This is a genomic window from Rhizobacter koreensis, from assembly GCF_013366375.1.
Taxonomy (GTDB): domain Bacteria; phylum Pseudomonadota; class Gammaproteobacteria; order Burkholderiales; family Burkholderiaceae_C; genus Schlegelella_A; species Schlegelella_A koreensis.
Genome location: NZ_JABWMJ010000008.1, coordinates 55,794 through 276,968, shown reverse-complemented (window position 1 = coordinate 276,968; position 221,175 = coordinate 55,794). Strand labels below are relative to the sequence as shown.

219 protein-coding genes and 1 tRNA gene (2 of these 220 running past the window's edge) are annotated in these 221,175 nt (G+C 69.4%); 104 read left to right on the top strand and 116 right to left on the bottom strand.

Annotated features, from left to right (window positions below; all coding sequences use genetic code 11):
* The 9 genes from HQN59_RS17885 to cysS all read right to left on the bottom strand — a co-directional run.
* A protein-coding gene (locus HQN59_RS17885) for a hypothetical protein (protein ID WP_176070473.1) crosses the window boundary here: on the bottom strand, positions 1-158 show its 5' portion. It extends 49 nt beyond the left edge of the window; the window shows 158 of its 207 coding nt (coding positions 1-158); its start codon is at positions 156-158; its stop codon lies beyond the left edge, outside the window.
* The gene (locus HQN59_RS17880) at positions 155-349 is read right to left on the bottom strand and encodes a hypothetical protein (protein WP_176070472.1); all 195 of its coding nucleotides are present in this window, start codon (positions 347-349) and stop codon (positions 155-157) included. The genes HQN59_RS17885 and HQN59_RS17880 overlap by 4 nt, the downstream gene beginning before the upstream one ends.
* Before the next feature lie 164 nt (positions 350-513).
* A complete protein-coding gene (locus tag HQN59_RS27055; protein WP_176070471.1) occupies positions 514-1,809 on the bottom strand; it encodes a phage integrase central domain-containing protein in 1,296 nt (431 codons plus the stop codon).
* Positions 1,810-2,002: 193 nt separating this feature from the next.
* A tRNA-Ser gene (locus tag HQN59_RS17870) sits at positions 2,003-2,095 on the bottom strand.
* Between the two features lie 15 nt (positions 2,096-2,110).
* Entirely contained in the window at positions 2,111-3,421 is a 1,311-nt protein-coding gene (locus HQN59_RS17865) for an aspartate kinase (RefSeq protein ID WP_176070470.1), read from the bottom strand.
* Between the two features lie 78 nt (positions 3,422-3,499).
* Positions 3,500-4,873 carry a tRNA lysidine(34) synthetase TilS gene (gene tilS / locus HQN59_RS26855; protein ID WP_176070469.1) on the bottom strand — a complete coding sequence of 458 codons (1,374 nt, stop codon included), beginning with the start codon at positions 4,871-4,873 and terminating at the stop codon, positions 3,500-3,502.
* Between the two features lie 7 nt (positions 4,874-4,880).
* Entirely contained in the window at positions 4,881-5,864 is a 984-nt protein-coding gene (locus HQN59_RS17855) for an acetyl-CoA carboxylase carboxyltransferase subunit alpha (protein ID WP_176070468.1), read from the bottom strand.
* Between the two features lie 50 nt (positions 5,865-5,914).
* Positions 5,915-6,574 carry a DNA-3-methyladenine glycosylase family protein gene (locus tag HQN59_RS17850; RefSeq protein WP_176070467.1) on the bottom strand — a complete coding sequence of 220 codons (660 nt, stop codon included), beginning with the start codon at positions 6,572-6,574 and terminating at the stop codon, positions 5,915-5,917.
* A complete protein-coding gene (gene cysS / locus HQN59_RS17845; RefSeq protein WP_176070466.1) occupies positions 6,571-7,992 on the bottom strand; it encodes a cysteine--tRNA ligase in 1,422 nt (473 codons plus the stop codon). Before cysS ends, HQN59_RS17850 begins: the two co-directional genes overlap by 4 nt.
* A 209-nt stretch (positions 7,993-8,201) precedes the next feature.
* Here cysS and HQN59_RS17840 point away from each other — a divergent pair, with 209 nt between their 5' ends.
* From HQN59_RS17840 to HQN59_RS17820, 5 genes are read left to right on the top strand one after another with little or no spacing between them, the layout of a single operon-like run.
* On the top strand, positions 8,202-8,735 hold the full coding sequence (locus HQN59_RS17840; RefSeq protein ID WP_176070465.1) for a tetratricopeptide repeat protein: 534 nt from the start codon (positions 8,202-8,204) through the stop codon (positions 8,733-8,735).
* A gap of 35 nt (positions 8,736-8,770) precedes the next feature.
* Positions 8,771-9,328: a peptidylprolyl isomerase gene (locus tag HQN59_RS17835; protein WP_176070464.1), complete on the top strand. Its 558-nt coding sequence runs from the start codon at positions 8,771-8,773 to the stop codon at positions 9,326-9,328.
* Between the two features lies 1 nt (position 9,329).
* Positions 9,330-9,833 (top strand): peptidylprolyl isomerase, encoded by a 504-nt coding sequence (locus HQN59_RS17830; protein WP_176070463.1) that lies wholly within the window; start codon positions 9,330-9,332, stop codon positions 9,831-9,833.
* 43 nt (positions 9,834-9,876) lie between these two features.
* Positions 9,877-10,656, top strand: a complete 780-nt coding sequence (locus HQN59_RS17825; protein ID WP_176070462.1) for a UDP-2,3-diacylglucosamine diphosphatase — start codon at positions 9,877-9,879, stop codon at positions 10,654-10,656.
* Positions 10,653-11,429, top strand: coding sequence for a M90 family metallopeptidase (locus HQN59_RS17820; protein WP_176070461.1), 777 nt, complete (start codon positions 10,653-10,655; stop codon positions 11,427-11,429). The genes HQN59_RS17825 and HQN59_RS17820 overlap by 4 nt, the downstream gene beginning before the upstream one ends.
* 74 nt (positions 11,430-11,503) lie before the next feature.
* Here HQN59_RS17820 and clpA read toward each other — a convergent pair whose 3' ends face one another.
* The 3 genes from clpA to HQN59_RS17805 form a co-directional block, all read right to left on the bottom strand.
* Entirely contained in the window at positions 11,504-13,807 is a 2,304-nt protein-coding gene (clpA, locus tag HQN59_RS17815; protein ID WP_176070460.1) for an ATP-dependent Clp protease ATP-binding subunit ClpA, read from the bottom strand.
* Positions 13,804-14,160 carry an ATP-dependent Clp protease adapter ClpS gene (gene clpS, locus HQN59_RS17810; RefSeq protein ID WP_176070459.1) on the bottom strand — a complete coding sequence of 119 codons (357 nt, stop codon included), beginning with the start codon at positions 14,158-14,160 and terminating at the stop codon, positions 13,804-13,806. The genes clpA and clpS overlap by 4 nt, the downstream gene beginning before the upstream one ends.
* A gap of 264 nt (positions 14,161-14,424) precedes the next feature.
* Complete coding sequence (locus tag HQN59_RS17805) at positions 14,425-14,622, bottom strand: hypothetical protein (RefSeq protein WP_176070458.1); 198 nt, start codon at positions 14,620-14,622, stop codon at positions 14,425-14,427.
* Between the two features lie 174 nt (positions 14,623-14,796).
* Between HQN59_RS17805 and HQN59_RS17800 the strand changes: the two genes are divergently transcribed.
* The 7 genes from HQN59_RS17800 to HQN59_RS17770 all read left to right on the top strand — a co-directional run bounded on the left by HQN59_RS17800 (position 14,797) and on the right by HQN59_RS17770 (position 21,775).
* Positions 14,797-15,288: a (2Fe-2S)-binding protein gene (locus tag HQN59_RS17800; protein WP_342451239.1), complete on the top strand. Its 492-nt coding sequence runs from the start codon at positions 14,797-14,799 to the stop codon at positions 15,286-15,288.
* 58 nt (positions 15,289-15,346) lie between these two features.
* Complete coding sequence (locus HQN59_RS17795; RefSeq protein WP_176070456.1) at positions 15,347-17,725, top strand: xanthine dehydrogenase family protein molybdopterin-binding subunit; 2,379 nt, start codon at positions 15,347-15,349, stop codon at positions 17,723-17,725.
* Positions 17,726-17,736: 11 nt separating this feature from the next.
* A complete protein-coding gene (locus HQN59_RS17790) occupies positions 17,737-18,531 on the top strand; it encodes an FAD binding domain-containing protein (RefSeq protein ID WP_176070455.1) in 795 nt (264 codons plus the stop codon).
* Between the two features lie 59 nt (positions 18,532-18,590).
* Positions 18,591-19,550 carry an AAA family ATPase gene (locus HQN59_RS17785; RefSeq protein WP_176070454.1) on the top strand — a complete coding sequence of 320 codons (960 nt, stop codon included), beginning with the start codon at positions 18,591-18,593 and terminating at the stop codon, positions 19,548-19,550.
* The gene (locus tag HQN59_RS17780; protein ID WP_176070453.1) at positions 19,547-20,770 is read left to right on the top strand and encodes a VWA domain-containing protein; all 1,224 of its coding nucleotides are present in this window, start codon (positions 19,547-19,549) and stop codon (positions 20,768-20,770) included. The genes HQN59_RS17785 and HQN59_RS17780 overlap by 4 nt, the downstream gene beginning before the upstream one ends.
* Positions 20,771-21,122: 352 nt before the next feature.
* Complete coding sequence (locus tag HQN59_RS17775) at positions 21,123-21,410, top strand: BrnT family toxin (RefSeq protein WP_176070452.1); 288 nt, start codon at positions 21,123-21,125, stop codon at positions 21,408-21,410.
* A gap of 17 nt (positions 21,411-21,427) precedes the next feature.
* Positions 21,428-21,775, top strand: a complete 348-nt coding sequence (locus HQN59_RS17770; RefSeq protein ID WP_176070451.1) for a hypothetical protein — start codon at positions 21,428-21,430, stop codon at positions 21,773-21,775.
* 59 nt (positions 21,776-21,834) lie between these two features.
* Here HQN59_RS17770 and HQN59_RS17765 read toward each other — a convergent pair whose 3' ends face one another.
* Positions 21,835-22,038 (bottom strand): excisionase, encoded by a 204-nt coding sequence (locus HQN59_RS17765; protein ID WP_176070450.1) that lies wholly within the window; start codon positions 22,036-22,038, stop codon positions 21,835-21,837.
* Positions 22,039-22,077: 39 nt separating this feature from the next.
* Here HQN59_RS17765 and HQN59_RS17760 point away from each other — a divergent pair, with 39 nt between their 5' ends.
* Positions 22,078-22,326: a hypothetical protein gene (locus HQN59_RS17760; protein WP_176070449.1), complete on the top strand. Its 249-nt coding sequence runs from the start codon at positions 22,078-22,080 to the stop codon at positions 22,324-22,326.
* A 322-nt stretch (positions 22,327-22,648) separates the two neighbouring features.
* Here HQN59_RS17760 and HQN59_RS17755 read toward each other — a convergent pair whose 3' ends face one another.
* Entirely contained in the window at positions 22,649-22,849 is a 201-nt protein-coding gene (locus tag HQN59_RS17755; RefSeq protein WP_176070448.1) for a hypothetical protein, read from the bottom strand.
* A 398-nt stretch (positions 22,850-23,247) separates the two neighbouring features.
* Here HQN59_RS17755 and HQN59_RS17750 point away from each other — a divergent pair, with 398 nt between their 5' ends.
* The 4 genes from HQN59_RS17750 (at position 23,248) to HQN59_RS17735 (ending at position 25,778) form a co-directional block, all read left to right on the top strand.
* On the top strand, positions 23,248-23,820 hold the full coding sequence (locus HQN59_RS17750) for a hypothetical protein (protein ID WP_176070447.1): 573 nt from the start codon (positions 23,248-23,250) through the stop codon (positions 23,818-23,820).
* A gap of 79 nt (positions 23,821-23,899) precedes the next feature.
* Entirely contained in the window at positions 23,900-24,043 is a 144-nt protein-coding gene (locus tag HQN59_RS17745; protein ID WP_176070446.1) for a hypothetical protein, read from the top strand.
* Positions 24,040-24,990 carry a hypothetical protein gene (locus tag HQN59_RS17740; RefSeq protein ID WP_176070445.1) on the top strand — a complete coding sequence of 317 codons (951 nt, stop codon included), beginning with the start codon at positions 24,040-24,042 and terminating at the stop codon, positions 24,988-24,990. Before HQN59_RS17745 ends, HQN59_RS17740 begins: the two co-directional genes overlap by 4 nt.
* 14 nt (positions 24,991-25,004) lie before the next feature.
* Positions 25,005-25,778, top strand: a complete 774-nt coding sequence (locus HQN59_RS17735) for a hypothetical protein (protein WP_176070444.1) — start codon at positions 25,005-25,007, stop codon at positions 25,776-25,778.
* A gap of 124 nt (positions 25,779-25,902) precedes the next feature.
* On the opposite strand, the gene HQN59_RS26850 is transcribed toward HQN59_RS17735, so the two are convergent.
* The 25 genes from HQN59_RS26850 to HQN59_RS17615 form a co-directional block, all read right to left on the bottom strand.
* Entirely contained in the window at positions 25,903-29,052 is a 3,150-nt protein-coding gene (locus HQN59_RS26850) for a phage tail tape measure C-terminal domain-containing protein (RefSeq protein WP_176070443.1), read from the bottom strand.
* A complete protein-coding gene (locus tag HQN59_RS17725) occupies positions 29,049-29,378 on the bottom strand; it encodes a phage tail assembly chaperone (protein WP_176070442.1) in 330 nt (109 codons plus the stop codon). The genes HQN59_RS26850 and HQN59_RS17725 overlap by 4 nt, the downstream gene beginning before the upstream one ends.
* A 15-nt stretch (positions 29,379-29,393) precedes the next feature.
* Entirely contained in the window at positions 29,394-29,657 is a 264-nt protein-coding gene (locus HQN59_RS17720; RefSeq protein WP_176070441.1) for a hypothetical protein, read from the bottom strand.
* Positions 29,657-29,899, bottom strand: coding sequence for a hypothetical protein (locus HQN59_RS17715; RefSeq protein ID WP_176070440.1), 243 nt, complete (start codon positions 29,897-29,899; stop codon positions 29,657-29,659). The genes HQN59_RS17720 and HQN59_RS17715 overlap by 1 nt, the downstream gene beginning before the upstream one ends.
* Positions 29,900-29,910: 11 nt before the next feature.
* On the bottom strand, positions 29,911-30,168 hold the full coding sequence (locus tag HQN59_RS17710; protein WP_176070439.1) for a hypothetical protein: 258 nt from the start codon (positions 30,166-30,168) through the stop codon (positions 29,911-29,913).
* Between the two features lie 8 nt (positions 30,169-30,176).
* Entirely contained in the window at positions 30,177-30,512 is a 336-nt protein-coding gene (locus HQN59_RS17705; RefSeq protein ID WP_176070438.1) for a hypothetical protein, read from the bottom strand.
* The gene (locus tag HQN59_RS17700) at positions 30,513-30,821 is read right to left on the bottom strand and encodes a hypothetical protein (protein WP_176070437.1); all 309 of its coding nucleotides are present in this window, start codon (positions 30,819-30,821) and stop codon (positions 30,513-30,515) included. It abuts the gene before it with no gap.
* Positions 30,822-30,827: 6 nt separating this feature from the next.
* On the bottom strand, positions 30,828-31,193 hold the full coding sequence (locus tag HQN59_RS17695) for a hypothetical protein (protein WP_176070436.1): 366 nt from the start codon (positions 31,191-31,193) through the stop codon (positions 30,828-30,830).
* A gap of 11 nt (positions 31,194-31,204) precedes the next feature.
* Positions 31,205-31,567, bottom strand: a complete 363-nt coding sequence (locus tag HQN59_RS17690; protein ID WP_176070435.1) for a hypothetical protein — start codon at positions 31,565-31,567, stop codon at positions 31,205-31,207.
* Positions 31,568-31,581: 14 nt separating this feature from the next.
* Positions 31,582-32,022: a terminase small subunit gene (locus HQN59_RS17685; RefSeq protein ID WP_176070434.1), complete on the bottom strand. Its 441-nt coding sequence runs from the start codon at positions 32,020-32,022 to the stop codon at positions 31,582-31,584.
* Positions 32,023-32,460: 438 nt separating this feature from the next.
* Positions 32,461-32,751, bottom strand: a complete 291-nt coding sequence (locus HQN59_RS17680) for a hypothetical protein (RefSeq protein WP_176070433.1) — start codon at positions 32,749-32,751, stop codon at positions 32,461-32,463.
* 142 nt (positions 32,752-32,893) lie between these two features.
* The gene (locus tag HQN59_RS17675; RefSeq protein ID WP_176070432.1) at positions 32,894-33,556 is read right to left on the bottom strand and encodes a hypothetical protein; all 663 of its coding nucleotides are present in this window, start codon (positions 33,554-33,556) and stop codon (positions 32,894-32,896) included.
* A complete protein-coding gene (locus HQN59_RS17670) occupies positions 33,557-34,450 on the bottom strand; it encodes a hypothetical protein (protein WP_176070431.1) in 894 nt (297 codons plus the stop codon).
* The gene (locus HQN59_RS17665) at positions 34,447-34,671 is read right to left on the bottom strand and encodes a hypothetical protein (RefSeq protein WP_176070430.1); all 225 of its coding nucleotides are present in this window, start codon (positions 34,669-34,671) and stop codon (positions 34,447-34,449) included. The genes HQN59_RS17670 and HQN59_RS17665 overlap by 4 nt, the downstream gene beginning before the upstream one ends.
* Before the next feature lie 345 nt (positions 34,672-35,016).
* A complete protein-coding gene (locus HQN59_RS17660; protein ID WP_176070429.1) occupies positions 35,017-35,889 on the bottom strand; it encodes a hypothetical protein in 873 nt (290 codons plus the stop codon).
* Positions 35,890-35,979: 90 nt separating this feature from the next.
* Entirely contained in the window at positions 35,980-36,432 is a 453-nt protein-coding gene (locus tag HQN59_RS17655) for a hypothetical protein (protein WP_176070428.1), read from the bottom strand.
* A 207-nt stretch (positions 36,433-36,639) separates the two neighbouring features.
* A complete protein-coding gene (locus HQN59_RS17650) occupies positions 36,640-36,885 on the bottom strand; it encodes a hypothetical protein (RefSeq protein WP_176070427.1) in 246 nt (81 codons plus the stop codon).
* Between the two features lie 79 nt (positions 36,886-36,964).
* Positions 36,965-37,234 carry a hypothetical protein gene (locus tag HQN59_RS17645; RefSeq protein ID WP_176070426.1) on the bottom strand — a complete coding sequence of 90 codons (270 nt, stop codon included), beginning with the start codon at positions 37,232-37,234 and terminating at the stop codon, positions 36,965-36,967.
* Between the two features lie 2 nt (positions 37,235-37,236).
* A complete protein-coding gene (locus tag HQN59_RS17640) occupies positions 37,237-38,460 on the bottom strand; it encodes an integrase arm-type DNA-binding domain-containing protein (protein ID WP_176070425.1) in 1,224 nt (407 codons plus the stop codon).
* Between the two features lie 451 nt (positions 38,461-38,911).
* Positions 38,912-39,583 (bottom strand): nucleotidyl transferase AbiEii/AbiGii toxin family protein, encoded by a 672-nt coding sequence (locus HQN59_RS17635; RefSeq protein WP_176070424.1) that lies wholly within the window; start codon positions 39,581-39,583, stop codon positions 38,912-38,914.
* Between the two features lie 10 nt (positions 39,584-39,593).
* Entirely contained in the window at positions 39,594-40,121 is a 528-nt protein-coding gene (locus HQN59_RS17630) for a helix-turn-helix domain-containing protein (protein ID WP_217704195.1), read from the bottom strand.
* Between the two features lies 1 nt (position 40,122).
* Positions 40,123-40,695, bottom strand: a complete 573-nt coding sequence (locus HQN59_RS17625; RefSeq protein ID WP_176070423.1) for a PD-(D/E)XK nuclease family protein — start codon at positions 40,693-40,695, stop codon at positions 40,123-40,125.
* Positions 40,692-41,102 (bottom strand): CFI-box-CTERM domain-containing protein, encoded by a 411-nt coding sequence (locus tag HQN59_RS26845; protein ID WP_342451238.1) that lies wholly within the window; start codon positions 41,100-41,102, stop codon positions 40,692-40,694. The genes HQN59_RS17625 and HQN59_RS26845 overlap by 4 nt, the downstream gene beginning before the upstream one ends.
* 56 nt (positions 41,103-41,158) lie before the next feature.
* Complete coding sequence (locus HQN59_RS17620) at positions 41,159-41,452, bottom strand: hypothetical protein (RefSeq protein WP_176070422.1); 294 nt, start codon at positions 41,450-41,452, stop codon at positions 41,159-41,161.
* Complete coding sequence (locus HQN59_RS17615; protein WP_176070421.1) at positions 41,449-42,498, bottom strand: PRTRC system protein D; 1,050 nt, start codon at positions 42,496-42,498, stop codon at positions 41,449-41,451. Before HQN59_RS17615 ends, HQN59_RS17620 begins: the two co-directional genes overlap by 4 nt.
* Positions 42,499-43,788: 1,290 nt before the next feature.
* Between HQN59_RS17615 and HQN59_RS17610 the strand changes: the two genes are divergently transcribed.
* The gene (locus tag HQN59_RS17610; RefSeq protein ID WP_246294986.1) at positions 43,789-45,096 is read left to right on the top strand and encodes a phage integrase N-terminal domain-containing protein; all 1,308 of its coding nucleotides are present in this window, start codon (positions 43,789-43,791) and stop codon (positions 45,094-45,096) included.
* 28 nt (positions 45,097-45,124) lie between these two features.
* Here HQN59_RS17610 and HQN59_RS17605 read toward each other — a convergent pair whose 3' ends face one another.
* The 4 genes from HQN59_RS17605 to HQN59_RS17590 form a co-directional block, all read right to left on the bottom strand.
* Positions 45,125-47,152 (bottom strand): ParB/RepB/Spo0J family partition protein, encoded by a 2,028-nt coding sequence (locus HQN59_RS17605; RefSeq protein ID WP_483414171.1) that lies wholly within the window; start codon positions 47,150-47,152, stop codon positions 45,125-45,127.
* Positions 47,153-47,410: 258 nt separating this feature from the next.
* Positions 47,411-47,869: a helix-turn-helix domain-containing protein gene (locus tag HQN59_RS17600; protein WP_176070419.1), complete on the bottom strand. Its 459-nt coding sequence runs from the start codon at positions 47,867-47,869 to the stop codon at positions 47,411-47,413.
* Positions 47,870-47,930: 61 nt separating this feature from the next.
* Entirely contained in the window at positions 47,931-49,898 is a 1,968-nt protein-coding gene (locus tag HQN59_RS17595; RefSeq protein ID WP_176070418.1) for a hypothetical protein, read from the bottom strand.
* Between the two features lie 10 nt (positions 49,899-49,908).
* Positions 49,909-50,193, bottom strand: coding sequence for a hypothetical protein (locus HQN59_RS17590; protein WP_176070417.1), 285 nt, complete (start codon positions 50,191-50,193; stop codon positions 49,909-49,911).
* Between the two features lie 837 nt (positions 50,194-51,030).
* Between HQN59_RS17590 and HQN59_RS17585 the strand changes: the two genes are divergently transcribed.
* The 3 genes from HQN59_RS17585 (at position 51,031) to HQN59_RS17575 (ending at position 52,946) form a co-directional block, all read left to right on the top strand.
* Positions 51,031-51,243, top strand: coding sequence for a hypothetical protein (locus tag HQN59_RS17585; RefSeq protein ID WP_176070416.1), 213 nt, complete (start codon positions 51,031-51,033; stop codon positions 51,241-51,243).
* Positions 51,244-51,468: 225 nt separating this feature from the next.
* On the top strand, positions 51,469-52,101 hold the full coding sequence (locus tag HQN59_RS17580) for a hypothetical protein (protein ID WP_176070415.1): 633 nt from the start codon (positions 51,469-51,471) through the stop codon (positions 52,099-52,101).
* Positions 52,102-52,274: 173 nt separating this feature from the next.
* Positions 52,275-52,946 carry a hypothetical protein gene (locus tag HQN59_RS17575; protein WP_176070414.1) on the top strand — a complete coding sequence of 224 codons (672 nt, stop codon included), beginning with the start codon at positions 52,275-52,277 and terminating at the stop codon, positions 52,944-52,946.
* Positions 52,947-53,078: 132 nt separating this feature from the next.
* On the opposite strand, the gene HQN59_RS17570 is transcribed toward HQN59_RS17575, so the two are convergent.
* Positions 53,079-53,291 (bottom strand): hypothetical protein, encoded by a 213-nt coding sequence (locus tag HQN59_RS17570; protein ID WP_176070413.1) that lies wholly within the window; start codon positions 53,289-53,291, stop codon positions 53,079-53,081.
* Positions 53,292-53,927: 636 nt separating this feature from the next.
* Here HQN59_RS17570 and radC point away from each other — a divergent pair.
* The 7 genes from radC (at position 53,928) to HQN59_RS17535 (ending at position 58,990) form a co-directional block, all read left to right on the top strand.
* Positions 53,928-54,473, top strand: a complete 546-nt coding sequence (radC, locus tag HQN59_RS17565; protein ID WP_176070521.1) for a RadC family protein — start codon at positions 53,928-53,930, stop codon at positions 54,471-54,473.
* Positions 54,474-54,786: 313 nt separating this feature from the next.
* Positions 54,787-55,095 (top strand): DUF5983 family protein, encoded by a 309-nt coding sequence (locus HQN59_RS17560; RefSeq protein WP_176070412.1) that lies wholly within the window; start codon positions 54,787-54,789, stop codon positions 55,093-55,095.
* On the top strand, positions 55,092-55,403 hold the full coding sequence (locus tag HQN59_RS17555) for a hypothetical protein (RefSeq protein ID WP_176070411.1): 312 nt from the start codon (positions 55,092-55,094) through the stop codon (positions 55,401-55,403). Before HQN59_RS17560 ends, HQN59_RS17555 begins: the two co-directional genes overlap by 4 nt.
* A gap of 400 nt (positions 55,404-55,803) precedes the next feature.
* Positions 55,804-56,088, top strand: coding sequence for a nucleotidyltransferase family protein (locus tag HQN59_RS17550; RefSeq protein WP_176070410.1), 285 nt, complete (start codon positions 55,804-55,806; stop codon positions 56,086-56,088).
* Between the two features lie 23 nt (positions 56,089-56,111).
* A complete protein-coding gene (locus HQN59_RS17545; protein ID WP_217704192.1) occupies positions 56,112-56,441 on the top strand; it encodes a HepT-like ribonuclease domain-containing protein in 330 nt (109 codons plus the stop codon).
* A 255-nt stretch (positions 56,442-56,696) separates the two neighbouring features.
* Positions 56,697-58,364 carry a site-specific integrase gene (locus HQN59_RS17540; RefSeq protein ID WP_176070408.1) on the top strand — a complete coding sequence of 556 codons (1,668 nt, stop codon included), beginning with the start codon at positions 56,697-56,699 and terminating at the stop codon, positions 58,362-58,364.
* Between the two features lie 41 nt (positions 58,365-58,405).
* The gene (locus HQN59_RS17535; RefSeq protein WP_176070407.1) at positions 58,406-58,990 is read left to right on the top strand and encodes a DUF7686 domain-containing protein; all 585 of its coding nucleotides are present in this window, start codon (positions 58,406-58,408) and stop codon (positions 58,988-58,990) included.
* Positions 58,991-59,409: 419 nt separating this feature from the next.
* Here HQN59_RS17535 and panC read toward each other — a convergent pair whose 3' ends face one another.
* The 14 genes from panC to HQN59_RS17465 all read right to left on the bottom strand — a co-directional run bounded on the left by panC (position 59,410) and on the right by HQN59_RS17465 (position 73,829).
* Positions 59,410-60,264, bottom strand: coding sequence for a pantoate--beta-alanine ligase (panC, locus tag HQN59_RS17530; RefSeq protein ID WP_176070406.1), 855 nt, complete (start codon positions 60,262-60,264; stop codon positions 59,410-59,412).
* A 20-nt stretch (positions 60,265-60,284) separates the two neighbouring features.
* Positions 60,285-61,115: a 3-methyl-2-oxobutanoate hydroxymethyltransferase gene (panB, locus tag HQN59_RS17525; RefSeq protein ID WP_176070405.1), complete on the bottom strand. Its 831-nt coding sequence runs from the start codon at positions 61,113-61,115 to the stop codon at positions 60,285-60,287.
* The gene (panD, locus tag HQN59_RS17520; protein WP_176070404.1) at positions 61,112-61,498 is read right to left on the bottom strand and encodes an aspartate 1-decarboxylase; all 387 of its coding nucleotides are present in this window, start codon (positions 61,496-61,498) and stop codon (positions 61,112-61,114) included. Before panD ends, panB begins: the two co-directional genes overlap by 4 nt.
* 9 nt (positions 61,499-61,507) lie before the next feature.
* Positions 61,508-62,518 (bottom strand): biotin synthase BioB, encoded by a 1,011-nt coding sequence (bioB, locus tag HQN59_RS17515; protein WP_176070403.1) that lies wholly within the window; start codon positions 62,516-62,518, stop codon positions 61,508-61,510.
* A gap of 11 nt (positions 62,519-62,529) precedes the next feature.
* A complete protein-coding gene (locus HQN59_RS17510; RefSeq protein WP_038200640.1) occupies positions 62,530-63,318 on the bottom strand; it encodes a citryl-CoA lyase in 789 nt (262 codons plus the stop codon).
* A gap of 46 nt (positions 63,319-63,364) precedes the next feature.
* Positions 63,365-64,192, bottom strand: coding sequence for an HpcH/HpaI aldolase/citrate lyase family protein (locus tag HQN59_RS17505; protein WP_176070402.1), 828 nt, complete (start codon positions 64,190-64,192; stop codon positions 63,365-63,367).
* Positions 64,189-65,559 (bottom strand): MmgE/PrpD family protein, encoded by a 1,371-nt coding sequence (locus HQN59_RS17500; protein ID WP_176070401.1) that lies wholly within the window; start codon positions 65,557-65,559, stop codon positions 64,189-64,191. Before HQN59_RS17500 ends, HQN59_RS17505 begins: the two co-directional genes overlap by 4 nt.
* A 40-nt stretch (positions 65,560-65,599) precedes the next feature.
* The gene (locus tag HQN59_RS17495) at positions 65,600-66,775 is read right to left on the bottom strand and encodes a CaiB/BaiF CoA transferase family protein (RefSeq protein ID WP_176070400.1); all 1,176 of its coding nucleotides are present in this window, start codon (positions 66,773-66,775) and stop codon (positions 65,600-65,602) included.
* A gap of 11 nt (positions 66,776-66,786) precedes the next feature.
* Positions 66,787-67,947 carry an acyl-CoA dehydrogenase family protein gene (locus HQN59_RS17490; protein ID WP_176070399.1) on the bottom strand — a complete coding sequence of 387 codons (1,161 nt, stop codon included), beginning with the start codon at positions 67,945-67,947 and terminating at the stop codon, positions 66,787-66,789.
* 73 nt (positions 67,948-68,020) lie between these two features.
* Positions 68,021-69,619 carry an AMP-binding protein gene (locus HQN59_RS17485; RefSeq protein ID WP_246294985.1) on the bottom strand — a complete coding sequence of 533 codons (1,599 nt, stop codon included), beginning with the start codon at positions 69,617-69,619 and terminating at the stop codon, positions 68,021-68,023.
* Positions 69,620-69,695: 76 nt separating this feature from the next.
* Positions 69,696-70,637, bottom strand: coding sequence for an electron transfer flavoprotein subunit alpha/FixB family protein (locus HQN59_RS17480; RefSeq protein WP_176070398.1), 942 nt, complete (start codon positions 70,635-70,637; stop codon positions 69,696-69,698).
* 1 nt (position 70,638) lies between these two features.
* Positions 70,639-71,388: an electron transfer flavoprotein subunit beta/FixA family protein gene (locus HQN59_RS17475; RefSeq protein WP_176070397.1), complete on the bottom strand. Its 750-nt coding sequence runs from the start codon at positions 71,386-71,388 to the stop codon at positions 70,639-70,641.
* Between the two features lie 102 nt (positions 71,389-71,490).
* Positions 71,491-73,116, bottom strand: a complete 1,626-nt coding sequence (locus HQN59_RS17470) for a long-chain fatty acid--CoA ligase (protein ID WP_176070396.1) — start codon at positions 73,114-73,116, stop codon at positions 71,491-71,493.
* Positions 73,113-73,829, bottom strand: a complete 717-nt coding sequence (locus HQN59_RS17465) for a TetR/AcrR family transcriptional regulator (protein ID WP_176070395.1) — start codon at positions 73,827-73,829, stop codon at positions 73,113-73,115. The genes HQN59_RS17470 and HQN59_RS17465 overlap by 4 nt, the downstream gene beginning before the upstream one ends.
* Before the next feature lie 73 nt (positions 73,830-73,902).
* Here HQN59_RS17465 and HQN59_RS17460 point away from each other — a divergent pair, with 73 nt between their 5' ends.
* The 15 genes from HQN59_RS17460 to HQN59_RS17390 all read left to right on the top strand — a co-directional run bounded on the left by HQN59_RS17460 (position 73,903) and on the right by HQN59_RS17390 (position 93,325).
* Positions 73,903-75,039 (top strand): acyl-CoA dehydrogenase family protein, encoded by a 1,137-nt coding sequence (locus HQN59_RS17460; protein ID WP_176070394.1) that lies wholly within the window; start codon positions 73,903-73,905, stop codon positions 75,037-75,039.
* Between the two features lie 63 nt (positions 75,040-75,102).
* A complete protein-coding gene (locus tag HQN59_RS17455) occupies positions 75,103-76,311 on the top strand; it encodes an acetyl-CoA C-acetyltransferase (RefSeq protein WP_176070393.1) in 1,209 nt (402 codons plus the stop codon).
* Positions 76,312-76,336: 25 nt separating this feature from the next.
* Positions 76,337-78,472, top strand: a complete 2,136-nt coding sequence (locus HQN59_RS17450; RefSeq protein WP_176070392.1) for a 3-hydroxyacyl-CoA dehydrogenase NAD-binding domain-containing protein — start codon at positions 76,337-76,339, stop codon at positions 78,470-78,472.
* A gap of 55 nt (positions 78,473-78,527) precedes the next feature.
* Positions 78,528-80,147 (top strand): acyl-CoA carboxylase subunit beta, encoded by a 1,620-nt coding sequence (locus HQN59_RS17445; RefSeq protein WP_176070391.1) that lies wholly within the window; start codon positions 78,528-78,530, stop codon positions 80,145-80,147.
* A gap of 11 nt (positions 80,148-80,158) precedes the next feature.
* Positions 80,159-82,129 carry an acetyl/propionyl/methylcrotonyl-CoA carboxylase subunit alpha gene (locus tag HQN59_RS17440; protein WP_176070390.1) on the top strand — a complete coding sequence of 657 codons (1,971 nt, stop codon included), beginning with the start codon at positions 80,159-80,161 and terminating at the stop codon, positions 82,127-82,129.
* A gap of 37 nt (positions 82,130-82,166) precedes the next feature.
* Complete coding sequence (locus tag HQN59_RS17435) at positions 82,167-83,315, top strand: acyl-CoA dehydrogenase family protein (protein ID WP_176070389.1); 1,149 nt, start codon at positions 82,167-82,169, stop codon at positions 83,313-83,315.
* A complete protein-coding gene (locus HQN59_RS17430; protein ID WP_176070388.1) occupies positions 83,312-84,502 on the top strand; it encodes an acyl-CoA dehydrogenase family protein in 1,191 nt (396 codons plus the stop codon). The genes HQN59_RS17435 and HQN59_RS17430 overlap by 4 nt, the downstream gene beginning before the upstream one ends.
* A complete protein-coding gene (locus tag HQN59_RS17425; RefSeq protein WP_176070387.1) occupies positions 84,486-85,454 on the top strand; it encodes an AAA family ATPase in 969 nt (322 codons plus the stop codon). The genes HQN59_RS17430 and HQN59_RS17425 overlap by 17 nt, the downstream gene beginning before the upstream one ends.
* Positions 85,438-86,844: a vWA domain-containing protein gene (locus HQN59_RS17420; protein ID WP_176070386.1), complete on the top strand. Its 1,407-nt coding sequence runs from the start codon at positions 85,438-85,440 to the stop codon at positions 86,842-86,844. The genes HQN59_RS17425 and HQN59_RS17420 overlap by 17 nt, the downstream gene beginning before the upstream one ends.
* Before the next feature lie 13 nt (positions 86,845-86,857).
* Complete coding sequence (locus HQN59_RS17415) at positions 86,858-88,507, top strand: MBL fold metallo-hydrolase (RefSeq protein ID WP_176070385.1); 1,650 nt, start codon at positions 86,858-86,860, stop codon at positions 88,505-88,507.
* 34 nt (positions 88,508-88,541) lie between these two features.
* A complete protein-coding gene (locus HQN59_RS17410; protein ID WP_176070384.1) occupies positions 88,542-89,033 on the top strand; it encodes a PaaI family thioesterase in 492 nt (163 codons plus the stop codon).
* Between the two features lie 49 nt (positions 89,034-89,082).
* On the top strand, positions 89,083-90,864 hold the full coding sequence (locus HQN59_RS17405; protein WP_176070383.1) for an acyclic terpene utilization AtuA family protein: 1,782 nt from the start codon (positions 89,083-89,085) through the stop codon (positions 90,862-90,864).
* A gap of 38 nt (positions 90,865-90,902) precedes the next feature.
* A complete protein-coding gene (locus HQN59_RS17400) occupies positions 90,903-92,099 on the top strand; it encodes an acyl-CoA dehydrogenase family protein (protein ID WP_176070382.1) in 1,197 nt (398 codons plus the stop codon).
* A gap of 6 nt (positions 92,100-92,105) precedes the next feature.
* Positions 92,106-92,522: a MerR family transcriptional regulator gene (locus tag HQN59_RS17395; protein ID WP_176070381.1), complete on the top strand. Its 417-nt coding sequence runs from the start codon at positions 92,106-92,108 to the stop codon at positions 92,520-92,522.
* 14 nt (positions 92,523-92,536) lie between these two features.
* Positions 92,537-93,325, top strand: a complete 789-nt coding sequence (locus HQN59_RS17390) for an alpha/beta fold hydrolase (protein WP_176070380.1) — start codon at positions 92,537-92,539, stop codon at positions 93,323-93,325.
* A 22-nt stretch (positions 93,326-93,347) separates the two neighbouring features.
* Here HQN59_RS17390 and HQN59_RS17385 read toward each other — a convergent pair whose 3' ends face one another.
* From HQN59_RS17385 to HQN59_RS17370, 4 genes are read right to left on the bottom strand one after another with little or no spacing between them, the layout of a single operon-like run.
* Positions 93,348-94,175, bottom strand: a complete 828-nt coding sequence (locus tag HQN59_RS17385; RefSeq protein WP_246294996.1) for a TauD/TfdA dioxygenase family protein — start codon at positions 94,173-94,175, stop codon at positions 93,348-93,350.
* Between the two features lie 49 nt (positions 94,176-94,224).
* Complete coding sequence (locus HQN59_RS17380; protein WP_176070378.1) at positions 94,225-95,460, bottom strand: acyl-CoA dehydrogenase family protein; 1,236 nt, start codon at positions 95,458-95,460, stop codon at positions 94,225-94,227.
* Positions 95,461-95,475: 15 nt separating this feature from the next.
* Entirely contained in the window at positions 95,476-95,877 is a 402-nt protein-coding gene (locus HQN59_RS17375) for a Zn-ribbon domain-containing OB-fold protein (RefSeq protein ID WP_176070377.1), read from the bottom strand.
* Between the two features lie 16 nt (positions 95,878-95,893).
* Positions 95,894-97,066, bottom strand: coding sequence for an acetyl-CoA acetyltransferase (locus tag HQN59_RS17370; RefSeq protein ID WP_176070376.1), 1,173 nt, complete (start codon positions 97,064-97,066; stop codon positions 95,894-95,896).
* A 56-nt stretch (positions 97,067-97,122) separates the two neighbouring features.
* Here HQN59_RS17370 and HQN59_RS17365 point away from each other — a divergent pair, with 56 nt between their 5' ends.
* On the top strand, positions 97,123-97,944 hold the full coding sequence (locus HQN59_RS17365; RefSeq protein ID WP_176070375.1) for an SDR family NAD(P)-dependent oxidoreductase: 822 nt from the start codon (positions 97,123-97,125) through the stop codon (positions 97,942-97,944).
* A 33-nt stretch (positions 97,945-97,977) separates the two neighbouring features.
* On the opposite strand, the gene HQN59_RS17360 is transcribed toward HQN59_RS17365, so the two are convergent.
* The 3 genes from HQN59_RS17360 to HQN59_RS17350 are packed head-to-tail and all read right to left on the bottom strand — an operon-like array spanning position 97,978 to position 101,079.
* Positions 97,978-99,483 (bottom strand): AMP-binding protein, encoded by a 1,506-nt coding sequence (locus HQN59_RS17360; protein WP_176070374.1) that lies wholly within the window; start codon positions 99,481-99,483, stop codon positions 97,978-97,980.
* Positions 99,480-100,328, bottom strand: a complete 849-nt coding sequence (locus HQN59_RS17355; RefSeq protein ID WP_342451237.1) for an alpha/beta fold hydrolase — start codon at positions 100,326-100,328, stop codon at positions 99,480-99,482. The genes HQN59_RS17360 and HQN59_RS17355 overlap by 4 nt, the downstream gene beginning before the upstream one ends.
* 58 nt (positions 100,329-100,386) lie before the next feature.
* A complete protein-coding gene (locus HQN59_RS17350; RefSeq protein WP_176070373.1) occupies positions 100,387-101,079 on the bottom strand; it encodes a transglutaminase-like domain-containing protein in 693 nt (230 codons plus the stop codon).
* 171 nt (positions 101,080-101,250) lie between these two features.
* Between HQN59_RS17350 and HQN59_RS17345 the strand changes: the two genes are divergently transcribed.
* The 8 genes from HQN59_RS17345 to HQN59_RS17310 all read left to right on the top strand — a co-directional run bounded on the left by HQN59_RS17345 (position 101,251) and on the right by HQN59_RS17310 (position 110,914).
* The gene (locus HQN59_RS17345) at positions 101,251-103,335 is read left to right on the top strand and encodes an NADPH-dependent 2,4-dienoyl-CoA reductase (protein ID WP_176070372.1); all 2,085 of its coding nucleotides are present in this window, start codon (positions 101,251-101,253) and stop codon (positions 103,333-103,335) included.
* Positions 103,336-103,353: 18 nt separating this feature from the next.
* Positions 103,354-104,520, top strand: a complete 1,167-nt coding sequence (locus tag HQN59_RS17340) for an acyl-CoA dehydrogenase family protein (protein WP_176070371.1) — start codon at positions 103,354-103,356, stop codon at positions 104,518-104,520.
* 18 nt (positions 104,521-104,538) lie between these two features.
* Positions 104,539-105,747, top strand: coding sequence for an acyl-CoA dehydrogenase family protein (locus tag HQN59_RS17335; protein WP_176070370.1), 1,209 nt, complete (start codon positions 104,539-104,541; stop codon positions 105,745-105,747).
* Positions 105,744-106,910: an acyl-CoA dehydrogenase family protein gene (locus HQN59_RS17330; RefSeq protein ID WP_176070369.1), complete on the top strand. Its 1,167-nt coding sequence runs from the start codon at positions 105,744-105,746 to the stop codon at positions 106,908-106,910. Before HQN59_RS17335 ends, HQN59_RS17330 begins: the two co-directional genes overlap by 4 nt.
* Before the next feature lie 66 nt (positions 106,911-106,976).
* Positions 106,977-107,882 carry an SDR family oxidoreductase gene (locus HQN59_RS17325; RefSeq protein WP_176070518.1) on the top strand — a complete coding sequence of 302 codons (906 nt, stop codon included), beginning with the start codon at positions 106,977-106,979 and terminating at the stop codon, positions 107,880-107,882.
* 44 nt (positions 107,883-107,926) lie between these two features.
* Positions 107,927-108,730: an enoyl-CoA hydratase/isomerase family protein gene (locus HQN59_RS17320; protein ID WP_038200704.1), complete on the top strand. Its 804-nt coding sequence runs from the start codon at positions 107,927-107,929 to the stop codon at positions 108,728-108,730.
* A 19-nt stretch (positions 108,731-108,749) separates the two neighbouring features.
* Positions 108,750-109,916: an acyl-CoA dehydrogenase family protein gene (locus HQN59_RS17315; protein ID WP_176070368.1), complete on the top strand. Its 1,167-nt coding sequence runs from the start codon at positions 108,750-108,752 to the stop codon at positions 109,914-109,916.
* Positions 109,917-109,936: 20 nt separating this feature from the next.
* Positions 109,937-110,914: a Bug family tripartite tricarboxylate transporter substrate binding protein gene (locus tag HQN59_RS17310; RefSeq protein ID WP_176070367.1), complete on the top strand. Its 978-nt coding sequence runs from the start codon at positions 109,937-109,939 to the stop codon at positions 110,912-110,914.
* Between the two features lie 75 nt (positions 110,915-110,989).
* Here the strand turns inward: HQN59_RS17310 and HQN59_RS17305 are convergent, their stop codons facing one another.
* Complete coding sequence (locus HQN59_RS17305) at positions 110,990-111,778, bottom strand: enoyl-CoA hydratase/isomerase family protein (protein ID WP_176070366.1); 789 nt, start codon at positions 111,776-111,778, stop codon at positions 110,990-110,992.
* 122 nt (positions 111,779-111,900) lie between these two features.
* Between HQN59_RS17305 and HQN59_RS17300 the strand changes: the two genes are divergently transcribed.
* Genes HQN59_RS17300 through HQN59_RS17290 form a run of 3 tightly spaced genes read left to right on the top strand, consistent with a single transcriptional unit; the run spans position 111,901 to position 115,645 of the window.
* Entirely contained in the window at positions 111,901-113,304 is a 1,404-nt protein-coding gene (locus HQN59_RS17300) for an MmgE/PrpD family protein (RefSeq protein WP_176070365.1), read from the top strand.
* Between the two features lie 8 nt (positions 113,305-113,312).
* Positions 113,313-114,464, top strand: a complete 1,152-nt coding sequence (locus HQN59_RS17295; protein WP_176070364.1) for an acyl-CoA dehydrogenase family protein — start codon at positions 113,313-113,315, stop codon at positions 114,462-114,464.
* Positions 114,461-115,645, top strand: coding sequence for an MFS transporter (locus tag HQN59_RS17290; protein WP_176070363.1), 1,185 nt, complete (start codon positions 114,461-114,463; stop codon positions 115,643-115,645). Before HQN59_RS17295 ends, HQN59_RS17290 begins: the two co-directional genes overlap by 4 nt.
* On the opposite strand, the gene HQN59_RS17285 is transcribed toward HQN59_RS17290, so the two are convergent.
* Positions 115,635-117,554, bottom strand: coding sequence for a flavin-containing monooxygenase (locus HQN59_RS17285; protein WP_176070362.1), 1,920 nt, complete (start codon positions 117,552-117,554; stop codon positions 115,635-115,637). The genes HQN59_RS17290 and HQN59_RS17285 overlap by 11 nt on opposite strands.
* A gap of 166 nt (positions 117,555-117,720) precedes the next feature.
* Here HQN59_RS17285 and HQN59_RS17280 point away from each other — a divergent pair, with 166 nt between their 5' ends.
* The 11 genes from HQN59_RS17280 to HQN59_RS17230 all read left to right on the top strand — a co-directional run bounded on the left by HQN59_RS17280 (position 117,721) and on the right by HQN59_RS17230 (position 128,735).
* Positions 117,721-118,692 (top strand): Bug family tripartite tricarboxylate transporter substrate binding protein, encoded by a 972-nt coding sequence (locus HQN59_RS17280; RefSeq protein ID WP_176070361.1) that lies wholly within the window; start codon positions 117,721-117,723, stop codon positions 118,690-118,692.
* A gap of 116 nt (positions 118,693-118,808) precedes the next feature.
* Complete coding sequence (locus tag HQN59_RS17275) at positions 118,809-119,603, top strand: SDR family NAD(P)-dependent oxidoreductase (RefSeq protein ID WP_038200711.1); 795 nt, start codon at positions 118,809-118,811, stop codon at positions 119,601-119,603.
* A gap of 14 nt (positions 119,604-119,617) precedes the next feature.
* Complete coding sequence (gene badI / locus HQN59_RS17270; protein ID WP_176070360.1) at positions 119,618-120,403, top strand: 2-ketocyclohexanecarboxyl-CoA hydrolase; 786 nt, start codon at positions 119,618-119,620, stop codon at positions 120,401-120,403.
* A gap of 21 nt (positions 120,404-120,424) precedes the next feature.
* Positions 120,425-121,216, top strand: a complete 792-nt coding sequence (locus tag HQN59_RS17265) for an ABC transporter ATP-binding protein (protein WP_176070359.1) — start codon at positions 120,425-120,427, stop codon at positions 121,214-121,216.
* Between the two features lie 7 nt (positions 121,217-121,223).
* On the top strand, positions 121,224-122,003 hold the full coding sequence (locus HQN59_RS17260; RefSeq protein WP_176070358.1) for an ABC transporter ATP-binding protein: 780 nt from the start codon (positions 121,224-121,226) through the stop codon (positions 122,001-122,003).
* A complete protein-coding gene (locus tag HQN59_RS17255) occupies positions 122,000-123,880 on the top strand; it encodes an AMP-dependent synthetase/ligase (protein WP_176070357.1) in 1,881 nt (626 codons plus the stop codon). The genes HQN59_RS17260 and HQN59_RS17255 overlap by 4 nt, the downstream gene beginning before the upstream one ends.
* Positions 123,880-124,752: a branched-chain amino acid ABC transporter permease gene (locus tag HQN59_RS17250; RefSeq protein WP_176070356.1), complete on the top strand. Its 873-nt coding sequence runs from the start codon at positions 123,880-123,882 to the stop codon at positions 124,750-124,752. Before HQN59_RS17255 ends, HQN59_RS17250 begins: the two co-directional genes overlap by 1 nt.
* On the top strand, positions 124,752-125,789 hold the full coding sequence (locus HQN59_RS17245; RefSeq protein WP_176070355.1) for a branched-chain amino acid ABC transporter permease: 1,038 nt from the start codon (positions 124,752-124,754) through the stop codon (positions 125,787-125,789). Before HQN59_RS17250 ends, HQN59_RS17245 begins: the two co-directional genes overlap by 1 nt.
* Before the next feature lie 52 nt (positions 125,790-125,841).
* Positions 125,842-127,041, top strand: coding sequence for an ABC transporter substrate-binding protein (locus tag HQN59_RS17240; protein ID WP_176070354.1), 1,200 nt, complete (start codon positions 125,842-125,844; stop codon positions 127,039-127,041).
* Positions 127,042-127,095: 54 nt separating this feature from the next.
* Positions 127,096-128,298, top strand: a complete 1,203-nt coding sequence (locus HQN59_RS17235; RefSeq protein WP_176070353.1) for an ABC transporter substrate-binding protein — start codon at positions 127,096-127,098, stop codon at positions 128,296-128,298.
* Positions 128,295-128,735, top strand: coding sequence for a PaaI family thioesterase (locus HQN59_RS17230; RefSeq protein WP_176070352.1), 441 nt, complete (start codon positions 128,295-128,297; stop codon positions 128,733-128,735). The genes HQN59_RS17235 and HQN59_RS17230 overlap by 4 nt, the downstream gene beginning before the upstream one ends.
* Positions 128,736-128,775: 40 nt before the next feature.
* Here the strand turns inward: HQN59_RS17230 and HQN59_RS17225 are convergent, their stop codons facing one another.
* Complete coding sequence (locus HQN59_RS17225) at positions 128,776-129,267, bottom strand: flavodoxin family protein (RefSeq protein WP_176070351.1); 492 nt, start codon at positions 129,265-129,267, stop codon at positions 128,776-128,778.
* A 47-nt stretch (positions 129,268-129,314) separates the two neighbouring features.
* A complete protein-coding gene (locus tag HQN59_RS17220) occupies positions 129,315-129,998 on the bottom strand; it encodes a nitroreductase (RefSeq protein ID WP_176070350.1) in 684 nt (227 codons plus the stop codon).
* Positions 129,999-130,114: 116 nt separating this feature from the next.
* On the opposite strand from HQN59_RS17220, the gene HQN59_RS17215 reads away from it, so the two are divergent.
* Positions 130,115-132,091, top strand: a complete 1,977-nt coding sequence (locus HQN59_RS17215) for an AMP-binding protein (RefSeq protein WP_176070349.1) — start codon at positions 130,115-130,117, stop codon at positions 132,089-132,091.
* A 33-nt stretch (positions 132,092-132,124) separates the two neighbouring features.
* Here HQN59_RS17215 and can read toward each other — a convergent pair whose 3' ends face one another.
* The 15 genes from can to HQN59_RS17140 all read right to left on the bottom strand — a co-directional run bounded on the left by can (position 132,125) and on the right by HQN59_RS17140 (position 148,209).
* On the bottom strand, positions 132,125-132,775 hold the full coding sequence (gene can, locus HQN59_RS17210; protein WP_176070348.1) for a carbonate dehydratase: 651 nt from the start codon (positions 132,773-132,775) through the stop codon (positions 132,125-132,127).
* A gap of 28 nt (positions 132,776-132,803) precedes the next feature.
* Positions 132,804-133,604, bottom strand: coding sequence for an enoyl-CoA hydratase/isomerase family protein (locus HQN59_RS17205; protein WP_246294984.1), 801 nt, complete (start codon positions 133,602-133,604; stop codon positions 132,804-132,806).
* Complete coding sequence (locus HQN59_RS17200; RefSeq protein WP_176070347.1) at positions 133,601-134,392, bottom strand: enoyl-CoA hydratase-related protein; 792 nt, start codon at positions 134,390-134,392, stop codon at positions 133,601-133,603. The genes HQN59_RS17205 and HQN59_RS17200 overlap by 4 nt, the downstream gene beginning before the upstream one ends.
* A 20-nt stretch (positions 134,393-134,412) precedes the next feature.
* Positions 134,413-136,440: an acetyl/propionyl/methylcrotonyl-CoA carboxylase subunit alpha gene (locus HQN59_RS17195; RefSeq protein WP_176070346.1), complete on the bottom strand. Its 2,028-nt coding sequence runs from the start codon at positions 136,438-136,440 to the stop codon at positions 134,413-134,415.
* Positions 136,440-137,243 carry an enoyl-CoA hydratase/isomerase family protein gene (locus HQN59_RS17190; protein ID WP_176070345.1) on the bottom strand — a complete coding sequence of 268 codons (804 nt, stop codon included), beginning with the start codon at positions 137,241-137,243 and terminating at the stop codon, positions 136,440-136,442. The genes HQN59_RS17195 and HQN59_RS17190 overlap by 1 nt, the downstream gene beginning before the upstream one ends.
* Before the next feature lie 9 nt (positions 137,244-137,252).
* A complete protein-coding gene (locus HQN59_RS17185) occupies positions 137,253-138,413 on the bottom strand; it encodes an acyl-CoA dehydrogenase family protein (RefSeq protein WP_176070516.1) in 1,161 nt (386 codons plus the stop codon).
* A 31-nt stretch (positions 138,414-138,444) separates the two neighbouring features.
* Complete coding sequence (locus HQN59_RS17180; protein ID WP_176070344.1) at positions 138,445-139,638, bottom strand: CaiB/BaiF CoA transferase family protein; 1,194 nt, start codon at positions 139,636-139,638, stop codon at positions 138,445-138,447.
* Positions 139,639-139,643: 5 nt separating this feature from the next.
* Positions 139,644-141,251 (bottom strand): acyl-CoA carboxylase subunit beta, encoded by a 1,608-nt coding sequence (locus HQN59_RS17175; protein WP_176070343.1) that lies wholly within the window; start codon positions 141,249-141,251, stop codon positions 139,644-139,646.
* Positions 141,248-142,405 (bottom strand): acyl-CoA dehydrogenase family protein, encoded by a 1,158-nt coding sequence (locus tag HQN59_RS17170; RefSeq protein WP_176070342.1) that lies wholly within the window; start codon positions 142,403-142,405, stop codon positions 141,248-141,250. The genes HQN59_RS17175 and HQN59_RS17170 overlap by 4 nt, the downstream gene beginning before the upstream one ends.
* A gap of 15 nt (positions 142,406-142,420) precedes the next feature.
* Entirely contained in the window at positions 142,421-143,602 is a 1,182-nt protein-coding gene (locus HQN59_RS17165; RefSeq protein WP_176070341.1) for an acyl-CoA dehydrogenase family protein, read from the bottom strand.
* Positions 143,603-143,668: 66 nt separating this feature from the next.
* Positions 143,669-144,496 (bottom strand): SDR family NAD(P)-dependent oxidoreductase, encoded by an 828-nt coding sequence (locus HQN59_RS17160; protein ID WP_176070340.1) that lies wholly within the window; start codon positions 144,494-144,496, stop codon positions 143,669-143,671.
* A 39-nt stretch (positions 144,497-144,535) separates the two neighbouring features.
* Positions 144,536-144,952, bottom strand: a complete 417-nt coding sequence (locus tag HQN59_RS17155) for a MaoC/PaaZ C-terminal domain-containing protein (protein ID WP_176070339.1) — start codon at positions 144,950-144,952, stop codon at positions 144,536-144,538.
* Between the two features lie 20 nt (positions 144,953-144,972).
* Positions 144,973-145,416, bottom strand: coding sequence for a MaoC family dehydratase N-terminal domain-containing protein (locus HQN59_RS17150; protein ID WP_038200733.1), 444 nt, complete (start codon positions 145,414-145,416; stop codon positions 144,973-144,975).
* Between the two features lie 26 nt (positions 145,417-145,442).
* Positions 145,443-146,627: a thiolase C-terminal domain-containing protein gene (locus HQN59_RS17145; protein ID WP_176070338.1), complete on the bottom strand. Its 1,185-nt coding sequence runs from the start codon at positions 146,625-146,627 to the stop codon at positions 145,443-145,445.
* A gap of 64 nt (positions 146,628-146,691) precedes the next feature.
* The gene (locus tag HQN59_RS17140) at positions 146,692-148,209 is read right to left on the bottom strand and encodes a class I adenylate-forming enzyme family protein (protein ID WP_176070337.1); all 1,518 of its coding nucleotides are present in this window, start codon (positions 148,207-148,209) and stop codon (positions 146,692-146,694) included.
* Positions 148,210-148,384: 175 nt separating this feature from the next.
* Here HQN59_RS17140 and HQN59_RS17135 point away from each other — a divergent pair, with 175 nt between their 5' ends.
* From HQN59_RS17135 to HQN59_RS17075, 13 genes are read left to right on the top strand one after another with little or no spacing between them, the layout of a single operon-like run.
* A complete protein-coding gene (locus tag HQN59_RS17135; protein WP_176070336.1) occupies positions 148,385-149,185 on the top strand; it encodes an enoyl-CoA hydratase/isomerase family protein in 801 nt (266 codons plus the stop codon).
* Positions 149,186-149,203: 18 nt separating this feature from the next.
* The gene (locus HQN59_RS17130; RefSeq protein ID WP_342451236.1) at positions 149,204-150,454 is read left to right on the top strand and encodes a thiolase family protein; all 1,251 of its coding nucleotides are present in this window, start codon (positions 149,204-149,206) and stop codon (positions 150,452-150,454) included.
* Positions 150,455-150,509: 55 nt separating this feature from the next.
* On the top strand, positions 150,510-151,670 hold the full coding sequence (locus HQN59_RS17125) for an acyl-CoA dehydrogenase family protein (RefSeq protein WP_038200742.1): 1,161 nt from the start codon (positions 150,510-150,512) through the stop codon (positions 151,668-151,670).
* Positions 151,657-152,466 carry an ABC transporter ATP-binding protein gene (locus HQN59_RS17120; protein WP_176070334.1) on the top strand — a complete coding sequence of 270 codons (810 nt, stop codon included), beginning with the start codon at positions 151,657-151,659 and terminating at the stop codon, positions 152,464-152,466. The genes HQN59_RS17125 and HQN59_RS17120 overlap by 14 nt, the downstream gene beginning before the upstream one ends.
* A 5-nt stretch (positions 152,467-152,471) precedes the next feature.
* Positions 152,472-154,484, top strand: a complete 2,013-nt coding sequence (locus HQN59_RS17115; protein WP_246294983.1) for an AMP-dependent synthetase/ligase — start codon at positions 152,472-152,474, stop codon at positions 154,482-154,484.
* Positions 154,481-155,368, top strand: coding sequence for a branched-chain amino acid ABC transporter permease (locus HQN59_RS17110; RefSeq protein WP_176070333.1), 888 nt, complete (start codon positions 154,481-154,483; stop codon positions 155,366-155,368). Before HQN59_RS17115 ends, HQN59_RS17110 begins: the two co-directional genes overlap by 4 nt.
* A gap of 15 nt (positions 155,369-155,383) precedes the next feature.
* Positions 155,384-156,436 (top strand): branched-chain amino acid ABC transporter permease, encoded by a 1,053-nt coding sequence (locus HQN59_RS17105; RefSeq protein WP_176070332.1) that lies wholly within the window; start codon positions 155,384-155,386, stop codon positions 156,434-156,436.
* A gap of 53 nt (positions 156,437-156,489) precedes the next feature.
* Positions 156,490-157,716 carry an ABC transporter substrate-binding protein gene (locus tag HQN59_RS17100; protein WP_176070331.1) on the top strand — a complete coding sequence of 409 codons (1,227 nt, stop codon included), beginning with the start codon at positions 156,490-156,492 and terminating at the stop codon, positions 157,714-157,716.
* 13 nt (positions 157,717-157,729) lie between these two features.
* Positions 157,730-158,611, top strand: coding sequence for an ABC transporter ATP-binding protein (locus HQN59_RS17095; protein WP_425342739.1), 882 nt, complete (start codon positions 157,730-157,732; stop codon positions 158,609-158,611).
* Positions 158,612-158,643: 32 nt separating this feature from the next.
* The gene (locus tag HQN59_RS17090) at positions 158,644-159,750 is read left to right on the top strand and encodes a CaiB/BaiF CoA transferase family protein (protein WP_176070330.1); all 1,107 of its coding nucleotides are present in this window, start codon (positions 158,644-158,646) and stop codon (positions 159,748-159,750) included.
* Between the two features lie 34 nt (positions 159,751-159,784).
* The gene (fabG, locus tag HQN59_RS17085) at positions 159,785-160,537 is read left to right on the top strand and encodes a 3-oxoacyl-ACP reductase FabG (protein ID WP_176070329.1); all 753 of its coding nucleotides are present in this window, start codon (positions 159,785-159,787) and stop codon (positions 160,535-160,537) included.
* Positions 160,538-160,560: 23 nt separating this feature from the next.
* A complete protein-coding gene (locus HQN59_RS17080) occupies positions 160,561-162,087 on the top strand; it encodes a class I adenylate-forming enzyme family protein (RefSeq protein ID WP_176070328.1) in 1,527 nt (508 codons plus the stop codon).
* A gap of 4 nt (positions 162,088-162,091) precedes the next feature.
* Entirely contained in the window at positions 162,092-162,568 is a 477-nt protein-coding gene (locus HQN59_RS17075; RefSeq protein WP_176070327.1) for a MaoC/PaaZ C-terminal domain-containing protein, read from the top strand.
* Between the two features lie 62 nt (positions 162,569-162,630).
* Here HQN59_RS17075 and HQN59_RS17070 read toward each other — a convergent pair whose 3' ends face one another.
* Positions 162,631-162,837: a hypothetical protein gene (locus HQN59_RS17070; protein WP_176070326.1), complete on the bottom strand. Its 207-nt coding sequence runs from the start codon at positions 162,835-162,837 to the stop codon at positions 162,631-162,633.
* A 139-nt stretch (positions 162,838-162,976) separates the two neighbouring features.
* Positions 162,977-163,150 carry a hypothetical protein gene (locus HQN59_RS17065; protein ID WP_176070233.1) on the bottom strand — a complete coding sequence of 58 codons (174 nt, stop codon included), beginning with the start codon at positions 163,148-163,150 and terminating at the stop codon, positions 162,977-162,979.
* Here HQN59_RS17065 and HQN59_RS27050 point away from each other — a divergent pair.
* On the top strand, positions 163,067-163,261 hold the full coding sequence (locus HQN59_RS27050) for a universal stress protein (protein WP_176070325.1): 195 nt from the start codon (positions 163,067-163,069) through the stop codon (positions 163,259-163,261). The genes HQN59_RS17065 and HQN59_RS27050 overlap by 84 nt on opposite strands.
* 13 nt (positions 163,262-163,274) lie before the next feature.
* On the opposite strand, the gene HQN59_RS17055 is transcribed toward HQN59_RS27050, so the two are convergent.
* From HQN59_RS17055 to HQN59_RS17045, 3 genes are read right to left on the bottom strand one after another with little or no spacing between them, the layout of a single operon-like run.
* Positions 163,275-164,057, bottom strand: a complete 783-nt coding sequence (locus HQN59_RS17055) for an enoyl-CoA hydratase-related protein (protein ID WP_176070324.1) — start codon at positions 164,055-164,057, stop codon at positions 163,275-163,277.
* A 39-nt stretch (positions 164,058-164,096) separates the two neighbouring features.
* A complete protein-coding gene (locus tag HQN59_RS17050) occupies positions 164,097-165,074 on the bottom strand; it encodes a Bug family tripartite tricarboxylate transporter substrate binding protein (RefSeq protein ID WP_246294982.1) in 978 nt (325 codons plus the stop codon).
* Entirely contained in the window at positions 165,059-167,071 is a 2,013-nt protein-coding gene (locus tag HQN59_RS17045; protein ID WP_176070323.1) for an acetoacetate--CoA ligase, read from the bottom strand. Before HQN59_RS17045 ends, HQN59_RS17050 begins: the two co-directional genes overlap by 16 nt.
* Positions 167,072-167,237: 166 nt before the next feature.
* Between HQN59_RS17045 and HQN59_RS17040 the strand changes: the two genes are divergently transcribed.
* From HQN59_RS17040 to HQN59_RS17010, 7 genes are read left to right on the top strand one after another with little or no spacing between them, the layout of a single operon-like run.
* Positions 167,238-168,107: an IclR family transcriptional regulator gene (locus HQN59_RS17040; protein ID WP_246294981.1), complete on the top strand. Its 870-nt coding sequence runs from the start codon at positions 167,238-167,240 to the stop codon at positions 168,105-168,107.
* Positions 168,104-168,865 carry an enoyl-CoA hydratase-related protein gene (locus HQN59_RS17035; RefSeq protein ID WP_038200750.1) on the top strand — a complete coding sequence of 254 codons (762 nt, stop codon included), beginning with the start codon at positions 168,104-168,106 and terminating at the stop codon, positions 168,863-168,865. The genes HQN59_RS17040 and HQN59_RS17035 overlap by 4 nt, the downstream gene beginning before the upstream one ends.
* A 52-nt stretch (positions 168,866-168,917) precedes the next feature.
* Positions 168,918-170,309, top strand: a complete 1,392-nt coding sequence (locus HQN59_RS17030) for an MmgE/PrpD family protein (protein ID WP_176070322.1) — start codon at positions 168,918-168,920, stop codon at positions 170,307-170,309.
* Positions 170,310-170,316: 7 nt separating this feature from the next.
* Positions 170,317-171,459 carry an acyl-CoA dehydrogenase family protein gene (locus HQN59_RS17025; protein ID WP_176070321.1) on the top strand — a complete coding sequence of 381 codons (1,143 nt, stop codon included), beginning with the start codon at positions 170,317-170,319 and terminating at the stop codon, positions 171,457-171,459.
* A gap of 26 nt (positions 171,460-171,485) precedes the next feature.
* The gene (locus HQN59_RS17020) at positions 171,486-172,283 is read left to right on the top strand and encodes an NUDIX hydrolase (RefSeq protein ID WP_176070320.1); all 798 of its coding nucleotides are present in this window, start codon (positions 171,486-171,488) and stop codon (positions 172,281-172,283) included.
* Between the two features lie 25 nt (positions 172,284-172,308).
* Entirely contained in the window at positions 172,309-172,779 is a 471-nt protein-coding gene (locus tag HQN59_RS17015) for a MaoC family dehydratase (RefSeq protein ID WP_176070319.1), read from the top strand.
* Positions 172,779-173,966: an acyl-CoA dehydrogenase family protein gene (locus tag HQN59_RS17010; protein ID WP_176070318.1), complete on the top strand. Its 1,188-nt coding sequence runs from the start codon at positions 172,779-172,781 to the stop codon at positions 173,964-173,966. The genes HQN59_RS17015 and HQN59_RS17010 overlap by 1 nt, the downstream gene beginning before the upstream one ends.
* A 37-nt stretch (positions 173,967-174,003) precedes the next feature.
* On the opposite strand, the gene HQN59_RS17005 is transcribed toward HQN59_RS17010, so the two are convergent.
* Entirely contained in the window at positions 174,004-176,007 is a 2,004-nt protein-coding gene (locus HQN59_RS17005; RefSeq protein ID WP_176070317.1) for an acetyl/propionyl/methylcrotonyl-CoA carboxylase subunit alpha, read from the bottom strand.
* Positions 176,008-176,022: 15 nt separating this feature from the next.
* Positions 176,023-177,594 (bottom strand): carboxyl transferase domain-containing protein, encoded by a 1,572-nt coding sequence (locus HQN59_RS17000; protein WP_176070316.1) that lies wholly within the window; start codon positions 177,592-177,594, stop codon positions 176,023-176,025.
* A gap of 190 nt (positions 177,595-177,784) precedes the next feature.
* On the opposite strand from HQN59_RS17000, the gene HQN59_RS16995 reads away from it, so the two are divergent.
* Both HQN59_RS16995 and HQN59_RS16990 read left to right on the top strand, forming a co-directional pair.
* Positions 177,785-179,284, top strand: coding sequence for an acyl-CoA carboxylase subunit beta (locus HQN59_RS16995; protein ID WP_176070315.1), 1,500 nt, complete (start codon positions 177,785-177,787; stop codon positions 179,282-179,284).
* Between the two features lie 31 nt (positions 179,285-179,315).
* Positions 179,316-180,815: a carboxyl transferase domain-containing protein gene (locus HQN59_RS16990; protein ID WP_176070314.1), complete on the top strand. Its 1,500-nt coding sequence runs from the start codon at positions 179,316-179,318 to the stop codon at positions 180,813-180,815.
* Between the two features lie 49 nt (positions 180,816-180,864).
* Here the strand turns inward: HQN59_RS16990 and HQN59_RS16985 are convergent, their stop codons facing one another.
* From HQN59_RS16985 to HQN59_RS16965, 5 genes are read right to left on the bottom strand one after another with little or no spacing between them, the layout of a single operon-like run.
* A complete protein-coding gene (locus tag HQN59_RS16985) occupies positions 180,865-182,886 on the bottom strand; it encodes an acetoacetate--CoA ligase (protein ID WP_176070313.1) in 2,022 nt (673 codons plus the stop codon).
* A gap of 2 nt (positions 182,887-182,888) precedes the next feature.
* The gene (locus HQN59_RS16980) at positions 182,889-183,776 is read right to left on the bottom strand and encodes an alpha/beta fold hydrolase (protein ID WP_176070312.1); all 888 of its coding nucleotides are present in this window, start codon (positions 183,774-183,776) and stop codon (positions 182,889-182,891) included.
* Positions 183,773-184,933 (bottom strand): acetyl-CoA acetyltransferase, encoded by a 1,161-nt coding sequence (locus HQN59_RS16975; protein WP_176070311.1) that lies wholly within the window; start codon positions 184,931-184,933, stop codon positions 183,773-183,775. Before HQN59_RS16975 ends, HQN59_RS16980 begins: the two co-directional genes overlap by 4 nt.
* Entirely contained in the window at positions 184,930-185,370 is a 441-nt protein-coding gene (locus HQN59_RS16970) for a Zn-ribbon domain-containing OB-fold protein (protein WP_176070310.1), read from the bottom strand. Before HQN59_RS16970 ends, HQN59_RS16975 begins: the two co-directional genes overlap by 4 nt.
* Before the next feature lie 43 nt (positions 185,371-185,413).
* Complete coding sequence (locus HQN59_RS16965) at positions 185,414-187,753, bottom strand: acyl-CoA dehydrogenase family protein (RefSeq protein ID WP_176070309.1); 2,340 nt, start codon at positions 187,751-187,753, stop codon at positions 185,414-185,416.
* Positions 187,754-187,948: 195 nt separating this feature from the next.
* Between HQN59_RS16965 and fabG (HQN59_RS16960) the strand changes: the two genes are divergently transcribed.
* Together fabG (HQN59_RS16960) and HQN59_RS16955 are read left to right on the top strand one after the other, a co-directional pair.
* Complete coding sequence (gene fabG / locus HQN59_RS16960; RefSeq protein WP_038200760.1) at positions 187,949-188,707, top strand: 3-oxoacyl-ACP reductase FabG; 759 nt, start codon at positions 187,949-187,951, stop codon at positions 188,705-188,707.
* 4 nt (positions 188,708-188,711) lie between these two features.
* On the top strand, positions 188,712-190,841 hold the full coding sequence (locus HQN59_RS16955; protein WP_176070308.1) for an acetate--CoA ligase family protein: 2,130 nt from the start codon (positions 188,712-188,714) through the stop codon (positions 190,839-190,841).
* 160 nt (positions 190,842-191,001) lie between these two features.
* Here the strand turns inward: HQN59_RS16955 and HQN59_RS16950 are convergent, their stop codons facing one another.
* Positions 191,002-191,862, bottom strand: coding sequence for an SDR family oxidoreductase (locus HQN59_RS16950; RefSeq protein WP_176070307.1), 861 nt, complete (start codon positions 191,860-191,862; stop codon positions 191,002-191,004).
* Positions 191,863-191,993: 131 nt separating this feature from the next.
* Here HQN59_RS16950 and HQN59_RS16945 point away from each other — a divergent pair, with 131 nt between their 5' ends.
* Positions 191,994-192,398: a winged helix-turn-helix transcriptional regulator gene (locus HQN59_RS16945; RefSeq protein WP_176070306.1), complete on the top strand. Its 405-nt coding sequence runs from the start codon at positions 191,994-191,996 to the stop codon at positions 192,396-192,398.
* 87 nt (positions 192,399-192,485) lie between these two features.
* Here HQN59_RS16945 and HQN59_RS16940 read toward each other — a convergent pair whose 3' ends face one another.
* Positions 192,486-192,944, bottom strand: coding sequence for a MaoC family dehydratase (locus HQN59_RS16940; RefSeq protein ID WP_176070305.1), 459 nt, complete (start codon positions 192,942-192,944; stop codon positions 192,486-192,488).
* 102 nt (positions 192,945-193,046) lie between these two features.
* Here HQN59_RS16940 and HQN59_RS16935 point away from each other — a divergent pair, with 102 nt between their 5' ends.
* The 3 genes from HQN59_RS16935 to HQN59_RS16925 are packed head-to-tail and all read left to right on the top strand — an operon-like array spanning position 193,047 to position 196,517.
* Complete coding sequence (locus HQN59_RS16935) at positions 193,047-194,207, top strand: acyl-CoA dehydrogenase family protein (protein WP_176070304.1); 1,161 nt, start codon at positions 193,047-193,049, stop codon at positions 194,205-194,207.
* Positions 194,204-195,295 (top strand): acyl-CoA dehydrogenase family protein, encoded by a 1,092-nt coding sequence (locus HQN59_RS16930; RefSeq protein WP_176070303.1) that lies wholly within the window; start codon positions 194,204-194,206, stop codon positions 195,293-195,295. Before HQN59_RS16935 ends, HQN59_RS16930 begins: the two co-directional genes overlap by 4 nt.
* 13 nt (positions 195,296-195,308) lie before the next feature.
* Complete coding sequence (locus HQN59_RS16925; RefSeq protein WP_176070302.1) at positions 195,309-196,517, top strand: CaiB/BaiF CoA transferase family protein; 1,209 nt, start codon at positions 195,309-195,311, stop codon at positions 196,515-196,517.
* 41 nt (positions 196,518-196,558) lie between these two features.
* On the opposite strand, the gene HQN59_RS16920 is transcribed toward HQN59_RS16925, so the two are convergent.
* Complete coding sequence (locus tag HQN59_RS16920; protein ID WP_176070301.1) at positions 196,559-197,341, bottom strand: enoyl-CoA hydratase/isomerase family protein; 783 nt, start codon at positions 197,339-197,341, stop codon at positions 196,559-196,561.
* 102 nt (positions 197,342-197,443) lie between these two features.
* Between HQN59_RS16920 and HQN59_RS16915 the strand changes: the two genes are divergently transcribed.
* The 5 genes from HQN59_RS16915 to HQN59_RS16895 are packed head-to-tail and all read left to right on the top strand — an operon-like array spanning position 197,444 to position 202,056.
* Positions 197,444-198,415, top strand: coding sequence for a Bug family tripartite tricarboxylate transporter substrate binding protein (locus HQN59_RS16915; RefSeq protein WP_176070300.1), 972 nt, complete (start codon positions 197,444-197,446; stop codon positions 198,413-198,415).
* Between the two features lie 51 nt (positions 198,416-198,466).
* Positions 198,467-199,447: a Bug family tripartite tricarboxylate transporter substrate binding protein gene (locus tag HQN59_RS16910; protein WP_176070299.1), complete on the top strand. Its 981-nt coding sequence runs from the start codon at positions 198,467-198,469 to the stop codon at positions 199,445-199,447.
* 29 nt (positions 199,448-199,476) lie between these two features.
* Positions 199,477-199,905, top strand: coding sequence for an acyl-CoA thioesterase (locus HQN59_RS16905; RefSeq protein WP_176070298.1), 429 nt, complete (start codon positions 199,477-199,479; stop codon positions 199,903-199,905).
* On the top strand, positions 199,902-200,825 hold the full coding sequence (locus tag HQN59_RS16900) for an acyl-CoA thioesterase (RefSeq protein WP_176070297.1): 924 nt from the start codon (positions 199,902-199,904) through the stop codon (positions 200,823-200,825). Before HQN59_RS16905 ends, HQN59_RS16900 begins: the two co-directional genes overlap by 4 nt.
* On the top strand, positions 200,818-202,056 hold the full coding sequence (locus HQN59_RS16895; protein ID WP_176070296.1) for a CaiB/BaiF CoA transferase family protein: 1,239 nt from the start codon (positions 200,818-200,820) through the stop codon (positions 202,054-202,056). The genes HQN59_RS16900 and HQN59_RS16895 overlap by 8 nt, the downstream gene beginning before the upstream one ends.
* Positions 202,057-202,084: 28 nt before the next feature.
* Here the strand turns inward: HQN59_RS16895 and HQN59_RS16890 are convergent, their stop codons facing one another.
* The 17 genes from HQN59_RS16890 to HQN59_RS16810 form a co-directional block, all read right to left on the bottom strand.
* Positions 202,085-203,125: an MBL fold metallo-hydrolase gene (locus HQN59_RS16890; protein ID WP_246294980.1), complete on the bottom strand. Its 1,041-nt coding sequence runs from the start codon at positions 203,123-203,125 to the stop codon at positions 202,085-202,087.
* A gap of 33 nt (positions 203,126-203,158) precedes the next feature.
* Entirely contained in the window at positions 203,159-204,331 is a 1,173-nt protein-coding gene (locus tag HQN59_RS16885; RefSeq protein ID WP_176070295.1) for an acyl-CoA dehydrogenase family protein, read from the bottom strand.
* A 20-nt stretch (positions 204,332-204,351) separates the two neighbouring features.
* Positions 204,352-205,122 (bottom strand): enoyl-CoA hydratase/isomerase family protein, encoded by a 771-nt coding sequence (locus HQN59_RS16880; protein ID WP_176070294.1) that lies wholly within the window; start codon positions 205,120-205,122, stop codon positions 204,352-204,354.
* Between the two features lie 153 nt (positions 205,123-205,275).
* Positions 205,276-206,433: an acyl-CoA dehydrogenase family protein gene (locus HQN59_RS16875; protein ID WP_176070293.1), complete on the bottom strand. Its 1,158-nt coding sequence runs from the start codon at positions 206,431-206,433 to the stop codon at positions 205,276-205,278.
* A 10-nt stretch (positions 206,434-206,443) separates the two neighbouring features.
* Entirely contained in the window at positions 206,444-207,232 is a 789-nt protein-coding gene (locus HQN59_RS16870; protein WP_176070292.1) for an SDR family NAD(P)-dependent oxidoreductase, read from the bottom strand.
* Between the two features lie 10 nt (positions 207,233-207,242).
* Positions 207,243-207,734 (bottom strand): MaoC family dehydratase, encoded by a 492-nt coding sequence (locus tag HQN59_RS16865; protein WP_176070291.1) that lies wholly within the window; start codon positions 207,732-207,734, stop codon positions 207,243-207,245.
* Positions 207,735-207,766: 32 nt separating this feature from the next.
* Positions 207,767-208,654, bottom strand: coding sequence for an SDR family oxidoreductase (locus HQN59_RS16860; RefSeq protein WP_176070290.1), 888 nt, complete (start codon positions 208,652-208,654; stop codon positions 207,767-207,769).
* Entirely contained in the window at positions 208,651-209,109 is a 459-nt protein-coding gene (locus HQN59_RS16855; protein WP_038200774.1) for a PaaI family thioesterase, read from the bottom strand. The genes HQN59_RS16860 and HQN59_RS16855 overlap by 4 nt, the downstream gene beginning before the upstream one ends.
* On the bottom strand, positions 209,106-209,597 hold the full coding sequence (locus tag HQN59_RS16850; RefSeq protein ID WP_176070289.1) for a PaaI family thioesterase: 492 nt from the start codon (positions 209,595-209,597) through the stop codon (positions 209,106-209,108). The genes HQN59_RS16855 and HQN59_RS16850 overlap by 4 nt, the downstream gene beginning before the upstream one ends.
* 38 nt (positions 209,598-209,635) lie before the next feature.
* On the bottom strand, positions 209,636-210,793 hold the full coding sequence (locus HQN59_RS16845; RefSeq protein ID WP_176070288.1) for an acyl-CoA dehydrogenase family protein: 1,158 nt from the start codon (positions 210,791-210,793) through the stop codon (positions 209,636-209,638).
* Positions 210,790-212,811 carry an acetyl/propionyl/methylcrotonyl-CoA carboxylase subunit alpha gene (locus tag HQN59_RS16840; RefSeq protein ID WP_176070287.1) on the bottom strand — a complete coding sequence of 674 codons (2,022 nt, stop codon included), beginning with the start codon at positions 212,809-212,811 and terminating at the stop codon, positions 210,790-210,792. Before HQN59_RS16840 ends, HQN59_RS16845 begins: the two co-directional genes overlap by 4 nt.
* Positions 212,812-212,821: 10 nt before the next feature.
* The gene (locus HQN59_RS16835; protein ID WP_217704190.1) at positions 212,822-213,619 is read right to left on the bottom strand and encodes a crotonase/enoyl-CoA hydratase family protein; all 798 of its coding nucleotides are present in this window, start codon (positions 213,617-213,619) and stop codon (positions 212,822-212,824) included.
* 10 nt (positions 213,620-213,629) lie between these two features.
* Positions 213,630-215,219, bottom strand: a complete 1,590-nt coding sequence (locus HQN59_RS16830) for an acyl-CoA carboxylase subunit beta (RefSeq protein WP_176070286.1) — start codon at positions 215,217-215,219, stop codon at positions 213,630-213,632.
* Positions 215,220-215,342: 123 nt separating this feature from the next.
* Positions 215,343-216,509, bottom strand: a complete 1,167-nt coding sequence (locus HQN59_RS16825) for an MFS transporter (protein ID WP_176070285.1) — start codon at positions 216,507-216,509, stop codon at positions 215,343-215,345.
* Between the two features lie 112 nt (positions 216,510-216,621).
* Positions 216,622-217,599 (bottom strand): hydroxymethylglutaryl-CoA lyase, encoded by a 978-nt coding sequence (locus HQN59_RS16820; RefSeq protein WP_176070284.1) that lies wholly within the window; start codon positions 217,597-217,599, stop codon positions 216,622-216,624.
* Positions 217,600-217,615: 16 nt separating this feature from the next.
* Positions 217,616-218,404 carry an enoyl-CoA hydratase-related protein gene (locus tag HQN59_RS16815; RefSeq protein ID WP_176070283.1) on the bottom strand — a complete coding sequence of 263 codons (789 nt, stop codon included), beginning with the start codon at positions 218,402-218,404 and terminating at the stop codon, positions 217,616-217,618.
* Positions 218,401-219,567, bottom strand: coding sequence for an acyl-CoA dehydrogenase family protein (locus HQN59_RS16810; protein WP_176070282.1), 1,167 nt, complete (start codon positions 219,565-219,567; stop codon positions 218,401-218,403). Before HQN59_RS16810 ends, HQN59_RS16815 begins: the two co-directional genes overlap by 4 nt.
* A gap of 236 nt (positions 219,568-219,803) precedes the next feature.
* Between HQN59_RS16810 and HQN59_RS16805 the strand changes: the two genes are divergently transcribed.
* The 3 genes in view from HQN59_RS16805 to HQN59_RS16795 are tightly spaced (at most 39 nt apart) and all read left to right on the top strand, a layout consistent with a single transcriptional unit that may run on beyond the window.
* Positions 219,804-220,427, top strand: a complete 624-nt coding sequence (locus HQN59_RS16805) for a TetR/AcrR family transcriptional regulator (RefSeq protein WP_038200785.1) — start codon at positions 219,804-219,806, stop codon at positions 220,425-220,427.
* Positions 220,428-220,433: 6 nt separating this feature from the next.
* Positions 220,434-220,940 (top strand): MaoC/PaaZ C-terminal domain-containing protein, encoded by a 507-nt coding sequence (locus HQN59_RS16800; protein WP_176070281.1) that lies wholly within the window; start codon positions 220,434-220,436, stop codon positions 220,938-220,940.
* A gap of 39 nt (positions 220,941-220,979) precedes the next feature.
* A protein-coding gene (locus HQN59_RS16795) for a 4Fe-4S dicluster domain-containing protein (RefSeq protein ID WP_176070509.1) crosses the window boundary here: on the top strand, positions 220,980-221,175 show its start. 1,478 nt of this gene lie beyond the right edge of the window; 196 of the gene's 1,674 nt are visible here — the first part of the coding sequence; it begins with the start codon at positions 220,980-220,982; its stop codon lies beyond the right edge, outside the window.

Genomic DNA, 221,175 nt, shown 5'->3' with positions numbered 1-221,175 from the left:
AGCGCCGCCACGATCCACAGGACGAAGCCAAGCAGCAAGCCCGTCGCGACCGACATGCGCTGCACGCATTGGCTGAGCGCCAGGAACCCGATCGGGTTCACGGCCAACATGGCAATGAGCAGCTCGCCGAGCGTGACCTTGCGATGGCCGATTCTCATTTCGTGTCCCCTGGTTCGCGTGCCTTATCGATCCGCGCTCGAATCCATGGCGCCCCGCCCAGCCGCGTGACCTTCTCGCGCTGCGCCGGAGTGAGCCGAATCGGATAGATCACGCTCTCGGCGCCGTCCTGCAGGGGTTTGCGCCCTTGCCCTCGTCCGGCGCCACCGTGGGTGTTCTTCGGCTTTTCCATGCGCAGAACAGTATCACGTATTCAAGTGAACGCAAGGGATATTTGTAACTCTTTATCAAGCGATGACGTTGCCGCCGCCGGCGGACGCGGCGGCGGACTGAATGGGCGTCGCGAACGATCATCCCCTAGCTCTTGGCGGATGCCGCGTCCGCCGTGCGCGCTCGTCACGCAGCGCGCAACGGCACGATGTTGGATGCGTAGGGCTGCGCAAGGAACCCAGCCCACGCCTCGAGCAGCGCTCGCCGCTCCTCATTGAACTGCGCGCGGTTGTAGGCCGCGCGGACGCGGTTCTTCTCCTCGTGCGCGAGGCAAGCCTCGATGACGTCGGGCCGGGCTGCGCCGGTCTCGTTTGCCCACGTCGAGAAGGTCGCGCGACACAGCCCGTGCACCGTCGTGCGATCGCGCATGCCGAGGCGATCGAGCACGGTCAGCATCGCCATGTTCGACATGGGCCGGTCGGCAAGCATCGGCGACGGGAACACGTACCGCGGATCGAGCCCACGCTGCCCCTGCAGCACTGCGAGCGCCGCGGGCGACAGGTGCACCGTGTGCTCCTCCTTCGCCTTCATGCGGTCCTTGGGGATGACCCACAGCGCACCGTTGAGGTCGAACTCGGCCCAAGTCGCGAGCAGTGCCTCGCTCGTGCGGCTGGCGGTGAGCACCGCGAACTCGAGGCACCTCGCGGCGATGCCTTCCGCTTGGCGCAGTCTCTCCATCAGCGCCGGCGCCTCTCGATACGGGAGCGCCTTGAGCTGGCCCGCGTCGCCGCGCGGCATGGCTTCGCGCATCTTGCGACGGATGGCCGCGGCAGGGTTCGTGGTGCAGTGCCCGTGGAAGATCGCGTCCTCGAACACGGAGTCGAGGCGCTGCCGAACTCTCTGCAGGGTCTCGGGTACGCGCTCGCGGGGGTCTGCAAGGGAACGAACGGTGGAGAGCCCCGCCAAGAGCGCGGGAGCCTCAATCGAGGCTATCGGTGCGTGCCAGAGCGCCTCCGGAACATGGTGCTCGAGCGAGGCGATCCACTGCGCAGCGTGCTTCGTGGTGCGCGTCGGCTCGATCACTCGCTCGTGATACCCGCGAGCTGCCCGTGCAAGGGTCAGGTGCTGCCGCTGTTGCTCTGCCTTCGCTTCCTCGACCGCGCGCCGGGCGGCCTCGCGCCGGCCGTCGCGCTCGTCAATGGGGTCGATGCCCTGCCGCAGGAGCTCGCGCGCGGCATGCGCCTGGCTTCGGGCGGTGGTGAGGCTCTCGCCGGCTTGCTTGGCGCTGCCGCGGTGCGCGGCGCCGAGTCCCATCTCGGGCCGGCGACCGCTTGCAGCCGTGAATCGGAACACCCAAGACGCGGACGCATCGCGCACTCGAAGCAGCAGTCCACCGCCGTCCGTGAGGTCGCCGTCACCGGCCGCGAGCACCTCGCGCGTGGTTAGCTGATGGAGCTTTGCAGCCGCTTGGATTCGAGCCATCGCGATCCTCTGTCGACGTTCTGTCCGCCAGCCAGTCCGCCAGAAACAGGCGGAGTTCTGCTGGAGCCTTGTTGCACGTTGCGTGCACTAAGGTCAGTGTCGATCAGGAGAAAAGCGTAGTCAAATCAACTACTTAGGACTTCTCCGCCTGCACGCTAACTGCACTGTGCTGCACGTTAGCGGGGGAGTATCCTGGCGGAGCCGGAGGGATTCGAACCCTCGAGGCAGGTTTTGCCCACCTACTCCCTTAGCAGGGGAGCACCTTCGGCCACTCGGTCACAGCTCCGCGGAAGACGCGATTCTAGCTTGCCTGCGAGCCGATTCCGGCGGCCGCGCCTTCGGTGCGTGCCGGGGGCTGGTCGAGCTCGAAGGCCTTGTGCAGGGCGCGCACGGCGAGCTCCATGTACTTCTCGTCGATCACGACGCTGGTCTTGATCTCGCTAGTCGTGATCATCTGGATGTTGATGCCCTCGTTGCTGAGCACGCTGAACATGCGGCTCGCGACGCCGACGTGCGAGCGCATGCCGATGCCGACGATCGACACCTTGCAGATGCGGTCGTCGCCGACGAGGCCGCTGGCGCCGACCTGCGGCAGCACCCTCGTCTTGAGCAGGTCCATCGTGCGTGCGAACTCGTTGCGGTGCACGGTGAACGAGAAGTCGGTCTTGCCGTCGTGCGACACGTTCTGGATGATCACGTCGACGTCGATGTTGGCCTCGGCCACCGGCCCCAGGATCAGGTGGGCGATGCCCGGCTTGTCGGTCACGCCGAGCAGGCTGATCTTGGCCTCGTCGCGGTTGAACGCAATTCCCGACACAACGGCTTGTTCCATGTTCTCGTCTTCCTCGAAGGTGATCAGCGTTCCGGAGCGGGATTCCTCGTCGATGTCGATGTCCCACGGCGTGAAGCTCGACAGCACGCGCAGCGGCACGCGGTACTTGCCGGCGAACTCGACCGAGCGGATCTGCAGCACTTTCGAGCCGAGGCTCGCCATCTCGAGCATCTCCTCGAAGCTCACGGTGCTGAGCCGGCGCGCGTCGGCGACGATGCGCGGGTCGGTGGTGTAGACGCCGTCGACGTCGGTGTAGATGAGGCACTCGGCGGCCTTCAGCGCCGCGGCGATCGCGACCGCCGAGGTGTCGGAGCCGCCGCGGCCGAGCGTCGTCACGTGGCCCTGCGCATCGGCGCCCTGAAAGCCCGTGATCACGACCACCTTGCCCGCGTCGAGGTCGGCCCGCACGCGGCTGTCGTCGATGTGCTGGATGCGCGCCTTGGTGTACGAGGCGTCCGTCGAGATCGGCACCTGCCAGCCGGTGTAGCTCACCGCCGGAACGCCTTCGGCCTGCAGGGCGATCGCCAGCAGGCCGACCGAGACCTGCTCGCCGGTCGACGCGATCATGTCGAGCTCGCGCAGCAGTTCGGAGGTGGTCGCCGCCGGCTGCAGTTCGCGGGCCAAGCCGAGCAGCCGGTTGGTCTCGCCGCTCATCGCAGAAGGCACGACGACCATCTGGTGGCCTGCCCGCACCCACTTGGCGACCCGCTTGGCGACGTTGCGAATGCGCTCGGTCGAGCCCATCGACGTTCCGCCGTACTTGTGAACGATGAGTGCCATGGGTGCTTGGAACCGATCCTGCAGGGTGGAAATAAAACGCCCGCGGGCCGGAAACCGGAACGTCGGGCAACCGGCATTCTAAATCGGCGCCCGAGGCTCCCAGCCCAGCGCGTACTGCGGGGCGCCGGGTGGTGCGAGCGCCCGCGCGTCGAGTCCGAGCCCGGGCACGAAGACGAGCTCGCCGGCGCTGAAGACGAGCGGCCCCGTGCGCTCCCACTCGGGCAGTGCCACGGCCTGGTATTGCTTCTTCAGCGGGCGCGGGGGTCGGCCCGGGCCGAGCTGGAAGCGCTCGCCGCCTTCGCGCAGGCGGAGCTCGAGACGCTCGAGACGCTGCGCAGCGACGCCGCCGCTGTCGACGCGGTCGACGTGAAGCGCGCCGTTCCAGATCGGGACGTCGTAGCTGCCCGGACCCGCGATGGCGAGCGTGACCACCGGTCGCGTGGGCAAGCGGCTGTCGCCCCTTCGTCGCCCATCCGTGCCCTTGCCCCCAAGCGACGCGTCGCCACTCGCAGGCCCCGACGCGTCCGGCCCACCGGTGCGCGCGACGACGAGCCGCCCGCGATAGCTGCGCAGTTCCAGGTCGCCCCAGGGCCACCGCGCGGCGCGATCGGTGCCGAGCTCGTCGAGCAGCCGCTGCGTGAGGCTCTGCGGCGGTGCGACGCCGCCATGCCCGGCGAGCCAGTGGCGCAAGGCGAGGCTGCGCCGCGCCGGCGAAAGATCGCGCCAGCGGGCCAGGTCGATCGCACCGGCATCGCCGACTCGCACCAGGTCTTCGGCAGCGACTTCGTCGAGCACCGCCGCCGCATCGGCGCTCCAGCGCGCCGAGGTCGCCAGCGCCGCTTCGGCCTGCGGCCAGGCGGCGGTCAGCTTCGGCCACACCGCATGGCGCAGGCGGTTGCGCGCGAAGCGCGGGTCGGCGTTGCTGTCGTCGTCGACATGCTCGAGCGCGTGCGCCGCGACGTAATGCTCGATCGCTTCGCGCGGGCGGTCGAGCCACGGCCGCGCCCAGACGAGGCCCGCCCGCTCGACTTGGCGCGGCATGCCGGCGAGCCCGCGCGCGCCGCCGCCGCGCAGCGCCTGCAGCAGCAGCGTCTCGGCCTGGTCGCGGCGATGCTGGCCGAGCAGGACGAGGCTCGCTCCGTGCGCGAGCGCCATTCGGCGCAGCGCGGCATAGCGCGCGGTGCGCGCCCACGCTTCGACGCTCTCGCCGGCGGACGGGCGTCCGGCCAGCCGCTCGGCCGCGAACACGAGACCGGGCCACGTCGCGGCCCAGCGCGCGCATTGCCGCTCGCAGTGCGCGAGCCACGCGTCGGCATGCGGACTCAGCCCGTGGTGGACGTGCAGCGCCACCACGTCGACGCCGTGCACGACGGCGGCGACCAGCGTCGCGTGGAGCAGCGCCGTCGAGTCGCGCCCGCCGCTGTAGGCGACAGCAACGCGCGGGCGCGTCACCGCACCGTCACGGCCGCACGCTGGTCTCGGTCGTGTCGTTGAAGCGGCCGTACGACTGCAGGCGGTCGTAGCGCCGCTGCATGAGGTCGCGGATCGGCAGGTCGCTCACCTGGCGCAGCGCGTCGTTGAGTGCGCGCTTCAGGAACGCGGCCATCTGCGGCATGTCGCGGTGGGCGCCGCCGACCGGCTCGTTGACGATCTTGTCGACGAGGCCGAGCGCCTTGAGGCGATGCGCGGTGATGCCGAGCGCCTCGGCAGCCTCCGACGCGCGCTCGGCGGTCTTCCAGAGGATCGAGGCGCAGCCTTCGGGCGAGATCACCGAGTAGATCGAGTACTGCAGCATCAGCACCTGGTCGCCGACGCTGAGGGCGAGCGCGCCGCCCGAGCCGCCCTCGCCGATGATGGTGACGATGATCGGCACCTCGAGCTGCGCCATCTCGAAGATGTTGCGGCCGATCGCTTCCGACTGGCCGCGCTCCTCGGCGCCGATGCCCGGATAGGCCCCGGGCGTGTCGACGAAGCTGAACACCGGCAGGCTGAACTTCTCGGCCAGCTTCATCAGGCGCAGCGCCTTGCGGTAGCCCTCGGGGCGCGACATGCCGAAATTGCGCAGGCCCCGCTCCTTGGTGTCGCGGCCCTTCTGGTGGCCGAGCACCATGCAGGCCTGCCCGTTGAAGCGCGCCAGCCCGCCGACGATCGACAGGTCGTCGGCGAACGCGCGGTCGCCGTGCAGTTCCTGGAAGTCGGTGAAGATCTCGCTCACGTAGTCGAGCGTGTAGGGCCGCTGCGGATGACGCGCGATCTGCGTCACCTGCCAGGGCGTGAGCCCCGCGTAGATGTCCTTCGTCAGCAGCAGGCTCTTCTTGCTGAGGCGGTCGATCTCGTCCGAGATGTCGACCGCGGACTCGTTCTGCACATAGCGGAGCTCCTCGATCTTCGATTCGAGTTCGGCGACCGGCTGTTCGAAGTCGAGGAAGTGTCGTTTGCTCATCGTGTCTCCGTCAGGCACACGCCCGGCAAGCTGGGCCGGGACGCGGCTCGTCAGTAGTCGACCGGCAGAGGGTCGAGGCTGCGCCAGATGTACCAGGTCGCGACCGAGCGGAACGGCGACCAGGCGTCGCCGACCTCGCGGGCCTCGGCGCGGGACACCGGCTCGCCACTGAAGTAGTTGAGGCTGATTCCCTTGATCAGCCCGACGTCGTCGAGCGGCAGCACGTTCGGCCGCATCAGGTGGAAGATCAGGAACATCTCGGCGGTCCAGCGCCCGATGCCGCGAATCGCCACGAGTTCCTCGATGATGGCCTCGTCGTCCATCTCCTGCCACTGGCCGACGTGCACGGCGCCGGACTGGAAATGCTGCGCGAGGTCGCACAGGTACTCGACCTTGCGCGCCGACAGGCCCGCAGCACGGATCTGCGGCGCGTCGAGCGCCAGCACGTCGGCCGGCATCAGGCGCGACGATCCGTTGGTGGTGAGCGCAAGAAAGCGGTCCCACACCGACTGCGCGGCCTTTACCGAGATCTGCTGGCCCACGATCGAACGGGCGAGCGTCGTGAAGGCATCGCCGCGGCTCTGCAGGCGCCCTTGCCCGAACTTCGGGATCAGCTTGCGCATGACGCGGTCGCGCTTGGCGAGGTGCTTGCAGGCGTCGTCCCAATAGGGCGCGCTCTGCGGTACGCCGCCGAGGTCGCTGTCGGTCATGCGCGCATCCACGTGGTGCCACGTGGCGAATCCTGGAGGACGATGCCCTGCGCGGCGAGCTCGGCGCGAATCGCATCGGCACGCGTGAAGTCACGCTCGCGCTTGGCCGCGGCACGCGCCTCGATGCGTTCGGCGATCGCCTGCTCGTCGAGGGCGGCTTCAGCGGCCGCCTGCGACGACGTCGCGGTCTGCAGGTACGCGCGTGGAACCTGCTGCAGCACGCCGAGCGTCGCACCGAGTCCGCGCAGCAGCTGCGCCGTCGCGACCGAAGGCTCGCGGTTCAGCTCGCCCGCGAGCTCGAACAGCACCGCGAGCGCCTGCGGCGTGTTGAAGTCGTCGTTCATCGCCGCCCGGAACTCGGCGGCCCGCGGCTCGCTCCAGTCGATGCCCTGCCCCGCTGCAGCGCCGCCGGGGTCGGGCAGGTCGGCCGCGCCATCGAGCGCGGTGTAGAGGCGGCGCAGCGCGTGCCGCGCATCGTCGATGTTGGCGGCGCTGAAGTTGAACGGGCTGCGGTAGTGCGTGCGCAGCAGGAAGAAGCGCAGCGTCTCGCCGTCGCAGTGGCGCAGGACGTCCCGAATGGTGAAGAAGTTGCCGAGCGACTTCGACATCTTCTCGTCGCCCAGATTGAGCAGACCGTTGTGCATCCACACGTTGGCGAAGCGGGTGCCGCTCGCGCCCTCGCTCTGTGCGATCTCGTTCTCGTGATGCGGGAACTGCAGGTCCTGGCCGCCGCCGTGGATGTCGAAGTGATCGCCGAGCAGCGCCTTGCACATGGCCGAGCACTCGATGTGCCAGCCCGGCCGGCCGCGACCGAACGGGCTGTCCCACTTGGCGTCGTCGGGCTCGTCGTCCTTGGCGGCCTTCCAGAGCACGAAGTCGAGCGGGTCTTCCTTGCCGTCGAGCGTCGCGACGCGCTCGCCGGCGCGCAGCTGATCGATCGACTTGCCCGAAAGCTTGCCGTAGCCGGGGAACTTGCGCACCGCGAAGTTGACGTCGCCGTTCGACGAGCGGTACGCGAGGCCCTTGGCCTCGAGCGTGCCGATCATCTGCAGCATGGCGGGCACGTGCTCGGTGGCGCGTGGCTCGACCGTGGGCGGCTCGATGCCGAGCGCGGCGATGTCCTCGTGCATCGCCGCCGTCATCTCGTCGGCCAGCGCCCGGATCGACATGCCGCGCTCGAGCGCACGCCTGATGATCTTGTCGTCGATGTCCGTGATGTTGCGGACGTAGGTGACGCGATAGCCCAGCGTCCTCAGCCAGCGGACGGCGATGTCGAACGCCATCAGGAACCGTGCATGACCCATGTGGCAGAGGTCGTACACGGTGATGCCGCAGACGTACATGCCCACCTCGTGCGGCCGCAGCGACGTGAACGGCTCGGTGGTGCGCGTGAGCGTGTTGTGAATGCGAAGTGTCATGAGCCGAACGGCGCGATCTATTCAGGCTGCAAGCACTGGGTCAAGGGGAAGCGCGCGGCGGCTGCCGGCGGCAGGGGCGTCGGCACCCGATCGGCGCGTCGCCGGAGGGGCCTGCCCTACAATGAAATCAGTATAGCGGGGGCGGTCGGGCCGATGGCTCATCGCCGCCGCGCCACCCTCGAACCCGCCTTGCAGCCCGTGTATCGCCCATGACGCCAACGAGGTCGCTGCTCGGTTGCGTGCTGCTCGCGGCGTGCATTGGGGCCGCCCAGGCCAACGACCTGGACGAGGTCAACCGCTTGAACCGGGCCGGTCACCCCGACGCTGCGCTCACGCTCGCCGACCGCCTGCTCGCCCAGAACCCGAAGGATGCGCGGCTGCGCTTCGCCAAGGCCAACGTGCTGGCCGACCTGGGCCGTTCGCCGGAGGCGATCGCGCTGCTGCAGGGCCTCAACGAAGACTATCCCGAGCTCGCCGAGCCGTACAACAACCTGGCCTCGCTCTACGCGGCGGGCGGCGACTATGCGCGCGCCCGCGCCGCGCTGGAAGAAGCCCTGCGTGTGAACCCGGGCTATGCGGCGGCGCGCGAGAACCTCGGCGACGTCTACGCCATGCTCGCGGCCCAGGCGTACGCCGAGGCGCTGCGCCTCGAGCCGCGCAACACCGGCGTGCCGCCCAAGCTCGCGCTGGTGCGGCAGCTCGCGAAGCCGGCGAGCCCGCCTGCGCCGCGCGCGCCGGGCTGAACCATCAACGAACCAGACGAACAGGAGTTTCATCGATGACACGTGGTTTCAAGTGGGTGGCCGCGGCATGCGCGCTCGCCGGTGCGGCGATCGCGTCGCCGGCGCTCGCGCAGAAGGTCAAGCTGGCCACGACGGCGGGCGACATCGTGATCGAGCTCGACGCGCAGAAGGCGCCCAAGACGGTCGAGAACTTCCTCGGCTACGTGAAGTCCGGTCACTACGACGGCACGGTGTTTCACCGCGTCATCGAAAACTTCATGATCCAGGGCGGCGGCATGACGCCCGACCTGCGTCAGAAGCCGACCCGCGCGCCGATCGCGCTCGAGGCGCGCAACGGTCTGACCAATGTGCGCGGCAGCGTCGCGATGGCGCGCACCCGCGACCCCAACTCGGCGACCGCGCAGTTCTTCATCAACGTGAAGGACAACGCCTTCCTGAACGCCGAGCAGTCGCCGGACGGCAACGGCTACGCCGTGTTCGGCAAGGTCGTCTCGGGCATGGACGTGGTGGACAAGATCCGCGCCACCCCCACCGGCCCGGGCGACGTGCCGCTCACCCCGATGATCATCAAATCAGCCACCGTGGAGAAGTGACATGGGCAAGCAAGTCGAACTGCAGACCAACAAGGGCACCATCCGGATCGAGCTCGACGAGGAGAAGGCGCCCGAGACCACGCGCAACTTCATCGCCAACGTCGAGAGCGGCCACTACGACGGTACTGTCTTCCACCGCGTCATCAAGGACTTCATGATCCAGGGCGGCGGCTTCGAGGCGGGCATGAAGCAGAAGGCGACGCGCGGCACGATCAACAACGAGGCCAACAACGGCCTCAAGAACGATCGCTACACGGTCGCGATGGCGCGCACGTCCGACCCGCATTCGGCGAGCGCGCAGTTCTTCATCAACTCGGCCGACAACGCCTTCCTGAACCACAAGTCGCCGACGCCGTCGGGCTGGGGCTACGCGGTGTTCGGCAAGGTCGTGGAAGGCGCCGAGGTGGTCGACGAGATCCAGCAGGTGAAGACCGGCAGCCGCGGCGGCCACGGTGACGTGCCGGTCGAGGACGTCGTCATCACCAGCGCGCGCGTCGTCTCCTGACCGCGGCGTCGCGGCTGCAGCACACCGGCCGCGGGCGTCGCGCATGATCGCCGAGTTCGTCGCCCCCGCCGACTGGCACGCGGTCGACTTCATCAGCGACCTGCACCTCTCGTCCGATACGCCACGCACGTTCGACGCGTGGTCCGACCACATGCGGCACACCGATGCGGACGCGGTGTTCATCCTCGGCGACCTGTTCGAGGCGTGGGTCGGCGACGACATGCGCGAGGCACCTTTCGAGGCCGCGTGCGTCGACGTGCTGCGCGCCGCCGCGCGGCAGCGCGTGGTCGGCTTCATGGCCGGCAACCGCGACTTCCTGGTCGGCCCGGACATGCTGTCGGCGAGCGGGATGGTCGAACTCGCCGATCCGACCCGCATGGTGGCCTTCGACGCCGCCCTCCTCGTCACCCACGGCGATGCGCTCTGCCTCGACGACCACGACTACCAGCGCTTTCGCGCGCTGGTGCGCGACCCGGCGCAGCAGCAAGCATTCCTCGAGCGCCCGCTCGCCGAGCGTCTGGCGATCGGACGGGCGACGCGCCATGCGAGCGAGCAGCGTCGCGTCGAGACCGACGAGCAGCCGTTCGTGGACCTCGACGTAGCCGCGACGGTCACGCTGATGCGTGACGCGGGCGTCGCGACGCTGATCCACGGCCATACGCACCGTCCCGGCAGCAGCGAGCTCGCGCCCGGGCTCACGCGTCACGTGCTCACGGACTGGGAGCTCGACCACGCGTCCAGGCCCCGCGCCGAGGTGCTGCGCTGGCAGGCCTCGGGTCTGCTGCGCATGGCGCCGGCGCGCGGCGACCTCGCGGCATCTTGAGCCTCGGCTGGTGGCGCCAGTGGCGCCGCAAGCGCATCCTCGCGACCCGCGCCATTCCCGACGCGCTCTGGCAGGCGACGCTCGAGCAGTACCCGTTCCTGGCCGGCCGGCGCGCCGACGAGCGCGCGCGCCTGCGCGAGCTCGCGACGCTCTTCCTGGCCGCCAAGGAGTTCAGCGGCGCCGGCGGACTCGTCGTGACCGACGCGATGGCCGTCGCGATCTCCGCGCAGGCGTGCCTGCCGGTGCTCGAGCTCGGCCTGCAACGCTACGACGGCTTTGTCGGCATCGTCGTCCATGCCGACCCGGTGCTGGCGCGTCGCGAGCACGCCGACGACATCGGCGTCGTGCACGAATACGACGAGGAGCTGAGCGGCGAGGCGATGCACGGCGGGCCCGTCATGCTCGCCTGGAGCGACGTCGCCGATGCCGGCACGACCTCGGCCGAGGCCTACAACGTGGTGGTGCACGAGTTCGCCCACGTGCTCGACATGCACGGCGGCCTTACCGAAGGTGCGCACGAGCATCGCCGCGACGGCGCCCGCGGCGCCTGGCTGCAGGCGCTCGTCGACGAATACGACGCGTTCTGCGTCGGTCTGATCCGCCGTGACGAGAGCCTGCTCGACCCGTATGCCGGGGAAGCGGTCGAGGAGTTCTTCGCCGTCGCGGCCGAGGCCTTCTTCGTCGCGCCGCGCGCGCTGCAGATCGAGCGGCCGAAGCTCTACAACTTGCTGCGCGAGGTGTTCCGGCAGGATCCGGCGCTCACGCTCGCTTAAGCACTGCGAAGCCACGCCGCACGACAAAAAAAGGGGGAGCCGAAGCCCCCCTTTCTCTCGTGTCCCGTGCCGCGTCAGGCGGTCGCGGGCTCGGCCTTCGGCTTGTCGCTCTTCTTGGCCGGCGTGATGTCGAGCGACGGCTTGCCGTCCTCGTCGACGTCGACCGTGAGGCGACCGCCCTCGACGAGCCGCCCGAACAGGAGCTCGTCGGCCAAGGCACGACGGATCGTGTCCTGGATCAGGCGCTGCATCGGCCGCGCGCCCATCAGCGGATCGAACCCCTTCTTGGCGAGCTGCTTGCGCAGGCCATCGGTGAACGTGACCTCGACCTTCTTCTCGCCGAGCTGGCTCTCGAGCTGCAGCAGGAACTTGTCGACCACGCGCAGGATGATCTCCTCGTCGAGCGCCTTGAAGCTCACGATCGCGTCGAGACGGTTGCGGAACTCCGGCGTGAACAGACGCTTGATGTCGGCCATCTCGTCGCCCTGCTCGCGCGAGTTCGTGAAGCCGATCGTCGACTTGCTCATCGCCTCGGCGCCCGCATTCGTGGTCATGACGATGATCACGCTGCGGAAGTCGGCCTTGCGCCCGTTGTTGTCGGTCAGCGTGCCGTGGTCCATGACCTGCAGCAGCACGTTGAAGACGTCCGGGTGCGCCTTCTCGATCTCGTCGAGCAGCAGCACCGCGTGCGGCTTCTTCGAGACCGCCTCGGTCAGGAGGCCGCCCTGGTCGAAGCCGACGTAGCCCGGCGGCGCACCGATCAGACGGCTGACCGCATGGCGCTCCATGTACTCCGACATGTCGAAGCGGATCAGCTCGATGCCGAGGATGTATGCAAGCTGCTTGGCGACTTCGGTCTTGCCGACCCCGGTCGGACCCGAGAACAGGAACGAGCCGATCGGCTTGTCGGGACGGCCCAGACCCGAGCGCGCCATCTTGATCGCGGCGGCGAGCGCCTCGATCGCCGGCTCCTGGCCGAACACCACGCTGTTGAGGTCGCGGTCGAGCGTGCGCAGCTTCGAGCGGTCGTCGGTCGACACGCTGGCGGGCGGAATGCGCGCGATCTTCGCGACGATCTCTTCCACCTCGGAGCGCGTGATGGTCTTCTTCTGCTTGTTCTTGGGCAGGATCCGCTGCGCCGCGCCGGCCTCGTCAATCACGTCGATCGCCTTGTCGGGCAGATGACGGTCGTTGATGTACTTGGCCGACAGCTCGGCCGCCGCCTGCAGCGCCCCCGTGGCGTACTTGACGCTGTGGTGCTCCTCGAAGCGGGTCTTGAGCCCCTTGAGGATCTCGACGGTCTGCTCGACCGATGGCTCGATCACGTCGACCTTCTGGAAACGCCGCGACAGCGCCGCGTCCTTCTCGAAGATGCCGCGGTACTCGCTGAACGTGGTGGCGCCGATGCACTTGATCTGGCCCGAGCTGAGCGCGGGCTTGAGCAGGTTGCTCGCGTCGAGCGTGCCGCCCGAAGCGGCGCCGGCGCCGATCAGCGTGTGGATCTCGTCGATGAAGAGGATCGCGTCCGGCTGGTCGCGGAGCGCCTTCAGCACGCCCTTGAGGCGCTGCTCGAAGTCACCGCGGTACTTCGTGCCGGCGAGCAGCGCGCCCATGTCGAGCGAATAGACCACCGAGTTCGCCAGGACCTCGGGCACGTCGCCCTGCGTGATGCGCCACGCCAGACCCTCGGCGATGGCGGTCTTGCCGACCCCGGCCTCGCCGACCAGCAGCGGGTTGTTCTTGCGCCGGCGGCACAGCACCTGGATCACGCGCTCGACCTCGTGCTCGCGACCGATCAGCGGATCGATCTTGCCGTCGCGCGCCATCTGGTTGAGGTTTTGCGTGAACTGGTCGAGCGGCGATCCCTTGCCGTCGCCTTCTTCCTTGTCGCCGTCGCTCGACGCCGGGCTCTCGCCGGGCTTGGCGGGCTCCGGGGCATCGCTCTTCTTGATGCCGTGGGCGATGAAGTTGACCACGTCGAGACGCGTCACGCCCTGCTGGTGCAGGTAGTAGACGGCATGCGAATCCTTCTCGCCGAAGATCGCGACCAGCACGTTGGCGCCGGTGACTTCCTTCTTGCCGCTGCCGGTGGACTGCACGTGCATGATCGCGCGCTGGATCACGCGCTGGAAACCCAGCGTCGGCTGCGTGTCGACCTCGTCGGCGCCGCCCACCGTGGGCGTGTTTTCCTTGATGAAGCCGAGCAGGCTCTTGCGAAGGTCGTCGACGTTCGCCGAGCACGCCCGCAGCACCTCGGAAGCGGAAGGATTGTCGAGCAGCGCCATCAGCAGGTGCTCGACGGTGATGAATTCATGGCGCTGCTGGCGTGCTTCCACGAACGCCATGTGCAGACTGACCTCTAGTTCTTGCGCAATCATGCGGACTCCATAATGCATTGCAGCGGGTGACCGCCACGCCGGGCGGCGGTCAGCACCAGTTCCACCTTGGTCGCGGCGATGTCCTTGCTGTAGACACCGCAGACCCCGCGACCGTCGTGGTGGATCTTCAACATGATCTGCGTCGCGGTTTCGAGATCACGTCCGAAATACTCCTGCAGAACCATGACGACAAACTCCATCGGCGTGTAGTCGTCGTTCAGCAGGACCACCTGGTACATCCGTGGCGGCTCCGTCTTGGCCGCCTGTCTCTCGGCGACGACGGCGCCCTGACCGTCGTCGCGAGCCGGCCGCGCAGGCGGTTGCGCTGGCGGCGGCGGCTTATCGGTGGGCATGTTTCATTCTATCGAGACGATCTTTCCAGGACCTGGTAGGGCATATAGCACTGCACGACTATTTCACAAGGGCAAACCGCGTGCGACACCGCCGGTCGTCGGTTCAGGGGATGAGCGGGGGAACGCCGGTGCGATCGGCCGTCGGTCTTCCATCAGGCTGACGTCAGTCGTGAGCCGCAAGCGCGTTCCGCTCGAAGTTGGGGCCGCCGGGGCGGGCATGCAAGTCCGGCGCCACTGCACCGCGTGAGGCTGCCGCCGGCGCGCTCATGGCGATTCGGGGTCCAAGCCCTCGATCGGCTTCTCGTCCTTCGGGCGCGGCGGGATCTCGACCACCTTGTCGGTGACCGCCTCGTCCTTGAAGCTGCCGGGCTGCTGCTCGCTGGCCTTGCGCTGCGCGTCCATCAGGGTGTCGCGCTGGGCGTCTGCCGCCCGATCAGCGGGCGGCGTCGATGAATCGTTCATGGCGGAGTCTCCTCGCTGGTTCGCCGGCAACCCGGCCTTCGCGGACGAGGTTATCCCGCCGCACCCGCCCTGCATTAGGGAAAGCCCATGCTCGGCGCGCCGGTACATCCTCGAACAATGAATCGGGTCGGCCTCCGCGGCGTGCGTCTGGCCAGCCCTCGAAGGAGCCCCCGCGTGAACGTTCCCCTGTCCCTGACCGTCAACGGCCGTGCGGTCGAGGCGAGCATCGACGCTCGCACCCTGCTGGTGCAGTTCATTCGTGACCACCTGCGATTGACCGGCACCCACGTCGGCTGCGACACGGCGCAGTGTGGCGCGTGCACCGTGCACCTCGATGGTCGTGCCATCAAGTCGTGCTCCATCCTTGCCGTGCAGGCGAGCGGCGGCGCCGTCACCACGATCGAGGGGCTCGCGCCGGCGGGCTCGCTGCACCCGATGCAGGAGGCCTTCCGCGAGTGTCACGGCCTGCAGTGCGGGTTCTGCACGCCGGGCATGGTGATGTCGGCGGTGCAGCTCCTCGCGGACCATCCCGACGCCGACGAGCACGCCATCCGCGAGGGTCTCGACGGCAACATCTGCCGCTGCACCGGCTACCAGAACATCGTCAAGTCGATCCGCTTCTGCCAGGCGCGCCAGCCGGCCGCCGCCGCGGAGAGCCACGCATGAGCGCGCCGAGCCGCTTCCAAGCGCTCGTCCTGGAGCGCACCGCGCGGAGGATCGTGCGATGAGCGACCTCTCCAATCCCCCCGTCGACACCCTGCAGAGCCCGATCGGGCAGCCGGTACGCCGGCGCGAGGACCAGCGCTACCTCACCGGCGCGGCACAGTACACCGACGACGTGATGCTGCATGGTCAGACCTACGGTGTCTTCCTGCGCTCGCCGTTCGCGCACGCGCGCATCGGCGCGATCCGTCTCGACGCGGCCAGGGCCGCGCCCGGCGTGCTCGCCATCTTCACCGGCGCCGACCTCGCCGAGGCGAAGGTCGGCGGCCTGCCCTGCGGCTGGCTGATCCACAGCAAGGACGGCACGCCCATGAAGGAGCCGGCGCACCCGGTCCTCGCGCAGGGCAAGGTGCGCCACGTCGGCGACCAGGTCGCTCTGGTGGTGGCCGAGAGCTACCTCCAGGCGCGCGACGCCGCCGAGCTGATCGAGGTCGACTACGAGGACCTGCCGGCGGTGGTCGACCTCGCCAGCGCCGCCGACGCCGAGGCGTCGGTGCACGACGACGTGCCCGGCAATGTCTGCTACGACTGGGGCCACGGCGACGCCGCCGCGGTCGACGCGGCATTCGCACGCGCCACCCACGTGACGACGCTCGACATCGTCAACAACCGGCTGATCCCGAACGCGATGGAGCCGCGCGCGGCCAACGCGGTCTACAGCCGCCACGACGACAGCTACACGCTGTACGTCGCCAACCAGAACCCGCACGTCGAACGACTGCTGATGTGCGCCTTCGTGCTCGGCCTGTCCGAATCGAAAGTGCGCGTGATCGCGCCCGACGTCGGCGGCGGCTTCGGCTCGAAGATCTTCCTCTACCCCGAGGAGACCGCGCTCGTCTGGGCGAGCAAGCGCGTCGGTCGGCCGATCAAGTGGACTTCCGACCGCAGCGAGGCGTTCCTCACCGACGCGCACGGCCGCGATCACGTCACGAAGGCCGAGCTCGCGACCGACGCCGACGGCAACTTCCTGGCGCTGCGCGTGAGGACCGTCGCCAACATGGGCGCCTACCTCTCGACCTTCGCGTCGAGCGTGCCGACCATCCTCTACGCCACCCTGCTCGCCGGCCAGTACAGGACGCCGGCGATCTACGCCGAGGTGAAGGCGGTGTTCACCAACACCGCGCCGGTCGACGCCTACCGTGGCGCCGGGCGCCCGGAGGCGACCTTCGTCGTCGAGCGGATCGTCGAGCAGGCGGCGCGCGAGCTGAAGATCGACCCGGCCGAGCTGCGCCGGCGCAACTTCATCACCGAGTTCCCGCACGTCACGCCGGTAGGCCTGACCTACGACGTCGGCAACTACGCGGCGCACCTCGACAAGGCGATCGCACGTGCCGACGTCGCCGGTTTCGCGGCGCGCCGCGCCGAGTCCGAGGCGCGCGGCAGGAAGCGCGGTCTCGGCTACTCGTGCTACATCGAGGCGTGCGGCCTCGCGCCGTCGAACGTCGCCGGCGCGCTCGGGGCGCGCGCGGGCCTCTTCGAGGCCGGCGAGGTGCGCGTGCACCCGACCGGCACGGTGACCGTGTTCACCGGCTCGCACAGCCACGGCCAAGGGCACGAGACGACGTTCGCGCAGGTCGTCGCGGGCCGCCTCGGCATCCCGGTCGAGAACGTCGAGATCGTGCACGGCGACACCGGCCGGGTGCCGTTCGGGATGGGCACCTACGGCAGCCGCTCGCTCGCGGTCGGCGGCAGCGCGATCGTCAAGGCGGTCGACAAGGTGATCGCCAAAGGCAAGAAGATCGCCGCGCACCTGCTCGAGGCTGCCGACACCGACATCGAGTTCGAGAACGGCGAGTTCAAGGTCGCCGGCACCGACAAGAAGGTCGCGTGGGGCAACGTCTCGCTCACCGCCTACGTGCCGCACAACTACCCGCTCGACAAGCTCGAGCCCGGCCTCAACGAGAACGCGTTCTACGACCCGGGCAACTTCACGTACCCATCGGGCACCTACATCTGCGAGGTCGAGGTCGACCCGGAGACCGGCAAGACCACGGTCGAGCGCTTCACCGCGGTCGACGACTTCGGCAACGTCGTCAACCCGATGATCGTCGAGGGCCAGGTGCAGGGCGGCATCGCCCAGGGCCTCGGTCAGGCCATGTTCGAGGCCTGCACCTACGACGCGTCCTCGGGTCAGCTGCTCACCGGCTCGTACATGGACTACGCCATGCCGCGCGCGATGGACCTGCCCAGTTTCGACGTGTCGACCACCGTCACGCCGTGCAGCCACAACCCGCTGGGCGTGAAGGGCTGCGGCGAAGCCGGCGCGATCGGCTCGCCCCCGGCGTTCATCAACGCCCTCACCGACGCCCTCGGCGTCGACTCGATCGCCATGCCCGCAACGCCCGAGCGCGTGTGGCGCGCGGCCAACCGCGTCGCCTGAGGGAGCCGGCCATGTACGGATTCGAATACCAGCGCCCGACGAGCCGCGCCGATGCCGTCGCCGCCGCCGGCGAAGACACCCGTTATCTCGCCGGCGGGCAGAGCCTCGTGCAGGCGATGCGGCTGCGCCTCGCGTCGTCGACGCGCCTCGTCGACCTCGGCGCGGTCGAGGAGCTGCGCGCAATCCGCGCCGACGAACGCGGCGTGACGATCGGCGCGATGGCACGCCATGCCGAGGTGGCACGCTCGGCCGACGTGCAGCGGGTGCTCCCGGCGCTCGCCGAGCTCGCCGGGCAGATCGGGGACCCGATGGTGCGCAACATGGGCACCATCGGCGGCTCGGTCGCCAACGCCGACTCGGCGGCGTGCTACCCGAGCGCGGTGCTCGCGCTTGACGCGACCATCCACACCGATCGCCGCGACATCGGCGCCGAGCAGTTCTTCCTCGGCCTCTTCGAGACCGCGCTCGAGCCCGGCGAGCTGATCACCTCGATCAGCTTCCCGGCGGTGCGCACCGCGGCGTACGTGAAGTTCAAGCAGCCGGCGTCGCGCTTCGCGCTGATCGGCGTGTTCGTCGCGCGGACCGCGAGCGGCGTGCGCGTCGCGGTCACCGGCGCCAAGTCGGCGGTGTTCCGCGCGACCCCGATCGAGCAGGCGCTGGCACAGAGCTTCACGCCCGAGGCGGCCAGGGCGGTGCGGATGCCGGCCGACGACATCAACGGCGACCTGCACGGCTCGGCCGAGTACCGCGCCGCGCTGATCAGCGTGATCGCGGCACGCGCGGTCGAGGCCGCGCTCGCGCGCTAGGGTCCGGCATCCGACCGCCGCGCCGGCACCCACCGGCGCGACCACGAATTCGCGCGTCCATGACCCCGCCGAGCCCGCCGCCCGCACCCGAGTCCGTCGACGCGGTTCTCGCCTTGCTCGCGGCCGAGAACTACGTCGCCGACCGGCGCCTCGCGACCGCCGTCTTCCTGAGCCTGCGCCTTCGGCGGCCGCTCTTCCTTGAGGGCGAGCCGGGCGTCGGCAAGACCGAGCTCGCCAAGGCGCTGGCGCGCGGCCTTGCGACCCGACTGCTGCGCGTGCAGTGCTACGAGGGGCTCGACATCGCGCAGACCGCGTACGAGTGGAACGTCGCGCGTCAGATGATCGAGATCCGGCTCGCCGAGGCGGCGCACGCGGTGAGCGATGCGGCATCCAAGGAGCGCCTCGCCGAGAGGCTCTACGCGCGCCGCATGCTGATCGAGCGGCCGCTGCTGCAGGCGCTGACGCAGGACCGCTCGCCGGTACTGCTGCTCGACGAGCTCGACCGCGCCGACGAGCCGTTCGACGCGTTCCTGCTCGAGGTGCTGGCGGAGAACCAGCTCACGATTCCCGAGCTCGGCACCGTGCGCGCCGATCCTGCGGCCGCGCCGCTCGCGATCATCACGAGCAACCGCACGCGCGAGATCCACGACGCGCTCAAGCGCCGGTGCCTCTACCACTGGGTCGACTTCCCGAGCGTCGAGCGCGAGCTCGAGATCGTGCGCATCCGCGCGCCGGGCGCGTCGGAGCGGCTGTACCGGCAGGTCGTCGAGTTCGTGCAGCGCGCGCGCGGGCTCGACCTTTTCAAGCCGCCGGGCATCGCCGAGACGATCGACTGGCTCAACGCGCTGGTCGCGCTCAACACGCTCGCGCTCGACCCGGCGTCGCTCCACGACACGCTCGGCGTGCTGCTCAAGCACCGCGACGACATCGAGCGCCTGCAGGGCGGCGACGCCGCGCGCCTGCTCGCCGAACTGCGCGCGCTCGGCATCGCGGGCGGCGAGGCCGGCGCGCCGGCGTGAGCACGATCCCGCACGGCGTCTTCGGCGCCAACGTCGTCCACTTCGCGCGCGTGCTGCGCCGCGCCGCCCTGCCGGTCGGGCCCGACCGCGTGATCGCCGCGCTCGACGCGCTCGAGCAGGTCGGCGTCGAACGGCGCGGCGACGTGCACGCCGCGCTCGCCGCCGTCATGCTCGACAGCCACGAGCAGCAGCCGATCTTCGACGCGCTTTTCGACGCGTTCTGGCGCGACCCCAAGCTGCTCGAGCGCGTGCTCGCCGAGCTGCTCCCGGAGGTCACCGCTCGCGCCGGATCGCGCGATCGAACGCCACGCTCCAACCGCCTCGCCGAGGCGCTGAGCGGGCCGCGTCCAGCGACCGCGGAGCGCCCGCGGGAGGAGACGTCGAGCCTCGACGCCAGCATCACGTTCTCGGACCGCGAACGCCTGCAGCGCGCCGACTTCGAGACGATGACCGCCACCGAGTTCGCGGCCGCGCGGCGCCTCGTCGAGGAGGTGCCGATGCCGGTCGCCGAGGTGCAGCGGCGGCGCCACGAGGCCGCCCCGCGCGGTCGCATCGACCTGCGCGCGACGCTGCAGCGCATGGCGCGCGACCCGTCGACGCTGGAACCCGCGACCACGCGGCCGCGCCGCGAGACGCCGGCCTTGGTGCTGCTGATCGACATCTCGGGTTCGATGGAGCGCTACGCACGCGTGCTGCTGCACTGGGCCCACGGCCTCACGCGGCGCCACCACCAGGTCCACACGCTCACGTTCGGAACGCGTCTGACCAACGTGACGCGTGCGCTGCGCGGCCGCGACCCCGACCTTGCGCTGCAGCGCGCCGACGCGCAGGTGCCGGACTGGAAAGGCGGCACCCGCATCGCCTCGTGCCTCGACGACTTCAACCGGCATTGGGCGCGGCGCCTCCTCGGCTCGAGCGCCGCGCTGATCCTGGTCACCGACGGCCTCGACCGCGACGAGCACGGCGACCTCGCGAGCGCAGCGGCGCAGCTGCGCCGCTTCGCGGCCGAGATCGTCTGGCTCAACCCGCTGCTGCGCTACGACGGCTTCGAGCCGCGCGCCGCCGGTGTGCGCGCCCTGCTACCGCACGTCGACCGGTTCCTGCCCGTCCACAACCTCGCGAGCCTCGAAGACCTGGGGCGCGCGCTGCGCGGGCCGAACCTTCCGGGGCGCCGCGGAGCGAGCCGCGGCCGAATGTCACCACGGCCGCGCGCGGCCTGAGCCGTACCCCCGAGGCGGCGCACGCCCGTGAGCGGTCCGACCCATCCGGGCCTGCCGAACGTCGGCACTTCATCGCGTGCGCGGGAAGAAAAAAGCCCGTCACAAAGGACGGGCTCTGCACGCGGGCGGGCAGCGGCTCGCCGCCGCGCCTCACATGTTCGATCATCACCTGCTTTCCGCGCCGATCACCGGGCGTAGGCACGGGTTTGTGTCGCCAAGGCGCGGTCTCATGGCCCCAATCATGGCCCCGGAGCGCCGTACTGCTAGGGATGGGCAATCAGTCACACCACCCCACAATTGGTAGGAAAGGCCCTAGGCGCAGCGCTAGCGATCTGTATATACAATGCCTCGCATGAAGGGTTTGGTCGTGTCCGCGGCGATCATCGCCAAGCTCAGAGAGAAGCACCAAGTCTCCGTCAGGGAGGTCGAGCAGTGCTTCGAGAACAAGTGCGGAACGTTTCTCATCGACGATCGCGAGGATTGTCAGACCGACCCACCCACCTTGTGGTTCATAGCGCCCACGAACAGAGACCGTCTCCTCCAGGTCGTCTTCGTGTATCGCGAACGCAACATGTACCTCAAGTCTGCATTCGAACCCACCCCGGAAAAGATCGACCGGTACAACCGGCTGGGTAGGTAAAACAGAGGAGCGCCGAAATGAAGAAGGATAGGACATTGATCCAAGGAACCGCCGAAGCTTGGGAGAATGGCCCGCTTGGGGGCGACGACGCTCACGCGAAGCGCGTGTCGGCCGAGCTGGAGCAGGAGATTGAGGATGCAATGGGCTTGCAAGCGATTTCGATTCGCTTGCCGCGGAGCACGATTCAAACGTACAAGGCACTGGCCAAGATGCACGGTGTCGGCTACCAGCCCCTGATGCGGGACGCCATTTGCCGATGGGCTGAAGGCGAACTGAAGCAGATGCTTATCGGCGCTGTCGAGACGCAGCGCCAGACTGAGGCGGAAGAGAACCCAAATCCGCCGGAGATGAAGCGGGCGGCCTAGCCCTTACCTGTCATCAGCCGCCTTCGGGCGGCTTTTTCACGCCTGTATGGGGCGATACGCTAGCGCTTTGGCTGCGCGCTGTACACCCACCTCTCGTAGCCCCGCATGTCGATCAGCACGTGTCCGTCGGGCGCGCGCACCCACTCTCGGCCTTCAAGCCAGACGCCGCGGCTGATCTTCGTGCGCATGGCGCTCGGCGTGTAGCCGGTCAGCGTCGACGCGAGCTCGATGGTGACGTACCGTGCTGCCGGGACGGTCACCATAGGGGGCGTATGCTGCACTTGGCTCATCTCGTACGAAGCATGAACTACCTCCGCGAGATCATTCTCAGCGATGACGAGCTACGGCAGATCACCGGTTACACGCAGCCGGCCAAGGTTCTGACGGAGCTGCACCGGCAGGGCTTCTGGCGCGCGCGACGGGGGCCCGCTGGCGTCATCCTCGAGCGGGCGCACTACCAGGCTGTCTGCAGCGGGACGTTTGGAAAGATGCCGGAGGCACCGCGGCCAAAAGTGAAGCCCGCTCAGCCGCGGTGGGCCAAACCAGCCTGAGCCGGAGCCGTGGGGTGGAGTTGGACTCCACCCCACGCGGGCTGCACGACCAGCCCATGCCGCCACAGGCCGCTCGCGATAGGCTCGGGCCATGGCTCATGTCGACAGGCTTCTAGCTGACGCGCAGCGCGCAGTCGAGGAATCGCGCGACCTTGTGGCGAAGCTCCAGGCGGACCTTCGGGGCGACAAGGGGCAACTCGTACGAGCCCGCGTGGTCATGGCGGAGGCGGAGGCGGCACTCCGCCGGCTGGACCGGTTACCAGCGAGAACGCCCCGTGCGTGATGCTGGGCTCTGCGCGGGACACGGCAGAGTTGGACTCCACTACGCCGGCAGCACGATCAGCTCGCGCGCGCTGAACGCCTCAGCGGCTGCCACTGGATCGGCGAGCGGCCAGGTTTCGAACAGCTCGAACGCCTGCTGCACGGCCGCCATGTGGCCGATCTCCGGGTCGGCCGCCGGGATCCGCTCGGCGCATCGCTCGATCCAACGGATGTGCGCGAAGGTCAAGGCGTGGATGTCCATGGCGGCTACCTCGGCGGGTGACGAGCCATTCTTCCTGGCCCGCGGCGGCTCAGCCATCCCTTTGATGTGTGAACGATTCCACGCTCAGGCTTCGGGCGCGCCTTGTTCCGCCCCTAGCATGCAGCACGCAGCGAACGACAGGAATGCACACCCTCATGGACATCAGAACGCGACTCTCATGGCTGGCCAGCGCCTTCGCGCTCGCGGCTTGCGGCGGCGGAGGTCCAAACGCGGGGACGAGTCCTTTCAACACCGGCGTGGCACAGAGCCCTTCTCCAGCACCGTCTCCGGCCCCCACGCCAGCACCCGCGCCAGCCCCGGCGCCTGCGCCAACGAGCACCCCAGAGGGCTTCTGGAGCGGGACGACGTCCACCGGCTACACGTTCGACGTACTCGTCTTGGACACGGGCGAGACCTGGGGCATCTATGGGCAGAACGGGCTTGCTCACGGTGCGATCCACGGCAACGTCTCTGCCAGCAGATCGGTGTTCAGCGGCGCCGGTACGGACTACTACCTCTACGGGGGCGCCATTCTGCCCATCAACGTATCCGGCACCTACACGCCTGCAGGGTCAATGTCGGGCGACATCGGTGGGGTCAACCCAGGTACCTTCAAAGCGGACTTCGACAGCAACTACTTGCGCCCCGCGTCCGTTAGCGACGTTGCCGGCTCGTGGATCTTCAGAGCAGCGTCCGCTGGCGGCATTACCAACACGCCCGTGACGATCTCGAGCACCGGGCAAGTAAGCAGCAACCAAGCCGGCTGCACGCAGACGGGCACGGTGAGGCCGCATCGAAGTGGCAAGAACGTCTTCGATGTCTCGCTCTCCTACTCCGGCCCGAACTGTCTCTTCGATCAGCGCACGCTCGCAGGCGTGGGCGTTCTGTCGGTGGGGGCGAGGCGTACTTTGACCGTTGCCGTCCTTCTACCGGACGGCACAGATGGATTCCTCGCGACGGCATCAAAGTAGCCCCGCGTGAAAGAGGTCGAACGCTGGGTGGCTGCCCACCGCCGGCAAGCCGGGCAAGCGCCACCGCTCGCGCTGGAAGATGAGCCGCGAGGACGCCATGAAGGTCGACCCGACCGCCACGCCGGTTGAGGGCACGCGAGAGGTGATCCTGCTGCCGGAGCACTCGGGCGAGCACGTGCTGAACAGTCGGCCCGAGAGAACTGAGCCTTATCTGCAGCCATGATCAAGAAGAACACGGTGCTCGTACTTGGCGCTGGCGCGAGTCACCCTTACGGGCTGCCGCTCGGGAGTGGCCTTGCCGACAACATCAAAGCCCTGTCCGGCGACGCGGCGGATGCGTTGCCCATCCGCGGGCCGCATGCAACGGGTTTGGGAGTGGATTTCATCCGATCCTTCCGACGTTCGAACGACCGCTCGATCGACGCCTTCCTTGCGCGCCGTCTTGACTTTGAGCAGATCGGCACGCTTGCCATTGCTGCATGCCTACTGCCTGCCGAACGACTCGACAAACTCGTCGATGGGGAGCCGGCTGAGGACCACTGGTATAGGTACCTCCTGGACGCCATGGACGGTCCTTGGGAAGACCTTGCGGCCAACCGCATCTCGTTCGTCACGTTCAACTACGACAGGTCGCTCGAGTGCTTCCTCACGGTAGCCCTTGCGAACCGCTTCGGGCGATCGGAGAAAGAGGCCGCGCAGCTAGTGAAGTCATTCAACATCGTTCACGTCTACGGCTCCTTGGGGTCGCTCGACCCTGACGCGGAAGATTTTGTTCCGTATGGCGGGCATCCTCAAAACATGCTGAACAGCATCAGCATGGCGGGTCGCGGCCTGCGGGTGATCGCGCAGGGTCGCGACGACTCCAAGGAGTTCACCGAGGCTCGCGCGTTGCTCGCTGACGCCGAGGTGCTTTGCTTTCTTGGCTTCGGGTTCGACGAGATGAACTTGCGGCGGCTGGGTGGTCCAGCGGCCATTCAAGCGGGCGGCAGCGTGGATTCAAATCGACCGATGACGACTCGGCGTTTCGCCGCTTCAGCATACGGGCTAACGCCAGCGGAAGTCAGTCAAGCCACGCAACGAATAGCTCACGTCAGCTTCGCAAAGTACGTGCGTGAGGACTTTCACGACGCCAAGTGCCTCGCGACTCTCCGACGAACGCTGATCATCTAGTGGGTAAGGCACCCGTGGAGAAGACCGTAACTGCGATTGCTTGGAGCGTGTACGTCTGTCTCGTCTCCCTTCTAGCTGCCGCGCCGCATTGGATCTCAGTCCGCGGATGGCTGTCCACAGATCCTGCGCCAGCTTGGATTCAAGCTGTTGGATCGGTCGCAGCCATTGTTGCAACTGCGGCTGTGGTGCAATGGCAGCATGTTCGTGAGCAGCGGCGTCAGATTGCCGCCGAGCTCGCCGCTCGCGTCGAGCATTGCAATGTCACGCTGCTGAAGCTCTGGCGACAGCTGAACTGGTTGGTCAACTACCAAGCGCAGTTCTTGAACCCTCAGCGAGCTCATGCAACACGACACGTCTCCTTGCTTAGCTCTCCCCCGTACGACTATGCGCGGTGGATGGTCGACGGGCCGAACCTGGCATTCTTGATGAGCACGGGGGCTGCCGGAGTCGTGGCCGAGATCATCCTCGCGGACGAGAAGTTCGAGGCTGCAGTGCAGGCCGTTAACGCCCGATCAGCCATTCACTTGGGCGAGTTTCAACCCGCTCTTGAACGTTTGGGGTGGGCTGAGGGGTGGCCGCTCGAACAGGTGGAGCGCTGTATTGGCCCTCGGTTGACCCTTCAACTCAAGGCGGCAACCGACCAGGTCTATCTGCACGTCGACGCGGCCATAGGAAGGCTGCAGGACGTCGGCAAAGTGGTTCCAGCGGCACTGCGACAAGCGTTCCCGGGTGAGAGGTTTATCGCCTTCAATGCTCCAGATGCAGACCGGCAAGGCCCCTCCACGTGATCACCACGGAGCCCTTCGTCAGCTCCGCAGTCACCAGGTCGCCGCTGATGTGCCAGGTCGGAAAGCGGCGCCGGCCCCAGGCGACTTAGTCGCGGACCAAGCGCTTCGCAGGCGCCCAGCACTCTCAGAGGAAACGCGCCTCGGCGTTCTGAAGGGATCGAACAACCTGCGCCGAAATCTGGCCTTGCGTCGCCTTGCTCGTCGGCTCGTTCAGCACGAAGTTGTTGGTCACGTGAATCGGACGGTGCTCAGTCTTGGAGCCGCCGTTCGGGGTGACGGTGCCGCCCTTGTCGCCCATCATCAGGTACTGCTTGCCGGCGACGTTAAGCAGTTCGGGGCCGCGCTCGTTGACTTCGTACATGCGACCCCGAGCAACCAACCCGCCGCCGGCGCGACCTCCAGCGAGCGCCGCCGAGTAGGACTCGCCACCTTCCGCGCCGAATGCACTGCCGGCCAGGCTGACAAGCGAACCGAGCCAGCCGCTGCTGCCGCCGGACCCTGATGTGCTGCTGAACGCCGCGCTGATCAGCGACGGCAGGAGGCTCAGGGCCCCACCGCCTTTTCCAGCTGCCGCGGCAAGCTGGGCGATGGACCCGGCTGCGCTGAAGGCAGTCTTGCCGAACGCATCCGCGCTCTTGGCGGCCTCACTCTGCGAGGCGTCCGTCTCCTTGAAGAGGTCGGCGATGGACAGCTCTCCCGTGTAGCCTGCCTCCGGAAATAGCGTGTCGCCGGCTCTCGCACCGAGCGAGCTCGCGGCGCCGTCCGCGGCCAGCTGCAGGCGCGTGAACGCGTCTATGGTCGGGACGATGCCGACCGACTGCAGGCTCGCCAGGCTGCTCGAGACGCCGGAGGTGTCGAGCCCGCCCGTGGCGCCGGCCTTGCCAGCCTTCCCGCCGATGGCGCTCTTTAGCCAGCCCGCGAGCGGCGCCGTGATGGTCTCGCGAATGGTCATGCGCGTGACGTCAGCCGCGATCGAATCGGCCAAGCTCTTGAAGTCGAGCTTGCCGGTCTGCACGAACTTGACGAGGGCGTCTTCCATGCCGCCCAGTGCGTTCGTGACGATGCCCTCGGCCGCCTTGTAGCGGTTCGCGACGTCATCGATGTAGTTCTGCAGGGCCTCCTGCATCCCGAGCCCGAAGTCGCGTTCCTTTTCCTCGATGCGCCGGTACCGGTCGGTGTAGCTCGCGATCGACTTTTCTTGAAACTCGTTCAGGAGGTCGAGCTCGCGCTGGTAGTCCGCCTCCCGACCCTTGAAGAGGCCGTTGCGGTTGTCGCGCTGCAGGTCCTGGCGGCGCTGCTCGTAGGTCTCGACGATCTGGGCGATGGAGCTATCGAAGTCGCGGGCCTTCGCCCCCTTGCCCATGCCGCTGATCTGGGCCTCGGCCGCACGCTGCGTGGCGTCGAAGTAGGCCTGCGCCGAGATCCGGGCATCGTCGTAGGCACGCGCGATCAGGTCGATGCTCTTGCGCTGCTGGATGCCCAGCACCTCCTGTTCGGTGGCAGCGTCGTCACGCACCTTGGCGAGCTTGGCCTCGGCATCGGCAATCCGGCGCGCGTTGTCGGTCTCGTTCTTGACGCGGTCCTTGCCGACGAAGGTCTCGCGTTGCAGGCGCGCGATCTCCTGCTGGAGGGCACCCTCCTGAGCGCGCGTGGTGAGGTCCAAGAACCCGCGCTTGGATTCGTAGTATTCGCTCTCGCTGATCAAGCCGGCCGAGCGCTTGGCCTCGAGGATCCGTTCGCCGTTCGCGAACACGTTCTGGATGGTCTCGGAGCGCTTGCGGTACTCGTCGATCTCGAGCGCAAGCTGCGCTCTGGCGTCCTGCGCAGCGGTGTCCGCAATCGTTGGGACGCGCGCCTTGCGGCCGCCGCCCCCGCTGGCGGCGTTGTAGTTCAGCCGGCGGCCCGGCGCTGGCCCAGTCGCCACCTGCTCGCGATCCCAGCGGGCGAGGTCGCCCATGCTTGCGATCTTGGCGCCGCTCTCCTGCACGCGCTTGTCGATGCGCGCGCGCACGCTGTCTTCGAGCTTGGACGTGCTGCCGTTCAGGAAGCCGTCGAGGTTCTGGTTGTAGGTCTTCAGCGCCTCGTTGCGCTTCTTCAGATCGTCGAGGAACTGCGGCAGGCCCGTCATTCCGGCTGGGGTCAATAGCGCCGGAACCTGCGCGGCGAGCTGCACATCCCGGAAGACGGCCGCGATGGACTGGCCCACGATTCCAACAGCACGCACAGTCAGCGCGGCCTTGTCAATGATCTGCGCCAGCGCCAGCACCGCGTCGTTGGCGAAGGCGGCGATCGACCGATTGCGCGCCAGGTCTGAGGCCGACCGGTCGAGGCCGACGAGCTCCGCGATCGAATCCTTGACGCCGCCGGTCAGGTCGTTGATCGCAGGCATGAACTGGATCGCGATCGCTTGCGCGTGCAGCTTGATTTCACCTCGCAGCTTGGCCTGCCGGTCTGCGTATGCATCCGCGAGCTCAAGCTGTCGCTGCATGAGGATGAACTGCCGGCCACCCTCCTGACCCAGTTCCTTGAAGAACGGCAAGAGATCCGCGCCGGCCTTGCCGAGGATCGTCATTGCGACGGCTGCCTTGTTGGGGCCGTCCTCGAAGCCGTTGAGCGCCTTCGCGATGGTCTCCAGGCGGTCCGCGGCGCCCATCTTCTGCAGATCGCCGAGGTTCAGGCCCAGCGCCTTGATCGCGGCCCCGGCGCCCTTGGACTCATCGTCGACGCCGGACAGGTTCTTGGCCAGGCGGTTGGCAGCACCGACGATCGATTCCATTGCCGTGCCGGACGTCTCGGCCGCGACCGCGAGCGATGCGATGTTCTGCGCAGAGTCGCCGGTCTTCTCGGCCATGTCGACGAAGTCGCCGGCCTTGCGCACCAGGTTGTCGAAGGCGGCAGCGGCTGCGATCAGCCCGATCCCTGCGGCCGCGCCGATGCCGAGGATCGCGGAGCGGACGCGTTCTCCCATGGCCACGCTCTTGGCGTGCGCCTCTGTCATGCGAAGGGCGGTGTCGGCCGCCTTCAGCTGTGCCTCAGAGGCGCCGCGCAGCGACAGCTTGTAGAGCTCCGTCTCGCGCGTGCTCTTGCCTTGCACCGCGGCAGCGGTCTGCAGTCGCGCGATGTAACGGTCGATGGAGGCAGCGGCCTTGGTGTTCTCCGTCCGCTGGGACTCGCCCAGACCGCGAATCGACTTCTGTGCATCGGCGATGCCGGCCTTGAGCTTAGTCGCGTCAGCGCTGAGCTCGATTACGCCGCGGCCGACGGTCTCGCTCACCGGGCAACCTCACGCGCAGAGGCGCCGCCGCCGTGCACCAGCTGGTGCATGTAGGTCTCGAAAGCCGAGACTGCCGCGCCCGGGTAGTTCTCGAGCAGCTCCTCGACATGCTCGCTGTCGAACGGGTCGTCGAGCTCCCAGCCGGTGACCATTTCAAGGAAGCTCTCGACGTCGCTCTTGCCAGAACGCGAACTCACGAACGCGTCCAGGTCGGTCTTGCGCCGATGTCGGAAGGTCATTTCGACGTCGGTCGCCTTGCCGCCAGCGACGGGCACGGGAACTTTCGCCTTGAAGGTGGCGGAGGGAACGGGAAGCAGCTTGGGCATGTGCGGATCCTTGGGTCAGTGAATGTCGATGATGTCGTTCGCGAGCAGCATGTCGCGCATCGCCATCTGCGTGTTTCGCTCCGAGCGCGCGAACTGCTCGGCGAGGATCTGCCGGGCGACGTTCATCAGCGCCACGACCTTGGCCTCGGTGAGTCCGAGATCCGGCTCGGTCAGCATGAGGTGCCGGATGCGCGCTTCGCCCCTGGCGAGCTCCTCGGCCTGCTCCTTCGCGAGCAGCTGCTGCGGCTCCTGCAGGAACGCCTCGAGCGGCGATGTCATCACCAGGCCGTGTTCGTCGGACCTTCGAACCGGACATGGCCGTTCCGGTCGATGGCCTGGAACCATGTGGTGCTCGCCGCACGGCAGTACTCGGCGGGAAGGTTGACATGCGGAGACCCACCCGGGCCCGGCTCGAACGTTAGAGCTTCCGGCAGTTCGCGCAGCAGCGCGCCACCACGGGACGAGAAGAGCAGCACCTTGCCGCCGATCATGTCCGCCTTGGACACGCCGTTCATCATCATCGTCTTGCCTTTCAGTGGGTTGGGTCGTCGGCAACAGCCGACCATGTGATCGCGCCCTCGCCGAGGAGATCGCCATCGCGGCCGCGCAGCTCGTACCAGCCGCCTGTACATCCGAGCTGTTCCACGAGCACGCTGTGCGCGATGCCGTCATCGCCGAGCTCGAACGGTGGGAGGTGCGTCTCGCCCTTTAGCGTGCCGCCACGCTTGTCGAACACGAGCAGGCGAGCGCCGGCGGCGCGTGCGTTGAGGTCGGCCAGGTCGAGGGGCATGTCTAACCTCAGGCAGCAGTCCCGGCAGCGTCTCTGCCATCGCGGCCCCGCTTCACAGCCAGAACCCAGCTCCCTCCACCCGCGCCGGGCTGGTCCTGGTTGTTCGGCACCATCGACGCCCAGACGCTGCCTTGATGCGTAACGAACATGCCCTTCGAATAGGACTTGCCGGCCACCCAAAGGCCCTCGTAGGAGAGCCCCGGAGGCTGGTTGTCGAGACGTTCGAGCACTTGCTCCAGCATCTCGGCGCTCTTGCCGGCGTGCACCGCGATGGACCGCTCGACGAACCCCTTGACCGAAGTGAAGAGCTCGTCCATCGCGGCTTGGAACTGGTTGCTGCTCATTTACTCGCCTTCTGCAATGGGTGTCGAAATGACTTCTTGGATGTGGCCGTCCTCAGACCGTCGCACTTCGTGGCGATACGATGCAGGCCGGCGCTTGGCCACTCCGTCCAGGCGACGATCGAGCGTCTGCTCCAGCTCCCGAAGCGCCGCAACGATCTCTCGGGCCGCCTCCGCTGCCTCCGGCGTCGTGTCTTCGGACGTAGCAGCCTTGCCGGCGGCCGCTCCGCCACCCAGCTTCACCGCTCGCCACTTCAACTTGCCGATCTCTGCGCGGAGATCGGCTTTGACCGCTTGGATGTCGTCGGCCATCGCCCGTCACGCCTTTGACGTGCGAAAGTGGCTGGGGATGCTCACAGAGCCCTGCAAGAGCGGCACTGGGGACGCCTTCGTGGCGAGCGGCTGCTCGAGGCTTTGACCGGCCGTGAGGAACGTCTCGCCGCGCGTGGCGCTCTTGACGGACGTCCCGCTGTAGGCCAGGAGCGCGTTGGCCAGGTTCCCTGCTTGCACGCGGTCGAGCCGAACGCCGAGCGTCTTCTGCTCCGACCCTGTATCGGCCATGAGCTCCAACTCGAGAAAGCGGCTCAGTCGCACGGCGACATGGTTCATCACGTGTTCCCCTTTGCGCCTATTGCAACGCGCAGCACGGTCCCGGGCAACGACCGCGGTGACGATGAACAGCACGGAACGTCACTTCAGACCGGGCGCACCTCCCAAAGCACGCCGACGTTGGCGCGCTCGCCGCGCACGAGTCGGAGACCACCGATGCGTGCGCCCTGAGTCCTGGCCAGCAGCTTGGCCAGGCGCGGCGCCGTGGCCGCTTCGGCGCTACCAAGCGCGGCTGCAACGTCAGGATGGCGCCGGGCGATCTGCAGCGCCTCCGACGACGTGAAGGCGCCGCCGGCGCTCGCCTCGAGCGCAGGCAGCAGTACCGACAGGGCTGCCCGATCGCGTGGTCGGACGACCGGTTCGACATTGGCCGCCTCGAGTTCACGAACCCGAGCAGCCAGGCGCTGGATCTCTCGAGCGAGCTCGAGCACCACGGCGTCGTCGGCCATTCCCAGGCTTTCCTTCAGCCCTTGCGGGTAGGCGGCTTGACCAGGTGCAGCGGCGGCGCCGATGGCGCGAACCTGCCGCGCTCCGCCCGCTTGGCCGCGGCCGCCTGTCCGGCCTTCTTGCCCGCCGCCGCCGGCCCGCGCGCGTGCACGTACGGCAGCAGCGCTGTCGCAGCCTTAATGCGGCGCTCCAGGCGCACCTCAGGGTCGTTCATGACCTGCGCGAGGTACTCCATCGGCGACAGCTGAGACACTGGCTCGGGGTTCGCGGGCGGATCAACGCGCCGGGCAACCGCGGCGGCAATCTCCGGCTGCTTCAGGAGTCGTGACGCAGCCGATGCGGCCCACTTCTCACCATACCCCGCGGTAATGGCTGCTTGCTTGCCACGTCGGCACCGGACGAAGGCATCGACGAAGCGGCGTTGGCGGTCGGTCAAACCTGTTGGCATGGTGGTCATGGGGTGGTTTTCATTCCGCACGTGCGCGAACCGGCGGTCAGGAGGCATCTGCCCCTCGAACATCGGAGCTGCCCCCCCAGTGCTCCGCGTCTGCGCGATCCCTGCGCTGAGCGTGCGAGTTGTGGTGATGCGCACACAGCGACTGCCAGTTGCTTCGATCCCAGAAGCGCGCCTGGTCGCCGCGGTGCGCCACTCGGTGGTCGACGACTGTTGCCGCCGTAGTTCGCTTTGGCACTTCGGCTAGGCACATTTCGCATAGCGGGTGATCACGAAGGAACTCGAGTCGCTCGCGCTGCCACGCACCACCGTAGCCACGCTCTGCCGTGCTCATCTTGTCCGTGCGCCACGAGCCGGCCTGCATGGTCTGGATGCGCGACGGGTCTAACCTGGAGAGACCTGGGCTTAGGGGCAGCGCCTTCAGCGGCTTGCGCTTCGGCTTCACTGCGAGACCACCAGCCTTGCCTCGGGACACCTGCAGGTGATCGCTTGGCCATCGCACCGCGGGCAGCGCTCGACGCAGCATGTCGGGACGCGCAACTGGCCGAGCTCGACACCGCAGTCGCCACAACGCGGCTGCAGCGCCACGCTGTCCGGGTGGTCGGAGCCATACCGACGGCGGGGGTACAGCTTGCCGTCGATCTCGACGTGCGTCTGGGTCTGAGCTTCTGCGATGCGCTCGGCCCAGCCAGGCACGTAGTCGTCGACGGTCAGGTTGCCTTGTTCGTCCATGGATGCTGTCCTCTCAGTGGTGTCGTTGCGGCCTCGCGTGCGCGCGCGCACAACGGTCGGCGTTTTTGTGAGCAACGGGTGAAATGGACCGTACGGGCCGGTCCCATAGGGACGTGCGCCGACATCTGCATGGCGCCCCCGCTCATGGCCGCGCAACCTTCAAGCGGGCGCCGCTTCGAGCCGCCCGCTGTTTTTGCCCCTGTGGAAGTAGGGGAACAACAGCACCAGCAGATGGCATTTCTAGAGGGGTTCCGTGTGGCGGTACAGAGCAGTGCCCGTTTTGAGCTCTCATTGCACCGTGGGGCGGTACAGGAGACGGCCCCTCTGTACCGTGAGGCGGTGCAATAGAGTAGGTTCTTGTACCGTGTAGCGGTACAGACAGAACGCCGGTCGCCTTCGGTTTGACGTCGCGATAGGCACCGCGCTTGAAGTCGACCTCGACATTCGGGTCGAAGCCGGGGATCTTGTCCAAGCTGTACCAAGTCAGCGCGTACCACGACGCCTTGTTCGGTCGCCGACCCTTCACGGTTTCGAAGATCAGCTTGTTCTCGAGCAGCTCGCGCTTGGCCTTCACCAGCATGTCGCTGCTGTTCCAGCCTCTCGTCGCCATGTAGTCGCGCGTCAGGATCATTCGGCCGTTGTCGTCGTGGTGAAACTGGCGTGCGACCTCGAGCAGCAGCGCGCGCGCGTTCGCGGACAGGTTGCGATAGGCGTCGCTGTCCAACACGCTCCAGGGGAGGGCCACGAAGCCTCCGGGGTCGCGTCCAGCGCCCTTGCTCTTGCGCGCCGCCTTGTCCTGGCCCATTCAGCGTTTCTGCTCCAGCGCGTGCGCCAGTCGGAGAAGACCCTGACGTTCCGACTGTTCGGCGATGCGAGCAATCTCGAGCGCGTGCTCGGGTAGGTAGCTCTCGACGTGTTGGCGCACCAAAGCGCGCATGGTTGCTGCAGGCATGGCCTCCGCCTCGACGGCGTGCTGGACGTGCTGTGATCGCTTGTCGGTCGCCTTGCGCGGATTGGTCGGCAGGTTCAGCGTCCGGATCTGTTCTTCGGTGATGCCGATGCGCTCGAAAGTCATCTCGATGGAAGGATCCAAGTGCGCCCGCAGCTCGCGCTCGAGGGACTTGTCGATCAGGACTCCGGCCGGGTCGTGGTCACCGACGTAGAGGATGACGACGTCTCGACCCTCCGCCACGCTGTTGATCATCTCGGCGGCCTCGTACGCCAGCGTGATGCTCGAGAAGCCACCGCACGGGTAGAGGCTCACCGCGAGCTCTCTGCAGTCGTCTTGAAGCACGCCTGCGATCGAACGCGACTCGACCCAGACCTCGACGTAGTAGTCGGCGTCAGCCCACAAATCAGCCCGGTAGATGCTGTTGACCCGTCGAAGGAAGTCAGCCTTTCCTGCGAAGGTGTCGACGTGATAGCCGCGCCGGGTGCTATCCGCCAGCCACCCGTAGGGCAGGCGCCCCGATCGGCGCAGTTCAACGCAGCGGTGCTGAACGTGGCGGTAGCCGCGGTCGGACTTCTCGACGGGTTCGGCAAGCCGCGGATCCGTCATTCGATAGAAGACGTGCCGCACGCTCTGCGGGTGATCTTCGGCGAGCACCGCCAAGATCTGATCGTCGAGCGTGTTGACCTGGTCGGCGGTGCGTCGCTCACGCTTTATGTGACGGGCACCATAAGCACTCGCGACCGTCATACCGCGGCGCGCTTGGCCAGCTCATGGACGAACGCGCGACACGCTGGCGAGCGCCACCCGTACTTAGCCGCGATCTCGACGAAGGCGAGCCAGGCGATGTCGGGCGTCGCCCACTCATGCCCGAGCCGGTCGATCATCTGCTGCGCAGCGACAGATCCGGCCGCCTCTTGAGCAACCGCGCTCGTCACATGCCCCGCGAGCACTTCGGTGCCCGCCGTCACGCCTGCTGCTCCGTTGACGCTGCGCGGCCGATGGCGAGCACCGTCTCGATTGGCCAAACTGTGGTTCGGGGCCCAAGCTTGATCCCCTTCGGCGCCTTACCCTTGGCAACCCAGTCCCACCACGTGCTGGCGTTGATGGGAAGGAGGCCAGCTTCGTCTCTGCGCGAAGTAATCTGGCGCACCCGGAGCAAGGCGCCCGCGGGATACTGCTTGACCATGTGACTCCCCCTTTCAAGATGAACGGGGAGAGTCTCGGACTACATAGTCATCACAACAACGGTAGAGACAAGCGAGCCTACAGCGAAATACGGCCACGGCGGAAAGCCGTCGATGCCCACCTAGAGCCTACCCCGGCAGTCGTTGCGCGCGATAGGCCCGAATACTGTCGGCGAATCCTGCGCACATCCTCTCCAAGGTTCGCGCATCGTATTGATGTTGAATGCCCTCGATGCCCATGAGCTCAATGATCGCTTCTGTCTTGGGTCTACCAGTAAGGCCTCTGTTCGCAAACCATATACGGAATACCAATAAGCGCTCTCTCGCGGTGCCATCGACACGGCTTAGCGGGAAGTAAACACTCGGGGTCACCGATTCGAGCCCCCGCTGAAGCGTGCGCAGACCGTGTATCCGAGTACCCGGCAGGCCTACTGCCTCTAGCGTTCTCGCTATGGCCAGGTATTCCCCAAGTGCTGACTGCAGCTGCTTCGCCGCCGGCCCAATCGCTCTCGCTGCTTCCAGCAGCAAAGCCGGCGAGTCCGCAGCAGCGTAAAAATACTCGCGAAAGGCGTTGACGACCTCGTACTTCCAACGGCCCAACGGCCTATGTTTATAGGGCTGCTCGTAGTATCTCAACACATCAAGGCGGAAGGCTTGCGCGGGATCTTCAGCACTTGCGGCGACCGCATAGCGCTGCTCGACGTACCTACTGGCGAATTCCTCGATCGACTCCTCGGGTCGCTGCTTGCCTCCCTTTCGGCCCCGAAGCCTTTCAAGAGCCCTCTTGAACTCTCGTTGTTCCTGCAGCCAAGCGTCGGCTGGCAGTTCGCGCAGCTTGGCTAATGCGACGTCCAATTGCCTCTGCGCCTCAATGACATAGGCCGTTCCGAGTTCCTTGGTGATGTTGATCGGAGGCGGGCTTGGCAGACCCGAATAAGCCCGAGGTATCTCAGCCGCGAGTGCTAACCATGCGGAAAACTGTTCCGCCGTTGGAATCGTCATGCGCCCCTCGCGCACCCTGTAAGGACACCACGCCCGAGCCGCCAGGGAAGCGGCTGTTCGGGGATCAGCCTAGGGCGTGGTAAATCGATGCTACTGCGCGGGCTTCCTGCCATACAGGCGCACGTGCAGCTCTTCCACGTTCGCATCCTCGTCATCGAGCGCGTCCATCCCGACTTGGACGAGCTCCCCGAGCCGCAAGACCAAGCCTCGAAGCCAGTAGTCTGCGAGCTCGAACTCGTGCCCTTTGAGCTGGTCCGTGATGCTCTCGCTCTCCCAAAGCGACTCGAGGGTCAGCATTCGCCGATCTTCTGGGAGGACGACGTCGTGCAGCACGCCGCGCTGCTTCAGCCGGTCGGTGCAGTACGCCCGAAGCTGTTCGAGCAGCGCATTGCTCGGCAGGAAGCCGTTCAAGTGCGAGATCAGTTCGGTCTCGAGGTCGACAACGGAGGCCGCGCGCGGCACCGGCTTAATCTGGCGCCGCCCGTCGTCGTCGAGGTAGACGAGAAAGGCGCGCGTGCCGGGCGGCAAGCCTTGTTCGAGCATTCGAGCCCACTCGATGTATTCGCGGGGCTCGAGCGATCGCGGGGCCTCAGGGTGCGCCGACGAAGCAATCGCGTGCGCGGGGGATGGGGTGCCAGCAGCTGCTGGCGCAGAATTCGACTCAACCATGGATCACCTCTTCGGTAGGTGGTTTGTGGCCAGGCCGCCGCACGGGATTGCCGTCCCTGCGGTGGCCGACTTGTTTCAGGATCAGGCGGCGAGCGCGAACGCGCCAGAAGGCTTCGAACGGCCTTCCACGTGGATAGGCGTCGCCGCGCCGCCGATCGCGTCCCGGCGGCTCTCCTGGCGCGGCGGCGGGGCATCGCCGATCCGAACGCCGGGATGGCGCCGGACGTAGCCCGTCGCGCGCTCGAGCGGCAACCGGATCAGGAACGCGCCGGCGGCGCTCAGCACGTCGACGTTGCCGTCGGGCGGGGATGGGATGGAGTGGGTCATCGAACACCTCTTCGGTAGGTGGGTTGCAATGGCCGCTCAGGGAGTTGCCGCTCCCGAACGACCGCGATGCCTGAGATGGTCAGGCGGCCATAGAAACCTTCACTGCGAACAATGACGTGGCGGGGCCGGAGGAATCCACCCCCGGCCCCTCACGCGCCGCCCGTGCCGTGCCTTGCCCTACCGTCGCGATGGCACTGTTCGTCACCAGTCGGCTGTAAGGCAACTGCCGTGAGGCAGTTGTCGAAAGACTGTTCGGGGCGGGCTCGCCCCAGCGGTCTCGCGACACCTCGTTCATCGCAGGCGCGGCGAGCTCCTGGAGCGACCAACGAGGCAGGTTCTTGGAATCCATGGTCACGCAGCCTTAAGCGGCACAACGTCCGCGCCGGCGGCGAGCTTGTCGACGCGGTCAGCCAGGAACTGCAGCGCGCGCCGGCGCTCCGCGGCGTGTTCGTGGTGCGAGTAGGCGGCGACGGTCGCATCAGCCTCGGCGTGCGCGAGCAGCAGCTCGACAACGTCTCTGCCGAAGCCGTGCTCGCGCAGCAGTGTCGCGGCCGTGCCACGCGTGCCGTGCGGGCTGAAATCGGGGACGCCGATGTCCATCCGCTTGAAGAAGTGGTTGAGCGTGACGTCGCCCATTGGCACCGTGTCGCGGTAGATGCTCGGAAAGACGTACACGGCATGACCGGTGAGCGGCTGCAGCTCGCGCAGGATCTCAACGGCCTGGCGCGACAGGAACACGCGGTGCGGCTTGCGGTTCTTCATCCTCGCGGCCGGGATGTTCCAGACCGCGGCCTCTAGGTCGAACTCCGGCCACTGCGCGCGCAGCAGCTCGTTCTTGCGGACCATCGTGAGTACGAGCAGCCGCGTGGCCGCAATCGTTGTCGCATGGGCGCCCTGCTTCCCGAGCAGCCGCCAGAACGACGCCAGCTCCCGCTCTGTCAGATAGCGGTGGTTCTGAACGGGCGGCCGCTTGATCAGCCCGCGCAGGGGCGTCGCCGGGTTGGTGCCGACGATCAGGGCTTTGATGGCGTGGTTGAAGACCTGCTGGATGATGGTGCGCACCCGCTCGGCGGTCACCGCCGTGGCGCGCAAGCTCTCGATGATCGGCAGGACGTCGGCCGGCTCGATGCTCGACAGCGCGCGATCGCCGATGGCCGGGTTCACGTACTGGTCGAGCCAGCGCACCGTCTGTGCGCGGTAGCCGGCTGAGCGATAGAACAGCGTCTCCTCAACCCAACGGTTCGAGAACTCGCGGAACGTCACCGCGCGGGCTGCTGCGACCTTCTTCTCGACCTTCTCGGCCCGCTTTGCTTTCGCCGGGCTCTTGCCCTCCGCGAGGCCGGTGCGGAGCTCCTCGTGCCGGTCCCGCGCGGCCTTGATGCCGATCTGCGGGTACGGGCCGATCGTGACCTTCTCGCGCTTGCCGTCGTGGTGGTACTTGAATCGCCAGACCTTCGAGCCGGTGGGCAGCACGTCGACGTAGAGGCCGCCGCCGTCCGTCAATGGGTACGCCTTGTCGCGCGGCTTCGCGTTGTCGATCGTCGCCGGTTTCAGGCTGTAGTTGACGCTGCGCACCGTGGCCCCGTTGCGGGGCCATCGCTTGGCCCCATGGCCGGGAATATGGCCCCATTCACAGGGGCTGTCAACCAACGAACGGGGACAACTGGCGAGAAAAAGCCCCGGGCTCTTACGGGCGTCGGGGCGATGTGAGAGACGTCACGCGTCCATCGGGGAGTCGATCACATGTTGTCGATCATCACATGGAAATCGCACCTAAGTCCGCGTCGCATAACGCTCCGGCCCTGCTGGCACCCTCCATCTCCCGTCAAAGGACCCTCCATCGGAAATCCTCCAACTTTCATAGGTGGGACCAGATGCACGTTTGTCACTTGGCCGAACACTGAGCAGGATCGCCGCCAATGTAGCAGGACGTCCCGCCACGTCCAACGTTGCTCAAGGGATCATCTCGCCTTTGACCTCTGGGCGTCGGGCGATGACCAAACCGCAGACTTGTCTCCTACGGACCCTACGCTCGCTCGTCGGGATCAGCCAATCGCGACAGGTACTCCGCTGCGACTTCCGCACAGTGCTCCAGCGTCGGTCGATACCCGGTCGCGGCGATCGCCTCGAAAGTTGCCACGAATCCTGCCCCGGGTTGCCCGATCTGCTCCAGGAACCTGTCCCGGTGCCGCACGAGGAAAGGCGCGGCTGCCGCCAGCGCATCCGGCTCCCGCTCGACCACCATGGCGAGGTCGAAAAGATCACGCGCCGTCGCACGGTCCCCACGGTGGTACATCTTCTTGGCGATCACCTCCCCGGCCGTCTCGACGCGCACCGGCCGCCCCTGGATCTCCCACCGCTCCCACGCCGCGTCGGTGAGGTTCGGTGCGGCGACGAAGTCGATCTCGCCTTCCTCGAACTGCAGCTTGACGAACGAGCCCGGCATCTCCGTGTACTCCTCGGTCAGGGATGCCGCGGTGTCGCTGAGTCGGGGAGTCACGTAGCCGAGGTACTGCGGGTCCGGCACGAAGATGTCGATGTCCTTGCTGAGGCGGTGTCCGTACCTGAACATCAGGACGGTTCCGCCTCCGAAGGTCCAGAACGGATCCGCAAGTCCCCCATGGCGCTGGATGTCGTCGACCAGCCGCAGCGCTCGCTGGAACAGCACTTCCCAGGGGCCGGACGGCAGCGACCTCATTGCACCCTCATCACGCCCAAAGGCCCTGCCGGTGCACGGCCAGTGACCTGGCGAGCTTCGCGACGTTGCGCCACACAGCCTTGGGGGCCACGCCCTCGTTCGCGGCGGCTTCCTCCACGGCCATTACCACCAGGGGCACCGGCGCCTCGTCGAGCAGGTGCGTCAGGTGGGCCGCGTAGCCCTTCGGTACGCTGCCGCTGACCAGCGCATGGCCGAGCGTGTCAGGCGGCACCTCCTGGACGTAGCTCACGCTGGCGTTCTTCGCCGCCATCCACAGGCCCCGCTTCCGAGCGCGCGCTGCCTGGCTGGGCGGATCGAGGTCCAGCCCCAGCACGGCCAGCACGTGCGCGACCCGGTTGAATCCCAGATCGCTCAGAGCGCCCGCTTCCAGGCCGACCAGTGTCTGCCGCGAAAGCCCGCTCAGTTGCGCAAGCCGGGACTGCGTCAGTCCCAGCGCCTCGCGCCGCTCGCGGATGATGGTGCCCAGGTTGGAGAGGTCCACAGCTTGGTCCGACGAATTGTCGAATATTTTGGACATTCTAGCGCCTCCGGATCGCACCCGCCAGGACCTCGCCAGCGGCGCCGCAGGCCGCTCGCTGCCCACAGCCGTGACAAACATGCTCGCTGTCGGGCCACTGCGGGCGATCGAGTCCATCGATCAGTCGACGGTGCCTCGCTGCAACGGCTTCGATTTGCTCCCGCGACATCAAGCGGACCGCTCGTGAGGTCGGCGGCGCTGAGTGCCGACCAGGAAAGATCACGAACGCCTCGTCAGACACCTGGACACGCAGTTCATCCTCCACGGCCACCCGCTGCGCCGAGAGCTGGATGACATCCGACGCCCTCACCGCCGCAGTCGACCGCGTCTTCAGTTCAACCAGCACGACCAGACCGCTCGGCAGCCGATAGGCCCTGTCCACCCTGGCCACGATGGGCCAGCGGCTCTTCGACCTGAACTGCGACTCCACGCAGATCAGTTCGGCGTCCCGCAGCCCGGCCGGTCGGTCCCGCCGCTCCGCGACGCTTGCGCGGTGCCGCCGGACCAGGTGCCACGTGACCGCCAAGGCAACAGCCAAGAGCAGCACCCACGGCCACATCAGCTCGAACCTCATGGTCGCCGCCTCGCCGACCATCGCCGCCAGCCATGCGCCACGAAACCCAGGATGCCTCTGGTCATCCGCAGCAACGGCGGGCAGCGCTGGAGCACTCTGCAAAGGCGCGGACCGGCGGCATAGTACGCAGCCACCAGGCGTCGCCCCCAGGGCCGTGGCCTCAGGACCGTGTCCCTGAAGTCGCGCAGCGCATCGGTCTGCCATGCGTCTCCGAAGACCATCGTTGCGATGAAGCATCTCTCGCCCGGTCGTCGAGCCGACCCGTCGCCTGGCGCTGTGGCGCGCCGACCCTGCAGCTCGAAGCGCACATGGGCAGCGACGCCCCTCCGGCGCGCCTCTTCCTGTGAAGTGCTTCGACGCGGGCCGTGCAGGGATTCCAGAACCACGAGGCGTTCGCACCGTCCCATCTGCGCCAGCTCGGAGGCCCCTACCGACCTACCCTGGCGACACCTCGCCCGGCTCCTCATCGCCCATCCAGGCCATCGATTGCGGGCTCGAAGAGTCCGTTCGTGACCTCCGCCCCGTCGCCGTCGAAGCCGATCGAGCCGGACACATCGCTGGATGCCTGCCCTGGGAGCTTCAGGAAGCCCTGCTGGACCAGCAAGCCCTCGTAGGCCAGCGTGCGCAGTCTGCCGACGCGCTTTACACCCTTGTGGAACCGTGCAAGCTCGTCATAGAGGCGAGGCAGTTCCGCCCTCTCCAGCTGGAACACGAGCCGGATGCGCGGCGGCTCCGAGGTCTTGGTGGGGCCGGTCATGCGGCATCTCCTGCAGCGCGCTCGGCCGCGGTCGACCTGTCGCGCTCGGCCGCCAGCACGGTTCGCGCATAGGTCATCCCAGCCAACTGGAACCCTCTCACGTTGGCGAACACAGGCTCCTTGATCTCGAGGATCCGGTGGCGCGGAAACGCCGACTTCACCGCCTTCCGGAACAGAAATGCGCCCCCACCCACGAGGATGATGTTCTGCAGGCTGTGCGGCGACTCGATCCACTCCTTCATGCTCGACACGGCCTGCTCCGTCACGCTCTCGGCCAGCGGCAGCAGCCGCCTGAGGTCGTAGGGCTTCTGGAAGATCACCGGGGCCTTCCCGGTCCGCAGCGCCATGTCGATGGCGTCCAGATCCCGGAAGGGCGTGCCGATGTCCTTGGTGATCTCGGCGGCGAGCAGCTTCAGCACATCGGCGACCCCCCGATTCACGGAGTGGCTCTGCTTCTGGACCAGTCGCATGCCCTGGGCGACGAGCCAGTCGAAGGTTCTCGCACCCGGATCGATGATCAGGCTGCGCTCCTTGGCGATCTCGGCCAGCTTGCCGTGGGCGTGCGCGTAGAAGGCCAGCGCGCCCTGCGGCTGTGCAACGGCCAGCGTACGCACCACACTGACCTTCTTGCCTCCGCCGAGGTCGTGCTCGCCCGTCATGACCCGCTCCAGGGCCGCCTTCTTCACCGCGAACAGCGCCACCGGGAGCCCGACGACCAGCAGGTCGATCTGGCTCTGCCGCATCGAGCGCAGCGCACCGCGCAGCAGCGCCATGTACTCCGGCGACTCGATGTAGTCATCGTGCAACTGCGTCGCCCGGAAGGTATCGGCCGCGAGCCTGACCTCGGGACCGACTTCATAGAAGAGCGACCCGACCGGGATGAACATCGTCTTGGCCCCATCGCCGCCGGGCCACAGCGGTTGTCCGTTGCTGGACGGGTAGGCCAGCGACGGGAAGCTTGCGCAGCGGATCTCGCTGTCTGCCGTGCCGGTGACGAACTTGGTGTTGCCGGAACCGACATCCACCGCCCTCACGATCAGGTTCATGGTGTTCTCCGAGTGAACGAAAGAGTGCTTCAGGATCGACAGGCCGACCCTGTTCCTCCACGCGGATACCCGTCTCTGCAGGCGCGATTTCGACATCGGATCCGTCCCGGTGTCACTGCGCTGGCACTGCAGAAGCACTGCACTGAACCCTGCGTGACACCGAACGGGCGAGTCGGCCGCGTGGTGTCACCACGGTCACACTGGAACGTCACTCGTCAACCCCGTCCGCCCGTCTGCTCGCGCGCCGTCAACCCGGCCCGGAACGGCCCCTGCCAGCCTTGTCGGGGTACCTGAGGCGGCAGCCCAGCCTGTCAACCCCGCGCCGTTGCTGGCGATCCGGTCCATTGCCACGCTAGACGGGCCCTGCCGCCGAATCTCGCGCCGTCAACTGCCTGCCCCAAGGGCCGCACGATCAGGGGTCTTGCGGCGGGCGCTGCGCATGCGGCCTTGACCGTGGCCGGCGTCGCGGTTTCCACTGTGGGCTCCCGAGGGCTCCTGGCCCGCTCCCCGTGGAGCACTACAGGCGTCGCAGTCGTTACCTGCCCCGTGCCTTCAACCGAAGTTCCCGTCCCGAACGGGTGGCGCGACCGGCCTCGACCTCCAGAAGGATCGACGCCGCGAGCGTGCCGAGTCATCCACCACAGCAGTGACCTGCCCGGTCCTTGCCGGCCCCATCCCCGCGATGACGGCTGGGCGCTCCTGAAGCGCACCGGCGCAGCAGAACCCCGTGGCGGCACCTGATGCCGCGCACCGTTCCCGCCAGCCCTTGAGCACGCGCGCATGACGCGCATCGCGCGGCGTGATGGCCTCCATGAGGCTCCCCGCACGACCCTCGCTCATCAACTCGACACCGCCCTGGACTCTCGGTCAGGGGTGGACCCATGCGAGTGGCCGGCGCTGCACACCAGGCCTGATCCACCGAATGACCCAGGGCTCGACCCTGGCGTCGATGTCGCACCCAGCCCCGAGCGGGGTGGACATCACCCTTGTCGTCGCGTCGCAGAAATGCGCAGACGGTCTGGATCAACGTGTTCCATTTTTAAGTCTGACCGAGCTGACCCAGGCCCCTCGACGAAGACCACGAGGAGCCCGGACCAGCAAAGCCATGGGTGGGTGTGGCGCTGCAGAGATCGACCGCCGCACCGACGTTGCACACGATCTCCATCGCCGTGGGCTTGCCAGGAATCGGCCCCGGGGATGTCCAGATGGATTCCTCCAACTCCGGTCCCCCGGACCATTCATCCACCGGCGTGCTGTTCGGGCAGTCCGCCACCTCGCAGAAAGCCCACCATGTCCCGCATCCGCCGTGAAGAACCCTCGCGCCGCCGCCGGCAGGCACCGCTCTCCCTCAACGACCGCCGCAACGACCCGCGCAATGGCTCCACCCTGCCCTCCTCACCCACCCGCCCTTCCAGGAACTCCTCGATGACCTCGGCCAGCCCAGGCCGCGTGCATGGCCAGGACTCGCCACGCCGCCAGAACTGGGCCGGCAAGTCGCCCCAGCAGGTGCTGGCCATGTACCCGCCGGGCAGGACGCCCGTGAACCGGGTGGTGGACGTGCTGATCGAGCTGTTCAACCCGCTGCACACCGCTTTGGAGAAGACCGTGTCGCACAAGACGCGCTACGAGCGCGCCCACTTCCTGCGACGCTTCTTCCGCGAACTGCACACGGACGCCGGCTTCAAGCTGGCACCCGATCCCCGCAACCTGGGCCAGCGGCATGTCCAGGCGATGGTGAAGGTCTGGCAGCGCCGCAAGCTTTCGCCGGGGACGATCCAGACCTACCTGAGCTTTCTGCGTGGCCTGGCGATGTGGCTCAACAAACCAGGCTTCATCCGCAGGCCCGAGCACTACGGCCTGACGCCTGACGAGTACGAGCGCCACGAGAACGCCCAGCGCGACAAGAGCTGGAGCGGCAACGGCATCGACGTGGAGGCCTTGCTGGCCCAGGTCTCTGCCTACGACGCCCGCATCGGCGCGTCGATGCGCCTGATGGTGAAGGTCGGTCTGCGGCGCAAGGAGTCGGTGATGTGCCGACCCTACGCCCACGTCCACCCCTTCGAGGAGACAGGCCTGCCCGACGACGAACGAAAGGCGGATCGGTACCTGTGGACGAAGGGCAAGGGGGGCCGCCCGCGCTGGCTGGCGCTGGCCACCGAGGAGCAGCAGGCGGCCATCGAGCTCGCCCGCAGCGTGGTCAGCGGCCACGATGCGCACATGGGAGCGCCGGATCGGGACCTGAAGTCCAACCTTCGGCGGCTGGACTACGCCCTGCGCAAGTTCGGCCTGACCAAGCGGGAAAGCGGCACCACCGGGCATGGGGCGCGGCACGATCACCTCCAGGGCAAGTACGCCAAGGTCACGGGCACGGCAGCGCCGATACGTGGCGGCGGACCCGTCGATCCTGCGCTTGACCGGCAAGCACGCGTGGAGGTGGCTCGCGCTGCCGGTCACGCGAGGCTTCGCTCGGCTGGGGCTTACGTCGGTGCCATTCGACGCGCACCTGCCGGCAGGCACGGCCCGACACAGGGCGACAGCGGCAAGCGCGGACCAGGGTCCATCGGCGACGACGGTGACGCATCGGTCCCGACCGCCTGAGCCGACCTGGCCCGGGCCGGCCCTGCGTTCAGGCGCAGTCGGGCGCCTCGGTCCGTGCTGGATCGTTGGCGTCGACCGCCTCGCCACCCGTCGCCGGGGATTCGGCGTCCGGCTGCACGCGCAGGCAGTCGGGCAACCAGCCACGCCCGGCGAGCAGTTGTTCGGCCTGCGCCACCGCGGCATCCTTCTTCAGCGCCGCGAGCGGGCCTGCCGCCTTGGCGCCGGCCACGGTGTGCACCACCTCGACCACCCTCGTCTTGGACACGTGCTGAAGGTAGGCCTCCCCCGTCGCCGACCACCATCGCGTCATGTCCAGGCCGAGGGCACGGGCCAGACCGTCATTGACCGGTCGGCCGGCGTCGGTGCCGTTGATGCCGTTCACGGTGGACGCAACCAGGAAGGTCAGCAGCCGCTGCACCGTCTGCGGCGGCTGCCCCAGCATCCAGTCGAACACCGCCTCGGGCTCCTTGGGCAGGTGCTCGATCCAGGCGATGCGGTCGGCTTCGATGCGCTGGGCCGCCGGGCTCGCCTCAATGTCCTCGGCCGCGCCCCGCAGTTCGTGCTGGTTGCCGGTCGCGCTGATCGCCAGCAGGTTGGGCAGTCGGTAGGCGCCATGGAGCGGGTCGGCCAGCAGCTTCAGTGTCAGGTGGGTTGTCAGTGCCGCCAGCGCAACCTCGGGTCGGTCCAGCAGTTCGGCCTGGATCGCGGCGACACGGTGGGCCGTGAGGCGGCGCATGAGCTTCTCGGAATGCACGGGCCGTGCCGTGGCGCCGGCTGCCGATGGAAGCGACTGCAGGGCCGGGAGCCCCGAGCCGCGCGCAGCCTCCGCGTCGCCTTCCGAGCTGCCTCCACCGGCCGACTTCTGTTCGGCAGCCTTGGTGATGGCCTGCGCCAGATCGGCCCGATCCTCGGGACGGATGAGCCCTGCCTTGATCGCGGCACGGCCGTCCGCGCCCACATGCAGCACGCACCCGGCGAGCGCCATCCAGGCCACCGGCCATTCGGTCAGCGCTTCCAGTCTCGCCTTGCGCTCTTCCTCCAGCCCATCGGCCTCGGACTCCAGGGCGAGGAACGCACGGTCGCGCGACGCGTCGTCCTCGTCGGCGGCGTCGTTCGCCTCGCTGGCGCCGGTGACGCCCTCGCCGGCATCGCCATCGCCATCGCCGTCGCGGTCCACCAGCGCGTCCATCTGCTCGTGCAGGGCAGCGATGCGCGACCCCAGCGCCTTCAGCGCCTCGGCTTCCTCGGGCGTCGGCGCGCGGCGGGGCTTGCGCAGTTCGCCGTGCTTGACGTACTCGTCGTAGGCGAAGCGCGGACGGATGTCGACCCACTTCCAGCCTTCAGACAGCAGTTGCTTCGCGCGCTTGCCCAGTTTGTCGGCAGCGAGGCGCTCCAGCAGGGCCGGGTCCAGCAGGTAGGCCTTGCGGTCATCGTCGCTGAACAGGTCGCGGCGCAGCGGACCGCCAGCATTCTCGTAGGCCTTGAGGGTGACGAAGCGGGCCAGCGGGTCGGTGTCCGATTCGATCTCGCCCCGGGTCAGCAACTGCCGCAGATGCTCCGGGCGCTGGTTCCAGCTCGGCAGACCGGCCCAGGCCTGGTCCTGGCGCTGGTGATCGTCGACCGAGGCCAGCACCGTGAGGCAGTCCAGGCCGATGCCGCCTTCGCGGTACAGGGCCATCAGCTGGGGTGAGACGGTGGCGAGCTTCATGCGCCGCTTGACGATGAGCGGCGTCACGCCGAAGGCTGCGGCCACGTCTTCGACCGACTTGCCGTGCGCGAGCAGCCGGGCGAAGGCGGCAAACTCGTCGGCCGGGTGCATCGGCACGTGGAAGCAGTTCTCGGCAAGGCTCGCGATGAGCGCTTTGTCGGCCGGCACGACGAGTACCGGCACGGGGTAGTTGTCGGCGATGTCGCCCTGCTGCACGAGCAGCGTGAGCGCGGCGAGCCGCCGCCCGCCGGCGCAGACCTCGTAGCGCCCGCGCGCCGCCTGGACGACGACAAGGTTCTGCAACACGCCGCTGTCCTTGATCGACGCGGCCAGTTCCGGCAGCGACATCACGGGCGCCGTGGCACTGCGGGCCTGGTGGTCCTCGGACAGCACCAGCTTGTTGAAGGGAACGAAGGTGCGTGGGGACGCCTCGATGATGGCGTCGACCTCGGCTTTGGAGAATTTCATGAGGGACTCCTGATCGGTTGCATGGCAGGCCGGCGGCCCACCATGCAGTCAGGATCCCATTGAGGCCGTGCGCTTCAAGGGTGGCGAGGGGCACTCGCCGATGGTCCGGTCAGGACGCCGGACCGGGCGCTGGCTCGCCTACGGCTTCCCGCCCGACTTCAGGGCTGCCAACCGCTCCACCACCTCGCGCTTGCCGACCCCGCGCAAGGCAGCGATGGCTGCGAGGTTCTTGCCCCTAGGACGTGCCTTGCCCTGCTCCCAGGCGTACACGCTCTGTCCGGATGCGCCGACCAGCAACCCGAAGTCCGCAGCCGACAGACCCAGTCGCTTGCGATTGCTGGCCATGCCGGAGGCGCGGAACCGGAACTTGTCGCCGCCGTCAGCCTCCTCGACCGATGTTGGCGATGGCGGCCGAGCGGGGGCGGCACGTGCGGACTGCCGCATGGACCGCTCCAGTTCACTGACCCTGCGCTTCAACGCGGCGCTCTCCGCGCGTGCTGCCGCGAGCGCCTTCCTGATCGAATCGACCTCGCTGCGCAACTCCTTGCGAGCCAGACGAACGATCTCGGCCTTGAGCACGGATGCAATGTTGGGCATGGGTCAATTGTGCCAAGACGCCGGAGCAACCCGCCGAGGACAGAAGGTCCCTCAGAAGAATTCAGTCCGCCCGCCCCTTACCGTGCGCAATGCCGCGCGCCATCGCTGGGAAGAGCAGGGACAGGATGGCATCGAATCGGGCCGGCCGCAGGTACTCGGGTGCCTCCGCCTCGATCTGCCCGACGACCTCCGCGCGCCACTTACGGAAACGTTGAACTTGCTCGGGCCTGAAGTGCCGCTCCACGTCGAAGGACTTCGCGGCAATGAGGTAGAGCGACAGCCACTGCGTGCTGTTGTCGCTGCGGGTGTTCATGATCGCGTTCAACACCTCGATCGCGCTCGACACGGCGTAGCCGACCCCGGTGTTCAACTGGATCGAAAGGATGCGAGGCACGATCGTGCGGGCAAACACACGCTCGACACCGCCCTCGAACCCATGCGCTTCAAGGGCCTCGGCGGCCAGGGCGACCTCCGCCCATTCCTCGCTGTCCTCGTCCAGGTGTTCGAGGTATCGCGGTCCTTCGGTCTTTCGGAGCCTCTCGATCCTGATGTTGGCGTCGCAGAACGCCCTGAGTGCCTGTAGGTAGCGCTCCGCCCAGAGCGAAGGGAGTGTTTCGAGCAGACGCTCACGCCGGTGTGCCCGGATGTAGGCCTGGTAGGCCAGTACCTCGGCATGTTCACGGAGCTTGTAGCGCAGCAGCGCACGTTGGGTTCGCAGCGTTGGGTGGTGCAGCCAACGCTTGCCTTCCAACCCATCCACGACCAGTCTGCGCAGACCGTCCTGGGTCAGCCGTCCCCCCATCGCACCGAGGTCGATCTCAAGCGTCGGCAGATCGAGATGCCGGACCTTCCGCAGCTTCTCCTCATCCACTTTGTGCGTGACCGCGACTTCGATCAGCACCGTCTCCGACCAGTGCGCTGGGAACTCATCGTGCTGCTCGTCCTCTTCTTCGTCATCGCCCCGTTGAACCCGGGTGGCGATGCCGCCCAGGATGCGCGGTCGAGGCTCCGCCAGGTGCCCGACAACATCCGGCACGATGCGGCCGAGGCGCCGCTCCAGTTCCACGGCCTCGAACCTCAGTTCGGCCGGCGCGCTCCACCAGAGGACCTCGACGCGATGGTCATACCAGCCGTCGCCGTACCCATCCGGTGCGTCACGCTGCACGGCGGCATGCAAGCCTGGTGCTTGGATCCGCCTCGCGTCTTCCAGGATCGACTTGACGGTTCGGTGAAGCAATGTCTCCCGACGCATCGTCGCGGTCGCGTCCGGGTCCATGCCCGGCGGCAGTTGCGCCTGGAACCGCGCCTCGTCCTCGTCGGACCAGGCATCGAGCGCCTGCCGCGCCATGTCCACAGCCTGGGTCCTCGCCTCCGTCGTCAACTCGCGATCACGCCAGTGGGAGCACCATCTTGCGGGAGGCAGCAGCCGCAGTCGCGCTCGCAGCTCGTCCACGTCCATCTCCGCCAGCGCCGGGTCCGACAGATTGATCGTGATGACAGCGCGGCCTGCCTCGCCTTCGACGCGCTTGCCCGTCAGGTCCACCAGGATGGTCCTGCCATCGTCCAGGGTCAGTTCCGCCGCGGCCAGATCGACCATTCGCACTTCACTGATCCGAACACGCTGCGCCGGCTCCTCCACCCATCCCTCGTAGCCCTCACCGCTGAAACCCTTCGAGACGGCGGTCACCCGCCGTCGCGGCAGGTCGATGTAGCCCAGCGACGCCAGATGGTGCGAGGCAGCAAGACGCGCCGCGACGACGACACACGCGGTTCGCGGCGTGCCGGCCACGTGGCGGAAGTGTGCCGTCGGTCGAACGCGCTGCGGCTGACCCGCCAGTACCGTCCACAACTTGCTGCCACAGCCGGGACATACGGCGCCCGCAGCCTGCGAAACGATGTCCGGGTCATGGATGTACCGGGGGGCACCCGTCGACGCGTCGCTGGCCCACTTGAGCGGCACAGCTCCCGTGGTCGCCGGGATCTGGCGATCTGAGTTCCCGGCCTGGACGTTCCACTCTGCCTTCGCCACCGTGCACGCCTCACCGAGGATGGGTGTCGCCGGCTCCCTGCGGATCGGCAACCACGACGGGGATCGGCCCGACACAGCCTGCGTGCAGCAGCCGTTCCCACTCGGCCAGGGTCAGATCGAGCTCGCGGCCACCCAGGCGGACGCGGAGCACCAGCGATCGCCGCTCGACGTGGTGAACTCCAGCAGGAATGCGCAGCGGCACCCCAGCCGCCGTGGTTGCTTCGCAGTCAGTGAAGGCATAGCGCTCGACGGTCATGGACAGTGCGGAACCGGTCTGCTGGAGGTCTTGATCCACCCACTATACGAACCGACTGCCGACCTGCACGCCCTGCAAGCGGGCAGCGACGCATTCCGGGCCATCGACGTGGAGGACTCGGATTCGACTGCCCGCCCAAGCGTCGGCCGAGCCGGTCGCTTGGGCGGGCATTGTCGCGAGGAGACCTCGGGCCTGTTGCAGGCCAAGTTCCCGCGTCCCATACTGGCCCGGCTTCCTGCGGACATCGCGTCTGCTCAGCCTTCATCGGTGGCTCTGGTCGCCCTGAAGTCCAGCCCAGCTGGCGTCGCAGTCGTTACCTGCCTTGTGTCCCGTCCGGCACATCCGTGTGCCGGGCCGATTCCGATCCATTCGGATCCGAAACCAGGAGCCGGCCATGACCCTGTGTCGTGGCCCCTCCTCGCATGCGCCTATCACGACCGCTGCGTCGTGACGCGCCCTGCGCTCACCAGCCCGGCCTGATCTCGATCAGAAGCCTGGCCTGACGCACGCATCTGCCCTGGCCGCGTCCTCTCGGACGCGGACCTCTGCAGCCCGCGCACGCACTTGTGCGCGACGAAGCGCCTTGCCTTCCCGGCACGGCATCCCAGACGGGGAACCCCAGTTCCCCGCCAGGGATGGGCGTTCCCCTTCACCCCTGAAGGAGAACCCCATGAGTTCCGTTCCCTGGAACCGCACTGTTGCGCCGGTGTGCGCACTGCTGGGTGGTACCGGGCTTGCCCGTGTGCCCACCCGGCGGCCTGTCGCCCTTCCGGCGCTGTTCCGGCCCCGGCCGTTCACGCCCCCTGCGTCCATCCGCATGGTGTGCGAGGCCGCGGCCCCGCTGGCGTCTGCGCCCTGCTCGACGGTGTGCTGACCATGACGGTCGACACCTACCGCAGGCGCATCGCCTCGACTGCCATCGTGCTGGCCCGGGAGGATCCCCTCCTGGTCAAGGAAGTCATCGCCCGGCTCCGCGCCTCGGGCGAGATCGCGGCCGACGACCTGGTCTATCTGGACCGGATCGCCGACCGCTGGATCGGCATTGCCGAGGGCCTGCGCCAAGACGCCGCTCGCGTGCTCACGACCTGATGGTCGCGGGCATCGAGTCGTCCGTCGCGGCACTGCCGTCGGCTCGAATTCGTGCCGATCGAGTCCTCGGGTTTCGGGGATGGTGAACCGACCGCCAGCAATGGCATCGGGACGCCATCACCCGACACCCCGTTTGCTCCGGCTTTCAGCCATCCAAGCCATCCACCCTCCGGGAGTCACCGTCTCCCGTCGGGGCCGGGGTTCCCTCGCATTCTTGGAGAACCCATGAGTCATGCTTTCCCAGACAGATCCATCCAGAGCCCGTCACCACGGCGCAGCACCATCGACATCGAGGAGCAGCGCGCCTGGGTCGGCTTCTACAGACGCGTAGGCCGTGACGTCGCCCTCGCCGCCGAGGTGATGGCGCAACTCGACGGCGACGCCGAGATGAAGCGGCGCCACCTGGCGCTGTACCTGTCCTGCAAGCAGTCGCTGCGCTTCCACAAGGCGCGCCAGGCCCGCGACAAGCGCATCGGGCAGTGGCTGCGCCTGCTGGTCCAGTGGACGCTGCAGCGACCCGCAGCCTTCGTCGGCGGCGTCACGCAGAAGGCGTACCACCGCACTGCGGACGTCCTGGACGAGGCCATTGCCGCTGCACCGCCAGCCTCGCCAGCAACATCGAAGCGGGGCTTGCGCCCAGCCGCGGCCCGTGACGCCGACAGCAGGCCCGAACCGGCAGCCGCACAGGTTCGTCAGCTGCTGGGCGATGCCGAGTTCGCCGACGCGCACGCCCGCTTCCAGCACCAGGCCGGCATGTCCCCGGCGTCGCCGGTCAGTGGCTCCGAAGGCCGCTCCGAGCGTGCCCCGGAACCTCCCGTCGACGGCCCCGCACCCGCCGTGCAGATCAGCCGGCGCTGATCCGAAGACCGAAACCCGGCGCAGCCCCATTTGGCTGCACCAGGTTCAGTCGCTGACACGCCTCGGCCAAGGGCTGACGTCCCGCGGCCTGGGCTGACTGGCACCCCATCCAACCGCCCGCGGGCCCGTCCCGCCAGGGCCGGTGTCCGCCCTCCCAACTTCGAGAGTTCCCCATGCGAGACATCACCCTGAATCCCGAGCAACGCCAGTATGTGATCGCCACCGAAGGTGGCGTGACCTGCTTCGGCTTCGACAACGCCCGCGACCATGCCCGGCAGATCGCGCAGCGCCTCGATCGTCCCGACCTGATGCCGACCGCCGACGACGCGGCCAGCCTCACCGGCTACGAGAAGTACCTCGCTGCGGTGCGTGCTTGGGGCGAGTCCGCCCAGGGCCACGGCACCTACTTCGACCCCGGCACGGACCCTCGCCTGGCGAGGGTGCTGGAGACCTGCCGCCGGGACGGCCGCAAGGTGCGGCTGGTGCTGGGCGACACCGGCACTGGCGCGAGCTGGCTCGACGAGTTCGACGTGGTCGGCACGGTCGGCCGCTCGACCGGCCTGCTGAAGGTGCCCCTGCTCGTCGAGCCGGGCGAGGCGGCCGGCACGGCCATCCTCTGTGCGCATGTGCTGGCACTGATGGACTGGGACACCGGCCTGCCCCTGTACCGCCACCCGCGCTGGCAGCCGCCGGAACTGCGCATCCGCGCCAGTGATGACGATGTCCGTCCCTGGGCCGTGGTGCTGCACGAGCAGCCCGTGGCGACCTTCGACGACATCGGCAAGGCCGGTGCGTACCTCGCGTTCATGCGCGGGGCAAGCGTCGAGCCGCGCGTGTTCCGCTGAGCCATCCGGTCGAACGTTCGAGGCCCTGCAGACGGCGCGATCCAGATCCACGCCAGGCCGTCACCCAGCACGCCCTCGGTCCAGCACCGGGGGCGTTCCTGTTTCCGAGACTGCGAACAGGGCGACGGGCGCTCAGCGAACGGTCAGGGACTGCACCTCACGCTCGATCAGCCAGTGCAGAAAGCGGGTGTCCTCGGAGTGGCCCCAGTAGTGGGCCTTACATCGGCGGACGTAGGCCTGCAGGTCTGCGACGCTGCGGATGGACCCCGGCTCGATGGCGGTGATGCGGGCCAGCCGCGCCCGTTCGGGTCGGGTCAATCGAAGCTGGTGTCCGGAGCGCAGCATGTGGGTCGGCCTAGTCGGGAAGCCGCGCATCTTCGCGTGCCTGCGCAGGTCTGTGCACATCCGCAGCTGCCCGCGGCGAAGAAATTTCTGCAGTGACAGCCGAGTGCTTCTGCGGTGTCACTTTTGCGGTCCTCCCGCCAAGACATCCGGGCAGGCCGTGGCCCAGCCACAACGGCGCGGACACGCGCGGTGCGGTCATGCGAACGGTGCCAACTCCCCGCGCACCGATGACCGACCAAGGCACGGACCCAGGCGTCTGTTGCGCGGGCAAGCGCGGCAAAGGCGCGGTCGCTGGCACCACCCCGGTTGAATCCCCGGCGCCGATGGCGCAGACTTCACGGGCTCATACCCACTCCCGACAGGAGTGTTTCCGATGCCGACCGAACCGGCGGCAGCGGCGTCGCAGTCGTTACCTGCCTCGGATGATCATCTGAGCCACCGTGCCGGCCACGTTCCGTCGTGTGTCTGCACATCCTTCCCTTGCGGGGACACCAGTCCCCACCGGGAACGGCGTTCCCGTCTTCCTTTTCGCCACGAGAGGAGAACGCCATGAACTTCCACCCTGTCCAGGGTCTTCATAATCTGCCAGACCTGCCCGAGGCCGCCCATGCGTCGCGGGAGGACCTGGTGGCAGAGATGCTGGGCCTGCGGGCCCACCCATTGCCCTGCCCCACGCCGGCTGCGCTGCGCGTCAGCGACCGGGAGACGCCCCACGAGGACCCGGCCACACAGCAGCTCCTGAGGCGCCGCCTCGGTGTCGCCCGCGAGCTGCTGATGCGCGAGCTGCGTGACCGGATGGCGCAGGGGCCTGTGATGTCATCGCCCCAGGTCCTTCGGGACTGGCTGCGACTGCGCTGCGCGGGCCTGCAGCACGAGGTCTTCCTCGCGCTGTACCTGGATGCCAATCACCGGCTGATCGCCCACGAGGAGGTGTTCCGAGGCACGCTCACCCAGACCTCGGTGTACCCGCGGGAACTGGTCAAGAGCGCTCTGGCCCGCAACGCCGCCGCGATCGCGGTGGCCCACAACCACCCGAGTGGCCAGGCCGAGCCGAGCCGCGCGGACGAGTTCCTGACGCAGACGCTGAAGTCGGCGCTGGCGCTGGTGGACATCCGCCTCATCGACCACTTCGTCGTCGCCGGCGACCAGTGCGTCAGCTTTGCCGAGCGCGGACTGCTCTGACGCCATGTGCAGCGGTCCTCCTCTGCGCCACCCAGCCGCGAGAAGCGCGCCGCCTTGGCGGTGCCTTTCTCGCCGATCCCACTTCAACCAAGGATGCCTATGTCGGCCAGAAAGCCCCCGACGTGCCCCTGCTGTGCCGGCGACGGCGTGCCCCTGGGCGCGCTCGGACGCCTGCACTGGTTCCGCTGCCGCGACTGCGGCATGACGTTTGCCCGCTCCACTCGATCGACGCGCACGTCAGGCGCGCCAACGACCGGCAGGCGGGCTACCGAGTCCCTCACATCTCCCAGTTCATCCCGAGGAGGAAGCCAAGATGCATACCCTGCCCGCCGCCGGCCTGCGACAGCAGGCCGAGATGCTGGCCAGCCTGTCCCTGAAGCATCTGAGTTCGGCGACGCGCAACAAGCTCGCCGATGACGACCTGTCTGTGAACGCCTATCCGACTGACTGCGGCGGGTTCGTCTATGTCGGGGCACCGAAGTACCGCGTGCCCTCGGAGCCCGATCTGGCCATGCTTTTCGAGGTGGCCGAATCCGCAGGCGTGGCCTGGCTGATGTTCGATCGCGAGGCCGCCGTCATCGATGGCCTTCCGGTCTTTGAGGCGATGGAGCCGGGGCCATGAGCCAGCACCTCGCGACCGCAAGGCTGAACGGGCGCAGGGTCGAGGTCGTGGCCGGCTTCGATCGCCGGCTGGGGGACTATTTTCTGCAGGTCGTCGACGAGCGCAACGACATGCTCTACACAAGCCTGCAGGAGCCCCTGCTGGACTGGACCGACATCTCGACCTTGCGTGGCAAAGTCGCCGAACTCGGGCTTCAACTGCCCAGCCTGGTGCTCTGCGAAGTCGAAAGCGACGGCCTGCAGCTCGCAGGCAACCGCATCGTCCGCCACGCCGCCGACGGGCCGCCGGTCACGCTGATGGTCGGCTGAGGCAGACATACTGCCAATCACGGCGCCGTGCGCTCCTCCCTTCCGGGACGAGGCCGGCGCCGACCCCATCCTCGATCAGCCCGAGACTGCGTCGGCGATCAAACAACAACCCCTCCTACGATCTGCCCAAGAACGCTCTCACCAGTGGTGAGAGTTTTGGGCTGCCTCTGTGCGACGTGGTTAATTATGTCAACTGGCTGGCGGCGATCGGGGCCCCGATCGTGCGGTCGGCAGCCAGTCTCGGAGACCCAAATGTCGCAGATGCGAAGCCCTACGGCCGCCGGCCATTGCCAGCTTGCGGATGCCGAACGACCCACTGCGGCCACTCGCCCCGCAGGCCTGAAGCAGCCGCTCGGTTCCAGGCGCCCCGGGTTGGCCCAGGATCGCTACACTGGCACCGATGCATGCGCTGATCGAAACCCACCGCGACGCACTGCTGGCGCTGGCACGCCGGCGCGGCGTCACGGGGGTACGGGTTTTTGGCTCGATGAGCCGTGGCGACGACAGCGAGAGCAGTGACGTTGATCTACTGGTGACCCTGGCCCCAGGGACCAGCGCCCTTGCCCTGGGCGGTCTGTTGCTCGATGCGCAGGAATTGCTGGGCCGCCGTGTGGATGTCGTCACCGAAGCGAGCTTGCACCCCGCACTGCGCCAGCGCGTGGTGGCCAGCGCCGTGCCGCTGTGAACCCGGGCCCCGAGGCTGACCGGGTGCTGCTCGCGCACATGCGCGACTGTCTGGACAGGATCCTCGAGTACACCAACGCCGAACGCGCCAGCTTCTACGCCTCGCGGCTGGTGCAAGACGCGGTGATCCGCAATCTGCAGACCCTGACCGAGTCGAGCCAGCGGCTGTCGAGCGAGATCAAGGGCACCGAACCGCAGATTCCATGGCGCGAACTCGCCGGATTCCGCAACGTGATCGTGCATGGCTATCTGGGCATTGACGTCGAGGCGGTCTGGCTGGTCGTCGAACAAGACTTGCCAGCGCTCTCCGAGGCGGTGGACCGCATGTCCACGCACCTCGGCCCATTGGGCTGATCCGAAAGGCTGCTTGGCCGCCGTGCAACGGGCCGCTCGTGGCCGATGGCTGGTCTCCGCGAGCGGCAGCTTCATGGAGCCTCCATTGGGGCTGCACCTGCCTCGTGGGCAGCGAACTTGAGGTCCGTTCTGGCGACCTTGGTGCGCAACAGCACCCGGCGCTGAGCCTGCGGAGACTCTCACCGCGGTGAGAGTTTGCTGGCGAACTGCTCATCAGCAGTGCTACCAAGATAAACACTGTCAGTGCCGCCCGGCATGCCCGCAGATCCGGCCTGGCCAGACGAGGCTTCGCTGGCCGCCTTCCGCGCCTGGCTTGAAGGGGTGCCCAGCCGCGCCGCCGTGGATCGCTATCTGCCTGATCGCCGGACTGCCGGCGCGTCGTCTCGCTCGGTGATTGGGCGGGTGAAGCGCCAGCTGGTGGCCTTCGCGACGGGCCGCGCGCAGGCGGACCTGGCCGCAACTTTGTCGGCGGCCAGTCCATCCGGCCGGAAGCTCGCCAAGGCCGCCGCTGCCGCCATCGAGACACTGCGCGGGATGCCGCCTCCGCAGCCTCTCATCGGCGACGCCGTCGAGCGTTGGCTTCCTGTGCGACTCGTGGGAGCACTGCACGCGGTGGGCATTCGCACGCTGGCCGAACTGACCCTGCGCGTGCCCAGGCACCGACGTTGGTGGACAGGCATTGCAGGCCTCGGGCCGTCTGGCGCCCACAGCATCGAGGCGTTCTTTGCCCGGCATCCTGCGCTCACCGAACGCGCTCGCGCACTGGTCGCGGTGAACCAGACGCAGGACCTGATCCCCTGGGAGCGACTGGTCGTGCCCGAAGATGTCGATGGTTCACGGGGCACCTTCCGAGCACCGCGAGCCAGCTGTGCGCTCGACGCCAGCAACGACTACCAGGCCGTGAACGCCTGGCTGTCGCTGCACGAGTCGGCAGCAACCCAGCGGGCCTACCGCAAGGAGGCCGAGCGGCTGATCCTGTGGGCGATCGTCGAGCGCGGGCGGGCGCTGTCGTCGATGACGACTGAAGACGCCGTCGCCTATCGCGCCTTTCTGCGCCGTCCCAGTCCACGTGCGAGGTGGGTGGGACCTCCTCGGCCGAGGTCCACGCCGGAATGGCGTCCGTTCACGGGTGACCTCTCGGCGCGGTCAACGGCCTACGCGCTGTCGGTGCTCAACGCGATGTACCGCTGGCTGATCGAACAGCGCTACGCGCTGGCCAACCCATTCGCCGGCGTCAAGGTGCGAGGCGGCCGGCCAGAGCAGCTCGACACGTCACACGCCTTCACCGAGCATGAGTGGAAACTCGTCCGGGTCGTCGCCGAAGGCCTGGAGTGGTCCTATGGCTGGAGCGAGCCGGCGGCGCAGCGGCTGCGCTTCATGATGGACTTCGCCTACGCAACGGGACTGCGAATCAGCGAACTCGTGGTCGCTCGACTGGGGACGATCGACTCGGACGCGCACGGCGACACCTGGATCCGGGTCGTCGGCAAGGGCCACAAGGCAGGCAAGGTCGTGCTCCCGCCGCTGGCCCGTGCCGCTCTTGATCGCTACCTTGCTCAACGGGGGCTGCCCGTGACGCCTTCGAAGTGGCGCCCATCGACCTCGCTGATCGGCCGCCTTGGAGAGGATGGAAGCAGGATCTCCTCGTGGCGGATGTGGCGAGTGCTGAAACGGTTCTTCGCCACGGTGGCTGACGTCGTGGAGGAAGGCTCCCCGGCCCTCGCCGAGAAGTTGCGGCGGGCGACGCCGCACTGGACGAGGCACACGCACGCCACGCACCTGCTCGAAGGAGGCGCCGAGCTGACCACGGTGCGCGACAACCTGCGGCACGCCTCGCTGGCCACGACCTCGATGTACCTGCACACCGACGATGCCCGACGGGCCAAGCAGGTGGCCGATCGGTTCGCGGCACCGCGTTCGTAGCCTACATTCGTCTCGCCTACACACACCGCACCACACCACCCATGCAGTCAATCACCTGCGACGGCTGTCGTAATCCCACCGCGAGCCACGATGTCGTGAACTACGGGTCGATGGAGGGTGGCTACCGAAAGCTTTGCGGCCGATGCTTCAACGAGGCCGCCGCCAGCCGACTCGGTCTGCAGGGGTTCGAGCACGTCGACTTCGAACCCGTGCGCATGGTCGACGAGCGCGGCGCCGAGCACGAGTTCCAGTTCCGGACCCGGCTGTTCGGGCCCGGCATCGCGATCGACGCGTTCGAACTGCGCGATGGCAGCCCGGCCGGGTATGAGTTTCAAGTGATCGGGGGGCCAGACGACGACCCTCTGGAGTTGCTGGGCAAGCTCATCGGCAAGATGCGCCGGGCCTTGGCTCTCACGCATCTCGAGGACACCGAATATGGACCGCAGGTGAACGATCGCCTGACCCTGCGCGGTACCGTCGACAGCGATCCCGACGCTGACCACCGAGTGCCGATGGTCGTCATCGATGGTCGCGAGATCACCTGGGATGAACTCGGTCGCATGGTGGCGACTTTCGAGGGCTGGCAGTTCAAGCTGGAGTTTCGCGACCGGAGCGAAGAGGTCTGACCAGATCGACTGGCGAGTGTCGATCGACAGGGCTCAAGTGGCCACCGGGGCCAAAGCGCACCAATCTGCACGAGGAATACGGAGCGCCCGGAAGTGCCGATAGCGTAAGTGCCTGTCGTGCAATGGGTTTTTGGAGCAAAGCGCACCAATCTGCACGAAAAGTACGACTACCCCATTCAAGGCTGCTTTGGGTGGAGGGCGGAGTTCAGGACGGAAATGGGTGGAGCCGGCTTTGAGGGGCGCCAGAACCCTCCGCCGCCCGGGAAAGCACAGCCTATTGGTTACGCCCTCGCGCGGACTTGGGCATTGCGGAGCGCCAGGTCCAGCAAGGGGTTAGCAGCGGATGTTCTAGGTTTTAGTAAAGGTGGCCAAACTTGCGATCGCTATCTACCTCTTTCGGGCGCACGTCTACGCTCATCCTACAAGGCTGCCGTGCCTCCCTCCACGTTGTCGATCAGTCGTGTCGAGCCCATTCGGGCAGCAGCAAGGACGACGACCGGCGCGCCGACCGCACGATCCTGCGATGTCGGCACCACTAAATCCGACTGTCGCCGGATGCTCACGTAGTCCGACACCCAACCGCCGCTCCGGAGCTCCGCCACGGCGGACGCCTCGAGACCCGCCGCATCGTGTGCCCCCGTCATCCACGCGTCGCGCACGCGCGCCAGCGCGCGCGAAAGCCCGACGGCGCGGGCCCGTTCGTCCGGGTTCAGGTAGCCGTTGCGGCTGGACAGCGCGAGGCCGTCCTCGGCGCGCACCGTCTCGCCGCCGACGATGCGGATCGGCAGTGCGAACTGCTCCACCATGCGGCCAACCACCTTCCATTGCTGGTAGTCCTTCTTGCCGAACACGGCCACGGCGGGCTGCACGCAGGCGAACAGCTTGAGCACCACGGTGCACACCCCGCTGAAGAAGCCGGGCCGGAACTCGCCCTCGAGGATGTCGGCCAGCGCCGGGTCCGGACGCACCGCGTAGGTCTGCGGCTGCGGGTAGAACTCGCTCTCGTCCGGAGCGAACACGATGTCGCAGCCCGCCTCCGCGAGCAGTTCGCAGTCTCGCGCCAGCGTTCGCGGGTATCGGTCGAAGTCCTCGTGCGGCGCGAACTGCAGGCGGTTGACGAAGATGCTCGCCACCACCGGGCCGCCCTGGCGCCCGGCCTCCCGCACGAGCGCCAGATGGCCTTCGTGCAGGTTGCCCATCGTGGGCACGAAGCTGGTCGCACCGCAGCCCGCGAGCGCGTGCCGGAGTGCCGCAATGGTGTGGATCGTTTGCATGGGGTGCGGCTCGATGCAGTTCAGTACGTGTGCAGCGTCGCGTCGGGAAAGCTGCCGTCCTTCACGGCGGCGACGTAGCGTCGCACCGCCTCGCGGACGCCGCCGCCCTCGCGGCCGAAATCGCGCACGAAACGCGGCATCGGCGCGGCCGTCACGCCGAGCATGTCGTGCAGCACCAGCACCTGGCCGGCAACGTCGCCGCCGGCGCCGATACCGATCACGACGAGCGCCGGATTCTCCTGCTGCACCCGCCGCGCCAGCGCCGCCGGCACCAGCTCGAGCACCAGCATCGCCGCGCCCGCATCCGCCAGCGCGCGCGCCTCGCTCGCGAGGCGGTCGGCGGCGGCCTCGTCGCGGCCCTGCACGCGGTAGCCGCCGAGGGCGGACGCCGACTGCGGCGTCAACCCGAGGTGGGCGCAGACCACGATGCCGCGCTCGACCAGGAAGCGTACCGTCTCCGCCGCCCAGCTGCCCTCGAGCTTGACCATCTGGGCACCCGCGCGGGCGAGCACCGCGCTGGAACGCAGCGACTGCTCGCGGCTTTCCTCGTAGCTGCCGAAGGGCAGGTCGGCGATGAGCCAGGCATGCCGGCGGCCCCGTGCGACGCAGCGCACGTGGTAGGCCACCTCCTCGAGCGTGACCGGCACGGTGCTCGAGCCGCCCTGCACCACCATGCCGAGCGAATCGCCGCCGAGCAGGGAGTCGACCCCGGCGTCGTCGGCCGCGCGCGCGAACCCGGCGTCGTAGGCGGTCAGCATCGCGATCTTCTCGCCTGCCTCGAGCATCGCGCGCAGCCGCAGCAGCGACACCGCCTTGCGCTCGGCGGGCGCGGCAGGTACCGACGCGTTCATGCCTCGACCCCCTGCACGGGGATGTCCGAACGCAACTCCCGGATCCGGTTGTGCCCGTCGACGAACACCAGCTTCGGGCGCCGTCGGTCCAGCTCGTCCTCGGCCACCAAGCCGAAGGCGGCGATGATGATCAGGTCGCCCACCGCGGCACGGCGCGCGGCCGAGCCGTTCAGCGACACGATGCCGCTGCCGCGCTCACCGCGGATCGCGTAGGTCACGAAGCGCTCGCCGTTGGCGATGTTCCAGATGTGCACCTGCTCGTTCTCGCGCAGCCCGGCGGCGTCGAGCAGGTCTTCGTCGATCGCGCAGGAGCCCTCGTAGTGCAGCTCGCAGGCGGTCACCGTGGCGCGGTGGATCTTCGATGTGAGCATGTGGCGGAACATGGCCGGCCCTCAGCAGGTGCGCATGCCCAGCGCGCCGAGCAGGCGCTGGTCGGCTTCCCAGTCCGGGTTGCCGGTGGTGAGCAGCTTGTCGCCATAGAAGATCGAGTTGGCGCCGGCGAGGAAGCACAGCGCCTGCACGGCGTCGCTCATCTCGCGCCGCCCGGCCGACAGGCGCACGCGCGCGCGGGGCATCGTGATGCGGGCCACCGCGATCGTGCGCACGAACTCGAGCGGATCGAGCGCGGGCGTGTCGGCCAGCGGCGTGCCCTCGACGCGCACCAGGTTGTTGATCGGTACCGATTCGGGGTACGGATCGAGGTTGGCGATCTGCGCGACCAGGCCCGCCCGCTCGCGGCGCGACTCGCCCATGCCGACGATGCCGCCGCAGCACACGCCGATGCCCGCGTCGCGCACGCGCTCGAGCGTGTGCAGGCGGTCGTCATAGGTGCGCGTGGAGATGATGCGGCCGTAGGCCTCGGGCGCGGTGTCGAGGTTGTGGTTGTAGTAGTCGAGGCCGGCGGACTTGAGGGCGCGTGCCTGGCCTTCGCTGAGCATGCCGAGCGTGCAGCAGGCCTCCAGCCCCTCGGCCTTGACGGCGCGCACCAGCTCGGCCACCTTCTCGATGTCGCGGTCCTTGGGCTCGCGCCAGGCGGCGCCCATGCAGAAGCGCGAGGCGCCCTGCGCGCGCGCCGCGCGTGCCGCGGCGGCCACTTCGTCCACGCCGAGCAGCTTGCCGGCCGCCACGCCGGTGTCGAAGTGCACCGACTGCGGGCAGTAGCCGCAGTCCTCTGGGCAGCCGCCGGTCTTGATCGACAGCAGCGTGGACAGTTGGACCTCGTTGGCGTCGAAGTGCTCGCGATGGACTTGCTGCGCCTGGTGGATCAGGTCGTTGAACGGCAGCGCGAACAGCGCCTCGACGCGCTCGACGGGCCAGCGTGCCTCGGTTCGGTCCGCGGGCGGCTGCGCGTGCCGCCGGAGGGGCACGATCCGGATGGTGGACAAGGAGTCGCTCTCGTTCATGGCCGACCTCTTCAACGCGCGCCGGGGCGGATGTGCGCCGTGGCCTCGTCCTCGACGCGCTGCCAGATCTCCACGGCCATCGGGCTGTTGCTTTCCTCGAGGATGTGGCCCACGAGCCCGATCGCGCGGGCGAACACGCCCACGCCGCGCACGATTTTCCACGGCAGGCCGAGCTCGCAGCAGATCGCGCCGATGGCGCCGGTGGCATTGACGGGCAGCATCTTGCCGGTGGTTCGCTCGGCCTCGGCGCAGATCAGCTGCTCGAGCCGCACGTAGTCGCGCGAAAAGCCGTTGTCCGCGGCGATCCGGAACAGCCGCGGTGCACGCGGGTCGACCGGCTTGTGCAGCGGGTGGCCGAGGCCGGGCACGATCTGCCCGCGCTCGCGGTAGCCAGCCACCACATCACGCGCGATCTTCTCCAGGTCGGCGCCCTGGGTGCCGGGCGGCAGCGCCTCGTAGAGCATCTTCGCGGTGCCCTCGGTCGAGCCGACGAACACCGAGCCCAGGCCGCACAGCCCCGCGGCGACGGCGGCCTGCAGCGACTCGGGCGCGCCGGCGTAGGTGATGCGCGCCGCCAGCGCGCTCGGCGTGATGCCGTGCTCCACCAGCGTGACCGCGATGGCGTTGAACACGGTCGACTCCTGCGGCGTCGGCATGCGGCCGACGAGCAGCAGCCAGGCCATGTCGCCGAGACTGATGTTGCCCAGCAGGTCGTCGGGCAGGCTGCGGCCGCGCACCTCGATGCGGTCGGGCGTACTCCAGGCGATGTCGGAGCGGATCGGCTTGGTCTTGCGGGGCATGGGAAGTCCTCGGTGAATCGAAGAAGGAAGAATGGAGGGGAAGAACTCAGCCCGCCAGCCCGGCGCTGCGCAGCACTGCCCGGGCGCGCTCGACGACGGGCACGTCGATCATCTGGCCGTCCACGGCGACCGCCGCGCCGCCGGAGGCGGCGAACGCGGCGCAGACGCGCTGCGCCCAGGCCACGCGCGCGGGCTCGGGCGTGAACGCGGCCTGCACGACGGCGATCTGCCGGGGGTGGATGCACAGCTTGGCGCCGAAGCCCATGCGGCGCGCGCGCTCGGCATCGGCCTGCAGGCGCGCGGTGTCGTCGAGCGCGATGCTCACGCCGTCGGCCGGCGCAGCCAGGCCGCCGAGCCGCGATGCCAGCACGACCTGCGCGCGGTACGGCTGCAGTTCTGCTTCCGCGCCGTCGGGCGCGCAGTCGATGCCCAGGTCGACGGCGAGATCGATGCTGCCGAACGCGAGCCGGGTCACGCCGGGCACGCGCGCGATCGCGCGCGCCTCCTCGATGCCGCGGGCCGACTCGATGATGGGCAGCACGTCCTTGAACGAGGTCTCGAACGCGTGGCACACGGCGTCGATCCCGTCGGCCTTGGGCAGCATCACGGCGGCGACGCCGGGATGGCGGCATAGCTCGAGGTCGTCGTCGAACCACGGCGTGCCCGCGGCATTGACGCGCACGATCAGCGGAGCGGCCTCGTCGAGCGCCGTCGCGAGCGCGTCGCGGGCGCGCGGTTTCACGTCGGGCGCGACCGCGTCCTCGAGGTCGACGATCACCGCGTCGGCGCCCGAAGCGCGCGCCTTGGCGAAGCGCTCGGGCCGGTCGGCCGGCACGAACAGGTAGGCGCGCGGCGCCGCTGCCGGGGCCGTCATGGCAGCAGGCGACCGAGGCGCGGCGTGTCGGCCAGCGCCCAGGTCCGGGCGATCAAGCCGTCCATTTCCGCCGGCGTGGCGGCATCGCCGTAGGCAGCCAGGCGGCGTGCCTTGTCCTCCAGCTCGGCGCGGCTCAGCGTGTTGCCGGGGTCGCCCTTGGGCTCGTCCACACGTGCGTGCAGCAGGCGCCCGTCGGTGGTGCGCACCTCGACCTTGCCTATCCACCGCTGCGGATAGGCGCCGTCGACCTCGGCGTCCAGCCGCATCGCCACGCGGTCGCGAAAGGCGGCCACGCGCGGGGCGAGGAAGTGGCGGTCGAACTCGTCGAGGCCGGCCTGGCCGAACTCCGCCACCAGGCCGAGCACGGTGCCCATCGAGAACTTGCCCTGGTGCACGGTGGCCGGCACGACGACGCGGCCCAGCACGTCGATCGCGCCCTGGTGCACCAGAGTCGCCACCGCGGCGATGTCGTCGGCGGCGAGGCGCTCGCGCCGCATCAGCGCCTGCAAGGCGTCGGCGCTCGGGTGGGTGTGGCGGCACGAGGCGTGGTACTTGAAGGAGGTCTCGGCGGTGGCCCAGCGCTGCCCGAGTCCCGCGACCAGCCGCGCCGGGTCGGCATCGCTCGACATGCCGGCGCCCAGGCCCTGCTCGCCCTCCAGGATGCGGCGCGCGCCGGTGAAGCCGTCCTTGGCCAGCCAGGCCGAGGCCAGGCCCGCCGAGGCCGCATGGGCGCAGTGCAGCTGCTTGGAATCGGCCGCGTCGCGCAGGAACTCCCACAGGCCAGCGGCCTGCGTGCCCGCGCTGCCGAACGCGTGCAGCATCGTCGTGGCGTCGAGGCCGAGCAGCCGGCCGGTGGCCGCAGCGGCGGCCAGCGTGCCGGCGGTCGCGGTGGTGTGGAAGATGCGGTAGTGCGAGCGGCCGAGGAATTCGCCGACGCGGATGCCGACTTCGTAGCCGGCGACCGACGCCGCGAGCAGCTCGCGCCCGCTGCAGCCGATGGCCTGCGCCGTGGCGAGCGCCGCCGGAAAGACCACCGCGGCCGGATGGAACACCGAGCCGTTGTGCACGTCGTCCTGCTCGACGACATGCGAGGCCGCGGCGTTCACCATCGCGGCGAAGTGCGGCGACGTGAGGCGGCGCGAGATCAGCACCTCGGCCCCGCCCTCGTCGCCGGCACGCAGCGCGGGCCCCATCGCCAGCGCGTAGCGCTCGATGGCCTGCACCGCACGGGCACTCTTGCCCGCAAGCGTGGAGCCCAACCAGTCGAGGAACAAGTCCTCAGTGCGGCGCACCACCGGCGCCGGGATATCCTGCACGCGCAGCGTGGCGGCGAAGGCGGCCAGCGTGGCCGACGGGTGGTCGTTCATTTCGGTCTCCGCTTGCGCCGCTGTGCGTTCGATCCAGCGTTCAGACGGCGCGCTCGGCCCGCAGCCGTGCGATCTCGTCGGCAGAGCGCCCGAGCTCGGCCAGGATGGCGTCGGTATGCGCACCCAGTGCCGGCACCGACCCCATCGGCGGCGGCGCCTCGCCGGCCACGTGGTGCGGTGGGTAGAGCGCCGGCACCGGACCGCCGGGGGTGCCGATCTCGGTCCAACGCGCACGGGCGCGGAGCTGCGCGTGCTGCCACAGATCGGCCATCTCGTTGAGGCGGCCGTACGCGATCTGCGCATCCTCCAGTCGTTCGACGAGCTGTTCGCCGGTGAGGCCCGCGCACACCTGCTCGATGACCTCGCGCAGCGTCTCGCGCTCGGCCAGGCGCTTGGCATTGCCCTTGTACTGCCCGGCCAGCTCCGGCCTGTGCAGCACCTTGTCGCAGAAGGTGGCCCATTCGCGGTCGTGCTGCACCGCGAGCACGACCTTGCGCCCGTCGCCGCAGGCAAACGGGCCGTAGGGGTAGATCGCCGCGTGCGAGGCGCCGGCGCGCGGCGGCGGAGGCTGGCCGTCGAGCGTGTAGTAGAGCGGGAAGCCCATCCACTCGGACATCGCCTCCAGCATCGAGATCTCGAGCCGCTTGCCGCGCCCGGTGCGCCATCGCTCGAGGAGCGCCGCCAGCACGCTGCTGTAGGCGTACATGCCGGCGGCGATGTCGGCGATCGACAGGCCCGCTTTGGACGGCTGCTCCGGCGTGCCGGTCACCGACACGAAGCCCGATTCGCTCTGGATCAGCAGGTCGTAGGCCTTCTTCTCGGTGAACGGCCCGCCGTCGCCGTAGCCCGAGATGTCGCAGACCACGAGCTTCGGATTGCGCGGCGCGAGGCTCGCGTGGTCCAGGCCCATGCGCGCCGCAGCGCCCGGCGCCAGGTTCTGCACCAGCACGTCGGCGCGTTCCACCAGTTCCTGGAGCACTGCACGCGAGGCGGCATGCTTGAGGTTGAGCGTCAGACTCTCCTTGCCGCGGTTGCACCACACGAAGTGCGAGGCCGAGCCTTTCGCACGCGTGTCGTAGGCGCGCGCGAAGTCCCCTTCGCCGGGGCGCTCGACCTTGATCACGCGCGCCCCCAGGTCGGCAAGCTGCCGGGTGCAGAACGGGGCGGCGATGGCGTGCTCGAGGGTGACGACGAGCATCCCTTGCAACGGAAGCATGGTGCAGGCCTTCAGAACGAGCGCGGCAGCCCGAGCACATGCTCGGCCACGTACGACAGGATCAGGTTGGTCGAGATCGGCGCCACCTGGTACAGCCGCGTCTCGCGGAACTTGCGCTCCACGTCGTATTCGCAGGCGAAGCCGAAGCCGCCGTGCGTCTGGATGGCCACGTTGGCGGCCTCGAACGACGCCTTGGCGGCGAGGTACTTGGCCATGTTGGCCTCGGCACCGCAGGGCTGGTGCGCGTCGAAGAGGTCGCAGGCGCGCCAGCGCATCAGGTCGGCGGCCTCGGTCTCGATGTGGTTCTCGGCGATCGGGAACTGCACGCCCTGGTTCTGGCCGATCGGGCGGTCGAACACGCGCCGCTCGCGCGCATAGGCCGCGCTGCGCGCGACGAACCAGCGCGCGTCGCCGATGCACTCGGCCGCGATCAGCGTACGCTCGGCGTTGAGCCCGTCGAGGATGTACTTGAAGCCCTTGCCCTCCTCGCCGATCAGGTTCTCGGCCGGGATCTCCAGGTTCTCGAAGAACAGTTCGTTGGTCTCGTGGTTGACCATGTTCGGGATCGGGCGCACTGTCATGCCTTTGCCGACAGCCTGGTGCAGGTCGACGATGAAGATCGACATGCCCTCGGACTTGCGTTTCACCTCTGCCAGCGGCGTGGTGCGCGCCAGCAGGATCATCAGGTCGCTGTGCTGCACGCGCGAGATCCACACCTTCTGGCCGTTGACGACGTAGCGATCGCCGCGGCGCAGCGCGGTGGTCTTGAGCTGGGTGGTGTCGGTGCCGGTGCTGGGCTCGGTGACGCCCATGCTCTGCAGGCGCAGCTTGCCGCTGGCGATGCCGGGCAGATAGCGGCGTTTCTGTTCCACCGAGCCGTGGCGCAGCAGCGTGCCCATGTTGTACATCTGGCCATGGCAGGCGCCGGCGTTGCCGCCGCAGCGGTTCACCTCCTCCATCACCACCGAGGCCTCTGCCAAGCCCAGGCCGGCGCCGCCGTATTCCTCCGGAATCATCACCGCCAGCCAGCCGGCCTCGGTGAGCGCGTCGACGAACTCCACGGGGTAGCCGCGCGCCGCGTCGACCTTGCGGAAGTACTCGTCCGGGAAGCGCTTGAACAGGTCTCTCAACGCAGCGCGGAGCTCTGGGTGACGTTCTGCAGTAGCGGTCATGAAATGGGGGATGGCGAAGCGCGAGACGCGTACTTTAATCTAACAAACGTTAGACCAAGAAGCCCCGACCGACTCATCCGGCGCGGTCGGCATAGAGGGTCTGCAGTTGCTGGCGCAGCGGATGCTTCTGGATCTTGCCCGTGCTGGTCATCGGCAGTGCATCGACGAACACCACGGCCTTGGGCACCTCGAAGCCGCCCAGATGTTCGCGGCAGTGCTGCAGCAGTTCCTCCTCGCTGACCTCCGCGCCAGGGCGTCTGACCACCACCGCCGTCACTGCTTCGATCCAACGCGCATGCGGCAGTCCGATCGCCGCCGCATTCGCCACCGCCGGATGTCGCAGCAGCACCGCCTCGACCTTGATCGACGGCACGTTCTCCCCGCCGGTCTTGATCATGTCCTTCTTGCGGTCCTTGAACATGAGCTGAGCGTCGACCCACATGCCGAGGTCGCCGGTGTGGTGCCAACCGTGGGCACGCGCCTCATCCGTGGCCTTCAGGTTCTTGAAGTAGCCCTCCATCACGTTCGGGCCTCGGTGCACGATCTCGCCAACCTCTCCGTCGCCAAGCAGATTTCCCGCATCGTCCATGACGGCGGTATCGTTGATCATCGCGCTGACGCCCCAGTACGAGCCGAAGCGTCGGAGTTGCTCTTCAGGCCGGAACGCCACGGTCAGCGGGTACATCTCGGTCTGCCCGGTCCCCAGCATGTAGTTCGGACAGATCTCGGCGATCAATCGGCGCAAAAGGGTTTCGGGCATGGGCGCCATCGCATACATGCACATGCGCAGGCTAGACAGGTCGCGCCCGGGTCGTGACGGATGCTCGAGCAACGCCTGATGCATCAAGGGCAGGCCCATGAAGAAGGTCAACCGCTCCCGCTCGATGATCTCGAGCATCTGGCCAGGGTCGAAGCTCTTGGTGACGATCGCCGTACCGCCGGCGGCCAGCAGCCCGCAGACCAGCGTGTGCTGTGCGCAATGAAACAGCGGCAAGGTCGCATTGCAGATCGCGTCGCGCCACAGGCCGAACTCGATGGCATTGTTCATTGCCGCCATGACCACCGAGAGATGGCTCTGCATGACGCCCTTCGGCCGCCCCGTGGTCCCACTCGTGTACATGATCTGCGCCACGTCGCGGTCGTGGATCTCGACCTCCTGCTCCACGACCGGCTGCTGCGAAATTGCCTGTGCGAACGCTCCGAAGTCGGCCTGGCCAGCCCCTTCGAGCACCCAACCGCGCCCGGGCGTGGCAGCGAGCAGCCTTGCCAACTCGGGGCGGGCGATGAGCGCCGCGTCGACCAGGACGAAACGCGACTCCGAATGCTCGAGGATGAACCGGACGTCGTCGCCGCCCAGGCCAATGTTGATGGGCACCCACACCAGACCGGCCCGATGGATGCCGAACATCGCAATGAGGAACTGCAGCGAATTGCCGCACAGCGTGGCAACACGATCGCCTGATCTAAGACCGCTGGCCAGGAACGCATTGGCACAGCGGGTCACCTGGTCATTGAAGTCCCCATAGGAAAGCCGCGCATCCCCGAGGACGAACGCCGTCTTGGCTCTGTCACGAGCCGCGCAGCGGCGCAGGAAGTCCCCGATGGTGACGCGAGCGATCTGCCCGGGGCCGGGGACCCCGGCAGTGACCGTGGAAGCGTTCGACTTGGACAAGGTTTGTCTCCATATCAGAGGAGCGAGCCGACAGGTGCCGAAACATCCCCGCGCTCGGCTGCGGACTGCAGGCCGTTCAGACCGCTCCGGTCAATTCCGGCACCACCGTGAACAGATCGGCCACCAGCCCATAGTCGGCCACCTGGAAGATCGGCGCATCGGGGTCCTTGTTGATCGCCACGATGACCTTGCTGTCCTTCATGCCTGCCAAGTGCTGGATCGCGCCTGAAATGCCAACCGCCACGTAGAGCTGCGGCGCAACGATCTTGCCCGTCTGGCCCACCTGGTAGTCGTTTGGTGCATAGCCCGCATCCACAGCGGCCCGCGAGGCGCCCAGCGCCGCGCCCAGTTTGTCGGCCATCGGCTCAAGCACTTCGCGAAACTTCTCGGCCGAGCCCAGACCCCGTCCGCCCGAGACGATGATCGAAGCGGCCGTCAGATCCGGGCGCTCGAGCTTGACAACCTGTCGGCCCAGCAGTTCGCAGAGGCCCAGGTCGGCGCCCGCCGAGATGGCCTGCACGGTGGCGCCGCCGCCCGTCGTCGCGACCGGATCGAACGCGGTGGTGCGGACGCTCAGCACCTTCACCTTGTCGGAGGACTTCACTCGCGCCACCGCATTGCCAGCATAGAACGGGCGCACGAAGGTGTCCGGCGCCTCGATCGCGACGACGTCGGAGATCTGCGAACTGTCCAGCAGTGCTGCCGCGCGCGGCAGCACGTTCTTGCCGAACGGCGTCGCAGGCGCCAGCACGTGGGTGCAGGCCGAATCGCCCTGCACGCAGGCCACGACCACCGCTGCCAGGTTCTCGGCGGACTGTGACGACAGGTGGACGGCATCGGCCACCAGGATCTTGGCGACGCCGGCCACAGCGGCTGCGGAAGAGGCGGCGCCTGCGCAGTCGCTGCCGGCCACCAGCACGTGGATGTCGCCACCGATCTTGGCGGCCGCAGCCACGGTGTTCAGGGTCGACGGCTTGAGCGCGGCGCCGTCATGTTCCGCAATGATCAGAATCGTCATGTCACAGCACCTTCGCTTCTTCCTTGAGCCGCTTGACGAGTTCCGCCACGTCGGCCACCTTGATGCCCGCCTTGCGAGCGGCCGGCTCGTCGACGCGCAGCGTCGTCGTGCGCGGCGCCAAGTCGAGTCCGAGATCGGCCGCCTTCAGCACCTCGAGCGGCTTCTTCTTCGCCTTCATGATGTTGGGCAGCGTGATGAAGCGGGGCTCGTTGAGGCGCAGGTCGGTCGTCACGACGACGGGCAGCTTGAGCTTCAGGTTCTCCAGCCCGCCGTCGATCTCGCGCGTGACCAGCGCGGTGCCGCCCTCGACCTTGATCTTCGACGCGAACGTGGCCTGGCCCCAACCCATCAGTCCGGCGAACATCTGCCCTGCCTGCCCGGCATCGTCGTCGATCGCCTGCTTGCCGAAGATCGCCAGTTGGACGCCCTCCTTCTCGGCGACGTGCTTCACCAGCTTGGCCACCGCCAGCGGCTCGAGCGCCCCGTCGGTCTCGACCAGCACGCCACGGTCTGCGCCGATCGCCATCGCACTGCGCAGCGTCTCCTGGCATCCCGCCGGACCGCACGAGACGGCGATGACCTCGGTGGCCACCCCGGCCTCCTTCAGACGCACCGCCTCTTCACAGGCGATCTCGTCGAAGGGGTTCATCGACAGCTTCTGGTTCGCGAGGTCGACCCCCGAACCATCGGACTTCACTCGGGCCTTGACGTTGTAGTCCAGAACCCGTTTCACGGCGACGAGAATCTTCACTTCAAAAACACTCCTATCGTTGAACGCAAATGGCGAACCAGGATAAACGCGGCACGCAGATCTGCACGGCCCAGGCTGCCCCAGGGTGATGCCGGCGGACCTTCAAGCACCCTGCCAGGCCCAGTCCTTGTACATGTCACGCAGCTTGGTCTTCAGGAACTTGCCCGTGGACGTGCGGGGAATCTCCGCAACGAACTCGTAGGCATCCGGCACCTGCCACTTCGCGAACGTGCGCGAACCGTACTGCTGGATCTCTTCGGCGGTGGCCGACATGCCGGGCCGCAACACGATGACGGCCAGCGGCCGCTCAGCCCAGCGCGGGTGCGGCACGGCGATCACGGCGGCTTCCAGCACCGCCGGGTGGCCCATGATCGCATTCTCCAGATCGACCGAACTGATCCACTCGCCGCCGCTTTTGATCAGGTCCTTGGTGCGGTCGGTCAGACGCAGGAAGCCGTGCTCGTCGATGCAGCCCACGTCTCCGGTTCGCAGCCAGCCATCGGCCGTGAAGCTGCTCTCTCTGACCGGCATCTCGTGGTAGCTGCCGGTGATCCATGGACCGCGAACCTGGATTTCGCCGGCCGACTGCCCGTCCCAGGCGACCTCGCCTTGCTCGCCGATCAGCCGGATCTCGACGAGAGGTGCGGCACGCCCTTGCTTGACGCGCAACGCATACTGCTGATCCTCGGGCAGCGCCCTCATTGCCGCCGTCAGCGCCGACACCGTGCCCAGCGGTGAAGTCTCGGTCATGCCCCAGGCGGTGCCGACCTCGAGCCCGAATTCGTCGAAGCCCCGGAACAGCGACTCCGGAGCGGCCGAGCCGCCGACGAGCATGCGCATGCCAGGCACCAGATCCCAGCGGCTCGGAGCGCTGCGCAGCGCCTGCAGGATCGACAGCCAGATCGTCGGGACGCCGCCGGTGATGGTGACGCGTTCGCGCTGAAACAGGTCGAGCAGCGACTCGGCGTCGAGATGCGGCCCGGGCATCACGAGCCTGGCCCCCACGAACACTGCCAGGTACGGCAGGCCCCAGGCGTTGGCGTGGAACATCGGCACCACCGGCAGCACGGTGTCGGTATCGGACACCCCGAGCGCACCCGGCAGGGCGGCCACCAACGTGTGCAGAACCGTCGAACGGTGCGAATACACGACGCCCTTCGGGTGGCCCGTCGTTCCGGACGTGTAGCACATGCCGCAGGGCGCGTGCTCGTCCACCGCCACCGGCTCGAAGCGGCCGCTGGCCTTGCGCAACAGTTCCTCGTAGTCGTCGTAGCCGGCCGGAACCGGCTTGCCTGTCAAGGGCACGACGATGATGCGCTCGAACTTCACATCCTTCGAGAACTGCGCCAACAAGGGCAGCAGCACGTCGTCGACGATGAGGATGTGGTCCTTGGCATGGTTGACGATAAACGCCAGGTCATGCGGAAACAGACGCAAGTTGAGGTTGTGCATCACCGCGCCGGCAGCCGGAATGCCGAAATAGCACTCGAGGTGCGCGTAGTGATTCCAGCTCAAGGTGGCCACGCGGTCGCCGGGCTGGACACCCGCCGCGACCAACACCTCCGCCAAGGCCAGCGCACGCCGGTGGAAGTCGCGAAAGGTGTGGCGGTGCAGCGACTTGTCCGGCATGCGGCTCACGATCTCCACGTCAGCGTGATACCGCCCCGCACGATCCAGGAAGTGGTTCAGCGACAGGGCCGCACGCATCATCGTTGAGACTGCGGTCATGGAAACTCCTCGGCAGCCGGAAGCTGTGGTGTGATGGAACTCGCCGCCCGCCCCGAACAATCGGCGACAACGTCGGAAAGATCGGCGACACAAGCGCCGCGGGCGATACCCTGCTGTGATCCGCAGCCCAATTGCGCGTGCACCGCAGGCATCAGGATGGCGAACATGCGTGTCGACAACCCGTCGACGCCCAGCCGGCTGCTCGCTCGATACCACTGCCCGGCCCAGTTCAGCGCACCGAGCACGGTCTGCCGCACGAGAACTACATCGGAGTCGACCCAACCGTTCGCAGCAGCAGCACGGATGGCGCGGTCCCAGAGATCCTCGTAGCGATTTCGCGAGGCCATCACCCGCCGCACCGCCGGCTCGGAGAGGCTCCGCCACTCGTACACCAACACCATCAGCGCGTCCAGGTTGGCCCCGAGCAGCGCGGTCAGGTGGCGGCGCACCATGGCCAGCAACTGCTCCGGCAACCTGCACTCGGTGGCCAAGCCCTCCTGCACTGACGCATGCACGTCGCGGATGCCCTCTTCCATCACCGTGACGAGGAGTTCTTCCTTGGTGGCGAAGTGATAGAAGAGCGAGCCCGACTTGATGCCCAGTTCGACCGCAATCTGGCGCACCGAGGTGCGCTCGAACCCCTGCCGCCTGAACAGGCTGGCTGCGGCCCTCAGGATTTCCTGCCGTCGATGGCTATCCACCTGTTGCGTCATCGCTTACACTATACCAGCTAACAAGCGTTAGGTCGAAAATCCAGGCAACGACAATTCGAGCCACTCGAGCGCCATGCTTCAACGCCCCCTCTTCACCGCCGAGCACGACCTCTTCCGCGAGCAGGTCAGGCGCTTCTTCGACCGCGAGGTCACACCCCACCATGCGCGCTGGGAGGCAGAAGGCATCGTGCCGCGTTCCGTGTGGCGCGGGGCCGGCGCGGCCGGGCTGCTGTGCCCCGCCATCCCCGAGGCCTACGGCGGCGGCGGCGGCAGCCGCCTGCACAGCGCCGTGCTGATCGAGGAGGTGGCCCGCGCCGGCGCCAGCGGCATCGGCTTCGGGCTGCACTCGGACATCGTCGCCCCTTACATCCTGGCCTACGGCAGCGAGGAGCAGAAGCGGCGCTGGCTGCCGCCGATGGCGCGTGGCGAGGTCATCGGCGCCATCGCGATGACCGAGCCCGGCGCCGGCAGCGACCTGCAGGCGGTGCGCACCACCGCGCTGCGAGACGGCGATGACTACCTCGTCAACGGCCAGAAGACCTTCATCACCAACGGCCAGAACGCCGACCTCGTGATCGTGGTCGCCAAGACCGACCCGTCCGTCGGCGCCAAGGGCACCTCGCTGGTGCTGGTGGAGACCGACCGGGCCGGCTTCAAGCGCGGCCGCAACCTCGAGAAGATCGGCATGAAGGCGCAGGACACGTCGGAGCTGTTCTTCGACGGCGTGCGCGTGCCGGCCGCCAACATCCTCGGCGGCGAAGGCAAGGGCTTCGTCCTGCTGATGCAGGAGCTGGCCTGGGAGCGCATGCAGATCGCCATCGGCGCAGCCGCCGGCGCCGAGGCCGCGCTGCAGTGGACGCTGGACTACACCAAGGAGCGCAAGGCCTTCGGCCAGCGCATCATCGACTTCCAGCACAACCGTTTCCGCCTGGCCGAATGGAAGACGCAGGTGCAGGTGATGCGCGTCTTCGTCGATCGGCTGATGGACGAACTGCTGCACGGGCAGCTCGACGCCGCGACCGCCGCCATGGCCAAGTACTGGACCACCGACCTGCACTGCCGGCTGCTCGACGACTGCCTGCAGATGTTCGGCGGCTTCGGCTACATGTGGGAGTACCCGATCGCGCGCGCCTATGCCGACGCCCGCGTCTCCCGCATCTACGGCGGCACGAACGAGATCATGAAGGAGATCGTCGGCCGCACGCTGTGACGCGCCGCGCGGCCGAAGCGCCGGCGGGCCGTCGTCCCACCCTCACCCCAACCCCATCAGCCCATGACCGAAGCATTCATCTACGACGCCGTGCGCACCCCGCGCGGCAAGGGCCGCGCCTCCGGCGCGCTGCACGGCAGCACGCCGATCCACCTGGCCGTCACCGCGCTGCAGGCGCTGCGCGATCGCAACCGGCTCGACACCGCGCAGGTCGACGACGTTATCCTCGGCTGTGTGGAGCCGGTCGGCGAACAGGGCGCCAACATCGCCCGCGTCGCGGCGCTGGTGGCCGGCTACGACGAGTCGGCGCCGGGGGTGCAGATCAACCGCTACTGCGCCTCGGGCCTGGAGGCCTGCAACATGGCCACGGCCAAGGTGATGTCGGGCCAGTCGCCGCTGGCCGTCGGCGGCGGCGTCGAGAGCATGAGCCGCGTGCCCATGGGCACCGGCGGCGGCGCCTGGCCGGCCGACCCGGCGGTGGCGCTGCCAACCTACTTCGTGCCGCAGGGCATCTCCGCCGACCTGATCGCGTCGCTGTACGGGCATTCGCGCGCCGACGTCGACGCCTATGCGCTGGAAAGCCAGCGCCGCGCCGCCGCCGCGTGGGCCGAGGGCCGCTTCGCGCGCTCGATCGTCCCGGTGTGCGACGTCAACGGCCTGGTGGTGCTGGACCGCGACGAACACATGCGCCCCGATACCACGATCGAATCGCTGGCCAAGCTCGAACCCTCGTTCAAGCTCCAGGGCGAGCGTGCCGGCTTCGACGCGGTGGCGCTGCAGCGCTACCCGCAGCTCGAACGCATCGAACACGTGCACCACGCCGGCAACTCCTCGGGCATCGTCGACGGCGCGGCCGCCGTGCTGATCGGCAACGCCGAGGTCGGCCAGCGGCTGGGCCTGAAGCCGCGCGCGCGCATCCGCTCGTTCGCCTCCGTCGGCAGCGAGCCGACCATCATGCTCACCGGCCCGTCGTTCTCGGCCGAGAAGGCGCTCAAGCTCGCCGGCATGTCCTGCTCCGACATCGATCTGTTCGAGCTCAACGAGGCCTTCGCATCGGTGGTGCTGCGCTTCATGGAGGTGATGAACGTGCCGCACGCGCGCATGAACGTCAACGGCGGTGCCATCGCGATGGGCCATCCACTGGGTGCCACCGGGGCCATGATCCTCGGCACCCTGCTCGACGAGCTCGAGCGCCGCAACCTTGCCACCGGGCTGGCCACGCTGTGCGTGGGCGCCGGCATGGGCACCGCCACCATCATCGAGCGCGTCTGAACCGCGCCGATCGGGAATCCTCACCATGAGCATCGACTACCAAGCAGGCGCCGACGGCATCGCCACATTGACGTGGCAGATGAGCGATGCGCCGATGAACGTCCTCAACGCGGCCTCGATGGCCGCCTATGCGGCCGCGGTGCGGCGCGCCATCGTCGATCCCGCCGTCAAGGGCGTGATCGTCACCTCGGCCAAGCCGGAGTTCATCGCCGGCGGCGACCTGAACATGCTGCTGGCCTTCAGCGACGCGCAGGCCATGACCCGCTTCACCGAAGAGCTGCACGCCCTGATGCGCGGCATCGAGAAGAGCGGCAAGCCCTTCGTCGCGGCGCTCAACGGCAGCGCGCTGGGCGGCGGCTACGAGGTGGCGCTGAGCTGCCACCGCCGCATCGCCGCCGACAACCCGAAGGCGCAGATCGGCCTGCCCGAGGTGGGCCTGGGCCTGCTGCCCGGCGGCGGCGGCACGCAGCGTCTGCCGCGGCTGATCGGCATCCGGCCCGCCCTGCCCTACCTGCTGGAAGGCAAGAAGGTCTCGCCGGCGCAGGCGCTGAAGGCCGGCATGGTGGACGAGGTCGTGCCGCCGGCCGAACTGCTGGCGCGCGCACGCGCCTGGCTGCTGGCGGCGAAGCCCGAGGACGCGGTCCAGCCCTGGGACCGCAAGGGCTTCAAGCTTCCCGGCGGTCCGGTGCAAAGCCCCGCCGGATACGAGACCTTCACCGCCGGCAATGCGCTGCTGCGCGCCAGGACCTTCGGCAACTATCCGGCGCCCGAAGCGATCATGAGCTGCGTCTACAACGGCTGCCAGGTCGACATCGACACCGCCCTGAAGATCGAGGGGCGCGAGTTCGTCAAGCTCACCGTCGGCCCGGTGTCGAAGAACATGATCCGCACGCTGTTCTTCGGCATCGGCGAAGCCAACAAGCTCGCCGCCCGGCCCAAGGGCGTGCCGCCGGCCAGCTACCGCCGCGTCGGCATCCTCGGCGCCGGCATGATGGGTGCCGGCATCGCCTGCGCGGCGGCCGAGGCCGGGCTCGATGTGGTGCTGCTGGACACCACGTCCGAGCTCGCGGCGCGCGGCAAGGCCTATGGCGAGGCGCGCTGGGCCAAGCAGGCCGAGCAGGGCCGCCTGAGCGCCGAGAAATGCGCCGCGCTGGCGGCCCGCATTCGCCCCACGGCCGACTTCGCGGCGCTGGACGGCTGCGACATCGTGGTCGAGGCCGTGTTCGAGGACCGCGCCCTGAAGGCCGACGTGACCCGCAAGGCCGAGGCCCAGCTCGCGCCCGACGCCATCTTCGCCAGCAACACCTCGACGCTTCCCATCAGCGGCCTGGCGCAGGCCTCGGCGCGGCCGGCCAACTTCATCGGCCTGCACTTCTTCTCGCCGGCCGAGAAGATGCCGCTGGTCGAGGTCATCGTCGGCAAGGCGACGAGCGAATCCTGCCTGGCCCGCGCGCTCGACTTCGTGAAGGCGCTGCGCAAGACGCCCATCGTCGTGAACGACAGCCGAGGCTTCTACACCAGCCGCGTGTTCTCCACCTATGTCGGCGAAGGCCTGACGCTGCTGGCCGAAGGCGTGGCGCCGGCCTTGATCGAGAACGCCGGCCGCATGGCCGGCATGCCGGTGGGGCCGCTGGCCCTGGCCGACGAGGTCTCGCTCGAACTGATGGCCCGCATCCGCCGCCAGACCGCCGACGACCTGGGCTCGGCCTACCAGCGCAGCGCCATCGACGAGGTCTGCGAGCGCATGGTCGACAGCGCCCTCGGCCGCCTTGGCAAGAAGGCCGGCAAGGGCTTCTACGAGTATCCGCAGGGTGCCACGAAGCACCTGTGGGCCGGCCTGGCCGGCCTGTGGAAGCCGGCGTCGGTGCAGCCGGGCGTGGCCGAGGTCAAGCAGCGGCTGATGGCGGTCCAGTCCATCGAAACGGTGCGCTGCCTCGAGGAAGGTGTGCTGCGAGCGCCGATCGACGCCGACGTCGGCGCCATCCTCGGCTGGGGTTTCCCGGCCTGCCTTGGCGGCCCGATCGGACAGATCCACAGCCGCGGCGTTGCCGCCTTCGTGGCCGACTGCGACGAGTTGGCACGCCGCCACGGCCCGCGCTTCGAGCCGCCGAAGAGCCTGCGCGCGATGGCCGCCGAAGGCAAGACCTTCTTCGCGCGCTGAGGGCCCCATCCGCGCGCTGTCTGCCCAACGCCCTCTTCGAGAAAACCAAGACCGCATGTCCACCATCGAGTCCGCCATCCACCGGCAGTCCGAAGCCTTCCAGGCACAGCGCCAGCAGATGCTGGCCTTGATCGACAACTTCCGCGACCTGGAAGGTCGCGTGCGCGACACCTCGAACGCGATGGAGTCGCGCTTTCGCGAGCGCCGGCAACTGCTGCCGCGCGAACGCGTGTCGCTGCTGCTGGACCGCGGCTCGCCGTGGCTGGAGCTGTCCACTCTGGCCGGCCTGCGCCTGCACGACGACGACGGCGAGAAGAACGTGCTCGGCGGGGCGCTGATCACCGGCATCGGCATCGTCTCGGGCATCCGCTGCATGGTCATCGCCTCCGACAGCGCCATCAAGGGCGGCACCATCACGCCGATGGGCATGCGCAAGAGCCTGCGCGCCGAGGCCATCGCGCTGGAGAACCGCCTGCCGGTGGTGCGGCTGGTCGAATCGGGCGGCGCCAATCTGATGCACGTGGGCGAGGTGTTCATCGAAGGCGGCCGCGGCTTCGCCAACCAGGCGCGGCTGTCGGCCGCCGGCATTCCGCAGGTCACCGTGATGCACGGCCACTCCACTGCCGGCGGCGCGTATCTGCCGGGCATGTCCGACTACGTGATCATGGTGCGCGGCCGCGCCAAGGCCTTCCTAGCCGGCCCGCCGCTGCTGAAGGCGGCCACGGGCGAGATTGCCGGTGACGAGGAACTGGGCGGCGCCGAGATGCACACCCGGGTCTCCGGCGTGGCCGAGTACCTGGCCGAGGACGATGCCGACGGCATCCGCATCGCGCGCGACGTGCTCGCGCGCATGCCGTGGAACGACAAGCCCGGCCAGGGCACCGGGCGCGGCTGGAAGCCGCCGCGCTACGCCGCCGAGGAGATTGCCGGCCTGGTGCCGCCGGACTACCGCCAGCCCTACGACGTGCGCGAGTTGCTCGCGCGCCTGATCGATGATTCGGACTTCCTCGACTTCAAGCCTGAGTTCGGCGCCGCCACCGTGTGCGGACACGGCGCCATCGAGGGCCAGCCCTGCGGCTTCATCGGCAACAACGGCCCGATCGACCCGCAGGGCGCGAACAAGGCCACGCAGTTCATGCAGCTGTGCGAGCAGTCCGGCACGCCGCTGATCTACCTGCAGAACACCACCGGTTTCATGGTCGGCAAGGAAGTCGAGCAGGTCGGCATGATCAAGCACGGCGCGAAGATGATCCAGGCCGTCACCAACTGCAAGGTGCCGCGCATCACGCTGATGATCGGCGCCTCCTTCGGTGCCGGCAACTACGGCATGTGCGGGCGCGCCTACGACCCGCAGTTCGTCTTCGCGTGGCCCAACGCGCGCGTGGCGGTGATGGGCGGCGAGCAGGCGGCGATGGTGATGCGCATCGTCACCGAGGAGAAGATGGCGCGCGCCGGCAAGGCGCCGCCCGAGGCCATGCTCGAGGGCATGCGCGCCGAGATCCTGAAGCGCTTCGACATGGAGTCGCACTCGCTGTTCGCCACCGCGCGGCTCTGGGACGACGGCATCATCGACCCGCGCGACACGCGCGCCGTGCTTTCGCTGGCGCTGGCCGCGTGCCGCGAGGGCCGTGCGCGCACCGTGCGGCCCAACAGCTTCGGCGTGGCGCGGATGTGAGGGCGACGGAAATGCGAACCTCCTTCCACAAGATCCTCATCGCCAACCGCGGCGAGATCGCCTGCCGCGTCATGCGCACCGCCCGCGCGCAGGGCTACCGCACGGTGGCGGTGTACAGCGAGGCCGATGCCGGCGCGCTGCACGTGCAGCAGGCCGACGAGGCGCTGTGCATCGGCCCGGCGCCAGTGCGCGAGAGCTACCTCAGCATCGACGCCGTGCTGCGCGCCGCGGCCGCCAGCGGTGCCGACGCCATCCATCCCGGCTACGGCTTCCTGTCCGAAAACGCCGAGTTCGCGCGCGCCGTGCAGGCTGCCGGCCTGGTGTTCATCGGCCCCGATCCGCACTCGATCGAGCAGATGGGCAACAAGGCCGCCGCCAAGCGCCTGATGCTCGCCGCCGGTGTGCCCTGCGTGCCGGGCTACCAGGGCAGCGATCAGTCCGACGCCAACCTGCTGCGCCAGGCGCGCGAGATCGGCGCGCCGATCATGGTGAAGGCGGCGGCCGGCGGCGGCGGCCGCGGCATGCGGCTGGTGCACGACCTGGCCGACCTGCCCGATGCGCTGGCACGCGCCCGCTCGGAGGCCGCGAACGCTTTCGGCTCTGACGAACTGATTCTGGAGCGCGCGGTGATCGAGCCGCGCCACGTCGAGGTGCAGGTCTTCGGCGACCGCCACGGCCACGTCATCCACCTCGGCGAGCGCGACTGCTCCGTGCAGCGGCGCCACCAGAAGGTGTTCGAGGAAGCGCCCTCACCGGCCGTCGATGCCGCGCTGCGCGAACGCATGGGCGCGGCGGCCGTCACCGCGGCGCGCGCAGTGGACTACGTCGGCGCCGGCACGGTGGAGTTCCTGCTCGACCGCGAGGGCAACTTCTACTTCCTGGAGATGAACACGCGGCTGCAGGTCGAGCACCCGGTGACGGAATGCATCACCGGGCTCGACCTCGTGGCCTGGCAGCTCGCCGTGGCGCGCGGCGAGCCGCTGCCGCTGACGCAGGACGAGGTTCGCCTCACCGGCCACGCCATCGAAGTGCGCCTGTATGCCGAAGACCCGGCCAGCGACTTCCTGCCGCAAAGCGGCGAGGTGGCGCTGTGGCAGCCGCCTGCGGGCAGCGACGTGCGCGTCGACCACGGCCTGGCGCAGGGGCAGGCGGTCAGCCCCTTCTACGACCCGATGATCGCCAAGATCATCGCCCACGGCGCCACGCGCGATGAAGCGCGGCGGCGCCTGGTCGGAGCGCTGGGCAACACCTGCGTGCTGGGCCTGCCCACCAACCTGCGCTTCCTCGCGGACGCGGCGGCGCACCCCGAGTTCGCGGCCGGCCAGGCGACCACCGCCTTCATCGGCAGGAACTTTCCCCCGGAGCGGCTGCGCGCCGCCGAGGCGGATTCGCGGGCGCTGGCGGTCGCCGCGGCCCTGTGGTTCGACGCCAGCGCGTACCGGGGCGCGCAGTTCGCCTTCCGCTCCAACGGGCCGGCGCGCTGGCCGCTGGTGCTGGGCGCGGACGGGGACCGTGTCAACGCCCACGTCACCGTGCTCGGTGCCGGGCGGTTCCGCGTCGAGTGCCCCGCGGGTGCCGCACACGACATCGCCCTTCTCGGGCGTGACGCTGCCCACCATCGGCTGGCCATCGACGGGCTGCACACGCAGGCCACGGCGGTGTTCGCCGGCGGCCGCCTGCATCTGGCGCTGGACGGCCAGACACGCAGTTTCGATGACCTCACCTACGCTCCGCCCCAGCGCGACGCCGCCGCCGGCGAATCGAGCGTGCTGGCACCGATGAACGGCCGCCTGCTCGCCGTGTTGGTGTCGGCGGGCGACAGGGTGGTGAAGGGCCAGCGCGTCGCGGTCCTCGAGGCCATGAAGATGGAACACCAACTGCTGGCGCGTCGCGACGGCGTCGTCGAGCGTGTCGGTGCCGCGGTGGGCGAACAGCTGGCCACGCGCGCGCTGGTCGTGAAGCTGACCGAGGAAGCCGCTTGAACAGACTGAATTACCCGCATTGGCCCGGAGACCCACGATGAGCCGATCCAGCCCCTTCTACACCGCCGAGCACGAGGCCTTCCGGGCCGCAGTGCGGCGTTTCGTCGCGCGCGAAATCACGCCGAACGTCGAGGCCTGGGAGAACCAGGCGAGCTTCCCGCGCGAGCTGTACCGACAGGCCGCCGAACTCGGGCTGCTGGGCCTGGGCTTTCCCGAGGCGTACGGCGGCAACGACGGCGACCTTTTCATGACCATCATCGCCGCCCAGGAGCTCGCGCGCTGCGGCGGCGGCGGCGTGCTGGCCAGCCTGCTGTCGCACACCATCGGCTGCCCGCCCATCGTCAACGTCGGCAGCGAGGCGCTCAAGCGCAAGGTGCTGCCACCGGTGATGCGCGGCGAGAAGATCAGCGCGCTGGGCATCACCGAGCCCTCGGGCGGCTCCGACGTCGCCAACCTCAAGACCACCGCCCTGCGCGACGGCGACCACTACGTCGTCAACGGTTCCAAGACCTTCATCACCTCGGGCATCCGCGCCGACTTCTACACCGTGGCCGTGCGCACCGGCGGCCCGGGTCCGGCCGGCGTGTCGCTGCTGCTCATCGAGAAGGGCATGCCGGGCTTCACTCAGACGCCGCTGTCCAAGATGGGCTGGCTGTGCTCGGACACCGCCACGCTGCACTTCGACGACGTGCGCGTGCCCGTGGACAACCTCGTGGGCACCGAGAACCAGGGCTTCAAGGCCATCATGCAGAACTTCAACCGCGAGCGCATCTTCCTGGCTGCGGGTGCGAACGGCTTCGCGCAGGTGTGCCTGGACGAAACGCTGGCCTGGGCGAAGCAGCGCGAGATGTTCGGCGGCAAGCTCATCGACCAGCAGGTCACGCGCCACAAGCTGGCCGACATGGCGATGCGCATCGAAGCCACGCAGGCCATGCTCGAGACGCTGGCCTGGCGCGTCGAGCAGGGCGACGCGCCGGTGGGCGAGATCTGCCTGCTGAAGAACCAGGCCACGCAGACCATGGCCTTCTGCGCCAACGAGGCGGTGCAGATGCACGGCGGCGCGGGCTTCATCCGCGGCGTGACGGTGGAGCGCATTTACCGCGAGGTGAAGGTCAACGCCATCGGCGGTGGGGCCGAGGAGGTGATGCGCGACCTGGCGGCGCGGCAGCTGGGGTTCCACGCATGAAGACCTCGCCAGCTGCCGAGCGCCCGCCGGCCGAGGGCCTGGTGCGGGCGCTGCGCCAGGCGTTGCGTGGTGCGCCCGCGGTGGCGCGCGAAGCCGGCTTTCCGCGCGCCTGGTGGCGCCACCTGGGTGAGCAGGGCCTGCTGGGCCTGTCGTTCGACCTCGACGGGCGCGGCCCACGTGCCGACTGGCCCACCATCGCCCGGCTTGCCGGCGGCATGGCGCGCGAGACCGGCAGCCTCGGCCTCACGCTCGGCTGGATGCTCAACGAGATGCTGGGGCGCTGCGTCATCAGCGGCGCGGGGATCGAATCGGAACGGGTGCGCGCACTGCTGCGGCGCATGGCCGCCGGCCAGGCCATCGTGGGCCTGGCCGTCTCCGAGCCCGACGCCGGCGCGCACCCGAAACGCCTGCGCTGCAGCGCCCGCCGAGAACAGGACGCGCAGGGCGAGCGCTGGCTGCTCGACGGCAGCAAGTCGCACGTCAGCAATGGCCCGGCGGCCGATGTCTTCGTGGTGCTGGCGGTCACGGCGGATGACGGCCCGCGCAAGGCCTTCGACGCCTTCCTGGTCGAAGCCGGCACGCCGGGCCTTGCGCTTCAGCCTTCGGCTGGCGCCGGCTCGGGCCCGATCAGCGCACCCGCTGCTGCGGTGCTGGCGCCCTTGCAGCACGCCGGCCTGCAACTCGACGCTTGCGCTGTGCCCGCTGCCTGCCGGCTGGGCCCGGGTGGCACCGCCTTCGACCGCATTGCCAGGCCCGTTCGCGTGGTCGAGGACGCGCTGCTCACCAGCGCGGTGGTGGGCGCGATGCACGCCGAGCTTGACGCACTGGCGCGCTGGTTGCGCCCGACCCAGCCCGCGCCGGCACTGCTGCGCCGGCTGGGCGCGTTGCGGCTCGAGCTCGATGCCCTGCAGGCGGTGGCCGACCAGGCGGCCCGCCGCCTCGAAGCCGAAGGCCCGGGCACAGGCCTGGCGCAGTTCAACGCCGGCAGCCGGCGCCTGCTGGAACGCTGGCAGGCCGAGTTCGAATCTCTCGCCGCAACGCTCGACGATCTGGGCGACGCCATCGCGTCTCTGAGCCGCGACATCCGTTGCGTGCTGGGCATCGCCCGCAGCGTCGGCGAGACGCGCCAGCTCGAAGCCGGCCAACGCATGCTGCTCACCGAGGAGTCCGATGAAGTCCCTGCATGACACCCACTTCGCGAGCGTGGACGTGGTGTCGTCCCGCCTGGCGGACGCCGACTACATCGCCAGCCGGCAACTCGCCACTGCGGTCTACCTGGCCTTCAACCTCGAGAAGCCCGTGCTGGTCGAAGGCCCGGCCGGGGTCGGCAAGACCGAGCTGGCCAAGACCATGGCCGGCATCCTCGACGTGCCGCTGATTCGCATGCAGTGCTACGAGGGCCTGGACGAATCGAAGGCGCTGTACGAATGGAAGTACGGCAAGCAACTGCTGTACACGCAGCTGCTGAAGGACAAGCTGGCCGAGCTGATGCAGGGCGCAGTGGGGCTGGCGGCCTCGATCGAGAAGCTGCACGCGCACGACGACCTGTTCTTCTCCGAGCACTTCCTCGAGCCGCGGCCGCTGTACCAGGCGCTGCACCAGGAGCGCGGCTGCGTGCTGCTGATCGACGAGGTCGACAAGTCCGACCCCGAGTTCGAGGCCTTCCTGCTCGAGGTGCTGTCGGACTTCCAGGTCTCGGTGCCCGAGCTCGGCACCATCGCGGCCAAGGTCAAGCCGCTGGTCTTCCTCACCAGCAACAACACGCGAGAGATGAGCGATGCGCTCAAGCGCCGCTGCCTGCACCTGCACATCCCCTTCCCCGACGCCGCCATCGAGCGCCGCATCCTCGAGCGGCGGGTGCCGGGGCTGAGCAGCAAACTCAACCGCGATCTCGTCGCCTTCGTGCAGGCGGTGCGCGAGCTGGAGCTGAAGAAGCAGCCCTCGGTCAGCGAGACCATCGACTGGGCCAGGACGCTGCTGCTGCTGAACTCCGAGCACCTGAGCCTGGACCTGGTGCGCGACACCCTCAACGTGCTCCTGAAGTTCGAGCAGGACATTGCCACCGCCGCCGAACAGCTGCCCACCTTGATGGACAAGGCGCGCAAGAACGCGGAGTTCCCTCATGCAAGCCACGCTTGAGGACTTCTTCAAGGCGCTGCGCGGCAGCGACCTGGACGTGAGCCTGAACGCGCAGATCGACGCGGCGCGCGCCACCGCGCTGGTGGGCTGGGGCGAGCGCGACCTGCTCAAGTCGGCGCTGGGCGCGACGCTGGCCAAGACGCTGCCCGACCGCGCCATCTTCGACGAGACCTTCGATCGCTTCTTCCACTTCGATTCCTTCGGCACCACCGCCGCATCGGCAGGCCCGCCGGTCGTCGACGCCTCGCAGCCGCAGACGCAGACGCCGCCACGCGAAAGCAGTGGCCAGGGCAGCGGTGGCCCCGGCGGCTGCCACGGCAGCGCCGGGCAGGCCTTGTCCCAGCTGCTGATGTCGGGCGACTCGGCGGCACTGTCGCGCCGCATGCAGCAGGCGGCGCGCGAGGTCGGCCTGACCGACATCTGGTTCTTCACCCAGAAGGGCCACTACACGCAGAAGATCCAGCAGGCCATGGGGCTGGAGCTGCTGGACCGCGAGATCAGCGAGGCGCGCCGCCAGACGCTGGCTCCCCAGCGCCACGCCGACCTGGAGCTGGCGCGCAAGCGGCTCTTCAACGAGGTGCGCAACTTCGTCGAGCGCAAGCTCGCGATGTACGGCACCGCGCCCACGCGCGAGCTGCACGACGAATTCCTGCAGTCGCAGAAGCTGTCCACCATCGATCGCCGCGACTTCGCGCGCATGCACGAGATCGTGCGCAAGATCGCGCGTCGGCTGGCGGAGCGCCACGGCCGGCGCAAGCGCCGCGAGCAGCGCGGCCAGCTCGACTTCCGCCGCACCATGCGCGCCAATGCGGCCTATGGCGGCGTGATGTTCGAGACCCACTGGCGCAGCATGCGTGTCGAGCGACCCAAGGTGGTGGCCATCTGCGACGTGAGCGGTTCGGTGCGCCAGTACGCGCGCTTCCTGCTGCTGTTCCTGTACAGCCTGGACGAGTTGCTGTCGGACGTGCAGTCCTACGCGTTCACGAACCACCTCGTCGACGTGAGCGCCACGTTCGAGTCGCTGCCGGTGGAGCAGGCAGTGGACAGGGTCATGCAGGCCGTGGGCGGCTCGGGCACCGACTACGGCCAAATGCTGCTCGACCTGGACGAGCAGCTGATGCACCGCATCGATCACCGCACGACCGTGCTCGTGCTCGGCGATGCGCGCAACAACCGCGGCCATCCGCGCAGCGAGATCATGAAGACGCTGTATGGCCGCGCGCGGCGCGTCATCTGGCTCAACCCCGAGCCGCGCGCGTTCTGGGGCCTGGGCGATTCGGAGATGAAGCGCTACGCGCCCTACTGCCACATCGCGCGCGAGTGCAACTCGCTGCGGCACCTGGAGCGCACGCTCGACGAGCTGCTGCGTTCGAACAGCGCGAGCGCCTGAAGGCCGTTGAGTCATGGTCCGCGCCGCCACCCAGCTTCATCCACCGCGCAAGCCCGTGGCGCCGCGGTCGGCAGCCACGCTGATGTGGCTGCGCGACACGGCCTCCGGTCCCGAAGTACTGCTGACGCGGCGCTCGCCGAGCGCCAGCTTCCTGCCCGGCGTGTTCGTGTTCCCGGGTGGCCGCGTCGACGATGCCGATGCGGCGGTGGCTGACCTCGCAGGCACGGCCGCAGCCGCGCTGCCCCACCTGCCCGCCGCGATGGCCGCGCTCCGCGAGAGCTTCGAGGAACTCGGCGTGCTGCATGCGCACGACGCGGATGGCCGCCCGCTGACCGCGCAGGATCTGGCCACGCTGGAGCGCCGGGAGCCGCTGTACCCGCAGCTGCGCACACGCGGCCTGCGCCTGACCGCCGACGCGCTGCGCGTCGCCGTGCGCTGGACCACCGACCGCGACGTGCAGCCGCGCCGCTTCGACACGCTGTTCCTGATCGGCCGCATGCCCGAAGCCCAGACGCCGGTGGCCGACGACAGCGAGCAGTTCGAGCCGGTGTGGCTGCGCGCCACCGACGCGCTGGCGCACCACGAGGCGGGCACGCTGCCGATGATCTTCCCGACCCTGCGCACGCTGCGCTGGCTGGCGGGCTTTGCCAGCGTCGACGCCGCGCTAGCCGCCTGCGCGAGCAACCGGCCGCACTGGGAGTCGTGCCCGCGCGGCGCGCTCGTCGGCGGCAAGCCGCAGCGCTACATGGAGAGCGACCTCCCGTTCGGCGAGCTCGAACTCGTCTGCCCCGACGGGCAGCTGCTGCATGCGCTCGACTGGCAGAGTGAACGTCCGGTGCAGTTGCTGCGGCACCTGTGGCGCTTCACCGCGCCCAACCCGGGCGTGATGACGGGGCCAGGGACGAATGCGTACATCCTGGGCAGCGCAGAGACAGGCTTCGTCGTCATCGACCCCGGGCCCCCGGACGACGCCCACGTCACACGCCTGCTCGAATTCACCGGCGGCAAGGTGCAGACCATCGTCTGCACGCATTCGCATCCCGACCATTCGCCCGCGGCGCGGCCGCTGGCGCAGGCCTGCGAAGCGGCCGCCGGCCATCGCCCGCCGATCCTCGGCCTGCCGTCGGAGGCCACGGCGCGTGCGCATTCCGAATTCACGCCCGACCGCGTGCTCGCCGATGGTGAACGCGTCGTGCTCGACGCCCCGGAGCACCGCGTCACGCTGCGCGCGGTGCACACGCCCGGCCATGCCGCCAACCACGTGTGCCTGGTGCTCGAGGAGGATGGGCTGCTGTTCTCCGGCGACCACGTGCTCAACGGCAGCACCACGGTGATCGACCCGCCCGACGGCAACATGGCCGCCTACATCGACTCGCTCGACCGGCTGCTGCGCGAATGCGCGCAGCAAGACATCCGCTTCATCCTGCCGGCGCACGGCCACGTCATCGGCTCGGCGCCGCAGGCCATCGCGTGGCTGAAGGCGCACCGGCTGGCGCGCGAGGCGAAGGTGCTCGCCGCGATGCGCCAGCGTCCCGACGGTGACCCGGAAGACTGGGTGCCGATCGCCTACGCCGACACGCCCAGGCAGCTCTGGCCGGTGGCCAAGCGCTCGCTGATCGCGCATGTCGAGCGCATCGAGGCGCTCGGACTCGCGCGCCCTTGACGTCCAAGTCACTCTCTGCGACAGGAACCCGACCTTGACCGATCAGCCCCCCCTTCCCCCCGCCGTCGTCGACGCCTTCTGGCAGCGCTGGGGCAGCAACACCTTCCTCAGCGCGCAGGGCCTGGAGCTGGAACTCGCCGGCGTGGGGCGTGCCGTCGTGCACCTGCGCAAGCCCACCTTGATGCAGCGCGGCGGCGGCGGCTCGGCCGACGTGATCAACGGTGGCGTCATCGCGTACATGTTCGACGCCGCGCTCGGCTGCGCCATCGCCTCGGCCAACCTGGCGCGGCCCGAGATGCGCAGCATCGCGCCACACGAACTGCGCCAGTCGACCATCAACCTCGACATCACCTACGTCGATGCCGCCGCCGGCCCGCGCTTCGAAGCCCATGGCCGGGTCGTGCGCTCGGGGCGCAGCGTGGCCTTTGCCGAAGGCGAGCTGCGCGACGACCAGGGACGCGTCTGCGCCACCGCCAAGGGCATCTGGCGCGTCATGTGGCCGCAACCGGACGGCGCCGGCCGCTGAAACGGCTGCGCACGCCCTCCAACAACCGCTCGCGAAAGGACCTATCGGCATGAGCACGGACACCCTGCGAATCGGCTGCGCCTCCGGCTTCTGGGGCGACACCGAGTTTTCCGCTGCACAACTGGTCGAGCACGGCGACATCGACGTGCTGGTCTTCGACTACCTGGCCGAGATCACGATGTCTCTGCTGATCCGCGCCCGTGCGAAAGATCCGGCGCAGGGCTACGCGCCGGACTTCGTCGCCACCATGAAGCCCCTGATGAAGCAGTTGAAGGCGCGCGGCATCCAGGTGGTGGCCAATGCCGGCGGGGTGAACCCGTCGGCCTGCCGCGATGCGCTCGTCGCTGCGGCCGCGGCCGAGGGCGTGGACCTGAAGATCGCCGCCGTCCTCGGCGACGACCTGATGCCGCAAGTCGAGGTGCTGCGCGCGGCCGGCACGAAGGAGATGTTCTCCGGCGCAACTTTCCCCGCCAAGGTCATGAGCGCCAACGCCTACCTGGGCGCCTTCCCCATCGCCGCAGCGCTGTCCGCGGGCGCCGACATCGTGGTCACCGGACGCTGCGTGGACAGCGCGGTGACGCTGGCGCCGCTGATCGCGCGCTTCGGCTGGACCGCCGACGACCTGGACAAGCTGGCGCAAGGCAGCCTCGCCGGCCACCTGATCGAATGCGGCACGCAGGCCACCGGCGGCAACTACACCGATTGGGCCAGCGTGCCCGGCTGGGACGACATGGGCTTCCCGATCGCCGAGTGCAGCGCCGACGGCGGCTTCGTCATCACCAAGCCGCCGGGCACCGGCGGGCTGGTGTGCCCCTCCACCGTGGGCGAGCAGATGCTCTACGAGATCGGCGACCCGCGCGCCTACATCCTGCCCGACGTGGTGTGCGACTTCACCGACGTCACGCTCACGCAGGTGGGGCCCGACCGCGTGGAAGTGCGCGGCGCGCGCGGGCTGCCGCCCACCGACCAGGCGAAGGTGAGCGTCACCTGTGCCGACGGCTTCCGCGCGATGAGCCTGTTCATGATCGGCGGCATCGACGCCGGCGCCAAGGCGCGCCGTGTCGGCGCTTCGATGCTGGCGCGCATGCGGCGCAAGTTCGCCGAGCGTGGTTGGCCCGACTTCACCGAGGCCTGCGTCGAAGCCATCGGCGCCGAGGATACCTACGGCCCTCATGGCCGAGTGTCCGCGCGCGAGGTGATGCTCAAGGTGGGCGTGCGCCACCCGTTGAAAGACGCGCTCGAGCTGTTCTCGCGCGAGGTCGCGCCGATGGCGCTGATGTCCGCGCCGGCGATCACCGGCTTCACCGGCGGGCGGCCGAAGGTGCAGCCCGTGGTGCGGCTCTTCTCCTGCCTGGTGCCGAAGGCGAAGCTCGCGGTGAGCATCGACATGGGTGCGCAGAAGGTCGCCGCGCCCGCGCTGGCCGGGGTGCCCTTCGACGCCGCGGCGCTGCGGGTGGTGGATGGCCCGCTGCCCGCCGCCGATGCCTTCGCCCGCGGCGCACGCAGCGTGCCGCTGGTGCAGTTGGCCTGGGGCCGCAGCGGCGACAAGGGCGACGCCGCCAACATCGGCATCATCGCCCGCAAGCCCGAATACCTGCCCTTCATCCGTGCCGCCATCACCGAGCAGGCAGTGGCGCGCTGGTTCGCGCACCTCGTGCACGGCGAGGTGCGCCGCTACGATCTGCCGGGCACGCATGCGCTCAACTTCACGCTGCAGGAAGCGCTGGGCGGCGGCGGCATCGCCTCGGTGCGCATGGACCCGCAGGGCAAGGCCTATGCGCAAATGCTGCTCGACCATCCGGTGGAGATCCCCGCCGAACTCGCTCTCTGACCCCACCCGCCCTGCCCCGAAACCCCAAGGAGTGATCCATGAACGCCCCGACCACGCCGACCGGCCGCACCACCGCCTCCTCGATCATCCAGTCGCGCATCCGCGACATTCAGGAGGCCGCGCGCGGCGTCACCAAGCAATACCCACGCAGCTACATCCTGCAGTGCATCAAGGAAGACCGCTTCCCCGACGAGCTGTGGCGCGAGCTGGGCAAGTTCGGACTGCTCGGCCTGTCGATCCCCGAAGAGCACGGCGGTTCGGGTGGCGGCGTGCTTGAGATCACGGCGCTCAACGAGGCGCTGGCGCTGGCCGGCGTGCCGACGCTATTCCTGGTGGTCACGGGCCTGGGCCGGGTGCCCATCGTGCGCCACGGCACCAAGGAGCAGATCGCCAAGTACGTCACGCCCACCTGCACCGGCGAGAAGAAGCTGTGCTTCGCCATCACCGAGCCGAATGCCGGCACCAACAGCTTTGCGATGACAACGCTGGCCACATCCAATGCCGACGGCGGCTGGACGCTCAACGGCCAGAAGGTGTTCATCTCCGGCGCGCGAGACGCCGACTTCATGCTCGTGGTCGCCCGCACCACCAAAGCAGGCGAAGTGAAGTACCGCACCGACGGCATGTCGCTGTTTGTGCTGGACATGAAGACGCCGGGCATCAAGCTGCAGCAGCTCAACATCCAGGTCGAGACCGCCGAGCGCCAGTACATGGTGTTCTTCGACAACGTGCAGCTGCCCGCCGACGCGGTGATCGGCGAGCCCGGCAAGGGAGCCAAGCTGATGTTCGAGGGCCTGAACTCGGAGCGGCTGCTGGCCGCCGGCGCGGCGCTTGGCCTGGGCGACTACGCGCTCAGCAAGGCGGTGGCGTACTCGAAGGACCGCAAGCCCTTCGGCAAGCCCATCGGCAGCTACCAGTCGCTGCAGCACCGCATGGCCCTTGCCAAGGCCGAACTCGAAGCCGCGCGGCTGATGACCTACGACGCCGCCGACCGCTTCGACAACGGCGAGGACGCCGGCGCGCACGCCAACATGGCCAAGCTGCTGGCCTCGCGCGCCGCGGTGGCGGCCATCGAGGCCACGCTGCAGGTGCACGGGGGCTACGGCTTCGACCGCGACTACGACGTGGTGACGCTGTGGCCGATGACGCGCCTGCTCGAGATCGCGCCCATCAACAACGAGATGCTGATGAACTACATCGGCGAGCACGTGCTCGGCCTGCCCAAGTCGTACTGAGTGGCCGTGCCGAAACATCGAGCCGAGCGGGCTGGGCAGGCGCAGGCATCCGCGCCGCTGGGCATCTCCGAGGCCTGCAGGCGCGTCGGCATCACGCTGCGCGCCATCCGGCACTACGAATCGCTGGGGTTGGTGCTGCCGCAGCGAATGGGCGGTGCGCGTGTGTATGGCGCGGCCGAGCTTCGGACGCTGGAACTGCTGCAACGCTTCCAGGCCCTGGGGTTCTCTTTGCAGGAGTGCCGCATCGGACTGCATGGGTTGGGTCAGCCGACGTCCGGCCCACCCACCGATCCCGGAACCGGGCTGCAAGCCTTCGTCGATTCGTTGCAGCACCGCCGCGACGCGATTGGTTCGATGCTTGCGGAGCTCCGTGTCATCCGCGATGCCGCATCGGCAGCGCTGGCGGCAGGAGAACGGTGTTGAGCGAGGGGCCGCGCATGGAGCAGCACCTCCTGGTTGCCGGCGGTCGCAGCCTGGCGGCGACCGCCTGGGGCCGGATCGACAGTGAAGCGCCGGTGATCGTCATGATGCACGGGGGCCTGGACTGCACGAGCACCTGGAAGGACCTGCCCGAGGCCATTGCCCGGGCGAGCGGTCTGGCCGTGCTGTCCTACGACCGCTGGGGCTACGGCGGCTCGGAGGCCTACGTCGGTCGGCGCGAACGCTCCTATCGCTTCGAGGAATCGGGGCCTGTGTTTGCCGAGGTGCTGCGCCACTTCGGCATTCGGCACAGCGTGGTCTTCGGCCACAGCGATGGCGGCGCCATGGGCCTGCTCGCCGCCGCCGCCCACCCTGACGCGGTGCGTGGCGTTTGCGCCTGCTCGCCCACCGTGGCGCTGGACCTGCCGATGGTGCGGGCCATGGCCTCGGCGCGCCAAGCCTTCGAGCACGGCGGCCTGCGGGAGAAACTCGTTCGCCACCACGGCGACAAGACCGATGCGATGTTCTGGGCCTGGTACGAGCCCTGGGCCGACGAAGCCGCGGTCGCGTGGTCCATGGCAAAACAGGTGGCCGAAGTGCGCTGCCCGGTGGCCGCGCTGTTCGGTCAGGATGACGACTACGGCTGGCGTGCGAGCGCGCGGCTGCTGGTGGACCACGGCCGCATGCCGCTGGAGTTGACGGCAATCCCTGCGGTCGGCCACGATCCGCAGCACCGGGCGCGCGCCCAAGTGCTGGCGGCGCTGGCCCGCGTCGCTAGCGCGGCGGGCATCGCCATCGAGCGCTGATGCCTCGCGGACCTGCGGTCCGTCAGACGGCGCGCGGCACGTCACCCGCCAGCGTGATGCGGTGCATCACGCGGCGGAACCCGTGGTAGTCGTTGATCGGGTAATGCTGCGTGCTGCGGTTGTCCCATAGGGCCAGCGTGCCGGGCGCCCAGCGCACGCGGCAGGTGAACTCCTCCTTGCGCTGGTGCTCGTGCAGGAAGCGCAGCAGCGGCGCGCTTTCCTCCTCGGTCAGGCCAGCGAACTGCACAGTGTGCGCCACGTTCATGTACAGCGCGCGGCGTCCCGTCTCGGGGTGCAGCCGCACCGCCGGATGTTCGGCGCCGTAGACGCGGCGTTCGCTGCGGCCGGCTTCGGCGATACGGTCCTCGCGCGTGCGCGAGGTGTCGGCCTTGGCCGAGCTGTTGACGCAGCGCAGACCGGCCAGCAGCCGTTGCATGCCCTCGGACAGAGCTTCGTAGGCCGCCGTCTGGCTGGCGAAGAGGGTGTCGCCACCGTGTGGCGGCACCTCGCGCGCGAGCAACAGCGTGGCCATCGGCGGCTGTTCCAGGTAGGCGGTGTCGCTGTGCCAGACGCCGCCGAAGTTGACACGCTCGTGCTCGAGCTTCTTCACTTCGATGATGGTTGGCCAACCGTCGAGGCCCTTGACGAAGGGATACTCCACCGGCGTGCCGATGGTGGCGGCGAAGGCCATGAACTCGTCGCTGCTCAGCATCTGGCCGGGCAGCACGATCACGCCGTGCTCGAGCCACACGCGCCGCAGCTCGGCCGTCTGCGCCGCTGCAAGGGGCCGGCGCAGATCGAGCCCAGTCACCTCGGCGCCGATGGCTCCGGCCAGGCGCCTGATCTCCATCGCGGATTTCCCCATCGTCGCTTCGCCTCCAGAGCTCCGTATCGGCGTTCTACAGATCCGTTGCCCGCCCGCCCAGCAGCTGGCGTGCGATGGTGCGCCGCTGGATCTCGGCCGTGCCGTCGGGGATGCGCATCACACGCGCGAAGCGCCAGCCCTCCTCGATGCGCAGCTCGTTGGTCAAGCCCATCGCGCCATGCACCTGGATGCTGCGATCCATCACGCGACCGAGCATCTCGGTGGCGAAGGCCTTGACCATGCTCACCTGCGCGGTGGCCGCTTCGCCTCGGTCGATGCGCCAGGCGCAGTTCTGGATCATCGACTTGGCGGCGTAGATGTCCATCGCGCTGTCGGCCAGCATGAACTGGATCGCCTGATGCTCGGCGATGGGAACGCCCTGCGTCTTGCGCACCTTGGCGTACGCGAGCGCCTGGTCCAGCGCCCAGCGCGCCAGCCCCAGGCAGGTGGCTGCCATGCCGATGCGGCCGGCGTTCACGCCGTCCATCGCCACCGCCAGGCCGCGGCCCACGGCGCCCAGCCGGTGGTCGTCGGGCACGCGCACGCCGTCGAGCACCACGACGCCGGTGTCACCGCCCAGATGGCCCATGGTGTTGATCAGGCGCGGCACCGAGAAGCCAGGCGTCTTCGTGTCGATGAAGAACCCGGTCACGCCACCCTGGTGGCGGGCCGCAGCCTCGGGGTCGGTCAGCGCGAAGATCATCGCGTGGTCGGCGTAGGGCGAGTTGGTGATCCACTGCTTGGTGCCGCTCAGCACCCAGTGGTCGCCGTCGCGTACGGCGCGCGTCTTCATTGCGAACACGTCGGAGCCGGCATCGGGTTCGCTCAGGCCGAAGCACAGGGTCTTGTCGCCGCTGGCGATGCCCTCGCGATAGCGCGCGAAGGCGGCCGGCGCCAGCTGCCGCAGCACCGGCGACAGGCCATTGGTGAAGGGCGATGGCAGCACCACGGTCTGGATCAGCGGCCGGCCGGGTCCGAAGCGGTGGTTCAGCACCTCCTGGATGTGCGCCATCGCCTGCGCACCCAACCCCGCGCCGCCCAGCGCCTCGGCACCGAACAGGTTGTAGTAGCCCAGTTCCGCCGAGCGCATGCGGATGCGCCGTCGCAACACCAGCAGCTCGGGCACGAAGCGGCCATCGGGCTGGAATAGCGTGCGTTCGTTGGCGAGCACCGCGCGGTGCTCGTCCTCCAGTGGCAGCACTTCGCGCTCGACGAAGCGCAGCACCGCCTCGCCGATGGCCCGGGTATCCGCGTCGACTTCGAAATCCATGGCCGGTCTGCCGGGTCAGGCAGCCTTGAACTTGGGCAGCGTGATCTCGTCGGTGACCGCCTCGAAGGCCACCGCCACGCGCTGGCCGATGCGCACCGACTCGACGTCGTCGGTGACGATGTTGGTCATCATGCGCGCGCCTTCGTCGAGTTCGACCACCGCCACCACGTAGGGCGGGTCGGCCTTGAAGGCCGGGCCGGCTGGGCGCCGCGCCACCGTGTAGCTGTAGATGCTGCCGGTGCCACGGGCGTCGGACCACTCGAGAGCGTCGCTGTGGCAGTGCGGACACAGCGCGCGCGGGTAGAAGTGGTGACGTCCGCAGTCGCGGCAGCGCTTGAGGATCAGGCGGCGCTCCTTCAGCGCGGCCCAGTAGGGTGCGCTCTCGGGGTCGACGACGGGCAGGGGCTTCTCGTACATGGCAGGTGGTCCGATGTCAGTGCGTCGAAAGAATGCAGGTGGCGCCGCTGGAGAGCGTGCCGCCGGTGCCGTGCACCAGCGCGGTGGCGGCGTCCTGCACCTGCCGCGGGCCGCACTCGCCGCGCAGTTGCCGAACGGCCTCGATCAGCAGGAAGATGCCGTACATGCCCGGGTGCGCATACGACAGTCCTCCGCCGTTGGTGTTCATCGGAAACGCGCCGCCCGGCGCTGTGCGCTGGTTGGCCACGAAGGCTCCGCCTTCGCCCCGATTGCAGAAGCCCAGCGCCTCGAGCGTGAGCAGCACGGTGATCGTGAACGAGTCGTAGACCTCGACGACGTCGATGCCGTCGGGCCGCACGCCAGCCATCGCGAAGGCCTCGCGGCCGGCGATCTCGGCGGCGGTCAGGCGCGCGAGGTCGGGCATCGCAGCGATGGTCCAGTGCGTGTGCGCCTCGCCATAGCCACGCACGTGCACCGGCTTGCGGTGACCGATGGCGCGCGCGTGCTCGGCGGTGGTCATCACGACGGCGCCGGCGCCGTCGGTGACCAGGCAGGCGTCGAGCAGGTGCAGCGGGTCCGAGATCATCGGACTGGCCAGCACGTCGTCGATCGACAGCGGCCCGCGCATCGTCGCGGCCGGGTTCAGCGCCGCCCATTGCCGCGTGGCCACGGCGATCTCGGCCAGTTGCTGCGAGGTGGTGCCGTGCTCGTGCATGTGGCGCATGGCCGCCAGCGCGTAGCCGCCCACCGGCGTGGGCATACCCCAGGGCGTTTCGTACTGCATGGTCAGCACGGAGGGTCGACCGGCGAGGTTGCGGCTGGCCTCGCTGCGCTGCAGGCTGCCATACGTGATCAGCGCCACCTCGCAGCGCCCAGCCTCGAGGGCCGTGGCAGCATGCGCCACATGCGCCTCGAAGGCCGAGCCGCCGATGTTGGTGCCATCGACGAAGCGCGGCACGATGCCGAGGTACTCCGACAGCGTCACCGTGGCCAGCTGGCCCGGGCCCGGCACGCCCCACATGCCGGCGGTGAGCAAACCGTCCACCTCGCGCATGGCAATGCCCGCGTCGGCCAGCGCGTCGCGCGCGCACAGCGCCTGCGCCTGCAGCACCGACATCGACGCCGTCACCTTACCGTCCTTCAACGGCAGGTCGGCCACACCGACGATCACCGCCTCACGTTTGCCCATGACCGTGACTCTCCTTCACAATGGCCGTCGGCCAAACAACTGTTAGGTTGAAGTGTATGACGTCCACATCGTCCCGGCAATCGCCCCGGTCATCTCCTCCGCTCTCCGCCGCCATCGCACTGGTCACCGGCGCCACTGCGTACATCGGCCGCGCCATCGCGCTCGAGCTGGCGCGGCGCGGCGCCCACGTGGTGGTCAGCGGGCGCAACGCTGCCGCCGGTCAGGCGGTGGCCGACGAGATCGCCGCCGCCGGCGGGCGCGCCGAGTTCGCTGCTGCCGACCTGACCGATCGCGCCGCCGTGCAGGCGCTGGTCGGTGGCATCGTGCAGCGCCACGGCCGGCTGGACGTGCTGGCCGCCAGCGGCGCCGGCGCGAGCAGCGATTCGCTGGCCTTCAAGCTGTTCATGGACATGAGCGGCGAGGACTTCGACACCTACATCCGCTCGCACTGGCTGGCGCGCGCACACGTCATCCAGGCGGCCGCGGCAGCCATGCGCGCCACCCAGCACGGCAAGATCGTCGCCATCGGCACCGACGCCGGCCGCGTGGCCACGGTGGGCGAGTCGTTCATCGGTGGCGCCACCGGCGGCATGATGCAGATGTGCCGCGTGCTGGCGCGCGAACTTGGCCGCGACGGCATCCGCATCAACGCGGTGGCGATGAGCTACATCGCAGACGCCGAGCCGCGCTGGGGCGGCGCCTCGCCGGAGCTGGCGAGCCACGAGCGCGGCATGCTGCAGCAGTTGAAGAAGCGCATGCTGTTCCCGGTGTATTGCGCCGACATTGCGCAGGCGGCGGCCTTCTTTGCCGGGCCGGAGTCGGACGCGATCACCGGGCAGACGCTCAGCGTCAACGGCGGGCTGAGCACGCCGGGCTGAGCGGGGCGGGTAGCCGAGCGCCGGCAGCGTCGCTCAGCCGCCGTGCGCGGCCTTCACGGCTGCCCGGTCGATCGCGCCGGCGGCCGTGCGCGGCAGCCGCTCGACGAAGACCACGTGCTTGGGCTTCTTGTAGCGCGCGATGCGCTGGCCGACGAACTCGATCAGCGCCTCGCTCGCGACGCTCGTGCCCGGCGTGGCCTCGCAGACGGCCTTCACCGCCTCGCCCCACTGCGCGTCGGGCACGCCGAACACCACCGCGGCGGCCACCGCCGGGTGCTCGGCCAGGGTGCGTTCCACCTCGGCCGGATAGACGTTCTCGCCGCCCGGCTTGATCAGTTCCTTGGCCGGCGAGCGCCCCATGTACCAGAGGTAGCCGTCGGCATCCAGGCGCCCCATGTCGCCGGTGTGGTGCCAGCCGTTGCGCAAGGTGAACGCGTTGTCTGGGTCGCGCTGCCAGTAGCCCAGGAACACCATCGGCCCGCGCACGACGATCTCGCCGGTGGCGCCAGTGGGCAACGGATGGTCTTCGTCGTCGACGATGGCCACGACGTGGCCGTCCACTGGAAGCCCGGCGCTGCCCGGGCGTTCGGACAGGCGCGCCGTGGAGATCGAGCCCGAGGTCTCGGTCTGCCCGTAGCCCACCCAGAACTCGGCGTGCGGGCAAGCGGCGGCAAATCGCGCCAGCGTCTCGGGCGACTCCAGTCCGCTGACCACACGCAGCGCCTTCAGCGCCGACCCGGCCGCCGCCGCCGCGTCCAGCACGCCGGCCAGCATGGGCGGGAACGATCCCATCACGCTGCCGCCTTCGCGCTCGATCGCCTCCACCACCGCCTTCGGGTCGAAGCGCGGCAGCACGATCGTGGAGCCGCCGGCCGCCTGCAGTGCCATCCACATCGCGATCCCGGCGATGTGGAACAGCGGCAGCACACCCACATGCACGTCCTGCGGCGTCAGCCTCCAGCCCTGCGCGGCGCGTGCCGCGCCCTCGAGCAGGCCGCGGTGCGACAGCAGGGCACCACGCGCCTTGCCGCCGACAGCTGCGGTGTGGACGATCAGCAGCCCGGCGGGGTCGTCGATGACGGCCGGCGGTGGCGCAGCGCCATCCCGGTACAGCGTGGCCGCTGCCGGCCAGCCGGCCGCGTCGACCCCGGCGGAAAAGGTGCGCATGGCGGAGAGATCGGCGTTCGCCAAAGACGCCAGGAGGTCGGGCGCCGCGATCACCACCCGGGGCGCGGTGTCGGCCAGCACATGGGCCACCTCGTCGGCCGCCAGGCGCCAGTTCACCGGCACGACGATGGCGCCCAGGCGCGCAGCGGCGCCGAACAGGTCCAGGTAGAGCGCTCCGTTGTGGGCGACAATGGCGATGCGGTCGCCTGTGGACACCCCGGCGGCGGCCAGGCCGCAGGACAGCCGTTGCACACGCTGGGCGTACTCGGCGTGCGTCACGCGGACACCATCGGCTCTGTAGGCCGTGCGCTGCCCGTGGAGGCGGGCGTTGCGCTCGATGCGATCGAACAGGGTGAAGGAGCGAAGGCTCACGCGGTGCTCTCCTTGGGCGTTGCAGACGCTGCCGTGGCGCCCGCGCGGGCGGCGGGCATGGCGGTGTCGAGGAAGTCGATCAGGCTCGCCGTGAACACGTCGTTGGCGTCGCCGGCCACCATGTGGCCGGCCTGGGCCAGCTCATAGAAGCGCGCGCGCGGGAACTCGGCGCAAAAGCGCGCCGCCCCGGCGGCGCTGATGACGTCGCTGCGGCCGCCCCGCACCAGCGCCACCTGCCCGCGGTAGCGGGCGAGCGAGCGCGCGAGGTAGTCCGGGTCGTTGCGGTGGCTGTGGTTCTCGTCGTTCATGAGCCGCGGATCCCAATGCCACACCCAGCGCCCGGCGGCGTTGAGCCGCAGGTTCTTGCCAAGCCCGCGCGGATGCGCCTGCACCGGCCGGCCTCGGTAGGCCGCGATGTGTTGCGCCGCATCCTCGAGCGAGGCGAACCCGTCGGGGTGGGCGCGCATGAAGCCGACGATGCGATCGACCCCCGCCGATTCGAGCCAGGGGCCCACGTCCACCAGCGCCAGCGCGGCAACGGCCGGTGCATCGGCGCGGCCGACCAGCGCCATGCCGATCATGCCGCCGAGCGACGCGCCGACGATGGCCAGCGGCGAACCGAGGCCACCGCACAGCCGCGCCACATCGGCCGCCAGCTTGTCGACGTGGTAGTCGCCCTGAGGCGACCACGCCGATTCGCCATGGCCCGGCAGGTCCAGCGCCACCGCGCGCCAGCCGGCCCGCGCCAGCGCCAGCGCCGTGCCCTGCCAGGCATGGCGGGTCTGGCCCCCGCCGTGCATCAGCAGCACAGTCGGCGCCTGCTGCGGCCCGGCGACATCGGCCACCCAGGCGCCGCCGTCGAAGCCCGCAAACTCGACGCGCTGCGCCCGCGCCGCAGGCGCTTCAGTTGGCGGCGCCAGGGCTCACCTCCTGCTCGAAGTCGCCGCCGCCGGCATTGCTCATCCAGCTTTCGAAGGCCGGGTAGGTCTGCGCGAAGACGGCGAGCATCTCGCGCCGGGGAATGTCGGCAAAACTGCCGCGCTCGCGGATGTATTCCATGTGGCGGCGACCCTGCGTGTCGAACTCGTGGAAGATCGAATCGGCCGTGCCGTCGAACTCCAGCGGCTTGACGCCGGCCTTCTCGCACAACGCCACATTGAAGGCCGGCGTCGCCTTGACCCATTGGCCGTCGATCAGCAGTTCGGCGAAGCCGTGGAACGCGAAGACATCGGTCTTCATCATCTCCAGCAGCCGCGGGCTCGTCAGGTGGTTGCGCACGTCGGCGAAGCCCAGGCGCGCCGGAACGCCCATCGCACGCGCCGATGCCGCGAGCAGCGCCGCCTTGGGCACGCAGAAGCCGCGGCCGTTGGCGATGACGTGGCTGGCCTTGAGCCCCTGCTCCGACATGTCGAAGAAATACGGGTCGTAGCGAAAGCCGTCGCGCACCGCGTAGTACAGGCGCACGGCGATTTCGCGCGCGGGCATCGAGCTGCTCGCGTGTTCGCGCGCGAAGACCTGGACCGCGGGGTGATCGCTGTCGACGCAGCGCCCGGGCGCGAGGTAGAGGTCGGTGGAAGGGTTCGAAGCGCTGGACATGCGGGTGGGCGGCAAGCGATGGAGGGAGCCGGCGCAGCGCGGCTCGGCGCTGCCTATTCGACGCTGCGGGCAAACCCGTAGCGCATTGCAGCGACGATACCCGGCGCAAAGCGCTAGGATAGCATACCTATCGAACATTCGTTAGTTGCCTCACAGCTCAACTGGATTGCGATGCGCCCGTCGACACCCGCGTTCCCCCATCTGCTTGCCCCTCTGCAGGCCGGGTGCCACACCCTGCGCAACCGCACGCTGATGGGCTCCATGCACACCGGCCTGGAGCACCTGGATGCCAGCACGGCGCGCCTGGCCGCCTTCTACGCCGAGCGCGCGCGCGGCGGTGCCGGCCTGATCGCCACCGGCGGCTACGCCATGAACTCCGAGGCGCGGCTCGACGAACACGGGCCCATGCTGACCACCCCCGAGCAGGCCGACGCCTTGCGCCCGATCGCCGACGCGGTGCATGCCGAGGGCGGCAAGATCGTGCTGCAGGTCCTGCATACCGGCCGCTACGGCAAGATCGGCAATCTGGTCGGCGCCTCGGGCATCCCCTCGCCCATCAACCGCCGTGTGCCGCGAACGTTGGCCACGGAAGAGGTCTGGCGCACCATCGATGACTACGTTCGCTGTGCCGAGTTGGCCGTGCACGCCGGCTTCGACGGCGTGGAGGTGATGGGCTCCGAGGGCTACCTCATCAGCCAGTTCAGCACCACCCGCTGCAACGACCGCAGCGACGAGTTCGGCGGCAGCGTCGAGAACCGCCACCGCCTGCCGGTGGAGATCGTGCGGCGCACGCGCGAGCGCCTGGGGCCGCAGGCGCTGATCATGTACCGCCTGTCGGCGCTCGACCTGGTGGACGGCGGCGCGCCGGCCGACGAGATGATCGCGCTCGCCCGCGCCATCGAAGCCGCCGGCGCCGACCTCATCAACACCGGCTTCGGCTGGCATGAAGCCAAGGTGCCGACCATCGCCTACCTCGTGCCCCGCGCGGCCTTCCGCACCGTCGGCGCGCGCATCAAGCGCGCGCTGAAGATTCCGCTGATCCTGTCCAACCGCATCAACACGCCGGAGGTGGCCGAGGACATCATCGCGTCGGGCGACGCCGACATGGTGTCGATGGCGCGCCCCTTCCTCGCCGACGCCGATTTCGTGCGCAAGGCCGCGGCCGGCCGGCCGCAGTCCATCAACACCTGCATCGCCTGCAACCAAGCCTGCCTGGACTTCATCTTCATCGGCAAGCCCACGTCGTGCCTGGTGAATCCGCGCGCCGGGCGCGAGCTGGAGTTCGCCGCCATGCCCGCGCCGAAGGCGAAGCGCCGGGTGGCGGTGGTGGGCGCCGGCGCGGCCGGCCTGGCCTGCGCAGTCACGGCCGCCGAACGAGGCCACGCCGTCACCTTGTTCGAGGCCGGAGCGGCCATCGGCGGCCAGCTCAACCTGGCGCGCGCCGTTCCCGGCAAGGAAGAGTTCCATGAGCTGCTGCGCTACTTCGACACGCGCGTGGCCGAGCAGGGCGTGCAGCTGCGGCTGGGCGCGCGCCCGACCGCCGCGGAGATAGCCGCCGGCGGCTTCGACCGCGTTGTGGTCGCCACCGGCGTGCGTGCGCGCCGGCCCGACATCGCCGGCATCGACCACCCCAAGGTCGTCGGCTACGCCGAGCTGCTGTCGGGGCGCCGCACTGCGGGCCGACGGGTGGCCGTCATCGGCGCAGGCGGCATCGGCTTCGACGTCGCCGAATACCTGCTGCACGCCGAGTGCGATCCCGCGGCCCATCCGCAGGACCCGGGGCAGGCCCCTGAGCAGCCGGGTGGCGACGGCGCTGCGAACCAGTTCTTCGCCGACTGGGGCGTCGACGTCGCCGAGCAGAACCCGGGCGGGTTGCGCGAGCCGCATCGCCCCGCCCCCTGGCGCTCGGTGACGCTGCTGCAGCGCAAGCCCAACAAGCCCGGTGCCACGCTGGGCCTCACCACCGGCTGGGCGCTGCGCGCGCGCCTGGAGCAGCGCGGGCTGAAGGCGCTAAGCGGATGCACCTACGAGCGCATCGACGATGCCGGGCTGCACCTGCGCATCAACGGCGAGCCGCGGCTGCTGGAGGTTGACACGGTGGTCGTGTGCGCCGGCCAGGAGCCCGAGGCCGGATTGGCTGACGAGCTGCGCGCCCTCGGCGTCGAGCCGGCAGTGATCGGCGGCGCCGAGCTCGCGGCGGAGCTCGACGCGCTGCGGGCCATCGACCAGGGCACGCGCCTGGCCATGACGTTTTGAGTTTGGGGCGCCCCGACGATGGACTTCACCGAAAACCGCGAGCATGAGGCGATCCGCGAGGCGATCGGCAAGATCTGCAATCGTTTCGGCGACGACTACTGGCTCGCGCACGACCGCGACGGCGGCTTCCCCCACGAGCTGTACGACGCGCTCGCCGCCGGCGGCTGGCTGGGCATCTGCATGCCGGCCGAGTACGGCGGCAGCGGCATGGGCATCTCCGAGGCCACCGTGATGATGGCCGCCATTGCGCGTTCGGGCGCAGGCCTGTCGGGCTGCTCGTCGGTACACATGAACATCTTCGGCTTGCAGCCGGTCGTGGTGTTCGGCACCGACGAGCAGAAGCGCCGCATGCTGCCGCCGCTGATCGCCGGCCAGCACAAGGCCTGCTTCGCGGTGACCGAGCCGAACACCGGCCTCAACACCACCAAGCTCAAGACGCGCGCCGAGCGCAGCGGCGAGCACTACGTGCTGAGCGGCCAGAAGGTGTGGATTTCCACCGCGCAGGTCGCCAACAAGATGCTGATCCTGGCGCGCACCACGCCGGTGGAACAGTGCGCCAAGCCCACGCTGGGGCTGAGCCTGTTCTATACCGACCTCGACCGCCGGTTCGTCGAGGTGCGCGAGATCGAGAAGATGGGCCGCCACGCGGTGGACTCCAACCAGCTCTTCATCGACGGCCTGAAAGTGCCGGTGGAAGACCGCATCGGCGAAGAAGGCCGGGGCTTCGAGTACATCCTGCACGGCATGAATCCGGAGCGCATCCTGATCGCCGGCGAGGCGGTCGGGCTCGGGCAGGCCGCGCTCGAGCGCGCCACCCGCTACGCGCGCGAGCGCATCGTCTTCGACCGCCCGATCGGCCAGAACCAGGCCATCCAGCACCCGCTGGCGCAGAGCTGGATGGAGCTGGAAGCGGCGTGGCTGATGGCGATGCGCGGGGCCTGGAAGTACGACCAGAAGCTCGACTGCGGCGCCGATGCCAATGCCGCCAAGTACATGGCCGCGGAAGCCGGCTTCGCCGCCTGCCAGCGCGCCATGGCCACGCTGGGCGGCTTCGGCTACGCCAAGGAGTACCAGGTCGAACGTTATCTGCGCGAGATGCTGATCCCGCGCGTCGCGCCGATCAGCCCGCAGCTGATCCTGTGTTTCATCGCCGAGAAAGTACTCGGCCTGCCCAAGTCGTATTGATCGACAAGCCTTCGCCTCATGACCGCTGCCACCCTGGCCTCACCGGCCGATCGATTCGAAGAACGCGCCCTGCTGCGCGCGAGTGCCTCTGCCTTCGTCGGCAAGGAAGCTCCCGCCTCCCGTTCCCGCGCCCTGCGCGGCAAGGCCCCCGGGTTCGACCTGCGGTTCTGGGCGGCGCTGGCCCAGCAGGGATGGACCGGGTTGCTCGCGCCCGAGTCGGCCGGTGGCTATGGTCAGGGCCTGGCCGAAATGGCCGAGGTGGTCTCGGCGCTGTCGGCGCAGGCGGCGCCCGAGCCGGTGACCCCGGTCATCGTGTTCGCCGGTCGCCTGCTGGCGCGCTGCGGTGACGGCGGCCTGGCCGCGCAACTGCTGGAACGGACGGCAGCGGGGCAGTTGCTGCCTGCCGTGGCCTGGCAGGAGGACGCCGCCGGGGCCGCCAGCTTCGACCGCCATGGCCACCCCGCAGAGCCGGCCGTTGTGTGTGCACGCCACGAGGCCGGGCTGCGGCTGAGCGGCCGCAAGCTGCATGCGCGGCCCGGAGCGGGCGCGAACGGCTACATCGTCACCGCGTCGTCGTCCGACGGTCTGGCGCTGGTCTGGCTGCCGGCCGAAGCCGTGGGGTCCGGCCGCGAACTGCAGCGTCAGGCCGACGGCAGCTTTGCGGCCCGCCTCGAACTCGACAACGTGGTTCTGCCAGCCAGCCACCTGCTGGCCAGCGGCGAGCGGGCGCGCGCGGCCTTCGCCGCCGCCTGCGACGAGGCTCTTGTCATGGCCGGGGTGGAACTGCTCGCCTGCGCGCGTCGGATGCTGGACATGACCCTGGACTACCTGCGCACGCGCAAGCAGTTCGGCAAACCGATCGGCAGCTACCAGGCCCTGCAGCACCGTGCCGTGGACCTGCTCGTGCAGCGCGAGCTGAGCAGCGCGTTGCTCGAGCACGCGCTGGCCGAGCTCGACCGCGGCATCACCGGCGACGAGCGCGCGCAACTGGCGGCGCGCGTGAAGGCGCGCTGCTCGGAGGCGGCGCTGACCATCGGACGCGAGGCGGTGCAGATGCACGGCGCGATCGGCGTCACCGACGAACACGACCTCGGGCTGTACCTTCAGCGCGCACTCGTGCTGTCGGCGTGGCTCGGCAACGCCGCGCAGCATCGGCGCCGCTACGCCGCGCTGACACGAGACCATGGCGATGGCGGCAGCGCTGGCGCGGAGGGCACGGCACGATGAGCGCGTCGAGCATGGTCCGAGACTGGAACACGATGGACACCGAGGCCTTCCGTACCGAGGTGCGCGCCTTCTTCCAGCAGCACTACCCGGAACATCTGCGCTACCCCAAGCGACGCCTGCGCTGGGACGAGATCCGCCCTTGGACGCTGAAGCTCGCGGCCCACGGCTGGCTCGCCCCGAGCTGGCCGGCGCGCTACGGCGGCATGGGGCTGGCGCCGGACAAGCTGATCGCCTTCATCGAGGAGCAGGAGCGCCACGGCGTGGCCCGCGCCCCCGACATGGGCATCACCATGGTCGGCCCTCTGCTCATCCAGCACGGCACCGACGCGCAGCGCGCCCACCACCTGCCGCGCATCCTGGCCTGCCAGGACATCTGGTGCCAGGGCTACTCGGAACCGAACTCCGGCTCCGACCTCGCCAGCCTGCGCACCGAGGCGGTCCCAGATGGCGACGACTTCATCGTCACCGGGCAGAAGATCTGGACCACGCTAGCGCAGGACGCGACGCACATCTTCCTGCTCGTGCGCACCGACAAGGCGGCCAAGAAGCAGGAAGGCATCAGCTTCCTGCTGGCCCACATGAAGAGCCCCGGCATCACGGTGCGGCCCATCCGCAACATCGCGGGCGCCGAAGACTTCTGCGAGGTCTTCCTCGACAAGGTGCGCGTCCCGCGCGCCAACATCGTCGGCGAGCTGAACAAGGGCTGGACGATTGCCAAGGCGCTGCTCGGCTTCGAGCGCATCTTCCTCGGCAGCCCCAAGCAGAGCCAGTACGCGCTGTCGCGCGTCGAAGAGGCCGCAGCGGCGCTGGGGCTGCTCGACGATCCGGTGTTCAGCGACCGCTTCACGCAGCTGGCGCTGGACGTGGCCGACCTGGGCACGCTCTACGCGCGCTTCGTCGAGCAGGTCAAGCGCGGCGAGGCACTGGGCCCCGAGGTCTCGATGCTCAAGATCTTCGCCACCGAAACGTACTCGCGGCTGGCCAACCTGCTGGTCGAAATCGCCGGCGCCAGCGGCAGCACGCCGGGCGACGTGCCCACCGACAGCGGCACGATCGACGTGCTCACCACCTTCTACAACGCGCGCCCGGCCACGATCTACGGCGGCAGCAACGAGGTCCAGCGCAACATCCTGGCAGGCGCGGTGCTCCAGCTTCCCAGCTGATCGCGCGCACGCCGTCCCCCATTCGTTCATCCGCACAAAGGAAACATCGCCGTGCACAAAGGCAGCATGCTGAAAGACAAGGTGGCCGTGGTCACCGGATCGGGCCGGGGCATCGGCCGCGACATCGCGCTCGAAATGGCCGCCCAGGGCGCCAAGGTCGTCGTCAACGACATCGGCGCCTCGGTCGCGGGCGAAGGCCAGGACGCGAGCCTGGGCCAGCAGGTGGTCGACGAGATCAAGGCCATGGGCGGCCAGGCCGCGCTGTCCATCGACAGCGTGTCCACCTGGGCTTCGGCCGGCCGCATCGTGCAGTGCGCGCTGGACCACTTCGGCCGCATCGACGTCATCGTCAACAACGCCGGCATCCTGCGCGACCGCTTCTTCTTCGCCATGTCGGAAGAAGAGTGGAAGGCCGTCATCGACGTGCACCTCAACGGCTGCTTCTACGTCTCGCGCGCGGCAGCCACGCACTTCAAGGCCCAGAACTCGGGCGCCTACGTGCACATGACTTCCACCTCGGGCCTGATCGGCAACCTGGGTCAGGCCAACTACGGCGCGGCCAAGCTGGGGATCGTCGCGCTCTCGCGCTCGATCGCCGGCGACATGAAGCGCTACAACGTGCGCTCCAACTGCATCTCGCCGTTCGCGTGGAGCCGCATGATCGGCTCGATCCCGACCGACACGCCCGAGCAGCAGGCCCGCGTGGAGAAGCTCAAGAAGCTCGACACCGCGCAGATCGCGCCGATGGCCGCCTTCCTGGCCAGCGACGCTGCGGCCGAGGTCACCTCTCAGATCTTCGCCGTGCGCGGCAACGAGATCTTCCTGATGAGCCAGCCGCGGCCCGTGCGCGGCATGCACACCTCCGAGGGCTGGACGCCCGAGACGATCGCCGAGCGCGTGCTGCCCGCGATGAAGCCCAACTTCTTCCCGCTCGAGAGCTCGGCCGTCGTGTTCTCGTGGGATCCCGTCTGAATTCGCCCCCTCCCCTTCCAGCTTCTTGCACAAGGAATGCTTCAATGAACTATGCCGACTTCCAGTTCCTCAAGTTCGACGCCAAGCCCAACGGCGTACTGCTGATCACCATCAACCGCCCCGAGGTGATGAATGCCACCAACGGCCGCCTGCACTGGGAACTGACCAAGGTATGGGGCGTCGTCAACGACGACCCCAAGACCAAGGTGGCGGTGATCACCGGCGCCGGCGACCGCGCGTTCTCGGCCGGCGGCGACCTGTCCTGGATCACCAACATGGTCGGCAACGCCGAGACCATCAACATGGTGATGAACGAGGCCTCGGACATCGTCTACAACGTGATGGCCTGCGACAAGCCGGTGATCTCGGCCATCAACGGCGTGGCGGTCGGCGCCGGCCTGGCGGTGGCGATGATGGCCGACATCAGCATCATGGCCGAGGAAGCCAAGATCACCGACGGCCACGTCAAGCTCGGCGTCGCCGCCGGTGACCACGCGGCGATCTGCTGGCCGCTGCTGTGCGGCATGGCCAAGGCCAAGTACTACCTGATGACGGCCGAGTTCGTCTCGGGCAAGGAGGCCGAGCGCATCGGCCTGGTCAGCCTGTGCGTGCCGCGCGCGCAGCTGATGGACAAGGCGATGGAAGTCGCCGACAAGCTCGCCGCCGGCAGCCAGCAGGCGATCCGCTTCACCAAGCGTTCGCTCAACGGCTGGATGAACATGGCGCGGCCGATCTTCGAGAGCTCGCTGGCGATGGAGATGCTGTGCTTCCTGGGCGAGGATGCCAAGGAGGGCGTCGCCGCCGTCAAGGAGAAGCGCGCTCCCAACTTCCCTTCGGCCAATCGCTGAGTTTCCAGGAGGCAACGCCATGGACTTCGCCCTGACCCAGGAACAGCGCATGGTCTACGAGTACGGCGACCGCGTGTCGCAGCGCTTCGACCATGCGTACTGGAAGAAGTACGCCGAGAAGAGCGAGCCGCCGGCCGAGCTGTACAAGCAGATCACCGACGACGGCTTCCTCGGCATCATGGTGCCCGAGGCCTACGGTGGCGCCGGCCAGGGCATGACCGAGATGCTGCTGTTCATGGAGGGCCTGGCCAACAACGGCATCCCGCTGCTGAACCTGGTGGTCGGCCCGACGATGACCATGGGCCTGATGGCCAAGCACGCCAGCGAGGCGATGAAGCGCCGACTGCTGCCGGGCGGATGCGCCGGCGAGATCCGCTTCTGCTTCGCGATCACCGAGCCGAACGCCGGCTCGAACTCGATGGAGATCACCAGCATCGCCAAGACCGACGGCAAGGGCGGCTTCCGGCTGACCGGGCAGAAGGTCTTCATCACCGACGCCAACCACGCCGACTACGCGATGGTGGTCACCCGCACCACGCCGCGCGCCGACGTGAAGAAGAAGACCGACGGCTTCACCATCTTCATGGTCGACATGAAGAAGAAGGGCATCAGCAAGACGCTGATCCCGGTGGCCTTCCCGGTGCCCGAGACGCAGTGGCAGGTGTTCTTCGACGACGTGGCGCTGACCGAGGACGACGTGCTCGGCGAGGTCGGCAAGGGTTTCGGCATCCTGTTCGACACGCTCAACCCGGAGCGCATCATCCTGGCGGGCCTGTGCACCGGCGTCGGCCGCTTCGCGCTCAAGAAGGCGGTGGCCTATGCCAACGACCGCAAGCTCTTCAACAAGACGCCGATCGGCGCCTACCAGGGCGTGCAGCATCCGCTGGCCATCGCGCGCAGCGAGATCGAGATGGCCTCGCTGATGGCGCTGAAGGCCGCCTGGGCCTTCGACCAGGGGCTGCCGGCGGGCGAATTCGCCAACATCGCCAAGTACGCCGGTGCCGAAGCCGGCATCCACGCGGTGGACGCCACCATCCAGACCCACGGCGGCAACGGCTTCACCAAGGAATACGGCATCTACGACCTGTACGGCCTGGTGCGGCTGCTGCGCACCGCGCCGCTGAACCGCGAGATGGTGCTGAACTACATCGCCGAGCACGTGATGGGATTGCCGCGCTCGTACTGAAGGCTGCACTGGAGCTTCGAATGAACCATTCGCGTCGCCACTGCCTGCTTGGCGGCCTCGCCGCTGCGCTGCTGCCCCGGGCCGCTGGCGCGCAGGAAGCCGCCTATCCATCGCGCCCGCTGCGTTTCCTGGTCGGCTTCGCCCCCGGCGGGCCGGCTGACGGCGTGACGCGCCTGTTCGCGAGCCGCCTGCAGGCGCAGCTCGGCCAGACCGTCATCGTCGAGAACGTGCCGGGCGCCGGCAGCACGCTGGGCGTCGCGAGATTGTCGAAGATGGCCGCCGACGGCTACGCGATCGGTTTTGCGCACACGGCGTCGCTCAGCATCGGGCCGAGCCTGTACAAGAACGTCGGCTACGACCCGCTCAAGGACCTCACGCCAGTGGCCAAGGTCTGCGAATACGTCAACGTGCTGGCGGTGCGCGCCGACAGCCCCTGGCGCTCGCTGGCCGATCTGCTCGCGGCCGCGCGTTCGCAGCCCGGCACGTTGAGCTACGGCTCGGCCGGCATCGGTTCGACCAACCACCTGAGCGGCGAACTGCTCGCGGCCAAGGCCGGCGTGAAGCTCACGCACGTGCCCTACCGCGGCACGGCGCTGGCGATCAACGACCTGATGAGCGGCGCCCTGCAGTTCGTCTTCGACGCGCCCAACAGCGCCGGGCCGCTGGCGGCCGCCGGCAAGCTGCGCCTGCTGGCCGCGACGGGGCGCAGCCGCCACAAGCTCTACCCCGACCTGCCCGCCATTGCCGAGACCGTGCCCGACTATGAGTTTCGGGGCTGGATGGGCGTGGTTGCACCGCCCGGGTTGCCGCCGGGCGTTCACCAACGGCTGACACGCGAACTGGAGTTGGCCGCCGCCGCGCCGGACACGGGCAAGCGCCTCGCGGCGCTGGGCCTGGACGTGGCGTTCGCCGGGCCCCAGGAGATGACGCGGGTGATCGCCGCGGAGATCGCGTTGTGGGACCCGCTGATAAAGTCACTCAACCTCAGCGCGCAGTAGCACCGATCGTATGCGTCCGCTGGACGCATCGATGGCGGAGTCGGGATGCGATACCTGCTGGCGCTTGCGCCGGGCTCAGTGCCCTTCGAAGCGCGGCACGCGGCGTTCGGCCATCGCCTTGACGCCTTCGGCGAAATCCGCGGTCTTGAAGTGCGCGTTCTGCTCGATGCTTTCGCGCGCCACCGCCAGGCGGAACTGTTCCACGAACCCGGCGCGCAGCGTCGCACGAGTGGACTGCACCGCGATCGGCGACGATACCGCGATCTCCGCGGCCAGTTCGACGGCCTTCGCGCGCACCTGCGCCTGTTCGACCAGCATGTCGGCAAGGCCGATGCGCAACGCCTCTTCGCCGCCGATGCGCCGCCCGGTGTAGAACAGCAGCGCGGCCTGCTGCGCGCCGACGAGCCGCGGCAGCGTGAACGACAGTCCGAAGCCGGGGTGGAAACCGAGGCGGTTGAAGTTGACCGAGAAGCGCGCCTCGGCGCAGGTGACGCGGAAGTCGGCCACCAGCGCGAGGCCCATGCCGCCGCCGATGGCCGGGCCATGCACCGCCGCCACCACCGGCTTGGCGCACGAGACGAGGCGGATCGCCTCGAAGTACAGCGGGTTCACCGCGCGCGGGCTCTTCTGCGGCGGCGTGGCGTCGCGGTTGGCGAAGTTGGCACCGGCGCAGAACGAGTTGCCCTGCGCGCACAGCACGATGGCGCGGCAGCGCGGGTCGGCGTCCAGCGCCTCGAACGCGTCGGCCAGGCCCTGGATCATCGGGATGTCGAAGAAGTTGTGCGGCGGCCGGCGGATCTCGACCAGCGCCACGTTGCCTTCGAAATCCACGCCCACGATCGGGCTGCCCGCGGTGTCGTTCATCGTCGCTCCTCGCTGCTGTCGATGGGGCCATCGTAGCCCAAACGGCCGCGTTACCTAACAACCGTTTGACTATACTGAGCAGCGTCAGTTCGGCCACTTCGGCCACTTCGAGGAGCTCGCTAATGAGCAACGACCGCGTGCCGACCATCGCCGATGCGCTTGCCGACTTTGCCGCGTCGCTGCGGCCGAACGACATTCCCGAGCCCGTGCGCGAACGCGCCCGCCACCTGATCCTCGACGCCGTCGGCATCGCCCATGCGTCCACGCACTACGAGTTCGCGCACCGCTCGCTGTCGGCGGCGCAGGAACTGTCGGGCGGCGCTGGCGCCACGCCGGTGATCGCGTTGGCGGCGCGCCTGGCGCCGCGCGACGCGATGCTGATGAACGGCCTGCTGATCCACGGCCTGGACTACGACGACACGCACGCCGCCGGCGTCATCCATGCCACCGCCAGCACGTTCCCGTGCGCGCTCGGGACCGCCGCGCTGGCCGGCGCGGACGGCGAAGCGCTGCTGGACGCCTACGTGGCCGGCATGGAGGTCGGCGCGCGGCTCGCCTCGGTGGCCAAGGGCGGCTTCCATCAGGTCGGCTTCCACCCCACGGGCCTGGTCGGCGCGTTCGCCTGCACACTGGTTGCCGGACGGCTGCTCGGGCTCAACGCGGCGCAGCTCGCATCGGCGCAAGGCATCGCGCTGTCGATGGGCTCGGGCAGCCTGGAGTTCCTGCAGGACGGCGCCTGGACCAAGCGCATGCACCCGGGCTGGGCGGCAGGCGCCGGGCTGACCGCGGCGACGATGGCGCGCCATGGCTTCGTCGGCCCCAGGCAGGCCTACGAGGGCCGCTTCGGCCTCTTCAACAGCCACCTCGGGCCGCTCGCGCGCGACGGCGACCTGGGCCTGGCCATCGCCGGCCTGGGCGAGGTGTGGGAACTGGCGAAGGTGAACGTCAAGCCGCTGCCGGCCTGCCACTTCACGCACGCCTGTGCCGACGCGGCGGCGATCCTGCGCGAACGCCACGGCCTGCGCCCGCAGCAGATCCGCAGCGTGCGCGCGCTCGTGCCGGCCGAGGTGGTGAAGACGGTGTGCGAGCCGGTGGCCACCAAGAAGCGCCCGCAGAATAGTTACGACGCGCAGTTCAGCATCCCCTACATCGTGGCGACGGCGCTGATCCGGGGCCGCTTCGGCCTGGCCGAGCTGGACGAATCGGCGCTGCGCGACGAAGCCACGCTCGCGCTCGCCGCGAAGGTGGAGTACGAGGTGGACCCCAACTCGCCCTTCCCGAAGTACTACTCGGGCGAAGTGATCGTCACGCTGGACGACGGGCGCGAACTGCGCCATCGCGAGCACGTCAACCGCGGCGGCGAGGAACGCCCGATCACGAACGCCGAGGTGGTGCGCAAGTACGACGAGAACATGGCGCTGGTCGCGTCGCCGGCGCGTGCGGCGCAGGTGCGCGAACGGGTGCTCGCGATCGGCAAGGGCTGCGCCGCCGCCGAGCTGCAGGCTGGGCTCGCGGCACGCGGATGACGCGCACGATGGACGCTGGCAACGAAACCGACGGCGCGATCCTCGACGCGATCGACCGCTTCCTGCGCGTCGAGGTGCGCCCGCACGTGAAGCGGCTGGAGCAGGCCGACGAGTACCCGACGGCGATCGTCGAGGGCATGAAGGCGATGGGCCTGTTCGGCTGCATCATCCCGGTCGAGTACGGCGGCCTCGGCCTGAGCACCGCCACCTACGCGGCCGTGGTGGCGCGCATCGCGTCGGTGTGGATGTCGCTGTCGGGCATCATCAACTCGCACCTCATCATGGCCGCCGCGGTGCTGCGAAGCGGCACCGAGGAGCAGAAGCGTGAACTGCTGCCGCGCTTCGCCAGCGGCGAGCTGCGCGGCGGCATCGGCCTGACCGAGCCCGACGCCGGCACCGACCTGCAGGCCATCCGCACCCGCGCCGTGCGCGACGGCGACCACTACGTCGTCAACGGCGGCAAGACCTGGATCACCAACAGCGGCCAGGGCGGCTGCATCGCGCTGCTGGTGAAGACCGATCCCGCCGCCGAGCCGCGGCACAAGGGGATGAGCCTGTTCATTGCCGAGAAGGGTCCGGGCTTCGTCGTCGCGCGCAAGCTGAAGAAGCTGGGCTACCGCGGCATCGACACCTGCGAGCTGCGCTTCGACGACTACCGCGTGCCGGCCTCGCGGCTGGTCGGCGGCGTCGAGGGCCGCGGGCTGCAGCAGGTGCTGTCGGGCCTGGAGCTGGGGCGCATCAACGTCGCCGCGCGCGGGCTCGGCGTGGCCACCGCGGCGCTCTCCGACGCAGTGGCCTACGCGCAGCAGCGCAAGACCTTCGGCAAGCCGATCTGCGAGCACCAGGCCATCCAGTTGAAGCTCGGCGAGATGGGCACGCGCGTGGAGGCGGCCAAGCTGCTCGTGCAGTCGGCCGCGCGCGCCTACGACCGGGGCGAGCGCTGCGACATGGAAGCCGGCATGGCCAAGTACTTCGCCACCGAGGCGGCGATGGAGAACGCGCTGGAGTGCATGCGCATCCACGGCGCCTACGGCTACTCGCCCGAGTTCGACGTCGAGCGCTACTTCCGCGACGCGCCGCTGCTGCTGATCGGCGAAGGCACCAACGAGATGCAGCGCATCATCATCGCGCGCCAACTCGTGCAACGGAACCCGGTGTGACGCATCGCCCGGGCATCGCAGCGGCCGTCATCGCCATGCTGGCGGCGCAGGCGCTGATGTCGGCCGCCACCGTGGCCCTGCCGGTGCTGGCGCCGAAGGCGGCTCCAGACCTCGGCGTGCCCGCGGCCTGGGTGGGGCTGTTCGTGGCGCTGGTGTACGGCAGCAGCATGGTGTGCGGCCTGGCCGGTGGCTCGCTGCTGCGGCGCTGGGGCGCCGTGCGGACCAGCCAGGTCAGCCTGCTGTGCGCTTGCGCCGCGCTGCTGCTGGTGGCGCTGCCCCATCCGCTGGCCACCGTGGCCGGCGCCCTGGTGCTGGGCCTCGGCTACGGTCCACTGAACCCGGCCAGTTCGCACCTGCTCGATCGCGTGGCACCACCGCAGCGGCGCGCCACGATCTTCTCGATCAAGCAGACCGGCGTGCCGCTTGGCGCGGTGCTGGCCGGCGCGCTGCTGCCCTCGCTGGCGCTGGCGGCCGGCTGGCCGGCGGCTGTGGCAGCGCTGGCCGCGGCCTGCGTCATGCTCGCTGCGCTGCTGCAGCCGCTGCGCGCGGCGTTCGACGATGACCGGCAGCCGCACGCCCCCGTGCGGCTCTCGGACCTGGCGCAACCGGCGAAGCATGCATGGGCCGATCGCCCCGGCTGGCTGTTGGCCGCCAGTTCGTTCTGCTTCGCGGCGCTGCAATTGTGCCTGGGCACCTACCTGGTGACCTACCTCACCAGCCAGATGGGCTACGACCTCGTGCTCGCCGGCCTGGTGCTCGCCGCAACGCAGGCGGCCGGGGTCGCCGGCCGCCTGGTCGCCGGCGACCTGGCCGACCGGCTGGGCGCCCGGCCCGTGATGGCGGGCATGGGCCTCTCGATGGCGGCCTGTGCGTTCGCCAGCGCAGGCGCCGCCGCGTTGCCGATGGCGGCCATGCTCGCGCTCTACATGCTGTTCGGCGCCAGCGCCATCGGCTGGAACGGCGTCTACCTGGCCGACGTGGCGCGGCGGGCACCTCCGGGCGGTGTGGGCACGGCCACGTCCGCGGCACTGGTCATCACCTTCGGCGGCGTGATGGCCGGCCCCGCGATCTTCGGCGCACTGCTCCAGCTGGGCCTCACCTATGGCACGGCCTTCATGGTCATGGGGCTTCCCGCGCTGGTCTGCGGCCTGCGCCTTGCGCGGGCCGCGGTCAGGCGCTGACGGGTGCCTGCCGCGTGCAGTGGAAGTCCGCCAGATCGGCGTCGTGCGCCGCTTGCCAGTAGTCCACCAGCCGCCAGGGCAGCACCGTGAAGACACGGCCGTGGCGGTTGCGGTAGTAGGTGGACATGCCGGGATGCGACCAGATCAGCGTCTCGTGTTCGGCGTCGAAGCGGCGCTGGTAGTCGTCGAGCACCTGGGGCCGCACGTCGATCGCACCGACACCCTGCTCGGCCATGCGCACCAGGCAGGAGGTGATGTAGCGCGCCTGGCACTCGGACTGGAAGGTGATGCTGCCGCCGTGGCCGGAGGAAGTGCCCGGCCCGATCATGCAGAAGAAGTTGGGGAATCCGGGCACCATCACGCCGAGGTAGGCGCGCAGGTCATCGTCACCCCAGGCCTGCGCCAGGCTGCACCCGCCGCGACCGATGATGCCCAGCCGCGCCGCCATCTCGGTGAGCTTGAAGCCGGTGGCGTAGACGATCACGTCGGCCTCGCGCAGCGTTCCGTCGGCGGTTTCGATGCCGGCGCCGGCGATGCGCCGGATCGGCTCGGTCACCAGTTCGACGCCGGGCTTCCTCAGCATGCGGTACCAGTCGTTGTCGAGCAGGATGCGCTTGCCGTAGGGCGGATAGTCCGGGATGCACTTGGCCAGCAGGTCGGGCCGGCCTTCCAATTCGGCGTGGATGAAGTCGGTCAGTTCGCGGCGGTGGCGGTCGTTGACTGCGTTGACGGCGCGCTGCGGGTGCGGCCAATCCGGGTCCTTCTTCAGCGTCTTGAGCAAACCGTCGCCGTAGCGCCAGAACATCGTGAAGCGGAACCACTCGGCGTAGTACGGCACGTGCGCCAGCAGCCACTGCGCCTCGGGCCCGATCGGATCACGATAACCGGGAATCGGGCGCGCCCATTGCGGCGAGCGCTGGTAGATCGCCAGCGAGCGCACCGTGTCGGCGATCTCCGGCGCGAGCTGCATCACGGTGGCGCCGGTGCCGATGATGGCCACGCGCCGGCCCTCGACCTTCAAGCCCTGGGGCCACTTCGCCGAGTGGAAGCTCTCGCCCGCGAACGTGCCGGCGCCCTCGATGTGCGGCAGCTGCGGATCGCTCAGCTGGCCGATGGCGCTGACGAGGACGCGAGAGCGCAGCTCGCTGTCGCCTTCCGGCCCGCGCAGGCGCGCGACCCACTGCTGCGCCTCCTCGTCCCAGGTGGCGCCCATCAACTGGGTCGAAAGGCGGATGTGCCGTCGCAAGCCCACAGCCTCGACAACCTGCCGCAGGTACGCCAGCACTTCCTCGCGGCGCGAGAAGTAGCGCGGCCACAGGAAGCGAGGCCCGAACGAGAATGAATAGGCGTGGTTGGGGGTATCGACCCCGCAGCCTGGATAGCGGTTGACGAACCACGCACCGCCCACGTCGCCGTCCTTCTCGACGATGGTGAACGGCACCCCCAGCTCGATCAGGCTGGCGCCCAGGGCGATGCCACTGACGCCAGCGCCAACGATCAACACATGGTCATCTCGTCCCGCGGGGCGCGTCACGCTTGCCGGCCAGCCGAGACGCCGCGGCACCAGCGCCATCTCTTCGCGCGTCAGGCGCGCGTACTCCGGCGGAACGCTCTCGCCCAGGCAGACGGACATCATGCGTTGCATCAGCGTGTCGCCAGGGTCGTGGATGGCGGGCGGGGTGCCGGCTGCAAGCATCTCCACCGCCGCCTGCCGGATGCGCTGCTGCACGTCCGGCGGCAGCCCCGCGGCCGGGTCAGCGACCAGGTTCACGTCGCGTCGCGGGCAGAACGGTGGTTCAAGCCAGCCCAGATCGCCGCTGGCGTGAACCAGCACCATGAGCAGCACGCGCAGATCGGCAGCCGCCACGGCGCCTTCGAGCTGCTGATGGTCGATTCGTGCTCCGGTCATGGTGCTCCCAAGCCCCTTCGGTCACGGTAGGTATGTGGCGGCACATTCTAATTCCAACTAACAGCCGTTAGGGACTTTCCGCATGGAGCTCCGCGCGCGCGCTCCGTACATTACGCCGGCATGCGCCCGACGGTCGGCGCGGGTCGACTTCAGGAGCACGTCCACCATGATCAGAGCCCTGCTCGCCTTCGTCGTTGCGCTGACGCTCGCCGGCCCGTCGCTCGCCCAGACGGCAGCCGTGAGCTACCCCAGCAAGCCGATCCGCTTCATCGTGCCCTACGCCCCGGGCGGCAGCACCAGCTACGTGGCGCGCCTGGTGGGAGCGAAGCTGACCGAGGCCTGGGGGCAGCAGGTGCTGATCGACAACAAGCCCGGCGCGAACACCGTCATCGGCACGGAGGCGCTGGCCAGGTCGGGGCCCGACGGCTACACCATCTCGCTGGCCGCCTCGACGCACGTGACGGTGCCGCACCTCGTGTCCAGCCTGCCCTTCGATGTGCTGCGCGACTTCACGCCGGTGGCGAGCCTGGTGACGACGCAGCTCGTGCTGGTGGTGCACCCCTCGGTGCCCGCATCCAATGTGTCGGAGTTCATTGCGCTGGCCAAGGCCAGGCCGAACGAGCTGAACTTCGCGGCAGTGGGCACCGGCAGTTCGACCCACCTCGCCGGCGAGTACTTCAAGAGCGTGGCCGGGGTGAAGATGCAACATGTGCCGTACAAAGGTACTGCGCCGGCGCTGACCGACCTGATCGGTGGCCAGATCCAGCTCAACTTCGACACGCCGGTGACCTCGATTCCGCACGTCAAGGCGGGGCGCCTGCGCGCCCTGGCGATCACCGGTACCAAGCGGCTTGCCACCCTGCCCGACGTGCCCACCTTCGCCGAGGCCGGGCTGCCGGCGTACGACTTCCAGCTCTGGTTCGGCGTGCTCGCGCCCGCGGGCACGCCGCGCCCGATCATCGAGAAGCTGTCGGCCGAGATCGCGCGCATCCTCGCCATGCCCGATGTGAAGCAGCAGTTGGCCGAGCAGGGCCTAGACACCGCGTACCGGCCATCGGCCGAATTCGATGCGCTGCTGCGGACCGACCACGAGCGCTTCGGCAAGCTCATCAGCTCGGCGGGCATCAAGATCGAGTAGCGCCCGGCCACTGGCCATTTCGTCAATGGACATTTCCCTACCAAGCGTTTGGTCGATATACTCCCAGGACTGCGCGCCGCGTGCGCGGCAGAAACAAACAGCGAAAGGTTGACGACATGGATCTCGAACTCAAGGACAAGTCGGTCATCGTGACCGGCGGCGGCTCGAACATCGGCCGCGCCATCGTGCTGGCCTTCGCGGCCGAAGGCGCACACCTGACCATCGGCGACATCGACATCGCGCAGGCCGAGAAAACGGCCGAGTTCGCGAAGAAGCTCGGCGCCGCCTCGGCCCAGGTGGTGAAGACCGACGTCACGCAGCTCGATCAGGTGCAGGCGATGTTCAAGGCCGCCACCGACAAGCACGGCCGCGTCGACGTGCTGGTCAACAACGTCGGCTGGGACAACCTGATGTTCTTCACCCAGACCACGCCCGAGTTCTGGCGCAAGGTCATCGACATCAACTACGTGGGGGTGCTGAACTGCACCAAGACCGCGCTGGACGTCATGGTCAAGCAGAACAGCGGCGCCATTGTCTCGATCAGCTCCGACGCCAGCCGCCAGGGCGAGCCGCGCGAGGCCGTCTACGGCGGCGTGAAGGCCGCGGTCAACAGCTTCATGAAGACCATCGCCAAGGAGAACGGCCGCTTCGGCATCCGCTGCAACGTGGTCTGCCCGGGCGTGACGATTCCATCCAGCGCCGACGAGGTGGGCGGCAGCAGCATGTGGACCAACGCCGACAGCATGTTCTCGCCCGAGCAGATCGAGAAGGCCGCCAAGGCCATGCCGCTGCGCAAGGTCGGCCGCCCGCAGGACGTGGCCAATGCCGTGGTGTTCCTCGCCTCGGGCAAGGCCGGCCACGTGACCGGCCAGGTGCTCAGCGTCTCGGGCGGTTACAGCATGATCGGCTGAGGGGGATTGCGACGATGAACTACACGGACATCCTCTACGAGGAGCGCGACCAGATCGCGACCATCGCCATCAACCGGCCCTCGGTGATGAACGCCTTCCGCGGCCAGACGATCGAGGAGATGCTGCACGCGATGATGAAGGCGGGCTGGGACAAGAAGATCGCGGCCATCGTGATCACCGGCACCGGGGACCGCGCCTTCTGCACCGGCGGCGACCAGTCTGCGCACTCCGGCCAGTACGACGGCCGCGGCACCGCCGGCCTGCCGATCGAGGAACTGCACAGCGCCATCCGCGACGTGCCCAAGCCCGTGATCGCCCGCGTGCAGGGCTTCGCCATCGGCGGCGGCAACGTCATCGCCACGCTGTGCGACATGACCATCGCCTCCGACAAGGCGGTGTTCGGCCAGGTCGGCCCCAAGGTCGGCTCGGTCGACCCCGGCTGGGGCACGGCCTACCTGGCCGCCGTGGTCGGCGAGAAGAAGGCGCGCGAGATCTGGTACATGTGCCGCCGCTACAGCGCGCAGGAGGCGCTGGCCATGGGCCTGTGCAACGTGGTGGTGCCGCACGAGCAGCTCGACGCCGAAGTGGCCAAGTGGGGCCGCGAACTGGTCGAGAAGAGCCCCACCGCGATCGCCATCGCCAAGCGCTCGTTCAACGCCTCCACCGAGCACATCCGCGGCATCGGCAGCCTGGGCATGCAGGCGCTGAGCCTGTACTACGACACCGACGAGTCGAAGGAAGGCGTGCGCGCCTTCCTCGAGAAGCGCAAGCCCGACTTCCGCAAGTTCGGCGGCGGCTGAACTGCAACGAGTGCAAATGGCATGCTCGCGCTGACCAACGTCCAGATCGTCTACGACAACACCATCGAGGCGGTGCGCGAGGTGTCGCTCACGCTCGGCAAGGGCCGCATCGTGGCGCTGCTGGGCGCCAACGGCGCCGGCAAGTCCACCACGCTGAAGGCCATCTCCGGCGTGCTCTATCCGGAAGACGGCGAAGTCAAGGCCGGGCAGATCAGCTTCGAGGGCCGCCCGCTGGCCGACATGGCGCCAGACCGCATCGTCCGGCAGGGCATCGTGATGGTGCCCGAGGGGCGGCGGCTGTTCGACCAGCTCACGGTCGAAGAGAACCTGCTGATGGGCGGCTACACGCGCAGCGCCGCCGACTCCCGCCGCGGCCTGGAGCGGGCCTACGCCCTGTTCCCGCGCCTGACCCAGAAGCGAACGACGATCTCGGGCTACCTGTCCGGCGGCGAGCAGCAGATGGTGGCCATCGGCCGTGCGTTGATGTCCGAGCCCAAGGTGCTGATGCTCGACGAACCCACGCTGGGCCTGGCGCCGCAGATCTGCGAGGAGATCTTCGGCATCGTCACGCAGTTGCGGCGCGACAGCGGCGTGAGCATCCTGCTTGTCGAGCAGAACGCCCAGGCCGCGCTGGCTGTGGCCGACGAGGGCTACATCATGGAAAACGGACGCATCGTGCTCGACGGCCCGGCCGACAAGCTGCTGCGCAACGAGGATGTGCGCGAGTTCTACCTCGGCTTCGCAGAAGGCGGCACACGCAAGAGCATGCGCGAGGTCAAACACTACAAGCGCCGCAAGCGCTGGCTGTCCTGAGGCGCGTATGCGGCACGAGAGTCTGCTCAGGGTCGAAGGCCTGACCAAGCGCTTCGGCGGTGTCGAAGCGGTTTCCGGCGTGAGCTTCCATGTCGGCCGCGGCGAGATCTACTCGCTGATCGGCCCCAACGGCGCCGGCAAGACGACCACGTTCAACATGATCAGCGGCATCGTGCCCCCATCGGCCGGCACGGTCCACTACGACGGCCGCGACATCACGGGCATGCCCTCGCACCGCATGCCGCTGATGGGCATCGGGCGCACCTTCCAGAACCTGGCCGTGTTCAAGCACGCCAGCGTGGTGGAGAACCTTCTCGTGGGGCGCCACTGCCACATGCGCACCAACGTCTTCGACGCCGCCTGGTTCCTCGGCCGCGCGCGGCGCGAGGAGCTGGAGCACCGCCGAAAGGTGGAGGAGATCATCGACTTCCTCGAGATCGAGGACATCCGCGACATGCCGGTGGGCGCCCTGTCGTACGGCATGCAAAAGCGCGTCGAGCTCGGCCGCGCGCTGGCCACCGAGCCCAAGCTGCTGCTGCTCGACGAGATGGTCTCCGGCATGAACACCGAAGAGACCGAGGACATCGCGCGCTTCGTGCTCGACATCCGCGACGAGCTCGGCGTCACCGTGCTGATGGTGGAACACGACATGGGCATCGTGATGGACATCTCCGACCGCGTCTGCGTGCTGAACTTCGGCCGCAAGATCGCCGAAGGCACGCCGGCGCAGGTCTCGGCCGACCCGGCCGTGATCGAGGCCTATCTGGGCGGGGCGAAGGCCGCATGAGCTTCACCATCGACAGCGGCCTGGACGCCGCGCTCGACAACGGCGAGCACACCCTGCCCAAGCTGCTGCAGCACTGGGCGCGCGCGATGCCCGACGCACTGGCGCTGCGCGAGAAGGACCTCGGCATCTGGAACCGGATGACCTGGGCTGACTACCACGACGCCGCTCGGCGCTTCGCGCTCGGCCTGCTGAAGCTGGGCTTCCGGCGCGGCGAGCGCCTGGCCATCGCCAGCGAGGACACGCCGCAGTGGATGTTCGCCGACCTGGGCACACAGGCCATCGGCGGCGTGGTGGTCGGCATCTACCCCACCAACCCCTGGCCGGAGCTGCAGTACATCGTCCACCACTCCAACAGCCGCTTCGTGGTGTGCGGCGATCAGGAGCAGGTCGACAAGGTGCTGGACGCGATGAGCAAGCACGAGGTCGGGCTGCCCGACGTCGCCAAGATCATCGCGGTGGACATGAAGGGCATGCGCGGCTACCCGCGCGACAAGCTGCTGTCCTTCGACGAGGTGCTCGAGCTGGGAGATCAATACGCCGCCGAGTCGCCGGAGCAGGCGCGTGCCTTCGATGACGGCATCGCCGCGACGCAGCCCGACGACACCTGCATGCTGGTCTACACCTCGGGCACCACCGGGCCGCCCAAGGGCGCGATGCTGTCGCACCGCAACCTGCTCGTCACGACCGACAAGCTGCGCCGCTGCTTCGGCCTGGACCGGCACAACATGGAAGTGCTGTGCTACCTGCCGCTCTGCCACGTGGCCGAGCGCGCTTTCTCGACAGTGATGCACATGATGACCGGCGGCGTGGTCAACTACGCCGAGTCGATCGACACCGTGGCCGCCAACCTGCGCGAAATCGCGCCCAAGGTGTTCCTCGGCGTGCCGCGCATCTGGGAGAAGCTGCAGCAGGGCATCCTGATGCGCATGCAGGACGCCACGCGGCTGCAACGCTGGGCGTTCAAGCGCTGTTTCGAGTCGGGCAAGGCGCTGTTCGAGCGTGTCGAGCGGCGCGGCGGGCAGCGCACGCTGGCCGACCGTCTGCAGTTCGGCCTGCTGTGGCTGCTGATGTTCCGCAACCTGCAGAAGTTCGTCGGGCTGGACCGCATGCGCTGCGGCTTCTGCGGCGGCGCCAGCGTCTCGCCCGAGGTGCTGAAGTTCTTCCGCATCCTGGGCCTGCCGGTCTATCAGGTGTACGGCATGACGGAATCGGGCGGCGTGATCTTCCACCAGCACGCGAAGGCCGAGCGCCTGGGTGCCACCGGCACCCCGATCGAAAGCCTGAACTGGAAGATCGCCGAGGACGGCGAGCTGGTCGTCAAGCACCCGGCCGTCTTCAAGGGCTACATCCACGACAACAACGCCACCGCGCTGACGGTGCAGGACGGCTGGCTGCACACCGGCGACATCGTGGCGCTGGCACCCAACCAGGAGTTGATGATCGTCGACCGCAAGAAGGCCATCATCATCACCAGCGGCGGCAAGAACATCTCGCCCTCCGAGATCGAGAACGCGCTCAAGGACAGCCTGTACATCCGCGAGGCCATCGTGCTGGGCGACGGGCGGCACTTCCTCTCGGCGCTGGTGCAGATCGACTACGACACCGTCGGCAAGTGGGCGCAGGAAAAGCGCCTGGCCTTCACCACCTACCGCAGCCTGTCGCAGCTGCCCGAGGTGCGCGAACTCGTCGACATGGAGGTGCGGCGCGTGAACAAGCTCTTCGCGCGGGTGGAGAACATCCGCAAGTTCCTCATCCTCGAGAAGGAACTCGACCACGACGACGGCGAGCTGACCGCCACGCAGAAGGTGCGCCGCAACATCATCGGCAAGAAGTTCGCGCGAGAGATCGAAGTGATCTACGGCGGGGGCACGGCCTGATGGACTACTTCCTTCAACTGCTGATCTCGGGCGTGGCGGTGGGGCTGGTGTACGGCTTCATCGGCATGGGCTTCGCGATGATCTTCCGCGCCACCGGCGTCGTGAACTTCGCCCAGGGCGAATTGATGATGCTGGTGGCCTACATCGGCTTCACGCTGGTGGGCACCTTCAAGCTCGGCTTCTGGCCGCTGCTGCTGGCGTCGATCGGGGTCTCGGTGCTCATCGGCCTCATGGTCGAGGTGCTGCTGATCCGCCCGATGCTGGGGCAGCCGGTGTTCTCCACCGTCATGGTGACGATCGGCCTGGCGGTCATCATCCGCTCGGTGGTGGTGCTGATCTGGGGCGCCGACCCGATGCCGCTGGCCACCGGACTGTCCACCACGCCCATCCGCATCGGCCCGGCAGGGCTGTATCCGGCGCAGATCTACGCGCTGGGCATCATGGCCTGCGTGGTGGGCGGGCTGTGGGCCTTCTTCCGCTTCTCGCGCACCGGCATCGCGATGCGGGCCACCGCCAACCTGCAGACGACGGCGCTGCTGATGGGCATCAACGTCAAGCGCATCTTCGCGTTGTCGTGGGCGCTGTCGGCGGGTCTGGCAGCCATCGCCGGCGTGCTGGTGGGCGTGATCTACGACCTCAACCCAGGCATGTGGCTGACGGGCTTGCGCAGCTTCCCTGCCGTGATCCTCGGCGGGCTGGACTCGGTGTTCGGCGCCGCGCTCGGCGGCGTGCTGATCGGCGTGGCCGAGAACCTGTCTGAAGGCTACATTGGCCGCGGCATGAAGGAGATCGCGGGTTTCGTGCTGATCCTGGTGGTTCTGATGGTGCGGCCCTACGGCCTGTTCGGCAAAGCCGAGATCGAGCGAGTCTGATGCGCAGCGGCAATTTCAAGGAAGACTACCGCCAGTTGCTGGCGCTGACCGACTCGGTGCCGGTGATCGTCTGGTCACTGGTGCTGGTGGCGGCGATCGCGCTCGCGCCGCTGCTCATCGGCAAGTACTTTGTCTCGCTGCTGCTGCTGCTGATGGTCACGGCCGTCGGCGTGCTGGGACTGAACATCCTCACCGGCACCACCGGCCTCATCTCGCTGGGCCACGCCGGCTTCCTGGCGGTGGGCGCGTATGCGGCCGGCATCGTGGCCGGACGCTACGGCTGGCCGATGCCCGCGGCGCTGCTGGCCGGTGGTACCGCTGCCGCGGCCGCCGGCCTGGTGGTGGGCGTGCCCTCGCTGCGTCTGAAGGGCCTGTACCTCGCGATCACGACGATGGCCTTCGCGGTGATCATCAACCACCTCATCCTCAACGGTGGCGAGTTGACCGGCGGCTCCGAGGGCTTGAAGGTGCCGCAGCCGGCGTTGCTCGGCCAGCCACTCGCGGCCGAAGGCGGCTACTACTACGTGGTGCTGGCGGTGTTGCTGCTGGCAGTGTTCGCCACGCTGAACCTGCAGCGCAGCCGCGTCGGCAGGGCGCTGATGGCGATCCGCGAGCACGACATCGCCGCGCGCGCGATGGGGGTGAACCTGGTGCGCTGGCGACTGCTCGCCTTCACCGTGAGCGCCTTCTACACCGGCGTGGCCGGTGCGCTGCTGGCCTTCTACACCCGCTACCTCAACGTCGACAGCTTCAGCCTGCTGGTGTCGATCGAGGCGCTGTCGATGCTGATCGTCGGCGGCCTGGGCACGGTGTCGGGCGCGCTGCTGGGCGCGGTGTTCATCTTCGTGCTCAACGAGGGCCTGGGCCTGCTGTTCAGCGCGCTCGGCTCGGGCGCGCTGTCCACGGCCGCCTTCGAGATCAAGGGCATCGTCTATGGCCTGGCCATCGTGCTCTTCCTGCGCTTCGAGCCCGACGGCCTGGTCGGCCGCTGGCGCGACCTCAAGCACTACTGGACGCACTGGCCGTTCCGCTACTGATATCCCCACCGGCCGGGGCCCGCAGCCCCGCTCACCACGAGAGGAGTTCGACATGAGCACGATCGTTCGCAGCCTGCGCCCCCTGTGGGCAGCCGCGCTGCTCGCACTCGCCGGCGCCGCGCAGGCCGCGGACCCCGGCGTCTTCGACGACCGCCTCGTCATCGGTGGCGTACTGCCGCAGACGGGCCCGCCCAGCCTCATCGGCAAGGCCGGCGTGATCGCGCTGCGCGTGTGGGAGAAGGACGTCAACGCTCGTGGCGGAATCCACGGCCGCAAGATCGATCTGCGCGTGGAGGAAGACGGCTACGTGCCGCAGCGCTCGGTGCAGGCGATCAAGAAGCTCGTCGACGTCGACAAGGTCTTCGCCGTCATCGGCACCTCGGGCTCCTCGCACTTGATGGCGATGATGCCCACGATCGAGGAGAACCAACTCCCGGCAATCAATTTCGCCGCCGTCGCCGGCACGCACTTCAACCCGCCGCGCAAGACGGTCTTCAACATCGGTGCCACCTACTGCCAGGAAGTCACTGGCGTGATGAAGCATCTGATCGCCACGCGCAAGCTGCAGAAGGCCAAGTTCGCGCTGATCTACCAGGACGACGACTTCGGCGCCGATGTCAAGTGCGGCTACGACGCGGCGCTCAAGTCCGCCGGCCTGAGCAGCACGATCGACGTGCCGTACAAGCGGGCGCAGAAGGACTTCTCGGCCGAGGTGCTGGCGGTGCAGAAGTCAGGCGCCACTTTCGTGCTCGTGGGCGGCATCATCAGCGAGACCGCCACCATGCTCAAGGAGATCCAGAAGAACGGCATGGACGTCATCCGCCTGGCGGCGCACCCCTCGCACCTGGGCGCGGTGCTGCAACTGGCCGGCAGCGCCGCCGAGGGCCTGCTGGTGGCCGACTACGTGCCGCCGATCACCGACACCGAGACGCAGGGCATCGGCCGCCTGAACGCGCTGGCCTACAAGTACCTCACCGCCGACGACGTGAAGGCGATGAACCGCTACTCGCTCACCGGCTACGTGGCGGCGATGCTGCTGGAGTCGGCCCTGCAGGCCTGCGGCCGCAACCTGACGCGCGCCTGCCTGGTGCAGAAGCTCGAGCAGACCAAGAACTTCGCCAGCGACGGCATCATGGCCCCGCTGACCTTCGGCCCCAACATCCGCCAGAGCGGCACGCGACCGATCCTGCTGAAAGCCAACGTCGCCACCGGCAAGTTCGAGCGCGCTTCGGACTGGTTGTCGGACAAGTAGCCGGCGGCCGCCGTTCCTGCCCCCTCCCTGCACCCCTGCCGCCCTGCCCCACCCATGCACCACATTCTCGCCCTGCGCCACCTGGTCGCCACCTTGGCCGCCTCGGCGTTCGCCTTCACTGCCACGGCCGCGGAGCCGGGTGTCACCGACACGAAGATCATCCTCGGATCCGTGACACCGGTCAGCGGCCCACCCAGCCTGCTCGGCAAGGCCCACTTGCTGGCCTTGAAGGTGTGGGAGCAGGACATCAACGCCCGCGGCGGCATCAATGGCCGCAAGGTCGAGATCCGCCAGGACGACGACGGCTACGTGCCGCAACGGGCGTTGCAGGGCGTCAAGCGGCTCAACGAGGTGGAGAACATCTTCGCGCTGCTGGGCACGTCGGGCGCTGCGATGCTGCAGGCGATGCTGCCCTACATCGAGGAGCAGAAGATCCCCACCATCAACGGCATGGCGGTGTCGGCCTCGCACTTCACGCCGCCGCGCAAGACGGTGTTCATTCTCGGCCCGACCTACTGCCAGGAACTGGCCGCCGGCATGGCGCACCTGGTCAAGAGCAAGAACCTGCAGAAGGAGAAGTTCTCGCTGGTCTACCAGGACGACGAGTTCGGCACCGACGTGCGCTGCGGCTATCAGAAAGCCGTCAAGGCGCTGGGCCTGGCGAGCGTGGCCGAGATCTCCTTCAAGCGTGGCACCAAGGACTTCTCGGCCGAGATGCTGAGCCTGAAGCAGGCGGGGGCCACCTTCATCGCCTCGGGCGGCGTGGTGGCCGAACACTCGATGCTGCTGAAGGAGGCCGCGAAGAACCAGATGCCCATCACCTTCCTGGCCATCCACTCGGCACACCTGACGCCGGTGCAGGCCCTGGCCGGCCCGGCCGGAGACGGGTACTACGTGGCCGACTACGTGCCCCCGCTCACCGAGCTGGCCGTGCCTGGCATGGCCAAGTTCATCGCGCTGACGCAAAAGTACCTCAGCGCCGACGAACAGAAACTGCTCAATCGCTACTCCATCACCGCCTACGTCGGTGCGCTGTTGATGGAAGACGCCATCCGCCGCTGCGGCAAGGCATTGACGCGTTCCTGCGTGGTCGAGAAGCTGGAGACCACCCAGAACCTGGGCACCGACGGCCTCACCTCGCCGATCAGCTTCAGCGCCACGCAGCGGCAGTCGCCCAGCAGCGTGCTCGTGCTTCGCTCCGACGCCAAGGGCGGCAAGTTCGATAGGGTGTCTGATCCGATTCCGGTGAGCGATTGAGCGACAAGCCTGTGTCTGTCCCGACACATGCGCATGGCCCGTTCCAGGAGTTGGTCGGGTACGAGACCCTCACTGAAGGGGATCGACCGTACCTGCGGCTGCCTGTCAGGCGCGATCTGCTCAACCCGCACGGTGTCCTGCACGGCGGAGTGAGTCTGACGCTGCTGGACGCCATCGGCGGCCGCTCCCTGGTTGGCCAGTTGGTGCCCGCCACGGGGCAGCGCATCCTGTCTTCGGTGACCGTCACGCTGACCACCGACTTCATGCTCGGCGTGCGCGATGGCGTGCTGTTTGCCACCGGCTCGCCCGACCACATCGGGAAGACCGTGGCCTACGTGTCGGTGGAGTTGCGGCACAACGCGATGGACGGCCCGCTCGTCGCGCGCGGGCTGGGCACCTACCGCGTCTACACGCGCTCCCTGGTGAGCCCGGTGTGACTGTGGCGGCGGCAGCCCGGGCCCGGGTTGCAGGCTTCCGTCAGAACACGCCGCTCGCCAGCCCCGCCGCCAGCGCCTGGCCCAGTTCGGCGCAGCGACGCAGCGCGGCCTCGTCGATGCGTTTGGGCGCGAGGATGTCTTCGGGGGTCTGCGCCCCCGTGCGCACGATCAGCGGCTCGGCCACCGCGCGCAGCCGCCAGCCGGTGGCGATGCGTTCGATCTGGCGCACCGCCATGCTGCCGTCGGTGCCGGCACAGACCATCACGGCATAGGGCCGGCCGTTGATGCGGTCGAGCGCGGCGTAGTAGGTTCGGTCGAAGAAGTCCTTCAGCGCGCCGGACATCGCGGCCAGGTTCTCCGGCGTGGCGAACAGGTAGCCGTCGGCGCCCAGCACGTCGGCTGCGGTGGCGTCGAACGCGCGCCGCAGCGCGAGCTCGACACCGCCCTCGCTGCGCGCCGCGCGCACCGCGGCCTCGACCATCTGCGCGGTGCCGCCTGTCATGGTGTGGTGCACGACGAGCAGCGTCTTCATCGGCCTGCCGCCCCCGCCCGGCATCGGTCAGCCGCGCATGGCGTCCGTCACGGCGCCGCCTCGAAGCCCGCAAAATGCGCAAACTCTTCCGGCTCCGCCCGCTCGGTGATGAAGGCGTTCTCGGGCGCTGCCGGGTCCTCGTGGCCGAGCGCGATTCCGCACGCCAGAATCTCGTGCTCCGACAGCGGCAAGTGCTCGCGCGCGACCTTGTGGAACCAGGCGAACGCCGCCTGCGCGCAGGTATGCAGGCCCTGGGCCCGGGCCGCGACCATGATGTTCTGGATGAACATGCCCAGGTCCATGAAGCTGCCGGTGTTCAGGCGCCGGTCGAGGGTGACGAGCAGGCCCACCGGGGCGTCGAAGAACACGTAGTTGCGCAGCATCTGCCGTTCGCGCGCGGCGGCGTCGTCGCGCGCAATGCCCAGCGTGGCGTACAGGCCGAAGCCGCAACGCCGGCGCCGATCGAGGTAAGGCTCGACCCACTGCGTCGGGTAGTAGGCGTACTCGGGCTGATGCCGGTCGGCGTCGGTGGTGGCGGCCTGCACGATGGCGTCGCACAGGCGTTGCCGCGGTTCACCGGCGACGGCATAGACGCGCCAGGGCTGGACGTTGTTGCCGCTCGGCGCACGCGCCGAGACCTGCAGGATATGGTGCACCGTCGACGCGGGCACCGGCGTGGGCAGGAAACGCCGCACGGACTTGCGGCTGCGGATGGCATCGTCGACGTGCATCGGGGGTTCCTCGTAGCGACCTTGGGTACCGGTTCGGCAGCAGGCATCCGTCGTGCCGCGGCGGCCGTCGCCGCGCGCGCTGGACGCCGGATGCGCCATGCGCTAATCTCGCGCCAATGGATTCTACCAAACGACCGTTCGAGTGGCTGCCCTTGGCGGCCACCATCGCCGGGTCGAACCTGACGGCCTTCATCCGCCACACGGGCCAGCCCGACCTGCCCAGCCTGCAACGCCGTGCCGACGCCGACCCGGCCTGGCTGATGGAGCAGGTGCTCGGGTTCTGCGACTTCCGCTTCTACAAGCCCTACGAGCGCATGCTCGACACCTCGCGCGGCATCGAATGGGCGCGCTGGTGCGTCGGCGGCACGACCAACATCGTGCTCAACTGCATTGACCGCCATCGCGGCACGCCCGCCTGGGACCGCACCTTCATCACCTGGGAGGGTGAAGACCCCAAGGCCCCGAACGCGCGGCGCGAACTCAGCTACCGCGAGTTCGACGCCGAGCTCTGCCGGCTGGCCGGCGCGCTCGAGGCGCTGGGCGTGCAGCGCGGCGACCGGGTGGGCCTGTACATGCCCAACCTGCCCGAGACCTTCATCGCCTTCTTCGCGGTGCTGAAGATCGGCGCCGTCATCATGCCGCTGTTCTCGGGCTTCGGGCCGCAGCCGCTGGTGGCGCGCCTGAACGATGGCGAGGCCAAGGTGGTGCTCACGGTCGACGGCACCTGGCGCCGCGGCAGCCCTGGCGCGATGAAGTCGGTGCTCGACGAGGCCTTGGCGTCGACGCCCAGCGTCGAACACGTGCTGGTGCTGCGCAACCTGGGCGATGCCGTGCCCTGCCCGATGACCGCCGGGCGCGACCTCGACTGGGCCACGGCCGTGGCCGGGCAGGCGGCCGAGCGGCCGACGGCCGAGATGGCCGCCGACGACGCCGCAGTGTTGCTCTACACCTCGGGCACCACCGGCAAGCCCAAAGGCTGCGTCTGGACGCACGTGGGCTTCCTCGGCTCGATGGTCACGCGCGACATGCACATCTGCGGTGACTTCCGCGCGGATGACCGCTTCTTCTTCATGAGCGACATGGGCTGGATGGTGGGTGCGATGTGTGCCTGCATCCCCAGCTACTTCGGCGGCAGCCTGCTGGTGGCTGAGGGCACGCCCGACTACCCCGACACCGGCCGCTTCTGGCGACTGCTGCAGGACCACCGGGTCACCTACCTCGGCGTGGCGCCCACGCTGATCCGTGGACTGATGCGCCACGGCGACCAGGACGTCGAGCGCTACGACCTCTCGGCGCTGCGCATCACCGTCTCCGGCGGCGAGGCCTGGACCGAAGCGCCTTGGCGCTGGTTCTTCGAGCATGTGTGCAAGAAGAAACTGCCGTTCCTGAACATCGTCGGCGGCACCGAGGTCGGCGGCTGCAACTTCACCGGCACCGTGCACCACCCGTTGCGCCCGGGCTCCTTCGGCATGGGCGGCCTGGGCGTGGGCGTTGACATCGTCGACGAAGCCGGCCAGCCCGTAGGCCCTGGCCAGGTGGGCGAACTGGTGCTGCGCAACCCCAACATCGGCTTCACCAAAAGCCTGTGGCGCGACGACGAGCGCTACCTCGACAGCTACTGGCGCACGATCCCCGGCCTGTGGGTGCATGGCGACTTCGCGATGCGCGACGCCGACGGCCTCGTCTACATCCTCGGCCGCAGCGACGACACCATCAAGGTCTCTGGCAAGCGCACCGGCCCTTCCGAGATCGAAACGCTGCTCACCGGCACGGGCAAGGTGTCGGAAGCGGCGGTGATCGGCGTGCCCGACGAGGTCAAGGGCTCGGCCATCGTCTGCGTGTGCGTGCCGATGCCCGGTGTGGCGGCCGACGGCACGCTCGAGCAGGAGCTGGCGGCAGCCGTGGTCAAGGGCATGGGCAGCTCGTACCGCCCGCGCCAGGTGCTGCTGGTGAGCGACCTGCCCAAGACGCGCAACATGAAGATCATGCGGCGCGTGGTGCGCGCGGTTTACAGGGGCGACAGCCCGGGCGATCTGTCCTCGCTGGTCAACCCGGAGGCCGTGGCGGATCTGCGGGCGAGGCTGTCGGCTTGACGGGCGGCGGCTCGGCGCTTCGGCCAACCGCGTTCACGGAACGCCAAGTGCGGCCAGCGCATCGATGTAGCCGGAGTCCCGCGACTCGATGCCGCCCACCGCGTCGCTGACCCGGTGCAGCAGCCCGTCTTCGAGCCCGTAGACGAAGCCGTGCACAGCCACCGCCTGGCCTCGTCCCCACGCCCGGCGCAGCACCGTGGTGCGGCACACGTTGCTGATCTGCTCGATCACGTTCAGCTCGCACAGCCTGTGCGCCCGCTCGGCGGGTGACGAAGCCGCTTCGAGCCGGGCTTCGTGCTTGCGCGCGACGTCCTCGATGTGGCGCAGCCAGTTGTCGGCCAATCCGGTGCGGCGCTGCTCGATGACCGCCTGCACCCCGCCGCAGCCGTAGTGGCCCACCACCAGCACGTGCTCGACCTTCAGCACCTCCACCGCGTACTGCAGCACCGTCAGGCAGTTCAGATCCGAGTGCACCACGAGGTTGCCGACGTTGCGGTGCACGAAGATCTCGCCCGGCCGCAGGCCGACGATCTCGTTGGCCGGCACGCGGCTGTCGGAACAGCCGATCCACAGGTAGCGCGGCGTCTGCTGACCGGCGAGCCGGGTGAAGAACATCGGGTCCTCGGCGCGGCAGCGGGCCGACCACGCGCGGTTGTTGCGGATCAGGGGGTCGATGCTGCACATGCTGTTGTTCCTTCGCGGTGCTGCGGGCTCAGCGGCCCTTCCACACCGGCTTGCGCTTCTCGGCGAAGGCGCGCGGGCCTTCCTGCGCGTCTTCGCTGGCGTAGGCGGCGCGGTAGATGTTGTGCGCCAGCGCCATGCCGGCGTCGCAGCCCGCGCTCATCGCGGTGAGGATCGATTCCTTGCCCGCCATCACCGACAGCGGCGCGTTGTCGCGGATGCGCTCGGCCAGCGCCTGTGCGCGGGCGCGCACCGCGTCGGGCGTGTCCTCGAGGTAGTTGATGAAGCGCAGTTCGTGGAAGGTCTCGATCGGGTACAGCTCGCCGGTCAGCACCATCTCCATCAGCAGCGGCTGCGGCAGCATCCACAGCAGCGGAATCGCCCACGGGCTGCCGCGGCCGGCGATGCGCGTCTCGGTGATACCAACCTGGGTGCCCTTCAGCCCGACGCGCAGGTCGGAGTTAAGCGACAGCATCATGCCGCCGGCGATCAGGTGCCCGGTCATCGCGGCGATGATCGGCTTGGCGACGCGGCGCTGGCGGGCGTGGAACGGGTCCTTCATCTTCGTGAGGATGTCCACGCCCTCCTCCTTCTTCACCCGCGAGGCCTCGCGCAGGTCCAGGCCGGCGCAGAAGGTTCCGCAGTCGGCCGAGGTGAGGATCGCGACGCGCACGTCCTTGTCGGCATCGACCTGGTCCCAGCATTCGTACAGGCGGTTGGCTGCCGCCGGCGACAGCGCGTTGCGGATCTCGGGGCGGTTGATCGTGACCGTGGCGATGCCGTCGCACACCTCGTAGAGCACGGTGTCGGCGTCGTTCATGGCGGGACTCATCGGGCCACCTTCCAGTTGGCTGCGCGCTTGCCCAGGAAGGCGGCGATGCCTTCGGCCGCCTCGGGCGTTTCCCAGGCATCGGCCAGCGCGTTGGCGGTGTAGTCCATGCACTCGCGCGGTGGCCGGCCGTGCACGTCGTTGAACAGCTGCTTGGTCGCCGCGATCGAGCTCGCCGGCAGCGAAAGCACGAGATCGAGTTCCTCATCCACCGCGCGGTCCAGGTCTTCCGGCGCGACGACACGGTCGACGAGGCCGATGCGCTCGGCCTGCGCGGCGTCGATGAACTGCGTGGTCAGCCCGTAGCGGCGCGAACGCGCGAGGCCGATCTTGCGCGCGACGTACGGGCCGATGTTGGCCGGCACCAGCCCGAGCCGCGCCTCGGTGAGCGAGAAGCGTGCGGTGCTCGCGGCGATGGCCACATCGCAGATGCAGGTCATGCCGAAGCCGCCGCCGGTGGCCGGGCCGTTGATGCGGCCGATCACCACCTTGGGCAGGCGGTCGAACTCGTAGAACAGGTCGGCCAGCGGCAGCGAGTCGGCGATGCGCTGCTCGCGGCTCTGCGACAGCACCGTCTGCATCCAGGTCAGGTCGCCGCCGGCACAGAACGACTTGCCTTCGCCGCTGAGCACCACCGCACGCAGCTTCTTGTCGGCGCCGATCGCGGCGATGGCGTGCAGCAGCTCGCGCACCACGTCCAGGCTCAGCGCGTTCTGGATCTCGGGGCGGGCGAGCGTGAGGCGGGCGACATACTCGCTGTCGCGCTCAAGGCGGATGGTCTGGTAGTCCAACGGGTTCTCCAGGCAGGTTGTCAGGTGGCCGCATCGGCCGGGGCAGCGTCGGGAGCGTCGGCGGCGGCGACGACCGCCACCACGCGGCCACGCTCCACGGTCTGGCCGGCGACGGCGCTCAGGCTGGCCAGCACACCGTCGTGCTCGGCGCAGATCTTCATTTCCATCTTCATCGACTCCATCGTCACCACCAAGTCGCCGGCGCGCAGGGCCTGGCCCAGCTCGGCATGGGTGGCGAGGATGGTGCCCATCATCGGCGTGCGCAGCTCGCCGGACCCGGCAGAGCCGGCCGCCGCGCGGGCCAGGTAGGGCTGCACCTCGATCTGGTGGCCGGCGCCGCCGGCTTGCACGAAAAGGTTCGTCCCGCGGCGGGCAAAGGCCAGCGTCTGCACTTCGCCGCCCTGCTCGCCCTGCCAGCCGCCGCCGGGCTGCGCGCGCAGCGCCAGGCGCAGGCGCGTGTCGCCCACCTGCACGGTGGTGAAACCGTCGGGTCCGGGGATGCCCAGGTGCACCTCGTGGACCGTCGTGCCGTCGCGCAGCAGCACCGCGGGCACGGCGCTCACCGGGTCGTCTCCGGCGTGCATCAGCCAGCCTGTGGCATCGGCCGCCGACCAGGCCCCACAGTCGGGAGCGCGCGCGCGCTCGTCGAGCATCCACCACAGGCCGGCCGCGGCCACGATGGCCGGCGGCACCACCTGGGCCGTGCGATCCGGCCGGGCCAGCCATTCATCGATGCTGCGGGTGTGGAAGCTGGCATCGCGCACCTCGGCCCGCGCCAGCAGCCGGCGCAGGAAATCGGCGTTGGTGGTCACGCCCAGCACCCGCGTCTGGGCCAGTGCGGCCTGCACGCGGTCGAGCGCTTCGTCGCGAGTGGCTGCGTGCACCACGAGCTTGGCCAGCAGCGAGTCGTAGTGCGACGTCACCTCCGAGCCGGCGCGCACGCCGCTTTCGACGCGCACCCCGCCGCCCGGGAAGGCGATCTGCTCGATGCTCCCGGTGGCGGGCAGGAAGTCGCGCTCGGCGTCCTCAGCGCACAGCCGCGCTTCCACGGCGTGGCCGCGCACGCGCACGTCGGCCTGGCGTACGGACAGGCCTTCGCCTGCGGCCACGCGCAGCATCAGTTCGACGATGTCGACGCCGGTCACCTCCTCGGTGACCGGGTGCTCGACCTGCAGGCGCGGGTTGACCTCGAGGAACCAGTGCCGATCGCCGGCGACGAGAAACTCGACTGTGCCCACGCCACGGTAGTCGAGTCGGCGCGCGATCCGCAGCGCATCGTCGAGCAACTCCTCGCGCAGCCTCGAGGGCAACGGCGCGGCGGGCGCCTCCTCGATCAGCTTCTGGTGGCGGCGCTGCAGCGTGCACTCGCGCTCGAACAGGTGGATCACCTCTCCGCGGCCGTCGCCGGCGATCTGCACCTCGACGTGGCGCCCGCGTTCGACATAGGGCTCGACGATCAGCGCCGCATCGCCGAAGGCGCTGCGCGCCTCGCGCATGGCGGTCCCGATGGCCCCGGACAGCTCACTCGCCTGCCGCACCACATGCATGCCCTTGCCGCCGCCGCCGGCCGCGGGCTTCAGCAGCACCGGCAGCGTGAGCCCGAGTGCACGCTGGGTCACCGCATCGGCGTCTGCGCTGGCGTCTTCGCCGCCACCGAGCACCGGCACGCCGGCGGCGCGAGCCTCGGCCTTGGCCTGCCCCTTGTGGCCGAGCCGGCGCAGCGTATCGGCCGTGGGCCCGATGAACACCAGCCCCGCCGATTCCACGGCTTCAGCGAACGCCGGGTTCTCGGCCAGGAAGCCGTAGCCGGGGTGGATGGCCTGCGCACCGGTGCGGCGTGCGGCGTCGATGACGGCGTCGATGCGCAGGTAGCTGTCGGCGGCGCTGGCGCCGCCCAGGCCGATGGACGCGTCCATCACCGAGGGGTGGAGCGCATCGCGGTCGGCGCCGGAATGCACGCCGACCGGCGCGATGCCCAGCCGCCGGCAGGTGCGCGCGATGCGGCACGCGATCTCGCCGCGGTTGGCGATCAGGATGCGCCGGAACATCAGCGCCCGCTCCAGCGCGGCGGCCGCTTCTCGTTGAAGGCGCGCACGCCTTCGAGCCGGTCCTGCGACGACACGAGCACGTTGTAGGCGGCAATGTCGAGCGCGTAGCCGCTGTGGAAGTCGACCTCGCCGCCGCGCGACGCCGCCACCTTGGCGTAGTGCACGGCCATCGGCGCGGCCAGCGCCACCTCGCGCGCCTCGGCCACCGCGGTGGCAAGCGCCTGGCCGGGCTCGACCAGCGTGGTGGCGATGTTCCACTGTGCGGCCTGCTCCGCGCTGAAGCGGCGCGCGGTCAGCAGCAGTTGCTTGGCGCGCCGCGCCCCGGCCGCGCGCACCAGGTTCTGGATGCCGCCGCCGCCGGGCATGATGCCGCGCCGCACCTCGGGCAGCGAGAACACCGCCGAGCGCGCGGCCACGATCCAGTCGCACATCAGCGCCAGTTCGCAACCGCCGCCATGCGCATGGCCTTCCACGGCGGCGATCACCGGGCACGGAAAGTCCTTCACCGCCAGCAGCACCTCCTCGGCCAGCTGGTGCTGCCGCCGCCACTGCTGGTCGGTCATGCCGTCGCGCTGCTTCAGGTCGCCGCCGGTGCTGAAGGCGCGCTCGCCGGCACCGGTGACGACGAGCACGCGCAGGCCGTCGTCGTAGGCCAGATCATGCAGTGCGGCGCGCAGGTCGACGAACATCTGCGTGTTCATCGCGTTCATCACCTCGGGTCGGTTCAGCACCAGGCAACGCAAGCCCTCGTCGGGGGAGGTGCCCGGGGCTGGCTCGACGCGCAGCGTTTCGTAGGTTCCCATCGTGCGGTCTCAGTACGAACGCGGCATGCCAAGCAGATGCTCGGCCACCTGCGCCAGAACCAGGTTGTTGGAGATCGGCGCGGTGCGGAACAGGCGGCTCTCCTTCCACTTGCGCTCGATGTCGAACTCGCAGGCCACGCCGTAGCCGCCAAAGGTGGTCATCGCGGCCTCGGCCGCCTCCCAGGCGGCCTCGCTGGCGAGGTACTTCACCATCGTGGCCTCGCGGCCGCAGGGCTGGCCGGCGTCGAACAGCGTGGCCGCCTTGTTGCGCATCAGCTCGGCCGCCTCGACGTTGAGGTGCGCCCGCGCGATCGGGAACTGCACGCCCTGGTTGGAGCCGATCGGGCGGTCGAACACGACGCGCTCGCGCCCATAGGCCGCGGCCTTGCCGACGAACCAGTGGCCGTCGCCGATGGCCTCGCTGGCCACCAGCAGGCGCTCGCTGTGCAACGAATCGAGCAGGTAGTGGAAGCCCTTGCCTTCCTCGCCGATGCGATCGTCGTCGGCGAGCTCCAGGTTGTCGATGAACACCTCGAAGGTGTGGTGGTTGATCATCGTCTTGATCTGGCGCGACTGCAGCGCCTTGCCGGCCTTGGCGATGTCGATCAGGAACAGGCTTAGGCCGTCGGTCTTCTTCTTCACCTCGGCGAGCGGCGTGGTGCGCGCGATCAGCAGGTACAGGTGCGAATGGCTGTAGCGCGAGGTCCAGATCTTCTGCCCGTTGAGCACGTAGCCGCCGGGCACGCGGCGCGCGAAGGTCTTGATCGCCAGCGTGTTGGAACCGGCGTCGGGCTCGGTCACTCCGAAGGCCTGCAGGCGCAGGCTGCCGTCGGCGATGCACGGCAGCGTGCGGCGCTTCTGCGCCTCGCTGCCGTGGCGCATGATCGAGGCCATCGTGTACATCTGCGCGTGGCAGTGCACGGCGCTGGCGCCGTTCTGGTTGATCTCCTGCAGGATCAGGCAGGCGTCAAGCAGCGGCAGGCCGGCGCCGCCGTATTCCTCGGGGATCAGTGCGGCCAGCCAACCGGCCTGGGCCATCGCATCGACGAAGGCCTCGGGGTACTGGCCGTCCTGCGCCAGCTGGCGCCAGTACGCGGGGCCGAAACGCGCGCACAGCTCCTTCACGGCGGCGCGGATCTGGGCCTGGGTGTCGGTGTAGTCGAAGTTCATCGGCATGGGAAATTGCCTCCTTCCGGTCGGTTCAGCCGATCACGCCGAGGCGCTGCAGCGCGGCCTGCGCCGCTGCATCGATGCCCAAGGCATGGAGCACGGCTGCGGTGTCGGCACCCAGCGCCGGTGGCGCCGTGGGCGTGCGGCCACGCTCGCCGCCGCTGTTGAAGGGCAGGCCGATGGCGCGGTGCCCGGGTGCCTGCGGTAGCGGCACGTCGGTCAGCAGCCCCAGGGCCTGAACCTGCTCCTGCTCCAGCACCTGGGCCACGTTGTTCAACTCGCTGCAGGGCGCGCCGGCCGCGCGCAGCAGGGCGATGCACTCGGCGGTGCTGCGCGTGCGCGTGTGCGCTGCCAGCGCCTCGTGCAGCGCGTCACGGTGGCCCACGCGCGAGGGGTTGTCGACGAAGCGCGCATCGCGCGGCAGCTCGGGGCAGCCCAGCGCGTCGCAGATGCGGGCGAACAGCCGGTCGTTGGCGGCCGCGATGAAGACCTGGCCGTCGGCCGTGTCGTACAGCTCGTAGGGCACCATCATCGCCATGCCCGAGCCCATCTTGCGCGGCAGCCGGCCCGTGGCCAGGTAGTTGGCGATCGGCACCGCCATCCACGCCAGGCCGGTCTCCAGCAGGCTGGCGCCCACACGCAAGCCCTGGCCGGTGGTGGCGCGCTGCAGCAGGGCCGCGAGCACGGCCATGGCGGCCCACATGCCGGTGCCCAGGTCGATCAGCGACACGCCCACCCGCGCCGGCTCGTCGCCTTCGTGGCCGGTGACGCTCATGATGCCGGTGAAGGCCTGCATCAGCGGGTCGTAGCCGGGCAGGCCACGCATCGGCCCCGCCTCGCCGAAGGCGCTGATGGCGCAGTACACGAGCCGTGGGTTCGCGGCGCGCAGCGGTTCGTCGCCCAGGCCGCGCGCCTCGGCGCTCCCCGGCTTGAGCGAATGCACCAGCACGTCGGCACCCGCGGCCAGCTGCGCCACGATGCGCTGGCCCTCGGGCCGGTCGAGGTCGAGCGCGACGCTCTTCTTGCTGCGGTTCAGCGCCGCAAAGCCGGTGCCCATGCCGCCGATCTCGGGCGGCCGCCAGGCGCGCGCGTCGTCGCCGCCGCCCGGCCGCTCGATCTTGATGACGTCGGCGCCGAGGTCGGCGAGCACCTGCGTGCAGTACGGGCCGGCGACGTTCTGCGTCAGGTCGATGACGCGCAGGCCCTGGAGGACGGAGCCGAGCATCGCCGTCACATCCTGAACACGCCGAAACGCGTGTCGCGTTGCGGCTGGCGGCCGGCCAGCTCGAACAGCAGGGCCAGCGTGTCGCGCGTCTCCAGCGGGTCGATGACCATGTCGCACCACAGGTTGGAGGCGAAGTTGTAGGGGCTGGCGAAGGCCTCGAACTGCTCGCGGATGGGCTGCTTGAAGCGCTCGCGCTCGGCGTCGGTCCAGCTCGTGCCTTCGCGCTCGTGGATGCGGTCGCGCACCATCGTCAGCGTGGTGGCGGCCTGCTCGGGGCCCATCAGCGCGGCACGGCCGCTCGGCCACATCAGCATCGCATGCGGCTTGAACGGCCGCCCGCACATCGCAAGGTACGCCGCGGCGTACGAGCCGCCGGTGATGAGCGTGTAGCGCGGCACGTTGGCCGAGGCCATGGCGGTGATGAACTTGGCGCCGTGCTTGGCGATGCCCTCGCGCTCCACCGCCTGCCCGACCATGAAGCCCGACACGTCGGCCACGAACAGCAGCGGGATGTCGCGCTGGCAGGCCAGCTCGATGAAGTGCGCGCCCTTGACCGCAGCCTCGGAAAAGATGACGCCGTTGTTGGCCAGGATGCCGACCTGGAAGCCCTTGATGCGCGCGAAGCCACAGACCAGCGTGTCGCCGTACAGCGGCTTGAATTCCTGGAACTCGCTGCCATCGACCAGACGCGCGACGACCTCGCGGTTGTCGGTGGGGTGGCGCGTGTCGGCGCTGACGATGCCGTAGATCTCTCGCGGGTCGTGCAGCGGCGCGCGGCTCGGGGCCACGTTCCAGCGCTGCTTCGGCGGCGTGCCGAGGTTGGCCACGATGTCGCGCACGATGGCGATGGCGTGGCCGTCGTTCTCGGCCAGGTGGTCGGTGACGCCGCTGACGCGGCTGTGCATCTCGCCGCCGCCCAGCGTCTCGACATCGACCTCTTCCTTGGTGGCCGCATACACCAGCTCGGGCCCGCCGAGGAACATCGCGCCCTGCTTGCGCACGATGACGGCGATGTCGCACAGCGCCGGCAGGTAGGCACCGCCCGCGGTGGACGGGCCATGCACGGTGGCGATCTGCGTGATGCCCTCGGCCGACATGCGGATCTGGTTGTAGAAGATCGAGCCGAACTGGCCGTCGTCCGGGAAGATGTGCGCCTGCTCGGGCAGGTTGGCGCCGCCGGACTGGACCATCGTGATACACGGCAGCCGGTGCTGCCAGGCGAACATCTGCGCCCGCACGTGCTTCTTCGCGGTGATGCCGTAGTAGGTGGCGCCCTTCACCGTGGCGTCGTGGATCATCAGCATGCACGGCCGGCCGCTGACCAGGCCCACGCCGGTGATGATGCTGCCGCCGGGCGGCACGCCCTCGTACAGGCCCTCGCCCGCGAGCTGGCCGAACTCCAGGAACGGCGAGCCGGGGTCAAGCACCGCTGCCAGCCGCTCGCGCGGCAGCAGCTGGCCGCGCTGCTTGTGCAGCCGACGCGCCTTCTCGGGCCCGCCGATGAGCGCCCGCGCACGGCGTGCGTGCAGGTCGGCGATGCGTGCAAGGTAGGCCTCGCGGTTGCGCGCGAAGGCCTCGCCGCCGGGCGAAACCGTGGAGGGCATCACCGTCATCGCGGTGCCCCGGGTTCCTTGCGCTGCGATTGCGCGAAGCGTTGCAGGTGGTGGTCGATGCCGCCGTCGGCCTTCTCGAACAGGGTCAGGCGGCGGAAGTAGTGGCCGATGTCCAGATCCTCGGTCATGCCGACGCCGCCGTGCAACTGCACGCCCTGCTGGGCGACGTAGCGCGCGCGCGCGCCGACCGCCACCTTGGCCGCCGACGCCGCACGCGCCCGCTCGGCCGGTGCAGCATCGGCATGCAGCGCCGCCATCACCACCATCGAGCGCGACGCTTCGAGCGCCGCGAACATGTCCACCATGCGGTGCTGCAGCACCTGGAAGCTCGCCAGCGGCGCGCCGAACTGCTTGCGCGTGGCCAGGTAGGCGCCGGTCTTGTGCAGCACGGCCGTCATCGCGCCCAGCGCGTCGGCGCAGGCGGCGATGGTCGACAGGTCGACGGCGCGCTCCAGCGCCTCCAGTGCACGCCCCGGGTCGCCCAGCAGTGCCGCGGCGTCGAGCTGCACGCCGTCGAGCCGCAGCTCGCCGGCGGACACGCCGTCGTAGCGCCGGTAGGGTTCGATGCGCACGCCGGCCGTGCCCACCGGCAGCGCGAACAGCGCAAGGCCGGCGCGCTCGCCCGGGCGGCCGTCGAGGCGCGCACTGACGATGGCCATGTCGGCCTGCGGCAGGCCGACGACGCCGGTCTTGCGGCCGTCGAGCGCCCAACCGCTGCCCTGACGCTTTGCGCGCGTTTCGACCCACGCGAGCGTGGGGCCCGAGTCGGCCTCGGTGCAGGCCAGCGCCAGCCGGCTGCGCCCTTCGACCAGCGGCGTCAGCAGCGCCAGTTGCTGCCCGGCGTCGGCCGCGGCGGCCACCGCCTGCGCCGCCAGCACGGTGGATGCGACGTAGGGCTCGAGCGAGAGCGCCGCGCCCATCGCCTCGCACACGGCGATGAGCTCGGGCATGCCGCCGAAGCCACCCGCGGCCTCGGGCAGGCCAAGGCCCAGCCAGCCGAATTCGGCAAAGCGCGTCCAGTGCGCCGCCCCGGCCACGGCGTCGTCGGCTGACGCCAGCCGCTTCGCGCGCGCGTCGAAGCGGTACTCGGCGCGGAAATACTTCTGCGCCGCATCACGCAGCATCTTCTGTTCGGGGGTGGGGTTCAGGTCCATGCACGTGTCATCCGTTCAACGTGCCACGCCGGCCAGCATGGACTTGGCCAGCACCGTCTTCTGCACCTCGTCGCTGCCGCCGTAGATGGTGGCGGCTCGCAGGAAGGCAAAGCGCTCCATCGCATGGGCGTGGAGTGAATCGGCCAGCGCGCCCTGCGCGTGCCAGGGCCAGGCCTGTTCGGCGCCGACCTCGAGCGCCAGCTCCGACAATGTCTGCTGCACCGCGGTGCCCATCAGCTTGAGCAGCGACGACTCCGGGCCCGGCGCTTTACCCGCAGCCATGGAGGAGAGCACGCGCAGATTGGTGAACTCCAGCGCCATCAGGTCGATCTCGGCACGCGCCAGGCGGGCGGACATGCCGGGCTGGTCGATCAGCCGTCCACCGCCCCAGCCGCGCGATTCGGCCGAGCGCAACACGTTGGCCATCGCCGCCTTCGAGTCGGCCACGCCGGCGATGCTGGTGCGCTCGTGCGTGAGCAGGTACTTGGCGATCTCCCAGCCCTGCCCTTCCTTGCCCACCAGGTTGCTGCGCGGCACGCGCAGGTCGGTGAAGAAGACCTGGTTCAGGTGGTGCTCGCCGTCGATCGAGACGATGGGCCGCACCTCGATGCCGGGACGGTCCATCTCGATCAGCAGGAAGGAGATGCCCTCCTGCTTCTTGCCGGTGCTGGCCGTGCGCACCAGGCAGAACATGTGCGTGGCCCAGTGCGCGTAGGTGGTCCAGATCTTCGAGCCGTTGATGACGTAGTCGTCGCCGTCGGCCACCGCGGTGGTGGCCAGACTCGCCAGGTCGGAGCCCGCGCCGGGCTCGGAATAGCCCTGGCACCACCAGTCCTCGCAGCGGCGGATGCGCGGCAGGTACTGCGCCTTCTGCGCCTCGGTGCCGAAGGCGATCAGCACCGGGCCCAGCATGATCACGCCCATCGACAGGCCCACCGGCGCGTTGGCGGCGGCGCGCTCCAGGTCGTACAGATAGCGCTGCGTCGGCGTCCAGCCGGGCCCGCCGTGCTCCTTGGGCCAGCCCACGACCAGGTAGCCCTGCTCGTCGAGGCGGCGCTGCCAGTGCACGATGTCGTCGCGCGTCAGCATCTGCCCGCTCTGGACCTTGCGCCGCAGGGCTTCGGGGGTGTTGGCCGCGAACCAATCGCGCACGCCGCGCTGGAAGGCGCGGTCCTCGTCACTGAATGTCAGGTCCATCGGGTGGCAAACCTTGTTCGAACGCGGGTCGAGCCGACGCGCGTGCGGCGCGGCGGCTTGCAGGCTTCAGAGCGAGATGCCGCCGCCGCAGATCAGCACCTGGCCACTGATGTAGTTGGACTCGGGCGTACACAGCAGGTACACCGAGCCCGCGGCCTCTTCGGGCGTGCCGCCGCGGCCGAGCGGGATGGTGCGCTCCATCATCGTCATCAGCTCGGGGTTGACCCCCACCTTGATCTGCCGGCCCTCGACGTCGATCGAGGCGTTGCCGCCGGCGGTGGCCTCGGTCAGGCGGGTCTTGATCAGGCCGAAGGCCACCGCATTGACGTTGACCTTGTAGCGCCCCCACTCCTTGGACAGCGCCTTGGTCAGGCCGATGATGCCGGCCTTGCCGGCCGAGTAGTTGGCCTGGCCGGCATTGCCGCCGGTACCGGCGACCGACGAGATGTTGACCACCTTGCGGAACACTTCCTTGCCGGCATCGGCCTCGACCTTGGACTGGTGGCGGAAGTAGTCGGCCGCGGCGCGCAGGATCTTGAACGGCGCCGTCAGGTGCACGTCGAGGATCGCGTGCCACTGTTCGTCGGTCATCTTCTGCACCACGTTGTCCCAGGTGTAGCCGGCGTTGTTGACGATGATGTCCAGGCCGCCGAAGCCGTCGATCGCGGTCTTGACGAACTTCTCGGCAAAGCCGTCGGCGGTGACGCTGCCGGCACAGGCCAGGGCCTGGCCGCCCGCGGCCTTGATGGCGGCGACGGTTTCTTCGGCCGGGCCGGCGTCGAGGTCATTCACGACGACCTTGGCGCCTTCGCCGGCCAGTTTCATCGCGATGGCGCGGCCGATGCCGCGGCCGGAGCCGGAAACGATGGCCACTTTGCCTTCGAGCTTCTTCATGGGTGTCTCCAGAGAATGGGATTCGGTGTGGATGCGGGGTCAGTCCAGCGCGACGATGGCGTCTCCGCTGAGCGTGACCTGCTCGCCGTTGCGCGAGGCCGTCAGCTCGATGCGCGCGCAGGGGCGGCCGCGGTAGTCGAGCTTCTCGACGACCTTGCCGCTGCACTGCACGCGGTCGGCCACCTGGGTGATGGCCGCGAAGCGCACGCCGTAGTTGAGCACGCGGCTTTGCGGCACCCACTGGGTGAGCGCGCGCGCCAGGTAGGCCATCGACAGCATGCCGTGCGCGAACACGTCCTTCATGCCGGCCTTGCGGGCAAAGTCGAGGTCGATGTGGATGGGGTTGTGGTCACCCGAGGCGCCAGCAAACAGGGCCAGCGTGGTGCGCGAGATCGGCGGCAGCTCGAGCATGGGCATGGCGTCGCCAACGTTCACGTTCTTGGGATCGAAACTCATCGTGCGTCTCCTCTCGCTTCTCAACCGTGGCGCACGACAAGAATGCCGCGCATGTCGGCGACGTGCTCGCCGAGCTGGTTGGTGACCTTGGACTCGCGCACCACGAACTCGAGCAGGCCGCCCTTCTTGTCGTAGATGTCGGTGACCCTGGTCTCGATGCGCAGGGTGTCGCCGGCGCACACCGGGGCGTGGTAGTCGAAGTGCTGCTCGCCGTGCAGCACCTTGCCCAGGTCGATCTCGAATTCCTGGATCATCTTCATCGACACGCCGGCATCGCTCTCGGCGCCGAAGAAGAAGGTGGGCGGCGCGACGATGCCGCGATAGCCCGCGGCCTTGGCCGCGGCTTCGTCGGTGTGGATCGGGTCGGTGAGGCCGATCACCTTGGCGAAGAAGGCGATGCGCCCCTTTTCCACCGTCCACAGCGTGGGCGGAGGCGCGTAGCCGATGTGCTTCCTGTCGATCATGGGTGGTGGCCCTTTGTTGATGGCATTCAAGCCGCTTGGTACAGGGTCACGACGCAGGCGCCGCCGAGCCCCAGGTTGTGCTGCAGCGCGGTGCGCGCGTCCTTCACCTGCCGCTGCTCTGCCGTGCCGCGCAGCTGGTGCGTCAGCTCGTAGCACTGCGCCAGGCCCGTGGCGCCCAGCGGGTGGCCCTTGGACAACAGGCCGCCGGAAGGGTTGGTGACGACCTGGCCGCCATAGGTGTTGTCGCCATCGCGCACGAATTTCTCGGCGCCGCCCTCGGGGCACAGGCCCAGGCTCTCGTAGGTGATGAGCTCGTTCTGCGCGAAGCAGTCGTGCAGTTCGACGACGTCGATGTCCTTCGGGCCGATGCCGGCTGATTCATAGACCTTGCGGCCGGCCTCGCGCGCCATGTCGTAGCCGACCACGCGCATCATGTCGTGCGCCTCGAAGGTGCTGGAGAAGTCGGTGGTCATGGCCTGCGCGGCGATGCGCACCTGGCGGTTCAGGCCGTGCTTCTTGGCATAGGCCTCCGAGCAGATCACGGCCGCGGCGGCGCCGCAGGTGGGCGGGCAGGCCATCAGGCGCGTCATCACGCCCTCCCACATCATCGGCGCGGCCATCACGTCGTCGACGCTGACCTCCTTGCGGAACAGCGCCAGCGGGTTGTTCACCGCATGGCGGCTGGCCTTGGCGCGGATGGCGGCGAAGGTCTCGAGCCGGGTGCCGTACTTGTCCATGTGCGCCTTGCCGGCGCCGCCGAAGTAGCGCAGCGCGAGCGGGATCTCCGGGTGCCCGACCAGCTCGTCGGTGACCTGGTCGAACTGCTCGAACGGCGTCGGGCGGTCGGGGAAGGCGGCCTTGATCGCGCCGGGCTGCATCTGCTCGAAGCCGAGTGCCAGCACGCACTCGGCAGCGCCCGACTGCACCGCCTGGCGCGCCAGGAACAGCGCCGATGAGCCGGTGGAGCAGTTGTTGTTGACGTTGAGCACCGGGATGCCCGTCATGCCCAGCGGGTACAGCGCGCGCTGGCCGCAGGTGGAGTCGCCGTAGACATAGCCGACGAAGGCCTGCTCGATGGCCTTGTAGTCCACCCCGGCGTCCTTGAGCGCCTGGCGCGCGGCCTTCTCGCCCATCACGTTGTAGGGCTCGCTGGCGCCGGGTTTGGCGAAGGGAATCATGCCGACGCCGGCAACGATGACTGTGTGGCTCATGGAAAGCTCCTGGGGTTGGACAAGACGTTGATGCCGCGGGGCCGGCACGTGGCCACGGCGCGGTTCATTCGGCGAGCCATTGACGCTCGACCTCGTGGCGCTGGATCTTTCCGGTGCTGCTGCGCGGGAACGCGGCCATATCGACGAACCGGATCTCCTTGGGAACCTTGTAGCCGGCGAGCCGCTCGCGGCAGCGGCTCAGCAGGGGCTCGCCGTCTGCAGCCGCACCCGGCTGCACGGCGACGAAGGCCACCGGCACCTCGCCCCAGCGCCCGTCGCGTCGGCGCACCACCACGGCGTCGGCCACCGCGGGCTGGGCCAGCAGCACGCGCTCGATCTCGGCCGGGTAGATGTTCTCGCCGCCGGACTTGATGAGGTACTTGGCGCGGTCGACGAAGTCGAGCGAACCGTCGGCGCGGCGCACGAACAGGTCGCCCATGTGGAACCAGCCGCCGCGGAAGTCGTGCGCGTTCACCTCGGGCGCGTTCCAGTAGCCGGAGAAGAGCGTCGGGCCGCGCAGCGCGGCCTCCCCGGGTGTGCCCGGCGGCACGTCGCGGTCGTCGGCGTCGACCAGCCGCACGCGGCAGAAGCCCGACTCGCGCTTGGCCAGGCTCGTGGGCACGACGCCCGGCGCCAGCAGCGCGCCGGAGGCCGGCGCCAGACCGGTCTCGGTGGCGCCGAAGCTGTTGATGTAGGGCGCACCGAGCAGGCCGGTCAGCTCGGCGATCTGCTGCAGTGGCACCAGGTCGGCCATCGCGCCCACCAGCCGCACGCCGCGCGGGCGCGTGCGGTGGCGCTTCAGACCCTCGATGAGCAGGTCGATCATGCCGGGCATCGCCACCAGCCAGCCGATGGTCTCGCGCTCGATGGTCGCGCACAGGCGGTCGATGTCCAGGCCGTCCTGCACGACGACCTTGCCGCCGAGCATCAGCGTGGCCAGGCTGAAGTCGGTGGCGGCCATGTGGAACAGCGGGCTCCAGGCCACGTAGGCGTGTTCGGCGCTGATGCCGTAGTCGGCGGCGAAGCACATCGCACGCGCCACCATCGCGCGCTGGCTGATGACGGCGCCCTTGGGCAGGCCGGTGGTGCCGCTGGTGTAGAGGATGACCAAGCCCTGCTCGGCATCGACATCCGGCTGTGGATCGGCCTCGCTGCGGCCCGAAAGAAAGCCGTCGAACTCGGCGTCCAGCCCGATCACCGGGCAGTCCGCCCAGCCGATACGCGCCAGCACATCGGCATGGCGCCGCGAGACGAACACCAGGCGCGGCGACACGAGGCCGAGGCAATGCGCCACCTCGCCGTCCGCCAGCCGCCAGTTCAGGCAGGCCACGATGGCACCGATCTTGGCCGCCGCGAGCTGCAGCCCGATGTACTCGCGCCGATTCTCCGCCAGCACCGCGATGCGATCGCCGGCACCCACGCCGCCGGCCAGCAGGGCCTGCGCGATGCGGCAGGCCCAACCATCGAGTTGCCCGAAGCTCAGCGCGCCCTGCGCGTCCTGCAGCGCGGGCGCGTCGCGGCGCACGACCGCCTGCTTGCGCAGCAGGTCGGCGACGGTCAGGGGCAATGCCTTGCTCTGCATCCTTGATTCGGGTTGATCGCGACCCGCGCCGAAGTCGGGGCGCCACGGGTCGGCCTGAGTCTACCTAACGCTTGACAGTTTTACAACGCCCCGTTAACCTTGTCGACGAATCTGGAGGCTGGCGCGCTCTTCCTGGGCGCGGCCCGCCAAGAACACAAGATCCAAGGAGACAGCCTTGCATTCGTACACGGCGCTGCGCTACGAGAAGCGCGCGCAGACCGCCTGGCTCACATTGAACCGCCCCGACGCGATGAACGCGCTGTCGGACGCGTTGTGCGACGAACTCGCCGATGCCATCGGCCGCATCGAAGACGACCGCGACGTGCGCGTGGTGGTGCTCACCGGCGCGGGGCGGGCCTTTTGCGCCGGCGCCGACCTGAAGGGCGTGTTCGAAGGCGGCACCGCTGCGCCGGGCGATGAAGACCCGCTCAACGCCTTTCTCGACCGCATTGCCGGGATGATCGACCGGCTGCGCGTGCTGCCCAAGCCCACCATCGCCGCACTCAACGGCCTGACGATGGCCGGCGGCCTCGAGCTGGCGATGGCCTGCGACTTGATCGTCGCCGCCGAAGGCGCGCGCATCGGCGATGCGCACGCCAACTTCGGCGTCTTTCCTGGCGCAGGCGGCGCGGCCGTGCTGCCGCGGCGCATCGGCCCCACGGCGGCCAAGTACCTGCTGTTCACCGGCGACACGCTGCCGGCGGCCGAGCTGGTGCCGCTGGGCCTGGTGAACCGCGTGGTCCCCGACGCCGAACTGGCCACCGAGGTGGACAAGCTCGCCACGCGCATCGCCTCCAAGAGCCCGCTGGTGCTGCGGCGCATGAAGCAGGCCGTGGCCGACGGGCTGGATCAGCCGCAGGCCACCGCGCTGCGCCTGGAGCGCCTGGTGCTGGATGCCCACCGCCACTCGCACGACATCCGCGAAGGGCTCGCCGCCTTCGTCGGCAAGCGCAAGCCCGACTTCAAGGGCTGCTGACCCTTTCAAGGAATGCCCGTGATCACCGCCGCCCTCCCCCCCGCCTACGTCGCCGGCGTCGGCATGACGCCGACCGGCAAGTTCCTCGACCGCAGCATCAAGCAGCTCACCGCCGACGCGGTGACCGCCGCTCTGGCCGATGCCGGGCTTGCCGTCGCCGACATCCAGGCCGCCTACTTCTCCAATGCCACGCAGGGCGTGCTCGAGGGTCAGACCATGGTGCGCGGCCAGATCGCGCTGCGCCCGCTGGGCATCGAGGGCATCCCGGTCTACAACCTGGAGAATGCCTGCGCCAGCGCCAGCTCGGCCTTCAACCTGGCAGTGCAGGCGGTGCGTTCGGGCGAAGTGGAGGTGGCACTGGCCGTCGGCGCCGAGAAGATGTTCTGCACCGACAAGGCCAAGATGTTCAGTGTCTTCGACGGGGCCTGGGACCTGCAGGACATCGAGGGCAACAAGACGACGCTGCTGGCCATGGGCCACGGCATCGAGCCGCCCGACGGCAGCACCTCGAAGGCGCCTTACAGCCTGTTCATGGACATTTACGCCGCGTTCGGCCGCTTCCACATGCGCGAGTTCGGCACCACGCAGCGGCAGTTCGCGGCGGTGGCCGCCAAGAACCACGGCCATTCGGCGCACAACCCGCTGGCGCAGTACCGCAACACCTACACCGTCGAGCAGGTGCTAGCCGCGCCGCCGATCACCTACCCGCTGACGCTGCCGATGTGCGCGCCGATCAGCGACGGCGCCGCCGCCGCCATCGTCTGCTCCGAGGCGGCACTGGCGCGCCTCGCCGACCGGCGCCGCGCCGTGCGTGTGCTGGCCTCGGTGGTGGCCACCGGTACCACGCGCAAGCCCGAGGACGTGGGCGGGCACATCACCGCGAAGGCGTCCAAGCTCGCCTACGAGCGCGCCGGCGTCGGCCCGCAGGACATCTCGGTGGCCGAGGTGCACGACGCCACCGCCATCGGCGAGATCGTGCAGTCCGAGAACCTGGGCTTCTGCGAGTTCGGCGCCGGCGGCGCGCTGGCCGAGAGCGGCGCCACCACGGTGGGCGGCCGCATCCCGATCAACACCTCGGGCGGGCTCGAATCCAAGGGCCATCCGATCGGCGCCACCGGCATCGGCCAGCTGCACGAGCTGGTGACGCAGCTGCGCGGCGAGGCCGGCGCCCGCCAGGTGCGGGGCGCACGGCTGGCGATGGCCGAGAACGGCGGCGGCCTCTACGGCATCGAGGAAGCCGTCTGCGCGATCACCATCCTCGGCCGCTGACGGCCCCCGCACTGACAAGTCCCCGTACGCCCACCCGCACACAGGCCGACCGACCATGAACTTCCTGCCGACCGACGAACAACGCCTGGCCGTCGAGGGCTTCAACCGCTTCCTCGACACCAGGCTCGAGCCTATCGTGCGCCGCTACCAGCCCGACAAGCTGATCGAGAAGGAGCGCATGCTGGAGATCTTCCAGATGATGCTGCCCTACGGGATGGGCGGCAACGGCCTGATCTCGGAGGCCAACGGCGGCCTGGGCATGCCGTGGCTGACTTACGCGATGATGTACGACAACCTCGCCCGCGTGTCGGGCGACGTCGCCATCTCGCTGCTGATCCAGCAGCTGGGCGCCTACTCGCTGGAGGTGTGCAGCAACGACGCGATGCGGCAGAAGTACCTGCCGCGCATGGTGCGCGCCGAGATCATCGCCTGCAGCGGCATCAGCGAGCCTGGCGTGGGCAGCAACGTGGCCGAGGTCACCTGCCGCGCCAAGGCCGACGGTGACCACTTCATCGTCAGCGGCGAGAAGACCTGGATCTCCAACGGCCACTACTCCGATTTCTGCATGGTCATCGTGCGCACGTCGGACGAGGGCGCGCGCGGCCTGTCGATGATCCTGGTCGACCGCCAGGAGCACGGCTACGAGAGCCGCAACATCGACAAGCTGGGCCTGAACAGCACCTCCACCGCGCAACTCTTCTTCGACAACGTGCGCGTGCCGGCCGGCAACATGATGATCCAGGCCGGCACCGGCCTGAAGAACACGCTGGTGCTGTTCGAGAAGGCGCGGCCCATGGTCGGCCTGACCTCGGTGGGCATCGCGCAGGCAGCGCTGAACAAGGCCGTGGCCTACGCCAAGGAACGCCGCCAGCACGGCAAGCCGATCGGCCAGCACCAGCTGATCCAGGGCATGCTGGCCGACTCGGCGATCCAGCTCGACGCAGCGCGTCTCCTGATCTACCGCGCCTTCAACCTCATCGACCACGGTGTGCGCAGCGAGGTCGAAAGTGCCATGGCCAAGTGCTACGCCACGGAAATTGCGGTGGACGTCGCCTCGAAGGCGGTGCAGATCCACGGCGGCAACGGCATCACCAAGGACTTCGGCGTCGAGCTGCTGTTCCGCAACGCCCGCATGATGACGATCCCCGACGGCACCACCGAGATCCAGAAGCTGATCATCGGCCGTGCGCTGACCGGCCTCAATGCCTTCTCCTGACGTGACGTCAACAACCCCCTCGTCCACGACCGCCGCGGTGCTGAAGGCCGAAGGCGTGACCCTGCGCTTCGGCGGCGTCACGGCGCTGTCGGACGTGAGCATCGAGGTGCGCGCCGACGAGATGCTCGCTGTGATAGGCCCCAATGGCGCGGGAAAGAGCTCGCTGATGAACGTGCTCAGTGGCTTCTACCGCCCCCAGCAGGGCCGGCTCGCGTACGAAGGACGCGACCTGCTCGGCCGCCCGGTGCACGAGATCGCGCGCCAGGGCGTGGTGCGCACCTTCCAGGGCACGCACCTGTTCCCGCACATGACGGTGCTGGACAACATCCTCATCGGCCGCCACGCGCACATGCGCGGCGGCCTGCTGCAGACCTTTGCCTACTTCCCGTGGACGCAGCGCGAGGAAGCCCGGCATCGCCAGGTGGCCGAGGACATCGTCGACTTCCTCGAGATCGAGAACATCCGCCACCAGCCGGTGGGCTCGCTCGGCTACGGCCTGCGCAAGCGCGTCGATCTCGGCCGCGCGCTGGCCATGGAGCCCAAGGTGCTGCTGATGGACGAGCCGATGGCCGGCATGAACACCGAGGAGAAGGAAGACCTGGCCCGCTTCGTCATCGACGTGCGCGAGGCGCGCCGCATCCCGGTGGTGCTGGTCGAACACGACATGGGTGTGGTGATGGACCTCGCCGATCGCGTGGCCGTGCTCGACTTCGGGCGCAAGATCGCCGACGGCACGCCGGCCCAGGTGCAGGCCGACCCGGCGGTGATCCAGGCCTATCTGGGAGCGGCCGCTTGAACGCAATGGACGTTAGCCTGAAGCAGGCTGCCGGCACCGGCGCCGCGATGGCCGAGCCGGCCCGTGGCGCCGTCGCGGCGACAGCAATGAAGACCCAGACGCTTCCGCAGATGCTGCTGGCCCACGCGCGCACGCGGCCGCAGCAACTGGCGCAGCGCGTCAAGCGCAAGGGCATCTGGCGCTGCCACACCTGGGCCGAGGTGCAGGACACCGTGCGCGCCCTCGCGCTTGGCGCGGCGGCACTCGGCCTCGAGCGCGGCGACACCGCGGTCGTCGTCGGCGAAAACGAGCCCGAGCACTTCTGGTCGCTGTTCGCGGCGCAGTCGCTGGGCGCGAAGACGGTGTCGGTCTACCCCGACGCCACGGCCGACGAACTGCTCTACCTGTGCGAAGACTCGCAGGCCCGATTCATTTTCGCGCAGGACCAGGAACAGGTCGACAAGGCACTGGCCATCGCCGGCAAGTTGCCCGGCCTGTGCGGCATCGCCTACTGGGACGACGCCGGCATGTGGTCGTACCGGCACGACCTGCTGCACGGTTTCGACACCCTGTGCGCCGCCGGCCGCAAGGAGCACGAGCGCCACCCAGAGCGCTTCGAGCAGGCCGTCAAAGCGGGGCGCTTCGACGACTTGGCGCTGCTCACCTACACCTCGGGCACCACCAGCAAGCCCAAGGGCGTGATGGTCAGCCACCGCTGGCTGGTGGACAACGCCAGCCGCATGCTCAGCGCGCTGCCGCTGGAACCCGGCATGGAGTACCTGTCTTACACGCCGCTGGCCTGGATCACCGAGCAGCTGCTGGGCGTCACGCTCGGGCTGATGCTGCCGCTGGTGGTCAACTTCCCCGAGGGCCCGGATCAGGTGCTGCCCAACATCCGCGAGCTGTCGCCGCACATGGTGCTGTTCGGGCCGCGGCAGTGGGAGAGCATCGCCGCCACCATCGAGGCGCGCATGCTGCACGCCAGCCGCCTGCCGCGCGCGCTGTACCGGTGGAGCGTACGCGTGGGCCATGCGGTGCGCGTGGCGCGTCTCGAAGGGCGCACCGCGCCGCTGTCGGCTCGCCTGCTGCTGCCGCTCGCCGAACTTCTGACCCTGCACGCGGTGCGCGACCAGTTCGGCTTCCTGCGTTCGCGCATCGCGGTCTCGGGCGGCACCGCGATGGCGCCGGACGTGTTCCGCCTGTTCCACGCCCTGGGCGTGCCGCTGCGCAACATCTACGGCTGCTCGGAGTTCGGCCTCATCGCCGGCCACCGCGGCGAGCGCTACGACCTCGAGACCGTGGGGCCGCTGCTGACGGTGGCACCGGGCTTCGGCGCGGCGCTGGAATCCAGGGTCGATGCCAATGGCGAGCTGCTGCTGCGCGGCGGCACCGGCTTCCTCGGCTACTGGAACAAGCCCGAGAAGACCGCCGCGCTCGACCGCGACGGCTGGTTCGCCAGCGGCGACGCGGTGCGCGCCACCGAGCGCGGCGAGATCGTCTTCCTCGACCGCGTGGAGCACCTCGTCAAGCTGGCCGGCGGGCATGCCTATCCGCCGCAGTTCATCGAAACAAGGCTGCGCTTCTCGCCCTTCATCAAGGACGTGATGGTGCTGGGCGACGCCACGCGACCCTGGGTGGGCGCGCTGGTCAACATCGACATGGGCGTGGCCTCGCGCTGGGCCGAGGAGCGCCGCATCGCGTTCTCCACCTTCACCGATCTGTCGCAGCGGCCGGAGATCCGTGCCCTGGTGCGCGACGAGATCGCGCGCATCAATGCCTTCCTGCCCGAGGGCTCGCGCGTCGTGCGCTTCGCCAACTTCCCGAAGGAGCTGGACGCCGACGAAGGCGAGCTCACGCGCACGCGCAAGCTGCGCCGCGAGTTCCTCGAGCAGCGCTACCGCGCGCTGCTCGAGGGCCTGTACGCCGGCGCCACCGACATCGACTGCCAGATCGCCGTCACCTACCAGGACGGCCGCCAGGGCGTGCTGCGCGCCAAAGTCACCGGCACCGACGTGAGCACCGCCGCAGGCACGACATGATCATCGAGTTCCTCAACTACGCCCTCAACGGCGCCCTGCTCGGCCTGCTGTACGCACTGGTGGCGATGGGCTTCGTCGTCATCTACCGCGCCAGCAAGGTGTTCAACATGGCCACCGGCGAGATGCTGGTGCTCGGCGCCTTCCTCGTGTGGTGGGCGGTGGCCTCGCGCGGGCTGCATCCGGCGCTGGGCATCGCGGCGGCGCTGGCCATCGCGGTGCTGCTGGGGCTGGCGATCGAGCGGCTGTTCTTCCGCCGCCTGATCGGCGAATCGGTGTTCTCGATGATCATGGTCACGATCGGCCTGCTCATCCTCACGCGCGGCCTGGTGCTGGTGATCTGGGGGCCGCAGGAACGCGCGTTCCCCGCGCTCATCCCGCTCGCGCCGCTGATCGTCGGCGAGATGATCATCCCGCGCCCGCTCGCCGCGGCCGGCGTGGTGGCGGTGGTCTTCGCGTTCGCCCTGCATCGGTTCTTCAACCGCAGCCGCACGGGGCTGGCGATGTCGGCGGTGGCCGAAGACCACCAGATCGCGCTGTCCATGGGCATCAGCGTGCGCCGCTCGATCGCCTTCGCGTGGGCGCTGGGCGGCGTGCTGTCTGTGATCTCGTCGATCGTCTACCTGAGCGGCAAGTCGCTGACCTTCCTGTCCTCCGAGATCGGCTTCGCGGCGCTGCCGGTGGCCCTGCTCGCCGGGCTGGAGTCGATCCGCGGGCTGCTGCTGGCCGGCGTGATCGTCGGCGTCGTGCAGGGCCTGACCTCGGCTTACGTCGACCCGCTGATCGGCGGCAACGCCGCGTCGGTGGTCCCCTACCTCTTCATGCTCGTCGTGCTGGCGGTGCGTCCCAACGGGATGTTCGGCTGGAAGCGCATCGAGCGGGTCTGAAGGAGTTCGCCCGCGATGGACCCCTCCGGCACCTTTTTCACCCGCTACGAGGACGACAGCGCGCTCGTGCGCACGCGTGCGCAATGGCTCGCACTGGCGCTGTTCGCCGCCGCGCTGCTGGTGTTTCCCTGGTTCGCCTCGCCGCGCCTGGTGGCGGTGGCCAACCTGATGTTCATCACCGCCATCGTCGTCGTCGGGCTGCAGATCACCACCGGCTGCGCCGGGCAGATCAACCTCGGCCAGGCGGCGTTCATGGGCGTGGGCGCCTACGGCGCCAGCGTGATGGAGGTCAAGTTCGGCCTGCCGTTCTGGGTGGCGGTGCCGGTGGGCGGCGTGCTGGCTGCCTCGGCCGGCTGGGCCTTCGGGCTCACCGCTTCGCGCATCAAGGGCTTCTACCTGGCGCTGACCACCATCGCCGCGCAGTTCCTCTTCGTGTTCGTGGTGCTGAACCTGCCCTCGTCGTGGCTGGGCGGTGTCAACGGCTTCAGCCTCCAGCCGGCGCGGCTGGGCCCCATCGTGTTCGACAGCGACCGGGCGCTGTACCACCTGTTCCTCGCCGCCACCGCGGTGATGGTGTTCGGCGCCTTCGGCATCCTGCGCAGCCGCCACGGCCGCGCGTTCGAGGCGGTGCGCGACGACGACGTGGCCGCCGGCATGATGGGCATCGACGTGGCCGGCACCAAGGCGCGCGCCTTCGTCGTAGGCGCCTTCTACGCCGGCATCGGCGGCGCGCTGTGGGCCTACCAGATCCGCTTCGTCTCGGTCGACCAGTTCACGCTGTTCAACTCGATCTGGTTCATCGCGATGATGATCGTCGGCGGGCTCGGCTCGATCGTCGGCGCGCTGATCGGCACCGTCGCGATCCGCGCCGTGCAGGAGACCATCACCAGCGTCGGACCCGACCTGATCGAGCGCTTCCCGGCGCTCAGCACCGATCTGGTCTTCGCCAGCATGAACGTGTTCCTGGGGCTGGTGATCACCGGCTTCCTGCTGCTCGAGCCGAAGGGCCTGATGCACCGCTGGAACATCTTCAAGGCCACCTACCGCCTGTGGCCCTTCCCGCACTGAACCCAACCATCCACCCGCGCCGGCCACGGCGCTCTTCCCACGAGGAGATCCTCATGCATCGACGCCATCTCGTTTCAAGCGGCCTCCTGCTCGCCGCCGGCCTCACGCTCGGCTCGGTGGCCTCGGCGCAGACCACCGTCAACATCGCCGCCCTCGCCGATTTCGCCGGGCCCTACGCCAACGTCATGAACGACATGCAGGGCGGGCGGCTGGCGGTCGTCGAGTGGTGGAACAAGGAAGTCGGCGAAAAGATGGGCGTGCGGATCGCCGTCAAGACCTACGACACCCGCTACGACGTCGCGCAGACCGCGAGCCTGTGGCCCGGCATCAAGGCGGAGCTGAAGCCCGCGCTCGTGCTCGGCCTGGGCGGCCCCGACGCCGCGGCGCTGCAGCAGCGCCTGCCCGAGGACAAGGTGCCGATGCTGTTCGGCACCGCCGCCTACGGCTTCGGCTGGAAGCCGGGGCAGTGGGCGCTGAACGTACGCCCGACCTACTCGCACGAAGCGGCCGGCTTCCTCGAGTGGTTCCGCACCACCAAGCTCGAGGGCAAGCGCGCCGTCAAGGTCGCCATCATCACCTCGGAGGCCACGCCGGCCTACGCCGACATGGCCAAGGGGCTGCAGGCCTACGCCAAGGCCAACCCCGACAAGGCCACCTTCGTTGAGGCCATCTGGACCGAGGTGCAGCCCGCCGACCTGACGCTGCAGGTGCGGCGCCTGGCCAACGCCGGCACCGACGTCATCGTCATCCAGACCAATACCGCGCAGGCCGTGGCCACCAAGCGTGCGCTGCAGGCGCTGGGCAAGAACATCCCGATCGTGCTGTCGCTGCACAACGGCGTGCTCGGTTCGTCCAAGGCGCTGGGCAACCCCAACGGCTTCGCCGGCGACTTCGAGGTCGGCGCGATCGCCGACGCGAGCGAGGACGACACGCCGGCGCGCAAGTTCTATGCGATGCTGCAGACGAAGTACGGCCTGAAGTCGAACTGGAACTCGATGACGATGCTCGGCCTGGGGCAGGCCATCGTCGCCGTCCGCTCGGTCGAGGCGGCGGCCAAGGCCAAGGGCGCCGCCGGCGTCACTGGCGAGGCCGTGCATGCGGTGCTGCTGGGCACCGCCTTCAGCGGCGCCGAGCTGATGGGCATTCTGCCCGGCGTGGACTTCAACCCGGAGAACCCGTTCCCCACCGGGACGGCGAAGGTGAACGTCGCCACGATGAAGGACGGCAAGGTCGTCCGCGTGGCCGCCGACGCCCCGGTGCCCGCGATCCCGAAGTGGTGAGCCGGTGGCCGATGTGAGCGAGTCCGCCGTGGCCGAGGCGCGGCGCAGCGAGACCCCGGGCGCCACTGGCGCGGGCCCGGCGGCGGGCGCCGCAGGAGCGCCGCTGCTGGCGCTGCTCAACGTCGAGGTGCTGTATGCCGAGGTGATCCTGGCGCTCAAGGGCGTGTCGCTGCAGGTCGCTCCGGGGGGCTGCGTGGCGCTGCTGGGCGCCAACGGCGCCGGCAAGAGCACGACGCTGAAGGCCATCTCGGGTGTCATCGAGTCCGACGACGGGCGCGTCTCGGGCGGCAGCATCGCCTTTGGCGGCCTCCCCATCCACGGCCACGATACGGCCAGCGTCGTGCGCGGCGGCCTGGTGCACGTGATGGAGGGCCGGCGCGTGCTGCCGCACATGACGGTGGAGCAGAACCTGATCATCGGCGGCCACATGTTCCCGCGTGCCGCGCAGATGCGCCGCGCGCTCGACGGCGTGTACCAGGCCATCCCACGCCTGGCCGATCTGCGCACGCGCACCGCCGGCTACCTGTCGGGCGGCGAGCAGCAGATGCTGGTGATCGGCCGCGCCATCATGGCCGAGCCCAAGCTGATGCTGATCGACGAGCCCTCGCTGGGCCTGGCGCCGCGCATGATCGAGGAGGTCTTCGCGGTGCTGCACCGGTTGCGCGCGCAGGGGCTGGCGCTGCTGATCGTCGAGCAGAACACGCGCGTCGCGCTGGAGATCGCCGACTACGGCTACGTGATGGAAGGCGGGCGCATCGTGCTCGAGGGCCGCGCCGACGAATTGCGCGCCAACGAGGACGTGCGCGAGTTCTACCTCGGCCTGGACCGCGAGGGCGGGCGCAAGAGCTTCCGCGAGGTCAAGCACTACCGGCGGCGCAAGCGCTGGCTGGGTTGAATCCGAAACACCGACGATTGGGAGGCAAAGGCATGCCGGGTCCGCTGCAGGGTTTGAAGGTCATCGAGTTCGGCGGCATCGGCCCCGGGCCCTTCTGCGCCATGATGCTCGCGGACATGGGCGCCGAGGTGATCCGCCTGGACCGCAAGGCCGACAAGGGCAAGGACCGCGGCGCGCCCGGCTTCCTGGCCTCGGGCCGGCGCAGCGTGCTGCACCGCGGCCGCCGCTCGGTGGCGGTGGACCTGAAGGACGCGGCGCACCGCGACAAGGTGCTGGCGATGATCGACGGCGCCGATGCGGTGATCGAGGGCTACCGCCCCGGCGTGCTCGAGCGCCTGGGCCTCGGGCCCGACGTGCTGCTGGCGCGCAACCCGAAGCTCGTCATCGGGCGCATGACGGGCTGGGGGCAGGACGGCCCACTCGCGCAGGCAGCCGGCCACGACATCAACTACATCGCGCTGTCGGGCGCGCTGGCGACCATCGGCCGCAAGGAAGGCGGGCCGGTGGCGCCGGCGGCGATGATCGGCGACCTGGGCGGCGGCGGCATGATGCTGGCGTTCGGCATCGTCTGCGCGGTGCTCGAGGCGCGCGCCTCGGGCAAGGGCCAGGTGGTGGACGCGGCAGTGCTCGACGGCGCCGCGCTGCTCACCTCGATCGTCTGCGAGCTGCGCGCGCTGGGCCTGTGGCGCGACGAGCGGCAGACCAACCTGCTCGACGGCGGCTCGCACTTCTACGACACCTACGAATGCGCCGATGGCCGCTGGATCTCGATCGGCTCGCTGGAGCCGCAGTTCTACGCGCTGCTGCTGGACAAGCTCGGCCTCGACAAGGACCCCGAGTTCGCGCGCCAGCGCGACCCGGCGGCCTGGCCGGCGCTAAAGGCCAGGCTAGGCGCATTGTTCCGCACGCAGCCGGCAGCGCACTGGTGCGCGCTGTTCGAGAACACCGACGTCTGCTTCGCCCCGGTGCTCAGCACCACCGAGGCCGCAGCGCACCCGCACAACGTCGCACGGGCGACCTTCTTCGAAAGCGAGGGCGTGGTGCAGCCGTCGCCCGCACCGCGCTTCAGCCGCACCCCGGCGGCGCGGCCGGCGCCGGCGCCTTTCATCGGCGAGCACGACGACGAGTTGCTGGCTTGAGCGTGCCAGCAACCATGCGACCGAGGGGCGGGACATGCAGCTAGGTCTGAAGGACCGGGTCGCCATCGTCACCGGCTCGGCGCGCGGCATCGGCGCCGAGACGGCGCTGGCGCTGGCGGAAGAAGGTGCGTGCATCGTCGTCACCGACATCGACGGCGACGCCGCTGCGGCGCATTGCGCGGCGCTGCAAGGCGCAGGCCACCGGGCCATCGCCGTGGCCGCCGACGTGACGCGCCAGGCCGATGTCGAGCGCCTGGCGCAGGCCGCGGTGGCCGCCTTCGGTGGCGTGCACGTGCTCGTCAACAATGCCGGCTTCGTACGCGATGCCCGCCTCACCCGGCTCAGCGAGGCCGACTGGGATGCGGTGGTCGACACCGTGCTCAAGGGCGCGTTTCTCTGCACCCAGGCCGTGGCGCCGCGGATGGCCGCAGCGAAGTGGGGGCGTGTCGTCAACATCTCCTCCCGCGCGCACCTGGGCAACCCCGGCCAGGCCAACTACTCGGCGGCCAAGGCCGGCCTCCTGGGCTTCTCGGCGGCGCTGGCGCTCGAGCTCGGCCGCGACGGCATCACCGTTAATACCATCGCGCCGGGCTTCATCGAGACCGACGGCGTGCGCAAGCTGCCGCACTACGCGAAGATCCGCGACAACGCGCTCGCCCGCACGCCCATCGGTCGCCTAGGCGTGCCGCGCGACATCGCCGCCGCCGTGTGCTTCCTCGCCAGCGAAGCGGCGGGGTACATCACCGGCGCCACGCTGCACGTGACGGGCGGACGCTACGCCACCTGAACGCACCTGAAGGAGCCGAGACGATGGGCATGCCGCTGCTGCATGCGCTGCGCCTGAACGCACGCCGCCTGCCGCACCGCGAGGCGCTGCGATTTGGAGAGCAGGCCTGGCGCTACCCCGAGCTGCTGGCGCGCGCCGAGCGCGCCGCGGCAGCGCTGGCGGCGCTGGGCATCGCACCGGGCGAGAAGGTGCCGATGCTGTCGTACAACCATCCCGATTTGCTGGTGGCCTACTTCGCGCTGACCGGCATCGGCGCCGTGCCGGCGCCGCTGAACTACCGCCTCGCGGACCACGACCTGCGCCACGGCATCGCGGCCGCGCACGCGCGCTTCGTGCTGCTCGGCTCGGGCTTCGCCGAGCGCGCCGGGGCGCTGGCCGATGCCGCGTGGCAGCCGATCGTGTTTGCCGACTTCCCGCATGACGCGCCCGCGGGCGCCTGGCGCTGGGAAGAACTCCTGCAGTCCGCCGCGCCAGCCCCGCCCCAAGGCCGCGAGGGCAGCACGATCATGCTGCACACCTCGGGCACCACGGGCCGGCCGAAGGGCGCTTTACGCTCTCGCTTCGGTTTCGAGCAGCGCGCCATCGCGCAGGGCTTCGGCATCGACGACCGTACCTTGGCCGCCCTGCCGTTGTGCCTGAGTGCCGGCTGCGTGTACACGCTGCTGCCGTTGTACCTGGGCGCCAGCGTCACGCTGCTCGAACACTTCGACGCCGGCGCGGCGATAGAGGCGATCGAGCGCGAGCGCATCACATCCACCATGCTGCTGCCGGCGATGCTGCAGGCGATGGTCGATCAGCCGCGCTGGCGCGATGCCGACCTGTCGAGCCTGCGCGTCATCCAGTCGGGTGCGGGCACGCTGTCGGGCACGCTCAAGCGCCGGCTGCTCGAGCGCCTGGGCGAAGGGGTGCTCAACATCTACGCCGCCTCCACCGAGGTCGGACCCTATGCCAACCTCGACGGTGCCGACGTCAGCCGCCACCTGGAAGGCAACTGCGTCGGCCGGCCGTTCTTCGGCGTCGACCTGAAACTGCTGGACGACGACGGCCACGAGGTGGCGCCCGGAGAGGTGGGCGAGATCTGCTGCCGCAGCGACTCGCAGTACGACGGCTACTTCGAGGACGAAGAACTCACCCAAAGCACGCGCCGCGGCGACTACCTCACCGTCGGCGACCTCGGCCGCATCGACGCCGACGGGCTGCTGCACTTCGTCGGCCGCAAGCGCGACATCATCAAGAGCGGTGGCATCAACATCTACGCCTCCGAGATCGAACAGGTGCTGCAGCAGCACCCCGCCGTGGCCGAGGTGCACTGCATCGGGCTGCCCGACGAGCGGCTGACCGAGCTGATCTGCGCCGTGGTCGTGCCGCTCCCCGGTGCCGCGCCCGCGGCGGACGAACTGGCCGCCTTCGCCGCCGCCCGGCTGGCCGCCTACAAGAAGCCGCGCCGCGTCGTCTTCATGCCCGAGGTGCCGAAGAACCTGACCGGCCGCGTGCTCAAGGCGCAACTCGTCGAGCAGGTGCTCGCGCTGCCCGCGGCGCAACCGGAGTAGCTTCATGCAGCTGTCGAGCGTGGGGCCAGAGCCCTGCTTCTTCGAAGACCTGGAGGTCGGTGCCGCCTTCGACAGCCCGACGCGCACGATGACCGAGGCCGATGTCGTCAACTTCGCGGGCCTGTCGGCCGACTTCAACCGCCTGCACGTCGACGCCGAGTATGCAGCCGGCACGCCCTACGGCCAGCGCATCGCGCACGGGCTGCTGGTGCTGGCGCTGATGTCGGGGCTGGTCACGCGCATGCCGCTCAACCAGCAGCTGGAGCCCAGCCTGATGGGGTTGCTCGACATCCAGTGCCGTTTTCCGAAGCCCACCTTCATCGGCGACACGCTGCGCGTGCGCGTGGAAGTGGCGGCGAAGAACGAGACATCGAAGCCCGACCGCGGCGTGGTGGCCTTCCGCCGCCAAGTGCTGAACCAGCGCGGCGAGGTGGTCGTCGAAGGGACCTGGAAGCTGCTCGTGCGCCGCCGCCCGGTGTGAAGCTCAACGCCTCGTCGCACGACGGGCCATCAGCAGTGCCGGCAGCAGCGCCAGCGTGAAGGTCAGCCCGACCAGGAAGAAGCGGTCACGGTGGCCACCCCGGAGCCCTGCGCGGCGAACACGCTGCCGAGGTAGTTCGCCGCCCCGGACTGCCACAGCGCCGTGGTGGCGTCGCTCTGTGCCAGCAGGCCTGTCAAGCCGCGCAACAGCTTGGCGGTCGTGCCATTGGCGGCGTCCTGTGTCGCCGTGTAGGTGTCGATGTGGAGCATCAGCCACCGCTCCAGCGCGATCCATAGCAGGTTGCCCCCGATCACCCCCCGAGCTAGCACGCGCTGCCGTGGCAGCGGTCCACCTGCCGGCCATCGTGGCGCCCCGCGGGGCGAATCGCTGGCCAAGGGTGGGGCGTCGTCAGGCTCGACGGCGCTCAAGCGCGACGAGGTTCAGCGCGTTCTGGACGAAGTTTAGGCGCAACTTCGCAGCGGCGGCATTCGCGTCCAGGTGCATCTGGCCCATGGCAACGCGGCCGAGGAGATCGGCCGCGTGGCGCGTGAAGTCGGTGCCGATCTGCTTGTCGTCGGGCACCGCGAGCAGGGGCGCCTTTCGCGCTGGTGGCGGGGATCGGTCGGCGCGTCGCTGCTGACGCACGCGCCGTGCAGCATCCTCGTCGCCGTATCGCACACGGAAGTAGGCTGAACCGCGCCCGCCCTCAACGAAAGCGCGAGAAGTCCGGCTTGCGTTTTTCGAGAAAGGCGGTGGCGCCTTCCATCTGCTCGCCGGTCTCGAAGTAGTTCGGTGCCACCTCCTCGATCAGCTCCTTCATGTCGCGCTGCATGATCGGCGCCATGTGGTGATAGAAGGAGCGCTTGAGGATGCGCAGGCAGGTGGGGCTCAGCGCCAGCAGTTCGTCGGCGAACTTGCGCACCTCCTCGTCGAGCTTCTCCTTGGGCACCACCGAGTTGGCCAGGCCCCACTCCAGCGCCTGCTGCGCCGTGTAGCGACGGCACAGCATCCACAGCTCGCGGGCGCGCTTGTGGCCGAGCACGTTGGCCGCGTGCGAAACGATGTAGCCACCCGCCGGCGAGCCGACGCGCGGCCCGTTCTGGCCGAAGATGGAGTGGTCGGCTGCCACGGTGAGGTCGCAGAAGTAGGCGATGTGGTGGCCGCCGCCGATGGCGTAGCCGCTGACGCGCGCGATCACTGGCTTGGGGCACTCGACGATCTGGCGATTGAACGTGAAGTTCAGGTCCTCCAGCCCGCTTTTGCCGCCGCTGCCCTTCTCCCAGTTGACGTCGCCGCCGACGCAGAACGCGCGGTCACCGGTGCCGGTGAGCACGATCACGCCGACCTTGCGGTCGTTGGCCGCGACATCCAGTAGCCGCTGCATCTCGACGATGTTGTCGCCGGTGAAGGCGTTGAGCTGCTTGGGCCGGTTGATGGTGATGGTGGCGACGTAGTCCTTGACCTCGAGATAGACCTCTTTGTCCGACATGCTCGTAAATCTCCTGTAGCGGTTGAAGGGAAGCTCGGTTCAGTTGACCTTGATATTGGCGTCGCGCACCACCTTGCCCAGGCGCGCCATCTCCGAACGGATATGCGCTGCGAACTCCTCGGGCGTGGAGGTGGTGACCTCGCCGCCGAAGGCGGCCAGGCGCTCGCGCGTTTCGGGCAGTGCCATCACGTCCAGCACCGCCGTGTGCAGGCGCTCGATCACCGGCCGCGGCGTGCCCGCAGGCGCCAGCAGCCCGACCCAGGCGGTCGACTGGAAGCCCGCATAACCGGACTCGGCCACCGTGGGCAGCTCGGGCAGCACCGCGAGCCGCTTCAGGCTCGTCGCCGCCAGCGCCTTGAGCTTGCCGGCCTTGACGTGCGCCGTCGACGACGACACGCTGTCCACCAGCACCGGCACCTGGCCGGCGATGACATCGCCCACCGCCGGCGCACTGCCCTTGTACGGGATATGCAGCATGTCGATGCCCGCGGTGGCCTTGAAGAGTTCGGCCGCCAGGTGCGTGGAGGTGCCATTGCCCGACGAGGCGTAGCTCAGCTTGCCCGGCTGCGACTTGGCCAGCGCCACCAGTTCGGCGAGGCTGTTCACCGGCACCGCCGGGTGCACCGAGATGACGTTGGGCACCGCTGCGAGCAGGCTGATGGGCGCGAAGTCGGCCACCGGGTCGTAGGCGAGCTTGCCGAACAGCGCCAGGTTGGCGCCGTGCGTGGCGTTGAAGCCGATGAACAGCGTGTAGCCGTCGGCTGGCGAGCGCGCCGCCGCCTCGGCGCCGATGTTGCCGCCGGCACCGCCCTTGTTGTCGATGACGATCGGCTGCCCGAGCCGGTCGGCCAGGCGCAGCGCCAGCGCGCGCGCCACGTTGTCGAGCACGCCGGCCGGGGTCGACGGCACGATGATGCGCACCGGCTTGTCCGGATAACGCGTTTGCGCCCAGCCCGCGTGCGGCATCGCCAGGGCGAGCATGGTACCGGCGGCCATGAGGATCATCCGTCTGCGCATGGCGCTCGCTCCTTCGCGGTGACGGCGGCACGTTGCCGCGCGAAATCGATGAACCAGTCGAGGCTCGCCGGGTTGGCCATCGCGTCGCGATGGGCCACCTTCTCCGCCGGCTGGCCCAGCAACAGCTTCTTCAGCGGCACCTCCAGCTTCTTGCCGGTGAGCGTGCGCGGGATCTCGGGCGCCTCGATCACGTCGTTGGGCACATGGCGCGCCGACAGCTGCCCGCGGATCGCGCCCTTGATGCGGTCCACCAGCCCCGGCTCGAGCGCGCAGCCCGGCCGCAGCGTCACGAACAGCGGCATCCAGCTCTCGCGCCCGAGGTACTCGAGGTCGACGACCAGGCTGTCCGTCACCTCGGGCATCGCCTCCACCACGCGGTAGAGCTCGCTGGTGCCCATGCGCACGCCGTGGCGGTTGATGGTGGCGTCGCTGCGGCCGTAGATGACGGCGCCGCCGCGCGGCGTGATGCGCAGCCAGTCGCCATGACGCCACACGCCGGGGTAGACGTCGAAGTAGGTCTCTTGCAGGCGCTTGGCGCCGGAGTCGTTCCACAGGTACAGCGGCATCGACGGGATCGGCGCCACGCAGACGAGCTCGCCCACCTCGTCGACCAACTCGCGCCCGGCCTCGTCCCAGGCCTGCACGTCGGCGCCGAGGCAGCGCGCCTGCATCTCGCCCACGTGAACCGGCAATGTCGGCACGCCGCCGACGAAGGCGCCGGCGAAGTCGGTGCCGCCGGACATCGGCGTCAGCCACACGTCGCGGCGCACCTGCTCGTACACCCAGCGGTAGCTCTGCGGCGCCAGCGGCGAGCCGGTGGAGCCGATGGTGCGCAGCCGGCCCAGCGCCGCGAGTCGGCGCGGTTCGATGCCGTTCTTCTCGCACATCGAGAAGAACGCCGCACCGGCGCCGAAGAAGTCGAGGTTCATCTCGCCGCAGAAGCGCCACAGCGTTCCGTAGTCGGGCCAGGCCGGGTTGCCGTCGTAGATGCACATCACCGCGCCGACCAGCAGCGCGGCAACGTTGAGGTTCCACATCACCCAGCCGGTGGTGGTGTACCAGTGGAAGCGGTCGCCGGGCAGCACGTCGTTGTGCAGCGCCATCGTCTTGACGTGCTCGATCAGGATGCCGCCGTGGCCGTGCACGATGGCCTTGGGCAGGCCGGTGGTGCCTGAGGAGTACACCACCCACAGCGGATGGTCGAAGGCCAGCGCCTCCACCCGCAGCGGCGTGGCGCGCGCGATCGTCTCGGCCCAGGCCACGCCGCGCAGCCAGGCCTGCGCGTCGGCGGCTGCATCCAGGTAAGGCACGAGCACAAGCCGCTCCACGCTCGGCAACGCCTGCAGCAGACTGGCGACGATCTCGCGCCGGTCGTGCGCCCGGCCGCTCCAGCGGTAGCCGTCGACGGCGATCAGCACCTTGGGCTCGATTTGGCGGAAGCGGTCGACCACCGCAGCCGTCCCCATCTCGGGCGAGCACAGCGACCACACGGCGCCGATGCTTGCCGCGGCCAGGAAGGCGGTCACCGCCTGAGGGATGTTCGGCAGGTAGGCCGCCACGCGATCGCCCGGGCGCACACCCTGCTCGCGCAGCCACTGGGCGAGCGCGGCCGTTTCGCATTCCAGACGCTCCCAAGAGACTTCGTCTCTCGCGCCGGCTTCGTTGCGGAACATCAGCGCCGGACGCTCGCTGCTGCGCTGGCGGAAGATCTGGTTCACGTAGTTCGTGCGCGTGTTCGGAAACCAGCGCGCCCCGGGCATCGAGCGCTCGGCCAGCGCCGGTGTCCGCTCTCCCTCCAGTGGCAGGTCGAAGTATTCGACCAGTGCACCCCAGAACGCGTCGATGTCGCCGACCGACCAGCGCCAGAGCGCCTCGTAGTCGGCAAAACGCAGGCCCTTCTCGCGCGCGAGCCAACCCTGGAAAGCGGTGATGCGGGCCGCTGCCGAGCGCTCGGCAGCGGGCTGCCAGATCAAGGAAGTGTCGTCATCGACGGTCATGCTGCCGCACCAGCAGATTGCATGGGTTCCATGTCACTCGAACAACTGTTAGTTTGATTCTTGCCGACCCTAGGGTCACCACGGAGGCTCGATCCGTTGACGCGTCGGACCGGGCTTGTTAACGTGGTCGCTCACCCTGAACGCGCGTTCCGATATCAGAACACCCATGGAGACACTGGAATCGCGGGCTGTGCCGCTCGACGCATCGGCGGCCGCGCTGGCCGATGCGCCAGCGCGGGCCGACGCGGCACCGATGTCGCTGTCGCGAGTGCTGACCCTGCTTCGACTGCTGGCAGCCCAGCCTGCCGGCCTCACGCTCGCGCAGCTGTGCCCGATGCTCGGCGCACCGAAGACCAGCGTGCACGCGCTGCTGCGCGGGCTGCTCAGCGAGGGCTATGTGCAACGCGACGGTGTGATGCATCGGCTCGGCCCGCAGTCCTTCGTGCTCGGTGCCGCCCTGGTATCGGCGCGCTCGCTGGCGGCGATGGCAGTGCCTTTCCTGCACGCGGCGCAAGCGAGGTCGGGCGAGACGGTGGTGTTGGCGGTGATCGACAGGTCCGCCCGGACGCTGACCTACGTCGAGGTCGCCGAAAGCCAACAGCTGGTGCGCTATTCGGTGCCCGTGGGCACCACGCGGCCCCTGTACGCCACGTCCGCCGGTCGGGTGCTGCTGGCGCACCAGGATCCGGCCTGGCTGGCCGAATACCTGCGGACGGTCGAGCTGCGTCCGCTGACTGCCAAGACCCTGACCGACCAGCGGCAGCTCGCCCGCGTGATCAAGCGCACGCGCGAGCAGGGCTGGGGTTCGACGCTCGGCGAGGTGACGTCGGACGTCGCCGGCTTTGCAGCCCCGGTGTTCGAGCACGACGGCCGCGTCGACGCCGCCATCATCGTGGCTGCGCCGCTCGACCGTGGCCGCGCCGCCGCCCAGCGGCTCACGGCCGCGGCGCAGGAAGCCGCGGCCGGGCTGTCCAAGGCGCTGGGCTACGCGGCCCGGCATTCACCGGCTCCTGGAAAGGCGCGCGAAACCGCATGAGCAACGAACTCCTCTACGAAGTCAGCGACGGCATCGCCGTCATCACCATCAACCGCCCCGAGCGCAAGAACGCGATCAACCGCGCCGTGCGCCAGGCCATGTTCGAGGTCTGGCCGCGCTTCGAGGCCGACGAGTCGGCGCAGATCGCGATCCTGACCGGTGCAGGCGACACCTTCTGCGCCGGCATGGACCTGGTCGAAGCCGCCGACACCGCGCTGCGCATCCCGCCGCGCAATTTCATGCCCGTGCTTGGCGAGACCATCGAGGTCACCAAGCCGGTGATCGCGGCCGTGCAGGGCTACGCCTTTGCCGGCGGCTGGCTGCTGGCGCAGATGTGTGACCTGTGCGTGGCCGACGAAACGGCCAAGTTCGCCATCACCGAAGGCCGCGTGGGCCGCGGCATGCCCTGGGCTTCACCGGTGATCCACATGCTGCCGCAGCGCATTCTGATGGAAGTGGCGATGACCTGCGACCCGTTGTCGGCCCAGCGCGCCTACGAGCTCGGCTACGTCAATCGGGTCACGCCACCGGGGCAAGCCCTGCAAGGCGCCAGGGAGCTGGCCGCACGCATCCTCGTGAACGCGCCGCTCACGGTGCGCGGCGCCAAGGAAATGGTGCGCATGGCCACCGAGATGGGCCGCACGGCGGCACTGCGCGCGTCCTGGCGGGCCTTCGACGCCGTGTATCTCAGCGAAGACGCGCTGGAAGGGCCGCGCGCCTTCCGCGAGAAGCGCAAGCCGCAGTGGAAAGGACGTTGACATGATTGCGAACACCTCCTACTCGCCCCTCTCACCGCTGGCACGAGCCTCCATGGCCGTCGGCCGCGTCGGCAGCGCGCCCGGCCTCACCGCCGCGCTGGCGGAGCGCGCCGCCGCGTGGCGGCACGAGGCGCTGGACGCCGACGTGCGCGAGCTCGTGCGCCAGTGCGTGCTCGACTGGATCGCGGTGTGCCTGGCCGGCGCCAACGAACCGCTGACGCGCATGCTCGCCGAAGAGGCGCGCGAACAGGGCGGGCACGCGCAGGCCACGGTCGTCGGCCAGGGCTTCGCGACCAGTTGCCGGCAGGCGGCCCTGGTCAACGGCGCTGCTTCGCACGCGCTCGACTTCGACGACGTCAACATGAGCTTCAGCGGCCACCCGAGCGTGGTGCTGGTGCCGCCGCTGCTGGCCCTGGCGGAGGCGCGCGGCGCCAGCGGGCCGGAGTTCATGGCCGCCTTCGTCGCCGGCTACGAAACGCTGTGCCGCATCGGCGCGGCCGTCTCGCCAGGCCACTACGCGGCGGGGTTCCATGCTACCGCCACGCTCGGCACCTTCGGCGCCGCGGCCGCCTGCGCGCACCTGCTCGGCCTGCGCGCCGACGACACCGCGGTGGCGTTGGGCATTGCGGCCACCGAGGCGGCGGGCCTGAAGTCGATGTTCGGCACGATGTGCAAGCCCTTGCACGCTGGCAAGGCGAGTGCCGACGGGCTGCTGGCCGCGCAGCTGGCGGCGCGCGGCTTCACCAGCCGCGTGGACGCGATCGAAGCCAGCCAGGGCTTCGCATCGACGCATGGCCCCGACTTCCATCCCGATGCGGCCTTGCGCGACCCTGCATGCGGGCTCTACCTGCGCCAGAACCTGTTCAAGTACCACGCCGCCTGTTATGGAACGCATGCGGCCATCGAGGCCGCACGCCAACTGGCCGAGCGCCACGAGCTCTGTGCCGACGATGTGATGAGCGTCATCGTGCACGCGTCCGCCGTCAGCGACGGGGTGTGCAACATCGCCGATCCCCGCAGCGGCATCGAAGCCAAGTTCAGCCTGCGCCACACGGTCGCGATGGCGATTGCCGGCGTGGACACGGCTTCGTTGGCGAGCTATTCGGACGAGCAGACTGCCGACCCCGATCTGCAGCGCTTGCGTGACCGCGTGCGCGTGGAGCTGCACGCCGATTGCGCCGAGCTGACCAAGACCGAAGTGGTGATCAGGACGAGCACTGGCGCCACGCTGCGCCAGCGCCACGACGCCGGTGTGCCGGCCTCGGACCTGCGTGCACAGCGCGCGCGGCTGGAGTGCAAGTTCCGCTCGATGGCAGCGCCGGTGGTAAGCACCGAGGCGTGCGAGGAGCTGATCGGGTTGGTGGACCGCCTCGACGAACTGCCCGACCTGTCGCCGCTGGCCGGGCTGCTCGCCGGCGTGCCCTTCGACGCAGCCCGGCACTGAGGCAGCGATGAACTTCCTCGACGAAGAGCGCCAGGCCTGGAAGGACTCGGTCCGCCGCTGGCTCGACCGCGACGTCGGCCGCGAGTACGTGCGCAAGTGCGACATGGACCGCGCCTTCCCCTACGAGGCCTACGAGAAGGCGGCCCAACTCGGTTTTCACCGCCTGCTGGTACCGGAGGCCGACGGCGGAGATGGCGGCGACGTGTTCTCCTACGCGCTGATGTGCGAGGCGCTGTCGGCCTACGGCGTGGACTTCTCGGTGGCCATCGCCGGCGGCATCTTCACCGCGATGAACTTCTCGCTGCACGGCACCGAGGATCAGAAGCAGCGTTTCCTGCAGCCCTTCATGCGCGGCGAAGTGCGCTTCCCGATCTCGATGTCGGAGCCCGGCGCGGGCTCCGACGTGGCCAACGTGCAGACGCGCGCTGAAGCGGACGGCGATCACTACGTGCTCAACGGCCAGAAGCTGTGGTGCAGCGGCGCGGCCAACCGCGGCGCCGTGATCCTGATGCTGGTGCGCACCGCGCAGACCCCCGACAAGCGCGACGGTCTGAGCGTCTTCATCGTTCCGAACGACCTGCCGGGCCTCACGATCCGGCCGCTGCAGACCCTGGCGCGCCGCTCGGTCGTGACCACCGAGATCTTCCTCGACAACGTGCGCGTCCCGGCGTCCAACATGCTGGGCGCCCCGGGCGAGGGCTTCAAGATCATCGCCGGCGAACACCTGGCGCTCGAGCGCGTGGCAGTGGCGGCCAGCTACGTCGGTAACGCCCAGGGCGCGGTGGACGATGCGCTGGCCTACGCCAAGCAGCGCGTGCAATTCGGCAAGCCCATCTTCGACTTCCAGGTCATCCGCCACATGCTGGCCGACATGCAGACGCAGACCGACGCGGCGCGACTGCTCACCTACCGGGCTGCCGACCTGGCGGCGCGGGGCCTGCCCTGCCGCAAGGAGGTGGCGATGGCCAAGCTGTTCGCGTCGGAGACGCTGCAGACCGTGAGCCGCCAGGCGGTGCAGATCTTCGGTGGCCTGGGCACAACGCCCGAAGCCGATGTCGAGCGCTACTTCCGCGAGGGCATGCAGGCCACCATCGGTGGCGGTACCTCGCAGATCCAGCGCACGATCATCGCGCAGGAACTGCGCGTCTGAAGCAAGCAGCCTCCATGGCAGACCCCGTGGCTCTTCCGAGTGTGCAGGCGCTGGCGGCGGCCACGGTGGTGCTGGTGCGCGATGGGCCGCAGGGCCTCGAGGCCCTCATGGTCGTGCGTCACCACGAGATCGACTTCGCCCGCGGCGCGGCGGTGTTCCCGGGCGGCAAGGTGGACGCGGCCGACCGTGCCGCGCTGCTGCGCCAGCATGTCCCATCGGGCGTGCACTTCGTCGAGGACGACCTCGTGCTGCGCATCGCCGCCGTGCGCGAGGCCTTCGAGGAGAGCGGCCTGCTGCTGGCGCGCCGCCACGGGCGGCTGCTCGACGCCGCGGCGCTCGGGGATCTGTGGCAGCGCTGGCACGAGCGCATTGCCGCGTCGGCCGAGGCCTTCGTCGACATGGTGCACGGCGAGGGCCTCGAACTGGCGCTCGACCTGCTGCAGCCGTTCGCGCACTGGGTGACGCCGGAGATTTCTCCCAAGCGCTTCGACACCTACTTCTACATCGCCGAGGCGCCGCCCGGCCAGGTGGCCGCGCACGACGGCCGCGAGGCGGTGGACTCGTTCTGGATCCATCCCCACGACGCGCTGCGCGACTGCGCGGAACGGCGCCGCGTCATCATCTTCCCGACCCTGTGCAACCTGGCGCTGCTCGGCAACAGCGCCAATGCCGCCCAGGCCCTGGCCGCCGCAAAGGCGCGCCCGGTGCAGCGCATCCAGCCCACACTGGGCTTGCACACCGACGGGCGGCGCATCCCGGTGCTTCCGGCCGACAGCGGCTATCCGGCGCTGTCGGCGGCGTTGATGGACCTGGTCGCACGCTGAACCCGAACCAAGCGAGGCAGAACACATGGAGACCCTGGGCATCGGCCTGCACTTCGAGGACCTGCCGCTCGGCCGGCAGTTCCGCACCGTCGGGCGCACCGTCACCGAGGCGGACATCGTCAACTTCTGCTCGTGCACCGGCATGACCGAGGTGCTGTTCACCGACCTGGAGTTCCTGCGCACCGAGTCCGACATCAAGGGCCGCGTGGCCCCCGGTGCGCTGGCCTACACCTTCGCCGAAGGGCTGCTCGTGCACGCCACGATGCAGCACACGGGCTACGCGTTCCTGGAGATGGACTTCAAGGTCCATAACCCGGTGTTCGCCGGCGACACGCTGCACGTGGAGTGCGAGGTGATCGAAGCGCGGCGCAGCAAGAGCCGCCCGGGCCGCGGCCTCGTGCGCACGCGCAACCGAATCGTCAAGCAGGACGGCACGGTGGCGATCACCTACACGCCGCTGCGCATGATCAAGTGCCGCAGCGAGGCGGCCGTGTGATGACGGCGCTCGGCGCCGGCACGAGCAACGCGCCGGCCTTCGCCCTCGGCGAAGAGCAGCGCCAGATCCGTCAGATGGTGCGCCGGCTGGCGCGCGAGCGTGTGGCGCCGCGCGCCGACGCCATCGACCGCACGGCCGAGTACCCGCAGGACATGTTCGAGCTGCTGCGCGAGGCCGGGCTGTTCGCGATCCCGTTCCCGGCCGAGTACGGCGGCACCGGCAGCATGCTGTCGGCCGCGGTGGCCATCGAGGAGCTGGGGCGCGTCTGCTACAACACCGCGTACCTGCTGGTCGTGCAGTGGGTGCCCTTCGGCGCCATCCTCGCCGCCGGCACTGAGGAGCAGAAGCAACGCCTGCTCGGGCCGCTGGCCGCCGGCCAGTTGCGCGGTGCCTTTTCCACCACCGAGCCGCAAAGCGGCTCCGACGTCGCCGGCATTCGGACGCGCGCGCGCCGCTGTGAGGGTGGCTACCGCATCAGCGGCTCGAAGATCTGGTGCACCAACTCGCCGGTGGCCGACTTCGTGCTCGTCGCGGCCAAGACCGGCGAGACCGACACGGCCGGCGCGATCAACCTGTTCATCGTCGAGCGGGGCAGCAAGGGCTTCACGGTCGGGCGCCACGAGGACAAGATGGGCGCGCGCGGCGTGCCCTCGTGCCCCTTGTTCCTCGACGACGTGTTCGTGCCCGAGGCCAACCGCATCGGCGAAGACGGGCGTGGCTTCAAGGCGGTGATGGAGGCGTTCAACAAGAGCCGGCCGCTGATCGGTGCGCGCGGCGTGGGTCTGGCCCAAGGCGCCATCGACCTGGCCATCGGCTTCGTGCAGGGCCGCGTTACCTGGGGCCGCGCAGTGAGCGAGTACCAGGGCATCCGCTGGATGCTGGCGGACATGGCCACGCAGACCGAGGCCGCCCGGCAGCTGGTCTACAGCGCCGCTGCGGGGGTGGACGCGGGCCTGGCCGGCACCGCCCTGGCCCCGGTGGCGGCCATGGCCAAGTGCTTCGCCACCGACACCGCGATGCGCGTGGCCACCGACGCGGTGCAGTTGTTCGGCGCAGCCGGCATCTCGGCCGATGTGCCGATCAACCGCTACTTCCGCGACGCGAAGGTGCTGCAGATCATCGAGGGCACCAACCAGATCCAGCGCAACATCATCGGCGACAGCCTGCTGGGAAAGGTGAGGCGCTGAAGGGGCGCGGCCATCGGCCGCGGACCCTTCCCCCATGTCACTCTGGCATGACCGACACCACCACCGCGTTGCGCTCGACCGTCTGCCCGACGCGGCAATTCACCGCCACCACCGTGCCGGCGCAGTCCGCGGTGATGCGCATCTCCATCTTCATCGACTCGAGGATCGCGACCACCGTACCCTTGTCGACGCGGTCACCCGGCGCGACGTTGACCTTCAGGATCAGCCCCATCATCGGCGCCTTCACGTCGCCGCTGGCCTGTGCCGACGCGCTGATGTAGGACAGGTACGGCACCGCCTTCAGCGCGTGCGTGCCACGGCCGTCCTGCACGTGCAGCATGTCGCCGTCACGGTGCACGGTCACCAGCTCGCGCAGGCCGTCGGCAATGGCCAGGAAGCGGCCCTCGCCGCCAGCCGGTTCGAGCCGCAGGCGCAGCCGTGCGGTGCCGACCCCGATGAGCAGGCTGCCGTCGCGCGCCACGGGCCCGAAGCGGATCTCGGCGCTGGCGCCGTCGGAGGCCTCCACGTGCAGGCTGGGCACCGGTGCCAGGCCATCGTCGCCGCTGTTCAGCTGCCAGCCGCTGCCGACCCAAGCGGCCCACGGGCTGCGGGCGCTGCCGGCACTGTCACCTCGCTCGCCGCGCAGCCAGTGCATGGCCCCGATGGCCAACGTTCGTTCGTCGTGCTCGGCCTTGCCCAGCGCCCAGCCCTCGATTTGCTCGTCGATCAGCCGTGTGTGGAAGGTCGCCTTTCGCGTCTCGGGCAGGTCGATCAGGCGCTGCAGGAAGCCGATGTTGCTGGTAACGCCGAAGACCCGTGTGTCGTCCAACGCTCGCTCGAGCCGGTCGAGTGCCTCGTCGCGCGTCGGCGCGTGCGTGATCAGCTTGGCCAGCATCGAGTCGTAGTACGGCGTCACCTCGCCGCCCGATTCGACGCCGGTCTCCACGCGCACGCCCGCGCGCGGAAAGCCGACGTGCGACAGCCTCCCGGTCGAGGGCAGGAAGTTTGCCGCCGGATCCTCGGCACAGATGCGCGCTTCGACCGCGTGGCCGCTGATGTGCACGTCCTCTTGAGCCAGCGGCAGGCCCTCGCCCGAGGTGATGCGCATCATCAGCTCGACGATGTCCAGGCCGGTGATCGCTTCCGTCACAGGGTGCTCGACCTGCAGCCGCGGGTTGACCTCGAGGAAGTGGTAGTCCTTCTCGCCGACGATGAACTCGACCGTGCCGACGCCGCGGTACTTCAGCCGCTCGCCCAGGCACACCGCGTCGGCCGCCATGCGGTCGCGCATGGCCGCGCTCAGGTTGGCGGCAGGCGCCTCCTCGATCACCTTCTGGTGGCGGCGCTGCAGCGTGCACTCGCGCTCGAAGAGATGGATGACCTTGCCCTGGCCGTCGCCGGCGATCTGGATCTCGATGTGGCGGCCCCGCCGGATCAGCTTCTCGACGATCAACCCGGCATCGCCGAAGGCGTTCTTCGCCTCGCGCATCGCCGACTCGATCTCTTGCGCCAGGCCGTCCATCGATTCGATGCCGCGCATGCCCTTGCCGCCGCCGCCCGCGGCGGCCTTCAGCATCACCGGCAGGCCGACGCGCCGCACGGTGGCGGCGATCTCGGCGGGGTCGGTGCTCGGCGACTGGCTGCCGGGCACGATGGGAACGCCGGCCGCACCGGCCTCGCGTTTGGCCGCCGCCTTGTCGCCCAGGCGCTCGATGACTTCGGGCGTCGGGCCGATGAAAACCAGCCCGGCGGCCTCGACCGCGCGCGCGAACGCCGCGTTCTCGGCCAGGAAGCCGAAGCCGGGGTGGATGGCCTGCGCGCCAACCGACTTCGCGGCAGCAATCACCGCGTCGATGCGCAGGTAGCTCTCGGAGGCCGCGGCAGCGCCGATCTCGACGGACTCGCCGATCTCGCGCACATGCAGCGCTTCGCGGTCGGCAGCCGAGTGCACGCCCGCCACCGCCACGCCCAGGCGACGGCAGGTGCGGGCGATGCGGCAGGCGATCTCGCCGCGGTTCGCAATCAGAATCTTCTTGAACATGGTGCTGCGCCCGCCTTACATCCGGAACACGCCAAAGCGCGAGGGCACCGCCGGCACGCGGCCGGCCAGGTCGAGCAGCATCGCCATCACGTCGCGCGTTTCGGCCGGCTCGACGATCAGGTCGCACCAGGTGTTGCGCGCGAAGTTGTAGGCGTTGGCGAAGTCCTCGAAGGTCTTGCGCACCGGCGCCTTGTAGGCTTCGCGCTCGGCGTCGGTCCAGCTCGTGCCGTCGCGCTTGTGCTGGTCGTCCTTGACCATCGCCAAGGTGGTGGCGGCCTGGTCGGGGCCCATGATCGCGGCACGGCCGTTGGGCCACATCATCATCGCATTGGGCTTGAACGCGCGGCCGCACATCGCGAGGTAGCCCGCGCCGTAGGAGCCGCCGATGATCAAGGTGTACTTGGGCACGTTGGCGCAGGTCATCGCGGTGATCATCTTCGCGCCGTGCTTGGCGATGCCGGCCTCCTCGGCCTCGCGGCCGACCATGAAGCCGTTGATGTCGGCCATGAACAGCAGCGGGATGTCGCGCTTGCAGCACAGGTCGATGAACTGCGTGGCCTTGAGCGCGCTCTCGGAGAACAGCACGCCGTCGTTGCACAGGATGCCGATGTCGAAGCCCTGGATGCGCGCGAAGCCGGTGATCAGCGTGTCGCCGAAGTCGGGCTTGAACTCGTGCAGGTCGCTGCCGTCGATCAGGCGCAGCACGATCTCGCGGTTGCTGGTGGGCACGCGCGGGTCGGCGCTGACGAGGCCGTAGATCTCGCGCGTGTCGTGCAGCGGCTCGCGCGGCTCGGCCACGTCGCGCCGCTGCTTGGGCACATCGCCCAGGTGGCCGACCAGGTCGCGCAGGATGGCGATGGCGTGCGCATCACTCTCGGCCAGCCGGTCGGTGACGCCGTCCTCGCGGTTGGCGCGCTCGGCGTCGGCGGGCGCCGGCACGGCACTGCCGAAGGCCAACGCACCGCGCTCGCGCACCACGACCACCTCGTCGCACATCGCGGCCACGAACGCCGCCGCATCCGCCGCGGGGCCGTGCACGCTGCAGATCTGCGCGATGCCCTCGCGCGACATGCGCGTCTGGTTGTACAGGATCGAGCCGAACTGGCCCTCGTCGGCGAACACACCCTGCCTGGCGCCGGGCGGCTGCGCGCCGGGCTGCAGCATCGTCACGCACGGCAGGCGGTGCTGCCACGCGAAGCGCTGCGCGCGCACGTGCCGCTTGCAGGTATGGGCGTTGTAGGCGCCGTCGTTGACCGTGGGATCGCTGGCGATGACCATGCATGGCCGCCCGGCGATCATGCCCACGCCGGTGACGACGCCGGCACCGGGTGGATCGTCGCCGTACAGGCCCTCACCAGCCAGCTGGCACAGTTCAAGGAAGGGCGAGCCCGGGTCGAGCAAGGCGCTGATGCGCTCGCGCACCAGCATCTGGCCGCCGTCGCGCAGCTGCTGGCGGGCCGCGGCCGAGCCGGCCGCCAAGGCCGCGGTGCGGCGCGCGCGCAGATCGGCCACGCGGGCCTCGTAGGCCACGCGGTTGGCCTGCAGCTCCTCGGGGCTGGCGGTGATGGCGGATGCCAGGATGCTCATGGCGCCGCCCGATCCATGCCGACAGAAAGCGTCGGGGACGTTGGCCGGGTAAAGAAATGCATGTCGTTCAGCATGTGCGTCGGGAGATTGGGGACTGCCGGCGATCGGAGATCAGGGCCGCATTGCGCGTACGGCAGTCACACCGCTAGAATACCAAACATTTGTTAGGTCCACAATTTTCAGCTCGCCCATGACATCGCCAGCAACGTTAGACACCCTCCGCGACGAGCGTTTTGCCCGGCGCGAGCAGGCCTACCGCCAACTGATGGCCCGCCTGAGCGCGCGGCTCGACGAGGCCCTGACCGGCGGCAGCGAGAAGGCGCGCAAACTGCACAAGAGCCGCGGCCAGATGCTGCCGCGCGAGCGCGTGCAGGCGCTGCTCGACCCGGGCTCGCCCTTCTTCGAAATCGGCCAGCTCGCCGGCGCCGACCTGTATGAGGGCGTGCCCCCCGGCGCCACGATGATCACCGGCGTGGGCCGGGTCTGCGGCCGCTGGTGCATGCTGCTGGTCAACGATGCCACCGTGAAGGGGGGCACCATGTTCGGCATGACCACCAAGCGCCACACGCGGGCGCAGCTGTTCGCGTGGCACCACCGGCTGCCCTGCATCACGATGGTCCAGTCCGGCGGCGGCTTCCTGCCCGACCTGGCCAACATCTTCCCCGACGAGGGCCAAGCCGGCTCGATCATGTACAACCAGGTCAAGATGTCGGCCGAGGGCATCGCGCAGATCGCCCTCGTGCACGGCCCCTCCACGGCCGGCGGGGCCTACATCCCGGCGCTGTGCGACGAGGTGGTCATCATCCGCAAGCAGGGCGCCATGTTCCTGGGCAGCCCGCAGCTCGTGTTCGCCGCCACCGGCGAGGTGATCGACATCGAGCCGCTGGGCGGCGCCGAGATGCACAGCCGCCTGAGCGGCGTCACCGACCACATGGCCGACGACGACGAGCACGCGCTGGCCATCACGCGGCGAATCGTCGAACACCTGGGCGAGCCGCCGCGACTGCGCTGGACACGCGCCGAGCCCGAGCCGCCGCTGCACGACCCGCAGGAACTGGCCGGCCTGGCCGCCGTCGGCGCGGTCGAAGGCGCCGACTGCCGCGACATCCTGGCACGCCTGGTGGACGGCGGCCGCTTCCAGGAATTCAAGCAACTGCACGGCGAGACCCTGGTCTGCGGCTTCGCCCGCATCGAAGGCTTCGAGGTCGGCATCGTCGCCGGCCACGGCCTGCTCACCGCGCAGGCCGGCGCCAAGGGCGCGCACTTCGTGCAGCTGTGCGGCCAGCGCGACATCCCGCTGCTGTTCCTCGTCGACTCCCCCGGCTTCGCCGACAGCAGCCAGCCGGGCCAGGCCAACGTCGGCCGCCACGGCGCCAAGCTGCTGAACGCGGTGGCCAACGCCGACGTGCCCAAGTTCACCGTCATCACCGGCCGCGCCCACGGCGCGGCCTACCACGCGCTGGGTGGCCGGGCCTTCAAGCCCAACGCGCTGCTGATGTGGCCCGGCGCCCGCGCCTCGGCATCGCCCGATGCGCCCGACGACGAGGCCGGCGCGCTGAACTGGGCGCGCCAGCTGTGGTGCGATGCCATCGTCGAGCCCGAGCGCACCCGTGCGGTGCTGGCACAACTGCTCGACGTCGCGGGCCGCCTGCCCTCCCAGCCCGCGGCCTACGGCGCTTTCCGCATGTAGCCCCGGCCGCGGCGTGGCACCGGCGAAAGACATGCAGGCAATCAGCAGCGCGGCGGCAACTACCGGCGCCGCTTTCGAAACCCGCCGCGCCCGCTTCGACGCGCTGGCCTCGGCGCTGCAGGCGCGGCGCGACGAAGCCTCGGCCGGCGGCAACGAGCGCGCGCGCAAGCTGCACCAGAGCCGCGGCCAGCTGCTGCCGCGCGAACGCATCGCGGCGCTGCTCGATGCGGGCGCGCCCTTCTTCGAGATCGGCCAACTCGCCGCCGCCGACCTGTACGACGGCGTGCCACCGGGCGCCACGCTGATCACCGGTGTGGGCCGCGTGGCCGGGCGCGACTGCATGCTGATCGTCAACGACCCCACGGTGAAGGGCGGCACGATGTTCGGCATGACCACCAAGCGCCATGTGCGGGCGCAGATGTTCGCCTGGCAGCACCGGCTGCCGTGCATCACGATGGTCCAGTCGGGCGGCGCCTTCCTGCCCGACCTGGCCAACATCTTCCCCGACGACGGCCAGGGCGGATCGGTGATGTACAATCAAGTGAAGATGTCGGCCGAAGGCATCGCGCAGATCGCCCTCGTCTTCGGCCCCTCGACGGCCGGCGGCGCCTACATTCCCGCGCTGTGCGACGAACTCGTCATCGTGCGCAACCAGGGCGCGATGTTTCTCGGCAGCCCGCAGCTCGTGTATGCCGCCACCGGCGAGGTGGCCGATTCCGAGGCACTGGGCGGCGCGCTAATGCACTGCAGCCTGAGCGGCGTGGCCGACCACCTGGCCGACGACGACGCCGATGCGCTCGCCATCGCGCGGCGCCTCGTGCGCCACCTCGGCGAGCCGGCGCTGCTGCGCTGGGCGCGCGCTGCGGCCGAAGAGCCGCTGCACCCCGCCGCCGAACTGCGGGGCCTGGTGCGTCTGAACGGCGAACCCGCGGCCGATGCCGGCGAGCTGATCGTGCGCCTGGTCGACGGCAGCCGCTTCCAGGAGTTCAAGCCGCTGCACGGCGAGTCCCTGCGGTGCGCCTTCGCCCGCATCGAGGGCTTCGAGGTCGGCATCGTCGCCGGCGCCGGCGCGCTCACCGCGCAGGCAGCGGCCAAGGGCGCCCACTTCATCGAGCTGTCGGTACAGCGCGACATCCCGCTCGTATTCCTGGTCGATTCCCCCGGCTTTGCCGACAGCGGCGAGGCGTCGCAGGGCAGCATCGGCCGCCACGGCGCGAAGCTGCTCAACGCGGCGGCCAATGCCGATGTGCCCAAGATCACCGTCATCGTCGGACAGGCCCATGGCGCCGCCTACCACGCGCTGTGCGGCCGCGCTTTCAGGCCCAACGCGCTGCTGATGTGGCCCAACGCGCGCGCCGCCGCGTCGCCCGATGCGCCCGACGACGAAGCCGGCGCGCTGAACTGGGCGCGCCAGCTATGGTGCGACGCCATCGTCGAGCCTGAGCACACGCGCGGCGTGCTGGCGCTGCTGCTCGATGCAGCAGGCCGCACACCGGCGCGGCCGGGCGGCTGGGGCGTGTTTCGCATGTGAGCAGCCAGCGGGCTGCAGGCTCCAGGCTGGGTCGGAGCCTGCCCGCCGTTCACCGCTGCTGTTCGCCGGCCTCGACCATGCGCCTGACCTCGCCTGCGAAGTCCACGAAGAACTGCAGCGACGCCGGGTTCATCATCGCGTCGCGGCTGGCCACCTTGTCGGGCGCAGCGCCCAGCAGGATCTTGCGCACCGGCACTTCGAGCTTCTTGCCGGTGAGCGTGTAGGGCACGGCGGCGATGGCGACGTAGCGGTCGGGCACGTGGCGCGGCGAGCCCTGCATGCGCAGCGCCTGGGTGATGCGCGACTGCATCGCCTCGTCGAGCATGAAGCCCGGCTTGGGCACCACGAACATCGGCATGAAGAAGCTGCCGCCGGGCAGGTCGAGGTTGAGCACCAGGCTGTCCTGCACGCCCTCGACGTTCTCGACGATGCGGTAGATCTCGGCCGTGCCGATGCGCACGCCGGCGCGGTTGAGCGTGGAGTCGGAGCGGCCGTAGATGTAGCAGCCGCCGCGCTGGTTGACCTTGAAGAAGTCGCCGTGCCGCCACTGGCCGGGGTAGACGTCGAAGTAGCTGTCGCGGTAGCGCCGGTTGTCGGCGTCACCCCAGAAGTACAGCGGCATCGAGGGCATGGGCTTGCGGATCACGAGCTCGCCCACGCCGTCGGTGAGCGGTTCTCCCTCATCGCTCAGCGCGTGTGCATCCACGCCCAGCAGCCGCGTCTGGATCTCGCCGGCGTACACCGGCAGCGTGGGCGAGGCGCCGACGAAGGCCGAGCAGACGTCGGTACCGCCGCTTTGCGAGGTGACCCACAGGTCGCGCTTGACCTCGCGGTAGAACCACGCGAAGGTCTCGGGCGTGGCCGGCGAGCCACCCAGCAGCACACCCTCCAGCGCCGACAGGTCGTATTTCTTCGCCGGCCGCACGCCGGCTTTGATCATCATCTGCACGAAGGTCGGGCTGGCGCCGAACATCGTCACGCGGTGCTCGGCTGCCAACTGCCACAGCCGCTCGACATGGGGCGCCAGCGGGTTGCCGTCGTACAGCACGATGCGGCCACCCTGGCACAACCCCATGACCATGAAGTTGAACATCATCCAGCCGGTGGTCGTGTAGAAGAACAGGCACGAGTCCGGCGTCTGGTTGGCGTGGAAGGCGATGACCTTGTGCGTCTCGAGCGTCATGCCGCCGTGGCTGTGCGTGATGGCCTTGGGCAGCCCGGTGGTGCCCGAGGAGTACAGGATCCACAGCGGGTGCGAGAACTCCACGTCCTCGTAGCGGAAGTCCTCGTAGCGCAACGGCTGCTCGGCCATGACCTCCGACCACAGGCGCACAGCCGGCTCAGGACGCAGCGTCGGCCGCGGCGCGGCCGGGTCGAGGTCGGGCAGGAACACCAGGTGCTCGAGCGTGGGCAGGCCTTCGACGAGCCGGGCGAGATCGGTGCGGCGGTCGAAGTCCTTGCCGCCGAAGCGATAACCGTCCACTGCGAACAGCAACCGCGGTTCGATCTGCTGGAAGCGGTCGAGGATGCTGCGCGCGCCGAAGTCGGGCGAGCAGGCCGACCAGACGGCACCGATGGCCGTGGTGGCCAGCAGGGCGATCACGGCTTCTGGCGTGTTCGGCAGCGTCGAGACAATGCGATCACCGGGGCGGATGCCCATGCGGCGCATCGCCTCGGCGAGCGTGGCCACCTGGTCGCGCAAGTCCTCCCAGTTCAGCGTGGCCGATGGCCGGATCTCGCTGCGATGATGGATGGCCGGCCACCCGCGCCGGCCCTTGCGCAGCATGTGCTTCGCGAAGTTCACCCGCGCACCGGGAAACCACTCCGCGCCGGGCATCGTGCGCTCCTTCAGAACGCACTCGTGCGGCGTGGAGGACTCGATCTCGAAGTACTCCCACACCGCGGCCCAGAAGTCCTCCAGGCAGTCCACCGACCACTGCCACAGCGCAGCGTAGTCGGTGAAGTCCAGCTGGCGGTGCACGCGCAGCCAGTCCATGAACGACGCGAGCTGCGACGACTTTGCGAATGCCTCGCGCGGGGTCCAGAGCAGCTCACCTTCCTGGATGGTCATGGTCACGCTCCCGGCGGGACTGAAAGTCGTTGATGTTCGGCGCCGGGTGCGTTGCGGTGCACGAACCCGGCGACCAGGCGGTTGAGTTCGTCGGGCGCCTCGAACGCCACCCAGTGGCTCGCATCGGGGACGACCCGACACACGATGTGCGGCGCGCAGCGGCGCAGGTACTCGGCGCGCGCCGCGACATCCGGGCGCGGCAGCGGGTCGAGCGCGGGCAGCACCGCCAGCACCGGGCATGTGAGCATTCGCAGGCTCGGGCCCAGCGTGTCGCGGTAGCCCAGGAAGCGCGACTTGAATCGCGTCATGCCGTGGTTGCGCCGCTGCATGGCCACGGCCAGGTCGTCGATGCGCCGCGGGTCGGCGATCATCATCATCTTGAGGTTGGCGCGGTGGATGGCGTCGGTCTCGGCGTCGCTCGCCCCTGGCGGCACGGGCTTCAGCGGCGGCCGATGCCAACCCTCCGGCGGAAAGCCGCCCGGGGCCAGCAGGCAGGCCGCGAACACCCGCTCAGGCAGGCGCGCCGCCAGCCAGGCAGTCACCACCCCGCCCCACGAGAAGCCGGCGACGGCGAAGCGCAGGCCGGGCGGCACCAGGCCGGCATCGATGGCCGCCAGGATGAAGGCGCCGTAGCCGTCGAGATCGGTGTCGCGCGGCACGTCGATCGATTCGCCCATGCCCGGCAGGTCGGGGATGACCAGGCTGAAGCGGCGCGACAGCGGCTCGATGTTGCGCACCCAATGCGTCCACGAGCCCGTGCCGCCGTGCAGCAGCAACAGCGTCGGCCCGCTGCCCACCCGCAACGCCTTCACGCCGGCCGCCGTGACATGCTCGATCTGCAGGCCGGGGTAGAACGCCTCGGGCCGGAAGTCGTGCACCGCCGAACTCACAGCGTGGCCTCGGTGCCGAGCACGTTGGTGATCTGGCTAGACAGCACGCCGCCGTTGCCGTGGCACAGCGCCAGCTCGGCACCCGCCACCTGCCGCTCGCCGGCTTCGCCGCGCAGCTGCTGCACGGCTTCGACCAGCGTGAACATGCCGTACATGCCCGGATGCACACACGACAGCCCGCCGCCGTTGGTGTTCACCGGCAGCGCGCCCCCGGGGGCGATGGCGCCGCTGGCGACAAATGCCCCGCCCTCGCCCTTGGCGCAGAAGCCGAGGTCTTCGAGGAACAGGATCGTGTTGATGGTGAAGGCGTCGTAGAGCTCCACCACGTCGATGTCGCGCGGCGCCACGCCGGCCATCGCCATCGCGCGCTGCCCTGAGTCGACCGCCGCGGTGCGCGTGAGGTCGGCCATGGCGACGATGTTCATGTGCGTGGTGGCCGCCGCCGCGCCGAGCAGGTACACCGGCTTCTTCGGCAGGTGGCGCGCGCGGTCGGCACGTGTCATGACGATCGCCGCGCCGCCGTCGGTGACGAGGCAGCAGTCGCGCACCGTCAGCGGGCTGGACACCATGCGCGAGGCCAGTACGTCGGCCACACTGAGCGGGCCACGCATGAAGGCCTGCGGGTTGAGGTTGGCCCAGGCGCGCGCCGCCACCGCCACCGCGGCGAGCTGCTCGCGCGTGGTGCCGTACGCGTGCATGTGGCGCGAGGCCGCCAGCGCGTACGAGGTGGCCGGGAAGATCGGCGCGTACGGCGCCTCGTAGGCGAAGGGCTTGACCGACGACACCAGCTTGCCGCTGGCGGTGCGCTGGTTGCTGCCGTAGAAGATCAGCGCCGTCTCGCACAGGCCTTCCTTCAGCGCCATCGCCGCCATCAGCGTGTACGACAGGAAGGTGGAGCCGCCGGTGCGGTTGTTGTCGGTGAACTTCGGCTGGATGCCCAGCATCTCGGCGATCAGCAACGCCGACAGCGGGTTGGCGTTGCCCGGTAGCGAGCCGAACACCGCATCGACGTGCCGCGTCGTCAGGCCGGCCTCGGCGAGCGCCCTGACGCTGGCCTCGATGGCGATGTCTTCCGAGCTGCGGCCGGGCGCCTCGCCCAGGCCGGCCAGCGCCGCGCCGACGATCGCGGCGCTGCCGCGGAGGCAGCTGCCGCTCATCGTGTACCCCCTTCCCTGCCGGTGGCGGCGTCGGGGTCAAGCGGGTCGAAGACGACGCAGGGCTCGCCGCCGGCGCCCTGCCCGACACGCGCCCGTACCGCCATGCCGATGCGCACCGCGTCGTTCGCGATGCCGTCCACGCGCCCCATCATGCGCGGGCCCTCGGCCAGGTCGATCAGCACCACGTTGTACGGGCCACCCTTGTCGGCGCTGCGGTTGACGACGCTGACCGCATACACGGTGCCGCGCCCGCTCGGCGCCTGCCACGCGAGCTCGACGCTGCCGCAATGGCTGCACGCCAGCCGCGGGTAGAAGACGTGGCGCGCGCAGGCGGCACAGCGCTGGATGCGGAACTCGCCTGCCGCCAGGTGCTGGGCGAAGATGACGTCGGGGCCCGGGCCCTCGGTCCAGGTGCCGGTCGCAGGAGGGTGGGTCATGGGCGTCTTTCTAAGGTGTTGCAGGGGTACGGTGCGCGCCGTGTCAGCCCGGCAGCTCGAGCACCGCCTTGGCCAGGATGTTGCGCTGGATCTCGTTGCTGCCGCCGTAGATGCTGGCCGGGCGGGCCGAGAAGAACACGTGCGCCGGGTGCAGCGCGCCGCCCGGCAGCGCCATCGATGCGTCGCTCACGCCGGCGGCACCCGCGGTCTCGAGCATCAGGTCGGCCACCCGCTGCTGCGCCTCGGTGATCCAGATCTTCAGCATCGACACCTCGGCACCGAGTTCATGCCCGCGGCGCAGCACCTCGACGCAGCGCACGAACATCGCCTCAAGGTCATCGATGTCCAGCCGCAGCTGCTCGTGCCGCGCGCGCCAGGCACCGTCGCGGTCAAGGCCGGTGGCGCGCGCCAGCTCCGCCAGGCGCGCGAATGGCGCGCGCGCGCCGCGCGGGTTGCCGATCATGATGCGCTCGCTGCCCAGCAGCGACTTGGCCATCGTCCAGCCCTGGTTCAGCCCGCCGACGAGGTTGGCCTTCGGCACGCGCACGTTGTCGAAGAAGGTCTCGCAGAACTCGGCGTTGCCGCCCAGGTTGCGGATGCGCTTGACGGTGATGCCGGGCGTGCGCATGTCCGCCAGCAGGAAGCTGATGCCTTCCTGCTTCTTGGCCTTGGGGTCGGTGCGCACGAGCATGAAGATCCAGTCGGCCTCGTGCGCGAACGAGGTCCAGATCTTCTGCCCGTTGACGACGAACTCGTCGCCGTCGAGCAAGGCCGTCGTGCGCAGGCTGGCCAGGTCGGAGCCCGCCGAGGGCTCGGAGTAACCCTGGCACCAGCGCACCTCGCCCGACAGGATGCGCGGCAGCACCTCGCGCTTCTGCTGCTCGGTGCCGTAGCGGATGATCAGCGGCCCGAGCATGATCACCGCCATGTTCGGCGCGATAACGATGCCGTGGCGGTCGAACTCCGACTGCAGCGCCACCTGCTCGTAGCCAGATAGTCCCATGCCGCCGTAGGCCTTGGGCCAGTTCGGCGCCACCCAGCCCTTCTCGTGGAGCTTGTCGTGCCAGGCGCGCGTTTCCTTCAGGCTCATGCGGCTGGCCGGGAAGCGCCACGCGGGCGGGAAGTTCTCGGCCAGCCAGCGGCGCAGCTCGTCGCGGCGGATCGGCTGCTCGCCGCCGGCGATCAGCTCGGGCGCCGAGGCTTCGTCGCCGTCGCCGGCCAATTCGTTGTAGCGGCGCCGGTGCAGCGCCGCGTTGCCCAGCCAGGCCGCGCCGACCATCGCCTTCTTCAGGTACAGGCCGATGTCGCATTCGTCGGTGTAGCCGATGCCGCCGTGCAGCTGGATGCAGCCCTTGGTGACCTCCAGCGCCGCCGCCGAGGCCCGTGCCTTGGCCTGGCTGGCGGCGATGGCCAGCCGCCGCGCATCGCTGCCATGCGTGTCGGCCGCCGCGGCCGCCTGCAGCACCACCGAGCGCGTGAGCTCGACCTGGATCAGCAGGTCTGCGGCGCGGTGCTGCAGCGCCTGGAAGCTGCCGATGGCGCGACCGAACTGCTCCCGCATCGCGATGTAGGCGACGCTGGTTTCGAGCGCCTGGCTCATCACGCCCAGCAGCTCGGCGGCTTCGGCGATGCGCGCCAGGTCGAGCGCGCGCTGCAGCACGCCCTGCGCGTGCGCCGGCCCGGCGACCAGCTGCGCGCCGGAGACTTCGGCGCCCTCGAACCGCAGTTCGGTCCAGAAGCCGCCGTCCACGCGCGTTTGCGTGCTGGTCTGCAGGCCGCGCTGGCTGGCCTCCACCAGCAGCAGCAGCACACCCTGCGCGCCCTCCGCCGCCACCACGAAAGCGTCGGCCCCTGCGCCGCCGGCCACGAAGCGGCAGCGCCCGTCGAGCACGAAGCCCGCGCCGCGCGAAGCGGCTCGCGGGGCTTCGACGCTGCGGCGGCCTCCGGCAGCGTCGCCATCGTCTTCATCCAGTTCATCGCCCTGCGCTCCGGCCGCCAGCGCGAGTTGCACCTCGCCGCGCGCCAGTGCCGGCAGCCAGCGCTCGCGCAGCGCCTGCGAGTCGCCGTGCAGCAGCGCCCAGGCCGGCAGCAGCGCACCGGCCACCAGCGGCTCGGGCGCGAGCGCGCGGCCGCAGCGCTCCAGCAGCACCGCCGCCTCGCCGGCGCCGAGCCCGCTGCCGCCCAGCGCCTCGGGCAGGCACAGGCCGAGCCAGCCCAGGCCAGCCATGCGCCGCCAGCGCTCGCGGTCGTGCCCGGGCAGCGTGCCGCGCCATTCGCGCACGCGACGGCCCGGGCCGTCGGCGGCGAAGAAGGCGGCGGCGGCGTCGCGCAGCATGCGTTGCACCTCGGTGGGTGCGTCGAGCCGTTCGGTCAGATCGATCATGGACTCTCGCCTCGGGTTCAGGTCCTGGCATCGGATTCGGGCTTGCCGGGGTCGCCGCCCTGCGGCGCCACCCCGGCGGCACGACGTCAGCGCGCGGCGCGCCCTGCCGCACCCCGGGTGCCGGCCCCTGGTGCTGCCCTCCATCCTGTGGCATCGTTGAGTCTAACAAACACTCGTTCGGCAAAGGAGCGGTCGATGTTCAGCGGAAAAGCTCTCGAAAACAAGGTCGCGATCGTCACCGGCGCCGGCCAGGGCATCGGCGCGGGCATCGCGCGCGCTTACGGCGCGCAAGCCGCCAAGGTCGCGGTGGTCGACTGGAACCTCGAGACCGCCGAGCAGGTGGCGCAGTCGATCCGCGACGCCGGCGGGCAGGCCGCGGCGTTCAAGTGTGACGTGGCCGACCGTGCCGCCGTGGACGCGATGGTGGCGGCGGTGGTGGCGAAGTTCGGCCCGGTGGACGTGCTCGTCAACAACGCCGGCATCACGCGTACGGCGATGCTGCACAAGATGAGCGCGCACCAGTGGCAGCAGGTGATCGACGTGCACCTCACGGGCAGCTTCAACTGCCTGCAGGCGGTCGTGGACGGCATGATGGAACGCCAGCGCGGCTGGATCATCAACACCATTTCCACCGCCGGCATCCTGGGCACCATCGGCCAGATCAATTACGGCTCGGCCAAGGCCGGGCTGATCGGCTTCACCAAGTCGGCCGCGCGCGAACTGGCACGCTACAACATCATCGTCAACTGCGTCGCCCCGGGCGCGGCTACGCCGATGACGGAGACCATCCGCACCGACGAGCGCTTCAAGCAGCGCACGCTCGATCGCATTCCGCTGGGCCGCTGGGCCGAGCCGGAGGAGATTGCGCCGGTGTGGGTGTTCCTGGCCAGCGAAGGCGCGAGCTACGTGACCGGGCAGCTGATCGGCGTGGACGGCGGCATGTCGATCCACTGACCCCATGGCCTCGCCCATCGCTTCCCGCGGCTCGCTCGCGCCGCTGTTCGAACCGCGAGCGATCGCCGTCTACGGCGCGTCGTCCGACCCCACCAAGATCGGCGGCCGTCCGCTGGATTTCCTCAAGTCCAGCGGCTTCGACGGGGCCTTGTACCCGATCAACCCGAAGGCGGCGCAGATCCAGGGCCTGCCCGCATTCGCCACCGTCAGCGCGGTGCCCGGGCCGGTGGATCTGGCCATCGTGGCCGTGCCGGCACCTGGCGTGCTGGCCGCGCTTGAGGACTGCGCGGCCAAGGGCGTGTGCGGCGCGGTCGTGCTCAGCTCGGGTTTCGCCGAAACCGGCGGCCAGGGCGTTGCATGGCAGGCCGGCATCTCGGCGCTGGCGCGGCGCACCGGCATGCGCGTGGTCGGTCCCAACTGCATGGGGCTGATCAGCGTGCGGCGGCGCCTGCTCGGCACCTTCACGCCCAGCGCCGCCGGCTTCGGCCTGGTACCGGGCCGCATCAGCCTGGTCAGCCAGAGCGGCGCCTTCGGGGGCTACTGCCTGTCGCTGATCCGTCAGCGCGGTCTGGGGCTGAATTTGTGGATCACCACCGGCAACCAGTGCGACGTGGATGTCGCCGACTGCATCACCCATTTCGCGGGCGACGACGGCACGCAGGTCATCGTGGCCTACCTCGAGGCCGCCACCGACAAGGACCGCCTGGTCGCCGCGCTGGCGCTGGCGCGCGAGCGCGGCAAGCGCGTCGTCGTCATGAAGGTCGGGCGCTCGGAGGCGGGCGCGCAGGCGGCGGCATCGCACACTGCGTCGCTGGCCGGCTCGGACCAGGTCTACGAAGGCCTGTTCCGCCAGTACGGCGTCTGGCGCGCGCGCAGCATCGACGAGTTGTTCGACGTGGCCTATGCCTGCTCGGTGAACGCGCCGGCGCCGCTCGGGCGGCGTCTGGGCCTGCTCACCGTGTCGGGCGGCGTCGGCGCACTGATGGCCGACGTGGCCAGCGACTGCGCGCTCGACGTCGCGCCGATGCCCGAGGACGCGCAGCGCCGGCTGAAGGAACTGGTGCCGTTCTGCGGTCCGCGCAACCCGGTGGACATGACGGCACAGCTCGTCAACGATCTCACGCTGTTCGGCAGCAACTTCCAGATCATGCTGGAGGAAGGCGGCTACGACGTGGTGGTGGCGTTCCTGTCCAGCGTCGGCCAGGTGATGGAGCTGAGCCGCTCGCTGCTGGAGCAGCTGCAGGCCGTGCTGCGGCGTTTCCCCGATCGGGCCGTGGTCTTCTCGTCGCTGGCCTCCCCCGAGGTGCGCAGGATGTACGAGGCCGCCGGCGTGCTGCTCTTCGACGAGCCCACGCGTGCCGTGCGCGCCGCCGCGGCGCTGGTGTACTTCGCCGAACAGTCGCGGCGCGCGGCGCAGGCCGACCCGCCGCCCGCCCTGCCCGCGGGTGCACTGCCGCCGCCGGTGCGGGCCATCAACGAGACGCAGGCCAAGACCATCCTTGCCAGTGCCGGCATCGCTGCCGTGCCAGAACGCATCGCGGCGGATGAGGACGCCGCCGCACGCGAGGCCGCGGCACTGGGTTACCCCGTGGTGCTGAAGATCGCCTCGGCCGACATCGCGCACAAGAGCGAGATCGGCGGCGTGATCGTGGGCCTGGCCGACGAGGCGCAGCTGCGCAAGGCGTTCCGCACCTTGACGCAGCGCGCCGCCACGCACGCCCCGCAGGCGCGCGTTGACGGCGTGGTCGTGGCGCGCATGGCCGAGCGCGGCGTCGAGACCATCCTCGGCGTCGTGCGCGATCCGGTGTTCGGGGCCGTGGTGATGTTCGGGTTGGGTGGGGTCTTCGTCGAGGCCTTCCAGGACGTGGCCTTCCGCGTCGCGCCGTTCGGCGTGGCCGAGGCGCGCGCGATGATCGGCGAGGTCAAGGGCCGTGTGCTGCTGCGCGGCGTGCGCGGGCAACCGCCGGCCGACGAAGACGCGCTGGCCGCGGCGCTGGCGGCGCTGTCGGTCTACGCGGCGCGCCACACCGACGGCATCGAGAGCATCGACATCAACCCGCTGCTGGTGCTGCCGCGCGGCCGCGGCGTGCAGGCGCTCGATGCCCTGATCGTGCCCACGACGGGCGCGGCCTGAGCACCCCGGTCGACCGGATGCGGCTGGCGCTTCAACCTTTTGCCTGGTGGGTGAGCCCGCTGCGCGGCACCTCGAGGCCGCTGCCTGGACGCGGCCCGCTTTTGCGCCCGACAGCGGCGCGTGCGGCCGGGCCCGACGAACCGGCCGCACGCACACAAAGTCAGGCGGCGCCGAACGCTGCCGCGTGGGCCTTGGCGAACTCCGCGAACGTGCGCGCCGGTCGGCCCGTGACCTTGGGAACCGTGTCGAGCACGCCCGCCAGGTAGCCCGGCGGCGCGAGGGCATACAGCTCGTTCATCGCATCGGCCAGGGACTCGGGCATGCCCACGCCGGTCATCGCCTGCTTCGCCTGTTCCAGTGTGATCGCCACGTAACGCACCGGGCGCCCCGCCGCCGCGCTGAGGGCGGCAGCCACCTCCGCGCCGCTCAAGGCCTGCGGCCCCGTCACCGGGTAGGCCTGGTTCTCGTGCCCGGGTTTGGTCAGCGCCTGCACGGCCACGGCGGCGATGTCGCGCGCGTCGATCCAGCTGACCTTGCCCTCGCCGAGCGGCATGTAGAACTCGCCCTTCTCGCGGATGGCCTGGGCATACATCAGCAGGTTCTGCATGAAGAAGCCGGGCTGCACGAAGGTCCAGGCCATGCCGGACTCCTGCACCTGCCGCTGGTTCTCGCCGTGCCAGCGGCCGATCTGCACCGGCGAATCCGGGGCCGCGCCGATGCCGGTGGACATGACGAAGTGCTTGACGCCCGCAGTCTTTGCCGCAGCGATGAGCGCGGCGCGCATCTGCACCTGGTCGGGCACCAGCGGCGTGACCACGAAGACCTTGTCGACGCCGCCCAGCGCGGCGAGCAGCGTCCGCGGCTCGCGCAGGTCGCCGGCGGCCGTCTGCACGCCGCGCGCATTCAGCTCGCGCGCCTTGGCGGCATCGCGCACCAGCGCCTTGAACGGCAGCTTCGCCTCCTGCAGCAGCCGCACCACCTCGCTGCCGATCGTTCCCGTTCCTCCTACGACCAGAATCATCTTTCATGCCCTTTCGATGGCTTCGCGGCACACGCTGCCGCACCACCGGCCGGCACTTGTCGCCTTCCGGTGGCGGCCATTCTCGGATCGTCGGTTACTATCGGCAAGTAGGTACCTTGAAGTAACCACCGATGCCACGCCAAGCACCGCCGCCCGTCTGCCCCGTCGACGCCCTGCTGCGACTGCTGATGGGCTCATGGACCAGCTACATCCTGTGGCACCTGCGGCGCGACGGACCGATGCGCTTCGGCGCGCTGCTGCGCGCCGTTCCCGGGCTGTCGGCCAAAGTGCTGACGCAGCGGCTTCGCCTGCTCGAGGAGCGCGGCATCGTGTTCCGCGACCATGTGCCGTCGATACCGCCCGCGGTGTCGTACGGCCTTACGGAACAGGGCCAGGAACTCGGGGGCGTCTTCGACGCGCTTGAGGCTGTCTCGAGCAGATGGTTGGCGAGGGCGCGCGGCGCCAACGAACAAGCCCAGGCACCTCCGACGGCGCGAAGAAAGCAGGCGACTGCACGGGCGGCGCGCACGCCCTGACACCGTGCCTCGCGCAAGAAGGACGCCTGCAGGTGGAATTGGCGCTCCAGAGGACGCGGGGGCCGCAGCACGCCGGCCCCGCTCAGATCAGACCAGGTCGTCCACACGCCCGCGACGCATCATCAGCTTCTCGCTGAACTCGAAGACCTGCTGCTCGCGCTGGTTGAACACCCTCACCCGCCCCTGCATGATGCCGCGCTTGCCGTCGGAGAGGTTCTTCTTGCCCTCGACGTTGATCTCGGCGCGCAGGGTGTCGCCCGGCCGCACCGGCACGGTGAACTTGAAGTCGGTGAGCTCGAGCGCGGCGATCGTCGCCGGACCCAGGATCTCTTCCATCATCCCGGCGGCCAGCGCCGCCGTCAGCAGGCCGGGGCAGATGCGGCCCCCGAAGTCGGTGTGCTTCTTCGCGAACTCCTCGTTGATGAAGATCGGCAGCTTCAGCCCGGCCAGGCTCGTGAAGAGCACGATGTCGGTCTCGGTGACGGTCCGGCCGTAGCTGCGGAACACGTCGCCGGGGTTGAGGTCGTCGAGCGAGCGGTTGGACATGGCATCTCCTGGGTGTTCGGGCTCGGGTTCGGCCCGAGACAGCAAACTAACGATTGGTAGAATACTGTAGCCTGAAGGTGCTGACCAACCGGACCTGTCCTCATGCTGTTCTTCGAGCCCGCACTCCCGCTGCCCGCCGTTGGCGAACGCACGGCCACGCTGCGCGCGCAGGTGCGTCGGTTCATCGCCGACGAGTTGGCCAGCGGCGGCTTCGAGCCGCAGTGCAACTCGTGGACCGAGGGCCTGGGCGGTGCGTTCAGCCGCCGGCTCGGCGCGCGGGGCTGGATCGGCTACCACTGGCCGGTGGCCTACGGCGGGTGCGGCGGCAGCGCCTTCGACACGCTGACGATCAACGAGGAACTGCTCGCCGCCGGCGCCCCCGTGGCCGCGCACTGGATCGCCGCGCGCCAGAGCGCACCGCTGCTGATGCGCTTCGGCAGCGAGGCGCAGCGCCAGGCGTTCCTGCCGCGCATCGCCGCCGGCGACACCTACTTCGCCATCGGCATGAGCGAGCCCGACGTCGGCTCCGACCTCGCCTCCGTTCGCACGCGGGCCGAGCCTTCAGGCGCGCGCTGGCGGCTCGACGGCCGCAAGGTCTGGACCAGCGGCGCCCACATCGCGCATTACGCGATCGTGCTGTGCCGCACCGCCCCCGCCGACCCCACGGCCCGCCACGCCGGGCTGAGCCAGTTCATCGTCGATCTGAAGGCCCCGGGCGTGACGATCCGCCCGATCCTCATGCTCGATGGCAGCCACCACTTCAACGAGGTGACGTTCGACGGCGTCGAGTTGCCGGCCGAGTGCCTGGTCGGCCAGGCCGGCGACGGCTGGAAGCAGGTGACGAGCGAACTCGCCTACGAGCGCAGCGGGCCCGAGCGATTCCTGAGCACGATGCCGATCGTCGAGCGCTGTCTGCGCCTCGTGCTGGAGGCGCCCGCCGCTGGGTCCGATGCAGCGGCCGGCCGGCTGCTCGCGCGGCTGATCACGCTGCGCAACATGAGCCTGGCGATCTGGGGCGCGCTCGAGGCCGGGCGCTCGCCGGCCATCGAAGCAGCGATGGTGAAGGACCTGGGCACGAACTTCGAGCGCGACACGCTCGAGATCGTGCGAGAGGCGATGGACGCCGACGGGCGCGTCGCGGGCGATGCCGTGCTGGCCGGCTTGCTCGCCAGCGCGTGGCCGCTGGCGCCCACCTACAACCTGCGCGGCGGCACCAACGAGGTCTTGCGCAACATGATCGCCAAGCAACTGCAGGCACGATGAGCGAACTCTCCCTGCCCCTGGCCGAAGCGGCCGATCGTCTGCTGTCGCAGCGCTGCGACAGCCGCCTCGTGGCTGCGGCCGACGCCGGCCAATGGCCGCAGGCGCTGTGGCAGGCGGTCGAGGAACTCGGTCCGGGCCAGCTGCTCGCCCCGGAAGCCGAAGGCGGTGCCGGCGGCGACTGGCTCGACGCCTGCGCCCTGCTCGAACGCGCGGCGGCGCGCTGCGCACCGCTGCCGATCGCGCAGACGCTGCTGGCCGGCTGGTTGCGCTCGCGCGTCGGGCTGGCACCCGCTGCCGGGCCGGCCGCCGTGGCCTTCACCACGGCGCCGCTGGAGGCGCTGCGCGCGGCCGGCCGTGCCGACCTGACCGAAGCCGACGGCCCGGTCGTCGCCTGGGCAGAACAGGCCAGCCATGTCGCCCTGCTCGGCGCCGACGACGCCGGCACGGCCCAGCTGCTGTGGCTGCCGCGAGCGTGCGTCCACGTGCGTGCGGTCGCAGGCAGCGCCTGGCCTGCGGCGCGCGTCGGCAGCGCCGGCATCCCGCTGCACGCGGCGGCGGGCGCGAGCCCGACCCAGGCCTGGTGCATCGCGTTGCCGGGCCTGAGCCTGGCCGAGGTGCGGGCGCGCGCCGCTTTGCTCAGCGCCGCGCAGATCGCCGGGGCGCTGGGGCGCCTGCTCGAGATGACCGTCGCCTACACCGGCGAGCGCGTGCAGTTCGGGCGGTCGATCGGCCAGTTCCAGGGCGTGCAGCACCAGCTGGCGCAGCTGGCCGAGGAGGCCGCCGCAGCGCGCGTGGCGGTGCAGGCGGCCGCGGCCACCGAAGACCCGCGCAGGTTCGTCGCCGCGGCGGCCGCGGCGAAGGTGCGCGTGGGCGAGGCCGCGGGACTGGGCACGCGCATCGCGCACCAGCTGCATGGCGCTATCGGCGTCACCGCCGAGCACACGCTGCACCTCTACACCCGCAGGCTGCGCGAGTGGCGCGACGAGCACGGCAGCGAGACCTTCTGGGCCCGCGCCCTGGTGCAGGCCATCCGGCAGGATGGCGAGCGTTCGGCGTGGCAGGCCGTGGTGGCCTGCACCTCGCGCTGATGGGTCCCCAACGATGAGCGCGCTGAACGGCATCCGCGTGCTCGATCTCACCGCGTACCTGTTGGGGCCCTTCGCCACGCAGATCCTCGGCGACATGGGCGCCGACATCATCAAGGTCGAGTCGCACGAGGGCGACATCGTGCGCGGAATCGGGCCCACCCGCTCGCCGGGCATGGGCGGCATCTTCCAGCAGAACAACCGCAACAAGCGCAGCGTCGTGCTCGACCTCAAGCAGCCGGCCGGCCGCGACGCGCTGCTGCGGCTGGCCACCACCGCCGACGTGTTCGTCTACAACGTGCGCCCGGCGGCGATGGCCCGGCTGAGGTTGTCGTACGAGGCGCTGGCCGCCGTGAACCCGGGCATCGTCTACGTCGGCGCGGTCGGCTTTGGGCAGGACGGCCCCTACGCCGCGCGGCCGGCGCTCGACGACCTGATGCAGGGCATGTCGGGCATCGCCGGCCTGTACGCGCGCGCCAGCGGCGGCGAGCCGCGCTACGTCCCGATGGCGATGGCCGACCGCTATACCGGCACCGTGCTCGTCAATGCCATCCTCGGCGCCCTGGTGCACAAGCTGCGCACGGGCCAGGGGCAGTCGCTGGAGGTGCCGATGTTCGAATCGCTGGTGCAGGGCGTGCTCGGCGACCACCTGATGGGCCACTCCTTCGACCCGCCGCTGGGCCCGCCGGGCTATCCGCGCCACCTGAGCCCCGACCGGCGGCCGTTCCGCACCCTCGACGGCTGGTTGTGCGCCTTTCTCATCAGCGACGGCCAGTGGCGCGCGGTGCTTGAGCGCCTGGGCCAGCCCGAACTGATGCAGGACCCGCGCTTCGCGTCGCTACAGGCGCGCACCGAGCACTCGCGCGAGGTCTACGCCTGGCTCGATGCCACCTTCCGCACGCGCACCACCGGGCAGTGGCTCGCGCTGCTGGGCGAGGCCGACGTGCCGGCCGGCCCGCTACACACGCTGGAGTCGCTGCTCGACGATCCGCACCTCAACGCCGTGGGCTTCTTCCAGCGCCTGGAGCATCCCACCGAAGGCACGCTGGTGACCCTTCGACCGCCCTCGCGCTGGTCGCACACGCCGCCGGAAGTCCGCCGCGCGCCGCCCCGGCTGGGCGAGCACAGCAGCGAGCTGCTGGCTGAAGCGGGCTACTCGGGCGCGGAGATCGCCGAACTGGTGGCCTCGGGCGTCACGCTTGCGCCAAGCCACGGGGGCGGCTGATGGCGCGCCCGAACCCCTTCGAGCCGCCGCGGCGCACCTGGCTACGCGCCGCGAAATTGCGGCGTGCGCTTCTCCAGCAATGCCGCCACGCCTTCCTTGGCATCGGCCATATCGAGCGTGCGCGACTGCAGCAGCGCCTCGATCTCGCCAGCCGACTTCGGATCCCAGTCGAGCCCGCGGTACAGCGATCGCTTCATCATGCGCACCGCCACCGGCGCGTTGGCGGCGATCTCGGCAGCCAGCTCGCGCGCGCGCGCCAGCACCTGCGCCGGCTCGACCGCATGGTTGGCGATGCCCATCTCGGCGGCCTCGGCACCCGAGAACACGCGCCCGGTGAACAGCAGTTCGGCGGCGCGCGGCACGCCGCACACGCGCGGCAGCAGGTAGCTGATGGCCATGCCCGAGTGCAGCCCCAGGCGCGCGAAATTGGCGCCGTAGCGCGCCTCACGGTTGGCCACGCGCAGGTCGCACACCAGGCCCAGGCCGAAGCCGCCGCCGATGGCGTGCCCGTTCATCGCCGCGATCACCGGCACCTGCACGTCAAGGATGGTGAGGAACGGCCGGTAGATCGCGTAGGACGCCTCGTGCGGCAACTCGTTGCCACGATCGAGAATGGTGCTGCGGAAGTCCGCGCCCGAGCAGAAATTGGTACCGCTGCCGGTGATGACGACACAGCGGATGTCGCGATCCGCTTTCACCTGGTCGATCACCTGTTGGAACGCCTGCAGCAGTTCGGGCGCCATGGCGTTGCGTTGCTCGGGCCGGTTCAGCGTGATCTCGCAGATGGCGTCGCGGCGGGCGACGAGGACGGCGGCTTCAGTCATGCGTTTTCCTTCGGTGGATGGGTCTGCTGGTCAGCGCAGTGTAGGCGCGCCGGGTGATCGCGATGAACGAACGGTGATGACTTCCAACGTGTAGGAGGGATCATGAACGTGTTGTACAGAATTCTCCTGGGCCTGCTGGCAACGGCCGGCTCCATCGTCTCCATGCCGGCAGCGGCACAGACCTGGCCGTCGAAACCGGTGCAGCTGATCGTGCCGCAGGGCGCGGGCGGCAGCACCGACGCGCTGGCGCGGCTGTTGGCCCCGCTGCTCGGCGAGCGTCTGGGGCAGACCGTGGTCATCGACAACCGCGCCGGCGCCGGCGGCGTGCTCGGCGTCAGCACGCTGGCCAAGGCGCCCGCCGACGGCTACACACTGCTCTTCGGCTCGAGCACCACGGTGGCGGCCAACGCCTTCCTGTATGCCAGCTTCCCCATCGATCCGCTGAAGGACCTGGTGCCGCTGGCGCTGGCGGCCGACGCGCCCTTCGTCATCGTCGTTCCCGGATCCTCGCCGAGCAAGTCGTTGCGCGAGCTGGTCGCCACGGCCAAGGCGTCGCCCGGCAAGCTCAACTACGGCTTCGGTACCAGTTCGGGCCTGCTGTGCATGGAACTGCTCAAGAGTGCTGCCGGCATCGACATCGCAAAGGTGCCGTACAAGGCTTCGGCACAGGCGCTCACCGACCTGATCGGCGGCCAGCTCGACGTGGTCTGCGAACCCTTGTCGAGCAGCGCGCCGAACGCCAAGGCCGGCAGGCTGCGCATCCTGGCCGGCACCGGCACGCAACGCAGTTCGCTGGCGCCGGAGCTCGAAACCGTCGGCGAGGCCGGCGTCAAGGGCATGGCCTACTCGGCCTGGGTCGGCTTCTTCGCACCGGCCGGCGTGCCCCGCGATGTCAGCGCCAAGCTCGGCCGCGAGCTCATGGCGATCCTCAGGGATCCGGCGGTGCAGGACAAGATGCGCGCCATCTCGTGGGAGCCCCGGCCCGGCGACGCCGAGGCGCTGGCTGAACTCCTCCGCGCCGAGATCAAGGCCGTCGCGGCCACCGTGAAGGCCGCCGGCATCAAGGCCGAGTGATGGCCGCATGATGGCCACGCCCCTGCAACCCGTCCCTGGAGAGAACCCCCGATGAAGCGCACCCCTCGCCTGCCGCGTCGCCTGCTGCTCGCCGCGGCCCTGCTGCTGCCGCTGCTGCCGCTGCTGGCCGGCGCCGCCGAGCCCTATCCCTCGCGGCCCATCCGCGTCGTCGTCCCGTTCGGCGCCGGCGGCACCAGCGACGTGGTGGCACGGCTGCTCAGCGCCAAGCTCTCGGAATCGCTGAAGCAGACCGTCAACGTCGACCCCAAGCCCGGTGCCAACGGCATCATCGGCACCGACATCGTGGCCAAGGCCGCGCCCGACGGCTACACGCTGCTGCTCACCGTGGCCAGCGCGCAGACGCTGACCCCGGCGCTGTACAAGCTGCCCTTCGATCCGGTCAAGGACTTCGCGCCGATCTCGCTGGTGGCCAACCTGGGCGGCGTGTTCCTCGTCAATGCCAACGTGCCGGCGCGCACGATGCAGGAGTTTGTCGCCCAAGCGCGCACGCGTCCGGGGCGCTTCAGCTACGGCGCCGGCACGAGTCTGCTGCGCCTGATCGGCGAGCAGCTGAAGCAGGCCACCGGCGCCGACATCACGATGGTGCCCTACAAGGGCACCGGTCCGCAGATGGCGGCGGTGGTGGGTGGCGAGGTGGACGCGGTGGTCGACCCCTTCGTCGGCATGGCCCATGTCAAGTCGGGCAAGGTGCGCCCGCTGGCCGTGCTGATGAACAAGCGCTCGCCGCTGCTGCCCGACGTGCCCACGCTCGAAGAAGCCGGCATCAAGGGCATCGCGCTGGATTCCTGGGCCGCGGTGCTGGCGCCGGCGGGCACGCCGCCGGAGATCGTGGGCAGGCTGTCGACGGAGATCGCGCGCATCGTCGCGCTGCCCGACGTGCGCGAGCGCCTGGCGGCCCTCAACTACGACCCGGTGGGCAGCACGCCGGCCGAGCTGGGCCGCACCATCGACGCCGAGATCGCCAAGTGGAAGCGCGTGGTCAAGGAAGCCAACTACAAGGCCGAGGACTGAACCCTCCTCCTGCGCCCCGGAGCCTGCCCTTGTTCATCGAAACCCACCTCGGTCGCGTGTCGCCGCCGGAGTGCGACCAGCTCGGCCACATGAACGTGCAGTTCTACGTCGCCAAGGTCTCCGACGCGGCATGGCACGTGATGGCGTCCATCGGCCTCACGCCCGCCTACATCCGCGAGCGGCGCCGCGCGCCTGCGGCGGTGAAGCAGGAGGTGCTGTACCTGAAGGAACTGCTGGCCGGCGACCTGGTGCGCATGGAAAGCGGCGTGCTCGAGGTGAGCGAGCGCAAGATCACCTTCTTCCATCGCCTGTTCAATGTCGAGACGGGCCAGCTGGCGATGAAGAGCAAGGTCTACACGGTGATGATGGACCTCGACGCGCGCCGTTCCACCGCCATCGATGCCGAGGTGCTGGCGCAGGCGCGCGAACGGCTGCTGCCTGCCGGGAGCGACGCATGACGGCGGTGGGCCCATCGGGAACCGAACGTGTCTTCGTCACCGGCCGCGGCGCAGTGAACATGGCCGACTGCGACCAGTGGGGCCACATGAACGTGCAGTTCTACCTGGCGCGCGCCGGCGACGCGCAGGCCCACCTCGCGGCGCGCCTGGGGCTTGGGCCGCGGCGTCTGGCCCGCGAGCAGCTGGCCTTGCGACCGCTCACCGACCGCACGCTGTTCAAGCGCGAACTGCGCGGCGGCGACATCCATGCCATCCGCTCGGGCATCCGCGCCGTGCACGATGACGGCACCCTCGACATCGCCAGCCGCATGACCAACCTGGGCAGCGGCGTCGAGTCGGCGGCCTTCGAGACGCGGCTTTGCCTGGTGGGCGCCGACGACGGCGCGCGGCCCTGGCCCGCCGACGTGCTGGCCACCGCGCGCGCGCTGGCCGGCGAGCTGCCGGAGATGCCCGCACCGCCCCCGATGGCCGCCGTGCTCCCGCCCGGCCCGCCGCTGCTGGAGCGGCTGCTGCTCACCTACCGCGGCTCCGTCGAACCCTGGGATTGCGACCCCGACGGCGTGGCGCCGCCGCGCGCGCACATCGCCCGCTTCAACGACGCCATCACGCACCTGTTCCGCGCGATGCAGCTTGACCGCAAGGCGCTGCTGGCCGCCGGCACCGGATCGGCGGCGCTGGACTACGACATCACCTACCACCGCGGGCTGCGCGCCGGCACGGCGATCGACGTGCGCAGCGGCGTGCTCGCAGCCGGCGAGAAGCTGTACCACATCGTCCACCACGTGGTCGATGCGAACGACGGCAGCCTGTACACGACGATCGTCGTCGCCGCCCTCTTCTTCGACCTAAAACAACGCAAGTCGGTGCCGATGCCGGCGGCCGTCCGCGCCGCAGCCGAGCGCCTCATCGTCCATGCCTGAACCCACCGCACCCACCCCCACGGCAGCCGGGACGCCGCCGCCGCGCGCACTGGCCGGCCTGCGCGTGCTGGATCTCTCGCGCGTGCTCGCCGGCCCGCTGTGCGCGCAGATGCTGGCCGACCACGGCGCCGCGGTGATCAAGGTCGAGCCGCCCGAAGGCGACGAGGCACGCCGCATAGGCCCGCCGCTGGACGAGCGGGGTGAGTGCGCCTACTTTGCGGCGCTCAACCGCGGCAAGCGGTCGATCGCGCTCGACCTGTCGCGCGCCGACGGTCGCGCCGTGCTCGGGCGGCTGCTCGACGACGCCGACGTGCTGATCGAGAACTTCCTGCCCGGCACGATGGAGAAGTGGGGCCTGGGCTACGAGACCACGCTCGCCGCCCGCCACCCGCGGCTGATCTACTGCAACGTCAGCGGCTTCGGCGCCGACGGGCCGCTGGGCGGCCTGCCGGGCTACGACGCCGTCGCGCAGGCCATCTCCGGGCTGATGAGCATCAACGGCACGCCCGAGTCGGGCCCGGTTCGGCTGGGCGTGCCGGTGGTGGACTACCTCACCGGCTACAACGCGATGGTCGGCGTGCTGCTGGCTCTGGCCGCACGCGCGCATACGGGCGCCGGCCAGCGGGTGGAAGCCACGCTGTTCGACACCGGCCTTGCGCTGCTGCTGGCGCCGCATGCCTCGAACTGGTTCTACTCCGGGCGCATCCCGCAGCGCATGGGCAGCTCGCATCCGAACATCGTGCCCTACGACTGCTACGCGGCGGCGGACGGGCCGATCTTCCTGGGTGTCGTCAACAACGGCCAGTTCGCCCGGCTGTGCGAATGCGTGCAGCGTCCCGACCTCGCGTCCGACCCCCGCTTCGCCGACCCCGTCAGACGCCGCGAGCACCGCGACGTGCTGCGCGCTGAGCTCGAACGCACGCTGGCCCGCCACCCTGCCGCCGAGCTGTGCGACACGCTGATGCGCCGCGGCGTTCCCGCCGGCGTGGTGAACAACGTCGAGCAGGCGCTGACGCACCCGCACGCCCTGCACCGCGAGATGGTGGTGCAGGCCGACGGGCACCGCCACATCGGCGTGCCGGTCAAGCTGAGCGCGACGCCGGGCCGCGTGGCGAGCCTGCCGCCGCGGCTGAGCGAGCATGCCGACGGCATTCTCGCCGAACTGGGCCTGAGCACGGCCGAACGCGAGACGCTCTACCGCGAGGGCACCGTGGCACCCCCGCCCGCGTAGCGCCGGCTCAAGGGCTCGACCGACGGCCTCAGCGGCGGTACCAGGCCACGCCGTCGGCGTCGAACTCGCGCCGCAGCTCGCCGCGGTTGAGCAGGTAGTTCAGACTGGCCATGCTCTCGCCGCTGGCCAGGCCGAGCTGCATGCTGCCCTCGGCGGGGTCGATGGCGCGTGCGAACAGCGCACCGAACACGTCGATCACGCGCCTGGGCTGGTCCAGCGTCTTCAGCAGCCGCGCCAGCGAGCGGTGGTGCCCCTGGGCCAGGTAGTCCAGCCGCGCATGCAGGCCGCGGAAGGGCTCGTTGTGCGCCGGCAGCACCAGCACGTCGTCCGGTACCTCGGCCTTGATCTTCTCGATCGACGCCAGCCAGTCGGACATCGGATCGGCCTCAGGCTCGGTGGGATACACCGACACGTTCGACGAGATGCGCGGCAGCACCTGGTCGCCGCTGATCAGCAGCTTCAACTCAGGGCAATGCAGGCAGGCGTGCTCGGGCGAGTGGCCGTTGCCGACGACGATGCGCCAGTCATGCTCGCCGATGCGCAGCGTCTCGCCGTCGCGGATACGGCGGTAGCTGTCGGGCAGCGCGTGAATGAACTGGCCGAACTTGCCGAAGCGGGCGCGGTAGTCCTCGATCGCGGCTTCGCCCCAGCCGGCGCGACGGTAGAAGCGGATCGCGTCGGTTGGGGCCTCGCGGCCGGTGTCGGCCGCCAGCACGCGGCAGTTCAGGTACTCCGTCTTGGTCATCCACAGCTGGCAGTCGAACTTCCGAGTCAGCCAGCCGGCCATGCCGACATGGTCGGGATGCATGTGGGTGACGAAGACGCGGCCGATCCGCCGGCCGTCGTCGCCCGCGGCCAGCAGTTGCCGCCAGGCGGCCAGCGTCTCGTCGGTGCGCATGCCGGTGTCCACCACCGTCCAGCTGCCGCCATCCTCGATCGCCCACAGGTTGATGTGGTTCAGCTGCATCGGCATGGGCATGCGGAGCCACATTACGCCGGGTGCCACCGGCAGCGCAACGCCGGGCGCCGGCACTGTCTCGAAGGGGTAGATGAGCGTGGGCTTGTCCAAGCGGGGCTCCGAGGTTGCCGGATCGTTTCAGCGTCAGCCGCGCCGCTGTTCGAAAGCGCGCCCGTACACCATCGACGCGATGGTGTTGCGCAGGATCTCGGTGGTGCCGCCGCCGAGCGCGAAGCCGCGCGAGTCGCGCACCATGCGCTCCAGCGGCAGCGCGCGCGTGAAGCCGGCGTGGCCGTGCACCTGCAGCGCCTCGTTCGTGACGCGCTGGACCATCTCGTTGGCGTAGAGCTTGGCCATCGCCGCTTCCAGCGGATCGGGGAAGCCGTCCACCAGGTGGGTCGCGGCGCGGTAGATCATCAGCCGCGCGGCGTGGATCTGCACCGCCATGTCGGCGATCTTCCACTGCAGTCCCTGGAACTCGCAGATCGGGCGGCCGAACTGCTCGCGCTGCTGCGAATAAGCCTTGGCCGCCTCGTAGGCCGCCTGCGCCACCCCCAGGCACATGGCGGCGTTGCCCACGCGCTCGGGGCCAAACGAACTCATCAGGCGCTTGAAGCTGCGCGTGGAGTTCGGGTCGCCTTCCATGATGACGTTGGCGCGCGGCACGCGGCAGCGGTCGAAGAACAGCTCGACTTCGGGCATGCCGCGCCCGCCCATCTTTTGCTCGGGGTGGCCGACCTCGAAGCCCGGGGTGCCGCGCTCGACCACCAGCGCGCCGATGCCCTTGGGCCCCTGCGTCTTGCCCCAGCGCGCGAACACGAAGACGTGCGTGGCCAGGTGGCCGCCGGTGCAATAGGCCTTCTGCCCGTGCAGCAAGACGTGGTCGCCGTCGGGCGTGGCCGAGGTCACCATGTCGGTCATCGCCGAGCCGGCGCCAGGCTCGCTGATGCCGATGGCGAAGCTGTGCTCGCCGCTGACGCAGCCGGGCAGCCAGCGCTGCTTCTGCGCGTCGCTGGCCATGATGGCAATGGCGCGCGACGGCCCGTTGATGGCGATCTGCGCCACCAGCGCGGTGTTGAAGCACACGCGCGCCACTTCCTCCAGCAGGATGGTGCCCTGGATCACCGGCGCGCCCGAGCCGCCGTAGGCCTCGGGGATGACCATGCCGAGGTAGCCGAGCCTGGCGAGCAGGTCGCGGTTCTCGGTTGGGAACTCTTCCTTCTCGTCCCAGTACGCGGCCTTGGCGGCGAAGGCGCGCTCGGCGGTCTTGCGGATGTCCTGGCGGAAGGCTTCGAGGTCGGGGTCGAGCTGGAACATGGGCGTCTTCCGTGATCGGTTCAATGGCCGACGAAGTTGGCCTTGCGCTTTGCCAGGAAGGCGGCCACGCCCTCCTTGCGGTCGTCGCTCTGCAGCACCAGGCCCTGCACGTGCGCCTCGAGGTCGAGAAAGGCTTCCAGGCTCGGCTGCATCGAGGCGCGGAACATGCGCTTGCCCATCGCCAGCGCGAAGGTGGCCGATTCGGCGAGTTCGCGCGCGAAATCGAGCGCGCGCGCATCGAGCTGGTCGTCGGCCAGCACCTCGTTGACCATGCCGAGCGCGCACGCCTCGGCGGCCGGCACCCTGCGCGCGCTCATCATCAGCTCGCGCGCTCGCAGCACACCGATGTACTGCGTCAGGAAGTAGGCGGCTGCGCCATCGGGCGCCAGACCGATCTTCTTGAACACGAGGCTGAAGCTCGCGTTCTCCGAGGCCAGGATCAGGTCGCAGGCCAGGGCGAGGCTCCAGCCCACGCCCACCGCGGCGCCCCGCACCGCGGCGATCACCGGCTTGTCCATGTTCGCCAGGCCCGCGATGACGCGGTGCGCGCGCTGGATGCGCTGGCGGCCCGACAGCACGTCCAGGCCCTTCATCGTGCCCACGTCCGCGCCGGCGCAGAACGCGCGGCCCTCGCCGCACAGCAGCACGGCGCGCACGCCGCGGTCCTGCTGCAACGTGGTGGTGGCCTCGGCGAGCTGCTCCATCATCTCCGGCGTCAGCGCGTTCAGCCGCTCGGGCCGGGCCAGGGTGACGAGGGCGAGCGCGCCCTCGCGTTCGACGCGGACGGTCATCGGGTGCTCCTGCTGCGGCTGTCGACCATGTGGCTGGCGGCGGTGCTCTGCATCGGTGCGGTGCCACCGGCGGGTCGGCGCCTGCGCGCGTGGCGCCGCTGGCCTTGCTCGTCGTTCCGGTCGAACCCCATGCGCCGCTTCTCACTCGGGCTGCTACTTCGTCTTCAGGCCCATCAGCCCGGCGATCAGGTTGCGCTGCATCTGCGACGTGCCCGCGGTGATGGTGGTGGCGCGCGCGTCGCGGTAGTGGCGCTGCATGTCGAACTCCATGATGTAGCCGTAGCCGCCCATGATCTGCATGCCCTGGTTGGCGATGTTCGCGTAGGCCTCCGAGCCGAACAGCTTGGCCTGCGAGATCGCCATCAGCGCGTCTTCGCCGCGTTCGAGCTGCCAGGCGGCGCGCCACAGCAGCATGCGGCTCGCGTCCACTGCGGTCTGCATGTCGGCCAGCATGTGGGCGATCGCCTGGAAGCTGCCGATCGGCTTACCGAACTGCTGGCGCTCCTTGGCGTAGGCGAGCGCCAGGTCCATCGCCGCCTGCGCGCCGCCGGCATAGCCGGCCGCCGTCATCAGCCGCTCGAGCTGCAGGCCCGCGAGCATGTAGCCCCAGGCCTTGTGCGGCTCGCCCACCAACCGGTCGGCCGGCACCCGCACCTTGTCGAGGAACACCTCGTAGGTACCGAGCGAACGACGCCCCAGCGTATCGAGCTTGCGCAGCGTGATGCCGGGCGTGTCCTTGTCGACGAGGAACAGCGACAGCGCTTCCTGGTGCGGCCCCTCGGGCTTGCTGCGCGCATACAGGTTGATGACGTTGCGCTCGGCGCCGGCGCCGGTCGAAAACACCTTCTGGCCGTTGATGACCCAGTGCTCGCCGTCGCGCCGCGCGCTGGTGCGCATCGCGCCGGCGTCGGAGCCGGCGCCCGGCTCGGTCATCGAGATCGACATCTTGATGCGGCCGTCCAGCAGCCGCGGCAGCCAGTGCTGGCGCTGCGCCTCGGTACCGTTGTGCAGGATGTTCAGGCCGTTGAACACACAGGTGCCGTAGGCGCCGAGGAAGTCGTAGCTCTTGCGGCCGAGTTCCTCGGCGATGACGGCAAAGTCGATCACGCTGCCGCCCAGGCCGCCCACCGACTCGGGGAACGGCATGCGAAGCAGACCCATCTCGACGTAGGCGTCGTACAGCTCGCTCGGGTAGCGCGGCTCCTGGTCGCAGCGGCGGATGTACTCGGGTGTGGCGATGCGGTCGAGCATCGCGCGCACGCTGTCTCGCAGCAGGTTCTGCTCTTCGCTGAACGAGAAGTCGATCGGCATGGCTTACTCCTTACTGCGCAACGTAGGGCGGCAGCCCGGTCGCTGCCGTGAGCCCGCCGTCGGCCACCAGCGCCGCCCCGGTGATGAAGGAGGCCTCATCGGAGGCCAGGAAGGCGATCGCTGCGGCGATCTCCTCGGCGCTGCCCATGCGCTGCAGCGGGTGCACGGCGGCCATCGTGCGACGCAGCTCGTCGGCGCGGTCGCCAGCCAGGATCTGCGTCACCCGCGTGTCGATGCCGCCCGGGCAGACGCAGTTGACGCGGATGCCCTGCCCGGCGCACTCCAGCGCCGCGGCGCGCGTGAGGTTCACGACGCCGGCCTTGGCCGCGTTGTACGCCGGCATGCCGATGTCGCCGGCGATGCCCGACACCGAGGCCGTGTTGACCACCGCGCCGCGGCCCTGCCGGCGCATCACCGGCAGCGCGTGCTTCAGGCCGAGGAACACGCTGGTGAGCGTGACCGCGAGCGTGCGGTTCCACGACTCGATGCTGGTGTCGCACAGCAGCGCGGGCTCGCCGTAGCCGGCGTTGTTGACGAGCACGTCGAGCCGGCCCCAGCGGCTCAGCGCGAGTGCGACGGTGGCCTCGACGGCGGGTGGCTCGGCGGCGTCCATCTTGAGCCAGGCGACCTCGCTGCCTGCGGCTTCGATGACGTCGGCGGTGGCGCGGGCGCGCGTCCCGCTGAGATCGGCGACGACGAGCAGCGCGCCCTCGGCGGCCAACCTCTTCGCGGTGGCGGCCCCGATGCCCGAACCGGCCGCGGTGACGATCGCCACGCGGCCTTCGAAGCGGCGGCTCATCGCGGCAGCCTCACTCGGACTCGACCGCGCCCGTGGGAAGGAAGGTGATCGTCTCGGTGAAGTCGACCAGCACTTCGCCGTGCTGGTTGACGACGCGGTGGCGCAGGTCCATCAAGGTGTAGCCCCGCGATGTCGGCGGGCGCAGCCAGGCCTCGCCTTCGACATGGATCGTGTCGTCGGGAAACAGCGCGCCCTTGACGCGCGCCTGCACGCCGGTCATGCCGCCGAAGGGGCCGTGCTCCCGGCCTTCGAGCACCTGGTCGATGACGCCGGCCACCGTCGGCGCCAGCAGCCCCATGCCCACTGAGATGATCATCGGCCCCGGCGCAAAGCGGTTGCGGTGCTTGCCCGACATGTTGTTGCGGATGTACTCCATGTCGATGAAGAAGGGCTCGTGCAGCCCGACCACGTTGACGAAGGTGACGATGTCGGACTCGGTGATGGTGCGGTTGTGCGTGCGGAACGGAACGCTGCGCACGCCGGCGGGGGCTTCGGTGGGCATGTGGATCTCCGGGGGATGGCGGGCGGGGGGCTTCAGGGCGCACCTGGCTTCAGGCACTCGGGCATCTTCGCCAGCGGGAAGCCTTCATAGGGCTGGTTGCGGCTGTGCTCCTCGAGCTTCCAGGTCTGGCGCGCGTTGGGCACGCCGCCGTCGACGCGAATGAACGAGCCAGTGATGTAGGCCGCCCCTTCGGACAGCAGGTAGACGACGGCCGACGACACCTCGGCCTCGGCGCCGTAGCGCTGCAGCGGCGCGGCCTTCATCAGGCTGCGGAACTTGGCCTTCATTTCGGGGCCGTAGGTGTCGAAGCCGCTGCTCGCCACGAAACCGGGCGCCACCGCGTTGACGCGGACACCCGCGTGGCCCCATTCGCAGGCCGCCGTCTCGGTGAACGACAGCATGCCGGCGCGCGCGGCGCCGCTGTGTGCCATGCCGGGCATGCCCATCCACATGTCGGCGATGATGTTGACGATGGCGCCGCCATGGCCCTCCATCCACTGCGTGTAGGCCTCGCGCGAGACGAGGAAGCCGCCGTGCAGGTTGTTGCGCACCACCGCATCCCAGCCCTTGAGCGAGATGTCGCGCACAGGCTGCGGGTACTGGCCGCCGGCGTTGTTGACGAGGCCGTCGATGCGGCCGTGCGCGGCCAGCACGTCGGTCACCATCTGCTTGACGCCGGCCTCGTCGCGGATGTCGCAGGAATGCAGCGTCACCTTGGCGGCCGGCACCGCAGAGGCGATCTCGGCCTGCACGGCTTCGAGCTTCTCCAGCTTGCGGCCGACCAGCGCGAGCGCGGCGCCCAGGCTGGCCAGCTCGTGCGCGATGCAGCGGCCGATGCCGCTGCCGCCACCGGTGACGATGACGGTCTGCCCGGCGAACAGCCCGGTCTTGTAGATGGAACGATAGGCGCTGGTGCTCAAGATGCTTCCTTCGGTTGGGCGCCGGGCTTGACCATGAAGTTGCCGTGCCCGATGGCGATGGGTTTGTCGGGGCTGGACTGCCAGGCCTCGATGCGCAGGTGCGCAACGCGCTGCCCCTGCTTGACCATGAACACACTGGCGTAGGTGTCCACCGGGCGGCCGGAGCGCAGGAACTCGAAGGTGAAGTTGATGGTCCGGGGCAGCTCGACGCTGTCCCTGTCCCACAGCAGGTAGAACAGGCCCGCGCTCTCGAGGAAGCCGCCGGTAGCGCCGCCATGCAGCGCCGGCAACGCGGGGTTGCCGATGAGCTTCTTGTCGAAGGGCATGCAAGCGCTGAACTGGTCGCCGCGGATGTCCAGGCGCATGCCAAGGAACTGTGCGTACGGCACCAGCCCCAGCAGCGGCGCCCAGTCGCGGCTGGCGCGCGCCGCAGCGACGATGGCTTCGATCGTCATGGCTTGAATCCTTCCAGCAGCTTCAGTGCGTCATCCAGCGCGATGACCGGCCCGTCGGTGAACATGAAGATTGCCGATGAGGTGGCAATCGGGTCGTCGGGGCTGTCGTGGTAGGCCGCGCCGCGCACGAAGGCCAGCTCGTGTCCAAGCTTGTAGCAAACGGCGCCACCGAAGATCTCGCGCCCCGGCGTGGCCGGCTTCAGGTAGTCGATTCGCAGGTCGAGCGTGGCCATGGGACGCAGCTTGTCCAGCTTCACGAAGATCGCCAGGCCGTAGCAGCTGTCCAGCAGCGCCGTGATCACGCCACCATGCACCACCCCGGTGGCCGGATTGCCAACCAAGCGCTCGTCAGGCAGCACCTTGATGACGCACCAGCCAGGCTCGACCCCGTGCAACCGCAGCCCCAGCTCGCGGCTGTAGGGCGAGATCACGGTGATCTGCTGCCATTTGCGGACCTTGTCCGACTGATCGCTTTCGACATTCGACATCCGATTCCTCTCCTTCAACGGGTGCGCGCTCGCGCCCCTCACATCCGCTTGGCCACTTCCTCGAGCATGACCTCGGTGGCGCCGCCGCCGATGGCCTCGACACGCGCATCGCGCACCATGCGCTCGATCGCTGCCTCGCGCATGTAGCCGAAGCCGCCGTGGAACTGCTGGCAGTCGTAGAGCACCTCGTTGACGAGCTCGCCGCACAGCGCCTTCACCATCGACACCTCCTTGACGCACTCCTGGCCCTGCGCATCGAGCCAGGCGGCGTGGTAGACCAGCGCGCGGGCCGCTTCCACCTGCGCGGCGCGCGCCGCCAGGCGCTGGCGGATCGCCTGCTTGTCCCACAGCGTGGCGCCGAAGGCCTTGCGCTCGCGAACGTAGGCCAGCGTCAGCTCGATGGCGCGCGAGGCTTCGCCCACGCAGGCCGCGCCCAGCACCATGCGCTCGTTCTGGAAGTTGCGCATGATCTGATAGAAGCCCTTGTTCTCCTCTCCGATCAGGTTGGCGGCGGGAACGCGGCAGTTCTCGAACACGAGTTCGGCCGTGTCGCTGCACAGCCAGCCGCTTTTGTTCAGTGCGCGGCCCACCCGAAAGCCTGGCGTCCCCTTTTCGACGGCAAAGATCGAGATGCCGCGCGAGCCCTTGGCTTCGAGGTCCGTCTTTGCGCCCACGAAATACAGATCGCCATGCACACCGTTGGTGATGAACATCTTGCTGCCGTTGATCACCCAGTGATCGCCGTCGCCTGAACGCTCACGAAGCGCGCGGGTGCGGATGCCGGCCACGTCGGAACCGGCGTCGGGCTCGGTCACCGCCACCGCGCAGACCTTCTCGCCCTTGATCAACGCGGGCAGCCAGCGCGCGAGTTGCTCGGGCGTGCCGAAATTGGCCAGGTGCGGCGAGGCCATGTCGGTGTGCACGGTCACCGTGACCGCGAAGCCACCGAAGGTCGAGCGGCCGAGTTCTTCGGCGAGGATCGCGCTGTACACGGTGTCGAGCGCCGAGCCGCCGTACTGTTCCGGGTAGCGGATGCCCAGGAAGCCCAAGCTGCCCATCTGCCGCAGCACCTCGCGCGGCACCATGCCCGCTTCTTCCCAGGCGCCGGCCTGGGGCACGATCTCCTGCTGCACGAAGCGGCGCAGGTTGTCGCGGAACTGGCGGTGCTCGTCGGTGAAGTAGATGGGCTCGTTCATGTCTTGGCTTCGGATTCGATGGTCAACAAGATATCTCCGCCGCGCACGGACTCGCCGACGCGGCAGCGCAGCTCCACCACCATGCCATCGGCGGGTGCCACCAGCGTGTGCATCATCTTCATCGCCTCGATGATCAGCAAGGCCTCGCCGGCCCGCACGCGTGCGCCCACCGTCGTCGGCACTGCCGACACCAGCCCGGGCATGGGCGCGCGCAGCGTGTTGCCGGCAGCCGCCTTGGCGGCCGCCGTGCCGGCCAGCGCATGCGCCGTGCGGTCCACCCACGTGAAGGCGTGGATGCCATGAGCGCCATGCAGCCACACACGTTCGGAACCGCCGTCGCGAGCGGCGACGAAGGTGAACGCTTCGCTCACGCCGCCGCTTTCGATTTCCAGCCGCTGGCCGTCGAGCTGGGCCGAGACGACGAGGGCGACGACGCGCGGCCCGTCGCTCGATTCGACGCACCAGCGCGCACCGTCGGCCCGCACACGCAGCCGGTGCACGGTGCGTTGCGCATCCTCCAGCAGCACGAGCACGCTGCCCGGAGCCGCATCGCCCAGCAGACGCCAGGCGCCCAGAGCCTGCCACGGCGAGGCAGTCGCCGGGGCCGCAGCCGCCAGCACACAGCCCAGCGCCGCCAGGGCCAGCGCGCGCCCGGCGTCGTCGCGCGGTGCCCAGCCGCCGGCAAAGGTGCGCTCGATGTAGTGTGTGGTGAGGCTCGCCGCAAAGGCTGGCGCACGAACCAGGTCGGCCAGGAAGACGAGATTGCTGCGCACGCCCAGCAGCCGGTAGGCGCCCAGCGCGGTGCTCAATCGCCGCACGGCCTGGTCGCGCGTGTCGCCGAAGGCAATGACCTTGGCGAGCATCGAGTCGTAGTGCGGCGTGACCGCGCTGCCGACGCGCAGCCCGCTGTCGACGCGCACGCCCTCGCCCGCCGGCTCGTCGCTGACGAGCACGGTGCCCACCTCGGGCGTGAAGCCGGCCGCCGGGTCTTCGGCGCAGACGCGCGCCTCGATGGCCCAGCCGCGGCGCGCCAGCTGCTGCTGCGTGAACGCCAGCGGCTCGCCCGCGGCCACGCGCAGCTGCCACTCGACGAGGTCGATGCCGACGGTGGCCTCGGTCACCGGGTGCTCGACCTGAAGCCGCGTGTTCATCTCGAGGAAGAAGGTGTCGCCGCTGGCCGCGTCGTGGATGAACTCCACCGTGCCGGCCGAGTGGTAGCCGATGGCGCGGCCGACCGCCAGCGCGTGGCGGTACAGCGCCTCGCGGTGCCCATCGCTCAGGTGGGCGGCCGGCGCCTCCTCGATCACCTTCTGGTGGTTGCGCTGAATCGAGCATTCGCGCTCGAAAAGGTGCACCAGGTGGCCGTGCCGGTCGCCCAGCAGTTGCACTTCGAGGTGGCGCGGCTCGGCGAGGTAGCTTTCGAGCAGCACGCGCTCGTCGCCGAACGCAGCCCTGGCCTCGCGGCGCACGGTGGCCAGCGCGGCGGCGAAGTCGGCTGCCGCGCGCACCACGCGCATGCCCTTGCCACCGCCGCCGGCCGAGGCCTTGATCAGCACCGGCCAGCCGATGCGCGCCGCGGCCTCGGCCAGCACGGCGTCGGCCTGGTCGTCTTCGTGGTAGCCCGGCACCACCGGCACGCCGTGTTCGATGGCGATGCGCTTGGATTCGATCTTCGAGCCCATGCGCCGGATCGCCTCGCGCGAGGGGCCGACGAAGGCGATACCCGCCGCCTCGCAGGCCTCGATCAGCGCCGGGCTCTCGGAGAGGAAGCCGTAGCCGGGGTGCACCGCCTGCGCGCCGCTGGCCTGGGCGGCGGCCACGATGGTGGCCGCATCGAGGTAGCTGCGCGCGGCCTCGGTCGGGCCGATGCGCACCGCGGCATCACACTCGGCCACATGGCGCGCGCCGCGGTCGGCGTCGGAGTACACGGCCACACTGCGCAGGCCCAGCCGGCGCGCGGTGCGCGCAATGCGGCAGGCGATCTCGCCGCGGTTGGCGATGAGCAGGGTGTCGAACATCGCCCCTCGCTCAGCCCTGCCGCCAGGCCGGCGCCCGCTTGGCGAAGAAGGCTGCGATGCCCTCGCGGCCTTCTTCGGTCTCCCAGGCGTCGGCCAGCTTGTCGGCGGCGTAGATCATGCTCGTGGGCAGGTCGTGGCTGTCGACGTAGGACACGAGCTTCTTGGTCGCCGCCACCGCGCCCGGCGCACACTGCAGCAGCTCGGCGAGCTCTCGTTCGACGGCGGCGTCGAGCTGCTCGGCGCCCACCACCTCGGAGACGAGGCCGAGCCGCCGCGCCTCGGCGGCATTCATGCGCTTGGCGGTGAGGAAGGTGCGGCGCGCGTTGGCCTCGCCCATGCGCGCAACGACATAGGGCGCGATGTTGGCCGGCAGCAGGCCCAGGCGCACCTCGGTCAGACAGTAGACGCCGGTGTCCACCGCCACCGACACGTCGCACACCGAGATCATGCCCACGCCACCGCCATAGGCCGGCCCGTTGATGCGGCCGATCAGCGGCATCGGCAACTCGTTCAGCGCGCGCAGCATCAGCGCCAGCTCGAAGCTCTCGGCCACGCGCTCGGCGCGCGACTTCTTCATGTTCTGCTGCATCCAGCCGAGGTCGCCACCGGCGCAGAAGCTGGCGCCGGCGCCGGTGAGCACCACGGCGCGCAGGCTGCTCTGGCCCGTCAGCCAGTCGGCGGCCCGCTTCAGCTCGGCAATGAGCGTGGCGTTCAGCGCGTTGTGGGTGGCGGGGCGATTGAGCGTCAGCGTGGCGACGTTGCGCGCGTCGACGCTGAGCAGCAGGGTTTCGAAAGCGGGAATGTTCATGTGTCTGAGCTCACATGCGGTAAACGGGGGTTGCAGTGCGCGGCAGCGGGCGCCGGGTGCACAGGGCCAGCGCCAGGCCCAGCACGTCGCGCGAGGCCGAAGGCGCGATCAGCCCGTCGTCCCACAGGCGCGAGGTGGCGTAGTAGGGGTCGGACTGGCGCTGGTACTGCTCGCGCACCGCACGCTCGGTCTCGGCCAGGCGCGCCTCGTCAGCCGGACCGCGCAGGTTGGAGCGCGCGAGTTCCAACATCACGTTGCTGGCGATGTCGGCGCTCATCGTCGCCACCTGCGCGCTCGGCCAGGCGAACAGGAACTCGGGCTCGAAGCCGCGCCCGCACATGCCGTAGTTGCCGGCGCCATACGATCCGCCGACGATCAGCGTGAGCTTGGGCACGCGCGCACACGACACCGCGTAGACCATGTTCGCGCTGTGCTTGGCGATGCCGCCACGCTCGGCCTCGCTGCCGACCATGAAGCCGGCGATGTTCTGCAGGAACAAGAGCGGCACGCCGCGCTGGTTGGCCAGTTCGATGAAGTGCGTGCCCTTGAGCGCCGCCTCGGCCACCAGCGGCCCGTTGTTGCCGAGGATGCCCACCGGATGGCCGTGGATGCTGGCGAAGCCGGTGACGAGCTGGGCGCCCCAGTCGGGCTTGAACTCGTGCCACTCGCCGCCGTCGACGAGCCGGGCGATGATCTCGCGCGCGTCGTAGGGTTGCTTCGGGTCGGCGGGCACGAGCGTGTCGAGTTCGGCCGGGTCGTGCAGCGGCGGCCGCGGCGGGTTCGGGGGCGCAGGCAGCGCCGCCGCCGGCAGGCTGGCGACGACCTCGCGCAGCCGCGCCAGCGCCTGCGGTTCGTCGTCGGCCAGGTGGTCGTTCACGCCCGAGACGAAAGTGTGCATCTCGGCGCCGCCGAGCGTCTCGCCATCGACGGTCTCGTTGATGGCGATCTTCACGATCGACGGACCGCCGAGGTGGATGCGCGCGTTGCCGCGCACCATGATCGTCTCGTCGGACAGCGCCGGGATATAGGCGCCGCCCGCCGTGCAGCCGCCGAACACGGCCGAGATCTGCGGCACGCCGTCCTGCGACATACGGCACTGGTTGAAGAAGTTGTTGCCGAAGTGATCGCGGTCCGGGAACACGCGATCCTGCTCGGGCAGGAAGGCGCCGCCGCAGTCCACCAGATACAGCACCGGCAGGCGCAGCCGCCAGGCGATCTCCTGCGCGCGGCGGTGCTTCTTCACCGTCTCGTGGAAGAACGAGCCGCCCTTCACCGTGGCGTCGTTGGCGATAAACATGCAGGGCTGGCCGGCGACGATGCCGATGCCGGTGACGATGCCGGCCGCCGGCACCTCGTTGCCGTACTGGCCCCAGGCAGCCAGCGGCGAGAGTTCGAGAAAGGCGGTGGCGTCGTCGCAGGCCAGGTCGATGCGCTCGCGCGCCAGCAGCTTGCCGCGCGCGCGATGGCGCTGGATGTGGGCGTCGCGCCCGCCGGTGGCCACCCAGGCCAGGCGCTCGCGCAGCAAAGCCAGCTGCCGCTGCGAGTGGTCGGCCGCGCCGGGCTCGGCCGCGGGGCCGAGGCGGCTCATGATCACCGCCATGGGCACACGGCGACGCGGCGCCGCATCGACGGGTTGAGGGGGAGCAGGCACATTCAAGGTGGCGGGCGCCCTTGTGGGCAGAGCAGGCCGGGCATGCAGTGTATCCAATCGGTCGAACAGACGTTAGTTAGTCGTTCGAGAACGCAGCGGCCACAGCGCCGCGCCGGTCAGCCCGGCAATCAGCACAAAGGCCAGGCGGTAGCCACCACCGGCCGCCAGGACCAGCCCGAACAGCACCGGCGCTGCCACGTAGGCGGCCAGCAGCAGCAGCGTCGCGCCGGCCATCGCTTCGCCCAGCGACTCGCGCGGCGCCAGGCGGGCCACCTCGGCGAACTGGATGCCGTTCCAGCTGGCCACCGTCAGGCCGGCCAGCACCGCGAGCGCGACCACCACCCAGGCCGGCCAGGCCGGCGTGCAGAAGGCGAACACCAGCGTGGTGCCGGCCGAGCCGGCCGCCATCCATCGCAACACGCGCAGGCCGTCGCCGAGCCGGTCGGACAGGAAGCCCGCCAGCGGGCGGCCAAGCGCACTGAGCACCTGCATCAGCGCGAACAGCGCGCCGGCCGCCACCAGCGACCAGCCCAGCCGCGACACGAGGTAGGTCACGAGGAAGGCGAACCAAGCGCTTTGCCCCGTTGCGAGGCACGCACCCGCGACGCCCATGCGGCGCATCGCCGGCATCGCGGCCAACACCGCCAGCGGCCGCCGCACGGCGTCGATCGAACCGAACTGCCGCCAGTGCAGGCGCAACGACCGGTCGCGCAGCGCATCCACCCGCTCGCGCCAGGGCTGCACCAGCCACAGCGCCGCAGCACCCAGGGCGGCGGCAGCCACGAACGCGCCCTCCAGCCCCAGCCCCTGCACGGCGCCCGGCAGCAGCAGCCCGGCGGCCACGCCGCCCAGCGGCACGCCGGCCTGCTTCACAGAGAACAGCAGGTTGCGGTGGCGCAGCGGCGCGTAGCGTTGCAGCACGTCCATGCCGGCCGTGGACGGCGGGCCGATCGCCAGGCCGATGAGCAGCGAGCCGGCCACCAGCGCCAGCGCCGAGGGCAGCGCACTGAGCAGCGTGCCGGCGACGCCCAGCGCCACGCCGATCTGCAGCGTGCGCATCGAGCCGGCCCGGCGCTGCAGCGGCGCGGCCAGCAGCAGCACGACGATGGAGCCGCCGGTGATCAGCGACGACAGGTAGCCCACGCTCTCGGCCGGCCAGCCCACGCGCGGCGCCAAGGTCGGCGCCAGCGTGGGCGGAATGCGCGACAGGAAGGAGACGGCCGTCTGCACCACCAGCATCGCCAGCAGCGGGCCCAGCCACGGCTCGGCTGGCTCGGGGGGCCCGGGCTGAGAGCCCGGCGGCGGGCGCGATCCGGTGGCGGGCCCGCCGTGCACGATGGAGTGGCGCGGCTCAGCTGCGGATGGCGGCAAGCGCTCCGCTGCGCATGGCGGTCAGTGTGCCGCTGCGCATCAGGCGGCCATTCAGCGGGCGGCCGATGATGCGCTCGGCCAGACGCGCGGCCTCGACGAGCTGTTCGAGGTCGAGCCCCGTCTCGATGCCCATCTCCTCGCACATGAAGGCCATGTCCTCGGTGCAGATGTTGCCGGCCGCGCCGCCATGCTTGTGGCCCGCGAAGGGGCAGCCGCCGAGACCCGCCACCGAACCGTCGAACAGCTCCACTCCCATCTGCAGCGCGGCGTACACGTTGGCACCGCCCACGCCGCGGGTGTCGTGCAGGTGCAGGCCGATACGGGCCTGGGGCACCAGCTCGCGCACGGCGCCAATGCGGCGCTTGATCTCCTCGGGGTTGGCCCAGCCCATCGTGTCGGCGAGGTAGAAGGCCGGGAACGGGATGCGGCGGTCGGCGCAGGTGTCCTTCAGCCAGCGCACCACGTCGGTCACGGCCGACAGCGGCACCGGCCCGCCGAGATTGCAGCCGAAGGCGGTGACGACGTAGGCCTGCTCGAAGGGGATGCCGAGTGCGATGTACCGGTCGATCCACGCCAGCTGGCGCTCACGGTTCTCGGCCACGCTGCAGTTGTTGTTGCGCCGGGAGAAGGGCTCGGTGACGTAGAACACCACCTTGCCGTCGATGTCGACGTTGTCGCAGGCGCGCGCACGTTCGAAACCGTTCTCGTTGAGCCACAGCGCCGTGTAGCGCGTGCCGGGTCGCTTCTTCAGGCTGGCGAAGAGTTCCGGCGAATCGGCCATCTGCGGCACCGCGCGCGGGCTGACAAACGAGGCGCATTGCACCTGCTTCAGGCCGGAAGCGGCCAGGGCGTCGATCAGCGCCAGCCGATCGTGCAGCGGAAAGCTCCCCTGCTCCATCTGGAAGCCTTCGCGCGGCCCCTCTTCGTGGAACTCGACGCGTCGCGGCAGGTCGGACATGGGTGCGGCTCCTCGTTCAGGCCTTGAAGACCGGCGGCCGGCGCGCCTCGAAGGCGGCCAGTCCCTCGGAGACATCGTCGTTGAGCAGTTCGCGCGAGATCTGCACCTGCTCCATTTCGAGGCCTTCGTTCAGCGGCCGATCGAGACCCTGGCGTGCCAGGCGCTTCATCGTCGCCAGGCCGATGCGGCTGCGCGAGGCGAGCTGGGTGCAGTAGGCCATCGAGGCGTCGGCCAGCTTGTCGGGCTCGACGACGTAGTTCACCAGGCCCCAGGCCAGCGCCGTGGGCGCATCGATCCAGCGTGCGCTGTAGAAGAGGTCGAGCGCGCGTCGCAGGCCCACGATGCGTGGCAGCCGCTGCGAGCCGCCCCAGCCCGGCACCAGGCCGTATTGCGCGTGCTGGTCGCCGATCTTGAAGTCGCTCGATGCGAAGACCACGTCGCAGGCCAGCATCAGCTCGCTGCCGCCTGCCAGTGCCAGGCCCTGGCAGGCGGCCACCACCGGCAACGGGCTTTCCTCCATGCGCTGCAACACCACGTGACCGTAGCGGATGAAGTGCTCGATATCGGCGGGGTGGCTTCGCAGGCGCTTCACTTCATCGAGGTCGGCGCCGGTGCAGAAGTGCTTGCCCTGGGCGCGAATGAGCACCGCCCGGACCCCCGAACCCGGCGCCTCGAACTCGTCGAGCGCGGCCGCAATCGCGCCATGAACCGACAACGACAGGCAATTGAACTTGTCGGGCCGCGCCAGCTCGATGACACCCACCGCGCCGTCGCGGCCTACCCATACCGGGCTGGCGCCGCTCACTTGCGGTTCTCCGCCGCGTACTGCACCGCCATGCGCCCAGCGCGCTCGCGCGCGACGATGAGCTTCATCACCTGCGCGGTGCCGTCGCCGATCTCCAGGCCCATCACGTCGCGCAGGCGCTGCTGGTGCGGCAGGTCCATGCTCCAGCCGTAGTGGCCGAAGGTCAGGATGCACTGGTGGATGGCGTCGAACGAGGTCTTGGGGCCCATCCACTTGACCATCGCCGCCTCGGCGGTGTGCGGCTGCCCGGCATCGCGCAGCGCCAGCGCGTGATAGCTCAGCTGGCGACACGCCGCGATCAGGGTCTCAAACTCGACGATCGGGAACGACACGCCCTGGTACTGCACCAGCGGCGCGCCCATCGCCTGGCGCTCCTTCACGTACGCCCAGGTCTCGTCGATCGAGGCCTGCGCCGCGCCCAGGCACTGCAGTGCGATCAGGATGCGGCTGAAGTCGAAGCCCTGCATCACCTGCGTGAAGCCCTTGCCCTCGGCGCCCATCATGTTCTCGGCCGGGACGCGCACCTCGTCGAAGAACACCGAGCCACGGCCGATGATCTTGCTGCCCACGTCGTTGAAGCGCGTGCGTTGGATGCCAGGCAGGTCCATCGGCACCAGGAAGGCACTGATGCCGCGCGCGCCCGCGTCGGCGGCGCCGGTGCGGGCGAACAGGATCATCGCGTCGCACTGGTCGGCGAAGGTGATCGAGGTCTTCTCGCCCGACAGCACGAAGTGCTTGCCGTCGCGCTTGGCCTTGAGTTGCAGGTTGGCGGCGTCGGAGCCGCCGCGTGGTTCCGTCAGCCCGAGGCCGATGATGGCCTCCCCGGCAACGAGCCTGGAGTTCCAGTGGCGCGCCAGCTCGGGGTTGGCGTTGCGGTGGACGATGGCGCCCATCAGCGAGCCGAGCAGCTGCAGGTAACTGATGTTGAAGTCGCCGTACGCCATCTCCTCGGTGATGACGCCCGAGGTGACACCGCTCAGCCCGAGGCCCCCGTACTCCTCCGGCAGGTCCACTCCGATCAGCCCGAGCGCACCGATCTCCTTCATCAGCCCACGGTCGAAGCCGGACTCGGCTTCGCGCGCCTGGTAACGGGGCTTGAGCTTTTCGCGGGCAAAGCGGCGGGCGACGTCGCGCAGCGCGATCTGGTCTTCGTTGAGCAGCATGCGGAACTCCTGAGGGCTGTGATCGATGGACTGGCGCCAACCTGCCAATCGGGGAGGGGACGCAGGCGCCGCGCACTTGCGCGCTGGCGCGTGCCTTGCGCCCCCGATTGGCAGGACTCAAGCGCCATGATAGCATTGTCGAACAGACGTTAGTTAGCCGCACACCCAGAGAAAGGCGTCGCCGCTTGCGCCGCTAGAATGCCTGCTTCGTTTGTAACCTGCCCAACGTTCGAATCATGGCCACCAAGACTCGTGAAGGCACCGCAAGCGCGGAAGTCGACACCGCCACGCGCGAGCGCATCCTGCTCGAGGCATCGCGGCTGTTTCGCCACCACGGCTACGCGGCGACGACGCTGCGCGAAGTGGCTGACGCGGCGGGCATCAAGGCCGGCAGCATCTACTACCACTTCGAGTCGAAGGAGCAGATCCTGGGCGAGGTGCTGGACAAGGGCATTCTCGCGGTCGCCAAGGCGGTGCGCGAGCGGGTGGAGGCCCTGCCCCAGGGTGCCACCGCGCGCAAGAAGGTGGCCGCGGCCATCGAGGGGCACCTCTGGGGCCTGCTGCACCACGGCGACTTCACGTCGGCCAACATCCGCATCTACGGCCAGATTCCACCGGCGGCGAAGAACCGCCACCGCAAGGTGCGGCGCGACTACGCCGACTACTGGGACGCGCTGCTCGACGAAGCGTTGCAGCGGGGCGAGTTGCGCCGCGACATCGGGGCCACCATTGCCCGCCTGTTCGTGATCGGCGCGCTGAACTGGACGGTCGAGTGGTACAACCCGCAGAAGGGTTCCTTCGACGACTTCGTCGAACAGATCACCACGATCGTGTTCGACGGCACCTTCGTGAAGGAGTAGCCCGCGGTGAGTGTGAAGCCGGGTTGGCAGGGGCGCTTCTTCGAGGACTTCGAGGTCGGCGACGAATACCGCCATCCGCTGGGCCGCACCGTCACCCAGCACGACAACATCTGGTTCACGCTGCTGACGCAGAACGTGGCCAACGTCCACTTCGACGCGCACTACGCCGCCAAGACCGAGTTCGGCAAGCCGCTGGTGAACTCCTGCTTCACGTTGGCCCTGGTCACCGGCCAGTCGGTCATCGACGTCTCGTACAACGTCTTCGCCAATCTTGGCTGGGACGAGGTGCGCCTGCCGAACCCGGTGTTCGAGGGCGACACGATCTATGCACGCTCCACGGTGATCGACAAGCGCGCATCGAAATCGCGCCCGAACGTGGGCGTGGTGACGGTCGCGACCGAAGGCTTCAACCAGGACGGCGTGGTCGTTTGCACCTTCAAGCGCGCGCTGCTGGTCTACCGGCGCGGCATGGCGCCAGACCGTGCGCCGCCCGTCCCCCCATCCACAAGCTGAACGAAAGCGCGCGCGCAGCGGCGTGCGCGGGCCATGCCAGTGAACACACAGGAACTCATCGAGCGTTACGGCCCGCGCGAGGCCATGGAATACGACGTCGTCGTGGTCGGCGCCGGCCCGGCCGGGCTGGCCGCGGCAATCCGTCTCAAGCAGCTACAACCCGAGGCATCGGTCGTCGTCATCGAGAAGGGCTCGGAGCCCGGCGCGCACATCCTGTCCGGTGCGGTGATGGACC

What these genes read in the sequence shown, in the direction of transcription:
- HQN59_RS17880 (WP_176070472.1), bottom strand. Translation starts at nt 349, where the DNA reads ATGGAAAAGCCGAAGAACACCCACGGTGGCGCCGGACGAGGGCAAGGG.
- HQN59_RS27055 (WP_176070471.1), bottom strand. Translation starts at nt 1,809, where the DNA reads ATGGCTCGAATCCAAGCGGCTGCAAAGCTCCATCAGCTAACCACGCGC.
- HQN59_RS17865 (WP_176070470.1), bottom strand. Translation starts at nt 3,421, where the DNA reads ATGGCACTCATCGTTCACAAGTACGGCGGAACGTCGATGGGCTCGACC.
- HQN59_RS17855 (WP_176070468.1), bottom strand. Translation starts at nt 5,864, where the DNA reads ATGAGCAAACGACACTTCCTCGACTTCGAACAGCCGGTCGCCGAACTC.
- HQN59_RS17850 (WP_176070467.1), bottom strand. Translation starts at nt 6,574, where the DNA reads ATGACCGACAGCGACCTCGGCGGCGTACCGCAGAGCGCGCCCTATTGG.
- cysS (WP_176070466.1), bottom strand. Translation starts at nt 7,992, where the DNA reads ATGACACTTCGCATTCACAACACGCTCACGCGCACCACCGAGCCGTTC.
- HQN59_RS17840 (WP_176070465.1), top strand. Translation starts at nt 8,202, where the DNA reads ATGACGCCAACGAGGTCGCTGCTCGGTTGCGTGCTGCTCGCGGCGTGC.
- HQN59_RS17835 (WP_176070464.1), top strand. Translation starts at nt 8,771, where the DNA reads ATGACACGTGGTTTCAAGTGGGTGGCCGCGGCATGCGCGCTCGCCGGT.
- HQN59_RS17830 (WP_176070463.1), top strand. Translation starts at nt 9,330, where the DNA reads ATGGGCAAGCAAGTCGAACTGCAGACCAACAAGGGCACCATCCGGATC.
- HQN59_RS17825 (WP_176070462.1), top strand. Translation starts at nt 9,877, where the DNA reads ATGATCGCCGAGTTCGTCGCCCCCGCCGACTGGCACGCGGTCGACTTC.
- clpA (WP_176070460.1), bottom strand. Translation starts at nt 13,807, where the DNA reads ATGATTGCGCAAGAACTAGAGGTCAGTCTGCACATGGCGTTCGTGGAA.
- clpS (WP_176070459.1), bottom strand. Translation starts at nt 14,160, where the DNA reads ATGCCCACCGATAAGCCGCCGCCGCCAGCGCAACCGCCTGCGCGGCCG.
- HQN59_RS17805 (WP_176070458.1), bottom strand. Translation starts at nt 14,622, where the DNA reads ATGAACGATTCATCGACGCCGCCCGCTGATCGGGCGGCAGACGCCCAG.
- HQN59_RS17795 (WP_176070456.1), top strand. Translation starts at nt 15,347, where the DNA reads ATGAGCGACCTCTCCAATCCCCCCGTCGACACCCTGCAGAGCCCGATC.
- HQN59_RS17790 (WP_176070455.1), top strand. Translation starts at nt 17,737, where the DNA reads ATGTACGGATTCGAATACCAGCGCCCGACGAGCCGCGCCGATGCCGTC.
- HQN59_RS17785 (WP_176070454.1), top strand. Translation starts at nt 18,591, where the DNA reads ATGACCCCGCCGAGCCCGCCGCCCGCACCCGAGTCCGTCGACGCGGTT.
- HQN59_RS17775 (WP_176070452.1), top strand. Translation starts at nt 21,123, where the DNA reads ATGAAGGGTTTGGTCGTGTCCGCGGCGATCATCGCCAAGCTCAGAGAG.
- HQN59_RS17770 (WP_176070451.1), top strand. Translation starts at nt 21,428, where the DNA reads ATGAAGAAGGATAGGACATTGATCCAAGGAACCGCCGAAGCTTGGGAG.
- HQN59_RS17765 (WP_176070450.1), bottom strand. Translation starts at nt 22,038, where the DNA reads ATGGTGACCGTCCCGGCAGCACGGTACGTCACCATCGAGCTCGCGTCG.
- HQN59_RS17760 (WP_176070449.1), top strand. Translation starts at nt 22,078, where the DNA reads ATGAACTACCTCCGCGAGATCATTCTCAGCGATGACGAGCTACGGCAG.
- HQN59_RS17755 (WP_176070448.1), bottom strand. Translation starts at nt 22,849, where the DNA reads ATGGACATCCACGCCTTGACCTTCGCGCACATCCGTTGGATCGAGCGA.
- HQN59_RS17745 (WP_176070446.1), top strand. Translation starts at nt 23,900, where the DNA reads ATGAGCCGCGAGGACGCCATGAAGGTCGACCCGACCGCCACGCCGGTT.
- HQN59_RS17740 (WP_176070445.1), top strand. Translation starts at nt 24,040, where the DNA reads ATGATCAAGAAGAACACGGTGCTCGTACTTGGCGCTGGCGCGAGTCAC.
- HQN59_RS17725 (WP_176070442.1), bottom strand. Translation starts at nt 29,378, where the DNA reads ATGCCCAAGCTGCTTCCCGTTCCCTCCGCCACCTTCAAGGCGAAAGTT.
- HQN59_RS17720 (WP_176070441.1), bottom strand. Translation starts at nt 29,657, where the DNA reads ATGACATCGCCGCTCGAGGCGTTCCTGCAGGAGCCGCAGCAGCTGCTC.
- HQN59_RS17715 (WP_176070440.1), bottom strand. Translation starts at nt 29,899, where the DNA reads ATGATGATGAACGGCGTGTCCAAGGCGGACATGATCGGCGGCAAGGTG.
- HQN59_RS17710 (WP_176070439.1), bottom strand. Translation starts at nt 30,168, where the DNA reads ATGCCCCTCGACCTGGCCGACCTCAACGCACGCGCCGCCGGCGCTCGC.
- HQN59_RS17705 (WP_176070438.1), bottom strand. Translation starts at nt 30,512, where the DNA reads ATGAGCAGCAACCAGTTCCAAGCCGCGATGGACGAGCTCTTCACTTCG.
- HQN59_RS17700 (WP_176070437.1), bottom strand. Translation starts at nt 30,821, where the DNA reads ATGGCCGACGACATCCAAGCGGTCAAAGCCGATCTCCGCGCAGAGATC.
- HQN59_RS17690 (WP_176070435.1), bottom strand. Translation starts at nt 31,567, where the DNA reads ATGGCCGACGACGCCGTGGTGCTCGAGCTCGCTCGAGAGATCCAGCGC.
- HQN59_RS17685 (WP_176070434.1), bottom strand. Translation starts at nt 32,022, where the DNA reads ATGACCACCATGCCAACAGGTTTGACCGACCGCCAACGCCGCTTCGTC.
- HQN59_RS17680 (WP_176070433.1), bottom strand. Translation starts at nt 32,751, where the DNA reads ATGGACGAACAAGGCAACCTGACCGTCGACGACTACGTGCCTGGCTGG.
- HQN59_RS17675 (WP_176070432.1), bottom strand. Translation starts at nt 33,556, where the DNA reads ATGGGCCAGGACAAGGCGGCGCGCAAGAGCAAGGGCGCTGGACGCGAC.
- HQN59_RS17670 (WP_176070431.1), bottom strand. Translation starts at nt 34,450, where the DNA reads ATGACGGTCGCGAGTGCTTATGGTGCCCGTCACATAAAGCGTGAGCGA.
- HQN59_RS17660 (WP_176070429.1), bottom strand. Translation starts at nt 35,889, where the DNA reads ATGACGATTCCAACGGCGGAACAGTTTTCCGCATGGTTAGCACTCGCG.
- HQN59_RS17655 (WP_176070428.1), bottom strand. Translation starts at nt 36,432, where the DNA reads ATGCTCGAACAAGGCTTGCCGCCCGGCACGCGCGCCTTTCTCGTCTAC.
- HQN59_RS17650 (WP_176070427.1), bottom strand. Translation starts at nt 36,885, where the DNA reads ATGACCCACTCCATCCCATCCCCGCCCGACGGCAACGTCGACGTGCTG.
- HQN59_RS17645 (WP_176070426.1), bottom strand. Translation starts at nt 37,234, where the DNA reads ATGGATTCCAAGAACCTGCCTCGTTGGTCGCTCCAGGAGCTCGCCGCG.
- HQN59_RS17635 (WP_176070424.1), bottom strand. Translation starts at nt 39,583, where the DNA reads ATGAGGTCGCTGCCGTCCGGCCCCTGGGAAGTGCTGTTCCAGCGAGCG.
- HQN59_RS17630 (WP_217704195.1), bottom strand. Translation starts at nt 40,121, where the DNA reads ATGTCCAAAATATTCGACAATTCGTCGGACCAAGCTGTGGACCTCTCC.
- HQN59_RS17625 (WP_176070423.1), bottom strand. Translation starts at nt 40,695, where the DNA reads ATGAGGTTCGAGCTGATGTGGCCGTGGGTGCTGCTCTTGGCTGTTGCC.
- HQN59_RS26845 (WP_342451238.1), bottom strand. Translation starts at nt 41,102, where the DNA reads ATGGGACGGTGCGAACGCCTCGTGGTTCTGGAATCCCTGCACGGCCCG.
- HQN59_RS17620 (WP_176070422.1), bottom strand. Translation starts at nt 41,452, where the DNA reads ATGACCGGCCCCACCAAGACCTCGGAGCCGCCGCGCATCCGGCTCGTG.
- HQN59_RS17615 (WP_176070421.1), bottom strand. Translation starts at nt 42,498, where the DNA reads ATGAACCTGATCGTGAGGGCGGTGGATGTCGGTTCCGGCAACACCAAG.
- HQN59_RS17610 (WP_246294986.1), top strand. Translation starts at nt 43,789, where the DNA reads ATGTCCCGCATCCGCCGTGAAGAACCCTCGCGCCGCCGCCGGCAGGCA.
- HQN59_RS17605 (WP_483414171.1), bottom strand. Translation starts at nt 47,152, where the DNA reads ATGTCGCTGCCGGAACTGGCCGCGTCGATCAAGGACAGCGGCGTGTTG.
- HQN59_RS17600 (WP_176070419.1), bottom strand. Translation starts at nt 47,869, where the DNA reads ATGCCCAACATTGCATCCGTGCTCAAGGCCGAGATCGTTCGTCTGGCT.
- HQN59_RS17585 (WP_176070416.1), top strand. Translation starts at nt 51,031, where the DNA reads ATGACGGTCGACACCTACCGCAGGCGCATCGCCTCGACTGCCATCGTG.
- HQN59_RS17580 (WP_176070415.1), top strand. Translation starts at nt 51,469, where the DNA reads ATGAGTCATGCTTTCCCAGACAGATCCATCCAGAGCCCGTCACCACGG.
- HQN59_RS17575 (WP_176070414.1), top strand. Translation starts at nt 52,275, where the DNA reads ATGCGAGACATCACCCTGAATCCCGAGCAACGCCAGTATGTGATCGCC.
- HQN59_RS17570 (WP_176070413.1), bottom strand. Translation starts at nt 53,291, where the DNA reads ATGCTGCGCTCCGGACACCAGCTTCGATTGACCCGACCCGAACGGGCG.
- radC (WP_176070521.1), top strand. Translation starts at nt 53,928, where the DNA reads ATGCTGGGCCTGCGGGCCCACCCATTGCCCTGCCCCACGCCGGCTGCG.
- HQN59_RS17560 (WP_176070412.1), top strand. Translation starts at nt 54,787, where the DNA reads ATGCATACCCTGCCCGCCGCCGGCCTGCGACAGCAGGCCGAGATGCTG.
- HQN59_RS17555 (WP_176070411.1), top strand. Translation starts at nt 55,092, where the DNA reads ATGAGCCAGCACCTCGCGACCGCAAGGCTGAACGGGCGCAGGGTCGAG.
- HQN59_RS17550 (WP_176070410.1), top strand. Translation starts at nt 55,804, where the DNA reads ATGCATGCGCTGATCGAAACCCACCGCGACGCACTGCTGGCGCTGGCA.
- HQN59_RS17540 (WP_176070408.1), top strand. Translation starts at nt 56,697, where the DNA reads ATGCCCGCAGATCCGGCCTGGCCAGACGAGGCTTCGCTGGCCGCCTTC.
- HQN59_RS17535 (WP_176070407.1), top strand. Translation starts at nt 58,406, where the DNA reads ATGCAGTCAATCACCTGCGACGGCTGTCGTAATCCCACCGCGAGCCAC.
- panC (WP_176070406.1), bottom strand. Translation starts at nt 60,264, where the DNA reads ATGCAAACGATCCACACCATTGCGGCACTCCGGCACGCGCTCGCGGGC.
- panB (WP_176070405.1), bottom strand. Translation starts at nt 61,115, where the DNA reads ATGAACGCGTCGGTACCTGCCGCGCCCGCCGAGCGCAAGGCGGTGTCG.
- panD (WP_176070404.1), bottom strand. Translation starts at nt 61,498, where the DNA reads ATGTTCCGCCACATGCTCACATCGAAGATCCACCGCGCCACGGTGACC.
- bioB (WP_176070403.1), bottom strand. Translation starts at nt 62,518, where the DNA reads ATGAACGAGAGCGACTCCTTGTCCACCATCCGGATCGTGCCCCTCCGG.
- HQN59_RS17510 (WP_038200640.1), bottom strand. Translation starts at nt 63,318, where the DNA reads ATGCCCCGCAAGACCAAGCCGATCCGCTCCGACATCGCCTGGAGTACG.
- HQN59_RS17505 (WP_176070402.1), bottom strand. Translation starts at nt 64,192, where the DNA reads ATGACGGCCCCGGCAGCGGCGCCGCGCGCCTACCTGTTCGTGCCGGCC.
- HQN59_RS17500 (WP_176070401.1), bottom strand. Translation starts at nt 65,559, where the DNA reads ATGAACGACCACCCGTCGGCCACGCTGGCCGCCTTCGCCGCCACGCTG.
- HQN59_RS17495 (WP_176070400.1), bottom strand. Translation starts at nt 66,775, where the DNA reads ATGCTTCCGTTGCAAGGGATGCTCGTCGTCACCCTCGAGCACGCCATC.
- HQN59_RS17490 (WP_176070399.1), bottom strand. Translation starts at nt 67,947, where the DNA reads ATGACCGCTACTGCAGAACGTCACCCAGAGCTCCGCGCTGCGTTGAGA.
- HQN59_RS17480 (WP_176070398.1), bottom strand. Translation starts at nt 70,637, where the DNA reads ATGACGATTCTGATCATTGCGGAACATGACGGCGCCGCGCTCAAGCCG.
- HQN59_RS17470 (WP_176070396.1), bottom strand. Translation starts at nt 73,116, where the DNA reads ATGACCGCAGTCTCAACGATGATGCGTGCGGCCCTGTCGCTGAACCAC.
- HQN59_RS17465 (WP_176070395.1), bottom strand. Translation starts at nt 73,829, where the DNA reads ATGACGCAACAGGTGGATAGCCATCGACGGCAGGAAATCCTGAGGGCC.
- HQN59_RS17460 (WP_176070394.1), top strand. Translation starts at nt 73,903, where the DNA reads ATGCTTCAACGCCCCCTCTTCACCGCCGAGCACGACCTCTTCCGCGAG.
- HQN59_RS17455 (WP_176070393.1), top strand. Translation starts at nt 75,103, where the DNA reads ATGACCGAAGCATTCATCTACGACGCCGTGCGCACCCCGCGCGGCAAG.
- HQN59_RS17450 (WP_176070392.1), top strand. Translation starts at nt 76,337, where the DNA reads ATGAGCATCGACTACCAAGCAGGCGCCGACGGCATCGCCACATTGACG.
- HQN59_RS17445 (WP_176070391.1), top strand. Translation starts at nt 78,528, where the DNA reads ATGTCCACCATCGAGTCCGCCATCCACCGGCAGTCCGAAGCCTTCCAG.
- HQN59_RS17440 (WP_176070390.1), top strand. Translation starts at nt 80,159, where the DNA reads ATGCGAACCTCCTTCCACAAGATCCTCATCGCCAACCGCGGCGAGATC.
- HQN59_RS17435 (WP_176070389.1), top strand. Translation starts at nt 82,167, where the DNA reads ATGAGCCGATCCAGCCCCTTCTACACCGCCGAGCACGAGGCCTTCCGG.
- HQN59_RS17430 (WP_176070388.1), top strand. Translation starts at nt 83,312, where the DNA reads ATGAAGACCTCGCCAGCTGCCGAGCGCCCGCCGGCCGAGGGCCTGGTG.
- HQN59_RS17425 (WP_176070387.1), top strand. Translation starts at nt 84,486, where the DNA reads ATGAAGTCCCTGCATGACACCCACTTCGCGAGCGTGGACGTGGTGTCG.
- HQN59_RS17420 (WP_176070386.1), top strand. Translation starts at nt 85,438, where the DNA reads ATGCAAGCCACGCTTGAGGACTTCTTCAAGGCGCTGCGCGGCAGCGAC.
- HQN59_RS17415 (WP_176070385.1), top strand. Translation starts at nt 86,858, where the DNA reads ATGGTCCGCGCCGCCACCCAGCTTCATCCACCGCGCAAGCCCGTGGCG.
- HQN59_RS17405 (WP_176070383.1), top strand. Translation starts at nt 89,083, where the DNA reads ATGAGCACGGACACCCTGCGAATCGGCTGCGCCTCCGGCTTCTGGGGC.
- HQN59_RS17400 (WP_176070382.1), top strand. Translation starts at nt 90,903, where the DNA reads ATGAACGCCCCGACCACGCCGACCGGCCGCACCACCGCCTCCTCGATC.
- HQN59_RS17390 (WP_176070380.1), top strand. Translation starts at nt 92,537, where the DNA reads ATGGAGCAGCACCTCCTGGTTGCCGGCGGTCGCAGCCTGGCGGCGACC.
- HQN59_RS17385 (WP_246294996.1), bottom strand. Translation starts at nt 94,175, where the DNA reads ATGGAGATCAGGCGCCTGGCCGGAGCCATCGGCGCCGAGGTGACTGGG.
- HQN59_RS17380 (WP_176070378.1), bottom strand. Translation starts at nt 95,460, where the DNA reads ATGGATTTCGAAGTCGACGCGGATACCCGGGCCATCGGCGAGGCGGTG.
- HQN59_RS17375 (WP_176070377.1), bottom strand. Translation starts at nt 95,877, where the DNA reads ATGTACGAGAAGCCCCTGCCCGTCGTCGACCCCGAGAGCGCACCCTAC.
- HQN59_RS17370 (WP_176070376.1), bottom strand. Translation starts at nt 97,066, where the DNA reads ATGGGCAAACGTGAGGCGGTGATCGTCGGTGTGGCCGACCTGCCGTTG.
- HQN59_RS17365 (WP_176070375.1), top strand. Translation starts at nt 97,123, where the DNA reads ATGACGTCCACATCGTCCCGGCAATCGCCCCGGTCATCTCCTCCGCTC.
- HQN59_RS17350 (WP_176070373.1), bottom strand. Translation starts at nt 101,079, where the DNA reads ATGTCCAGCGCTTCGAACCCTTCCACCGACCTCTACCTCGCGCCCGGG.
- HQN59_RS17345 (WP_176070372.1), top strand. Translation starts at nt 101,251, where the DNA reads ATGCGCCCGTCGACACCCGCGTTCCCCCATCTGCTTGCCCCTCTGCAG.
- HQN59_RS17340 (WP_176070371.1), top strand. Translation starts at nt 103,354, where the DNA reads ATGGACTTCACCGAAAACCGCGAGCATGAGGCGATCCGCGAGGCGATC.
- HQN59_RS17335 (WP_176070370.1), top strand. Translation starts at nt 104,539, where the DNA reads ATGACCGCTGCCACCCTGGCCTCACCGGCCGATCGATTCGAAGAACGC.
- HQN59_RS17330 (WP_176070369.1), top strand. Translation starts at nt 105,744, where the DNA reads ATGAGCGCGTCGAGCATGGTCCGAGACTGGAACACGATGGACACCGAG.
- HQN59_RS17325 (WP_176070518.1), top strand. Translation starts at nt 106,977, where the DNA reads ATGCTGAAAGACAAGGTGGCCGTGGTCACCGGATCGGGCCGGGGCATC.
- HQN59_RS17320 (WP_038200704.1), top strand. Translation starts at nt 107,927, where the DNA reads ATGAACTATGCCGACTTCCAGTTCCTCAAGTTCGACGCCAAGCCCAAC.
- HQN59_RS17315 (WP_176070368.1), top strand. Translation starts at nt 108,750, where the DNA reads ATGGACTTCGCCCTGACCCAGGAACAGCGCATGGTCTACGAGTACGGC.
- HQN59_RS17310 (WP_176070367.1), top strand. Translation starts at nt 109,937, where the DNA reads ATGAACCATTCGCGTCGCCACTGCCTGCTTGGCGGCCTCGCCGCTGCG.
- HQN59_RS17305 (WP_176070366.1), bottom strand. Translation starts at nt 111,778, where the DNA reads ATGAACGACACCGCGGGCAGCCCGATCGTGGGCGTGGATTTCGAAGGC.
- HQN59_RS17300 (WP_176070365.1), top strand. Translation starts at nt 111,901, where the DNA reads ATGAGCAACGACCGCGTGCCGACCATCGCCGATGCGCTTGCCGACTTT.
- HQN59_RS17295 (WP_176070364.1), top strand. Translation starts at nt 113,313, where the DNA reads ATGGACGCTGGCAACGAAACCGACGGCGCGATCCTCGACGCGATCGAC.
- HQN59_RS17285 (WP_176070362.1), bottom strand. Translation starts at nt 117,554, where the DNA reads ATGACCGGAGCACGAATCGACCATCAGCAGCTCGAAGGCGCCGTGGCG.
- HQN59_RS17280 (WP_176070361.1), top strand. Translation starts at nt 117,721, where the DNA reads ATGATCAGAGCCCTGCTCGCCTTCGTCGTTGCGCTGACGCTCGCCGGC.
- HQN59_RS17275 (WP_038200711.1), top strand. Translation starts at nt 118,809, where the DNA reads ATGGATCTCGAACTCAAGGACAAGTCGGTCATCGTGACCGGCGGCGGC.
- badI (WP_176070360.1), top strand. Translation starts at nt 119,618, where the DNA reads ATGAACTACACGGACATCCTCTACGAGGAGCGCGACCAGATCGCGACC.
- HQN59_RS17265 (WP_176070359.1), top strand. Translation starts at nt 120,425, where the DNA reads ATGCTCGCGCTGACCAACGTCCAGATCGTCTACGACAACACCATCGAG.
- HQN59_RS17260 (WP_176070358.1), top strand. Translation starts at nt 121,224, where the DNA reads ATGCGGCACGAGAGTCTGCTCAGGGTCGAAGGCCTGACCAAGCGCTTC.
- HQN59_RS17255 (WP_176070357.1), top strand. Translation starts at nt 122,000, where the DNA reads ATGAGCTTCACCATCGACAGCGGCCTGGACGCCGCGCTCGACAACGGC.
- HQN59_RS17250 (WP_176070356.1), top strand. Translation starts at nt 123,880, where the DNA reads ATGGACTACTTCCTTCAACTGCTGATCTCGGGCGTGGCGGTGGGGCTG.
- HQN59_RS17245 (WP_176070355.1), top strand. Translation starts at nt 124,752, where the DNA reads ATGCGCAGCGGCAATTTCAAGGAAGACTACCGCCAGTTGCTGGCGCTG.
- HQN59_RS17240 (WP_176070354.1), top strand. Translation starts at nt 125,842, where the DNA reads ATGAGCACGATCGTTCGCAGCCTGCGCCCCCTGTGGGCAGCCGCGCTG.
- HQN59_RS17235 (WP_176070353.1), top strand. Translation starts at nt 127,096, where the DNA reads ATGCACCACATTCTCGCCCTGCGCCACCTGGTCGCCACCTTGGCCGCC.
- HQN59_RS17225 (WP_176070351.1), bottom strand. Translation starts at nt 129,267, where the DNA reads ATGAAGACGCTGCTCGTCGTGCACCACACCATGACAGGCGGCACCGCG.
- HQN59_RS17220 (WP_176070350.1), bottom strand. Translation starts at nt 129,998, where the DNA reads ATGCACGTCGACGATGCCATCCGCAGCCGCAAGTCCGTGCGGCGTTTC.
- HQN59_RS17215 (WP_176070349.1), top strand. Translation starts at nt 130,115, where the DNA reads ATGGATTCTACCAAACGACCGTTCGAGTGGCTGCCCTTGGCGGCCACC.
- can (WP_176070348.1), bottom strand. Translation starts at nt 132,775, where the DNA reads ATGTGCAGCATCGACCCCCTGATCCGCAACAACCGCGCGTGGTCGGCC.
- HQN59_RS17205 (WP_246294984.1), bottom strand. Translation starts at nt 133,604, where the DNA reads ATGAGTCCCGCCATGAACGACGCCGACACCGTGCTCTACGAGGTGTGC.
- HQN59_RS17195 (WP_176070346.1), bottom strand. Translation starts at nt 136,440, where the DNA reads ATGTTCCGGCGCATCCTGATCGCCAACCGCGGCGAGATCGCGTGCCGC.
- HQN59_RS17190 (WP_176070345.1), bottom strand. Translation starts at nt 137,243, where the DNA reads ATGGGAACCTACGAAACGCTGCGCGTCGAGCCAGCCCCGGGCACCTCC.
- HQN59_RS17185 (WP_176070516.1), bottom strand. Translation starts at nt 138,413, where the DNA reads ATGAACTTCGACTACACCGACACCCAGGCCCAGATCCGCGCCGCCGTG.
- HQN59_RS17180 (WP_176070344.1), bottom strand. Translation starts at nt 139,638, where the DNA reads ATGCTCGGCTCCGTCCTCCAGGGCCTGCGCGTCATCGACCTGACGCAG.
- HQN59_RS17175 (WP_176070343.1), bottom strand. Translation starts at nt 141,251, where the DNA reads ATGACGGTGATGCCCTCCACGGTTTCGCCCGGCGGCGAGGCCTTCGCG.
- HQN59_RS17170 (WP_176070342.1), bottom strand. Translation starts at nt 142,405, where the DNA reads ATGGACCTGAACCCCACCCCCGAACAGAAGATGCTGCGTGATGCGGCG.
- HQN59_RS17165 (WP_176070341.1), bottom strand. Translation starts at nt 143,602, where the DNA reads ATGGACCTGACATTCAGTGACGAGGACCGCGCCTTCCAGCGCGGCGTG.
- HQN59_RS17160 (WP_176070340.1), bottom strand. Translation starts at nt 144,496, where the DNA reads ATGAAGAAGCTCGAAGGCAAAGTGGCCATCGTTTCCGGCTCCGGCCGC.
- HQN59_RS17155 (WP_176070339.1), bottom strand. Translation starts at nt 144,952, where the DNA reads ATGAGTTTCGATCCCAAGAACGTGAACGTTGGCGACGCCATGCCCATG.
- HQN59_RS17150 (WP_038200733.1), bottom strand. Translation starts at nt 145,416, where the DNA reads ATGATCGACAGGAAGCACATCGGCTACGCGCCTCCGCCCACGCTGTGG.
- HQN59_RS17145 (WP_176070338.1), bottom strand. Translation starts at nt 146,627, where the DNA reads ATGAGCCACACAGTCATCGTTGCCGGCGTCGGCATGATTCCCTTCGCC.
- HQN59_RS17140 (WP_176070337.1), bottom strand. Translation starts at nt 148,209, where the DNA reads ATGCAGAGCAAGGCATTGCCCCTGACCGTCGCCGACCTGCTGCGCAAG.
- HQN59_RS17125 (WP_038200742.1), top strand. Translation starts at nt 150,510, where the DNA reads ATGAACTTCCTGCCGACCGACGAACAACGCCTGGCCGTCGAGGGCTTC.
- HQN59_RS17120 (WP_176070334.1), top strand. Translation starts at nt 151,657, where the DNA reads ATGCCTTCTCCTGACGTGACGTCAACAACCCCCTCGTCCACGACCGCC.
- HQN59_RS17115 (WP_246294983.1), top strand. Translation starts at nt 152,472, where the DNA reads ATGGACGTTAGCCTGAAGCAGGCTGCCGGCACCGGCGCCGCGATGGCC.
- HQN59_RS17110 (WP_176070333.1), top strand. Translation starts at nt 154,481, where the DNA reads ATGATCATCGAGTTCCTCAACTACGCCCTCAACGGCGCCCTGCTCGGC.
- HQN59_RS17105 (WP_176070332.1), top strand. Translation starts at nt 155,384, where the DNA reads ATGGACCCCTCCGGCACCTTTTTCACCCGCTACGAGGACGACAGCGCG.
- HQN59_RS17100 (WP_176070331.1), top strand. Translation starts at nt 156,490, where the DNA reads ATGCATCGACGCCATCTCGTTTCAAGCGGCCTCCTGCTCGCCGCCGGC.
- HQN59_RS17090 (WP_176070330.1), top strand. Translation starts at nt 158,644, where the DNA reads ATGCCGGGTCCGCTGCAGGGTTTGAAGGTCATCGAGTTCGGCGGCATC.
- fabG (WP_176070329.1), top strand. Translation starts at nt 159,785, where the DNA reads ATGCAGCTAGGTCTGAAGGACCGGGTCGCCATCGTCACCGGCTCGGCG.
- HQN59_RS17080 (WP_176070328.1), top strand. Translation starts at nt 160,561, where the DNA reads ATGGGCATGCCGCTGCTGCATGCGCTGCGCCTGAACGCACGCCGCCTG.
- HQN59_RS17075 (WP_176070327.1), top strand. Translation starts at nt 162,092, where the DNA reads ATGCAGCTGTCGAGCGTGGGGCCAGAGCCCTGCTTCTTCGAAGACCTG.
- HQN59_RS17070 (WP_176070326.1), bottom strand. Translation starts at nt 162,837, where the DNA reads ATGCTCCACATCGACACCTACACGGCGACACAGGACGCCGCCAATGGC.
- HQN59_RS17055 (WP_176070324.1), bottom strand. Translation starts at nt 164,057, where the DNA reads ATGTCGGACAAAGAGGTCTATCTCGAGGTCAAGGACTACGTCGCCACC.
- HQN59_RS17050 (WP_246294982.1), bottom strand. Translation starts at nt 165,074, where the DNA reads ATGCGCAGACGGATGATCCTCATGGCCGCCGGTACCATGCTCGCCCTG.
- HQN59_RS17045 (WP_176070323.1), bottom strand. Translation starts at nt 167,071, where the DNA reads ATGACCGTCGATGACGACACTTCCTTGATCTGGCAGCCCGCTGCCGAG.
- HQN59_RS17040 (WP_246294981.1), top strand. Translation starts at nt 167,238, where the DNA reads ATGGAGACACTGGAATCGCGGGCTGTGCCGCTCGACGCATCGGCGGCC.
- HQN59_RS17035 (WP_038200750.1), top strand. Translation starts at nt 168,104, where the DNA reads ATGAGCAACGAACTCCTCTACGAAGTCAGCGACGGCATCGCCGTCATC.
- HQN59_RS17030 (WP_176070322.1), top strand. Translation starts at nt 168,918, where the DNA reads ATGGCCGTCGGCCGCGTCGGCAGCGCGCCCGGCCTCACCGCCGCGCTG.
- HQN59_RS17025 (WP_176070321.1), top strand. Translation starts at nt 170,317, where the DNA reads ATGAACTTCCTCGACGAAGAGCGCCAGGCCTGGAAGGACTCGGTCCGC.
- HQN59_RS17015 (WP_176070319.1), top strand. Translation starts at nt 172,309, where the DNA reads ATGGAGACCCTGGGCATCGGCCTGCACTTCGAGGACCTGCCGCTCGGC.
- HQN59_RS17010 (WP_176070318.1), top strand. Translation starts at nt 172,779, where the DNA reads ATGACGGCGCTCGGCGCCGGCACGAGCAACGCGCCGGCCTTCGCCCTC.
- HQN59_RS17005 (WP_176070317.1), bottom strand. Translation starts at nt 176,007, where the DNA reads ATGTTCAAGAAGATTCTGATTGCGAACCGCGGCGAGATCGCCTGCCGC.
- HQN59_RS17000 (WP_176070316.1), bottom strand. Translation starts at nt 177,594, where the DNA reads ATGAGCATCCTGGCATCCGCCATCACCGCCAGCCCCGAGGAGCTGCAG.
- HQN59_RS16995 (WP_176070315.1), top strand. Translation starts at nt 177,785, where the DNA reads ATGACATCGCCAGCAACGTTAGACACCCTCCGCGACGAGCGTTTTGCC.
- HQN59_RS16990 (WP_176070314.1), top strand. Translation starts at nt 179,316, where the DNA reads ATGCAGGCAATCAGCAGCGCGGCGGCAACTACCGGCGCCGCTTTCGAA.
- HQN59_RS16985 (WP_176070313.1), bottom strand. Translation starts at nt 182,886, where the DNA reads ATGACCATCCAGGAAGGTGAGCTGCTCTGGACCCCGCGCGAGGCATTC.
- HQN59_RS16975 (WP_176070311.1), bottom strand. Translation starts at nt 184,933, where the DNA reads ATGAGCGGCAGCTGCCTCCGCGGCAGCGCCGCGATCGTCGGCGCGGCG.
- HQN59_RS16970 (WP_176070310.1), bottom strand. Translation starts at nt 185,370, where the DNA reads ATGACCCACCCTCCTGCGACCGGCACCTGGACCGAGGGCCCGGGCCCC.
- HQN59_RS16965 (WP_176070309.1), bottom strand. Translation starts at nt 187,753, where the DNA reads ATGATCGATCTGACCGAACGGCTCGACGCACCCACCGAGGTGCAACGC.
- fabG (WP_038200760.1), top strand. Translation starts at nt 187,949, where the DNA reads ATGTTCAGCGGAAAAGCTCTCGAAAACAAGGTCGCGATCGTCACCGGC.
- HQN59_RS16955 (WP_176070308.1), top strand. Translation starts at nt 188,712, where the DNA reads ATGGCCTCGCCCATCGCTTCCCGCGGCTCGCTCGCGCCGCTGTTCGAA.
- HQN59_RS16950 (WP_176070307.1), bottom strand. Translation starts at nt 191,862, where the DNA reads ATGATTCTGGTCGTAGGAGGAACGGGAACGATCGGCAGCGAGGTGGTG.
- HQN59_RS16945 (WP_176070306.1), top strand. Translation starts at nt 191,994, where the DNA reads ATGCCACGCCAAGCACCGCCGCCCGTCTGCCCCGTCGACGCCCTGCTG.
- HQN59_RS16940 (WP_176070305.1), bottom strand. Translation starts at nt 192,944, where the DNA reads ATGTCCAACCGCTCGCTCGACGACCTCAACCCCGGCGACGTGTTCCGC.
- HQN59_RS16935 (WP_176070304.1), top strand. Translation starts at nt 193,047, where the DNA reads ATGCTGTTCTTCGAGCCCGCACTCCCGCTGCCCGCCGTTGGCGAACGC.
- HQN59_RS16930 (WP_176070303.1), top strand. Translation starts at nt 194,204, where the DNA reads ATGAGCGAACTCTCCCTGCCCCTGGCCGAAGCGGCCGATCGTCTGCTG.
- HQN59_RS16925 (WP_176070302.1), top strand. Translation starts at nt 195,309, where the DNA reads ATGAGCGCGCTGAACGGCATCCGCGTGCTCGATCTCACCGCGTACCTG.
- HQN59_RS16920 (WP_176070301.1), bottom strand. Translation starts at nt 197,341, where the DNA reads ATGACTGAAGCCGCCGTCCTCGTCGCCCGCCGCGACGCCATCTGCGAG.
- HQN59_RS16915 (WP_176070300.1), top strand. Translation starts at nt 197,444, where the DNA reads ATGAACGTGTTGTACAGAATTCTCCTGGGCCTGCTGGCAACGGCCGGC.
- HQN59_RS16910 (WP_176070299.1), top strand. Translation starts at nt 198,467, where the DNA reads ATGAAGCGCACCCCTCGCCTGCCGCGTCGCCTGCTGCTCGCCGCGGCC.
- HQN59_RS16900 (WP_176070297.1), top strand. Translation starts at nt 199,902, where the DNA reads ATGACGGCGGTGGGCCCATCGGGAACCGAACGTGTCTTCGTCACCGGC.
- HQN59_RS16895 (WP_176070296.1), top strand. Translation starts at nt 200,818, where the DNA reads ATGCCTGAACCCACCGCACCCACCCCCACGGCAGCCGGGACGCCGCCG.
- HQN59_RS16885 (WP_176070295.1), bottom strand. Translation starts at nt 204,331, where the DNA reads ATGTTCCAGCTCGACCCCGACCTCGAAGCCTTCCGCCAGGACATCCGC.
- HQN59_RS16880 (WP_176070294.1), bottom strand. Translation starts at nt 205,122, where the DNA reads ATGACCGTCCGCGTCGAACGCGAGGGCGCGCTCGCCCTCGTCACCCTG.
- HQN59_RS16875 (WP_176070293.1), bottom strand. Translation starts at nt 206,433, where the DNA reads ATGCCGATCGACTTCTCGTTCAGCGAAGAGCAGAACCTGCTGCGAGAC.
- HQN59_RS16870 (WP_176070292.1), bottom strand. Translation starts at nt 207,232, where the DNA reads ATGAGCCGCCGCTTCGAAGGCCGCGTGGCGATCGTCACCGCGGCCGGT.
- HQN59_RS16865 (WP_176070291.1), bottom strand. Translation starts at nt 207,734, where the DNA reads ATGCCCACCGAAGCCCCCGCCGGCGTGCGCAGCGTTCCGTTCCGCACG.
- HQN59_RS16855 (WP_038200774.1), bottom strand. Translation starts at nt 209,109, where the DNA reads ATGACGATCGAAGCCATCGTCGCTGCGGCGCGCGCCAGCCGCGACTGG.
- HQN59_RS16850 (WP_176070289.1), bottom strand. Translation starts at nt 209,597, where the DNA reads ATGTCGAATGTCGAAAGCGATCAGTCGGACAAGGTCCGCAAATGGCAG.
- HQN59_RS16845 (WP_176070288.1), bottom strand. Translation starts at nt 210,793, where the DNA reads ATGAACGAGCCCATCTACTTCACCGACGAGCACCGCCAGTTCCGCGAC.
- HQN59_RS16840 (WP_176070287.1), bottom strand. Translation starts at nt 212,811, where the DNA reads ATGTTCGACACCCTGCTCATCGCCAACCGCGGCGAGATCGCCTGCCGC.
- HQN59_RS16835 (WP_217704190.1), bottom strand. Translation starts at nt 213,619, where the DNA reads ATGAACATTCCCGCTTTCGAAACCCTGCTGCTCAGCGTCGACGCGCGC.
- HQN59_RS16830 (WP_176070286.1), bottom strand. Translation starts at nt 215,219, where the DNA reads ATGGCGGTGATCATGAGCCGCCTCGGCCCCGCGGCCGAGCCCGGCGCG.
- HQN59_RS16825 (WP_176070285.1), bottom strand. Translation starts at nt 216,509, where the DNA reads ATGCTGGTGGTGCAGACGGCCGTCTCCTTCCTGTCGCGCATTCCGCCC.
- HQN59_RS16820 (WP_176070284.1), bottom strand. Translation starts at nt 217,599, where the DNA reads ATGTCCGACCTGCCGCGACGCGTCGAGTTCCACGAAGAGGGGCCGCGC.
- HQN59_RS16810 (WP_176070282.1), bottom strand. Translation starts at nt 219,567, where the DNA reads ATGCTGCTCAACGAAGACCAGATCGCGCTGCGCGACGTCGCCCGCCGC.
- HQN59_RS16805 (WP_038200785.1), top strand. Translation starts at nt 219,804, where the DNA reads ATGGCCACCAAGACTCGTGAAGGCACCGCAAGCGCGGAAGTCGACACC.